Below are 224145 nucleotides of genomic sequence, written 5' to 3'. Positions count from 1 at the left end.
CTGGCCGACCCGGACCGCGCGGTCATCACCGCCGCGCGGGGCGGGCGAATCGTCGGCTACGCCATGCTCATCCGTGACGGCTCCGACACCGCCGAGCTGTCGAAGATCTACGTGCTGCCCGACCACCACGGCGACGGGGTGTCGGCGGCGCTGATGGACCTGGCGCTGGCCACGGCCGAACGGTGGGGCGCGCGCAGCGTGTGGCTGGGCGTCAACCAGGCCAACCAACGCGCGCAACGCTTTTACGCCAAGAGCGGCTTTACGATCAACGGCACCAGGACGTTTCAAGTGGGCGGCCGCACCGAGAACGACTACCTCATGCTTCGCCGGCTCGGGTCAGCGCCACCAGCCGCGACGTCGCCCGCAGATACTTCTTGCGATAACCGCCCGCCAGCATCTCCTCGCTGAAGATGCTGTCCAGCTTCTCCCCCGATGCCACCACCGGGATCCCCGCGTCGTAGAGCCGGTCGGTCAGCGACACCAACCGCAGCGCGACGTTCTGGTCGTCGATGGCGTGCACGCCGGTGATGAACACCGCCGTCACGCCCTCGATCAGCGTCAGATACCGCGACGGGTGCATGGTGGCCAGGTGCGCGCACAGCGCGTCGAAGTCGTCCAGCGTCGCCCCCTCGACCCGTTCGGCGCGGGCGACCACCTCCTCGTCGGACAGCGGCTGCGGCGCCGGCGGCAGGCCGCGGTGCCGGTAGTCGGGGCCCTCGATCCGCACGGTGGTGAAAATGCTTGCCAGCGTGTTGATTTCGCGCAGGAAATCCTGGGCGGCGAAGCGGCCCTCGCCGAGCTGCTCGGGCAGGGTGTTGGAGGTCGCGGCCACCGACACTCCCCGCGCGACCAACGACGACAGCAGCCGCGAGACCAGCGTGGTGTTGCCGGGGTCGTCGAGCTCGAACTCGTCGATGCACACCGCGGTGTAACCGGCCAGCATCTCGATGCACTCGACGAACCCGAACACCCCGGCGAGCTGGGTCAGCTCGCCAAAGGTGGCGAACGCCTTGGGGGTTGGCGGTTCCGGTCCCGCGCCCGGCAACTGGTAGTAAGCCGAGGCGAGCAGGTGGGTCTTGCCCACGCCGAAGCCGCCGTCGAGGTAGAGCCCGACGCCGGGCAGTACGGCCCGCTTGCCGAACAGTTTTCGGCGGCCGGCCCGGCGCTCGACGGCCTGCCGGCAGAAGTCCTGACAGGCCTCGACGGCGGCCGCCTGGGTCGGTTCCGCCGGATCCGGGCGATACGTCGCGAAGCTCACGTCGGCGAACGTTGGCGGCGGCCGCAATTGGGCGATGAGTCGCTCCGGCGACACGGTCGGATGCCGATCCACCAACCCGGGCATGCCCCGAACTGTAGCGGCGTGCTGCAATCAAGCCATGCTGACGCTGCTCGGGTCCGCCCGCGAACTCGACGACGGCGAACTTGCCGGGCTCTACGGCTACCCGGACCGCGACGGCACCTGGCTGCGGGCGAATTTCATCACCAGCCTCGACGGCGGCGCCACGGCCGACGGCAGCAGCGGCGCGATGGGCGGGCCCGGCGACCGGCACATCTTCAACCTGCTGCGCGAACTGGCCGACGTGATCGTGGTCGGCGCCGGCACGGTGCGCATCGAGGGGTATTCCGGCGCGCACGTGGCCGTCGCGCAGCGCCAGGAGCGGCAGGCCCGCGGGCAAAGCGAGGTCCCGCAGCTGGCGGTCGTCACCCAGTCGGGGCACCTCGAGCCGGACCTGGCGGTGTTCACCCGGACCGAGGTGCCGCCCCTGGTGCTCACCTGCGCGGCGGCGGCCGACAAGACCCGCAGCCTGATCGGCGACCTGTGCGAGGTGGTGGACTGCTCCGGCGACGATCCCGGCAAGGTCGACGAGGCCACGCTGCTGGGCGCCCTCGCGGCGCGCGGAATGCGCCACATCCTCACCGAGGGCGGGCCGACGCTGCTCGGGACGTTCATCGACCGCGACCTGCTCGACGAGCTGTGCCTGACGGTCGCGCCGTACCTCGTCGGCGGCCTGGCGCGGCGCATCGCGGCGGGCCCGGGCCAGGCGCTGACCCGGATGCGCCGCGCCCACCTGCTCACCGACGAGGCCGGCTACCTTTACGGCCGCTACGTCAAGGCCTAGCTACTGTGGTCGGCATGAGTCGGCAGATCGCATCGGCCACGGTGCTGCTCGCGGTGACCGCGGTGGTGGCCGGCTGCGTTCCCGGCCTGGGCGCCGATCCGCGCTTCGCGACCAACTCCGGCGCCCACCCGCAGGGCGTGGCCCCGAGCAAGCCGCCGCCCAGCGGTCCGCCGCCGATCGCGGCGCCCAAGAACGACCTGGCCTGGCACGACTGCACATCGAAGGTCTTTTCCGACGCGGCCGTCCCCGCGGCGCCGGGTGTGCAGCTGGACTGCGCGACCTACGACAGCGACCTCGACCCGGTCAACGGCCAGGGCGGGAACCTGACCATCGGCGTGGTGCGCGCCCGCTCGAACCAGACGCCGCGCGACGCGGGACCGCTCGTCCTCACCACCGGATCGGACCTGCCGTCGTCCACGCAGCTGCCCGTGTGGCTCGCCCGCTCCGGCGCCGACGTGCTACAAACCCATCCCGTCGTGGCCGTGGACCGGCGCGGCATGGGCATGTCGAGCCCGATCGACTGCCGCGACCAGCTCGACCGGCAGTCGATGCGCGACCAGGCGCAGTTCCAGGCCGGCGACGACCCGGTGGCCAACCTGTCCGACATCTCCAACACCGCCACCACGAACTGCACCGACGCCATCGCGCCGGGCGCGTCCTCCTACGACAATTCGCACGCCGCCTCGGACATCGAGCGGCTGCGCACGCTGTGGGACGTGCCGGCGGTCGCGCTGATCGGGATCGGCAACGGCGCCCAGGTCGCGCTGGCCTACGCCGCGTCGCGGCCCGACCGAGTCGCGCGGCTGATCCTCGACTCCCCGATTGCGTTGGGCGTCAACGCCGAAGCGGCCGCCGAGCAACAGGTCAAGGGGCAACAGGCCGCGCTCGACGCGTTCGCCGCCCAGTGCGTCGCCGTCAACTGCGCGCTGGGCCCCGACCCGAAGGCCGCCGTCAGCGCGATGCTCACCGACGCGCGCGGCGGCAAGGGGCCCGGCGGCGCGGCGGTGGCCGGCGTCGCCAACGCCATCACCGTCGCGTTGGGTTTCCCGTCGGGCGGACGCGTCGGCGCCACCACGAGCCTGGCCAACGCGCTGGCCGCCGCCCGCTCCGGCGACGCCAACCAGCTGAACAACCTGATCAACCACGCGTACGCCGTCACCGACTCCGACGGCCAGTTCGTCAGCTCCTGCAGCGACGCCATCAACCGCCCCACCCCCGACCGGGTCCGCGAGCTCGTCGTGGCGTGGGCCAAGCTCTATCCCCAGTTCGGCACCGTCGCCGCCCTCAACTTGGTCAAATGCGTGCACTGGCCCACGATTCCGCCGCCGGCCCCGCCGAAGAACCTCAAGGTCGACATCCTGTTGGCGGGCGTGCAGAACGACCCGATCGTCGGCACCGAGGGGGTGGCTCAGACGGCGGCCACCATCATCAACGCCAACGCGGCCAGCAAGCGGGTGATGTGGCAGGGCATCGGTCACGGCGCCAGCATCTATTCGCCCTGCGCGGTCCCGCCGCTGATCGGCTACCTCAACAGCGGCAAGCTGCCCGGAACCGACACCTACTGCCCCGCCTGATACTTTGCGCTTCGTGACCGCAGCTGACTCGACCCGAACCGGCCTGCGTGACGGGATATTGGCCGCCTTTCGTCCCCGCACCGGCGCCCCGAGCGCCGCGACGATACTGCGATCGGTGCTGTGGCCGGTGGCCATCATGTCGGTGCTGCACCGCAGCATCATCCTCAGCATCAACGGCAACATCACCGACGACTTCAAGCCGGTGTACCGCGCGGTGCTGAACTTCCGGCACGGCTGGGACATCTACAACGAGCACTTCGACTACGTCGACCCGCACTACCTCTACCCGCCCGGCGGCACGCTGCTGATGGCCCCGTTCGGCTATCTGCCCTTCACGCCGTCGCGCTATCTGTTCATCCTGATCAATACCGTGGCCATCCTGATCGCCTGGTACCTGTTGCTGCGGCTGTTCAAATTCACGCTGTCCTCGGTGGCCGCTCCCGCGCTCCTGCTGGCCATGTTCTGCACGGAAAGCGTGACCAGCACGCTGGTGTTCACCAACATCAACGGCTGCGTGCTGCTCGCGGAGGTGCTGTTCCTGCGCTGGCTGCTGGACGGCCAAGTCGGGCACCAGTGGTGGGCCGGCCTCGTCATCGGGCTCACGTTGACGCTCAAACCGCTGCTCGGCCCGCTGCTGCTGCTGCCGCTGCTGAACCGGCAGTGGCGGACCTTGGTGCCCGCGTTCATCGTGCCGGTCGTCATCAACCTGGCCGCGTGGCCGTTGGTCAGCGACCCGATGGACTTCGTCACCCGCACGATGCCCTACATCGGCGGCGTCCGCGACTACTTCAACAGCTCGATCGAGGGCAACGGCGTGTACTTCGGGCTGCCCACCTGGCTGATCGTGTTCCTGCGGATCCTGTTCACCGTGCTCGCGATCGCCGCGCTGTGGCTGCTGTACCGCTACTACCGCACCCGCGACCCGCTGTTCTGGTACACCAGCTCGTCGGGCGTGCTGCTGCTGTGCTCCTGGCTGGTGCTGCCGCTGGCCCAGGGCTACTACTCGATGATGCTGTTCCCGTTCCTGATGACGGTCGTGCTGCCCAATTCGCTGATCCGCAATTGGCCGGCGTGGCTGGGGATCTACGGCTTCATGGCGCTGGACGACTGGCTGATCTACCGGTACATGAGGTACGGCCGCGCGCTGCACTACCTGAAGATCACCTACGGCTGGTCGCTGCTGCTGATCGTCGCGTTCACCGTGCTCTACTTCCGCTATCTGGACGCCAAGGCCGAGGGCCGGCTGGACGAGGGCATCGATCCGGCGTGGGTCCCGGACGAATGTCAGCGCGACGCGCTGATCGCAAGCGCGGCGGAGCCGGGCGCAGCGGGTCAGCGCCATCCGAGCTAGCGTGGACGCATGACGAGCCCCAAGGTGCAACTGTCCGACGACGAGTGGCGCCAAAAGCTGAACCCGCAGGAGTTCGAGGTGCTGCGCCGCGCCGGCACCGAACGGCCGTTCACCGGCGAGTACACCGACACCAAGACCGAGGGCGTGTACCAATGCCGGGCGTGCGGCGCCGAATTGTTCCGCAGCACAGAGAAATTCGAGTCGCACTGCGGCTGGCCGTCGTTCTTCGACCCGGCCAGCTCCGACGCGGTGATCCTGCGTCCCGACCACTCGATGGGGACGACGCGCACCGAGGTGCTGTGCGCGAACTGCCACAGCCACCTGGGCCACGTGTTCGCCGGCGAGGGCTACCCCACCCCGACCGACCAGCGCTACTGCATCAACTCGATCTCGTTGCGGCTGGTGCCGACGGGCGCCTAGCCCGGCACCCGCCGAACCGATTCCCACGCGTCACAAGAAGCGAGGCATGTGCCTTGGTGCCCGCCTCATAGCGACAATCGCGCGCACCGCGCCGCGGGGACAGTTGTCGCTGTGAGGCGGGCAAAGAGTCACCCCCAACTTTCGGGTGACTGATGTGACGGGTGGGGCTAGTCCACCCGCGTGGCGTGGCATTCCCAGAACGGGGCGTGCACCCGGCCGCCCTCCAGCCACGGCTCCATCGCCCGGAACCGGTCCAGCAGCGCCTGCACCTGGTCGGCCATGTCCGGGTTGCGCGCGGCCATCAGCTCGATCGTCTGGGTGCTCATGTTGACCAGATAGGTCGTCGGGCCGAGGTAGGTGATCTCCCACCCGCCGGCCGGCAGCACCTCACGAAAGTCGTCCTCGGACAACGACCGCATCATCTTGAAGCCGTTGACGTCGTGCTCGCCGAACTCGAACATGTACAGCCGCGCCCCGGGCTTGGTCGCCCGGCGCAACGCCTGCACGTACGCGTGCTGCATGTCCTGGTCGGTGCTGAAGGTGTGGTAGAAGGCGCAGTCGACGACGGTGTCGAACCGGTTGTCGAATCCCTCCAGCTTGGTGGCGTCAGCCAGCTCGAAATTCACTGACACGCCGGCCTTTTGGGCGTTCTGGCGGGCCCGCTCGATCGCTCCGGCCGACCCGTCGATGCCGGTCGCCGAGTAGCCCTTCGAGGCGTAGTAGATCGCGTGGTGACCGGGGCCGGTGCCCGGGTCGAGCACCTCACCCTTGATCGCGCCCAGCGCGACCAGCCGCTGAACCACCGGCTGCGGACCGCCGATGTCCCACGGCGTCGCCGCGGGCAGTCCGTGCGACGTCCGGTCGTCGCGGTACATCTCCTCGAAGCGGGCGGGATCGGTCGGGTCGAACGGCGCGGTCGTCACGGCAGCGCCGCCACCAACTGCTCGACCGGCACCCGCGGCCCGGTGAAGAACGGCGTCTCGGCGCGGGTGTGGCGGCGCGCGTCGGTGGCGCGCAGCTCGCGCATGAGGTCGACGATGCGGTCCAGCTCGGGCGCCTCGAAGGCCAGGATCCATTCGTAGTCGCCCAGCGCGAACGCCGGCACGGTGTTGGCGCGGACGTCCTTGTATTCGCGCGCGGCCATGCCGTGCTCGGCGAGCATGCGGCGGCGTTCCTCGTCGGGCAGCAGGTACCACTCGTAAGACCGCACAAAGGGATACACGCAGACGTAGTTGCCGGGCTCCTCGCCGGCCAGAAACGCCGGGATGTGGCTCTTGTTGAACTCGGCGGGCCGATGCAGCGCCACGCTGCTCCACACCGGCGCGCTGGCCCGGCCCAGGGTGGTGGTGCGCCGGAAGTCGGCGTAGGTCGCCTGCAGCGCCTCGATGCGTTCGGCGTGGGTCCAGATCATGAAATCGGCGTCGGCGCGCAGGCCCGCCACGTCGTAGAGGCCGCGCACCACCACGCCGCGCGCCTCCTGCTCCTTGAAAAACCTGGCGGCGTCGTCGATCACGGCGGCGCGCTCGTCACCGAGCTCGCCCGGCCGCACGGCGAACACCGAGAACATCAGGTAGCGAAGCTGCGAATTCAGCGCCTCGTAATCGAGTTTGGCCATGGCATCTATCGTGCCACTTCCGCCTGCAGCGCCTCGGCCGCCCGGGCGGCCGCCCCGACGCAGGCCGGCACACCGATCCCGTCCAGGTAGCTGCCGGCGACCGCGAGACCGGGCGGCAGCCCGGCGCGCACCTCGGCGACCACGTCGGCGTGGCCGGGACCGTACTGCGGCATCGCGTCCATCCAGCGCTGCACCCGGGCGTCGACCGGGTCGACGCTCAGCCCGAACACGTCGACCAGGTCGCTCAGCGCCCAGCCCAGCAGTTCGTCGTCGGGCGTGCCGGCCGCTGAATTTTCCGGGTCGTCGCCGAACCGCCCGAACGACAGCCGCAGCAGCTGGGTGTCCCCCCGCGCGCCCCATTTGCGCGACGACAGCGTGATCGCCTTGGCCCGCAGGCGTTCCCCGGTCGCGGCCAGGACGCCGGAGCACTGCGGGAACGCGGTGTCGGCGGGGACCGCGAGCGCCACCACCACCGACGACGCGCTCTCGATCCGGCGGGCGGCGGCGCTGGTGCGCGGCGCCACCTCGGCGACCAGCGTCGCCAGCCGCGGGGCCGGAATGGCCAGGATCACCGCGTCGGCGCGCCAGCGGGTGCCGGCGTCGTCGAGCAGCGACCAGCCGGCCCCGTCGGGTTCGAGCCGTTGCACCGCGGCGCGCACCCAGTTCGCGCGGCCGCGCCCGACGAGCTGGTCGACCAGCACCCGGTACCCGCCGTCGATCGCCCCGAACACCGGCGCGCCGGTGTTCGGGGGCAGCCCCTCGGTGACGGCCTCGGTCAGGCTGGTGGCGCCGCGGTCGAGGGCCGCCGCGACGCTGGGGGCCGCCGCGCGCAGACCGATGGTCGCCGCGGAGCCCGCGTACACCCCGCTGAGCAGGGGATCCACCGACCGGGCCACGACCTGCGCGCCGAACCGGTCGCCGACCAGGTCGGCGACGGCGGGGTCGCTGCCGGGTTGCCACGCCAGCGGGCGGCCGGGTTCGGCGTCGATGCGCGCGAGGGTCGCGTCGTCCACCAGCCCGGCCACCGAGGCGGACGACGACGGGATCCCGACGACGGTCCCGGTGGGCAGCGGGTGCAACCGCCGCTGGCTGTAGATCAGCGGCCTGGCCCCGGTGGTGGCCCGCTGGAGATCCGACAGGCCCAGCTCGGCCAGCAGCGCCGGCATCTCGGGCCGGCGCAACACGAACGCCTCCGCGCCCACGTCCATCGCCTGCCCGCCGACCCGCTCGGTGCGCAACACCCCGCCGAGCCGGTCGGCGGGCTCGAACAGTGTGATCGTCGCGTCGTCACCGGCGGCCGCGCGCAGCCGGTACGCCGCCGTAAGCCCCGAAATGCCGCCGCCCACAACGCAATACGAGCGGGCGGTCATAGCGAGTGGACCAGCGCGACCAGGTCGGTCAGGATGCCGGGATCGGTCTCGGGCAGCACCCCGTGACCGAGGTTGAACACGTGGCCGGTCGCGCCGGCGTCGATCGCGCGGCGCCCGTCGTCGATGACGGCCCGCGCGGCGCGTTCCACCACCGGCCAACCCGCCTGCAGCACCACCGGATCGAGGTTGCCCTGCAGCGCGGTGCCGGGCTCGACCCGGGCGGCGGCGTCGACCAGCGCGGTGCGCCAGTCCACCCCGACGGCGGTGGCCTGCCGCGGCTTCATCCCGCACTTCAGCGCCGAGGACATCGCGCCCAGCAACTCGGCCGTGCCGACCCCGAAGTGCGTCATCGGCACGCCGTATTCCGACAGCGTGGCGAACACCCGCGAGCTGTGCGGCAGCACGTAATGGCGGTAGTCGGCCAGCGACAGCGTCCCCGCCCACGAGTCGAACACCTGGATCGCGTCCACCCCGGCCTCGATCTGCCCCCGCAGGAACGCGACGGTGAGGTCGGTCAGCTTCTCCATCAGCGCGTGCCAGCTGTGCGGCTCGGCCAGCATCATCGCCTTGGTGCGGGCGTGGTTGCGGCTGGGGCCGCCTTCGACGAGGTAGGACGCCAGTGTGAACGGCGCGCCGGCGAAGCCGATCAGCGGGACGTCGCCCAGCGCGCCGACGAGCAGCGAGACCGCCTCTCCTATCGGCGCAATCGCCTGCGGCTCAAGGGGTTTCATCGCATCGATGTCGGCGTCGGTGCGCACCGGGTGCGCGATCACCGGCCCCACGTCGGCGACGATGTCCAGTTCGACGCCCGCGGCGCGCAGCGGCACCACGATGTCGGAGAACAGGATCGCCGCGTCGACGCCGTGTCGGCGCACCGGCTGCAGCGTGATCTCGCAGGCCACCTCCGGCTCGAAGCAGGCCGCGAGCATGCTGTGCCGTTCCCGCAACGCCCGGTATTCGGGCAGCGAGCGCCCGGCCTGGCGCATGAACCACACCGGCACGCGGCCGGGCTTGCCCCCGCTGACGGCGGCCAGATACGGCGACTCGGGCAGGTCACGGCGGGCACGCACGGGGGTGTTCATCAGCCTCAATGCTGCCACGAGTGCCGATCGGCGCATGCGTAACATCGACCCCGTGCCGATCAGCTACGACGAGTTTCCCAGCCTGCGCTTCGAACCCGCCGACAAACCTGGTTCCGAAGGCGTGCTGACGCTGGTGCTCGACTCCCCCGGCCTCAACTCCGTCGGGCCGCAGATGCACCGCGACCTGGCCGACGTCTGGCCGGTGCTCGATCGCGACCCGGCCGTGCGCGTCGTCCTGGTCCGCGGCGAGGGCAAGGCCTTCTCCTCCGGCGGCAGCTTCGACCTGATCGACGAGACGATCGGCGACTTCGAGGGCCGGATCCGCATCATGCGGGAGGCCCGCGACCTGGTGCTCAACATGGTCAACTTCGACAAGCCCGTCGTCTCGGCGATCCGGGGCCCCGCCGTCGGCGCCGGCCTGGTGGTGGCGCTGCTCGCCGACATCTCGGTCGCGGGCCGCACCGCGCGGTTCATCGACGGGCACACCAAGCTCGGGGTGGCCGCCGGCGACCACGCCGCGATCTGCTGGCCGCTGCTGGTCGGCATGGCCAAGGCCAAGTACTACCTGCTCACCTGCGAAACCCTGCTGGGCGAGGAGGCGGAACGCATCGGACTGGTCTCCACCTGCGTCGACGACGACGAGGTGCTGGCGACCGCCACCCGCATCGCCGAGAACCTGGCCCAGGGCGCGCAGAACGCCATCCGCTGGACCAAGCACAGCCTGAACTACTGGTACCGCATGTTCGGCCCCACCTTCGAAACGTCGCTCGGCCTGGAATTCCTCAGCTTCGGCGGCCCCGACGTCCGCGAAGGCCTGGCCGCGCACCGGGAGAAGCGCCCGGCCCGGTTCGACGGGGAAAAGCGCCCTGAGCAGCCAAGACGTTCTGCAGCGGGCACCGATAGGCGCTGGTAACGGCTTGGTCGCGACGGGCGCGGAATTCGGCGCGCCTGTTTCGGCGTGTCGGGTGATGGGTCTAGCGTCGAACGCTGTGACGTCAGCTGAACCGGCCCCATTCCGCGAGGCGGTAGTGGCGATGAACGCCGTCACCGTGCGGCCGGAGATCGAGCTGGGCCCGATCCGTCCGCCGCAGCGCCTGGCGCCCTACAGCTACGCGCTGGGCGCCGAGGTCAAGCACCCCGACCTCGAGATCGTCCCGGAGCGGTCCGAGGGCGACGCGTTCGGCCGGCTGATCCTGCTCTACGACCCCGACGGCGCCGACGCCTGGGACGGGACCATCCGCCTGGTCGCCTACATCCAGGCCGACCTCGACCCGACCGAGGCCGTCGACCCGCTGCTGCCGGAGGTGGCGTGGAGCTGGCTGGTCGACGCGCTGGAATCGCGCCTCGAGCACACCACCGCCCTGGGCGGCACCGTCACCGCGACCACGTCGGTGCGCTACGGCGACATCTCCGGGCCGCCCCGCGCCCACCAGCTGGAGCTGCGGGCGTCCTGGACGGCGACCAGCCCCGACGTCGGCGCGCACGTCGAGGCGTTCTGCGAGGTGCTCGAGCACGCCGCGGGCCTGCCGCCGACCGGGGTCACCGACCTGAGCTCCCGGTCACGCGCCTGACATGAGCGAAGCTGGGGCCGTCGGGCCCGACAGCGCCGTGCCCGAAGCGTGCCCGCTGCTGCACCCGGCCGACGGCGTCCCCGACCTCGCGGTGAGCGTGCGGGAGATCGAGGCGGCCGCGCGGCTGTTGGACCGCGGGCGCGGACCTTTCGCGGTGGACGCCGAGCGGGCGTCGGGATTCCGCTACTCCAACCGGGCCTACCTGATCCAGATCCGGCGGGCGGGCGCCGGCACGGTGCTCATCGACCCGGTCAGCCACGGCGCCGACCCGCTGACGGCGCTGCGGCCGGTCGCCGAGGTGCTCGGCTCCGACGAGTGGATCCTGCACTCCGCCGACCAGGACCTGCCGTGCCTGGCCGAGGTCGGCATGCGGCCCCCCGCCCTGTACGACACCGAGCTGGCCGGTCGGCTCGCCGGGTTCGACCGGGTGAACCTGGCCACCATGGTCGAGCGGCTGCTCGGATACGGCTTGGCCAAGGGCCACGGCGCGGCCGACTGGTCCAAGCGCCCGCTGCCCGCCGAGTGGCTCAACTACGCCGCCCTGGACGTGGAACTGCTGATCGAGCTGCGCGCCGCGATCTCCGACGTGCTGGCCGAGCAGGGCAAAACCGGTTGGGCCGCAGAGGAATTCGACTACCTGCGCGACGCGGGCTCCAAGGAGCTGCCGCCGGCCGCGCGGCGCGACCGCTGGCGCCGCACGTCGGGGATCCATCGGGTGCGCGACCGCCGGGGCCTGGCCGCGGTACGCGAGCTGTGGACCGCGCGCGACCGGATCGCGCAGCGCCGCGACATCGCGCCCCGCCGCGTCCTGCCGGATTCAGCCATCATCGACGCCGCCCTGGCCGACCCGAAGACCGTCGAGGAACTCGTCAAGCTGCCCGTGTTCGGCGGGCGCAACCAGCGCCGCAGCGCCGCGGTGTGGCTGGGGGCGCTGGAAGCGGCCCGGCGGAGCCAGGACCCGCCGGAGGACGCCGAGCCGCCCAACGGCCCGCCACCGCCGGCGCGGTGGAGCAGGCGCAAACCGGAGGCCGCGGCGCGGCTCGAGGCGGCCCGCGCGGCGCTGGGCGAAGTGTCGGAGCGGGTGGGGGTCCCGACGGAAAACCTGGTCTCGCCCGACCTGGTGCGACGGCTGTGCTGGGACTGGGCGGGCGCGCCCGACCCCGACGAGGCCGTCGACGAATTCCTGCGCGCCGGACAGGCGCGGGCGTGGCAGCGTCAGCTCGTGGACCCGGCGCTGGCCCGGGCGTTGCAGCCGCCGGAGGCCGGCGACTAGTCCAGGTGCTCCGGGATCTCGGCCTCGGACACCAACGACCCCAGCGCCGCCACCCAACCGGTGACGCGACGGGCCACGTCCTGGTCGGTCAGACCCAGATCGGCGAGCACCTCACCCCGCGACGCGTGCTCGTAGAACCGCTGTGGCAGCCCGACGTCGCGGCACGGCGTGTCGATCTCCGCGCGCCGCAGCGCCGCCGACACCGCCGAGCCCACGCCGCCGTTGACGCCGTTGTCCTCGCACGTGACGACAAGCTTGTGCTGCGCCGCCATGTCGAGCACGCCGTCGGCCACGGGCAACACCCAGCGCGGGTCGATCACCGTCACCCCGATGCCCTGGTTGTGCAGCCGCTTGGCCACCGCCAGCGCCATCGGCGCGAACGCGCCGACCCCGACCAGCAGCACGTCGTGGTTGAGCCCGTCGGCCGGGACCGCCAGCACGTCGACCCCCCCGCGCCGTTCGAGGGCCGGAATGTCCTCTCCCACATCGCCTTTGGGGAACCGTATCGCCGTCGGGCCGTCGTCGATGTCGAGCGCCTCGCCGAGCTCCTCGCGCAGCCGGGCGGCGTCGCGGGGCGCGGCCACCCGGATGCCGGGCACGATGTTCAGCATCGACAGGTCCCACATCCCGTTGTGGCTGGCGCCGTCGGAACCGGTGACCCCGGCCCGGTCCAGCACCATGGTGACCGGCAGCTTGTGCAGCGCCACGTCCATCATGATCTGGTCGAAGGCCCGGTTGAGGAACGTCGAATAGATCGCCACCACCGGGTGCATGCCGCCCATCGCGAGCCCGGCGGCCGACGTCATCGCGTGTTGCTCGGCGATGCCGACGTCGAACAGGCGGTCCGGGAACTGCTGCCCGAACGGGGTCAGCCCGGTGGGTCCGGGCATCGCGGCGGTGATGGCCACGATGTCGCGGCGTTTGCGCGCGTAGGCGATGAGCGCGTCGGAGAAGGTCGCCGTCCAGCCCGGCCCGGGGATCTTGGTGGCCAGGCCGGTGGCCGGGTCGATGACCCCGCAGGAATGCATCTGCTCGGCCTCGTCGTCCTCGGCCGGCGCGTAGCCCATGCCCTTGCGGGTGACGACGTGCACGATCACCGGTCGGCCGAAGCCGCGGGCGTGGCGCAGCGCGGCCTCCACCGCGCGCTCGTCGTGGCCGTCGACCGGGCCGACGTACTTCAGGCCGAGGTCGGTGAACAGCAGCTGCGGCGAGAGGGAGTCCTTGATGCCGGCCTTGACGCTGTGCATGAAGCGGTAGGCGATCTGGCCGACGAGGGGCAGCGAGCGCACCGCGTCGCGACCCCGTTCCAGCATGTGCTCGTAGGCCGGCTGCAGCCGCAGCGTGGCCAGGTGGTCGGCGACCCCGCCGATGGTGGGCGCGTAGCTGCGGCCGTTGTCGTTGACGACGATGATCACCGGCCGGCGCGAGGCGGCGATGTTGTTCAGCGCCTCCCAGCACATGCCGCCGGTGAGCGCGCCGTCGCCGACGACGGCGACCACGTGCCGGTTGCGGTGCCCGCTCAGCTCGAACGCCTTGGCCAGCCCGTCGGCGTAGGACAGCGCCGCGCTGGCGTGACTGGACTCCACCCAGTCGTGCTCGCTCTCCGCGCGCGACGGATACCCCGACAGGCCCCCCTTTTTGCGCAGGCTCTCGAAGTCGTGGGAGCGGCCCGTCAGCATCTTGTGGACGTAGGCCTGGTGGCCGGTGTCGAAGACGATCGGGTCGTGCGGCGAGTCGAACACGCGGTGCAGCGCGAGCGTCAGCTCGACGACGCCCAGGTTGGGCCCCAGATGCCCTCCGGTGGCCGCCACCTTGTGGATCAGGAACTCGCGAATCTCGGTCGCCAGATCACGCAGCTGCGGTTGGGAGAGGTACTGCAGATCAGCGGGCCCGCGGATCTGTTCCAGCATCCCGTTAGTCTACGCAGCGGCCGCGGCCACACCAGGGAAGCCGCTGGCGGGGGCCTACGGCCGGCCGAAGAGTTCGCGCAGGGTGGAGTGAAGTTCGGGATCTGCCAGGACGACGACCTCGTCGCCGGCCCGAAGTTCCGTCTCGCCCCGCACGGGCACCAGGCCGGTGGTCCGGACCACGATGCTCACCCAGATGTCACCGACACGGTCGCTGAGCCCCTCGACGGTGCACCCCTCGGCGGCGGAGCCGGGCGCAACACTGAACCGATGGACACCCTCCGGTTCGTCCGCGAGCCGGACACCGATCTGCCACGGCCGGGTCTCCACGGTGCGCATGGGCAGCTTCAGCAGCCGGGCGACGCCGGGGACCGAGCTGCCCTGCACCAGCACCGAGAAGATGACGACGACGACCACGATGCCGTACAGCCGCTCGGCGTCGGCGACGTGGGCGGCGCGGAGGAATTCGCCCAGGAGGATCGGCACCGCGCCCTTGAGCCCGGCGAAGAGAATGAAGACACGTTCGTTCCGCTGCAGTCGAACCGGAACCAGGCACGAGCCCACCGCCAACGGGCGAATCACCAGCGTCAGGGCGACACCGAGGGCGACCCCGGGAATCCACACATCGGGATGGGTCAGCACGTCGAGGTCGACGGTCAGGCCGAGAACGGCGAACGCAACGATCTCCGCGAGACCGGCCAGGGCGGCGTGGAATCGCTTGATCTCCGGCTTGTACGGCGCGCGGGCGTCGCCGATCACGATGCCCGCGACGAACACCGCGAGAAACCCCGAGCCGTGCGCGAGCGTGGCTATGCCGTACAACATCAGACAGGACGCCAGCGTTCGCAGCGGATAGAGGCCCTCGCTGGGTAATGCCACGCGGCGCATGAAGACGAGCAGGGCGCGGCCGCCGATCACCCCGACGGCCAGGCCGATCGCCATCTGCAGGACGAATTGGGTTCCCACGCCGGCGAATCCGGCCGCGCTGAGACCACCGGCCGCGACCAGGCTCGACATCAAGGAGATGCCGACCGGGTCATTGGCGCCGGACTCGCCCTCCAGGATGGTGCTGCTGCGGCCCCTGATCTCGCGTTTGCCCAGGACGGAGAAAACGACCGCCGGATCGGTGGGGGCCACGGCGGTGGCAACGAGGACCGCGGGAAACCAGCCGATTCCGCAGACGTAGTGCACCATCAGTGCCGCCCCGGCAGCGGTGAGGGCGGTTCCCACGACGCCCACCGACAGGATCGGGGCGGCCGCGGCGCGGAAGCGCGCCGGACCGATGTGCATGCCGCCGTCGAACAACACGAGCACCAGCGCGATGGTGATCACCCGTTCGACGGTGCGCTCGGAGGGTGGCTGCACCACCGGGACCGCGCGCACCGCCACGGCGGCTCCGATCAGCACCAGCAGCGGCACCGGCACCTTGACCCGCTCGGTGAGGCGGTTCGCGAGCACGGCCATCAGACCGAGTGCGCTCGTGAACGAGACGATCAGTGCGTAACCGAGGCTTTCGTTCATGATCGCCGGGACCGCACCCGAGCCTTTCGGTTGGTCGACAAGGACATCGCCGACCAGACTTCCCGGCACACCGCGACGGAGTCTAGCCGCTGCCGGGAGAATCGACCTAACGGGTCAGCAGCGCAACGGATTCGGTGTGATGGGTCAGCGGGAACGCGTCGAACACCTTGATCTTCTCGACAGCGTAGCCGCGCGCGCGGTACAGGCCGATGTCGCGCGCGAAAGACGCTGCCTCGCAACCGATGTGGACCACGCGCGGCACCTCGGCGGCGGCCAGTAGGTCGATGATCTCGCGCCCGGCGCCGGCGCGCGGCGGGTCCAGCACCGCCACATCCGCCCTTGGGGCCCCGGGCCCTTGCGCGGTCAGCGCCCGCCGGACGGAGTCGGTGACGATGTCCACCTGGGGCAGGTCGGCCAGCGCGTCGCGCGCGGCCCGCGTCGCCGAGCGCGAGGTGTCGACGGTCAGCACCCGCCCCGAGGGACCCACCGCGTCGCCGAGCGCGGCGGCGAAAACGCCCGCGCCGCCGTAGAGATCCCACACCGTCATGCCCGCACTCGGCTGCGCCCAGTCGACCACCAGGCCGCTGTAGACGCGCGCCGCGTCGCGATGCGCCTGCCAGAACGCCGTGACCGGTACCCGCCAGTTGCGCGCGCCCACCCGCTGCACCGCCTCGTAGCCGCCCTCGACCACCGTGGTCTGGGTCCGCCGGCCGTGCCGCACGGCGCACACGACGTGGCGCTCGCCGTCGTCGTCGACGGCGACGTGAAGCTGCGCGTGCGGGGGCCAGTCGGCCTCCGAAAGCCCGTCGAGCATGCCGGGCGGCAGCTGCGCGCACCGCAGGTCGGTGACCAGCTCGTCGCTGTGGTAGCGGTGGAAGCCGGGCCGGCGGTCCTCGCCCACCTCCAGCCGGACGCGGGTGCGCCACCCGGCGGGCCCGGCATCGGAGAGCGGCACCGCCTCGCCAGCCCAGTCGTGCCCGCCCAGCCGGGACAGCTGGTTGGCGACGACCTGCGCCTTGAGCCCCCGGGCCGCCTCGGGGGTGGCGAACGCCAAATCGCAACAGCCCGCGCCGTCGGCCCCGGCGATCGGGCACAGCGACGCGACGCGGTCGTCCGACGGCTCGATCACCTCGACAACCTGGGCGTGCCAATAGGAATCGCGCTCGGAGGTCACCCGCACCCGCACCCGCTCGCCGGGCAGCGCGTAGCGGACGAACACGACCCGGCCCTCGTGGTGCGCCACGCAGCTCCCCCCGTTGGCCGGGGGGCCGGTGACCAGCGTCAGTTCGGTGCTCAATCGAAGATGCCGCGACGGGCGTCGCCGGGCGCCGCGTGCGGGTGGAAGGCCTTGAGTCGTTCCGACGAATTCAATTGCCAGGGAACCGAAGTCACCATCACATTGGGCATGAACAGCAGCCTGCCCTTGAGCCGCAGCGCGCTCTGGTTGTGCAGCACCTGCTCCCACCAGTGGCCCACCACATATTCGGGGATGAACACCGTCACCACGGTGCGCGGCGACTCCTTGCTGACCCGCTTGACGTAATCGAGGATGGGGCGGGTGATCTCGCGGTACGGCGACGCAATGACCTTGAGCGGCACACTGATATCGCTTTCCTCCCACTTGTGCACCAGGTCGCGGGTTTCGGCGTCGTCGACGCTGACCGTGAGGGCCTCGAGCACGTCGGGACGGGTGGCGCGCGCGTAGGCCAGCGCGCGCAGCGTCGGCAGGTGCAGCTTCGACACCAGCACCAGGGCGTGGTTGCGGCTGGGCAACACCACGTCGTGCTCGGCCGCCTCCTGCTCCTCCAGCTCCCGGCTCACGGTGTGGTAGTGCCGGTGGATCATCTTCATGATGATGAACAGCAAGCTCATCGCGAACAGGGCGATCCACGCTCCCGCGGCGAACTTGGTGACCAGGACGACCAACAGCACCGCGCCGGTGGACAGCAAGCCGACGGTGTTGACCACCCGCGAGCGCATCATCTTGCGCCGCACCCGCGGATCGGTCTCGGTGCGCAGCAGCCGGGTCCAGTGCCGCACCATGCCGATCTGGCTCAGCGTGAACGAGATGAACACGCCGACGATGTACAGCTGGATCAGCGCGGTGACCTCGCCGCGGAACGCGATGATCGCCAGCAGGGCCGCCCCGGACAGGAACAGGATCCCGTTGGAGAACGCCAATCTGTCGCCGCGGGTGTGCAATTGGCGCGGCAGGTAGCTGTGCTGCGCCAGGATCGAGCCGAGCACGGGAAACCCGTTGAAGGCGGTGTTTGCCGCCAGCACCAGGATCAGCGCGGTGACCGTGGCGATCAACAGGAACCCGATGTGAAAGCTGCCGAACACCGTCTCGGCCAGCTGCGTGACCAACGTCTTCTGGTAGTAGTTCGGCGGGGCGCCGGTCAGCTGCCGCGCGGGATCCTCGACGAGCTTGACCCCGATCTTCTCGGCCAGCACGATGATGCCCATCAGCAGGGTCACCGCGATGCCGCCCAGCATCAGCAGGGTCGTGGCCGCGTTGCGCGACTTGGGTTTCTGAAACGCCGGCACGCCGTTGCTGATCGCCTCGACACCGGTCAGCGCCGCGCAGCCCGAGGAGAACGACCGCGCCACCAGAAAAGCCAGAGCGAAGCCGACGATCTGGCCGTGCTCGGCGTGCATCTCGAAACCGGCCGACTCCGCGCGCAGTGGGTTGCCCAGCACGAAGATCCGGAACAGGCCCCAGCCGATCATGACCAACACGCCGATGATGAAGGCGTAGGTCGGAATGGCGAACGCCAGCCCGGACTCGCGGACCCCGCGCAGGTTCAGGGCCATCACCAACAGGATCGCGGCCACGCAGAACCACACCTTGTTCTGCGCGACGATCGGGATCGCCGAGCCGATGTTCGACATCGCCGACGCCGTCGAAACGGCAACGGTGAGAACGTAATCCACCATCAGTGCGCTGGCCACGACCAGGCCCGCGGTGTCGCCGAGGTTGGTGGTGACCACTTCGTAGTCGCCGCCGCCCGACGGGTAGGCGTGCACGTTCTGCCGGTAGCTGGCGACCACGACCAACATGACCGCGGCCACGGCCAGACCGATCCACGGTGTCAGCGCGTACGCGCTCACCCCGGCCACCGAGAGCATCAGGAAGACTTCCTCGGGCGCGTAGGCCACCGAGGACAGCGCATCGGAGGCGAACACCGGCAAGGCGATCCGTTTGGGCAGCAGGGTGTGACTCAGCCGGTCGCTGCGAAACGGCCGGCCGATCAGCAGCCGGCGCGCAGCGGTCGAAAGTTTGGACACGAGAGCCAAGAGTAAGCCCACCCGGGCTTGGTAGCGTTTCGTAGGCAACAATGTTGCGGACGGACCGAATCGGCTGGCCAGCCCGGGTTGCCGATTGGACAGCGCAGGACCCGGCCGAGAGGACCCCAAGTGCGCGTGGTTGTGATGGGTTGCGGCCGGGTGGGCTCCTCGCTCGCCGACGCGCTCTCCCGCATCGGCCACGACGTGGCCGTCATCGACCGCGACAGCACCGCGTTCAACCGGCTCAGTCCGGAGTTCTCCGGCGAGCGGGTGCTGGGCCAGGGATTCGACCGGGACGTGCTGCTCAGCGCGGGCATCGAGGAGGCCGACGCGTTCGCCGCGGTGTCGTCGGGGGACAACTCGAACATCATCTCGGCGCGGCTGGCGCGGGAGACCTTCGGCGTGCAGCGCGTCGTCGCGCGGATCTACGACGCCAAGCGCGCCGAGGTCTACGAGCGCCTCGGCATCCCGACGATCGCGACGGTCCCCTGGACCACCGACCGCCTGCTCAACACGCTCACCCGGGAGAGCGAGACCGCCAAGTGGCGCGACCCCACCGGCACCGTCGCGGTGGCCGAGGTCGATCTGCACGAGGACTGGGTGGGGCACCGGGCCACCGACCTGGAGCAGGCCACCGGCGCGCGGGTGGCGTTTTTGATCCGGTTCGGCACCGGGGTGTTGCCCGAACCGAAGACCGTGATCCAGGCCGGCGATAAGGTCTACATCGCGGCAATATCCGGCCGCGCCGCCGAGGCGGTCGCCATCGCGGCGCTGCCGCCGGCAGAGGACCTCGAGTCGGGACCGCGCAAATGAAAGTAGCTGTCGCCGGGGCCGGCGCCGTCGGCCGATCGGTCACCCGCGAACTCGTCGGCAACGGCCACGACGTGACCCTGATCGAGCGCAACCCCGAGCACGTCGACGTCGACGCCATCCCGGCCGCGCACTGGCGCCTCGGCGACGCCTGCGAACTGAGCCTGCTGCAGTCGGTGCACCTGGAGGGCTTCGACGTGGTGGTCGCCGCGACCGGCGACGACAAGGCCAACGTGGTGCTCAGCCTGCTGGCCAAGACCGAGTTCGCGGTGCCGCGGGTGGTGGCCCGGGTCAACGATCCCCGCAACGAATGGCTGTTCACCGATGCGTGGGGGGTGGATGTGGCGGTGTCCACGCCGCGCATGCTGGCCTCGCTCATCGAGGAGGCGGTCGCCGTCGGTGATCTGGTGCGGCTCATGGAATTCCGCCGCGGTCAGGCCAACCTGGTCGAGATCACCCTGCCCGACGACACGCCGTGGGGCGGCAAGCCGGTGCGCCGGTTGCAGCTGCCGCGGGACGCGGCCCTGGTGACCATCCTGCGCGGGCCGCGCGTCATCGTGCCGGAGGCCGACGAGCCGCTCGAAGGCGGCGACGAACTCCTCTTCGTCGCGGTCGCCGAGGCGGAAGAGGAGCTACAGAAGCTGCTGCTGCCGGACGCCGAGCCCGGCGACTAGTCGGTCACCCGTTCGGCGCCGGCGTTCTCCTCGGCGGGCATCGCGCGCTGCGCGGCCTTGATCGCCGCAAACGTCGCCAGCGCGGCCAGCACCGTCAGCGGCCAGCCCATCGAGATGCGGGCCACGCCCAGCCAACCGGTCTGGTCGGCGTCGTACAGGATGTGCTGGACCACGAACCGGGCGCCGAACACCAGCACCCAGCACAGCGAGGCGATGTCGAACGCGTAGACGGCCCGCGGAACCTCGCGCCAGGCGCGGTCGCGCCCGGTGGCCCAGCTCCACGCGTAGCCGACGAGGGGCCGACGGATCAGCACCGACGCCGCGAACAGCACCGCCCACAGCAGCGACATCCAGATGCCCAGCAGGAAGTAGCCCTTGGACTGCCCCACCGCGTAGGCGATCAGCGCGCAGACGGCGACGCCGATGAACCCGGAGAACGCCGGCTGGGTGGATTCCCGGCGGATCAGGCGCCACAGCAGGACCAGCGCGGCCACGCCGAGCGCGGCGCCGATGGCGGGCAGCAGACCGGACAGGCCGGAAACCACCACGAAGACCACCACGGGCAGCGACGAGTAGATGATCCCGCTGAATCCGCCCACCTGTTCCAGCAGGCGCTCGCTGGGAGCGGTCACCGTTGAATTTCGTAGTGCGGGTTGTAGATCGCCTTGCTGCCGTTGTCCAGCTTGCCCATCCGGCCCCGGACCCGCAGCGTGCGCCCCGAGTCGATGCCGGGGATGCGGCGTTGGCCCAACCACACCAGCGTGACGGTGTCGGTGCCGTCGAACAGTTCGGCGCGGACCCCGCCGGAACAACCCTTGCCGTTCGTTTCCACGCTGCGCAGCGTGCCGACCATGGTGACCTCCTGGCCACGTTCGCAGTCGATCGCACGTTGCGCGCCGGTACTCGCGACTTCGTCGGACAATTCTTCGGAGTCGAGCTGCTCCGGGTCCTCCGTCAACCGACGGGTGAGCCGGCGCAAATATCCTTGGGCCCCCATGGCCACTCCTGACAGTGCTCTAAAAGCCTCGGTGCTTCCTCCATGCCAACGGACACCGTAGACCTGTTGGTTCCCCGGCGCCAACCCAACGAAACGTGATGTTGGACGGCTCGCGACGGCCGGGCAATATCGAGGGGTGGCTGTCGATCTGCGGGGCGTCGCGACCGTGTTGCTGCCGGGCACCGGCTCCGACGACGACTACGTCTACCGGGCGTTTTCCGGTCCGCTGCGCGCGGTCGGCGCCACGCTGGTGGCCCCGCCGCCCCGGCCGGACCGGTTGATCGACGGGTATCTGTCCGCGTTGGACGACGCGGCCCGCGACGGCCCGATCGGCGTGGGCGGCGTGTCGATCGGCGCCGCCGTGGCGGCCGCGTGGGCGCTAGCCCACCCCGACCGCGCCGTCGCCGTCCTGGCCGCGCTGCCCGCCTGGGCCGGCGCGCCCGGAACCGCGCCCGCCGCGCTGGCGGCGCGGTACTCGGCGTCCCAGCTGCGCGCCGACGGCCTGGCGGCGACGACGACGCAGATGCGGGCCTCCAGCCCGCCGTGGCTGGCCGACGAGCTGACCCGGTCGTGGCGCGCCCAGTGGCCGCAGCTGCCGGACGCCATGGAGGAGGCGGCGGAATACGTCGCGCCCAGTTGCGCGGACCTGACCGGGCTGGGCACGCCGCTGGCGGTGGCCGCCGCGGTCGACGATCCGATCCACCCGTTGCAGGTGGCGGTCGACTGGGTCACCGCCGCGCCGCGGGCGGCGCTGCGGACGGTGACGCTGGACCAGCTCGGCGCGGACCCCGCCGCACTGGGCGCGGCCTGCCTGGCCGCCCTCGAAGAGCTGTAGTAAAACTAACCGCCGGTGGTGGTGCGCAGCTGCTGCATGGCCGACCCCTCGGCGCTGCGGCGCGCGGCCGGCTCGGGCGGCTGCTCACCCGGGGGCTGCTCCCCCTGCGCCTGGGCCTGCTGCGCGGCCGCGGCCGCCCGCAACTGTTCGGCCATCGGCTCGGGCAGCTGCACCGGCAGCGGCGTCCGCACCGGCAGCGGTGTGTCGCCGCGGCGAACCACGGTGTCCGCCAACGCCGCACGCGCCTCCTGCTCCAACGCTTCCATCGTTTCGTGCGCGCCGTTGATGACGCAGCGGATCATCCAGCGGTAGCCGTCGACCCCGATGAACCGCACCACCCCGGTGGCGGTGCCGACCACCTCGCGGCCCCAGGGCCCGTCCTTGATGCTGACCTTGGCCGAGTCTTTGCGCAGCGACTCGGCGAGCTCGGCGGCCACCTCGCGCCACAGACCCCCGGTCTTGGGCGCGGCGTAGGCGGCGATCGTGAAGCGGCCGTTGGGCGTGACCACCCACACCGCGCTGGGGACGCCGGTCTCGGTCAGCTCGACCTGCAGTTGGCCGGCCTCCGGCATGGGGATCAGGACCGAGCCCAGGTCGAGCCGCGCCAGCTCGGCCACCGCGGGGTCGTCGAAGTCGTCGATGTCGAACGGGCCCTCGAGTTCGTCGGACTCCTCGGGGGAAACCTGGGCCTCGACGTCGTCCGTGGGGTCGCCGTCGCCTTTGTCTGAGCGCTTACCGAATGCCGCCATCACAAACTCGCATGTCCTCCGGAGGAACCGTGACCACCGTCGCCACGGGATGTTTCGGCCAGCCCGGCCTCGTCGAACGACGACACCTCGACCAGCTCCACCAACTCGACCCGCTGCACCAGCAATTGGGCGATCCGGTCGCCGCGGTGCACCACGATCGGCTCGTCCGGGTCGAGATTGATCAGCGCGACCTTGATCTCGCCGCGGTACCCGGCGTCGATTGTGCCCGGGCTGTTGACGATCGAAAGGCCAACGCGCGCAGCCAATCCCGAGCGCGGGTGCACCAAACCCACCATCCCGTACGGGATGGCCACCGCGACGCCCGTTCGCACCAGGGCGCGACGCCCCGGGTCCAGCTTGACGTCTTCGGCGCTGAAAAGGTCGACCCCGGCGTCGCCGTCGTGGGCGCGGCTGGGCAGCGGGAGTTCGGGATCGAGGCGGACGATGGCCAGACTGGTGGACACGGGGCCACAGACTACCCTTGACCGCGTGTCTGGAACGCGCGTCGCGCCGCACGGCGTGCGATATCGCGAACGGCTGTGGGTGCCATGGTGGTGGTGGCCACTGGCTTTCGGCCTGGCGGCGCTGATCGCCTTCGAAGTCAACCTCGGTGTTCGCTCGCTGCCCGATTGGCTGCCGTACGCAACGCTGTTCGTGGTGGCCACCGGCGCGCTGCTGTGGCTGGGCCGGGTCGAGATCCGCGTCACCGCCGACCCGTCCGCCCCGGGCGGGGTGGAGCTGTGGGCCGGCGAGGCGCACCTACCGGTCAACGTGATCGCCCGCTCGGCCGAGGTTGCGCCGTCGGCGAAGTCGGCAGCCCTGGGCCGCCAGCTCGACCCGGCCGCCTACGTGCTGCACCGGGCATGGGTCGGGCCCATGGTGCTGGTGGTCCTCGATGACCCAGACGACCCGACGCCGTACTGGCTGGTGAGCTGCCGTCACCCCGAGCGGGTGCTGTCGGCATTACGCAGCTGACCGATCAGGCTGCGCAGTCGGTACAGATCATCACGCCGTTCTTCTCGCTGGCGAGACGGCTGCGGTGTTGCACCAGAAAGCAGCTCGAGCAGGTGAACTCGTCGGCCTGTTTCGGGATGACGCGTACGGACAGCTCTTCTCCGGAAAGATCGGCGCCGGGCAGTTCGAAATTCTCAGCTGATTCAGACTCGTCGACGTCGACGACGGCCGAGGCCGCCTCGTTGCGTCGTGCTTTGAGCTCCTCGAGCGAGTCTTCCGAGACGTCGTCGGTCTCGGTACGCCGCGGAGCGTCGTAATCGGTAGGCATATCTCTCCCCTGCCCTATCCCCTCTAACAGGCCTCGTTTATCCCAAGCAACGCTTTGTACCAGCGTCGAACGCATCCACCAAACGATTCGTGCCCGGATCGCGCGCCATTAGTGTGTGATTTGCATCACACCCCGGGATTGACCCTTGCCTCGAGTCTTAAACAGTGCCTTTAGAGTGCACATGTGGTCGCACAGATTACCGAAGGTACGGCTTTTGACAAGCACGGGAGGCCCTTCAGGCGGCGCAATCCCCGGCCCGCGATCGTGGTGCTGGTCCTCCTGGTGGTGGCCACCGGCGTGGTGTGGACGGTGGCGCTGACGCGACCGGCGAAGGTGCACGAGGCCGTGGTGTGCAACCCGCCGCCGCAGCCGCCCGGGTCGACGGCCCCCCAACTCGGTGAGCAGGTGTCGCGCAGCGCCATGGCCGACGTCACCCCCGCCAAGCTCGCCGACACCAAGGTCCGGGTGCTCAACGCCAGCGGTCGCGGCGGCCAGGCCGGCGATGTCGCGGGCGCCATGAAGGACCTGGGCTTCGCGCAGCCCACCGCCGCCAACGACCCCGTCTACGCCGGCACCCGGCTGAACTGCCAGGGGCAGATCCGCTTCGGCACGGCCGGGCAGGCCACCGCCGCCGCGGTGTGGCTGGTGGCGCCGTGCACGGAATTGTTCAACGACAACCGCGCCGACGATTCCGTCGACCTGGCCATCGGCACCGAGTTCACCTCGCTGGCCCACAACGACGACGTCGATGCGGTGCTCGCCAGCCTGAAGCCGGGCGCCACCGAGCCGTCGGATCCCGCACTGCTGCAAAAGATTCACTCCAGCAGCTGCTGATCCTCGCTCACTCCGGCAGCGGCTGCAGGCCGTCGAACCGCTCCAGGGCCGCCAACAGCTCGTCGGCGATGCCCGGGGCGGCGGCCACCACCAAACCCGCGCTGCCCGACGGGCCGTCCGGCTCGGTGACCAACACGCGGGCCCCCGCCTCGGCCGCGATCAGCGCGCCGGCCGCGCGGTCCCACACCTGCAGCCCGTGCTCGTAGAAGGCGTCCAGCCGGCCCGCCGCGACCATGCAGAGATCCAGCGCCGCGGACCCGATGCGACGGACGTCGCGCACCACCGGGAGCAGCTGCGCCACCAAGGCCGCCTGGCTCACGCGGCGCCGCCGCGAGTAGCCAAAACCGGTGCCCAGCAACGCCATCGACAACTCGTCGACCGCGGCGCACCGCAAGGCTTCGGTGCCCCGCTCGTCGCTGACGTGCGCGCCCAGGCCGGTCGCGGCCGAGTACACCCGGCCGCCGACGACGTCGGCCACCGCGCCCGCCACCGACACGCCGTCGATCTGGGCGCCCACCGACACCGCGTAGGCCGGGATGCCGTAGACGAAATTCACTGTGCCGTCGATGGGATCGAGCACCCACGTGACCGCGCCGGCGGGGGCGGTCCCGTCGCCGGCCGGCCCGCCGCCCTCCTCGCCGAGAATCGGGTCGCCGGGCCGCAATTGGGCCAACCGATCCCGCAGTAGCCGCTCGGTCTCGGTGTCGACCACCGTCACCGGGTCCGTCGGGGTGGTCTTCGAGCGCACCGCGCCGCTGCCCGCCGCGGAAAGGCTCGCGGCCCGGCCGCCGAACACCTCGGCGCGGCGGCGCCGCACGAACTCGGCGGCCTCGGCGGCCAGCTTTTCGGCCACGGAACGCAGCTGCGCGGGGTCGTTATCGGGTGGCGTCACCGGTCCATCGCATCACAGACGCCACGGCGCCGCAGATAGCCGCAACCGGCGTCGCCACCGGGCTAAGGTGGGCGGACAGGCCAACTCTCGCCGAGGAGTCTCGATGACCAGCACCGACTCGACCACGGGCACGCCCCTGCAAGCGGTCTCCGGCAAGCCGCAGCGTCGCGGGTTCGGCATCGACGTCGGGGGCAGCGGCATCAAGGGCGGCATCGTCGACATGGACACCGGGCTGCTGATCGGCGAACGGATCAAGCTGTTGACCCCGCAGCCGGCCACCCCGTCGGCCGTCGCCAAGACCATCGCCGAGGTCGTCCGCGGCTTCGACTGGACCGGTCCCCTGGGGGTGACCTACCCCGGCGTCGTCACCCACGGGGTCGTGCAGACGGCCGCCAACGTCGACAAGGCCTGGATCGGGTGCAACGCGCGCGACGTGATCAGCGCCGAACTGGACGGCCAGGAGGTGGTGATCCTCAACGACGCCGACGCCGCCGGGCTCGCCGAGGAGCACTACGGCGCCGGCAGGAACCAGTCCGGTCTGGTGGTGCTGCTGACCTTCGGCACCGGCATCGGCTCCGCGGTCATCCACAACGGGACGCTGATACCCAACACCGAGTTCGGGCACCTCGAAGTGGGTGGCAAGGAGGCCGAACAGCGGGCGGCGTCGTCGGTCAAGGAGCGCAACGGCTGGAGCTACGAAAAGTGGACCAAGCAGGTCACACGGGTGCTGGTGGCCATCGAGAACGCGATCTGGCCGGACCTGTTCATCGCTGGCGGCGGGATCAGCCGCAAGGCCGACAAGTGGCTCCCGCTGCTGGAAAACCGGACCCCGGTGGTGGCCGCGGCGTTGCAGAACACCGCCGGCATCGTGGGCGCGGCGATGGCGGCCACTTCGGATGTGACCCACTGAATTTTGGCCGGTAGCCGGGTACGGGCGGCCGCTGTCGTTACAATGGTCCTCGGCGACCGCCCGACTGAAAGCGTGCAAACACACACACGCCGATATCAACGCCGACATTCGACATAGCAGACACTTTCGGTTTCCCATGCCCATACCCACCGAAAGTGCGTCCAAACGAAGGGGTGTAAGTGGCACCGAGCAAGGCAAGTGCGGCAACCGACCAGCCGGTGAAGCGCACCGCCACGAAGTCTCCGTCGTCCCCCGCTAAGCGCCCGGCCGCGAAGGCCGCCAACGGCGCCGCCCCCGCGAAGCGGGCCGCCAAGACGGCCCCGCGGGCCACCAAGGCGCACGAGGCCCCCGCCGCGGCCGAGACCGCGAAGAAGACCCGCACCCCGGCGAAGGCCGGCGCCAAGGCGCCGTCCGCGCGCGGAACCAAGGCGGCCAAGGGTGCCCCCGACGACGCCGACGTCGAGGCCCTCGACACCGACGGCGCGGTCGAGGATCTCGACGCCGAACCCGACCTCGAGGGTGAGCCGGGCGAAGACCTCGACATCGACGCCGACGACCTCAACCTCGACGACCTCGAAGAGGACGTGGCCGCCGACGGCGAGGACGCCGAGCTCGAGGCGGGCGACGCCGAGGAAGGCGAGGAGGAGGCGGCGGAGAAGCCCGCCGCCAAGGCCGCGACGGCGGCCGAAGAGGACGAGGACATCGCCGAGCCGTCCGAAAAGGACAAGGCCTCCGGTGATTTCGTGTGGGACGAGGACGAATCCGAGGCGCTGCGCCAGGCCCGCAAGGACGCCGAGCTCACCGCGTCCGCGGACTCCGTTCGCGCCTACCTGAAGCAGATCGGCAAGGTGGCGCTGCTCAACGCGGAGGAAGAGGTCGAACTCGCGAAGCGGATCGAGGCCGGCCTGTACGCCACGCAGCTGATGAGCGAGCACGCCGAGCGCGGCGACAAGCTGCCCGCCGCCCAGCGCCGCGACATGATGTGGATCTGCCGCGACGGCGATCGCGCGAAGAACCATCTGCTGGAAGCCAACCTGCGGCTGGTGGTTTCGCTGGCCAAGCGCTACACGGGCCGCGGCATGGCCTTCCTCGACCTCATCCAGGAAGGCAACCTGGGCCTGATCCGCGCGGTCGAAAAGTTCGACTACACAAAGGGTTACAAGTTCTCCACCTACGCCACGTGGTGGATCCGCCAGGCCATCACCCGGGCCATGGCCGACCAGGCGCGCACCATCCGCATCCCGGTCCACATGGTCGAGGTGATCAACAAGCTGGGCCGCATCCAGCGCGAGCTGCTTCAGGATCTGGGCCGCGAGCCCACGCCGGAGGAGCTGGCCAAGGAGATGGACATCACGCCCGAGAAGGTCCTGGAGATCCAGCAATACGCGCGCGAGCCGATCTCGCTGGACCAGACCATCGGCGACGAGGGCGACAGCCAGCTCGGCGACTTCATCGAAGACAGCGAAGCGGTGGTGGCCGTCGACGCGGTGTCGTTCACCCTGCTGCAGGATCAGCTGCAGTCGGTGCTGGAGACGCTGTCGGAGCGCGAAGCCGGCGTAGTACGGCTGCGCTTCGGGCTCACCGACGGCCAGCCCCGCACCCTCGACGAGATCGGGCAGGTGTACGGCGTGACCCGCGAGCGCATCCGCCAGATCGAGTCCAAGACGATGTCGAAGCTGCGCCACCCCAGCCGTTCCCAGGTGTTGCGCGACTACCTCGACTGAGGACCCGCCCAAAAACATACGTTGACCACGGTGTTCGGCTTAAAGCCGGATTGGCATCAAGGGCTCAGTTAAGGTATCGGTCATGCGATTTCGACATCGCCACGTTCACCTCGGAAGTGAACAAGCCGATCGGATGGCTAGCACCCGGCCGCCTGAAGTTGATTGAGTACCTGCTCGACAGCATCCACAGCACTATCCACCACGAAGAGCAATGGGCGCGTGTCACCAACGTCAGGTAGTTCGATCTTCTCGATGTAGCCGTTTTGAACCTGGAAGTTCACAGGCCGCAAGCCGGGATTGTTGGTGCCGTCTAATCGGACGGGTGTCGGCGGTGGTAACTCAAGGGTCACCGTCGCTACCACGGCTCCGTCGAGCATCTCGACGGGTTGGGCATCAACCGACGCAACAGGCAATTCGCTGTCGACGATGTCGAAGTCTTCGTTCACATACGACACGGTTCGTACTGCACGGTGCTTGTCCTGATTCACCAGGCTGTTCAGTACAGCGAGCGGGTGCCAGTCTGGCCCGCCCTGCTGCTGTGTGAAATGAAAAGGCTGGCTCTGATCGATCACCGCTAGGACCGCCGAGTCAACAAGAGGGCTTAGGTTGGCTTGTGTCGCTTGCCATTTCTGCGGATCCGTAAGGATAGGGAAGTACAGCGACCGTTCTTGCTGCGGCGTCAGCGTGCTTCGCGCTTCCGCGTGGCCGAAGACTGAATGGTCAAGGGCTGCACGCAGGTTCGTGAGGACGTCTCCAACGGTCAAGCCCCAGTGGTCGGGCTTCTCTTCGTTCACTTTCACGACAACCCGAAAGGTAAGACGGTCGTTCGGGTCGCGGTAGCTCGTCTGTTGAAGCACCCAGTCGTGCGGCTCCCGTGCACGAAATGCCTCGACATCCGCCTTCAGAGCATCGCGATGCATCTTGGCGCGGGCTAGCTTCGCGAAAGCGCTCTGCATTGTTTCCCTCCCCGTCTTGGGACACCGACTCAGCCCGGAGCGCACCCTAGCACTTAGGGTGGTGCGCGCGGTGTCGTCGCGCGCCGCGATTGTCGCGCTATCGTCGGCGTTATGGCGAACGGCGACGAACCGCCGGTGCAGCAAGGTTACGAGTGGCTGGAAAACCGTGTTTCTGCAGCGTTGGAGACTGTGCTCGGGTTAGAGGTTGCGGCCACGTCCGAGATCGCAGAGGACGACGCCTACTTGCACCCGATCTATCGCACCTTCCATCAAGACGTTGTCCAGTGCTTGCTCAGCGCGCTCGACCATCTCCGGTTCTTAAGTTGGTCGCTGCGTAACCGCAACGAGCCGTTCCCCTACGCACAGTTCACGCTGATTCGGACAGCGATCACCGGCGGTTCGACGGCGTTATGGATGTTGAGCGGAAGCACGCGCGATGAGCGACGAATCCGCGCGCTCGAATTCAGCTTCAAGGACATCAGGTCCGAAGTGGCATGGGTCGATACGGTCAGGGCGTTCCCTCAGAACCAGGACCTCAACGGCGAGGACCACCAGGAGTGGGCTGACGAAATGGGGAGGCGACAGGACTGGATCGTCGAGCAGGCCAATTCGCTGCTCAACCCGACAACGCCGCTCACGCGCCGGAGCTTTGCCAAGCAGTGCACCACAGATACCGAAATAGTGACGCTCGCTGGCAGAGCCCTGCCTGCAGGCGCTACGGGCAGCTATGACCCGGCGATCACGCTCCTCAACACCTGGCAGACGATGAGCGGCTTCGCGCATGCGCGCCCCTGGGCCGCCCTACCCGGCAGGGAGATAACGGGCACCGACCCCGTTACGGGCTGGTGGAAGGTCACCCAGAAGGGCGATCCCAACCGGCTGCTGGATGCTGCGTTTCGTGGGCTGCCAGCGGTCGAAGAGGCGGTGCGCAGGCTGGTCGCATTGTCACGGCCATGACCGCCTTCGTCGCGGGAAGTAATTGCGGCGGCGCATGTACCGTGACCAGTTATGCCTAAGCGGACCAACGAGTTCCAGGAACTGGTAACGGCCCTCACTCAGATTCTGGGCCGGGACGTGGCGACGCCGAGCGCCATGCTGCCTGACAGCGCGGTCCCGGGCGAACGCCGCGAGGTCGATATCTGCGCCGAAGGCCAGGTGTCCGGTCACAAGGTGGTCTTGGGTATCGAATGCCGGGCCTGGAAGCGGCCGCAGACGGTCGAGTGGGTAGAAGCGATGTACGGCAAGCATTCCCACTTGCCTACTGACAAGCTCGTCTTGGTCTCGGCCAGTGGGTTCACCCCCGCCGCTCTCAAGCTGGCCGAGTTCCTCAGGATCAAGGCGATCACGCCCGATGACGTGACACCCGGCTTTGTCGGGGAGGTTGTCAACAACCTGGATAGCGTCTGGGTGAAGCGATTGGACTTCACCCCCGACACGATGACCGCCGTGATCGACCCACCCATCACCTACCCCGACGGACAGGTAGCCGACCGCGTCGACCTCTTCCCGATCCTCGGTACCTACCTACATCGAGCCGACTCGGCGGTTGTGTGCTCAGCCGGCGACGTGCTCCAGCAGACGATGCGGAACCTCGACATGAATCAACCGGCCGTGCGCGACGCCACCGGCGACGAAACCGCGTTCACAATCGGATCGGACGACGACCCGCTCGTAAACGGCGAGGCGGTGTACTTGATGGGGGGCGACGACCCTGACCCACCGCGTACTCTCCGCCGCATCACCAAGGTGCTGATCACAGGGAAGTTGAAGGCGCACGTGGTTGAGGTACCGCTCAAGCATGGCCAGTATGAGGGCACGCCGTTCTCCACCGGAACCTCGAAAACCGGCGACGAAACCTTTCACTGGGTTATCACGGAGGGCGACGAGGGTCCGCGTATGGGTGTTCGGGTCCTCAACGCTGGCCGCCCGACCGATGGGGAGTTCGTCCAGGGCAAGATGGGCGACTGGGCGGCGCGGCGAGCGGCCGCTGCCCCGTCGCCGCTCGGCGACGTCCCGCCATCGACCGACGATGAAAGCTGACGCGCACACGATGAAGACCGCGACCCTCGTCCCCTACGCGCTCGCCTTCGTGCTTCAGATGGCCGGAGCGGCGGGCGTGGTCCAGGACGTCCGCATCAGCATTCGCAATATGCGCCAGTTCAAAGACGACCTGACGGAAGCCAAGGCCGCCGCGGACGAGCACAGTCGGCAGATCGCGACCATCCGCGACAGGCCTGGAGCGCGGGGGCTGCAGAGGGTAACGGCGCAGATAGCCGCAGCGACTGGCGAAAGGTGGGTCGATCAAACGGGTCCGGGAGCGGCGGCCCAGCGCAGGGCAGTGGTGAAGTACGTGACCGCTCAGAACGACATCAGCGACCGACGCCGCTGGTTCGCTGTCGGCCTGCTGCTTCTCGGCTTGGTCGTCGGCTTCATCGGCAACGTGCTGTCTCTCCTCCCCCTATGACGGGGATTCCTTGGGACCGAACCGGATTGGCCGACTGCGGGCCGCCTGACGCGCAGTCCGACCCGTGCGCGTCCAGTCAGTCACTGATATTGGACGCATCTAGGCAGTTCGGGACCAGCGTTTATGCAGGTCGAGCACCCGATGAGACCACGTACAGTGCGCGACTACCTCGACTGACGCGACGAGTCGGTGCGCTGACAGCGTCGGCGACGCCGCGTGGGGACTGCTCGTGGCCTAGGCGTCATGCGCTTGGCGGAGGGTCCCCCAGTCCGAGATGCTGACGCACGGTGTTGGTCTGAAGCGCATGTTGTCCCAGCCGAGTCAATCCGACAGCGACGCGGTCTCCCCCGGCCGAATCCATAAGCAGGCCCGCGTGTTCGAGAACCTGTATCGCCTCAGCGACGGCACGAGAATCGGGGTTGCCGAACTTTCGTAATTCGTCGCCGCTCGTATAGCCACCCGCGGGTTGGTGATACTGGCCCGTCCTACACCACCCGACGATCGCTTCGATCATTGTGAACTCGTACACGTACGGGGCAGACGAGAACAGCGGCAGGATAGCCCCCGCCACTTCGGCTGGCGGCCACGTGAGCCACCACGGCTGAGGGTTGTTCATCCGCGCATTGAACCATGGCGATCGGCGCGCTCGCGCCCAACGAATCGTGTTCGAGACCTCCGGAAACCCCTCTTCGCTCAATCGGGTCCCGGACGCTCCAGGGTTCCGTTCGGGTCGTAGTACACCTCCTGGCGCGCGATGCGCCCGTCGCGGTAGCGGTAGATCACCACGTACGTCGAGCGCAGGCGGTGCCCACCCCGGGTCCAGTCGAACCGCACGCGCACGAACGACGCGTCGCCGGCGGGGGTGATGGCGAGGTCGGTCGCCTCGTAGTCGATGTCGTCGCAGCCGCGGATGGTGAGCGCGATGAACTCGAGCGTGCGCTCGATGCCGTCGATCCGGGCGGGCCAATCGAACAGGCGCACCGTCGGGCTCACGTACACCACGTCGGGCGCATACAGGTCGCGGGCGAGCGTCACGTCGCCGGCGGCGAACGCCCGCGCGAACCGCTCCTCCTGCGCGCGCAGCGCGTCCTCGGAGATGCCGGACCTGGTCATCGACAGCATGCTAACCGAACGCGTTGGTGCCCAAGCCAAGTCGGAAAAATCGGGTGCGCCCTCCCGCGCCGCCGTCGTACTGTGACCGCATGCCAGCCAACCGCACAGTGGTCTCGTCCGGGTCCGACTTCGAGTCGGTCGTCGGTTATTCGCGCGCGGTGCGGGTCGGCCCGCACGTGGCGGTGGCCGGAACGACCGGCGCGGGAGCCGCCGGTGACATCGCCGCGCAGGCGCGAGATGCCTTGCGCCGCATCGAGATCGCGCTGCAGCAGGCGGGCGCCGCGCTCTCCGACGTGGTGCGCACCCGGATCTACGTCACCGACATCGCCCGCTGGCGGGAGGTGGCGGCGGTGCACGCGGCAGCCTTTGGGGAGATACGTCCGGCGGCGACCATGGTCGAGGTTTCCGCGCTGATCGCGCCCGAGCTGATGGTGGAGATCGAGGCCGACGCCTACGTGGCGGCCCCGGACACCGGGCCGAAGGTGCCGTCGGGCCCGGGCGAATAGGCGATGACGCCGACCACAGCGCTCACCGGCAGCCGGCCGTACAGATGCGGGAACAACATCGCGTCGGGATCCGTTGCCACCCCCGGTTCCCAACGCACGGGCGAGTCCAACAGGGCCGGATCGATGTGCAGGAGAACCAGGTCGTCGCGGCCGCGGAAGAGCCGGTTGGCCGGCAGGTGAACCTGTTCGGGCGTCGACAGATGGATGAATTCCGAGCCGGGCGGCCCGGGGTCGATTCCGCCGAGATCGCGCGCCCGGGACCACTCCTCGCGCCCGCATAGGTGCACCAAAACGCCGGGAACGGTGGCCACAGTCGGCCACCCTAGCCGGGCCCGCCGGTTAAACCACAGCGACTCGTGAGAAACGACACACCCGATAACGATCGGGGAACAAGGCGAAAACCCCATACGTCTGAGAGAGTGAATGTACGAGAACGGAGAAGCCATGAATGCAACTCTGACCAGTCCCGAGCTGACACGAGCGGACCGCTGCGATCGCTGCGGTGCCGCGGCTCGAGTCCGCGCCAAGCTGCCTTCAGGGCTTGAGCTTCTCTTCTGCCAGCACCACGCGAACCAGCATGAGGCGAAACTGACCGAGCAGGACGCGGTGCTGGAGGCCAGCGCCAGCTAGTTTCACCGAACTCACCCGTCGGCAATGTGGGCGGTGCGGGCAGTCATCGGTAATGCTGGACGGGTATGAGCGATCAGGTCGCAAAGCCGTCCCGCCACCACATCTGGCGAATCAGCCTCAGGACTCTGGGCAAGAGCTGGGACGACTCGATTTTCTCAGAGTCGGCGCAGGCCGGCTTCTGGTCGGCGCTGTCCCTGCCGCCGCTGCTGCTGGGGCTGCTGGGCACCCTGGCCTACGTGGCGCCGCTGTTCGGGCCGGACATGTTGCCCAGCATCGAACACCAGGTGATTTCGACGGCCCACAGCGTGTTCTCGCCCAGCGTCGTCAACGAGATCATCGAGCCGACCATCCGGGACATCGCCAATCACGCCCGCGGCGAGGTGGTTTCGCTGGGTTTTCTGATCTCGCTGTGGGCGGGGTCGTCGGCGATCTCGGCGTTCGTCGATTCCGTGGTGGAGGCGCACGATCAGACGCCGTTGCGTCATCCCGTGCGGCAGCGGCTCTTCGCGCTGTTCCTGTACGTGGTGGGGCTGGTCGTCGTGGTGGTGACGGCGCCGCTGGTGGTGGTGGGCCCGCGCAAGATCTCCGAGCACATCCCCGTCGGCCTGGCCAACGTGCTGCGCTACGGCTACTACCCCGCGCTGCTCCTGGGCCTGATGCTGGGCGTGATGATCCTCTACCGGGTGTCGCTGCCCGTGCCGCTGCCGTCGCATCGCCTGATCTTCGGCGCCGTCCTGGCCACCGCGGTCTTCGTGATCGCCACGCTGGGCCTGCGGTTCTACCTGAGATGGATCACCAGCACCGGCTACACCTACGGCGCGCTGTCCACGCCGATCGCGTTCCTGCTGTTCGCGTTCTTCGGCGGCTTCGCGATCATGATCGGCGCCGAACTCAACGCGGCCATCCAGGAGGAGTTCCCCGCCCCGAAGACGCATGCCCACCGGCTGCGCAACTGGGTGCTGGCGCGCGCGCGTGGCCACAAGTCCGCGGTGGACACACCGCCCAACCCCGCACCACCCGCCGTCGCGACGGCGGAGCCGCCGGCCTGATCAGTCCTTTTTCAGGTGCTCGTAGATCCGCTTGCACTCCGGGCAGACGGGCGAGCCCGGCTTGGCCGCCCGAGTGACGGGAAACACCTCGCCGCACAACGCCACCACATGGCTGCCCATCACCGCGCTCTCGGCGATCCTGTCCTTCTTGACGTAGTGGAAGTACTTCGGGGTATCACTACCGGTCCCGTCGTCGACGCGTTCGTCGGTCTCGGTGCGTTCGATCGTCTGGGTGCGCATGCCTCACATTGTGCCTCCTGACTCGCCGTTACCGGAATCGATCAGGTGTGGGACAGTGGAGGTATGAAGCGCGGCGAACAGCTGGGTTTCGACGACGCGGGCCGCCCGGTCCTGATCACCTCCGCCGCCCCCTCGTACGAGGAGGAGCACCGCGCGCGGGTGCGTAAGTACCTGACCCTGATGGCGTTTCGGATTCCGGCGCTGATCCTGGCCGCCGTAGCGTACGGCGCCTGGCACAACGGTCTGATCTCCCTGGCGATCGTGGCGGCCTCGGTGCCGCTGCCCTGGATGGCGGTCCTGATCGCCAACGACCGGCCGCCGCGCCGCTCCGACGAACCGCGGCGCTTCGACGACGCCCGCCGGCGGACGCCCCTGTTCCCACGGGCCGAGCAGCGAGCGCTCGAACCGCGCCGCGCCCCCGAGCCGGGGACGCACGCGCCGACCTGGGACCACCACGACCACGGTTCCCGATAAGCGGCCGCTAGCCGCACTTCTCAGGACATTCTCAGGTCAGCGGCACATCTCTGCACGTCAAGGCGTGTGAGATCGCGATGGGGTGGGAACTCCCAGGCTGGGTCTGTCGTTGAACGACATGACAGTACAAAGCCGAACGGGAGGTCGCTATGGCGAATGCCGGCACAAGCAGGATCGACGGCGATCTGGATGCTCAAAGCCCCGCTGCGGACCTGGTGCGCGTATACCTCAATGGCATTGGTAAGACGGCGCTACTGAACGCGGCGGGCGAAGTCGAACTGGCCAAGCGCATCGAAGCCGGTCTGTATGCCGAGCACCTGCTCGAGACTCGTAAGCGCCTCGGGGAGAACCGCAAACGCGATCTCGAAGCCGTCGTACGCGACGGCCAGGCCGCGCGCCGCCACTTGCTGGAAGCGAACCTGCGGCTGGTGGTTTCGCTGGCCAAGCGCTACACGGGCCGCGGCATGCCCCTGCTGGACCTCATCCAGGAGGGCAACCTGGGCCTGATCCGCGCGATGGAGAAGTTCGACTACACAAAGGGTTTCAAGTTCTCCACCTACGCGACGTGGTGGATCCGCCAGGCGATCACCCGAGGGATGGCCGACCAGAGCCGCACCATTCGCTTGCCCGTCCACCTGGTCGAGCAGGTCAACAAGCTGGCGCGGATCAAGCGGGAGATGCACCAGAACCTGGGGCGTGAGGCCACCGACGAGGAGCTGGCCGCGGAGTCCGGCATCCCGATCGAGAAGATCAACGACCTGTTGGAGCACAGCCGCGACCCGGTGAGCCTCGACATGCCCGTCGGCTCCGAGGAAGAGGCCCCGCTGGGCGACTTCATCGAGGACGCCGAGGCGATGTCCGCGGAGAACGCGGTGATCGCCGAGCTGCTGCACACCGACATCCGCAGCGTCCTGGCCACTCTCGACGAGCGCGAGCATCAGGTGATCCGGCTGCGCTTCGGCCTGGACGACGGCCAGCCGCGCACGCTGGACCAGATCGGCAAGCTGTTCGGGCTGTCCCGTGAGCGGGTCCGCCAGATCGAGCGCGACGTGATGTCCAAGCTGCGCAACGGCGAGCGCGCCGACCGGCTGCGGTCGTACGCGAGCTGAGACCAACCGGATAGATCGCGGCGACCCGCGGCGCCCGGCTAACGCCGCGCTTGCGATCGCCGCCAGATAGATCGCGGCGACCCGCGGCGCCCGGCTAACGCCGCGCTTGCGATCGCCGCCAGAGCCAAGTAACAAGACGGTATGCCCGCCGCGTCACGCGGCGGGCATACTGCTTGCCGGGGACGCGTTACACCCATTCGCGCAGCTTGCCAAGTAGACTCGGCGTCAATGGAGGGTGCTGGATGAACGAGCTGGTTGATACCACCGAGATGTACCTGCGAACCATCTACGACCTCGAGGAAGAGGGCGTGACGCCGCTGCGCGCCCGGATCGCCGAACGTCTCGAGCAGAGCGGTCCGACCGTCAGCCAGACCGTGTCCCGCATGGAGCGGGACGGGCTCCTCCACGTCGCCGGGGACCGTCACCTGGAGCTCACCGACAAGGGCCGGGCGCTGGCCATCGCCGTGATGCGCAAGCACCGGCTGGCCGAACGATTGCTCGTCGACGTCATCGGGGTGCCGTGGGAGGAAGTGCACGCCGAGGCCTGCCGGTGGGAGCACGTGATGAGCGAGGAAGTCGAACGCCGGCTCGTCAAGGTGCTGAACAACCCGACCACGTCGCCGTTCGGCAACCCGATTCCGGGTCTGTTGGACCTCGGCGTCGGCCCGGATTCCGGCTCGGATGAGGCCAACCTGGTCCGGCTGACCGAGCTGCCCGCCGGGTCGCCGGTCGCGGTGGTCGTCCGCCAGCTGACCGAGCACGTCCAGGGCGACATCGACCTGATCACCAGGCTCAAGGACGCCGGCGTGGTGCCCAATGCCCGGGTGACCGTCGAGAACACCCCGGGCGGGGGTGGGGTCACCATCCTCATCCCGGGCCACGAGAACGTCACCCTGCCGCACGAGATGGCCCACGCCGTCAAGGTCGAGAAGGTCTGACCGCGCCCTGACTACCCCGCCCGGCGCCCGAACGCCCGGCGCGGCGGCAGCCGCACCCCCAGCCGCTTGGCCAGCCGGTAGCCGGTGACCGCCAGTTCCCGGATGGTCTCGGGCCGCATGCCGGATTGCAGCGCCTGGTCCAGCATCCCCGCCATCCGATGTTCGGGGTCGCAGCGCAGCGCGGCGTCCAGCGACACGCCCGCGAGCGGGCCGTCGCCGCGGACGTACGCACTGAACGCGAGCAACACCAGCGCCTCCACCCGCCACGGCTCGGGCAGCGAGCGCGCCAGCAGCGCCCACAGCGACTCGGCCTCGCCGGCGCGCTCGCCGACCGCGAGCGCGTACAACGTGTCGCGCACCTGCACATCGCGCAGCGCGCAGCCCAACGCGGCAAGCTGGGTGGCGGACGGCGTTTCGCCGCTGGCGACGCGCTTCGCGACGGTCAGTGCGCGCCGCACGTCGCGGCGGGCGCAACCCAACGGATCGTCGCGCAGCGCCGCCTCCCGCTTCGCCGCCTGCCGCAGCACCGCGCCGGCCAGCCCCGCGCTGCGCGCCGCGTCGACCGCGATCACGGCCTGCAGGTCGGCCCGGCGGGCGTAGAGCCGCCGGCCGTCGAGCACCGCCGCGGCGGCCAGCGGCGACGCCGAAGGATCGTCGATGATGCCGCCGGCTCCGCAGCGGTCCACGCAATGCCAGCGGCCGCCGCGCGCCACCCGGTCCACCACGTGCGCGGCCCACAGCTGAATCCCGCGCTGCGCCAACGCGTCTGCGAGCGCCGCGCACAGCAGCCGGTGCTCCTCGTTGCACCCCGGGCAGTGCGCGCCTTCGGCGTCGACGACCACCGCGATGGCGGCCTCGGGCTCGGCTGCGGCGGCGATCTCGGCCAGGTGCCCCACCCGGTCGGTCACCTCCTCGGACAGATCGACCCGCAGCACCGACCCCAATTCGCCGCCGTCCAGCGACACCAGGATCAATGAATTCTCCGGAACGAAGCCGAGAACGGCCGGTAGCGCCGCGATCAGCGCTCCGGGGCGGTTGAGTGAGAAATCAGCTCGATGCGTCGTCATGGGCACCAACGCTGACGGCCGGCACCGTCAGGCCGTGCTCCCGCAACGAAATCCGGCCGCTCGTCTGTGGAGAAAGTCTGGACTGTGGGCCTTATCGTCTATCCATGGGTTCGATGCAGGAGTACGACATCGTCGTCATCGGTTCGGGACCGGGCGGCCAGAAGGCCGCCATCGCCTCGGCCAAGCTGGGCAAATCGGTCGCCATCATTGAACGCGGCCGGATGCTGGGCGGCGTGTGCGTCAACACGGGCACCATCCCGTCAAAGACGTTGCGCGAGGCGGTCCTCTACCTCACCGGGATGAACCAGCGCGAGCTGTACGGGGCCAGCTACCGCGTCAAGGACCGGATCACGCCGGCCGACCTGCTGGCGCGGACCCAGCACGTGATCGGCAAGGAGGTCGACGTGGTGCGCAATCAGTTGATGCGCAACCGAATCGACCTGCTGGTCGGCCACGGCCGCTTCATCGACCCGCACACCGTCGTCGTGGAGGACCCGGGCCGCCGGGAGATGACGACCGTCAGCGGCGAATACATCGTCATCGCCACCGGCACGCGACCCGCGCGGCCGTCCGGGGTCGAGTTCGACGAGGAACGGGTGCTCGACTCCGACGGGATCCTCGACCTCAAGTCACTGCCGGCCTCGATGGTCGTCGTCGGCGCCGGCGTCATCGGCATCGAGTACGCCTCGATGTTCGCCGCGCTGGGCACCAAGGTGACGGTGGTGGAAAAGCGGGACGACATGCTGGACTTCTGCGACCCCGAGGTGGTGGAGGCGCTGAAGTTCCACCTGCGCGACCTGGCGGTGACGTTCCGGTTCGGCGAGGAGGTGACGGCGGTCGACGTCGGCTCCGCGGGCACCGTCACCACCCTGGCCAGCGGCAAGCAGATCCCGGCCGAGACGGTCATGTACTCCGCGGGGCGCCAGGGGCAGACCGACCACCTCGACCTGCACAACGCCGGCCTCGAGGTCGAGGGCCGCGGGCGGATCTGGGTGGACGACAAGTTCCAGACCAAGGTCGAGCACATCTACGCCGTCGGCGACGTGATCGGGTTCCCGGCGCTGGCCGCGACCTCGATGGAACAGGGCCGGCTGGCCGCCTACCACGCGTTCGGGGAAGCCTGCGAGGGCATCACCGACCTGCAGCCGATCGGCATCTACTCGATCCCCGAGATCTCCTACGTCGGGGCCACCGAGGTGGAGCTGACCAAGAACTCCATCCCGTACGAGGTGGGCGTGGCGCGGTACAAGGAGCTGGCCCGCGGCCAGATCGCCGGAGACTCCTACGGGATGCTCAAGCTGCTGGTGTCCACCGAGGACCGCAAGCTGCTCGGCGTGCACATCTTCGGCACCAGCGCCACCGAGATGGTGCACATCGGGCAGGCCGTGATGGGCTGCGGCGGCACCGTCGACTACCTGGTCGACGCGGTGTTCAACTACCCGACCTTCTCGGAGGCCTACAAGGTCGCCGCGCTGGACGTGACCAACAAGATGCGGGCGCTGTCCCAGTTCCGCCGCTGACTCAGCAGCTGTCGTCGAGGTCGTTGGGCACCGGGTCGCCGGGACCGCCGGCCTCGGCGCGGGCCAGCAATTGCGCGGTCTGGGCGTCGAACGGCGCCGAGTACGACACGTTGGCGGCGCACCCGCCGCGCTCGAAGCCGCCGATCACCCCAGTGAGCGTGGTGCCGCTGACCCACGGCGCGCCGCTGGTGCCGTCGACCAGCCCCTCGCAGGTCAGCGACGGAAACCCGTTGTCGTTGACCGAGGTGGTCGCCTGGCAGCCGATGGGTGAGCCGCCCACCCCGGCCGCGTACCCCAGCACCGTGACGTGGCTGCCCGGCGGCGGCGCGATGCCCAGCGTCAGGGCCAGCCCGACGTGTGACTCGACCGAGCCACCGGCGTCGTTGCTGACCCGCGCGATCGCATAATCCGCGTGCGGGTCCTTGCCGGCCGTCCAGCGCGGATCGAGATAGACCGCATCGGCCTTCCAGACGTCCGCGGGCGGCGGCGTGGCGTCACCGGCGAACCCGGGGACGAAATTGATCTTGGCGGCTCCCGCCAGGCAGTGCGCCGCCGTCATCACCAGGTTGCCGGCCGCCGAATGCACCACCGCGCCCGTGCAGACGTGCAGCGGGCCGTCGTTGATGAAGATCGCGCCGACGCGCCGGTCCGGGTCGACGGGGCGCGCGACGGCCTTCTGTTGAGGCTGGCTGAGCCGCTGCACCGGCGCGGTGGCCACGTCGGCGGAGACGATCGGGCGCGCGGCGGGATCGGCGGGCCTGGTGCACGACGTCAGCAACGTCGCCAGGCCAACCCCCGAGCACAGCAACACCCTCGATACCCGCATTTGGTGTCCATCATGCCTGACCATGGGGCGGCGGGCAGGGTTGAACCCGCCGGGACGGTCTGCGCCCGGTTCGGTGTTTCCGTTAGGGGTGCCCGTTGATTCGGGGGAGACTTGTTAGGGCACCCTGGAGAGATTCCCGAGAGGAGGGAGCCCGATGGCGCGCCATCACAGTCCGGACGACGACGACTACCAGCCAGGGCAGCCCGGCATGTACGAGCTGGAGTTCCCGGCGCCCCAGCTGTCGACGGCCGACGGCCTCGGCCCCGTGATGGTGCACGCGCTGGAGGGCTTCTCCGACGCGGGTCACGCGATCCGGCTGGCCTCCACCCACCTGAAGGCGGCGCTGGACGCCGAGCTGGTGGCGTCGTTCGCGATCGACGAGCTGCTGGATTACCGCTCGCGGCGGCCGCTGATGACGTTCAAGACCGACCACTTCACCCACTACGACGACCCGGAGCTGAGCCTGTACGCGCTGCGCGACAGCGTCGGCACCCCGTTCCTGCTGCTGGCCGGCCTGGAGCCCGACCTGAAGTGGGAGCGTTTCATCACCGCGGTGCGCCTGCTGGCCGAACGGCTGGGGGTGCGGCGCACCATCGGCCTGGGCACCGTCCCGATGGCCGTTCCGCACACGCGCCCGATCACGCTGACGGCGCATTCCAACAACAAGGAGCTCATCTCCGACTTCCAGCCCTGGATCTCGGAGATCCAGGTTCCCGGCAGCGCGTCCAACCTGCTGGAATACCGGATGGCCCAGCACGGTCACGACGTCGTCGGCTTCACCGTGCACGTCCCGCACTACCTGACCCAGACCGACTACCCGGCCGCCGCGCAGGCGCTGCTCGAGCAGGTCGCCAAGAGCGGATCGCTCGAGCTGCCGCTGTCGGCGCTGACCGAGGCCGCCGACGAGATCCGGGCCAAAATCGATGAACAGGTCCAGGCGAGCGCGGAAGTCGCTCAAGTGGTGGCCGCGCTCGAGCGCCAGTACGATGCCTTCATCGACGCTCAGGAGAACAGGTCTTTACTAACTCGCGACGAGGACCTGCCTAGCGGCGACGAGCTTGGCGCCGAGTTCGAGAGATTCCTTGCCCAGCAGGCAGAGAAGAAAAAGAACGACGACGACCAATCTTGAGACTCTTTAAAACGCCCATAGCCCGGGCCGACACCAAGGTTGGCGAGATGACCGAGCGCAAGCGCAAGAGCAACCTTCGCCCGGTGCGTGAAGTGACCACGCCGACGCTCGAGTTCCGCACCATTCACGGGTATCGGCGGGCCTACCGGATCGCGGGTTCCGGCCCGGCGATCCTGCTGCTGCACGGCATCGGTGACAACTCCACCACCTGGAATGCCGTGCAGGCCAAGCTCGCCCAGCGGTTCACCGTGATCGCCCCCGACCTGCTCGGCCACGGGAAATCCGACAAGCCGCGCGCCGACTACTCGGCGGCCGCCTACGCCAACGGGATGCGTGACCTGCTGTCCGTGCTCGACATCGAGCGGGTGACGATCATCGGCCACTCGCTGGGCGGCGGGGTGGCCATGCAATTCGCCTACCAGTTCCCGCATCTGGTCGACCGGCTGATCCTGGTCGCGGCGGGCGGGGTCACCAAGGACGTCAACGTCGTCTTCCGGCTGGCCTCCTTGCCGATGGGCAGCGAGGCGCTGGCGCTGCTGCGGCTGCCGCTGGTGCTGCCGGCGGTTCAGCTCGCGGGCAAGCTGGCCGGGCTGGCGATCGGGTCGACCGCGCTGGGCCACGACCTGCCCAACGTGCTGCGCATCCTCGACGACCTGCCGGAGCCGACCGCCTCGGCGGCCTTCAGCCGGACCCTGCGGGCGGTGGTGGACTGGCGCGGGCAGATCGTGACGATGCTGGACCGATGTTATTTGACCGAGGCCATCCCGGTTCAGATCGTCTGGGGCACCAAGGATGTCGTGGTCCCCGTCCGGCACGCCTGGATGGCGCACGCCGCGATGCCCGGCTCGCGCCTCGAGATCTTCGAAGGCTCGGGCCACTTCCCCTTCCACGACGACCCGGCCCGCTTCATCGACGTCGTGCAGCGCTTCATCGACAGCACCCAACCCGCCGAATACGACCAGGCCGCCCTTCGCGAGCTGCTGCGCACCGGGGGCGGCGAGAAGACCGTCACCGGCCCGGCCGACACCCGCGTCGCCGTGCTGAACGCCATGGGCTCCGACGAGCGCAGCGCCACCTGATAATTGCGTTGACCCGGCCCGTACAGTCGGGTCATGGGGCTCGACGTGACCGTGGTCCGCGTGTTCACCGACGCGGACGGCAACTTCGGTAATCCGCTCGGCGTCGTCGACGCCGCCCTGGTGGCACCCGGGGACCGGCAACGGCTCGCGACCCAATTGGGTTACAGCGAAACGGTATTCATCGACCTGCCGGCCGCCGGCGCGAGCACCGCGCACGCGAAGATCTACACCCCGCGCACCGAGCTTCCGTTCGCCGGGCACCCGACCGTCGGTGCGGCGTGGTGGCTGCGCGACAACGGCCGGCCGATCAAGACGCTGCAGGTGCCGGCCGGGCTGGTGCAGGTGAGCTATCCGGGCGAGCTGACCCGGATCAGCGCCCGCTCCGAGTGGGCGCCGGAGTTGGCGATCCACGAATTCGATTCCGCCGACGATGTTTTGGGCGCCGACCCGGCGGACTTCCCCGTCGACGTCGGGCACTACGTGTGGGCCTGGGTGGATCGGCCGGCCGGGACGCTGCGCGCGCGGGGGTTTTTCGCGAACCTCGGCGTGCCGGAGGACGAGGCCACCGGGTCCGCGGCGATGCGGCTCACCGACTACCTCAGCCGCGACCTGCACATCACGCAGGGCAATGGGTCGGTCATCGAAACCACGTGGAACGCCGAGGGCTGGGTCGCGGTGGCGGGGCGCGTCGTGGGCGACGGCGTGAGGCAGGTCGACTGACCCGCGGCTCAGCGCTGGCGGCGCAGGACCGCGTCGAGGTGATCCTGCAGGTGCTGGCCCACGGCGCCCATCCGCACGGAGTAGGACAGCTCGTCGCCGGCGATGCGGAACGAACGGCCAAGGGCGGTCACCTCTTTGGCGGTCGGGGTCAGCCCGATCACCCCGCCGGGGCTCGTCGACATCTCGACTTCGATGACGTCGCCGTCCACCGAGTAGGTGCCCACTTCGATTTCGGTGATGCCGCTGGGATGGGCCAGAACCAGCTCGATTTCGCCCATCCGCGGCGCCCGCAGAAACCCCGTCTCGGCGTGCAACGGTTTACCGTCGGCGACCGCCTTGGTCTTTTGCGCGTAGGCCAAAAACGGCTTACCCACATGGGAAAACACGACTTCCTCGAAGTAGTCGAAGGGCTGGATCGTGGGATATTTGCCCGAACCGCGACCGGCCCAGGTCCCCAGCAACGGCGCCAGCGCCTCCAGATCGGGATGCAGATCGGGCGGCATGACGACAGCCTAGCGAGTGACCGGTTCCGGATCGGTGGACACGTTGCGGTGCGCGCGCAGCGCCTCGATCTCGCGCTCGAAGTCCTCCGCGGAGGAAAACGACCGGTACACCGAGGCGAACCGCAGGTAGGCCACCTCGTCGAGGTCGCGCAGGGGCCCGAGGATGGCCAGGCCGACCTCGTGGCTGGGCACCTCGGGCGACCCGGCGGCGCGCACAGTGTCTTCCACTTGCTGGGCAAGCAGATTCAGCGCGTCGTCGTCGACCTGGCGGCCCTGGCAGGCCCGCCGGACCCCGCTGATGACCTTTTCCCGACTGAACGGCTCGGTGACGCCGCTGCGTTTGACGACGGCCAGCACCGCCGTTTCGACGGTGGTGAAGCGCCGCCCACACTCGGGGCAGGATCGGCGGCGCCTGATGGCCTGGCCTTCATCGGTTTCCCGCGAGTCGATCACCCGGGAATCGGGATGGCGGCAGAACGGACAGTGCATGACCGCTCCTTCGCCGTGCTCACATCCGGGGTCGCAGAACACCCCGAGCGTACCCGTGCGCTCCCCCGCTTGGCATCGTCACCTTGTCGCGCTTCGCGCGTCAGCCGACCGGCGCGATCAGCGTCTGACCCGCGGCGACGGACGGCGAGTTCAGGTCGTTGAGTTCGCGAATCCGCTGGGCCACCTGGCGGGCCGGCGCGTCCGGCGCCACGCGGTGGGCGACATCCTGCAGGGACTCGCCGGGTTCGACCCGCACGACGGCGAGCCGATCGGGCACCGCGGCGGCCGATCCCGGCGAATCGCCGTTGACCGCCTGGCCGATGTTGGCGACCAGCCCCAGCCACAGCGTGATGATTCCGGCCACCAGCGCCAGCCCCACCGTCGTCGCCAGCGTGACCGGACGACGAGCGCGGTGCGGCGCGACGGACATGGCGACGCCGGTGCCGTGGTAGCGCGGCGGCGCGACCGCCGGCCTGGACGGACCCGGCCGGCGGGAACGGGCCAGCCCGTCCCGGCCGTGGCGGAGCACCGGCACCGGCCCGTTGACCGGGCGCCGAACGCCGCTGGTACGCGGCGCGACTGTGTGGATGATGGTCATCTGCGTTCCTCCGGTCAACTCATTCTCGCTCGTGTGTTCGAAACTATATCGCTCGTGTGTTCGATACCCGAACATTTGAGCGAAGCGTGTCGGACGAGCAAAACGCTAGAGCACCCCACCGACAACTTTGGGGGCGCGACCGCTGACATGGCGTTGAGATACCCGATCAATCGAAGAGTTACACCTTTGTTATTCGGCTGCCAATCGCCTGTTTCGGGACCTCCCCGCCGCCGCGACACGCCAGTCGAACACATGTTTGATTCTTTGGCGCGCTGCCGCTACATTCGGTGCATGAGCGACAGCAACGACACCCCATCAAGCAGCTCGCACCCCGTGGACTCGTCGCTGACCGAACGGCAGCGCACCATTCTGAACGTCATCCGCGCCTCGGTCACCAGCCGCGGCTACCCGCCGAGCATCCGGGAGATCGGCGACGCCGTCGGCCTGACCTCCACGTCGTCGGTGGCTCACCAGCTGCGCACGCTGGAACGCAAGGGATACCTGCGCCGGGACCCGAACCGCCCGCGGGCCGTGGACGTCCGCGGCGCCGAGGACACCGGCGACGCGGCGGCGGTCACCGAGGTCGCCGGGTCGGACGCGCTGCCCGAGCCCAGTTACGTCCCGGTGCTGGGGCGCATCGCCGCCGGTGGGCCGATCCTCGCCGAAGAGGCGGTCGAGGACGTCTTCCCGCTGCCCCGCGAGCTGGTCGGCGAGGGCACGCTGTTTTTGCTCAAGGTGGTGGGCGATTCGATGGTCGAGGCCGCGATCTGCGACGGCGACTGGGTGGTGGTGCGGCAGCAGCACGTCGCCGACAACGGGGACATCGTCGCGGCCATGATCGACGGCGAGGCGACCGTCAAGACGTTCAAGCGCGCGGGCGGTCAGGTGTGGCTGATGCCGCACAACCCGGCGTTCGACCCGATCCCGGGCAACGACGCGACCGTGCTCGGCAAAGTCGTCACGGTGATCCGCAAGGTCTAGCGCCGCTCAGTCGGCCTTGACGAAGCCGTTGGCCTGCGCGACTTCCTCGCTGGACAGCCATAATTCGGCCAGGGTGTCGTGATAGAGCGGGCTCTCGGGCGTGTAGTACAGGCCGAAGCTCGCGCTGGCCTTGATCGGGTAGCCGTCGGGCACCTGGTAGGGGTCGTCCAGCGGCAGGCGGATCGTCGGGCGACCAGCGGCGACGGGCGCCGCGTCGACCGCTTCCGGGCCCGGTGTTTCCTCGTCGTCCGCGGCCGCATGGTGCCGGCCGATGCGCGATTCGGCGCCGGCCGCCAAGGCCTCCGCCGCCTCGGGGCCGCCGGCCTCGGGTAGCTCGGCGTCTTCCGCGGCGGCATCCGGCTGGCCGGCCTGCTCGTAGCCGGGCTCCTCGTAGCCGGGCTCTTCATAGCCGGGCTCCTCGTAGCTGGCCTGCTCGTAGCCGGTGTCCTCATAGCCCACGTCGTCGTAGGCGGCGTTCTCGTAGGAGCCCTCGCCGGCGACTTCGGGATAGCCGCCCTCCGCCAGGGCGGCCCCGGAGACGATCGGAATGGAATCCGTGTCCACCGCATCGGGATCTTGCTCCTCGGCATCGAGCGCCTCGGCGCCCCGGCTCCAACTGACCCGCCCCGCGGACTCGGCGTCGGCCGCCGGCTGCTCCTCGGCCGGATGCAGGTCCCCGGCCGCGAAGTGGTCGGTCGCGAGCTCGCCGTCGTCCTGGCCCCAGCGCGCGTCGGCCGGTTCCTCGTAGCCGGTGTGCGCGTCGCGCTCGGGCTCGTAGGCGGGGGCGGCGGCGATGTCGCCGGCGCCGCGGCGCGCGCGCCGCCGGCGCAACCCGAACGTCAGCAACGCCGACAGCAGGATCAGCACCAGCACCGCGATGGCGGCCGGCAGCCACCACCGGTGCCAGTCGAACTTCTTGCCGTGGGAGGGCATCGCCGCGGTGCTCGGCTGGTTCTGTCCCGACACCTGCAGGCCGGACAGCAGCGGCGCCAGATTCGACGGCTCGGTGGCGAACGAGTTCTTCGCGCGGTTCCACGAGATCTTGCCGCCGGTGAACTGTTGCGAGACGACGTCGCCGTCCACGGACTGATCGCCGACGGGGGCGCCGAGCTTGCCGTTGGGGCCGCGCAGCTTGTCCCACGCGGCCTTCATCGCGCCGCGTATCACGAACGCACCGTGGTCGGAGGTCCAGAAGATCACCGGCTTGTCGACCGCCGCGAAGGTCGCGATCCGGCTGGACGGGCCGATGCCCCCGTCGGACTCGTTGGCGGTGGGGAACCCGAGGTCGCTGCCCGCCGGCCCGCCCAGCGACTCGTACTTGGCCAGGACGTCGCTCTCGAGGGCGTTCGCGCCGGTGGCCGGGTTGAAGAAGACCTTGCCGCCGGCGAAGTTCTGGGCGATCCCGTCGCCGCCGATCGGATAGGTTCCGCCCTGCTTGGCGCCCAGCGGGCCGGTGGCCCCGCCGGCGGCCCGCCACGCCATGTTGATGGCGGCGGCCGGATCGATCGCCACCTGCAGGCCCTTCAGCTGGTCGGCCAGCGGCGCCGGGTTGGTGGTGAACTCCTTGGTCTTGCGGTTCCAGGAGATCTCGCCGCCGCTGAACTTCTGGGAGGTGACCTCGCCGTTGTAGGTTTCGTCGCCGGCCGGCGCCCCCAGCACGCCGCCCGAGCTGCCCAGCTTGTCCCAGGCGGCGTTCATCGCGCCGCGCACCACGAAGGCGCCGTGGTCGGGCGTCCAGAAGATCACCGGCTTGTCGCTGGCCGAGAAGGTGGCCACCCGGCTGTCCGGTCCGGCCAGGCCGGGAACTTCGTTGATCGTCGGGAAGCCCAGATCGCTGGTGACGGGACCGCCCAGCGCCTCGTATTTGTCCAGGATGGGGCCGTAGACGAACTTGGCGCCCGTCTCGGTGGTGTAGAACATCTTGCCGCCGTCGAAGTCCAGCGCGAACCCGTCGCCGGCCGGGTAGACGTCACCCTTGCGGGCGCCCAGCGGCGAGGTGTCGCCGCCGGCCTTCTCCCACGCGGCCATCATGGCGGCCTCGGCGTCGCCGATCGGCGACGCGGACACGGACGGCGCCAGCAATGCGGCCGCCAGCACCGCGGCCGCCATGCCAACCAGCGCGCGTCCGACCAGCTTGCGCATTCGACCTCTCTGCCCGCTCACCAAGCCTCCGATGGATAGGCACCTATCCCCGGCCATGACCGCACCTAAACCCGTGCCGAACCGCATTATCGCCGGACTCGCACAACTTTGCCCCGGCCGACATGCAATGCGAAGTCAAATTGGAAATAGTACGGAAACGGATACCGCGCCGATGTCGAAATGATGCCGGAGCGCGCCCGGACCGCAATCGACCCCGCTCACCAGCGCCGCGATCGCCGATGTGGCGATGTGTGACTACGCAGTCGATATACGAGAAACACATGCGCCGACGGTACGCGAGGCCGTTAGCTAGTCAGCGAACTACCCGCCGGAATGGCCGATTAGGCCATTCATTATTTGCCGGGCTAGCTAGCCGACGGGGCGCGCGGTGCGGCGTGCTGTGCGCGCCGAAAGCCGCGATTGCGTTGCGCCGCAACATGATTGCTAGACGCCGAGGCTGCGACCGACGATCTCCTTCATGATCTCGGTGGTGCCGCCGTAGATCGTCTGCACCCGAGCGTCGAGATAGGCTCGGGCAACCGGGTATTCGCGCATATAGCCGTAGCCGCCGTGCAGTTGCAGGCACCGGTCGATCAGGTGCACCTGCTTTTCGGTGGAGTACCACTTGGCCATGGCGGCCTGTTCCGCGGTCAGCTTGTGGTCGAGGTGCAGGCGGACGAACTCGTCGACCATCATCCGCACCACGGTCGCCTCGGTGGCCAGCTCGGCGAGGACGAAGCGGCTGTTCTGGAAGCTGCCGATCGGCTTGCCGAAGGCCTTGCGCTCCTTCACATATTGCAGCGTCTGGTCCAGCACGCCTTCCATCGCGGCGGCGGCCATGATGGCGATCCCGATCCGTTCCTGCGGCAGGTTCTGCATGAGGTAGATGAACCCCATCCCCTCCTCGCCGAGCAGGTTCTCGACCGGCACATGCACGTCGGTGAACGACAGCTCGGCGGTGTCCTGCGCGTCGAGGCCGATCTTGTCGAGGTGCCGGCCGCGTTCGAATCCCTCCATGCCGCGCTCGACCACCAGCAGCGAGAAGCCCTGCGCGCCTTTGTCCGGATCGGTCTGGGCGACCACGATCACCAGGTCGGAGTTGATCCCGTTGGTGATGAACGTCTTTGCGCCGTTGAGCACGTAGTGGTCGCCCTGCTTGACCGCGCGGGTCTTGATGCCCTGCAGGTCGCTGCCGGTGCCCGGCTCGGTCATGGCGATCGCGGTGATGATCTCGCCGGTGCAGAACTTCGGCAGCCAGCGCTGCTTCTGCTCGTCGTTCGCCAGCGACAGCAGGTACGGCGCCACGATGTCGTTGTGCAGGCCGAAGCCGACTCCGCTGTACCGGCCGAGCGTGGTCTCCTCGGTGATGATCGTGTTGTACCGGAAGTCGGGGTTGCCGCCGCCGCCGTACTCCTCGGGCACCGCCATGCCCAGGAAGCCCTGCTTCCCGGCCTCCAGCCACACGCCGCGGTCGACGATCTTGGCCTTCTCCCATTCGTCGTGGTACGGGGCCACGTGGCGATCGAGGAAGCCGCGGTAGGACTCGCGGAACAGTTCGTGCTCGGGCTCGAAAAGAGTGCGCTCGTACTTGATGGCACTGCTCATGGACAACCTCCGCTGACCCTCGGCGAATGGGACTCTGCCGCCCAAGATATACCAACCACCCGGTTGGTCGGCAGTGGGCCGGGCCGGGCTGGCTAGCGGGCGGCGAACTCGCGCAGGCTTGCCGCCAGCGCCACCGGGACGCGCGCCCTGATCCGGGTGCCGTCGGCGTTGTGTTCCTCGTGCTGGACGCGCCCACCGGCGTGCAGCCGGGCGACCAGGTCGCCGCGGTCGTATGGAATGACCACGTCGACGGCGGTGTCGGTGGGCGCCGCGAGCTCGGTCATCCGCCGCCGCAGGTCGTCGATGCCCTCGCCGGTGCGCGCGGAGACGAACACCGCGCCGGGCAGGCCGTGGCGAAGCTTGGCCAGCGTCAGGTCGCTGGCGGAGTCGACCTTGTTCACCACCAGCAGCTCGGGCGGCGGGCCGCCGTCATGGGAGGCAATCTCCGAAAAGATCTCAGTGACCACCTGGCGGACCGCGTTGATCTGGGCCATCGGGTTGGCGTCCGAGCCGTCGACCACATGCACCAGCAGGTCGGCGTCGACGACCTCCTCCAGCGTGGAGCGGAACGCCTCGACCAGCTGGGTCGGCAGGTGCCGGACGAAGCCGACCGTGTCGGTGAGGACGGCCGGACGGCCGTCGGTGAGTTCGGCGCGCCGGGTGGTGGGCTCCAAGGTGGCGAACAGCGCGTCCTGCACCAGCACCCCGGCCCCGGTCAGCGCGTTGAGCAGGCTGGATTTGCCCGCGTTGGTGTAACCGACGATGGCGATCGACGGGACGTCGCTGTGCAGCCGGCGGCTGCGCTGGGTGTCGCGGGCCTGCTTCATGTCCTTGATCTCGCGGCGCAGCTTGGACATCCGTTCCCGGATGCGGCGCCGGTCGGTCTCGATCTTGGTCTCACCGGGACCGCGCAGCCCCACGCCGCCGCCGCTGCCGCCGGCGCGGCCGCCCGCCTGCCTCGACATCGACTCACCCCAGCCGCGCAGCCGGGGCAGCATGTACTCCATCTGGGCCAGCGACACCTGCGCCTTGCCCTCCCGGCTGGTGGCGTGCTGGGCGAAGATGTCCAGGATCAGCGCGGTGCGGTCGATGACCTTGACCTTGACGGCCTTTTCCAGCGCGGTCAGCTGGGCCGGCGACAGCTCGCCGTCGCAGATGACGGTGTCGGCGCCGGTGGCCAGGACCACCTCGCGCAGTTCGGCGGCCTTGCCGGAGCCGATGTAGGTGGACGGGTCGGGCCGGTCGCGGCGCTGGATCAGGCCTTCGAGCACCTGCGAGCCGGCGGTCTCGGCGAGGGCCGCGAGCTCGGCCATGCTGGCCTGATTGTCGGCGGCGCTGCCCTCGGTCCACACGCCCACCAGCACCACGCGCTCCAGGCGCAGCTGGCGGTACTCGACCTCGGAGACGTCGGCGAGTTCGGTGGACAGCCCGGCGACCCGGCGCAGCGCCGACCGGTCTTCGAGGGCGAGTTCGCCCGCACTGGGCTCGAGATCCGGCTGATCGTAAAAGGGAGATTCGGGATGTGTCATAGGCAATTAGCAATAGTGCACGCTAAATCGGTGCAGCGCACCTGATTTAACGCTCCTGGGCGTGCCACCATTCCTCGCTGATCTCGCCGCGGGCCACCAGCACCGACGGTCCGCGCAAGTAGCTCGTGGCGTCGGTGACGGTCACCACGACGTCGCCGCCGGGCACCCGCACGGTGAGGGTCCCGGTATCGGCCCCGGCGTCGGCCAGCGCGGCGACGGCGGCCGCGACCGTTCCGGTGCCGCACGAGCGGGTCTCACCGACGCCGCGTTCGTGGACCCGCATCCGGACCAGTCCCCCCGCCGGCGCGGTGAGCACCTCGACGTTGACGCCGTCCGGGAACTGGCCGCGGTCGAACGCCACGGGCGCGCCGACGTCCAGCGCCGCCAGCCCCTCGGCGTCCAGTTGCGGGTCGACGCAGGCCAGGTGCGGGTTGCCGACGTCGACCGCCAGGCCGGTGAACCGCCTGCCGCCGACCGTGGCCTCCCCCGTGCCGACCCGGTTGGCCTTGCCCATGTCGACGGTGACGTCGGCGTTGGTCGCGCCGGCGTGGTGCAGGGTGACCGGCCGCGGGCCGGCCAGCGACCCGACGACGAACTCGTCGCGCGATTCCAGGCCGGCGGCCCGCAGGTAGTGCGCGAAGACCCGCACGCCGTTGCCGCACATCTGCGCGATGGACCCGTCGGCGTTGCGGTAGTCCATGTACCAGTCGCCCGCGCCGACGCCGTCGGGCAGGCGCTCGAGCACGCCCGCCCGCACCGCGGCGCCGGCGGTGGTGATCCGCAGCACTCCGTCGGCGCCCAGGCCCCGGCGCCGGTCGCACAGCGCGGCCACCCGGGCGGCGGTCAGCGCCAGCCCGGCGTCGAGGTCGGGCAGCAGCACGAAGTCGTTCTGCGTGCCGTGGCCCTTGGCGAAGATCATGTGCGCCACTCTCCCCCGCAAGCGGGCGGTACCCCCACCGATCCACGGGCATCATCGTCGTCGGCGCGGATCACCAGTTCAGGGTACTTGCCACGCTCGCAAAGCGTCCTCGACGAGCGTGGGGCCATCGGCGGCGTCGAGCCAGGTCACCCGGTGGTCGCGCCGGAACCACGACCGCTGCCGCCGCACGTAGCGCCGGGTGCCCACGTAGGTCTGCTCCCGCGCGTCGCGCAGCTGATCCGCGCTAGGGCCGGTTTCACCGCCCGCGTCGAGCGCGGCCAGCACCTGCGCGTAGCCCAGGGCGCGCGAGGCGGTGACCCCGTCGCGCAGACCGTCGGCCAGCAGCCCGCGCACCTCCTCGACCAGGCCCTCATCGAACATCGCGTCGGTGCGCCGGGCCAATCGCTCGTCGAGAACGGTTGTGTCGCAGTCCAATCCGATGATGACGGTGTCCCAGCGCGGGGCGCCGATGCGCGGCGCGGAGGCGGCGAACGGCTGCCCGGTGAGCTCGACGACCTCCAGGGCGCGCACGGTGCGCCTGCCGTCGGTCGGCAGGATCGAAGCGGCCGCCGCCGGGTCGCGGCGGGCCAGCTCCGCGTGCAGCCGGCCGACCCCGACCTCGGCGAGCCGCCGCTCCCAGCGCGCCCGCACGGCGGGGTCGGTCGCGGGGAACGACCAATCGTCGAGCAGGGACTGGATGTAGAGCATCGAGCCGCCCACGATCATCGGGACCGCGCCGCGGGCCGCGATCGCCTCGACGTCCGCCGCGGCGGCCTGCTGATAGCGGGCGACGGTGGCCGTCTCGGTGACGTCGAGGACGTCGAGCTGGTGATGGGGGATGCCGCGGCGCGCCTCGACCGGCAGCTTGGCGGTGCCGATGTCCATGCCGCGATACAGCTGCATGGCGTCGGCGTTCACGATCTCCCCGCCGATCCGTTCGGCGACGTCGAGCGCCAGCTGTGACTTGCCGGTGCCGGTGGGCCCGATGATCGCGATCGGTCTCATGGTTGCCAGGCGCCGGCGAAGTAGCCCACGCCGAAGGGCGCTCCCCGGTAAAGCTCCTTGGCCGACCGCGGCCCCGGCCCGGCCAGGCCGGCGAGCACCTGGAACGCGACCCGGCCCAGGATCTGCCGCGGCAGCCCGGCCAGGGCGGCGACGTCGCCGTTGGCCAGCGCGTCGTCCAAGGTCGCTTGCGCGTCGGCGTCGCCCGGATGGTGACCGCCGGGCGCCGACGGCGTCAGGGTGTTCGCGCCGTCGGCCACGACGAGCACCCCGATCGGGTCCGGGACGCGGTCCAGCTCGGCGCGCAAGCGCCTGCCGTGGGCCAGCGCGGTTTCGGTGTCTTGGTCGCCGCGGTAGACGCGGACCTGCACGGCCGCGTCGGAGCGGGCCTGCCCCCGCACCCACCCGGCGAGCAGCGCGCACACGGGAAGGTCGCCGGGGGCGCCGGACCGCGGGGACAGCCCGACGCGAACGTCCACCCCGAAGCCGGCGAAGGTGCCGCCGGCCTCCGGCTCGAGTACGTCGTCGGCAGGGCCCGTTCCGACGGCGACCCAGCGCGACGGCAGCAGGGCCGCCGCCGACAGCACCGCCGAGGTGAGGTCGGCAACCTCGGCGGCGGCCGCCCCGGCGAGCTCGGGAACGAGCACCGGCGCGGAGGGAACGATGGCGATGGCGCCCAGCACGCCACAAAACTAACGGGACGCGGACCGGACTAGGTAATCGTCTTGGTTGCGTCCGGGGCCGCCTGGGAAACCGGGATGGATTCCTGCGGCGGCGGGTCGCCGGGCAGCGGTTCGTTTCTCAGGTCCCGCCCGGTCCCGGCCGCCATCGAGGCGGCCTCGCCCCGGGCCAGCGCAACCGTCGCGATGATGACCAAGGCCACCGACGACACCAGCGCAAGCGCGGCGGGTCCGGTGGCCCGCAGCGTCTCGCTGAGGACGGTGACGCCGAGAACGCCCGCCACCACGGGCTTGGCCACGGTCATGGTGGGCAGCGACGCGGTGAGCGCGCCGGCGCGGAAGGCGGACTGCTGGAAAACCATGCCGCACAGCGCCACCAGCAGCCAGGGAACGAATTCCGGCATGCGCAGCACCGCACCGGCGCCGCTTTCGGCCACCTCGACGACGCCCTTGGTCAGCACCGCGAACAGCGCCAGCGAGGAACCCGCCACCACCGCCAACAGGATCGCCGCGACGGGACGGCCCTTCCAGATCCGGGCTCCCACCACACACAGCACCAGCGTGGGGCCCATCACCGCGGCCACGATCAGCCACGTCGACAGCGGGGCCCGCTCGTGACCGGAGCGCGGGTCGCCGACGATGATCACCACCGCCAGCGCCGCGGCCAGCACCAGCGCCCACACCCACTCCCAGCGGGTCACCCGGTAGTTGGTCAGCCGCGCGTAGATCGGCAGCGCGAACAGCAGCGCGGTCACCTGCAGCGCCGTCACCAACACCACCGAGCCCCAGGCCAGGGCGGCGGCCTGCAAGCTGTAGTTGACGATCGCCGCGAGCCCGCCCAGCCACCACCGCTTGTCGCGCAACGACATCCGGAACAGCTCCAGGTGCCCGACCTCCTTGTCGGTGATCTCCTGGGCCGAGCGCTGCCGGATCACGTCGCCGACCGCGGAAGCCAGCGCCGCACACAACGCAATCAGCGCTGCGACATCCACTTTCGTCATGCGAGCCCCCTCTCCGGCGTTTCCGAGCAGCATTCCCTTCGACGCTGCGTGTACACGCGCTGTTCGATCAGAATTCAGCGACCACTGTAGTGCCGTACGGGCGCGAGCGCCGGGACCGGATACGCAGCATCCATCGCGCCTCGCTCATCCCACCTCAAACACCACTCGACTTCCGCAACGGTACCGGGCGGCGCCGCGGCGCCCTATGGCCGAAGCGACGACGGAATAGAACTGTTATCCGCCCCGGCGACGCCGGGCGCGGCCAACGGGTAGGGGCGCGACGCCCGCCAACCTGCTTGAATACTGTGGGAACCAGTCGAAGTGCGAACGGGAGCCGCCACGCGCGGCAGGTGCGCGGGACATCACCGCGCGAGAGGTTTGGAAGGTGGTGACGAGAGGATGACGGCCGACGAGCCAGGCAGCACCGCTTCTCCGAAGCCGGTGCCGCGACCGGGGCCGCGTCCCGGCCCCCGCCCGGCGAGCCCGGGCCCACGACCCACCCCCTACCCGTTGGCCACGCACCCGACCAGCGACCCGCACCGGTTCGGACGCGTCGACGACGACGGCACGGTCTGGCTGATCAGCTCGGCCGGCGAGCGCATCGTCGGCTCCTGGCAAGCCGGCGATCGCGAGGCCGCCTTCGCCCACTTCGGCCGCCGATTCGACGATCTGAGCACCGAGGTCACCCTCATGGAGGAACGGCTGGCCTCCGGCACCGGGGACGCGCGCAAGATCCGCGCCAATGCATCCGCGCTGGCCGAAACGTTGCCGACCGCGACCGTGCTGGGCGACGTCGACGCGCTGTCGGCCCGGTTGACCAGCCTCCTGGAACGCGCCGAGGCGGCCATCGCCGAGGGTCGCTCGAAACGCGAGGAGCACCGGGCCGCCCAGACCGCCCGCAAGGAGGCGCTGGCCGCCGAGGCCGAGGACCTGGGCGCCAACTCCACCCAGTGGAAGGCCGCCGGTGACCGGCTGCGGGCGATCCTCGACGAGTGGAAGACGATCAGCGGCCTGGACCGCAAAGTCGACGACGCGTTGTGGAAGCGCTATTCGGCCGCCCGGGACGCCTTCAACCGGCGGCGCGGATCCCATTTCGCCGACCTGGACCGCGAGCGCTCGGGGGTCAAGCAGTCGAAGGAGCGGCTCTGCGAGCGCGCCGAGGAATTGTCCGACTCGACGGACTGGACGGCCACCAGCGCCGAGTTCCGCAAGCTGCTCACGGAGTGGAAGGCGGCCGGACGGGCGACCCGCGAGATCGACGACGCGCTGTGGCGCCGGTTCAAGGCGGCCCAGGACTGTTTCTTCACCGCCCGCAACGCCGCCGCGGCGGAGAAGGACGCCGAGTTCGCTGCCAACGCCACCGCCAAGGAGGCGCTGCTGGCCGAGGCGGAGAAGATCGACACCGGCAACCTCGACGCGGCTCGGGCGGCGCTGCGCTCGATCGCCGACAAGTGGGACGCGATCGGAAAGGTGCCGCGGGAACGGTCCGCCGAGCTCGAGCGGCGGCTGCGCGCGGTCGAGAAGCGGGTGCGCGACGCCGGCGAAGCGGACTGGTCGGACCCGCAGGCGCAGGCCCGGGCCGAGCAGTTCCGGACCCGCGCCGAGCAGTACGAGCAGCAGGCGCAGAAGGCGGCCGCCGCCGGGCGTACCAAGGAGGCCGACGAGGCCAGGGCCAACGCCGAGCAGTGGCGGCAGTGGGCCGAAGCGGCCGCCGAGGCGCTGACCCGCCGGTCCTAGTGGCGATCGCGAGGGCGGCGTAGCCGGGCGTGGGGGTACCCCCGCGGAGCTGGGGGACGGGTCGCCACCAACGGCCTATGGCGATCGCGAGGGCGGCGTAGCCGGGCATGGGGGTACCCCCGCGGAGCTGGGGGACGGGTCGCCCCCGACGGCCTAGGCTTCGGGCTTCGGCGCCGACGGGTCCTCCGGCTCCCCCAGGCTGTCCAGCAGCGTCATCGACTGCTGCTGCGCGGCGATGCGGCGCCGCTGCTCCTCGGCCGCCAGGTGTACGGCGGTGCGGGCCCACACCACGCGGGCCCAGTGAAACGTCAACACCATCACGGTGATCCACGCGACGATCAGCCCCACGCCGGGCCCGGGGTGCCCGGCGGCCACGGTCTGGCGCGACCACACCGCCAGCAGCCCGGCGCCGGAGGCGATCGCCGAACCGGCCAGCGCGACCCAGGCCAGCGCCCAGCGCCGCGTCATCAGCGCCAGCATCGAGCAGCCCACGCCGAACACCAGCGCCAGCCACGCGAACGCCTGCGACGGCAGGGCCACCGCGGCGGCGCCGGCGCCGTGGCTGGAAAACAGCACGTCCCATCCCCGCACGCCGCCGGTGTGCGGCAGGGCGAACGAGCCCAGCAGCACGAAGACCAGGATCGCGACCACCAAAGCCCGTGGGCCGGGGTCTATTTCGCGTGCCACGCGACGCTCGGCGGCCTCGATCTCGGTTCGTAAAGCGTCGATGTCGACGTGTTCTTTCTTCATCGGGGACACCCCAGCGGTTCTAGCGGTTGTAGCGGTTCGGTGGACGGCCCGACGGCGGGCATGCCGAGGCCGATGGTGCGGGGGCGCCGGCCGGCGGCGTGCGCGTCACCCGCCCGGGTGCGGCGGTGGGTGCGGATTCCGGCGTCGGCGATGAGGTGGTGCGGGGCGGCGTCGGTGACGACCGTGGTGACGATGTCGCCCGGGCGCACCGCCTCGTTCGAGGCGAAGTGGACCAGCCGGCCGTCGCGGGCCCGGCCGGTCATGCGCGCTGTGCGGGCGTCCTTGCGGCCTTCACCGGTGGCGACCAGCAATTCGACGGGCCGCCCGATCAGCGCGCGATTGCCCTCCAGCGAGATCTGCTCCTGCACCTCGACCAGCCGCTCGTAGCGTTCCTGCACAACGGCTTTCGGCAGCTGCCCGTCGAATTCGGCGGCGGGGGTGCCGGGCCGCTTGGAGTACTGGAAGGTGAACGCCGCCGCGAACCGGGCCTGCCGCACGACGTCGAGCGTGGCGGCGAAGTCTTCTTCGGTTTCGCCGGGGAATCCGACGATCAGGTCCGTGGTGATCGCCGCGTGCGGCATGGCCGCCCGGACCCGCTCGATGATCCCCAGATACCGCTCGGCGCGGTACGACCGCCGCATCGCGCGCAGCACCCGGTCGGATCCGGACTGCAGCGGCATGTGCAGGGCCGGGCAGACGTTCGGCGTCTGCGCCATCGCCTCGATGACGTCGTCGGTGAACTCGGCCGGGTGCGGCGAGGTGAAGCGCACGCGTTCCAGCCCGTCGATGTGCCCGCAGGCCCGCAGCAGCTCGGCGAAGGCGCCGCGATCGCGCGGCTGCGCCGGGTCGGCGAAGGACACCCCGTAGGCGTTGACGTTCTGGCCCAGCAGGGTGACCTCGAGCACGCCGTCGTCCACCAGCGACCGCACCTCGGCCAGGATGTCGGCCGGGCGGCGGTCGACCTCCTTGCCGCGCAGCGACGGGACGATGCAGAACGTGCAGGTGTTGTTGCAGCCCACGGAGATGGAAACCCAGGCGGCGTAGGCGGATTCGCGGGCGCTGGGCAGCGACGACGGGAACTGCTGCAGCGTCTCGGCGATCTCCACCTGCGCCGCGTTGTTGTGCCGGGCCCGGTCGAGCAGCGCCGGCAGCGAGCCGATGTTGTGCGTGCCGAAGACGACGTCGACCCACGGCGCCTTGCGCAGCAGCGCGTCCCGGTCCTTCTGGGCCAGGCAGCCGCCGACGGCGATCTGCATGTCGGGGTTGCCGCGCTTGCGCGGTGCCAGGTGGCTGAGGTTGCCGTACAGCTTGTTGTCGGCGTTCTCCCGGACGGCGCAGGTGTTGAAGACGACGACGTCGGCGTCGGCGCCGTCGGCGGCCCGGCGGTAACCGGCCGCCTCCAGCAGTCCCGCCAACCGCTCGGAGTCGTGGACGTTCATCTGGCAGCCGTAGGTGCGCACCTGGTAGGTACGCGCCCCCGAAACATCCCGGGCCGCCATCGAAGTCACGGGGCCATGGTACGGCGAGCATCCTGCGGGCGAGAAACCGCACGTCACAGGGCTAGACGCAGCGGCGCTCCCGCTCGGCGGCCAGCTCGCTGAGGACGACCTCGCACGCCAGGTTCTGGCTGTAGCCGCGCCGGGCCAGCATCGCCACCAGCCGGCGGCTCACTTTGGCTTCGTCGCTCAGCGTCTCGCGACGCAGCTTGGCCCGCACCAGTTCCTCGGCCCGGTCCCGCTCGGCGGCGGCGTCGATCCCGCCCAGCACCGCGGTGATCACGTCCTTGTCGACGCCCTTGGTGTGCAGCTCGGCGGCCAGGGCGCGGCGGCTCTTGCCCGCCTTCGCCCGGCGGGAGGCCACCCACTGCTCGGCGAACTCGACGTCATCCACCAGACCGACGGCGGCCAGCCGGTCGAGCACCCGGCCGCTGACGTCGTCGGGGTAGCCGCGTTTGGCCAGCTGGCCGAGCAGCTCGGCCCGGGTGCGCGACCTCGCGGTGAGCAGGCGCAGGCACAACGCCCGCGCCTGCTCCTCGCGGGAGGGCTCAGAAATCGACGGGGGCTGGCAAGACGTCGTCATCAGCAGTCACCACCGCGCCAATGCCGAGCTTTTCCTTGATCTTCTTCTCGATCTCGTTGGCGATGTCGGCGTTTTCCATCAGGAAGGTGCGGACGTTCTCCTTGCCCTGGCCGAGTTGCTCACCCTCGTAGGTGAACCACGACCCGGACTTGCGGATGAAGCCCTGATCCACACCCATGTCGATCAGCGAGCCCTCGCGGCTGATGCCGCGGCCGTAGAGGATGTCGAACTCGGCCTGCTTGAACGGCGGCGACACCTTGTTCTTGACGACCTTGACCCGGGTGCGGTTGCCGACCGCGTTGGTGCCGTCCTTGAGCGTCTCGATCCGGCGCACGTCCATGCGCACCGACGCGTAGAACTTCAGCGCCTTTCCACCCGTGGTGGTTTCGGGGCTGCCGAACATCACGCCGATCTTCTCGCGGAGCTGGTTGATGAAGATCGCCGTGGTTCCCGAGTTGTTGAGCGCGCCGGTCATTTTCCGCAGCGCCTGGCTCATCAGCCGGGCCTGCAGGCCGACGTGGCTGTCCCCCATCTCGCCTTCGAGCTCGGCGCGCGGCACCAGGGCCGCCACCGAGTCGATGACCAGGATGTCCAGCGCGCCGGAGCGGATCAGCATGTCGGCGATCTCGAGGGCCTGCTCACCGGTGTCGGGCTGGCTGACCAGCAGCGAATCCGTGTCGACGCCAAGCTTCTTGGCGTAGTCCGGGTCCAGGGCGTGCTCGGCGTCGATGAACGCCGCGACGCCGCCGGCGGCCTGGGCGTTGGCCACCGCGTGCAGCGCGACGGTGGTCTTACCCGAGGACTCCGGGCCGTAGATCTCCACGACCCGCCCGCGGGGCAGGCCGCCGATGCCCAGGGCCACGTCCAGTGCGATGGATCCGGTCGGGATGACCGAGATCGGCTGACGCATCTCGTCGCCGAGACGCATCACCGAGCCTTTGCCGTAACTCTTTTCGATCTGGGCCATCGCCAGTTCGAGAGCCTTTTCGCGGTCGGGGGCTTGCGACATGGTTGCCTCTTCCTATCGTCGGTGTGTTCTTCTGACCGGTATCGGTCGGTTGGCCGTGACACTAGAGAAGGCCACCGACAAGTCGGCGTCTCGAACGTTCACCACAGTAGCCGAACACCTGTTCGATTCAAGCTTGACACGCCGTGCGCGCGGCGTGTGGCAATATTTGCTACCGAAAGGCGCTGACGGGCCACACCCCCTGAGGAAACCGGTGCGAATCCGGTGCGGTCCCGCCACTGTGACCGGGACGGGCATGCCCCGACCCGAGAGCCAGATACTCACCGTCAGCGCTTCCTCACGAGAACTGGGGCGGATTTCCCCAGAGAGGGTTGGTTGCGCATGGACATTTCCGCCGAGCTGGCCGAAATATCTTCGTACAAAGGCTTTTTCGCGCTCACGGTGGGCGGTGAACCGGCGGGGTGGCATCCGGTGAAACGGTCCTACACCGACGGCTTCACCGATCTGATCGACACCACCGCCCGGCGGTATCACACGTCGGACCTGCGGATCGGCGCGTCGCTGGTGCATCTCGGCCACGCCACCCGGCTGTGGTCGCCGGTGCTGGCCTGCGCGCTGGCCCACGGCGTCGTTCCGGACCTCAAAGACCTGCAGCGCGCCGACGACGGGGCGCAGCTGCGGATCCCCGAACCCGTCGGGCGACCGGTCGACCCGCCGTCGGCGAAGTCGCTGTACCGCGTCGTGGTCAAACAGCACATGAACCCGTTCGCCGCGGGCCTGCGGGTCAAGCTGGCACCCGCCCTGCTGGCCGGCAACATCGCGTCCGCGCTCGTCGGCGCCGCCCGGGCATTGCTCGTCGCGCGCCCCGACCTGCGGCCCGCGATCGTCGCGATGACGGAGTCACTGCTGGACAGCGGCATGCTGGCCGGCTCCGGCGTCCTCAGCGGCCCGCACCTCGCGTTCCGCCGCCACAGCTGCTGCCTGTTCTACCGCGTGCCGGGGCGGTCCGTGTGTGGCGATTGCGTGTTTCGGCGGGACCGGCGGTCCCACCGGCGTTGAGTGTGCGTCCACGGTTTCCGGTGTGCGTCGAGGGCGGGAAAAACGCCCGAATCGCGCCACCAGTGCACACCCGACGCCGCAGGCGCACACCCGAGGGGCCGAAGGCTCACCACTGGTCGCGCGGCACGTCGAAGTCGGCGCACAGCGCGCGCCAGACGTCGCGGGGCTCGACGCCGTCGTCGATCGCCTGGGCGGCGGTGCGCCCGTCGAAGCTGGTCAGCACGTGATCCACCAGCACCGACGGGCCGTATGTAGCGCCAAAGCGCAACACAACCCGTTCGTTGAACTCCGTCAGCCGCACGTCAGCCAACATACCCAGCCGGCTCAGCCGGCAAGCGCCAGCGCTTGGTGGCACACCCGCACCGGGTCGGCGACGTCGGCGATCCCGGCGGCCGCTCGCTGCGCGGCCTGCCGGTAGCCCGGCGACGACAGCACCTCGCCCACCGCGTCCACCAGCGCGTCGGCGCTGAGCGGCCGGATCAGCCGCCCGCTGCCCTGGCGCACCACCCGATTGGCCATCTCCCATTGGTCCCCGCCGCCGGGAACGACCACCAGCGGCACCCCGGACAGCAGCGTCTTGGCCACCATGCCGTGGCCGCCGCCGCAGATCACCACGTCGGCGTGCGTCAGCAGCTCCGCCTGGCGTCCCAGCCCGACCACCGCCCAGGGCGGCACCGTCAGGTCCGCGCCGCCCAGCCGCGACACGACCAGCCGGGAGCCGGCCGGCAGCGTGTCCCCGGGCCGCAGGCAGTCCAGGGCGACCTCGGCCAGCCCGGCGGTCCCGGTCAGCGCGGTCGACGGCGCGACCACCACCACCGTCCCGGAGCCCGGCGGGATGTCCAGCACCCGGTCGGTCGGCTCGAAGTGCAAGGGCCCTACGACGACGGCCTCGTCCGGCCAGTCCGGGCGCGGCACCTCGAGGGCCGGCAGCGTGGCGATCAGGCGACGCAGCGGGCCGGGATCGACGGCGGGCAGCCCGATCTCGAGCCGGGCGGCCGCGCGCTGCTTGATGCCGGCGCGCCAGGACCGCGCCGTCAGCGCCCGCATCGTGACGTCCCGCAGCCGGCCGCGGAAGCCGGTGCCGGGCGCCAGCCCGCTGCCGATCGGCGGCAGCCCCTTCGACGGCAGGTACAGCGGGTGGGGGTTGAGCTCGATCCACGGGATGCCCAACAGCTCGGCGGCCATTCCGCCGCCCGCGGTGATGACGTCCGATACCACCAGGTCGGGAGCCAACTCGCGCAGAGCCGGGACGTTGAGCACCGCCATCCGCGCCGCCCGCCGGTGGATCCGGGCGCCGGCGTCGACGTCCTCGTCGGTGGCGGTGAGCCCGTCCAGCTCGACGGCGTCGATGTCGGCGGCGCGGGCGGCGCCGAGCCACTCCGGGCCGGTGAACAGGATGGGCTCGTCGCCCGCCTCGCCGAACCGCTGGCACAGCGCGATCGCGGGGAACGAATGCCCGGGATCCGGCCCGGCAACCACGGCGACGCGCATCGGCCCTACCCTGCCACACGGCCGAGCCGCCGCACTCGCCTACGCTGGCACCATGACCGAGCTCACTGGCACTGACGTTGCGAACACCCGCACGGTCGAGGGTTTCCTGAACGCGCTTCAAGATTCGGACCTGGACGCCGCCGGGGCGGCGCTCGACGAGAACCTGGTTTACCAGAACGTGGGGCTGCCGACGATCCACGGCCGCGCCCGCGCGATCAAGCTGTTCCGCATGATGGAGGGCCGCGGGGCCTTCGAGGTGAAGATCCACCGCATCGCCGCCGACGGCGCCGCGGTGCTCACCGAACGCACCGACGCGCTGATCGTCGGCCCGCTGCGGCTGCAGTTCTGGGTGTGCGGCGTGTTCGAGGTGCACGACGGGCGAATCACGCTGTGGCGGGACTACTTTGACTTCTTCGACATGCTCAAGGCGACCGTGCGCGGCGTGGCGGGCCTGATCGTGCCGTCGCTGCGGGCGTCCTTCTAGCGCCGCTCTAGCGCCGGGGCAACCCGCCCAGCTCGTCGAACGCCTGCGCCCACCCGAGCAGGCGATCGGTGGCCCCGACCAACTCGGCGCGGTAGCGCTCCTGGGTTCCGGCCAACCCGGCACCGGAGTTCCCGTTCGCCGAGGACACCAATTGCGCTGCGGCCGTGACCATTTCGTTGTACTGACGCACGCCGGCGCTCAGCTGGGCGGTGAACGCGTTGATGGTCGGCACCAGATGCGCTCGCGACGACTCGGCGTACTGCGCCGCGCGCTCCATCGACACCACCTCGGCGGCGGTGGCCGCCATCGCCGCCGACGACTTGCCGGCGGCTGCGCCCAGGTCACGGATTTCGTCCGCCGGCAGCATGGCGCCGCGTTCGATCACCCCCAGCAGCGAGAAGAATCCGCGTTCGGAGGCGCCGAGTGCGTACATGGCGGGCCGGGCGGCCGAACCGGGCGGCGGCAGCCGGCGGGTGCTCGTGGTCCGCTGCGCCGGCAGCGGCTCCGAGCGCAGCCAGCGATAGCGCAGCAGCAACAGCGTCGCCGGGACCGCCAGCACGACCGCGACCGCGCCGGTGACCTGCAACAGCAACGTGAACCAGCCCCACGCCGCGAGCAGGCCGGTCACCGCGATCCAAAACACGCAACCGGCCGCGCAGATCAGGCCCCACCGCAGCGCGCGGCGCTGGCGGCGCAGCAGCCGTGCCCGCGGGTCCGCGGCGGCGCTGATCTTGCGGGCCACCAGGTCGGAAACGTCGGCGGCGGTGGCCAATCCGCGCTGCACCAGGGCGCGCCACGGCCGGTGGTGGATCGCTTTCACCGCCATCGCGGGCCCCCGCCGGCGTTACTGGCCAACGGGCTTCTCGGCGACCTGGCCACCGGTGGTCTCGGCGGGCGCGGGGGTCGCCGGGGCGCCGCCCGGAGTGGCGGCCGTTCCGCCCGCGGGCAGCGCCTCGCCGCGCATCGACGCCCGGATCTGCTCCAGGCGGGAGTGGCCGGCCATCTGGATGCCGGCCTGCTCGACCTCGAGCATGCGGCCCTGCACCGACCCCTGCGCGAGCTCGGCCGACCCGATCGCGTTGGCGTAGCGGCGTTCGATCTTGTCCCGCACCTCGTCCAGGCTCGGCGTGTTGCCGGGGGCGGCGATCTCGCTCATCGACCGCAGCGACGCGCTGACCTGTTCCTGCATCTTCGCCTGCTCGAGCTGGCTGAGCAGCTTGGTGCGCTCGGAAATCTTCTGCTGCAGCACCATCGAGTTCTGTTCGACGGCCTTCTTGGCCTGCTGCGCGGCGGACAGCGCCTGGTCGTGCAGGGTCTTGAGGTCCTCGACGCTCTGCTCGGCGGTCACCAGCTGGGCCGCGAACGCCTCGGCGGCGTTGTTGTACTCCGCGGCCTTGGCGGCGTCCCCGGCTCCGGTGGCCTGGTCGGCCAGCGTCAGCGCCTGACGGACGTTGACCTGCAGCTTCTCGATGTCGGCGAGCTGGCGGTTGAGCCGCATCTCCAGTTGGCGCTGGTTGCCGATCACCTGGGCGGCCTGCTGGGTCAGCGCCTGGTGCTGGCGCTGCGCTTCCTCGATGGCCTGCTGGATCTGCACCTTCGGGTCGGCGTGCTCGTCAATCTTGGCGTTGAACAGCGCCATCAGGTATTTCCACGCTTTGACGAACGGATTGGCCATCAGTCGGGTCCACCTTCGTTTCTCATATGTCGGACAAGCGCCCTGCCGCTCAATTTATCGGGTCGGGGCCGATCGCCCCACCCCTGACGCTGGATCCGCCCGGGTGGCCTTCAGGCCACGGCCAGCGACGCCACCGGCGGGATGACGACCTTGGTGCTGGCGTCGATGGTGGGCCCGCCCGACCCGGCGGCCGGCGCGCTGTACGCGGCGCTTTCCTCGCTCGCCATCCGCTCCCCGGCGCCGGTCAGCACCGCCGACAGCGGCACCTCCAGCGCGTCGCAGATCGCGTTGAGCAGCTCGCTGGAGGGCTCCTTGCGGCCGCGCTCCACCTCCGAGAGGTACCCGAGGCTCACCCGCGCCGAATCCGAGACCTCGCGCAGCGTGCGGCCCTGTGACGTCCGGGCCCGGCGCAACACATCGCCGATGACCTCGCGCATCAATGGCGCCATCCTGCTCTCCTTCGTCCAGTCAGCCCTGCTCAGCACGTCAACAACCCCAAATTCAGCAGGCACTCATTACGGCCAACGCCGGCGGCCGTGCGTTGGTTCCCGTTCAGGCGGTCGACTGACGGACCGCCCTGACGGTGGACACCACGTAGTCCACCCCGGTCACCACCGTCAGCACGATCGCGATGCCCATGACGGCGGCCGCCACCACCCGCAACGGCCCCGACAGCGGCAGCACGAACAAGCCGATGGCCAGCGCCTGGACGACGGTCTTGAGCTTGCCGCCCCAACTCGCCGGGATCACGCCGCGGCGGATCACCGCCAGCCGCAGCAGCGTGACGGCCACCTCGCGGGTCATGATCACCGCCGTCACCCACCACGGCACGTCCCCCAGCATCGACAGCCCGATCAGCGCCGACCCGATCAGGGCCTTGTCCGCGATCGGATCGACGAACGCGCCGAATTCGGTCGCCATCCCGTAGTTGCGGGCCAGCAGGCCGTCGAACCGGTCGGTGATGCAGGCGACGGCGAAGATCACGAAAGCGACTATGCGGCCGGCGATTTGGTGCCCGTCGGCGGTGAACAGCGCGACCAGGAAAATGGGGACCAGCACCAGCCGCAGCAGGGTCAGGACGTTGGCGAGATTGGCGATGCGGGCGCGGCCTGCCATCGGCGGTGTTTGCGGCTGCCCCGACACGGCATAAGAATAGCTGTTGACCAGCGCCCCTCTGCGCGTTGCCGATACTGTTACCCGTGACCCAAAGCTCACCGGCCCCCCGGCCGACCGTCCGGCGCGCGCGAACATCCGACGTTCCCGCGATCAAACAACTCGTCGACACCTACTCCGGACGCATCCTGCTGGAGAAGAACCTCGTCACGCTCTACGAGGCCGTCCAGGAGTTCTGGGTGGCCGAGCACCCGGATTTCCCGGGCAGGGTGGTCGGCTGCGGCGCGCTGCACGTGTTGTGGTCGGACCTCGGCGAGATCCGCACCGTCGCGGTCGACCCGGCGATGACCGGCCACGGCATCGGCCACGCGATCGTCGACCGGTTGCTCGAGGTCGCCCGCGAGCTGCAGCTGGAGCGGCTGTTCGTGCTGACCTTCGAGACCGAGTTCTTCGGCAAGCACGGGTTCACCGAGATCGAGGGCACGCCCGTGACCGCGGAGGTGTACGAGGAGATGTGCCGCTCCTACGACATCGGTGTGGCCGAGTTCCTGGACCTGAGCTACGTCAAGCCCAACATCCTGGGCAACTCCCGGATGCTGCTGGTGCTGTAGCCGCCGAGCGTGAAGCTGCTGCGAAAATCCGGGCGAAAACTCGCAACAGTTTCACGTTCGGCGCTACTACTCGGGGTCGCCGCCGTCGGCGTCGCTGCCGCCGCGGATCAATGCCAACGTTCCGGCCAGCTCGTCGGGCTTGACCAGAACGTCGCGCGCCTTGGACCCCTCGGACGGCCCGACGATGCCGCGGGTCTCCATCAGATCCATCAGCCGGCCGGCCTTGGCGAAGCCGACGCGCAGCTTGCGCTGCAGCATCGAGGTGGAGCCGAACTGGCTGGACACCACCAGCTCGACGGCCTGCAGGAACACGTCCATGTCGTCGCCGATGTCCGGGTCGACGTCGGTGCGCTCGCCGGTCGGCTTGGCGGTGGTGACGCCCTCGGTGTACTCGGGTTCGGCCTGCTCTTTGCACGCAGCCACAACCGCCTGGATCTCCTCGTCGGAGACGTAGGCGCCCTGCAGCCGGACGGTCTTGCTCGCCCCCATGGGCAGGAACAGCGCGTCGCCCATCCCGATCAGCTTCTCCGCGCCGGCCTGGTCCAGGATGACCCGGCTGTCGGTGAGCGACGAGGTGGCGAAGGCCAGCCGCGACGGCACGTTGGTCTTGATCAGGCCGGTGACCACGTCCACCGACGGACGCTGGGTGGCCAGCACCAGGTGGATGCCCGCGGCGCGGGCCTTCTGCGTGATCCGCACGATCGCGTCCTCGACGTCGCGCGGCGCGGTCATCATCAGGTCGGCCAGCTCGTCGACGATCGCCACCACATACGGGTAGGGCCGGTACTCGCGCTGGCTGCCCAGCGGCGCCGTGATGGCGCCGGATCGCACCTTCTCGTTGAAGTCGTCGATGTGGCGCACACGGGAGGCCTGCATGTCCTGGTAGCGCTGTTCCATCTCCTCGACCAGCCACGCCAGCGCGGCGGCCGCCTTCTTCGGCTGGGTGATGATCGGGGTGATCAGGTGCGGAATGCCTTCGTACGGCGTCAGTTCCACCATCTTCGGGTCGATCAGGATCATCCTGACCTCCTCCGGGGTGGCGCGCGCCAGCAGCGAGACCAGCATGGAGTTGACGAAGCTCGACTTCCCCGATCCGGTGGAGCCGGCGACCAGCAGGTGCGGCATCTTGGCCAGGTTGGCCGAGATGAAGTCCCCCTCGATGTCCTTGCCCAGGCCGATCACCAGCGGGTGGTGGTCGCGGCGGGTCGAGGGCGCGGTGAGCACGTCGGCCAGGCGCACCATTTCCCGGTCGGTGTTGGGCACCTCGATGCCCACGGCGGACTTGCCGGGGATGGGGGCCAGCATGCGGACGCTCTCGGTGGCCACGGCGTAGGCGATGTTCTTCTGCAGGGCGGTGATCTTCTCGACCTTGACGCCGGGACCCAGCTCGACCTCGTAGCGGGTCACGGTGGGCCCGCGGGTGCAGCCGGTGACGGCGGCGTCGACCTTGAACTGGTTGAGCACCTCGGTGATGGCGTCGGCCATGACGTTGTTGGCAGCGCTGCGCTTTTTCGGCGGGTCGCCCGCCACCAGCAGGCCCAGCGATGGCAGCGTGTAGGGGCCCTCGACGACGCGGTCCACGATCCGGGTTTCCGGCTTCTTGGCGCGACGGCGGCTTCGGCCGGGCTCCGGGATGGTGGGGGTGTCGTCCGCGATCGGTTCGGCGGGGCCCGCCTGGGCAGCGGCCGCCGACGGCCACGCCTGCGGCTCGGGTTCACCGGACTCGTCGTAGTAGCCGTCGGAGAAGTCCTCGCGCGGCTGGTCCTCGTCGTCGAACTCGTCGGCGTAGTCGTAGGCGATGTCGTCGTCGCCGGCCAGCCGGCTGCCGAACAGGCCGCGGACGACGTCGGGCACCTCGCGGATCGTGGTCCCGGTCAGCAACAGCAGGCCGAACATGAAGCCGATGAACAACAGCGGCGCGGCGATCCACGGCGTCAGCCCGTCCGACAGCGGCCCGCCGATGGCGAAGCCGATGAATCCCGCTGCGCGACGGCGCAATTCGGGGTCCCCCGGCGATCCCGACCACAGATGTCGCAGGCCCAGCGCCGACAGCGCGATCAGTGTGCCGCCCAGGATCAGCCGCGGCCGCGCGTCGGGGTTGGGCTCGGTCCGCATCAGCGTGATCGCCACCGCGGCGGCGACGACGGGCAGGGCCAGGACGCCCGAGCCGATGAAGGTGCGCAGCAGCGCGTCCACCCAGGCGCCGATCGGCCGGGCGGCGTGGAACCACGAGCTCGCGGCGACCACGACGGACACTCCGAGCAGCACCAGCGCGATGCCGTCGCGGCGGTGCCCGGGGTCGATGTCGTGGGCCCGCCCGATGGACCGGGCCGCGCCCCCGACGCCCCGCGCCGCCACCAGCCAGGTGGCCCGCACGGCCCGGCCGCAGGTCAGCCCGGTGGCGACCAGCAGCGACTGGTTGCGGCGCTTGGCGGGCCTGCTGGGCTTCCTGCGGGGTGCGGGGCGCGGCTTTCGGGCCCCGCCAGCCCGGGATGGGGCCTTTGACCTGCTCGTTCGGGCGCCGGAGCGGGCGGCGGTCTTACTGGGCATGAGGGCAAGGGTAGTCGCAAATACCTCATCTACACCACCCGCCACACGGGTAACGGCGGCCCGGGGCGGGATGTCCGTTTCCGGGCCTGAGTAGGGTGACGAATGGTGATCGCAGTCACGCCGTCACCCACCCCTCACACGCCCAGGAGGCACCAGCATGCCCGTCGTCGTCGTCGCCACCATGACCGTCAAACCCGAATCGGTGGACACCGTCCGCGACATCCTGACCAACGCGGTGAGCGAAGTGCACGAGGAGCCGGGGTGCCAGCTGTATTCACTGCACCAAAGCGGCGAGACGTTCGTGTTCGTCGAGCAGTGGGCCGACGAGGAGGCGCTCAAGGTGCACAGCACCGCGCCGGCGATCGGCAAGTTGTTCGCCGCGGCGGGCGAGCACCTGGACGGGGCGCCGGACATCAAGATGCTGCAGCCCATCCCGGCCGGGGACGCCGACAAGGGGCAGCTGCGTCCCTGATGGCCCGCTCACTCGAAGGCAAGGTCGCTTTCATTACCGGGGCCGCGCGCGGCCAGGGACGCGCGCACGCGGTGCGGCTGGCCAGCGACGGGGCGGACATCATCGCCGTTGACCTGTGCGGGCAGATCGCCAGCGTCCCCTACCCGCTGGCCACCGCGGACGACCTCGCGGCCACGGTCAAGCTGGTCGAGGACACCGGTGCCCGCATTGTGGCCAGGCAGGGCGACGTGCGCGACCGGGGTTCGTTGTCCGCCGCGCTGCAGGCGGGCCTCGACGAGTTCGGCCGGCTCGACATCGTCGTGGCCAACGCCGGCATCGCCCCGATGCAGTCCGGCGACGACGGCTGGCGCGACGTCATCGACGTCAACCTCACCGGCGTCTACAACACCATCAAGGCCGCCATCCCGACGATGGTCAAGCAGGGCACCGGCGGATCGATCGTGCTGATCAGTTCGTCGGCCGGGCTCGCGGGCGTCGGCAGCCCGGACGCCGGTTCGGTCGGCTACGCCGCCGCCAAGCACGGGGTCGTCGGATTGATGCGGGTATACGCGAATCTGCTTGCCACACAAATGATTCGGGTGAACTCGATTCACCCGTCCGGTGTCGAGACCCCGATGATCAACAACGAGTTCACCCGCGAGTGGCTGGCCAAGATGGCGGCCGCCACCGACACGCCGGGGGCCATGGGCAATGCCATGCCGGTGGAGGTGCTCGACGCCGAAGACGTCGCCAACGCGGTGGCGTGGCTGGTGTCCGACCAGGCCCGCTACATCACCGGCGTCACGCTGCCGGTCGACGCGGGCTTCCTGAACAAGTAGCCATGGCACGAAATCCCGCTGCACAGACCGCCTTCGGCCCGATGGTGCTGGCCGCGGTGGAGCGGAACGAGCCGCCGGGGCGCCGGCTGGTGGACGACGACCTCGCGGAACTGTTCCTGCCGCGCCCGCTGCGCTGGCTGGTCGCCGCGACGCGCTGGGCGCCGGCGCGCCGCCTGATGGTCCGCGGCTCGGAGTACACCGGGCCGGGGCTGTGGGCCAATCTCGCCTGCCGCAAGCGGTTCATCGCCGACAAGCTCGAGGAGGCGCTGCCCGGCATCGAGGCGGTCGTCATCCTGGGCGCCGGATTCGACACCCGCCCCTACCTGTTGACGCGGCGCGTCCGCCTGCCGGTCTTCGAGGTGGACCTGCCGGTCAACATCGCCCGCAAGGCGCGGACGGTCCGCCGGGTGCTGGGCGGATTGCCGATGTCGGTTCGGTTGGTGCCGTTGGACTTCGAGCGCGACGACCTGCTCACCTCGCTCGCCGAGCACGGCTACCGCACCGATTTCCGGGCCTTTTTCATCTGCGAAGGCGTGACCCAGTACCTCACCGAAGACGGCGTCCGCCGCACGCTGGAGGGGCTGCGCGCCGCGGCCCCGGGCAGCCGGCTGGTGTTCACCTATGTCCGCCGCGACTTCATCGAGGGGACGAATCTGTACGGCACCCGCACGCTGTACCGCAATGTCCGCCGGCGCCACCAACTCTGGCATTTCGGCCTGCAACCCGACGAGGTCGCGGAGTTCATCGCCGAGTACGGCTGGCGCCTGGTGGAGCAGGCCGGCCCCGACGAACTCGTCCAGCGCTACGTGGCGCCCACCGGCCGCAAACTCGCGGCGTCCCAGCTGGAATGGTCGGCCTACGCCGAGAAGATTTAGCTGGTTTGCTAGACCTCGATGACCGTCGGCACGATCATCGGCTGCCGGCGGTAGGTCTCGCCGACCCACTTGCCGACGGTGCGGCGCACCGCCTGCGCGATCCGCACGGGATCGGTCACGTCGTCGGCGACCAGCGCCTCGAGCTCCGCCTCGACCTTGCGCACCGCGGGCTCGAGCGCCTTGGGGTCCTCGGAGAAGCCGCGCGAAAACAGTTGCGGCGCAGCGGCGGGACGGCCGGTGCCGCGCTTCACCACCACGGTCACCGCGACGAAACCCGACGACAGGATGAGCCGCTCACCCAGGGTGATGTCGCCGACGTCGCCGGTGATCAGACCGTCGACGAACATCTTGCCGACCGGCACCGCCCCCGCGATGGAGGCGTGGCCCGCGACGAGGTCGACGCTGACGCCGTTCTCGGCCAACAGGATTGATTCCTCGGGGACCCCGGCGCGCGCCGCCAGCTTGGCGTTGGCGCGCAGCATGCGCCAGGTGCCGTGCACCGGCATCACGTTGCGCGGGCGCACGCCGTTGTAGAGGAACAACAGCTCGCCGGCGTAGGCGTGACCCGAAACGTGCACGCGCACTTGCTGGTTGGTGACGACGCGGGCCCCGATCTTGGCCAGCGAGTCGATGACCCCGTACACCGCCTCCTCGTTGCCGGGGATCAGCGACGACGACAGGATCACCAGGTCTTCGCTGGTGAGCGTGATGCTGCGGTGCTCGCCGCGCGACATCCGCGACAGCGCCGACATCGGCTCGCCCTGGGTGCCGGTGGTGATCAGCACCACCCGCTCGGGCGCCATCATCTCGGCCGCGGAGATGTCGATGAGGTCGGAATCGTCCACCCGCAGGAAGCCCAGTTCCCGCGCGATGCCCATGTTGCGCACCATGGATCGCCCGACGAACGACACCCGCCGGCCCAAAGCCACTGCCGCGTCGATGATCTGCTGCACCCGGTCCACGTTGGAGGCGAAACACGCCACGATGACGCGGCCATCGGCGCCCCGGATCAGCCGGTGCAGCGTCGGGCCGACCTCGCTTTCCGACGGCCCGACCCCGGGGATCTCGGAATTGGTCGAGTCGCACAGGAACAGGTCGACGCCCGCGTCGCCCAGCCGCGACATGCCGGGCAGGTCGGTGGGCCGCCCGTCCAGCGGCAGCTGGTCGAGCTTGATGTCGCCGGTGTGCAGCACGGTTCCGGCGCCCGTGTGGACCGCGATGGCCAGCGCGTCGGGGATGGAATGGTTGACGGCGAAGTACTGGCACTCGAACACGCCGTGCGTGCTGCGCTGCCCCTCGGCGACCTGCACGAAGACCGGCTTGATGCGGTGCTCGCGGCATTTGGCGGCGACCAGCGCCAGGGTGAACTTGGAGCCGACGACCGGGATGTCGGGGCGCAGCCGCAGCAAAAACGGGATCGCGCCGATGTGGTCCTCGTGCGCGTGCGTGAGCACCAGCGCCTCGATGTCCTCGAGCCGGTCCTCGATGTGGCGCAGGTCCGGCAGGATCAGGTCGACGCCGGGCTCGTCGTGGGTGGGGAACATCACCCCGCAGTCGATGATCAGCAGGCGGCCCAGGTGCTCGAAAACCGTCATGTTGCGGCCGATTTCGTTGATGCCGCCCAGCGCGGTGACACGCAACCCGCCCGGGGTCAGAGGACCCGGCGGGGTGAGGTCTACATCCACTTCCCGGCCGCCCTTTGGCTCACCGAAGGACCGAGGCCGCGCGCATGTCGGCGGCCAGCGCGTCGCTCTGCTGCGGCGTGGCCGGCATTTGCGGCAGCCGGGGGTCGCCCACGTCGAAGCCCTGCAGGCGCAGACCCGCCTTCGACATCGTCACCCCGCCCAGGCGGCCCATCGCGTTGCACAGCGGGGCGAGGGAGACGTTGATCTTGCGGGCGGTGGCGATGTCCCCGGAGTTGAAGGCGGACAACAGCTCCCGCAGCTGCCCCGCCGCCACATGGGCGATCACGCTGATGAAGCCGGTGGCACCCATCGCCAGCCACGGCAGGTTCAGCGCGTCGTCGCCGGAGTAGTAGGCCAGGCCGGTCTCGGCCATGATCTGGCCGCCGCTGTGCAGATCGGCCTTGGCGTCCTTGATGCCGACGATGTTCGGGTGGCCGGCAAGCGCGTGGATGGTCTCGGTCTCGATCGGTATCACCGAGCGCGGCGGGATGTCGTAGAGCAGCACCGGCAGCTCGGTCGCGTCGGCGACCGCGGTGAAGTGCGCGACGAGCCCGGCCTGCGGCGGCTTGGAGTAGTACGGCGTGACGACCAGCAGGCCGTGGGCGCCCTCGGCCGCGCAGGCCTTGGCCAGCCGCACGCTGTGGGCGGTGTCATACGTGCCGGCACCGGCGATGACGCGGGCGCGATCGCCCACCGCCTCCAGCACCACATGCAGCAGCTCGAGCTTCTCGTCGTCGGTGGTGGTCGGCGACTCGCCGGTGGTCCCGGAGACCACCAGGCCGTCGCACCCCCCGTCCACCAGGTGGTTTGCCAGCCGCGCCGCCGCGGCGGTGTCCAGGGACCCGTCGGCGGCGAAGGGCGTCACCATCGCGGTCAGCAGGGTTCCCAGCCTCGCGGGGGCGTCGAATCCGACGGTGCTCACGGTCTTCAGGTTACCTGGCGGCGGCAAGGTGTTTTGCACCCGCGGCGGGCGTGCCGTCGTCTCAGCCGCCCCAGGAGTCACGGCAGGTCGAGGCATGTCCGATGTGCCCGCCTCATAGCGACAACGCGGCGGTCGTTGTCGCTGCGCTGATGGGATTAGGCGGCTACGCCTCGGTCGCCAACGGGCTGGTGGCGACCTCGGTGCCGTCGGCCAGCGTGGAGACCTCGAAGTCGGCGAACACGGCGGGCGCCACGTCGACGAGCTGGCGCAGGCACTCGATGGCCAGGCGACGGATTTCCACGTCGGCGTGCTCGCTGGCGCGCATCGCGATGAAGTGCCGCCACGCCCGGTAGTTGCCGGTCACCACGATCCGGGTCTCGGTGGCGTTCGGCAGCACCGCCCGCGCGGCCTGGCGCGCCTGCTTGCGCCGCAACACCCCCAATTTTTCGCCCGGCTCGCCCGTTGCGAACTTGGCCTCCAGCTTGGCCAGCAGCTCGGCGTACGTGGCCCGGCCGGCGTCGGCGGCCTCGGTGAGGATCCGCAGCAGCTCGGGGTCGTCGTCCATCCCGGGCGGGACGACGACCCGCGAGTCGCCCTCGGGCACATAGCGTTGCGACAGCTGCGAGTAGGAGAAATGCCGGTGCCGGATCAGCTCGTGGGTGCACGACCGCGAGATGCCGGTGATGTAGAACGACACGCTCGCGTGCTCGAGCACCGAGAAGTGCCCGACGTCGATGATGTGCCCGATGTAGCCGGCGTTGGTCGCCGTCTTCGGGTTGGGCTTCGACCAGCTCTGGTAGCAGGCCCGGCCGGCGAACTCGACCAGCGCCGGCCCGCCGTCGGCGTCGGTGGTCCAGGGCACGTCCGGCGGCGCCAGGAACTCCGTCTTGGCGATCAGCTGCACGCGCAGCGGCGCGGTCTCGGCCACGGCGCTCACCTTAACGCGACGGCCGCACCGCGAGTTCACCCGATATCAGCGGCGGCAGCGCCGCGTCGCGGAAGGCCGACAACCGCACGCATTCGGCGCGGCGGGCGTGGCACAGCGCGCCCAGGCCGGTGATCGTCCGCGACGCGGCGGGCGCCAGTCGCCGGACGTCGCGGACGCGGACCTCGAGCAGGTCGCGCGGTTGGATCCGCTGATGGCTGCCCGAGGTTCCGCCGACCTCGAGGCGCAGGGTCTCGGTGACTTCGGGTTGCCGCAGGGCCGACCACAGTGCCGACGTATCAACCCCGACCGGGCGCAGCACCACGAATTCGGTGCTGGCCAAGGCCATTTGCGCCGGCAACACCGGCACGTTCCAGATGCGCGGGATCCTCGGGTTGAGCTTCGCCACCAGCACGCACGGCCGCGACAGCAGGAACTTGCCGCTTTTCACCGACCCGCCGGCGACCAACGCGGGCGTGGCGCCGTCGTCGAACGCCGGGAGGCTGAAGTGGGCGACGACGTCGTCGAACCTCGCCGGCCCGAGCGGTGCCGTCGACCGCTCGGCCAGGCGAGACAACGGCACCCGCTCGGGCACCGCCTCCGCGATGGCCACCATCAATTGTTCGGCGGCGGCGATCACGCGTTCGTTGGCGGCGATCTTGTCGTCGACGGCGCCGAGCACCTCGGCGATCCGGCGCCGTTGCGGCGCCGCGACGGTCGACACCGAGACGTCGCGCAGGATCCGCTGGTTCAGCAGGGGTTGGCCGGATCCGGCGCGGTGATCGCCCAGCCCGCAGGTGTGCAGCGCGTAGTACCAGTACCTGGTGTCCCGCGGATCCTTGGCCCGGCATACCAGCGCGTTGTCGGTGACCCAGACCTCGGCATCGCAATACCGCAGGCTGCCGCAATAGGTGCCGACCCGGCCCAGGACGATGAGGGGGCCGGCCGCATTGTGTTGTGCCGCATAGCCGATCGCCCCATTGGAGCCGTAGACGCGAAAGCACCCGTCCGGCACCCGGCGCGGCGGGCTGGTTCCGTTGCTGAATTCGAGATGGTCGCCCAGCCTGGCCCTCACCGCAGGCGCCCCACCTGCTCGCGCACCAGCGCGTCCAGGCGCGCCGATTCGTCCAGCGCCGCCAGCAGGTCGCCGGTCAGCCGGGCGATCTTCTCGTCGACGGGCTCCCCGTCGTCGGCGGCGGCGGGCGGCCCGACATACCGCCCGGGGGTCAGGGCATAGCCGGCGGCCCTGATGTCGTCCAGCGACGCCGATCGGCAGAAGCCCGGAACGTCTTGGTACGTCAGGCCTTTGGCGGCGGACGACGGGGATCCGCGCCACGCGTGGTAGGTGTCGCCGATGCGCACCACCTCGTCGTCGGACAGGACGCGCTCCGCCCGATCCGCCAGGTAGCCCAGGCCGCGGGCGTCGATGAACAGCACCTGGCCGGCCCGCGCGGCCTTGTCCCGGGCGAAAAACCACACGCACACCGGGATGCCGGTGCTGCGGAACAACTGCCCGGGCAGCGCGACCATGCACGACACCAGGTCGGCCTCGACGATCCCGGCCCGAATGTCGCCCTCCCCCAGCGTGTTCGACGACATCGAGCCGTTGGCCATCACCACCCCGCCCGAGCCGCCCGGCGCCAGCTTGGACAGGATGTGTTGGATCCAGGCGTAGTTGGCGTTGGTGGCGGGCGGAACGCCGAAGCGCCAGCGCGGGTCCGCTTCGTCGCGGGCCCAATCCTTGATGTTGAAGGGCGGATTGGCCAGCACGTAGTCCATCTGCACGCCGGCGTGCAGGTCGTCGACGAACGTGTCGGCCCAGCGCGCGCCGAGCCCGGCGTCGTCGATGCCGTGGACGGCGAGGTTCATCTTCGCCATCCGCCAGGTCTGCTCGACGCTTTCCTGCCCGTAGATCGTGACGTTCGCGCGATCGCCGTCGCGCGCGGCGATGAACTTCTCGGTCTGCACGAACATGCCGCCCGACCCGCAACACGGGTCGTACACCCGCCCGCTCGACGGTTCGAGGACCTCGACGAGCACCCGCACCACGCTGGGCGGTGTGAAGAACTCGCCGCCGCGCCGGCCCTCGGCCCGGGCGAAGTTGCCCAAGAAGTACTCGTACACCTCGCCCATCAGGTCCCGCGGGCGGCGGCCGCCGGCCCGGCCGAACTGCGCGCCGTCGAGCAGGCGCACCAGCTCGCCGAGGCGGCGCGGGTCGAGGTTCTCGTACAGCCGCGGCAGCGTGGCGGCCTCCATCGCGTCGTCGACCAGCCGGCCGATGTCGGGCGATTCGGCGTTGTGCGCCAAGGACTTCCAGCGCGAATCGCTGGCGTGCTTGAGGAACACCAGCCCGAGGATGACGTCCTTGTACTGGCCCGCCGACAACGAGCCGCGCAGCTTGTTGGCGGCCTTCCAGAGCGTGTCCTTGAGCTCTTTGTCCGTCGCCCGCATCAGCTGGCCGCCCGCAGCTCGGCGGCCAGGTCGCCCCGGGTGGAGACGCTGAACCCGCCCAGGTCCAGCCACGACGCCATGGACCGCAGTTCGCCGGCGAGCGCGTCGACCACCCGCGGCCGCGTGATCCCCGGCTCGCCGAACGCCCCCAGCACGCGCAGCGCGTCGCCGGCCCGGTCGGCCTTGAGGTCGACGCGCGCCACCAGCCGCCCGTCCATCAGCAGCGGCCAGACGTAGTAGCCGTACTGCCGTTTGGCGGCCGGCGTGTAGATCTCGATGCGGTAGTGGAAGCCGAACAGCCGCTCGACCCGGGGCCGGAAGAAGATCAACGGGTCGAACGGGCACAACAGCGCGGTGCCCCGATCGACGCGCGGCACCGTCCGGCCCGCCCGCAGGTACGCCGGCGCGGACCAGCCGTCGACGTCGACCCGCTCGATCGCACCGGCGGACAGCAACTCGGCGATCGCCGGCTTGACCTGCTGGGCCGACAGCCGGAAGTAGTCGCGGATGTCGGCCTCGGTGCCCACGCCCAGCGCGGTCGCGGCGCGCAGGGTGAGCTCGCGGACCGCCTCGTCGTCGTCGACCTCGCGGGCCAGCACGCTCGCCGGCAGCACCCGCTCCACCAGGTCGTAGTGGCGCGCGAAGCCCACCCGGGTGGCGGTGGTGAGCACGCCGGACGCGAACAGCGCCTCGGCGACCCACTTGGTGTCGCTGCGCGTCCACCAGGTGCCCTTCTTGCGCCGGGGCTCGGCGGCCAGGTGCTCCTCGATCTGCCCGGCCGTGCTGGGCCCGAGCTCCGCGACGGCGGCGACGATGCGCTCGGCGAGGCGGGGATTGGCCTTCACGATGTGGGTGCCCCAGCGGCCGTGCCGATACTGCCGCATCCGCCAGCGCAGCAGCGGCCAGTCGTCGACCGACATCAGCGCGGCCTCGTGGGCCCAGTATTCGGCCAGCAGCCGCGCCGAGCGCGGCCCCCAGGCTGCGCGGTCCAGCACGTCGCGGTCGTAGGGGCCGAGCCGGCTGAACACCGGCGCGTAGTGGGCGCGCACCGCCACCGAAACCGAATCCAGCTGCAGCACTTGGATTCTCGATATGAGCCGCTTCAGATGCGCGCGGGTGATCGGGCCCGCGGGGCGGGGCTCGCTAAACCCTTGGGCCGCAACGGCAATGCGGCGGGCCTGCGCGGCGGTCAGCCTGGAGCTGCGGGGCGACACGCGCCGAGAATACCGGCTTTTCGCGGGTCGTCGGCGGCGGCGCGACCGGGCTCAGCCCGCCCGGGCTTTCCCGTCCACCGATACCAGGGCGCCCAGCTCCGGCGGATTCTTTCGTTCTTCGTATGCCGACTCGAGGGCGGCGGGGACCGGCTCCAGGTCGCGGTACACGGCCATCAATTCCTCGAGGATCTTGATCCGTTGCCGGCTCGCCTCGTCCACCGCGCGCAGGGCCTGGTCGCGATAGTGGTCGGCCTCCTGCTTCGCGTCGCCGAGGAGCTGCTCGCGCGCCTTGTGGGCGTCGGCGCGCATGCCGGCCAGTTCGTCCTCGAGCTGCTTTTTGGTCTCGGCGTACTCGGCTTCCATGGCCTTTTGCTGCTCGGCCATGTCGGCCAGCACCTCGTCGCGCCGTCGCTGGGCGGCCTCCGCCTCGGCCTCGGCCGCCGCGATCAGCGCTTCGGCCTCGGCCCGCGCCTCGGCCTGCATCTCGGCGGCCTCGTCGACCGCACGGCGCAGCATCTTCGCCATCCGCTGCTGCACCGCGTGCGGCGAGGTCGAGGTCTCGGTGAGGACGGCGATCTCCTTGCGCAGGGCGGCCGCCTCCTCGCCGGATTCCCGCAGCCGCGCTCGCAGGCTCTCGACGTCGTCGCGCAGCAACTGCTGCTTGGTGGCCAGCATCTCGATGTGCGCGTCCACGGCGCCGGGATCGTAGCCCCGGAACATGCGCGTGAACGTCTTCGCGGGTTCGGTTATCACTGCCACAATTCCCCCTCCTGGCAACGTCTGGTGAAAAACCCCGGCGATACCGACCCCGCGTCCGAGTATGTCACGGCCGCGCCGGGCAACTCACGCCCGACGGTAGCTGTGAAACCGGTAGCGCAGCCCGGTGCGGCTGACCTGCCACTCCCCCGTCGCGCCCAGCCACGACTCGTCGAGCGCCGGCGCCATCGCGTCCTCGTCGTCGCGCACCAGGTCGATCTCGACCTCGGTGACCTCGCACCGGGAGGCCAGCGGCAGCCCGAGCACGTAGATCTCCGCGCCGCCGATCACCCACGTCTCGGCCTCCGACGCGGAAATTGTCGAAGCGGCCTCGAGCGAACCGACCACCTCCGCCCCGTCGGCGCGGTAGTCGGCCTGCCGCGACAGCACGACGTTTCGCCGGCCCGGCAGCGGCCGGACCCGGGCCGGCAGCGACTCCCAGGTCCGCCGGCCCATCACCACCGTGTGCCCCATGGTCACCTGCTTGAAACGGGCCAGGTCTTCGGGCACCCGCCACGGGATGTCGCCGCCGCGCCCGATGACGCCGGACGTCGACTGAGCCCACACCAGACCCAGCGACGTCATATGCGGCTCATACCGCGACGGGTGCTTTGATCGCCGGGTGCGGGTCGTAGTTCTTCACGACGACATCCTCGTAGGTGTAGTCGAAGATCGAATCCCGGTGCGCCAGAACCAGTTCCGGATAGGGCCGCGGTTCGCGGCCGAGCTGGGTGCGCACCTGCTCGACGTGGTTGTCATAGATGTGGCAGTCGCCGCCCGTCCAGACGAATTCGCCGACCGACAGGCCGGCCTGGGCGGCCATCATGTGGGTGAGCAGCGCGTAGCTGGCGATGTTGAACGGTACGCCGAGGAACAGGTCCGCGCTGCGCTGGTAGAGCTGGCAGCTCAGCCTGCCGTCGGCCACGTAGAACTGGAAGAACGCGTGGCACGGCGGCAGCGCCATCTGCGGGATCTCGCCGACGTTCCACGCCGACACGATGATGCGCCGCGAGTCCGGGTCGGTGCGCAGCAGCTCCAGCGCGGCGCTGATCTGGTCGACGTGTTCGCCGGACGGGGTCGGCCAGGACCGCCACTGCACGCCGTAGATCGGCCCGAGATCGCCTGTCTCGCTTGCCCATTCGTCCCAGATGGTGACGCCGTGCTCGTGCAGCCACGCGACGTTGGAGTCGCCGCGCAGGAACCAGAGCAGCTCGTAGACCACCGACTTCAGATGCACCTTCTTGGTGGTCAGCAACGGGAATCCGGCCGCAAGGTCGTAGCGCAACTGCTGGCCGAACAGGCTGCGGGTCCCGGTGCCGGTGCGGTCGGATTTCGTCGCGCCCCGCTCGAGCACCAGGCGCAGCAGGTCCTCGTAGGGGGTCGGGATCGGCACGCGGTCAGCTTAGCGGCGATCGCAAGCGCGGCGAAGCCGGGCGCGGGGGTCGACGCCGACAAATTGGGCTCGACGGACCAGGAGTAGAACGAATGCCATGCCGAAGATCACCGACACTGTCACCACCCCCGACGGCTCGTGCCCCGTCGGGCTGTTCACCCCCGAAGGGTCCGATGGCCAGGGCCCCGGCCCCTGGCCAGGAGTAGTGATGTATTGCGATGCCGGCGGGGTGCGCGACACCTTCGACCAGATGGCGGCCAAGCTGGCCGGATTCGGTTATGCGGTGCTGCTTCCCGACGTGTACTACCGCAGCGGCGACTGGGCCCCGTTCGACATGGCCACCGTGTTCAGCGACCCCAAGGAACGCGGGCGCCTGTTCGGCATGATCGGCGGCATCACCCCGGACAAGATGGCCGGCGACGCCGGCGCCTTCTTCGACTACCTCGCCGCGCGACCCGAGGTGTCCGGCCAGCGGTTCGGCGTGTGCGGCTACTGCATGGGCGGCCGGACCTCGGTGGTGGTGGCCGGGCGCCTCGGCGACCGCGTCGCCGCCGCCGCGTCGTTCCACGGCGGCGGGCTGGTGACCGACGGGGCGGACAGCCCGCACCTGCTGGCCGACCGGATGACCGCGACGGTGTACGTCGGTGGCGCCGAAAACGACGCGTCCTTCACCGCCGATCACGCCGAACAGCTCGACAAAGGCGCTGACGGCGGCCGGCGTCCCGCACACCATCGAGTGGTATTCGGCCGGTCACGGGTTCGCCGTCCCGGACAATCCGCCCTACGACCCGGCCGCCGACGAACGCCACTGGGCGGCGATGACGGAGGTGTTCGGTTCGGCGCTATAGCGCCGGGCCGGCGGCGCTGTGAGCGCCGACCTCCTCGAGCAGCCGCGTCGCGGCCACGGCCGCACCGTCGGTGCGGATCTCGCCGGCGACGGCCTGTGCCCGCTCGCGGGTCTCGGGCGCCAGGGCGGACGCCAGCATCGCCGACAGCGCGCCCGCCGTCGGCGGCGCCACCAGCGCGGTGCCGATGCCCAGCTCGGCGACCCGGCGCGCCCAGTACAGCTGGTCGGCCCCCTGCGGCACCACCACCTGGGGCGATCCCGCCAGCGCGGCGGTCGTCGTGGTGCCCGCGCCGCCGTGATGCACGACCGCGGCAACACGGGGGAACAGCGCCTGCTGGTTGACCTCGCCCACGGCAAAGCAGTCGTCCCCGTCGTCGATCGGGGCCAGGCCGGCCCAGCCGCGGGCGAGCAGCGCGCGGCGGCCGTGCGCCCGGATCGCCTCGATGGCCGCCCGGGCGATGCTCTCCAGCGCCGGCACGGGCATGCTGCCGAAGCCGAGGTAGACCGGAGGTGCGCCGGCGTCCAGGAACTCCCTCAGCTCGGCCGGGAGCGGGCGGGTGTCGCGCAGCAGCCACGCGCCGGTCCGGACCACGTCGAGGTCGGCCGGCTCCGGCCATGGGCCCAGCGTGGGGTCCGCCGCGAGCCAGGGGCGGCCGGTGAAGGCGTGGTCGCGGACGTTGTCGACCGGTGACAGGCCGATCGCGGCCCGGTGCCGGTTCAGCGTCGCGCCGAAGTGCGCGTTCGCGTTCCGGGCGTCCAGGTCCCACAGCACCCGGTTGTCGACCATGCCCGGCGCCAGCGGCGCGCGCCAGAACGACGGCGGCGGGTGGTGCGGCGAGGGCAGGTCCGCCGGGTGATAGCTCGCGTACACGTAGTGGACGCCCAGCTTCTCGGCCACCGACCGCGCGCCGGCCGCGGCCGGCAGCAGGCCCGCCGCCACCAGCGCGTCACACCCCTGCGCCGCCGCGGCGACCGTGTCGAACTGCGCGGCGATCAGCTCGTCGATGTGGCGGCGCAGATCGGCCTCCGTCGGCGGCGTCGCGCCGGTCACCATCGCGCGCACCGACTCGCCGAACGGCACCAGCGGCACGCCGAGACCGGCGACCCGCTCGGCGAACTCCTCGTCCGGCGGCGCGCAGATGCGCACCTCCGCGCCGAGCGCCTGCAACTGCACGGCCAGCCCGACCAGCGGCTCGACGCCGCCGCGCGAATCGTAGGTCGAGAGCAACACGCGCATTTCGCTAGTGTGCAGCAGCGAAGCGCGCCGCATGCCCGACCTCGTTGCCCGGAGCCCTTTGCCGGACGAAATGGTTTTCATCCGTTTGAGGGAAACCTGGCGATCACCGCCAGCCGAATGCGACGTGCACGAAAGGGCAAGCAGCTTGCCCGTCGGCCGCCGCGCCCGCGAGCTGAAATTAGCGATTTCCGGCCAAAACCCTTGCTGTCACCGGCTATCGTCGGCCACTGGCACTTTCGCACAGTTGGCCGACGGCCTGCAAAAGAGTTTGCTGACAGGAGGCAGGCACGCCGCTTCAACGGCGTCGGAGCCTAGCGTGCAGCTAATAAACGGGACTAGGAAAAACGCGTCGATCCGATGGCCTGGCCCCCAAATAAAATTTAACATGTGACAAATAGCTAACGCGGGCACGGCGAACTATAGACTTATTAGTGCCCGTACCTTAACATTTGCTGGAATCGTGTTTAGCAATGAGCACGACTACCCGCTTCGGGGCGTAATGCCACGGCAACGACGGGGGTATCGTGACCGGGAACATTCCCACAGCTGTCAACGGTCGACGAATTGAGCGTCGAAGCCCGCGGCCGCCCAACCAGCGTCCGATCGACGAACTCCAGCGGATGCCGGCCTTGGTCGTGTTGGACCGGCTGCCCTCGCCGGCCCTGGCGGTCGACCGCCTGGGCGCCATCTTGTTCGCCAACGGATCGTTCTGCGACATGCTGGGCCGTTCCTGTGACGAGCTGCTCGAGATGGAGTTCGACCACCTCTTTTACCGCCTGCCGGCTGACGACGGCTGGGTCGCGCTGGTCGGCACGGGCGCGAAACGCCTCGTGGAGCTGCGACACAAATCCGGCCACTCGGTGTGGGCCAGCATGAGCAAGTCGGCGATGCGGCGCCGCGATGACACGATCGCGCTGGTCACCTTCCACGACCGCACCGACGAGCTGTGGCACAGCACCGACGGCCCGCGTTACGAGGCCGGCAGGTTCACCAGGCCCGACAACAGCGCGCGGTGGCGATAGGCGGTGCCGAGCGCCAACTGGTCGCTCTTGGCCCGCTTCAGGTAGAGGTGCGCCGGATACTCCCAGGTCATGCCGATGCCGCCGTGCAGTTGCACGCACTCCTCGGCGGCGTGGACGGCGATGCCGCTGCAGTAGGCCTGCGCGATGGCCGCAGCCGCCGCCGCGTCGTCGTCGCCCCGAGCGCACGTGTCGGCGGCGTAGCGCGCGGCCGCCGTCGCCGCTCCGACCTCGAACCACAGGTCCGCCAGTCGGTGCTTGATCGCCTGGTAGGAGCCGATCGCCCGCCCGAACTGCTTGCGCTGCTTGACGTAGGCCAGCGTGGTGTCGAGACACCACTGGGCCACCCCGAGCTGCTCGGACGCGAGCAGGGCCGCGGCGGTGCGCAGCGCCTCGGTGACGGCGGGGCCCGCCGGCCCCACCGGTGACGACGCCGCGCCCGAAAAGCTCACGCGCGCAAGCGGTCTCGTCATGTCCAGCGCCAGCACCGGCGTCACCTGCACGCCCGCCGCGGCGCGGGCAACGGTGTGCAACTCCAGCCCGTCCGGGCCCGCCACCGGCACCACCAGCACGTCGGCCTCCGCGGCGCCCGCGACGCTGCCGACCGATCCGCTCAGGCCCGCGGCGCCGCCGGTGACGCCCGCGACCGCATCGCCCGGCGCGGTGGACAAGGGCACCACCAGCGCCGCGGTGACCTCGCCGCGTGCCAGCGCGGACACCGTTTCCGTGTCGCCGGCGCCCAGCAGCGCGACCGTGGCCAGCACCGCGCTGGACAAAAACGGCACCGGCGCGACGGCCCGGCCGATCTCCTCCATGACGACCGCGGCCTCGCGCGCGGACGCGCCGGCACCGCCGAGCGCTTCGGGCACCAGCAGCCCGGCCACCCCGAGCTCCGCGGCCAGCGTCCGCCACAGCGCCGAAAAGTCCTGCGGCTCAGGGTCGTAGGCGCGGGCCACCGATTCGGGAGGGCAGCGCTCGGCGAACAGGTCGCGGACGCTGTCCCGCAACGCCTCCTCGGTGTCGGAGTACAGCAGGTCGCTCACCGGTCCAGGTCCTTCCATGGTCGGTCCTTGTCGACGCGGTGTTCGCCCGGCAGGCCGAGGATCCGCTCGGAGATGGTGTTGCGCAACACCTCCGACGTGCCGCCCTCGATGGAGTTGCCGCGGGCCCGCAAGTAGCGGTAACCGGGCTCGCGGCCGACCAGGTCGACCGTTTCCGGCCGGCGCATGGTCCAGTCGTCGTAGCGCAGCCCGCCCTCGCCGTGCAGCTCGATCTCGAACCCCGAAATCGCCTGGGCCAGGCGGGCGAACGCCACCTTCATGCCCGCACCCTCCGGGCCCGGCTGGCCCGCGGTGGCCTGCTGACGCAGCCGCTCACCGGCCAGCCGCAGCACCTCCGCCTCCACCCACAGCCGCATCAGCTCGTCGTGCATCGCGGGGTCGCGCAGCCCCGGCTCGGTTCGCCAGGCCTTGGTGACCTTGCCGATGTGGCCGCCCTCCCGTGGCGTTCCGGCACGGGTGCCGATGGCGACGCGCTCGTTGTTGAGGGTGGTGGTCGCGACGCGCCAGCCGCCGCCCTCCGGGCCGAGCCGATTGGCGTCGGGCACCCGGACGTCGGTGAGGAACACCTCGTTGAACTCCGCCTCGCCGGTGATCTGGCGGAGCGGACGGACCTCCACGCCGGGCTGGGTCATGTCGCACAGGAAGTACGTCAGGCCCGCGTGCTTGGGCACCGTCGGGTCGGTCCGCGCGACCAGGATGGCCATGCTCGCGTGCTGAGCCTGCGACGTCCACACCTTCTGCCCGTTGACAATCCAGTCGTCCCCGTCGCGGACCGCCCGGGTGGAGACGCCGGCCAGGTCCGAGCCGGCGCCGGGCTCGCTGAACAGCTGGCAGTAGATCTGCTCGCCGGTGAACAACGGGCGCAGGAACTTTCGCTTCTGCTCGTCGGTCCCGAACGCCGCGATCGTCGGCGCCGCCATGCCCATGCCGATGTAGTTCTTGACGGTGCCGCCCACCGGCGCGCCGGCCGCGGCCAGCTCGGCGTCGACGAGTTCCTGGGCTGTGCGCGGCAGGCCCAGCCCGCCGAACCCCTCCGGCAGGTGCACCCAGGCCAGCCCCGCATCGTATTGCGCCCCAAGGAATTCGCGCGCGTCGGTGGTGGCCGGGTCGTGCTCGTCCAGCAGCTTATGGACCCGCGCCTCGAGGTCCGCCTCCGGGCTCATTGGGCCTGGAACCCCTGCGCGGGGCCGAGCAGCAGGCCGCCGTCGATCACCATCGTCTCGCCGGTGATCCAGCTCGCCGCGTCCGAGACCAGGAAGGCGACGGCGCCGGCCACGTCGGCCGGCTCGCCGATGCGCCCGAGCGCGATCGTCGCCGCCAGCGGATCCTCGTGGTCCTTCCACAGCGCCTCGGCCAGCCGGGTGCGCACCACGCCCGGCGCAATCGCGTTGACGCGTACGCGCGGCGAAAGTTCGAGCGCCAGTTGCTTGGTGACGTGGATCAGCGCGGCCTTGGTGGCGTTGTACATCCCCATCGCCGGCGACTGGTGCATTCCGCCGATGGACGCGGTGTTGACGATCGCCCCGCCGTGCTCGCCCATCCAGGACTTGACGACGAGCGAGGTCCACAGCAGCGGGGCCCACAGGTTGACGTCGAAGATCTTGGTGAACCGCGCGTGGTCCTGGTCGATCAGCGGGCCGTACGCGGGATTCGTGCCGGCGTTGTTGACCAGGATGTCGACGCGGCCGAAGCGCTCCAGCGTCAGATCGACGCAGCGCCGCGCCGCCTCTTCGTCGACGGCGTGCGCGCCGACGCCGACGGCCTTCTCGCCGACCTGCGCCGCGGCCGCATCGGCCGCCTCCTGCTTGCGCGCGGTCAGCACCACGTCGGCGCCGGCCGCGGCCAGTTGCTGGGCGATCGCCAGCCCGATCCCGCGCGACGCCCCGGTGATGATTGCGGTACGGCCGGTCAAATCCAGTGACGTCATCGCGGTGTGCCTTCCCGTTCACTGCCTCGTTCGCTACAAGGATGTTTTACACATGTGAGTCCGTGGTATGCGACCGGCATGTTCACGAAATTAACCCTCACGAAAAGACTGGTAGTGGGCGGGGCTGCCGCCGCGGCGATCGCGGTCGCGCCGATCGCCATGACGGACCCGGCTGCTTCCGCCGCGACGCCTACCGGTCCCGCGCCCACGCACGTCATCTTCAAGGACGACCCGGGCGGCGGCGGCTGCGACGCCAACGGCAACTGCGGTTCCGGCGGCCAGAACCAAGGGCCCAACGGGGGTCCGGGTGGCCAGGGCTGCGTCCCCGGCGTCGGCTGCGGCTCCGGCGGCCAGTTCGCCGGTCCCGGCGGCGTGCCGGGCGGCACCGGCTGCCTGCCGGGCGTCGGCTGCGGTTCCGGACACGGATAGCATCTCGCCCCTCAGCCTCCCGGGAGCCTGGTGATCCAGGCCCGGGAGGCTGCCGGGTCGATCACGTCGTCGAGTTCGAACGTGGTGGCCGAGCGCAGCGCCTTGCCGTGTTGGTAGGCCGCCGCCACGAGCTTGTCGAACAGCTGCTGGCGCTGCGCGGGATCGGCCTCGGCCGCCAGCTCCTTGCTGAAGCCGAGGCGCACGGCGCCCTCCAGACCCATGCCGCCGATCTCGCCGGTCGGCCAGGCCACCGTGAACCGGGGCGCGCGAAAAGACCCGCCGGCCATCGCCATCGCGCCCAGCCCGTAACCCTTGCGCAGGATGATCATTCCCAGCGGCACGGTCAGCCGCGCGCCCAGCACGAACATCCGGCCGAAGCGGCGGACGGCGGCCTCCTTTTCCGCGTCGGGCCCGACCATGAATCCCGGGGTGTCGCACAGCGAGATCACCGGCAACCGGAACGATTCGCACAGGGCGAGAAAGTCGCCGGCCTTGTCGGCCGCCTCGGCGTCGATGGCGCCGCCGAGGTGGTGGGTGCTGTTGGCGATCAACCCGTATGCCACCCCCTCGACGCGCACCAGCGCGGTGACGATCCCGACGCCGTAGTCGGGCCGCAGCTCGCACACGGAACCGACGTCGACGATCGACGCGATCGCGCGGTGCACGTCGTACGCCCGTAACCGGTTCTCCGGCACCACATGCCGGGCCAGCCGCGGGTCGGGCGCCTCCCACTCTGCGAGCGCGCCCTGGAAATACGAGAGGTATTGCTTGGCGAGCGCGACGGCGTGCGCCTCGTCGCGGGCGACCATGCCGACGACGCCGTTATGCCGCTGCACGTCGATCGGCCCGATCGCCTCCGGCGGGTACACCCCCAGCCCGCCGCCCTCGATCATGGCCGGCCCGCCCATGCCGATGTTGGCGTCGGGGGTCGCGATGATCACGTCACATACCCCGGCGAGCGCGGCGTTGCCGGCGAAGCAGCGGCCGGAGACGATCGACACCAGCGGCACCCGCCCGCTCAGCGCGGCCAGCATCCGAAACGTCGGCACATCCAGTCCCGCGTGCCCGCCGACGTCGGTGTCGCCGGGCCGGCCGCCGCCGCCCTCCGCAAACAGCACCACCGGCAGTCCTTTTCGGGTGGCCAGCTCGAAGACGCGGTCGGTCTTGGCGTGGTTGCGCATGCCCTGCGTTCCGGCCAGCACCGTGTAGTCGTAGGACACGACGACGGCCTCGGCACCCCCGATGGTGGCGAGGCCGGCGACCAGGCCGTCGGCCGGGGTGTTGGCGATCAGGTCCTCTTCGGTGCGCCTGCTGCGCTGGGCGGCGATCGCCAACGCGCCGTACTCGACGAAGCTGCCCGGGTCCACCAGGTCGGCGATGTTCTCCCGGGCGGTGCGGCGGCCTCGCGCGTGCCGCTTGGCCACGGCCGCCGGCCGGCCCTCGTCACGGGTGAGCAGATGCCGGTGAGCGACCTCGTCGAGGTCGGCGCGCGGGCGATCGAGATCTACTGCGGCCGAGTATAATTCGCCGTCGACCCCCGCGCCCGTGCGGGTGAACACGACCAGGGGATCGCCGGTCCCGACGACCTGGCCGGGCGTCACCAGGCTTCGCACCGTCCGCAGCGTGTCCGGCGCGGCGAGCACATGTTGCATCTTCATCGCCTCGAGGACGACGACCTGCCCGCCGGCGGCGATCTCCTCGCCTTCGGCCGCCACCTCGATCACGGTGCCGGCCAGTTGCGCGCGCAGCGCCTCCTCGCCGGGATAGAGCTCGACCGGCGCCGCCCGGACGTCGTGCTGGTGCGACAGCGCGGCGGCGGCCAGCGCGGGCAGCTTCTCGTCGAGGAAATCCGTCGTCACCGAACCGGATTGAACCTGGCTGTCGCACAGCAGCTCGCGCAGCACGTCGATGTTCGTGCGGACGCCCTCGATGCCGAATTCGCCCAGGGCGGTGCGGGCCTTGCGCGCCGCGGCCTGCACCGATGATCCATGCACGTGGACGATGACCTTGGCCAGCAGCGAGTCGTATCGCGGGCTGATGACCAGCCCCGGCCGGCCGTAGGTGTCGACGCGCACGCCGGGGCCGCTCGGCGGCGAGAACGCGGTCAGCGTGCCCGCCGCGGGCACCACCGCCCCGTCGGCGGCGAAGGTCTCCGTGTTGACCCGGGCCTGAATCGCGATGCCGCGCCGCGCGGCCGGCTCGCCGATGACTTCGGTTCCGTCCGAAGCGATTCCGGCCGGAAGCCCCAACTGGTAGTACGACGCACCGCCGGCGATGGCCAGTTGGGCGGCCACCAGGTCCACGCCGGTCGTTTCCTCGGTGACCGTGTGCTCCACCTGGATGCGGGGGTTGACCTCGAGGAACACGAATCTGTCTCCGGCCACCAGGAATTCGACAGTGGCCACGCCGCGCAGTCCGACCCGGGCGCACAGCCGCGCCGCCGCCTGATGCAATGCGCGGCGCAGGCCGTCGGAAAGCCCTTGGGCGGGCGCGATTTCGACCAGCTTCTGGTAGCGGCGCTGGATGCTGCAGTCCCTGTCACCGAGCGCCAGCGCGTGCGTCTGGTGCCCGGCCACCGCGCCCACGACCTGGACCTCGATGTGCCGCGCGTCGGACAGCACCGCCTCGGCGAACACGGCGGGCTCACCGAAGCCGAGCCGCGCCTCCGCGGCGCACTGTTGGTAGGCGTGCTCGATCTGATCGGCGGCGCTCACCTTCCGCATTCCCCGGCCACCCCCGCCGGCGACGGCCTTGATCATGATGGCGCCGCCGTGGGCGGCGAAAAACGCCTGAATGTCCCCGACGCTGCTGGGCCCGTCGGTCGCCGGCAGCACGGGGACGCCGGCCGCCACTGCCGCGGCCCGGGCCGACGGCTTGTCGCCCACCAACTCGAGCACGTCGGCGGCGGGTCCGACGAACGTGTAGCCGGCGGAGGCGCAGGCGGCGGCGAATTCGGCGTTCTCGCTGAGGAACCCGTAACCGGGGTGAATGAGCTCGGCGCCGGAATTCTTGGCCGCCGCCAGCAGCTCGGCGTGATTCAGGTAGGCCGCCGGGCCCGCGCCCGGCAGGCCGATCGCCTCGTCGGCGGCGTGCACGTGGGGGCTGTCGGCGTCGTCTTCGGCGTACACCGCGACCGTCCGGATCCCCAGTTCCGTTGCGGTGCGGATGATCCGAAGGGCGATCTCGCCGCGGTTGGCGATCAGCAGGGCGCTCATCGGAGCGGGTCGCCCCAGCGCACCTCGCCGCGCAGCCTGCCCTTGAGCAGCTTGCCGCCGGCGTTGCGCGGCAGCGCCTCGTCCACCACCGTGACGTACTGGGGGACCTTGTAGTCGGCCAGCCGCTCGCGGCAGTGGTCGAGGACGGCCCGCACGTCGATCTCCGCGTCGCCGGGGAACAGCACGGCGCCGACCTTCTCGCCCATCACGTCGTCGGGCACCGCCAGCACGCAGGCGTCGGCGACGTTGGGCGCCGCCAGCAGCACCGCCTCGACCTCGACGCTGGAGACGTTCTCGCCGCCGCGGTTGATGATGTCCTTGAGCCGGTCGACGATGTGCACCCGCCCCGCGTCGTCGACCCGGACCACGTCGCCGGTGTGCAGCCAGCCGCCGGCGAAGGTGTCCCGGGTGGCGTCCGGCCGGTTCCAGTAGCCCGCGGTGACATTGGCGCCGCGCGCGACCAACTCGCCCACGCCCGGCTCGTCACCGCCGAATGGGATCAGGCCCAGGTCCACCGAGGGGACGGCGTAGCCGACGGAGTCGGCGTGCTCGACGGCGTCGCGGTCGGGCAGGACGGTCATCAGCGAGGCGGTCTCGGTCATGCCGTACCCGTTGAACACCGTGGCCTGGCCGAACGCCTGCTTCACCGCCGTGACCAACGACGGCGCGATGGGCGCGCCCCCGTAGCCCACCCAGCGGACGCCGGACACGTCGGCTTGCGCAAACCCCTTGTGCCGCAACATCAGCGCGTAGATGGCCGGAACGGTCACCATGACCGAGATGCGCTCGGCGCTCAGCGTCGCGATCAACTCGTCGAGGTTGAGCGCGGGCATGATCACCGACGCTCCCCCGAGGCGCATGGCCGCCAAAAGCTGTGAGTTGCAGCCGGTCACGTGGAACAGCGGCACCGAGATGAGCGTCCGCATCCCCTCGCCGAGGTCCCTGGGCTGGTCGAGGCAGCGGATACCGTTCTCGGTGTTGGTCACGAAGGCCTCGTGCGTGGTGGGCACGCCCTTGGGGTGGCCGGTGGTGCCCGAGGTGTAGAACAGGGCGGCCGTGTCCGTGGGGCCGAGCCCGTGGGTCACGTACGGCTGGCCGTCGGGCAGCGGCGCCTCCGGGGACAGGTCCACCCGCGCGCCCGAGTCGGACAGGACGAACTCGACCTCGGGGCGCGCCGAACGCGTATTGACCGCCACCGCAACGCCGCCGGCCATCACCGTGCCCCAGAACGCCAGCACCCAATCGATGCCCGCCGGATGGCGCACGGCCACGCGATCGCCCGGGCTCAGCCCGTCCGCGCGCAGCCCGCCGGCCACTCGCGCCGCGCGCTCCCACAGCTGCCGGTAGGTCAGTCGGCCGGCGCCCAGTTCGACCACGGCCTCACTGTTCGGGCGGTTGTCGACCTGCTCGGCGAGCATGTCCAGCAGGGTCGCGGGCAAGCGGTCGTAGCGCGGGACGCCGGCGGCGTCTCGGGACACACCCGTCGTCGGGAATGGGTTGTGGCCGCGCGGAATTTCGATCACTGGAGGCATGCCCTGTCCCTGTATCCTCCTGCCCTATCGTGATAGCGGTGACGATCGAGGATTCCGCCATCATGCCCGAGGCGTTCTTCACTGTCGACGGCGACTCCTTCCTGCCGGGCCCGATGACGCGCGGACCGTGGGGCACGGCGCTGGGCGGCCAGAACGTCGGCGGGCTGCTGGCGTGGGGAATAGAGCGATCCGGCCTCGATCCCGAGCTGCAGCCCGCCCGCCTGACCGTCGATCTGCTGCGCCCCGTCCTGCCGGAGCCGGTGCGGATCGAGACCTCGGTGCAGCGCGAGGGCAGGCGCATCAAGCTGGTCGACGGCGCCCTGGTGCAGAACGGTCAGACCGTCGCGCGGGCCAGCGCCCTGTTCCTGCGACGGGGCGAACATCCCGAGGGCGAGGTGTGGTCCGGCCCGGTCGAGATGCCGCCGCTCCCGGCCGGCTCCGACGGCTTCCCGACCGACATGCCGTTCCTGATCTGGGGCTACGGGGCCACAACCGACGGCAGCCCGGGCATCGCGGCGGGCGAGTGGGAACAGGCGCATTCCCAGAAGTTCGCGTGGACGCGGCTGTTCCGCCCGATGGTGCAGGGCTACCCGCTCACGCCGTTCACCCGCTTGGGGTTCGTCGGCGACATCACTAGCTCGCTCACCCATTGGGGCACTGGCGGTTTGCGGTACATCAACGCCGACTACACCGTCACCGCGAGCCGCCTGCCCGACGGCGAATTCCTCGGGCTGGCGGCCCAAAGCCATTACGGCACTGCGGGTGTGGCCACCGGCAGCGCGATCCTGTTCGACCGGCACGGTCCGCTCGGCTCCAGCACGGCGCTGGCCATCGCCCAGCCCGCCGATGCTTTCCAGCCGAGTTATCAGTAGCTCAGCCCATCAGCTGGGCGGCCACCGTCGCGCCCAGTTCCCAGCACGATTCCAGGTCGGCCTTGCTGGGCTTGCCCGAAACCACCACGGTCGGTGCGGCTTTCGTCCAACCCAGGCCGGTCGTGATGGCCTCGATGCCCCGCTCGGCGCCCTCGGTGCCCTCGTTGCCGTGCAGGTACACCCCGAACGGCCGACCGCGCGTCGCGTCGAGGCACGGGTAGTAGCAGACGTCGAACGCGTGCTTGAGGGCGCCGCTCATGTACCCCAGGTTGGCCGGCGTCCCGAGCACGTAGCCGTCGGCGTCGAGCATGTCGGCCGGCGACAGGGTGAGCGCGGGCCGGCGCACGACGTCCACGCCTTCGATCTCGGGGTCGGTGGCCCCGGACACGACCGCCTCGAACATCTCCTGCGTGTGCGGGGACGGCGTGTGGTGCACGATCAGCAGCGTCTTGCTCATCGGTCTGCCTGCATGGTGACCGCGGTCTTCATGGCCTCGCGCGCCCGTCGGCGATCGCCCGCGTAGTCGTAGGCGCGGGCCAGCCGGTACCAGCGCCGCCAGTCGTCCGGGTCGGCCTCCACCTCCGTGCGCACCGTGGCGAACAGCGCGTCGGCCGCGTCCCGCTCGATGCGGCCGGAGGCCCGCCGCGGCAGCGCGCTGATGTCGAGTTCCATTCCGTCCGCGGCGATCAGGCGGGCCAGCCGCTGGTGGGCGAAGCCGGCCCGCAGGGTGGCGACCATCGCCCACAGCCCGATGACCGGCATGACGAGCAACGCCGCGCCCAGGCCCACGGCGGCGGCGCGGCCCGACCCGATCATCGCGAGGGCCAGGCGGCCCAGCAGCACGAAGTACGCCAGCATCGCCACGCACAGGAACGCGATCAGCAGCTGGATGCGCAGCGTCTTGGTCATTGCAGGTTGAGCAAGGGCTCGAGGCCGACCGTGAGGCCGGGCCGTTCCCTGACGCGCCGCACGGCCAGCAGCACCCCCGGCACGAACGACGTGCGGTCCAGGCTGTCGTGGCGGATGGTCAGCGTCTCCCCCTCGGTCCCGAACAGGATCTCCTGGTGGGCGACCAGCCCGGCCAGCCGCACCGAGTGCACCGGTATGCCCTCGACGTCGGCGCCGCGGGCGCCGGGCAGGCTGCTGCTGGTGGCGTCGGGGTTGGGCGGCAAGCCTTTTCGGGCCTCGGCGATCAGCTTCGCGGTGCGGGCCGCGGTGCCCGACGGGGCGTCGGCCTTGTGTGGGTGGTGCAGCTCGATGACCTCGGCCGAGTCGAAGAACGGCGCGGCCTGCTTGGCGAAATGCATCGACAGCACCGCGCCGATCGCGAAGTTGGGCGCGATCAGGACGGAGGTTTTTGTGCCGGCGAGCCACGCCTGAACCTGGTCGAGGCGCTCCTGGGTGAAGCCCGTCGTGCCCACCACGGCGTGAATTCCGTTGCGGATGAGGAACTCCAGGTTTCCCATCACCACGTCGGGGTGGGTGAAGTCGATGACGACCTCGGTGTGGCCGTCGGTGAGCAGGCTCAGCGCGTCACCCTGGTCCACCTCCGCCGACAACGTCAGATCGTCGGCGGCTTGGACGGCCGAGACCATCGTCGACCCGACCTTGCCCTTGGCTCCCAGCACGCCTACCCGCATGGGTTTCACCCTAGACCGCGGGGTCGCGGGCGCTCGGTGTCCCCGCACGTGCCAGTCCGCTTTGACGAGTTTGGAAGCTGTTTCACAGCTGGAAACGTTAATGTCAAGTCATTAGCGGCGCCGATCTTTGATCGCAGCAGCCCTATTCAATAGCGCGCTTCTTTCAATCCGTCGTTTTGGCAGAGGAGATGAAGCTATGACGGCATACACGCGCAACGGCCGGTTTATCCGCCTGGCGGCGGTGGGAGGCTCGCTTCTGGTCGCCGGAGTCGCCTGGGCCGGCCCGGCCGGGGCCGACGCCTCCTCCTACCTCAGGGACCTGCACAACGCCGGCATCCGCGACGTCGACGGGGGCGACGCCGCGCTGTTGCAGGTGGGCACGAAACTGTGCACGCAGGTGTCCTACGGTGTTTCGCCCGCGACGCTGAAGACCATGGCGTTGCAACGCTCGGATGCCACACTCGGCGCGGGTGGGCTGACTCCCGCTCAGGCGAACGAACTCGTGAATTACGCGGTGGCCGATCTCTGCCCGAACTATTGATCGGGGGCCGGCCGAATTTCGCTTTATCCACAGTTCGGCTTTCATCCACAGCGGCCGCGTAAATCGTTATTGATGTCGGCTCCGCCCGGTATTGTTTCGAACATGAGTTCGATCGACATGCCGGCAGAGGTGTCTGCCGAATTGGACGCGCTCGACGCGGCCGTGGCGGTGATCGACCAACGCAATTTCGACGCCCTGCCCCCCGCGGTCCGGCTGCGCGCGCTGGAACGCATGGAAACGGCGGTGCGACGGCAGGTCGCGTCGAGTCACGACGTCATCGCCGGCCTGGCCAAGGAGGACCCCGCACACGTCGGCGGGCCGGTCCACAAGGTGGTTGCCGACTGGCTGCGGGTCAGCTGCGCCGAGGCCGCCCGCCGGCTCCGCGATGCCGGGCAGCTTTCCCCGCGCCTGACGCTCACCGGCCAGGAATTACCACCCGAGTTGCCCGCCACCGCCGTGGCGTGGCGCGACGGCCTGCTCGACGGGCAGCACCTGCGGGTGATCCAGACGTTCTTTCGCGGCCTGCCCCAGGAGACGCCGGTCGCCGCCGTGGAGAAGGCGGAGCGCTTTCTGGCGCGGCAGGCGACCAAGCTGCGTCCCGACCAGCTGGAGAAAGCCGCGCACCGGTGCGCGCTGCTGCTCAACCCCGACGGGAAGTACTCCGACGCCGACCGTGCCCGGCGGCGCGGGTTCACCTGGTGCGGCCAGCGTGCCGACGGAATGAGCGTCGGAAAGCTGGTTGCGTCCCCGGAGCTGCGCGCCAACATCGACGCATGGCTGGCGCGTTTCGCGGCGCCCGGAATGTGCAACCCCGATGACGAAACGGCCTGCGTCACAGCAGAACCCGGCGAGGACCGCGCGCGTCGGGACACCCGCAGCCACGCCCAGCGCCAGCACGACGCGCTCAATGCCCTTGTCCGCGGGCAGCTGGGCGATCCAAAGCTCGGCCAACACAACGGCTTACCGGTCACCGTCATCGTGTCGACCACGCTGCAGGAGCTGACCTCGGCGACGGGTCGGGCGGTGACCGGCGGCGGGACCGTGCTGCCCATGCGCGACCTGATCCGGATGGCCAGCCACGCCTACCACTACCTCGCCGTGTTCGACGAGCACTCGAACCGCCCGCTGTACCTCGGCCGGACACGCCGCATCGCATCACCCGACCAGCGCATCGTCCTCTACTCGAAGGAACGCGGCTGTACGCATCCCGGCTGCGACGTCCCGGGCTACTGGTCGGAGGTCCACCATGTCACCGAGTGGGCGGCCGGCGGATCGACCGACGCCGACAACCTCACGTTCGCCTGCCCGCCATATCACAAGCTGATCGAAGACGGTTGGACGACAAGGAAACTGCCCAACGGCCGCACCGAGTGGATCCCGCCGCCGGACTTGGACCGCGGCGCGCGCACCAACGACTATCACCACCCGGAGCGCCTCTTCGATGACGACGAGGACGACGATGACGACGGGGCCCCTTGAGGCGCTTGACCGCGCGCCTACCTCTTGAACCGCCCCGCGAAGCCGCGCAGCGGCAGGTCGGCGCTAGTGATCAGCCCCGGCGCCGCCGCCACCACCGACTTGATGGCGGCGAGGGCGGGCATGCCGGTCACGGTCATGCCGATGGAGGCGAAGTTGTCCGGGTTCGACAGGTCGACGCCGGGCTTGGGGAAGATCATGTGCTTGTTGTAGATGCACGGGTCGCCCTTGACCTGGGTGATGTAGCAGCCCTTGATGTTCCAGCTCGGATCGGTGTGCGGGGTCATCTGCCACTCCAGGTGCGTCTCGACGCGGGGCACCCCGTCCACCATGCCCTGGTACTTGATGTAGTTGCCGCCCAGCGAGCCCTTGGGCAGCGTGTACCAGCCCAGGTCGACGTCCTTGGTGCAGGCGCCCAACTCGTAGCTGAACTTCACCTCGTCCAGCGGCAGGTCGAAGCAGTCGGCCATCATCAGCACGCTGTCGGCGAAGACGCGGGTGTACTTCTCCAGCTTCCCGGGGATCTCCGGGTCGTCGACCGGCTGGCCGTAGCCCACCTCGATCCAGGTGTCCTTGGAGTGGTGGCAGGAGACGTCGACGGACTCGATGGTGGTGACGTTCTCGATGTCGGCGACGTCGGCCGAACACACCACGCCGAGGATCTGGTTCAGGCCCGGGTTCATGCCGGTGCCGTAGAACGTCGCGCGCCCCTTTTCGCAGGCTGCGGCCAGCAGCTGGGTCACCGGCTTGCCCGACGGGTGCGGATGGTTCTTGTCGCGGTGCCAGCCGGTGATCCAGTCGGCGGTGGTGACGATGTTGATGCCCGCCTCGAGCACTTTGACGTAGAGGTCCTCGTCGGGAAACACGCCGTGAAAGGTCAGCACGTCCGGCTTGGCGGCGATGATCTCCTCGATCGTGCCGGTGGCCGTCACGCCGTTGGGCCCGATGCCCGCGAGCTCGCCGGCGTCGCGCCCGATCTTGTCGGGCGAATAGCAATGCACGCCAACGAGTTCCAGGTCGGGCTGCGTGGCGATCCGCTTGATCATCTCCGAACCGACGTTTCCGGTGGCCACCTGGAAGACGCGGATCGGTCGAGCGGGTGCGGTCATTTCGTGGTCAGCCTTTCTGAGATGCGTAGACGTCGGGGTAGAACTGCTTGGCCCACTTGCGGATCGCGGTGAAGCCTTCGTACTCGTCGGGGGCCAGCGCGGGCGGGTCGGAGTAGCGCTGGTGCCGCCAGATCTCGATGTCCTGCTCGAACTGCCGGATCACTTCCCGCCCGAATTCGGCCGCCTTGCGCTCGGCGCGCGCGGGGTCCTTGGCGGCGCCGGCCTCGGGGCGGCCGATGTAGACCATGAACCGGACGTCGGAGGTGAATTCGTCGACCGGGGTGACCGCGGAGATGGTGCGGTTGTCGACCATCCCCCAACTCTTGGTGACGGCGAGGCCCAGCCCGCCGTTGATGGCCTCCACGCCGCTGTTGACGTCCTCGATCTTCTGGCCGTCGTCGCCCTCGAAGGTGATGGTGAAGTCCACGAAGGACACCGGCTCGGCGAAGTCGTGGCGGGTGAACACCGGCACGATCGGGGTGTTGTGCACGAACTTGAAATGCGCGAAGTCCACGCCGTTTTCGAGCACGTACTGCGGGTGCAGTTCCAGGCCCTGGCGGAACAGCCGCTGTTGCGGGTAGTAGTCGCCCGCGCCGCGGCCGTCCTCGAACGAGGCGAACACGTCGGGCGCGTCGAAATACGGCTCGCGGCGGTCGACGTCGTGCCAGATGTAGACCGACTCGTTGCGCTCTACGACGGGGTACGTGCGCATCCGCCTGCCGCGGTTCGGCCGATCCTGGTACGGGATGCAGACGTTGCGGCCCTCGGAGTTCCACTGCCACCCGTGGAACGGGCACTGCAGCGCCTCGCCGACGACCTTGCCGCCGTAGCCGAGGTGCGCGCCCAGGTGCTCGCAGTAGGCGTTCATCGCCGTGAGCTCGCCCGACTCGGCGCGCCAGGCGACCATCTCCTCGCCGAAGTACTTCATCCGGTGCACGTCGCCCACGCCGATCTCGTCGGACCAGGCGACCTGGAACCATCCGGTCGGCTTCATCGACAACGGCGGCTTAGCCATGGAATCACAGTACCCTCTATGAAAATGTTAGGCTAGGCTGCATGGCCGATCCGAAGGTCGTCGAAAGGCGCCCCAACCGGCGCGGCAACGCGACCCGCGAGAGCATGCTCGAGGCGGCGCTGAAGTCGCTGGCCTCGGGGGATCCGGGCTCGGTGTCGGCCAACCGCATCGCCAAGGACATCGGCGCCACCTGGGGCGCGGTGCAATACCAGTTCGGCGACGCCGACGGATTCTGGGCGGCCGTGCTGCACCGCACCGCGGAGCGGCGCGCGGCCACGTTCTCTGTGCTGTCGGGGCCGGCACAACCCGACGCGCCCCTGCGCGAGCGCGTCGGCGCCATCATCGACACCCTGTACCGCGGCCTGGCCTCGGCGGATTCGCGCGCGATCGAAAACCTGCGCGCCGCGCTCCCCCGCGACCCCCGCGAGCTGGAGCGCCTCTACCCGCGCACCGCCGCCGAGCTGTTCTCCTGGGGCAAGAGCTGGCTGGAGACCTGCCAGCACGCATTCGCCGGCCTGGACGTCGACCCCGACCGGTTGCGCGAGGTGGCCGCCCTCATCCCGGGCGCGATGCGTGGCCTGGTTTCCGAGCGCCAGCTGGGCTCCTACGCCGACCTCGACATGGCGCGGCGGGGCCTGACCAACGCGCTGGCGGCCTATCTGGAAGAGCGGCCGGCAAAAGTTCTCTAGCCTTAGCGTGTGCAGGCCAGCGACATCGCGATCCGGGAAGCCACCCCGGACGATTTCCCCGACGTCGCGGCGATGCATTACCCGGTGTGGCGGCAGTCGTGGGCCGGGATACTGCTGCCCCAGGTGCTCGACCTGCTCGGGCCGCCCAAACGCTGGGTGGCCGAGATCTACCCGCAGAGCCTGAGCCGCGAGGGTTGGCGCATGTGGGTCGCCGAGGCCGACGGCCGCACGCTCGGCGTGGCCATCTTCGGGCCCGACTCCGACCAGCCCGCTGACCTGATGGTCGACGCGCTCTACGTCGCCGAGGAGAACCAGCGGCACGGAATCGGGCGCCGCATGCTCGACGAGGTCCTCGGCTCACACCCGTCCGGTGACGTGATCCTGTGGTGCGCGGAGCACAACGCCAAGGCACGACGCTTCTACGAGAAGAACAACTTTCGCGTCGACGGCCGCACCCTCGACTGGGAACCGCTGCCCGGCATCAAGGTGGCCCACGTCGGATACCGGCTCAAGCGTTGACGTGCCGGTCGACCCAGTCGGCGGTCAGCTCGGCGATGACCTCCGGGCGCGCCGTGACCACCCAGTGCCCGCCCTCGATGGGAATCACTCTGCCGCCGGCCGGAATTGCGCCGGTGAACCGCTGCAGCGCGGGCGTGACGAAGATGTCGCGGCGCGGCACCAGGGTTTGAACGGCGACGCTGGTCTGCGGCAGCCGCGGGCCGGGCGACAGCATCGGCCCGGGCATGTTCGCGCGGTACAGCTTGAGCCCGGTGACGTAGTCGGTGATGGATCGCGGCGTCGGATCGCGTCGGCCACGCGGCCGGCCGATGCGCTCGAGGGCCCGATGGACCAGCACGCCGACCCGGGATAGGAACGCGAGCTCCGGCAGACCGGGGCACAAGAAGAACGCGATGTACAGCGACCCCAGCAGCTGCAGCGCGACCTGGCCCACGGCGCGTGGCGTGCGCGCCGAGTGCAGGAAGCGGCCCGCGTAGCGCAGGTGCGGCCCCGAAATCGACGTGAACGACGCGACTTTGGCCATCACCGCATCGTCGGTGACGGCCGCCCAGGCCGCGATCGAACCCCAGTCGTGGGCCAGCAGGTGGACCGGCCCGACGCCGAGGCTGTCGATGACCGCGCCGATGTCGGACACCAGTTGCGCGAAGGCGTAGTCGGATCGCCTTGCGGGGCGCGATGATTCGCCGGCACCGCGCACGTCGTACGCCACGACGTTGTAGCGTCCGGCGTAATTCTCCTCGAGCTCGGAAGCCACCCCGTCCCAGAGGTGGTGGTTGTCGGGCCAGCCGTGGATCGCGAGGATGGTCGGGCGCGCCGCGTCGATCTCGGTGTAGCGGTGCACCGCCAGGGTGGCGCCATCGGAGGCGGTGACGCTGGAAGTCGTTGCGGCCATGCGTCAGCGCGACGCGCGCGCGGCGGGCGAGACCGCCAGGTAGTCGACCGCCGCCCCGAGACCGCCCAATTGGGAGGGGTGGAAACCCGGCCGGTAGTAGTTGCCGACCACCCGCACGAACCGCAGCGGCCCGGGCACCAAACCGCGCCGCGCCGCGCGAAAGTAGTCCCGCCAGCGCGCCTTCGTGCCCGGCGGCAGGTACGGGTCCACCGAGTACAAAAACCGGACGCCGCGAATCCACAGCAGCAGGATGCCCGGCGTCACCACCAGTTGGGCGCGCACCCGTCGCAGGTAGCCGGCCCGCAGATGCTTCATGGTGTCGAAGGCGACGGCCTTGTGCTCGACCTCTTCCGCGCCGTGCCAGCGCAGCATGTCCAGCATCACGGGGTCGGTGCCGATGGCGTCGTGGGCGGGCGAGTCGAGCACCCACTCGCCCAGGATGGCGGTGTAGTGCTCGATCGCCGAGACGAACGAAACCTGTTCCAGCAGCCAGTTGTGCTGCCGTCGCCGGCTCCAGCCCGGCCTGGGCCCCAGCAGCTTCTCGAACAGCCACCTGATCTGGTCGGTGTACGGGGTCAGGTCGACCCCGGCGGCGGCGAAGTGGGCGAGCACCTGGGCGTGCGCCTGGGAATGCACGGCCTCCTGGCCGATGAATCCCTGGACGTCCAGGCGCAGCTGGTCGTCCTTGATCAACGGCAGCGCCCGCTTGAACGCGTCGACGAAGAACTCCTCGCCCGCGGGCAGCAGCAGGTGCAAGACGTTGAGGACGTGGGTGGTGAACGGCTCGCCCGGCACGTAGTGGAACGGCAGCTTCGCCCAATCGAACTCGACGTCACGCGCCTCGAGGACCAGCCGCTCGTGGTCCAGCGACGCGTCGTGCGGACCCGCCGCGTGGTCGTCGACGGTGAACATCGTGGGCCCTCCCCTCAGCGCGCGGCCACGCGCCTGCGCAAGTCGTACTCTCGCAGATCCGTTGCGGCCAGCATCGCCCGGTGTTCGGCCGGGGTGAAGGGCCACACCTCGGGCACCCCGTCCTTGTTCAGGTACCAGCTGTCGCAGCCGGTGGTCCACACGGTGTCCGGCATCGCCGCGCGCAGCCTCTCGTTGTAACGCTCGGTCGCCGATTGCGTCGGCTCGACGGTGTCGAATTCGCCGCGGCGCCAACGCTGGATCCAGCCCAGGATGTGCTCGGCCTGGTGCTCCGCCACCGCGGTGAGCGAGTGGTTGCCCACCGGGCTGTGCGGGCCCAGCATCATGAAGAAGTTCGGGAAACCCGGCATCGCCACGGTCCGGTACGCGCGCGGCCCCTCGCGCCACACCTCGTCGGCGGCGATGCCGTCGCGCCCGGTCACCCGCATCGGCCGGAAGAACGCGTGCGTGTCGAACCCGGTGCAGGCCACGATGACGTCGGCCTCGTGCAGTTCGCCGTCGTCGGTCACGATGCCCCGCGATTCCACGTGGTCGATGCCGGCGGTCACCAGCTCGACGTCGTCGCGCTGGATCGCGCGGTAAAACCCGCCCGACACCACCAACCGCTTGCACATCGGCTCATACGTGGGCGTCAGCGCCGCCCGCAGCTCGGGGTCGCGCACCCGGCGCAGGCTGGCCCGGCACAGCGCGCCCATCGCCGCCCGCCGCAGCCCCGGCTTGGTCAGCGCGACGGCGAAGGTGTCGAAGATGAGGCTGTACGCCCGGTAGGCCAGCCGATCGAGCCACGGAACGGCCCGGTGGCTGCGACTGGCGAACTTCGAATACGGCGGGTTGGGCATCGGGACGACCCACTGCGCGGTGCGCTGGAACAGCAAGACCCTGCCCGCCACGCCGGCCAGGCCGCAGACGAGCTGGATCCCGGTCGATCCGTTGCCGATCACCGCGATTCGGCGCCCGGCCAGCTCGACGGAATGATCCCAGCGCGCCGAGTGGAAGACCGGGCCGGCGAAGTCGTCCAGGCCGGCGATCGACGGCATCCGGGGATGGTGCAGCACGCCGGTCGCCGAGATCAGGAAGTCGACCCTCGATTCGTCGCCGGCGTCCGTGCGCAATACCCAGCGGTCGTCGTCGAACCGGGCGCTGACGACCTCGGTGCCGAACCGGATCCGGTCCCGCAGCCCGAATTGGTCGGCGACGCCGCGAAAGTAGGCCTGGATCTCGCCGCCCGGCGAGAACATGTGCGACCAGTTCGGCTTGGTGGCGAACGTGTACTGGTAGACGCGCGACGGCACGTCACAGGTCAGGCCCGGGTAGGTGTTTTCCCGCCAGGTCCCGCCGACCTCGTCGGCCTTCTCATAGATCGTGACGTCGTCGATGCCGTTGCGCAGCAAGGCGATTGCCATACACAGCCCCGACATGCCGGCTCCGACGACGGCTACCGAGGGATCGCGTGTCGCCATCGCCGGCTGCCCTGTTGGTCATCCATCCGCCGATCATAAGCACGTTCGGTCTCGGGAGAGCCCGGATAGCACCACCGAATAGCCGGGGATGACGAGCGCCGTCGCCGTCATCCCCCTGGCGGTCAGGTAGGCGAGGCTGGACGAGTGCGGCCGCGGGCGAGCGCCAGCCACGAAATGTCCTGCCCCCCAATGTCTTTCCCCCGACGTGATCGCCTACCCCGTCGCGCGCGGCCGCTGCAGCTGGCTGAATTGGGGAACGGCGGCCAGGGTGGCAATCACATCGAAGAGCGCCTGTCTCATCTCCGGCGCCGGCGGCCCGGACAGCACCGGTCCGAAGAAGGCCTTGCCGTCGATCTGCAGGATCGGGCTGCCCGCGATCTCGCCGAGCGCGTTTTGTCCGGCTTGATGGCTGACCTGCACCAGGTCGTCCTGCGCGGTATCCGACATGACCCCGGGGTCGACGTCGTGGCAGCCCACCGCGTCCAACACCTCCGCGACCAGGCGGTCGTCGAGCGCCTCGGAGCGTTCGAGGTAGCGCTCGCCGAAGGCGAAATACGCTGTGGCCATGGCCTCGGCGCCGTGTTTTTCGCGGATTGCGGCCATCAGCCGGCCGATCCGCCGGGAGTCGTCCATGCGCGCCTGCTGCGGTGGCGGCAGCTCGCGGCCCTCGTTGAGCACCGCCAGGCTCATCAGTCGCCAATCGATCGCCAATTCGTGCTCCCAGGCCAGTTCGTTCAGCCACCGGGCGGTGTGCCAGGAAAACGGGCACACCGGGTCGAACCAGATCGTCACCGCGGGCCCCTGCTTATGCGCTTGACTCATCAGCTCCGCTCCTCTCCTGTCAGTCGCATTGCGTTCTCCCGAGAATACCCCCTGGGGTATAAACGGGACACATCCGGCGGGTGTTTGCGGCGGTCGCGAACTTTCTCCACACTTGAGCCATGCGAGTCGGCGTCCCGACCGAGACCAAGACCAACGAGTTCAGGGTGGCCATCACCCCTGCCGGCGTCGCGGAGCTGACCCGCCACGGCCACGAGGTGCTCGTCCAGGCCGGCGCGGGAGAAGGCTCGGCCATCCCCGATGCGGAATTCAAGGCGGCGGGCGCCCAACTCGCCGACACCGCCGAGCGGGTGTGGGCCGACGCGGACCTGCTGCTCAAGGTCAAGGAACCGATCCAGCGCGAGTACGGCCTGCTGCGCGACGGGCAGGTTCTGTTCACGTACCTGCATTTGGCCGCTTCCCGCGCCTGCACCGACGCGCTGTTGGCCTCCGGCACCACGTCGATCGCCTACGAGACCGTCCAGACCGACGACGGCGCGCTGCCCTTGCTCGCCCCGATGAGCGAGGTGGCCGGTCGGCTCGCCGCCCAGGTGGGGGGCTATCACCTGATGCGCACCCAGGGGGGCCGCGGCGTGCTGATGGGCGGGGTGCCCGGCGTCAAGGGCGCCGACGTGGTGGTGATCGGGGCCGGCACGGCCGGGTACAACGCCGCCCGGGTCGCCGGCGGCATGGGCGCCAGCGTCATGGTGTTCGACGTCAACATCGGCAAACTTCGGCTGCTCGACGCCGAGTTCGGTGGCCACGTCGGCACCCGCTATTCCTCGGCGTACGAGCTGGAGGGCGCCGTCAAACGCGCCGACCTGGTGATCGGGGCCGTGCTGGTGCCCGGCCACAAGGCGCCCAGGCTGATCTCGAATTCCCTTGTCGCGCAGATGAAACCGGGCGCGGTGCTGGTCGACATCTCCATCGACCAGGGCGGCTGCTTCGAGGATTCCCGGCCCACCACCCACGACGACCCGACCTTCGCGGTGCACGACACGCTGTTCTACTGCGTGGCCAACATGCCCAGCGCGGTGCCGAAGACGTCGACCGTCGCGCTGACCAATGCCACCATGCCGTACGTGCTCAAGCTCGCCGACCGGGGCTGGCGGGCGGCGTGCCGGTCGGATCCCGCTCTGGCCAAAGGGCTTTCGACGCACGCCGGGATGCTGCTGTCCGAACAGGTGGCCGGCGACCTCGGCCTGCCGTGCACGGACCCCGCGTCGGTCCTGGCCTGAAACCTAGTCGCTGAGGCCGGCGACGATGTCGGCCACCGAGCCCGTGCGGGCCTGCCGGAACGACGTGCCCGCCCACAGGGCCATCCCGTTCGGGTCTTCCCGTTCGGTCGCGGCCTCCCGGATCGGCAGCGTCATCTGGTTGACCTCGGGGTAGCCCAGCGGGGCCACGTTGTCGAGCAGGCGGATGAATTCGTTCTCCAGGCCGCGCCCGTACCGGCCGGAGAACGCGCGCGTGACGATGGTCTTGGCGAACAGCTGATTCTTCATGGCGGTGCGATGCGCCTGGCTGGTGCCCGCCTCGTTGCTCAGCAGCAGCGCGGTGCCGACCTGCGCGGCCACGGCACCGCGGCGCAGCACGCCCGCGACGTCCTCCGCGGTGCCCAGGCCGCCCGCCGCGATGATCGGGACGTCGCGGTGCGCCCGGTGGATCCGGTCGATGAGGTCGTGCAGCGAGTCGGTGGCGGGCTCCATGTCCGGCGCGAAGGTGCCGCGATGCCCGCCGGCGTCGGGGCCCTGGACCACCAGGCTGTCGGCGCCGGCGGCGACGGCCACCCCGGCCTCGTAGGCCGACGTCACCGTGACCATCACCAGCAGCCCCTGCGCGCTCAGCCGCCGGATCACGTCCGGGGGCGGGACGCCGAACGTGAACGACACCAGCTCCGGGTGCACGTCGAGGACGACCTCGAGCTTGCGCTCCCAGTCGTCGTCGTCACCGAACTCGGGCCGGCCCACCTCGCACTGATAGTGCTCGGCGATGCCTTCGAGCTCGTCGGCGTAGTAGTCCAGCGCCACCCAGTCGGCGACGGAGGGCTGGGGCACGAACAGGTTGACGCCCAGCGGGCCGGTGGTCATGGCGCGGGCCGCCGCGATGTCTTCGGCGAAGCGTTCGGCGCTCACGTACCCGCCCGGGATGAAACCGAGCCCGCCCGCGTTGGACACCGCCGCGGCCAACGCCGGGGTGCCGGGTCCGCCGGCCATGGGGGCACCCACGATGGGCACCGCGATATCCCAAAAGCCCAGAACCACGGCGCTAGTCCGCCGACGGCGAGCGCCGGCACGGCGCGAGTGAGGAGGCGGACATTTGAGCTAATGTACCATCGCCCGAAGTTGTTGGGGCAGCGATCGTTTCGACGCATACGGGCCCAGAACGGCCGCCCCGTAGCGCCTGCCCAGCAGGCGGCGGGCCACCGCGTTGACCTCGTCGACGGTCACCTCGTCGATTTTTTGCAGGCTGTGCTCGATGCTGCGGTGCCGGCCGTAGTTCAGTTCGCTGCGGCCGATGCGGCTCATCCGGGAGCTGGAGTCCTCCAGCCCGAGGACGAGCCCGCCGCGCAGCGAGCCCTTGGCGATGCGGCATTCCGCCTCGGTGATGCCGTCGCGGGCCACCGCGTCGAGCACCTCGCTGGTCACCCGCATCACCTCGGGGAAGCGCTCGGGCAGGCAGGCGGCGTACACCGACAGCGCGCCGCTGTCGGCGAAGATATCGACCGCCGAGTACACCGAGTAGGCCAGGCCGCGCAGCTCCCGAACCTCGTGGAACAGCCGGGAACTCAGGCCGCCGCCCAGCGCGGTGTTCAGCACCGACAGCGCCCAGCGATGCTCCCAGCTGCGCCCCGGCGTGCGGACGCCCAGCGACAGGTGGGTCTGCTCGGCGTCCCGGTTGATCAGCGTGAGCCCGGGGTTGCCGGTGACCCGCCCGGCGCCCTTGCGGGGGGCGATGGGCTGCCGGCCCCGGACCAGATGCTTCCCGAAGTGCTCGCGCACCAACGCGACCACCTCGTCGTGATCGACGTTGCCGGCCACAGCGACGACCATCCGCTCCGGGGTGTACCGCCGCACATGAAACGAGTGCAGCTGCGAGCGCGTCATCGACGACACCGACCGGGCGGTGCCGATCACGGGGCGGCCCACCGGGTGATCGCCGAACAGCGCCGACAGGAAGACGTCGCCCAGCGCGTCCTCGGGGTCGTCGTCGCGCATGGCGATCTCCTCGAGGACGACGTCGCGTTCCAGCTCGACGTCCTCGGCGGCGCACCGGCCGTTCAGCACCACGTCGGCGACCAGGTCGACGGCCAGCTCCAGGTCGCTGTCCAGCACGTGGGCGTAGTAGCAGGTGTGCTCGCGGGCGGTGAACGCGTTCAGTTCCCCGCCGACCGCGTCCATCGCCTGGGCGATGTCCACGGCCGTGCGGGTCGGGGTGGACTTGAACAGCAGGTGCTCGAGGAAGTGCGCCGCGCCGGCCACCGTGGCGCCCTCGTCGCGGGATCCGACGCCGACCCAGACCCCGACCGAGGCGGATCGCACGGCCGGCAGGTGCTCGGTGACCACCCGCAGGCCGCCCGGGAGTGTGGTGCGGCGGACGGTTGCCGCCTCTTGGGCCGCGGCGCTGTGGTTTCCCCGGCGCAGCGCCGCGGCGGGATCAGCTGCTCGCGGTCGCGGCATCGACCGGTGTGTCCGCCGGGGCGTCGGCCGGGGCTGAGTCCTCTTCGTCGACCAGGACCAGCGAGATCTTGCCCCGCTTGTCGATGTCGGCGATCTCCACCCGCAGCTTGTCGCCGACGTTCACCACGTCCTCGACCTTCGCGATGCGCTTGCCCCTGCCCAGCTTGGAGATGTGCACCAGGCCGTCGCGACCGGGCAGCAGCGACACGAACGCGCCGAAATCCGTTGTCTTGACCACGGTTCCGAGGAAACGCTCGCCCACGGTGGGCAGCTGCGGGTTGGCGATGGCGTTGATCCGGTCGATCGCGGCCTGCGCCGAGGGCCCGTCGGTGGCGCCGACGAACACGGTGCCGTCGTCCTCGATGGAGATCTGGGCACCGGTCTCCTCGGTGATGGCGTTGATCACCTTGCCCTTCGGGCCGATGACCTCACCGATCTTGTCCACCGGGACCTTGATCGTGGTCACCCGCGGCGCGTACGGGCTCATCTCGTCGGGCGCGTCGATGGCCTCGGCCATGACCTCGAGGATGGTCAGCCGGGCGTCCTTGGCCTGCGCCAGCGCACCCGCGAGCACCTGGGAGGGAATCCCGTCCAGCTTGGTGTCCAGCTGCAGCGCGGTGACGTAGTCCTTGGTGCCGGCGCACTTGAAGTCCATGTCGCCGAACGCGTCCTCGGCGCCGAGGATGTCGGTCAGCGTGACGAAGCGGCGCTCGGTCTTGCCGTCCACCTCGACGTCGTCGGAGACCAGGCCCATGGCGATGCCGGCGACCGGCGCCTTGAGCGGCACGCCGGCGTTCAGCAGCGCGAGTGTGGACGCGCAGACCGAGCCCATCGACGTCGAACCGTTGGAGCCCAGGGCCTCCGACACCTGCCGGATCGCGTAGGGGAACTCCTCGACGCTGGGCAGGACCGGGATCAGGGCCCGCTCGGCCAGCGCGCCGTGCCCGATCTCGCGCCGCTTCGGCGAACCGACGCGGCCGGTCTCGCCGGTGGAGAACGGCGGGAAGTTGTAGTGGTGCATGTAGCGCTTGGAGGTTTCCGGCCCCAGCGAGTCGATCTGCTGGGCCATCTTGACCATGTCGAGGGTGGTCACGCCCAGGATCTGGGTCTCGCCGCGCTCGAACAGCGCGCTGCCGTGCGCCCGCGGGACGACGGCGACCTCGGCGCTCAGGGCGCGGATGTCGGTGACGCCCCGGCCGTCGATGCGGAAGTGGTCGGTCAGGATGCGCTGGCGGACCAGCTTCTTGGTCAGCGACCGGAACGCGGCGCTGACCTCCTTTTCCCGGCCCTCGTAGGTCTCGGCGAGCCGCGCCAGCACCTCGGCCTTCAGCTCGTCGGTGCGCGCGTCGCGCTCGGCCTTGCCGCCGATGGTCAGCGCCTTGGCCAGCTCGTCGGTGGCCACCGAGGCCACCGAGTAGTAGACGTCGTCGCCGTAGTCCGGGAACGTCGGGAAATCAGCCGCGGGCTTGCCTGATTTTCCAGTCGCGTCGGCCAGCTCCTGCTGCGCGGCGCACAGCACGGCGATGAACGGCTTGGCGGCCTCCAGGCCTTCGGCCACAACGGTTTCCGTCGGCGCCTGGGCCCCGCCCTCGACGAGCTCGATGACCTTCTCGGTGGCCTCGGCCTCGACCATCATGATCGCCACGTCTTTTTCGGCGGCACCGCCGCCGACTGTGCGGCCGGCCACCACCATGTCGAACACGGCCCGCTCGAGCTGCTCGACGGTGGGAAAGGCGACCCAGGTGCCGTCGATCAGCGCCACCCGCACACCCCCGATGGGGCCGGAGAACGGCAGGCCGGCCAGCTGGGTGGAGGCCGACGCGGCGTTGATCGCCAGCACGTCGTACAGGTCGTTGGGGTCCAGGCTCAGGATTGTGACCACGACCTGGATCTCGTTGCGCAGGCCGGAGACGAACGACGGCCGCAGCGGGCGGTCGATGAGCCGGCAGGTCAGGATCGCGTCGGTGGAGGGACGGCCCTCGCGGCGGAAGAACGAACCGGGGATGCGCCCGGCGGCGTACATCCGCTCCTCGACGTCGACCGTCAGCGGGAAGAAGTCGAAGTGCTCCTTGGGGCTCTTGCTGGCGGTGGTCGCCGAGAGCAGCATGTTTTCGTCGTCCAGGTACGCGACGACGGCACCGGCGGCCTGCTGGGCCAGCCTGCCGGTCTCGAAACGGATGGTGCGGGTGCCGAAGCTCCCGTTGTCGATGGTGGCGGTCGACTCGAAGACGCCTTCGTCAATTTCAGCTACAGACATGGGTGTCCGTATGACCTCTCTGGGTATTCAGCTTTTTCGCGCGCCCTGACGCCACCCGGAGAACAAGAGTCTGAATGCGGCTACGGCCATCGATCGAAGCGGCCGACCTGCCCCAGATCCGGAGAGCCCGGCAGCCACTACCGAAGACCGCCCGATGCAGACTGTGCTGCTCCCTCGGACACACGCAGTGACGTGCTGGAACGGCTCACGCGGATCTGCGCAAACCGCACCGTTTGCTCGGGCCGAACCGGCCCAGAACGCTCCCACTCTACACGGGCGAACTTAGCCGGGAAGTGGGCGTCGGGATTTGCCGGCGTCAGCGACGCAGGCCCAGCCGCTCGACGAGCGAGCGGTAGCGCTCCACGTCGATCTGCGACACGTATTTGAGCAGCCGGCGCCGGCGGCCCACCAGCAGCAGCAGTCCGCGCCGCGAGTGGTGGTCGTGCTTGTGCACCTTGAGGTGTTCGGTCAGGTCGGCGATGCGCCGGGTCAGCAGGGCGACCTGCGCCTCCGGGGAGCCGGTGTCGGTGTCGTGCAGGCCGTAGGAGCCCAGGATCTCTTTTTTCTGCTCGGCAGTAAGCGCCACGAAACTATCTCCATCAATCGGTCCGCGAAGTGGATTCTTCAGAGCGCGGCCACCGCGAACCGCAGCACGCGCCGATGTCGTCCGGCAGTTTAGCAGCGGTTTAGCGCCGGCTCCGAATCGTCAGGCGGCCCTACTCAACGGACAGCAGGGCGCGGGCCCGGTCGGTGTCGTCGGCCATCGCGGCGACGAGGCCTTTGATGGTGTCGAACTTGCGCTGCCCGCGGATGCGCGCGACGAAGTCCAGCGCCACGTGCTGCCCGTACAGGTCGGCGCTGGTGTCCAGGACGAAGGCCTCGACGGTGCGGGTGCGCCCGGAGAAGGTCGGGTTGGTGCCGACGGACACCGCGGCCTGGTAGCGCTCCCCCGGCACGACGGTGCCGGCCACCGGCCCGTGCCCGAGCACGGTGAACCACGCCGCGTACACGCCGTCGGCCGGGATGGCCGAATACATCGGCGGCGCCACGTTGGCGGTGGGAAAGCCCAGCTCCATGCCCCGCCCCTCACCCCGGACGACGACGCCCTCGACGCGGTGCGGGCGGCCCAGCGCCTCGGTGGCCGCCACCATGTCGCCCGCGTCCACGCAGGAGCGGATGTAGGTGGACGAGAAGGTGACGGTCTCGTTGCTGTGGTGCTCGGACAGCAGCGACATCGACTCCACCGCGAATCCGAACCGCTCGCCGGCGCGGCGCAACGTCTCGACGTTGCCGGCCGCCTTCTTGCCGAACGTGAAGTTCTCCCCCACCACGACCTCCACCACGTGCAGGTTCTCCACCAGCAGCTCGTGGATGTAGCGCTCGGGCGTGAGCTTCATGAAGTCGCTGGTGAACGGCATCACCAGGAAGACGTCGATGCCCAGCTCCTCGACGAGCTCGGCGCGGCGGGTCAGGGTCGTGAGCTGCGCGGGGTGGCTGCCGGGATAGACGACTTCCATCGGGTGCGGGTCGAACGTCATCAGCACCGTAGGCACGTTGCGGGCGCGGGCGGCCTTCACCGCGTGCGCGATCAGCTCGGCGTGGCCGCGATGGACACCATCGAACACCCCGATGGTGACCACGCATCTGCCCCAGTCCGTGGGAATCTCGTCTTGGCCGCGCCACCGCTGCACGACCGCAAGCCTACGGCGCCGCACCGGGGCTTGGCGCGCCAGATCGGAGCGCGGCACGCCGAATCAGGTGTGGGTTGCCTAAACTTTCTGCTTGTGAGGGCTGACGACGAGCCTGGCGGTATCACCGCGGTCGGCCAGGACTACCTGAAGGTCATTTGGAATGCCCAGGAATGGTCCACCGACGGGTCCGCGCAGAAGGTCAGCACCAAGATGCTGGCCGACCGGATCGGGGTGTCGGCCAGCACCGCCTCGGAGTCGATCCGCAAGCTCGCCGAGCAGGGGCTGGTCGACCACGAGAAATACGGCGCGGTGACGCTGACCGAGGCCGGGCGGCGGGCGGCCCTCGAGGTGGTGCGCCGCCACCGGCTACTGGAGACCTTCCTGGTCAACGAGCTCGGCTACGGCTGGGACGAGGTGCACGACGAGGCCGAGGTGCTGGAGCACGCGGTGTCGGATCGCCTGGTCGCCCGCATCGACGCCAAGCTGGGGTATCCGCAGCGCGACCCGCACGGCGATCCCATCCCCGCCTCCGACGGGCAGGTGCCCACGCCGCCGGCGCGCCAGCTGTGGGCATGCGGCGACGGGGACACCGGGACGGTCGCCCGCATCTCCGATTCGGATCCGGAGATGCTGCGCTACTTCACCGACGTCGGCATCCACCTGGACTCGCGGCTGCGCGTGCTGACCCGCCGGGAATTCGCGGGCATGATCTCCGTCGCGATCGAAGCCGCCGACGGCGCCGAGTGCACCGTCGATCTGGGCAGCCCCGCCGCGCGCGCGATCTGGGTGGTCGCCTAGCCCTTCGCCGAACGTGCCGTCAGGGCGAGATTTTGGCCGATTTTTCGCCCTCAGGGCACGTTCGGCGCGCGCTCAGCCGCTCAGCAGACCCTTGGCGATGTGGGTGACCTGGACCTCGTTGCTGCCGGCGTAGATCATCAGCGACTTCGCGTCGCGGGCCAGCTGCTCGACGCGGTACTCGGCCATGTAGCCGTTGCCGCCGAACAGCTGCACGGCGTCCATCGCGACGTCGGTGGCCGCCTCCGAGGAGTACAGCTTGATCGCCGAGGCCTCGGCCAGCGTCAGCGGTTTGCCCGCCTGCTGCCGCTCGATCGTCTGGAACACCATGTTCTGCACGTTCATTCGCGCGATTTCCATCTTCGCCAGCTTGAGCTGGATCAGCTGGAACTGCCCGATGTTCTTGCCCCACAGGGTGCGGGTCTTGGCGTAATCCACGCACAGCCGGTGGCATTCGTCGATGATGCCGAGCGCCATCATCGCGATCCCGATCCGCTCGGCGGCGAAATTGTCGCGGGCGCTGTCGCGGCCGTCGCCGCCGGCCCGCTGGTTCTCGCCGAGCAGCCGGTCGGGGGTCAGCCGCACGTTGTCGAAGAACAACTCGCCCGTCGGCGAGGACATCATGCCCATCTTCTTGAACGGCTTGCCCTGCGTGAGGCCCGGCATGCCGGCGTCCAGCACGAAGATCAGCACCGGCCGGTTGCGCTTGTCCGCCGCCGAGCCACCAGAAACAGGCGAGTCCAGCTTGGCGTACACCACCAGGACGTCGGCGTAGGGCCCGTTGGTGATGAACGTCTTCTGCCCGTTGAGGATGTAGGCCCCGTCTCCGTCGCCGGAGCGCCGGACTGAGGTCTTCATGCCGCCGAACGCGTCCGAGCCGGAGTCGGGCTCGGTGATCGCCCACGCCGCGATCTTCTTCAGCGTCATCAGGTCCGGCAGCCAGCGTTCCTTCTGGGCCAGCGTGCCGCGGCTCATGATGGTCGCCGCGCCCAGGCCGATGCTGACCGACGCGGTGCTGAGCAACCCGATGCTCACGCGGGAGAGCTCGGACACCAGCACCGCCATCATCGACGCCTGGGCGCCGAAACCGCTTGCGCCGTCGCCCTTTTCGTCGGGCGCCTCACCGGCTAGCTTGGCGCGCTCGCGTTCCAGCATCGACTTGACCGACTCGGCGGCCATCGCGTCGAGGCCGAACTGGCTGAACAGCTTGCGCGCGATCGGATAGGGCGACAGCGCGCCCGTCTCCAGCTCATCGAGGTGCGGGCGGATCTCCTTGTCGACGAACTGGCGGACGGCGTCCCGGACCATCAGGTCCGTCTCGGACCATTCGTACATCGCGCCCTTAGCGTTCGGCGCGCTGATACGCGGTGACGACGGCGGCGCCGCCCAGCCCGATGTTGTGCTGCAGCGCGGCGGTCACGTTGTCGACCTGCCGCTTGTCGGCGGTGCCGCGCAGCTGCCAGGTCAGCTCTGCGCACTGCGCCAGCCCCGTCGCGCCCAGCGGGTGCCCCTTGGAGATCAGCCCGCCGGACGGGTTGACCACCCAGCGGCCACCGTAGGTGGTGTCGCCGTTGTCGACCAGCTTCGGCGCCTCACCCGGGCCGCACAGGCCGAGGGCCTCGTAGAGCAGCAGCTCGTTGGCCGAGAAGCAGTCGTGCAGCTCGATCACCTGGAAGTCCTCGGGGCCCAGCCCGGACTGGTCGTAAACCTGCTGGGCGGCTTGGACATTCATGTCGTAGCCGATGAGGTTCTTGGCGCTGCCGTCGAACGTCGAGGCGAAGTCGGTGGTCATCGCCTGACCGACGATCTCCACCGCCTGACCGGCCAGGCCGTGGCTGTCGACGAAGCTCTCCGAGGCCACGATCGCGGCGCCCGACCCGTCCGACGTCGGCGAGCACTGCAGCTTGGTCAGCGGGTCGGAGATCATCCGCGACGCGAGGATGTCGTCGAGCGTGTAGGACTCCTGGAACTGCGCGAACGGGTTGTTGGTGGAGTGCTTGTGGTTCTTGTAGCCGATCTTGGCGAAATGCTCTGCGGTGGTGCCGTATTGGCGCATGTGCTCGCGGCCGGCCGCGCCGAACATCCACGGCGCGACGGGCATCGCGAACTCGTCGATCTCGGCCATCGCCTTGACGTGCTTGCCCATCGGCGACTCGCGGTCCTGGGCGCCGCCGGACAGCGCGCCCGGTTGCATCTTCTCGAAACCGAGCGCGATGGCGCAGTCGGCGAGCCCGCCGCGAACGGCCTGCGCGGCCAGGAACAGCGCCGTCGAGCCGGTCGAGCAGTTGTTGTTGACGTTGACGATCGGAATGCCGGTCATGCCCAGCTCGTAGAGGGCCCGCTGCCCGGACGTCGAGTCGCCGGCGACGTAGCCGACGTAGCCCTGCTGCACCTCGCGGTAGTCGATGCCGGCGTCGGTCAGCGCGTTGGTGCCCGACTCCCGCGCCATGTCCGGGTAGTCCCAGCCCTCGCGGCGGCCCGGCTTCTCGAATTTCGTCATGCCGACGCCGACGACGTAAACCTTGTTGGACATAGCGCGCCTTCCGCAGATGTGGGGCGAGTTGACACCCGTCTGGTCGGGAGCTTAGCCGGGCGAACGTGGTCGCTGGAACCCCCGTCGCCGCCGGGGCGCCCGACGTCACGCGGGGTCGACGAAGACCGGGTCCTCCCCCGACATTCCGGCGACCACGGCGGCAAGCTGATTGGGCTTGCCGATCAGCCCGACTTGCAGCTCGGATTCGCGTTTGAGGGCGGCCGCGGCGTCGTTGCTGAGCCACGTCTCGTCGTAGAGGCGCTTGGCCGCGCGAACGGCATCGGGAGATTTCCGCGCGATCTCGTCCGCGAGTTCCTTCGCGGAGGCCAGCGGATCGTCGCAGGTTCGCGTGACCAGTCCGAGCGCCAAGGCCTCGCTGCCTGCCACGATGCGGCCGGTGAAGGTCAGCTCCTTGGCAACGTCGATGGGGACGAGTCGCGGCAGTGTCTGCGTGATGCCCATGTCGGGAACCAGCCCCCACTTGACTTCCATGATGGACAGCTTCGCGTCCGGTGCGGCGATCCGGATGTCGGCGCCCAGCGCGATCTGCAGGCCGCCGCCGAAGCAGTTGCCGTGGATCGCCGCGATGACCGGCGCCGGCACCAGAGACCAGTCGTAGGCCACCCGTTGCGCAAAGTTGGCCACCCGGTCGCCGTCGCGTTCCAGCAGAACCCCGGTGCCGCCCTGCCCGGACATGAAGCTGGCGACGTCCAGGCCCGAGCAGAAGCTCTTCCCCTCGCCGTGCAGCACGACCGCGCGAACCGAGTTGTCTTCTGCCAGTTGGCCTGCCGCATTCATCAAGCCCTCGAACATGGCTTGGTCAAGCGCATTGTGCTTGTCGGTGCGCACCATCGTCACCGTGGCGACGCCACCGTCCCCGACGCGCACCCGAACCCTGTCTTCGCTCACTCGTACGAACCTACCGCGACAGCGTCGAGGGACTGGGCCGGATTGCCCGACTCCTCCTCAGTCCGTCCCGGACTGCATCGTCGCCGGACGAATCACCACGACCGACTTGGTCCGCGCACCCTCGTCGCGCAGCAGCGCGATCACCCGGCCGTCGGCGCCGGCGGCGGCGTAAATTCCGTCGATCCCGGCCGCCGGCAGCGCCCGGCCGTTGCTCGCCGCCTCGGCCTGTTCGGCGGACAGGTCGCGGCGCGCGAACAGCAGCAGGCACGCCTCGTCCAGCGACCAGGTCAGCGCCGGCCGTTCGGCCAGCTCCTCCAGCGGGCGCGCTTGATCCAGCCCGAAGCGCCCGACGCGGGTGCGCCGCAACGCGGTCAGGTGCCCCCCGACGCCCAGCGCGGCGCCGAGATCGCGGGCCAGCGCGCGGATGTAGGTCCCCGACGAGCAGTCGACCTCGACGTCGAGATCGACGACCTCGCCCTCGCGGCGCGCGGCCAGCACCTCGAACCGGTCGATGCGCACCGGCCGGGCCGCCAGCTCGACGGCCTGACCCTCGCGGGCCAGCCGGTAGGCGCGCCGGCCGTCCACCTTGATCGCGCTGACCGCCGACGGCACCTGTTCGATGTCGCCGCGCAGCCCGCCGACGGCGGCGGCGATCGCCTCTCCCGTCAGGTGTCCGGCCGGAACCGATTGCAGCACTTCGCCTTCGGCGTCCTCGGTGGACGTGGTCTGACCCAGGCGGATGGTGGCGGCATACGACTTCGACGCCGCGGTCAGCAGGCCGAGGATCTTGGTGGCCCGGTCGACGCCGATCACCAGCACGCCGGTGGCCATCGGGTCCAGCGTCCCGGCGTGCCCCACGCGGCGGGTGGCGAAGATGCGGCGGCACCGCCCCACCACGTCGTGGCTGGTCATTCCGGCCGGCTTGTCGACGATGACTAGCCCAGGGACGTTGCCCGGCCGGGTCATAGGACGATGGCGGTCAGCACCAGCCCGCGCTCGACCGACCAACGGCCCCGCAGCGACGTCAGCGGCGGACCCGACAGCGCCTCCCCGTCGATCAAGATCTTGGAGACGAACACCCCGGAGGTGCGCCCGCCGGGCGGGTCGAGGTCGAACACGATGTGGGCGTCCTCGAAACCCAGCCAGCGCTTGGTCAGCGGGAACCAGGCCTTGTAGGTCGCCTCCTTGGCGCAGAACAGGATCCGGTCCCAGTGCAGGCCCTCGGGCAGCGCGCCGATCTCGTGGCGCTCCTCCTCCAGCGCGATGGCGCCCAGCACGCCGTCGGGCAGCACGTCGTGCGGTTCGGCGTCGATGCCCACCGACCGCACCGCGCCGGCGCGGCCCACCACCGCGCCGCGATAGCCGGTGCAGTGGGTCAGGCTGCCGACCACGCCGTCGGGCCAGCAGGGTTCGCCCTTGTCGCCCTTGAGGATCGGCACCGCCGGCAGGCCGAGCTCGCCCATCGCGATGCGGGCGCAGTGCCGCACGGTGATGAACTCGTTGCGCCGCTTGGCGACCGACTTGGCGATCAGCGGCTCCTCTTCGGGCAGCGGCGTCAGGCCCGGCGGGTCGGAATACACCTCCGCATACGCGAGGTCGTCGGACCCCGAAGAGAGCAGGGCGTCGGGCAGCACCGACGACACGAGCATGCGGCCCGTCATCGGGATTGCCGCTGGCGCACTCGTTCCCGGAACTGCACGGCCTGCTTGCGCATCTCGGGGGTGATCACGAAGTGGCCGCCGAAGTCGTTGAGATAGCCGGGCGCGTACTGGGGATCCGGCAGCACCTGGCGCAACCAGCTGTACGGCTTTCGGCGCCGCCACTCCCGCGGGTAGCCGACCGACACCTCCTCGAAGCGCACGTCGTCGTACCAGGTGGTGCGCGGGATGTGCAGGTGCCCGTACACCGAGCAGATGGCGTTGTACCGGGTGTGCCAGTCGGCGGTCTTGGTGGTTCCGCACCACAGGGAGAATTCCGGGTAGAACAGCGCGTCGCAGGGGTCGCGCACCAGCGGGAAGTGGTTCACCAGGACCGTCGGCGTCATCCAGTCGAGTTCCTCGAGGCGCGCGCGGGTGCTGGCGAGCCGTTCCCGGCACCAGGCCTCACGGGTGGCGTAGGGCTCGGAGGAGAGCAGGAACTCGTCGGTGGCCACCACGTTGCGCTCCCGCGCGATGGCCAGGCCCTCCGCTTTGCTCGTCGCGCCCTCCGGCAAGAAGGTGTAGTCGTACAGCAGGAACATCGGCACGATCGTGGCCGGGCCGCCGCGTTCGGTCCACACCGGGAACGGGTGCTCCGGGGTGATGACGCCCAGCTCGTCGCACATGTTGACCAGGTAGTCGTAGCGGGCCTTGCCGAAGATCTGCATGGGGTCGCGGTTGGTGGTCCACAGCTCGTGGTTGCCGGGCACCCAGATGACCTTGGCGAAGCGCCGCCGCAGCAGGTCAAGCGCCCAGCGGATCTCGTCGGTGCGTTCGGCGACGTCGCCGGCGACGATCAGCCAGTCCTCCGGCGAGGACGGATGCAGCGACTCGGTGACCGGCTTGTTGCCGAGGTGGCCGGTGTGCAGGTCGGAGACCGCCCACAGCGTCGGCTGCGCCCCGTTCGTCGATTCCGATGTCACCACGACTAACCAGCCTAACGACCCGCTCCGCCGGGCCGGTTTTACGCCGGGGCCTTGCTTGCCGGATTAGAACGTGTTCTCTTTTCACTGTGACGCCGCGAACCCGACTTGTACACTCCCGGCAAGGACGGCCGAGGCCTGACCGGGGCGGGGGGAGGAGATATCAGTGTTCGCCAATCTGCGTCTGATCTCCGCGCTGGGCGCGCTGGCCACGGCGGTGGCCGTGGGCTGGCAGTGCGCGCCGCCCGGGCCGAGCGGCGGTGGGCCCGTCGAGCTGCGGTCGACCGCCCAGCCGATGGAGACCACCATGAAGAGCCCCATCGTGGCCACCACCGACCCGCGTCCGTTCGACGCGTGCGAGGACATTCCGCTCGACGTCCTGCAGCGGCTCGGGCTGGCGTTCACGCCGCCCGAACACGAGGACGGGCTGCGCTGCCACTTCGACGCGGGCAACTATCAGTTGGCGGTCGAGCCCATCATCTGGCGGACCTACGAGCAGTCGCTGCCGCCCGACGCCGTCGAAACGACGATCGCCGGCCACCGGGCCGCCCAGTACTGGGTGATGAAGCCGACCTACCACAACAGCTTCTGGTTCTTCTCCTGCATGGTGGCCTTCAAGACCAGCTACGGCGTCCTGCAGCAGGCGCTGTACTTCTCGGCGGTCTACTCCAACCCCGAGGTGGAATGCATGTCCACCAATGTGCAGCGCGCCAACGACCTCGCGCCGTATTACAAGTTTTAACGCGGCGAAGACCCTAGCCTGGGGGTCGTGGCTACCACCTCCACCCGTCCCGCGCAACGCGCGCCGAGCCCGCTGAGCCGCGTCGGAGACGCCGCCCTGGGCCGCGTGCTGGGCCTGCCCCGGGCGACCACCGATTACACCGTGCACCGCGTCGACGTGCCGATGCGCGACGGCGTGCGCCTGGCCGCCGACCACTACGCGCCCACCACGCCGAGCCCCGTCGGGACCTTGCTGGTCCGGGCGCCGTACGGCCGGGCCTTCCCGTTCTCGCTGGCCTACGCCCGGCTGTACGCCGCGCGCGGCTACCACGTGGTGCTGCAGAGCGTGCGCGGCACGTTCGGCTCGGGCGGGGACTTCGAGCCGATGGTCAACGAGGCCGCCGACGGCGCCGACACGGCCGCGTGGCTGCGCGAGCAGCCGTGGTTCACCGGCCGCTTCGCCACCGTCGGGGTGTCGTACCTGGGCTTCACGCAGTGGGCGCTGCTGCAGGATCCCCCGCCGGAGCTGGCCGCGGCCGTCATCACCGCGGGCCCGCACGACTTCAACGCCTCGGTGTGGGGGACGGGTTCGTTCGCCATCAACGACTTCCTGGGGTGGAGCGACCTGGTGTCCCACCAGGAGGACCCGGAGCGCCTCCGGTCGGCGCTGCGCCAGCTGCAGGCCCGGCGCAAGGTGGCGGAGGCCGCCGGCGCACTGCCGCTGGGCGCCGCGGCCCGAGCGCTGCTCGGCGCCGGCGCGCCGTGGTTCGAATCGTGGGTCGAACACCGCGACGCCGACGACGCGTTCTGGGACTCGCTGCGGTGCCGCGAGGCGCTGGACCGGACCCGGGTGCCGGTGCTGCTCATCGGCGGCTGGCAGGACATCTTCGTGCGGCAGACGCTGCAGCAGTACGCGCACCTGCGCGGCCGGGGCGTCGACGTCGCGCTGACGATGGGCCCCTGGACGCACACCCAGCTGCTCGGCAAGGCGCTGCCCCTCAGCGCGCGGGAAACGCTGGACTGGCTGAACGCCCACCTGGGCGGCGAGCCCCTGCGCCGGCCCAGCAGGGTGCACGCGTACGTCACCGGCGCGGACGGGGGCCAAGCCTGGCGCCACCTGCCCGACTGGCCGCCGGCCACCACCGAACGGGCGCTGTACCTGCGGCCCGGCGGCCACCTGGGCGAGACCGCACCCACGGGCCTGAAGAGACCGGCGCCGGCGACATTTCGCTACGACCCCACCGACCCGACGCCCACCACCGGCGGACCGCTGCTGTCCACGAACGGGGGCTACCGCGACGACAGCAGCCTCGCCCAGCGCGACGACGTGCTCGCCTTCACCAGCCTCACCCTCACCCAGGACCTGTACGCGTACGGGAACCCGGTGATCGAGCTGGCGCACAGCTCCGACAATCCCCACGTCGACCTGTTCGTCCGGGTGAGCGAGGTCGACACCAAGGGCCGGTCCCGCAACGTGAGCGACGGCTACCGGCGGCTCAGCGGCAAGACGAAGACCGTCCGGATCGAACTGGACGGGATCGCCCACCGGTTCCGCGCGGGGTCACGCATCCGGGTCCTCATCGCGGGCAGCTGGTTCCCCCGCTACGCGCGCAACCTCGGCACCGACGAACCGGTGCTGACCGGCCGGCAGTCCACGCCGGCCACCCACGCCGTGCACTACGGCCGTTCCCGGCTGCTGCTTCCCGTCGGGCCCGGCGACCCGTCAGCCGACCGCGTCGCGGACCCGGCGGGCCACCCGGTCTAGCGCGGCCTCGTCGCAGACCGGCGCGGCCGGCCGCGCGTCGGCCGGCGCCAGCGGGAGCCGCACCCAGCTGGTGCAGCCGGCGTACTCCGGGCTCCGCGGGATCCGCACCGGCTCGGCCAGCGGAATCACCGACACCACCAGCACGGCCAGCTTGTGCTTGGGCCGGAAGTCGAGCCGGTCCTCGCGCACCGACGCGGCGGTCCAGATGTGCAGGTCCTCGAGCGCCGGGAGGCCATCCGGCCGGTTGACCTCCTGCGCCGCAACGACTTTCGCGGCGGCCCGGACCACCAGCCACTCGTCGGTGCTGTCGGCGGCCCCGGCGGCCAGCAGGTCGCGATGCTCGGGCCGGACCCGCTCGGCGTGGCTGTGGGCGACCGTCGGGAACAGCAGGAACTCCCGCGCCGCCAGCTCGAAGCGCTTCTCCCCGATGCCGCCCTTGCGCAGCAGCACGCGCTGCCGGCCGTCGAGCAGCGCGTGCACCACCGCGCCCCACTCCTTGAGCGCGGGCATGGTCGCGGTGAGCGTCATGTGGCGCCCGCCAGGCGGGCCACCACCTCGGGCCGGCGCAGCGGCGGGACGGTCTTGGGCGGCTGGCGCCGCGGCGGCAGGGCGGCCAGCAAGCGCGTCGTCGTCTCGGTGACCTCGGCGATCGCGGCCTCGAACGCCTCGACGTTCGCCGCCGACGGATGGGTGATGCCGCTGACCTTGCGCACATACTGGCGCGCGGCCGCCGCGATCTCCTCCGGCGTGGCCGCCGGCTGCAGTCCGCGCAGTTCGGTGATGTTCCGGCACATGGGATCCACGATAAGCGTGGCGGCCGCTCGTCACACCCGCCACAGGCGTCTCCGCCGGAAGCGATCGTGCTCGTGCCCACCTCACAGCGACAAAAGCCGCCGACGGCCCGGGTTGTCGCTCTGAGGCGGGCACGTCGGGTGCCACCCGGCGGACGGCACCCTGTGGCCGGTGTGGCGACAACCGGCCACCCTCTACGGTGAACACATGACCGACGACATCCTGCTGATCGACACCGACGAGCGGGTGCGCACCCTGACCCTGAACCGGCCCCAGGCGCGCAACGCGCTGTCGTCGGCGCTGCGGGACCGGTTCTTCGGCGCGCTGACGGAGGCGGAGACCGACGACGGCGTCGACGTCGTCATCGTCACCGGCGCCGACCCGGTGTTCTGCGCGGGGCTGGACCTCAAGGAGCTGGGCGGCGAGTCGGCGCTCCCGGACATCTCGCCGCGCTGGCCACCGCTGACCAAGCCGGTGATCGGCGCGATCAACGGCGCCGCGGTCACCGGCGGGCTGGAGCTGGCCCTGTACTGCGACGTCCTGATCGCCTCCGAGCAGGCCCGCTTCGCCGACACGCACGCCCGGGTGGGGCTGCTGCCCACCTGGGGGCTGAGCGTGCGGTTGCCGCAGAAGGTGGGCATCGGCCTGGCCCGGCGGATGAGCCTCACCGGCGACTACCTGTCCGCCGCCGACGCCCTGCGCGCCGGGCTGGTGACCGAGGTGGTGCCGCACGACCGGCTGATGGCCACGGCCCGCGAGGTCGCGGCCTCCATCGTCGGCAACAACCAGAACGCGGTGCGGGCGTTGCTGGCGTCCTATCACCGCATCGACGACTCGCAGACCAGCGCGGGGCTGTGGATGGAGGCGATGGCGGCCAGGCAGTTCCGGACCAGCGGCGACGACATCGCCGCCAACCGCGACGCCGTCCTGCAACGCGGCCGGGCCCAGGTGCGTTAGGAGGCGGCGATGCGCGGCAACACCCTGCGGGCCCTCGGGGGCCTGACCCTGGCGGCATCCGCGTTGGCCTCGGCGCCGGTGGCCGCGGCGGCGCCCCCGCCGGGATTCCCCGACCTGAACAGGTTCATCGCCGTCCCCGCGGACGGCTATGCCACGCCGCCCCGCCCGGGCGGTGCCCCACGGATCAGTTTCTCGGTCACGCCGACCCTGGTGTGCGACTTCTACGGCGGCCCGGCGCCCGTGCCGCAACCGTCACAGGACATCAAGTGCAACGGCGACATGCCCGGAATGGACGACGTGCCGTTCCCCGGCGGGGGCCACCCGAAGCCCGGCGACTGCGTCGTGGGCTCCGCGAGCTTCAAGGGGCCCGGCTACGAGCTGACCCGCATGACCTACGGCGGGTGCGACGGCAACCCGCCGGCGCTGCCGTCCGGCGCCAAGCCCCTGGCCCCGGGCGCGAAGTTGTCGTACCTCAACGTGACCTGCGCGGTGGACGCCGACAACCTCGTCGCCTGCCTGGACACCACCAGCGGGGACCACGGCTTCGTGCTGCAACGGTCGGGAAGCTGGGCGTTCTAGCCCGCTCGGATCAGCCGAGCGCCGCCCGCAGCGACGCCACCGCGTCGTCGATCGAGCCGTCGGTCGAGTAGCCGGCGGCCAGCCGGTGACCCCCACCGCCGAACTGCGACGCGACCGCCGCCAGATCCACGTCGGCCTTGGCCCGCATCGACACCGACCACCGCTGCGGGTCGACCTCCTTGAAGACGGCCGCCACCTCCGCCTGCTGCGTGGTCCGCACGATGTCGACGATGCTTTCGACTTCCTCCGGGCGCGACTCGACCCAGTCCCGGTGCCCGACGACGGCGTAGACCAGCCCGCGACCGCCGACCGCGTCGGGCAGCAGCTGCGCCGACGCCAGCACCCGCGACAGCAGCGGCAGCCACCCGAACGGGTGCGTGTCCATCAGCGTCCGGCTGATGGCGGCGTTGTCGACACCGACCTCGACCAACCGGGCCGCCAGCCGCAACGCGCGGGCGCTGGCCCAGCGGAACGATCCGGTGTCGGTCGTCAGCCCGGCGTAAATGCAGTGCGCCACATCCACATCGATCGGCTTGCCCCAGGCGTCGAGGATGTCGGCGATCATCATCGTGGTCGAGTCCGCCGCCACGTCGATGAAGTTGGCGCTGCCGAACATCTCGTTGGAGGCGTGGTGGTCGATGACCAGGACCCGCCGGCCGGGACCGGCCAGGTCGCTCAGCTCCCCCAGCCGCTTGACGCTCGGAACGTCAACGGTCACAACCAAATCCACGTCGCGGCTCATGCCTGCGGAGCTGACCAGCAGGTGGCAGCCCGGCAGCGACGCCAGCGATTCCGGCAGCGTCGCCGGCGCGGCGAAGCCGACCTCGACGCGCTTGCCGCACTTGTCCAGCACCAGGGCCAGCGCCAGCCCCGCGCCGATGGTGTCGGCGTCGGGGTGCACGTGGGCGACCACCGCGATCGTCGCGGCGCCCGACAGCAGCTCGACGGCGCCGCGGGCGTCGACGCGCGCGTCGGAGCCCGCCAAGTCAGTCTTCGGGTCGATCGCCGTCACCGGTGTCCCTCACACGATATGGATCGGCTTCACCGGCCGGCTTGGCGCCGGAACGGACGCGCTCCAGGTCGGCGTCCGCGGCGCGGGCGCGCTCCAGCAACTCGTCCATTCGCTGCACACTGTCGGCGGTGGTGTCCCGGCTGAACGTCAGCGTCGGCGTGAAGCGCACCCCGGTGCCGGCCCCGACCATGGTGCGCAGCGCGCCCTTGGCCCGCTCCAGCGCGGCCGCGGCGGCGGCGTAGTCGGGCTCGTCGTCGAGCGTGCGACCCATCACCGTGTAGAACACGGTCGCGTCGTGCAGGTCGGCGGTCACCTTCGCGTCGACGATGGTGACCCCGTCCAGCCCCGGATCCTTGATCTCGAACTCGATCGCCGAGGCGACGATCGTGAAGATCCGCTTGGCCAACCGTCGCGCGCGGGCGGGGTCGGCCATTAGGCGCGCTCCTTCTGGACCAGCTCGTAGGACTCGATGATGTCGCCTTCCTTGATGTCGGAGTAGCCCAGCGTCATACCGCATTCGAAGCCCTCGCGGACCTCGGTGACATCGTCCTTCTCCCGCCGCAGCGACGTGATCGAGAGGTTGTCGGCCACCACGATGTTGTCCCGCAGCAGCCGGGCCTTCGCGTTGCGGCGCACCACGCCCGAGCTGATCATGCAGCCGGCGATGATGCCGACCTTCGAGGACCGGAAGATCGCCCGGATCTCGGCGCGACCCAGCTGGTTCTCCTCGTAGATCGGCTTGAGCATGCCGCGCAGGGCCTTCTCGATCTCGTCGATCGCCTGGTAGATCACCGAGTAGTAGCGGATCTCCACGCCCTCGCGGTTGGCCAGCTCGGTGGCCTTGCCCTCGGCCCGCACGTTGAAGCCGATGATGATCGCGTCCGAGGCCGACGCCAGGTTGACGTTGGTCTCGGTGATGCCACCGACGCCGCGGTCGATGACGCGCAGCGCGACCTCGTCGTCGACCTGGATGCCCATCAGGGCCTCCTCCAGCGCCTCGACCGTACCGGCGTTGTCGCCCTTGAGGATCAGGTTCAGCTGGCTGGTTTCCTTCAGCGCCGAGTCCAGGTCCTCCAGACTGATCCGCTTGCGGCTGCGCGCCGCCAGGGCGTTGCGCTTGCGGGCGCTGCGCCGGTCGGCGATCTGCCGCGCGATGCGGTCCTCGTCGACCACCAGGAAGTTGTCACCGGCGCCGGGCACCGACGTGAACCCGATGACCTGCACCGGCCGCGACGGCAGCGCCTCCTCGACGTCCTCGCCGTGCTCGTCGACCATGCGCCGGACGCGACCGTAGGCGTCGCCGGCGACCACCGAGTCGCCGACCCGCAGCGTGCCGCGCTGCACCAGCACGGTGGCCACCGGCCCGCGACCGCGGTCCAGGTGCGCCTCGATCGCCACACCCTGGGCCTCCATGTCCGGGTTGGCGCGCAGGTCCAGGGCGGCGTCGGCGGTCAGCAGCACCGCCTCCTCCAGCGCCTCGATGTTGGTGCCCACCTTCGCCGAGATGTCCACGAACATGGTGTCGCCACCGAATTCCTCTGGCACCAGACCGAATTCGGTGAGCTGGCCGCGGATCTTCTGCGGGTCGGCGCCCTCCTTGTCGATCTTGTTGACGGCCACCACGATCGGCACATCGGCCGCCTGCGCGTGGTTGATGGCCTCCACCGTCTGCGGCATCACGCCGTCGTCGGCGGCGACCACCAGGATCGCGATGTCGGTGGCCTTGGCGCCGCGGGCACGCATGGCGGTGAACGCCTCGTGACCCGGGGTGTCGATGAAGGTGATCAGCCGCTCGGTGCCGTCCAGGTCGACGGCGACCTGGTAGGCGCCGATGTGCTGGGTGATGCCGCCGGCCTCGGCCTCGCGCACGCTGGCGTTCCGGATGGTGTCCAGCAGTCGCGTCTTACCGTGGTCGACGTGACCCATGACGGTCACCACCGGCGGGCGGGTCTGCAGGTCCTCCTCGCCGCCCTCGTCCTCGCCGTAGGTCAGGTCGAAGGATTCGAGCAGCTCGCGGTCCTCGTCCTCCGGGCTGACGACCTGCACGACGTAGTTCATCTCGCTGCCCAGCAGCTCGAGCGTCTCGTCGCCGACCGACTGCGTGGCCGTCACCATCTCGCCGAGGTTGAACAGCGCCTGCACCAGCGAGGCCGGGTTGGCGTCGATCTTCTCGGCGAAGTCGGACAGCGACGCGCCGCGGGCCAGCCGGATCGTCTCGCCGTTGCCGTGCGGCAACCGCACGCCACCGACGACCGGGGCCTGCATGTTCTCGTATTCGGCGCGCTTCGCCCGCTTGGACTTGCGGCCGCGCCGCGGCGCACCGCCGGGACGGCCGAACGCGCCGGCGGCACCGCCGCGCTGGCCGGGACGGCCGCCACCGCCGCCGCCACCGCCGGGACGGCCGCGGAAACCGCCGCCACCGCCGGGGGGTGCGCCGACTCCGCCGCCACCGCCGCGGTAATTGCCGCCGCCGCCGTCGGAGCGGCCGCCGGGACCGCCCGGCCGGGCACCGCCGGGCCGGGGGGCGCCGGGCCGCGGCGGGCGGCCCTGGCCGGCGGCGCCACCGGGTCGGGGCGGCATGCTGCCGGGCGAGGCGCCCGGGCGCGGTCCACCCGGCCGGGGCGCCCCGGGGCGGGGCGCCGGCGGACGGGGAATGGGACGGTCGACCGGTTGGGCCGACGAGAAGGGGTTGTTGCCGACGCGCGGGGTGCGGACCCCCGGCTTCGGCATCGGGCCGGGACGCGGGCCCGGCATGCCCGGCTGCGGCGCCGGCTGGCCGCCCGGTTGCCCGGGGGCCGGCGCCGCGGGCTGGCCGGGCTGCGGGCGCGCGGGTGCCGGTGGCGCGGCGGACGCGGCCGGCGCGTCGGCGGTTGCGGCCGGGGCGCCCTGCGCGGCGGCCGCCACCCCGCCGGCGGCGGGCTTGGCGGGCGCGGCGGTCGCTTCGCCGTTCCCGGCGGGCTTGCTGATCGCCTTGTCGAGCGCCTTGTCGAGCGACTTGTCCGGGCCCTTGGCGGGCGCCTTCGCGGCGGGCTTGCCGCCCCCGAAGGACTCGCGCAGCCGGCGAGCGACCGGCGCCTCTACCGTCGACGATGCGGATTTGACGAATTCGCCCTGTTCATTCAGCCGGGCGAGGACTTCCTTGCTGGTAACACCGAGTTCCTTAGCCAACTCGTGTACGCGGGCCTTACCTGCCACTACATCTCCTGTCTATGAGGCGACAGCAGTGGGCCGCGCCTCGGGTTTAGCTATGAAGCATTGTCATCGGGACTTCACGGTGTGCTCATGTTCTTTGCTGCCTCTTCTGTTGCCGGGCGAGTCGTGCGCTCCAAGTGCTCGACCACCGCGGAGGTGTCCAATGGACCGGTGATGCGCAACGCTTTGGTGAAAGCCCGCCGCCGAATCGCCTGTTGCACGCACTGTGGCACGGGATGCAGCCATGCACCCCGCCCCGGCAGGCTACTCCTGTCGTCAACGATCGCGGCATACTCGCCGTTCCCCGTCGACACAGCCACCACTCGAAGCAGTTCGGCGGCCAGCTCTCGCTTTCGGCACCCCACACACGTCCGCACCGGACCATCAGTGCTTCTGTGCGCCAAGACCGAAGGCTCGCGCTGGATCACGGCTCAGTCTAGCGTCCCTTGACCGGAGGTCAGAACCGCCCGAAGCCGCGCCTAGCGGTCGTGCGCCACCGGGTGGCCGGCGCCGTGTTCGGGCTGGCTCTCGGCGTGGCCCGGGGAATCCCCGCGGATGTCGATGCGCCACCCGGTCAGCCGCGCCGCGAGCCGGGCGTTCTGGCCCTCCTTGCCGATGGCCAGCGACAACTGAAAGTCGGGCACCACCACGCGGGCGGCCCGCCCGGTCTGGTCGATGACCGACACGGACACCACCTTGGCCGGTGACAGCGCGTTGGCGACGAAGCGGGCCGGGTCCTCGTCGTAGTCGATGATGTCGATCTTCTCCCCGGACAGCTCGCTCATCACGTTGCGGACCCGCTGACCCATCGGGCCGATGCAGGCGCCCTTGGCGTTCAGGCCGGGAACGTTCGAGCGCACCGCGATCTTGGAGCGATGGCCGGCCTCGCGGGCCACCGCCACGATCTCCACCGATCCGTCGGCGATTTCGGGGACTTCCAGCGAGAACAGCTTGCGCACCAGGTTGGGGTGGGTGCGCGACAGCGTGATCAGCGGCTCGCGGGCCCCGCGCGTCACGCCGACGACGTAGCAGCGGATCCGGTTGCCGTGCTCGTAGCTTTCGCCGGGGACCTGCTCGGCGGCCGGGATGACGCCCTCGGACGCCTTCGTCTCGGTGCCCATCCGCACGACGACCAGCCCGCGCGCGTTGGCCCGGCTGTCGCGTTGGATGACGCCCGCGACGATCTCGCCCTCGCGGGTGGAGAACTCGCCGTAGGTCCGCTCGTTTTCGGCGTCCCGGAATCGCTGCAGCATGACCTGGCGCGCGGTCGTGGCGGCGATGCGGCCGAAACCCTCGGGGGTGTCGTCCCATTCGCTGATGACGTTGCCGTCCTCGTCGGTCTCGCACGCGATCACGCGCACGACGCCGGTCTTGCGGTCGATCTCGATGCGCGCGTCCATCTGGTGGCCCTGGGTGTGCCGGTAGGCGGTCAGCAGCGCGGATTTGATGGTCTCGACCAGCTCGTTGACCGAGATGCCCCGGTCCACCTCGATCGCGTGCAGCGCGGCCATGTCGATATTCATGCTCCGGCCTCCGTTCCATCGGGCCGACCCCTGACCACCCCCGCCAGCTCCAGCTCCGCGGGTGCCGGGGGCGAAAACTCAACTTGCACAACGGCTTTCACGATCTCGCCGAGCGGGATCTCGCGTACCGTCCAGTCCCTGCCCGCGCGGAGCACCACGGCGACGGTGTCGTCGCGGGTCTCGCCGACGCGGCCGGTCAGCTGCGATCCGTCCGCCAACGCGAGCTCGACCTTGCGGCCACGGGCGCGGCGGAAGTGCTTCGCGCTGGTCAGGGGGCGCTCCACACCGGGGGAACTCACCTCGAGCACGTAGCTGTCGGCCGCGTTGTCCAGGCCGTCCAGCAAAGCCGACGCCGACCGCGACAGGGTGGCCACCGTGTCGAGGTCCAAGGGGTCGTCGCCGTCGGCGATCACGGTGATCCGGGGCGGCCGCGCCCGGCCGTCGATGACCACGTCTTCGATTTCGTAACCGGCGCGCGCGAACTCACCGCCGAGTAGCTCGATCACCTGCGTCTGGGAAGGTAGCCCGGTGGTCACGGCGAGCTCCTCATCTTGAGTTGTCCGGTCATCGGTCGGAGGTCGCCACCCGGGTGGCTTCCGAGCGGCTTCCGCTCTGAGTCAGCTATCCACGATACGCCAGGAATCGCCGATGACGGCGTGATCGCCGCTCGGTCAAGATCCTCGGACCTGCCCTGCGGCGTGACCGGGCCCGCCGATGGCAGGATGTTGCTGTGCCTAGCGCAGTACCCGTCACCAACAGGCGGGGCGTGCTCGCCGGTGTCGCGGCCCTCGCTGCGTTCGGGGTGGTCGGATCCGCCTGCGGTGAGTCCCCGCCCAAGCCGCCCACCGTCGAGAACCTCCTGGGGCCGTTGGACCAGGCCCGCAAGGACAGCGCCCTCGCCGGGGCCGCCGCCGCGGCCGTCGGCGTCGCGCCGCAGATCGCGGCCGCGCTGACCGTGGTCGCCACCCAACGCGCCGCGCACGCCCGCGCGCTGTCCACCGAGATCGCGCGGGCCGCGGGCAAGCTCACGTCCTCGTCGAGCGAGACGACGCCGCCCAGCACCAGCCAGGCCGAGCCGGGCCCGCCACCGCCCCCGCCGCCGGTGTCCGACGTGATCAATTCGCTGCGCGCGTCGGCCGAGAGCGCCGGGCGCCTGGTGACGACCGAGTCGGGCTACCGGTCCGGCCTGCTGGCCTCGATCGCGGCGTCGTGCACGGCCTCCTACCAGGTGGCGCTGGTGCCCGGGGGGCCCTCGATATGACATCCGGCCCGATATGACGTCCGGAAAGGACGCCGACAACGCCGCGCTGTGCGACGCGCTGGCCGTCGAGCACTCGACGATCTACGGCTACGGCATCGTGTCCGCGCTGACGCCCCCAAGCGTCAACGGCATGGTGGTGGAGGCGCTGACCCAGCATCGGCAGCGCCGCGACGACACCATCGCCATGCTGGCCGCGCGCAAGGTCAACGCGCCGGTCGCGGCGCCCGGCTACCAGTTGCCGCTGATGGTGGGCAGCGCGGCGGACGCGGTGCGGCTGGCGGCGCGGATGGAGAACGACGGCGCGACGGCGTGGCGCGCGGTCATCGAGCACGCCGAGACGGCCGACGACCGGGCGTTCGCGTCGACGGCCCTGATCCAGAGCGCGGTGATGGCCGCCCGGTGGAACCGGGTGCTGGGCGCCTGGCCCATTACGACCGGATTCCCGGGCGGCAACGAGTAGGCCCGCTACCGGCCGCCGATCGCCGCGGCGATGTCGGTGGCCAGCGACTCACCCACCGTCAGCTCGCGGGTCTGCCCGTCGAACCGGTCGCGCAGTTCGACCACGCCGTCGGCCCAGCCGCGCCCCACGACGACGATCCACGGCACGCCCAGCAGCTCGGCGTCCTTGAACTTCACCCCGGGCGACGCCTGGCGGTCGTCGAGCAGCACCTCGACGCCCAGCCGGTCCAGGTCGGCGGCCAGCGCGGTCGCCCCGGTGCGGGCCTCGGCGTCCTTGTTGGCGATCACCAGGTGCACGTCGAACGGCGCGACGGCCGGGGGCCAGCGCAGGCCGAGCTCGTCGTGGTGCTGCTCGGCGATGACGGCCACCATCCGTGACACCCCGAGGCCGTAGGAGCCCATGGTCAGCCGCACCGGCTTGCCGTCCTCGCCGAGGACGTCGACGGTGAAGGCGTCCGTGTACTTGCGGCCGAGCTGGAAGATGTGGCCGATCTCGATGCCGCGGGCCGACACCAGCGGGCCGGCGCCGTCCGGGGAGGGGTCGCCGTCGCGCACCTCGGCGGCCTCGATGGTGCCGTCGGCGGTGAAATCCCGGCCGGCCACCAGCCCGACGACGTGCCGGCCGGGCTCGTCGGCCCCGGTGATCCAGCTGGTGCCGTCGACCACCCGCGGGTCGACGAGATAGCGAACACCGTTGTCGCGCAACGCTTTCGGGCCGATATAGCCCTTCACCAGGAACGGATGCCTGGCGAAGTCGGCGTCGTCGAGCAGCGCATATTCGGCCGGCTCCAGCGCCGCGCCCAGCCTCTTGTCGTCGACCTCGCGGTCGCCGGGCACCCCGATGGCCAACAGCTCCCACTCCCCGCCGGGCTGGCGCACCTTGAGCAGGACGTTCTTCAGTGTGTCGGCCGCGGTGACGGTGCGGCCCAGGCCGGCCGTGTTCGCCCAGTCCACCAGGGTCGCGATGGTGGGGGTGTCGCCGGTGTCGTGCACCACCGCCTCGGGCTGCCCGTCGATCGGGAGCGCCTCCGGGGGGGCGGTGACGACCGCCTCGACGTTGGCCGCGTACCCGGACTCCAGGCAGCGCACGAAGGTGTCCTCGCCCACCTCGCTTTCGGCCAGGAACTCCTCCGACGCGCTGCCGCCCATCGCGCCCGACACCGCGGACACGATGACGTAGCGCACCCGCAGCCGGTCGAAGATGCGCTGATAGGCCTCCCGGTGCGCGTGATAGGCGGCCTTGAGCCCGGCGTCGTCGATGTCGAACGAGTAGGAGTCCTTCATCAGGAACTCCCGCACGCGCAGGATGCCGGCCCGCGGCCGCGCCTCGTCGCGGTACTTGTTCTGGATCTGGAACAGCAGCAGCGGAAAGTCCTTGTAGGAGCTGTATTCGCCCTTCACGGTCAGCGCGAAGAGCTCCTCGTGGGTGGGGCCCAGCAGGTAGTCGTTGCCGCGGCGGTCCTGCAGCCGAAACACCCCGTCGCCGTACTCGGTCCACCGGTTGGTGGTTTCGTACGGGGCCCGCGGCAGCAGGGCCGGGAACAGGATCTCTTGCCCGCCAATCGCGTTCATCTCGTCGCGCACGATCCGCTCGATCTTGCGCAGCACCCGCAGGCCCAGGGGCAGCCAGCTGTACAGCCCGGGCGCGACCGGCCGGACGTACCCGGCCCGGATGAGGAGTTTGTGGCTGGGCACTTCGGCGTCGGCGGGGTCGTCGCGCAGGGTGCGCAGGAACAGCTCGGACATCCGGGTGATCACAGCGGGCAAGCCTAGCCTGACGACGATGCGGGCAAGTCAGCGCAACCGAAAGTGCAACTAGCGACACATTTCCCGAGTACGGGCGCCGGCAGTTGCACTCTCGCGACGAATGGCGGAGCTACAGCTCGCCGGCGTCGATCGCGTCCTTGACCTCTTGCGCGTGGGCGACCTGCTCCGGGGTGTAGCCGATCAGCAGCGCCGCGGCGCCGACGATGACGGCCACGCCGGCCACCCACAACAGGCCGTAAGTGTAGCCGTGGTCCAGCGCACCCAATTGGGCGTCGGTCATGAACTTGACCGGGCCGGTGGTGCCGCCCAGGTACAGCGTGCGGGAGGTGATCACGGCCTGGATGACGGCGAGCACCAGCGGCCCGCCCAGGCTCTGCAGCATCAGCGCGATGGCCGACACCGGGCCGATCTGGTCGAAACCGACGCCGGCGATCGCCGAGAGGGTCAGCGGGACCACGCAAATGCCGATCCCGATGCCGCCGACGATGACGGGCACCACCAGGTTCGGGAAGTAGGGCACGCCCCGGTGCATGAACGCCCAGCCGGAGATCATCGCCCAGAACAGCAGCAGTCCGCCGCCGATCGTCAGCACCCGCGGCGAGAACCGCGACACCAGCTGCGACGACACCCCGAGGCCGATCCCCATCGCGATGACGAACGGGATGAACCCGACGCCGGCGCGCAGCGCGCTGTAGCCGAGGATGTCCTGCACGTACAGGCCGATGCACACGGTCAGGCTGAACATGAGCCCGCCGGCCAAGAAGATCGCGGTGAACGTCACCAGCCGGTTGCGGTCGCGGAACAGGCCGAACGGGACGACCGGGTTCTCGGCGCTGCGCTCCACCACGACGAAGGCCAGGGCGGCCGCCAGAGCCACCGCGCCCGAGCCGATGGTGGTGATCGAGACCCAGCCCCTTTCCGGACCCATCGAAAAGGCGAACACCGCGGCAGTGCACGCCAGCGTGGCCAGCAGCGCGCCGGTGGCGTCGAGCTTCATCCGCTCCCGGTTGGTTTCCCGCAGGGCGGTGCGGGCCAGGTAGATCATCACCAGCCCGATCGGCACGTTGACCAAAAACGCCAGCCGCCAGGACACCTCGGTCAGCGCCCCGCCGACCACCAGGCCCATCACCGAGCCGACGGCGGTCATCGCGGCGAACACGGCCGTCGCGGCGTTGCGCGCGGGCCCCTTCGGGAAGGTGGTCGCCACCAGCGCCAGGCCGGTGGGCGACGCGATGGCCGACCCGATGCCCTGCAGCAGCCGGGCGATGACCATGGTCGCCTCGTCCCAGGCGACCGCGCACAACACGGAGGAGATGGTGAACAGCGCGACGCCGACGATGAAGGTGCGCTTGCGCCCGATGGTGTCGCCGAGGCGCCCGCCGAGCAGCATCAGCCCGCCGAAGGTCAGCACGTAGGCGGTGATGACCCAGCTCCGGCCGGCGTCGGACAGGCTCAGCTCGTTCTGGATCTTAGGAAGCGCGACGATCGCGACGGTGCTGTCCATGGTCGCCAGCAGCTGCATGCCGCCGATGGCGATCACGGCCGCGATGAAGCGCCAGGACGGCAGCCACGCGGGGTAATACCTGCTAATCCGTGAGGAGGCGGTCTCCGCCGGCGTCGTTGCGCGCGCCGGGGCCGGACGATCGGGGCGTACGGATGCCAAGTTGTGCACCGCGCGCTCTGAGTCGTTGAGAGCCGTCATAATGGGTTACCTTACAGTAATCTTAAGATCCTTTTAAATGCCGAACGCCACTCAGGCCGACTACGGCCCCGATCACGATGATTGCGGGAGGTCGGATCCCCTCCGCGCGGACCTTCTCCGGCGTGTCGGCGAGGGTGGCCCGCAACGTGTGCTGAGCTGCCGTTGTGCCGTGCTGGACCACCAGCACCGGCGTATCCGCAGGTCGGCCCCCCTTCAACAGGACGTCGACGAAAAGCTCGATGCGTTCGACCGCCATCAGCAAAACGATGGTCCCCCTCATCGCGGCCAGTGCATCCCAATTTACTAACGATTCGGGGTGGCCCGGCGCCACATGCCCGCTGACCACCACGAATTCGTGATTTATCGCCCGATGCGTGACCGGGACGCCCGCCAGAGCGGGCACCCCTATGGCACTTGTCACACCGGGCACCACAGTCACCGGGATGCCCGCATCGGCGCACGCCAACACCTCCTCATACCCGCGCGCGAAGACGAACGGGTCCCCGCCCTTGAGGCGCACGACGAAGCTGCCCGAGCGGGCCCGCTCGATCATGACGTCGTTGATCGCGTCCTGGGCCATCGCCCGCCCGTATGGAATCTTGGCCGCGTCGATGACCTCCACGTGCGGCGGCAGCTCGGCGAGCAGCTCGGGCGGCGCGAGCCGGTCGGCGACGACGACGTCCGCCTGGGCGAGCAGGCGGCGGCCGCGCACCGTGATGAGCTCCGGGTCGCCGGGGCCGCCGCCGACCAGCGCCACCCCGCCGCGCACCACGTCGGCGCTCTCGGCCGTGATGACGCCTTGCTGCAGCGCCTCGCGGATGGCCGAGCGGATCGCCGCGGACCGCCGGTGCTCGCCCCCGGCCAGCACCCCGACCGACAGGCCGGCATAGCTGAAGGTCGCCGGGGTCACCGCGGTGCCCTCGACGGCGATGTCGGCCCGCACGCAGAAGATGCGGCGGCGTTCGGCCTCGGCGACGACGGCGGCGTTCACGTGCGGGTCGTCGGTGGCCGCGATGGCATACCAGGCCCCGTCGAGGTCGCCGTCGCGGTATTCGCGCACCGACAAGACGATTCCCTCCATCGCCTCGACGGCCGGGGTGGCGGACCGGGAGATGACGTGCACGTCGGCGCCGCTGGCGATCAGCAGCGGCAATCGGCGCTGTGCGACGGTCCCGCCGCCGACCACCACGACCTTCTTGCCGGCCAGCCGCAGTCCGGCCAGGTAGGCGTTCTCGGTCACCGGGCAAGCCTAGTGGCGACCGCCAGCGCGGCGGAGCCGGGCGCAACGGGTCGACACCATCGTTCTAGTGGTTGGTCTTCGAGCGCCCGCGGGCCAGCGCGGCGTGGGCGACGAAGCGCGCCACCGCCCCCGGCGCCGCGGCCGGGTGGGTGTGCAGGTACGACGCGTGCACGCCGGCGTGCACGGCGCCGTCCCGGACCGGAGCCGCGTCGCCGCCCCGGTACACCCACGCCGGCTGGTAGCTCTCGGCGAAAGTGACTGCGGTGCGGTGGAATTCGTGCCCGACCACCCGCTGCCCGGTCGAATACAGCGGCGAATCGGCCACGGCGACGGCGTCGCGATAGGCCAGCGTGAGGTGCGGCGTGAATCGCGCCGATGCGGCCAGCACCCCGCACATCGGGTGGCCGTCGAGGTCGGACGCCAGGTAGATCAGCCCGGCGCATTCGGCGTGCACGGGCGCGCCGGCGGCGGCCAGCTCGCTGATCTGGCTCCGCACAACGCGATTGGCGGAAAGCTCCGCCGTGAACTGTTCGGGGAAGCCGCCGGGCAGCAGCACGGCGTCGGTGCCGTCGGGCAGCGCGTCGACGAGCGGGTCGAACTCGGCCACGTCGGCGCCGGCGGCCCGGAGCAGCTCGGCATGTTCGGCGTAGCCGAAGCTGAACGCCTTGCCGCTGGCCATGGCGACGGTGGCGCCCGCGCCCGACGCCTCGCCGACCGCCTCGCCTACCGCCGCGGCGGCGTCCCACGGCCGGTCGGCCGGCCCGCACCGGGCGATCGCCACCACGGCGGCCAGGTCGACGTGGCGCGCGACCAGGGCGGTCATCGCCTCGACCGCGTCCCGGGCGCGCCGCCCGTACTCCACGGCCGTGACGAGCCCCAGATACCTTGTCGGCAGCTCTAATTCGGCGGCGCGGGGAATGGCGCCCAGGACCGGGACCCCGGCCTGCTCGCAGGCCTGCCGCAGCACCCGCTCGTGCCGGGCCGACCCCACCCGGTTGAGGATCGCACCGCACACCCGGGTCGCGGCGTCGAAGGTCGAAAAGCCGTGCAGCAGTGCGGCGATGCTGTGGCTCTGGCCGCGCGCGTCGACCACCAGGAGCACCGGGGCACCCAGCAGGCCGGCGACGTGCGCGGTCGAGCCCGCCGCGGGGGCGGTCGCGCCGATCCGCCCGTCGAACAGCCCCATCACCCCCTCGACCACCGCGATGTCGGCGCCGGCGGCGCCGTGGGCGTACAGCGGGCCGATGAGCCCCTCCCCCACCAGCACCGGGTCGAGGTTGCGGCCGGGCCGCCCGGCGGCCAGGCCGTGGTAGCCGGGGTCGATGAAGTCGGGGCCGACCTTGAACGGCGCCACGGTGTGCCCCGCGCCGCGCAGCGCCCCGATCAAACCCGTTGCGACGGTGGTCTTTCCGCTGCCCGACGCGGGGGCGGCGATGACCACCGCGGGGACGCTCACCACTCGATGCCCTTCTGCCCCTTGCGCCCGGCGTCCATCGGGTGCTTGACCTTGGTCATCTCGGTGACCAGATCGGCGGCATCGACCAAGCGCGGCGGGGCGTCGCGACCGGTGATCACCACGTGCTGGTGGCCGGGCCGGGCCAGCAGGACGTCCACCACGTCGTCGACGTCGACCCAGCCCCACTTCATCGGGTAGGTGAATTCGTCGAGCACGTAGAAGTCGTGGCGCTGCGCGGCCAGCCGGCGCGCGATCTCGGACCAGCCGTCGGCCGCGGCCGCGGCGTGGTCGAGATCGCTGCCCTCCTTGCGGCTCCACGACCAGCCCGCGCCCATCTTGTGCCACTCGACTTCCCCGCCGACCCCGTCCCGGTCGTGCAGCTCGCCGAGCCGGGCGAAGGCCGCCTCCTCGCCCACCTTCCACTTCGCGCTCTTGACGAACTGAAACACGGCCACCCGCAGGCCGGCGTTCCACGCCCGCAACGCCATTCCGAACGCGGCCGTCGACTTGCCCTTGCCCGCCCCGGTGTGCACGGCCAGCACGGGGGTGTTGCGCCGCGCTCGGGTGGTCAGCCCGTCATCGGGCACTTCGAGCGGTTGTCCTTGTGGCACGGCTGCTTACCTCACGCGACGCTTCGGACGGCCTGCGTCAGGTGGTCGGCGCGCAACTGCTCCAGCCGCACCGCCGGCGCGCCGAGCTGGCCGGCGAGCCGGTGCGCCAACCCCAGCCGCACGTACGACGTCTCGCAGTCGACGACCACCGCGGCGGCCCCCTCGGCGAGCAGGCGCGCGGCAGCGATCCGGGTGCGCCCCAACGGGTCCGGTCCCGCGGTGGCCCGGCCGTCGGTGAGCACCACGACGAGGGGCCGCCGCGCGCGGTCGCGCGCCCGTTCCCGGACGATCAGCTCGCGCGCGGCCAGCAAGCCCTCGGCCAGCGGGGTCCTGCCGCCGGTGTCGAACCGGGCCAGCCGCCGCCCGGCGATGTGCGCCGACGACGTCGGCGGGAGCAGCAGCCGCGCGCCGTGGCCGCGGAAGGTGATGACCGCGACCTTGTCGCGGCGCTGATAGGCGTCGCGCAGCAGCGACAGGGTGGCGCCGTTCACCGCGGCCATGCGGTCCCGGGCCGCCATCGAACCCGACGCGTCGACGACGAAGATCACCAGATTGCCTTCGCGCCCTTCGCGGATGGCCCGGCGCACGTCCTCCGGCGTCGGCCGCAACGGCCCGGCGCCGGCGCGCTCGGCGGCCGACAGCAGGGTCGCGAACAGGTGCAGTCCGTGCGCGCCGACGCTGGTCTCACCCGCGTCGGCGGCCGCCACCACGCTGCCGGAGGCGTTGCGGGCCCGCGACCGCCGGCCCGGCGCGCCCTCGCCGACCCCGGGAACGGTCAGCGCCCGGGTGCGAAAGGTGGCCGACGGCGGCGCGCTGGGCTTCGTCGACGATCGCAAGCGCGGCGAAGCCGCGCGCAGCGGGTCGTCGCCATCCGGGTTCGTCGACGATCGCAGGCGCGGCGAAGCCGGGCGCAGCGGGTCGTCGCCATCCGAGTGCGTCGAGGGCGCCGCGGTCGGCTTCGAATTCGGTTGCGGCGCAGGCGCATCCGCGGACTGCCCGCCGCCCGGCGGGTCGGGCTCGGGGTCGGGGTCGTCGGCGCCGGCCCGCGCCAGGGCCTCGTCCAGCTGGTCGCGGTCGATGCCGGGGTCGTCGAACGGGTCGCGGCGGCGCCGGTGCGGCAGGGCCAGTTCGGCCGCGACCCGGATGTCGGCCTCCTCGACGGTGGTGGCGCCGCGCCACGCGGCGTGCGCGACGGCGGTGCGCGCCACCACCAGGTCGGCCCTCATGCCGTCCACGTCGAACGCCGCGCACAGCGCCGCGATGCGCCGCAATTCGTTGTCGGGCAACGACACGTCGTCGACCAGGGCGCGGGCGGCGCCGATCCGGCGGGCCAGTTCCGCGTCGGCGTCGGCGTAGCGCTCCGCGAACCCGTCGGGGTCGGCCTCGTAGGCCATGCGCTGCCGGACGACCTGCATTCGCACGTCGACGTCGCGCGACGCGTGCACGTCGACGGTCAGGCCGAACCGGTCGAGCAGTTGCGGACGCAGCTCGCCCTCTTCGGGATTCATCGTGCCGATCAGCACGAACCGCGACTCGTGCGAGTGCGAGATGCCGTCGCGCTCGATGTGGACGCGGCCCATCGCCGCCGCGTCGAGCAGCACGTCGACCAGGTGGTCGTGCAGCAGGTTGACCTCGTCGACGTAGAGGACCCCGCCGTGCGCGCGCGCCAACAGCCCGGGGGAAAACGCGTGCTCGCCGTCGCGCAGCACCCGCTGCAGGTCCAGCGAGCCGATCACCCGGTCTTCGGTTGCGCCCAAGGGCATTTCGACCAGCGCGCCCTCACCGGTCGCGGCGGACAGCAGCGCCGCGAGCCCGCGCACGGCCGTCGACTTGGCGGTGCCCTTCTCGCCGCGGATCAGCGCCCCGCCGATCTCGGGACGCACCGCGCACAGCAACAGGGCCAGCCGCAGCTGGTCGTGCCCGACGATCGCGCTGAACGGATACGGCTTCACGGCTGCTGCGCCAATCCCGAACCCGGCCGCAGCATCGGCACATGCGGCACACCGTCGTCGACGAAATCGTCGCCGTCGCGGACGAATCCGTGCTGGGCGTACATGTCGGCCAGATAGGTCTGCGCGTCGATGCGGCACGGGTAGTCCCCCACCTCGGCCAGCGCGGCGCGCAGCAGCCGGGTGGTGTGGCCCTGGCCGCGCGCGCTGCGCTTGGTGCACAGCCGGCCGATCCGGAAGGCCTTCTCGCCGCCGGCGTGCTCCTCCATCAACCGCAGCGTGCAGATCACCTCGCCGTCGGGCGTCTCGAGCCAGAAGTGCCGGGTTTCGGCGAGCAGGTCGCGGCCGTCCAGCTCCGGGTACGGGCAGGCCTGCTCGACGACGAACACCTCCACCCGCAGCTTGAGCAGCTCGTACAGGGTTGGCACGTCGAGGTCCTTGGACCAGGCCCGGCGCAGCGATTCGCTCATGACGCCTCCAGCTGCAGCGCCTTGGTGCCCCAGGACCACACCTCGTCGAACAGCGCGGGCTCGCGGGACAGCTCCACCCCCAGCGACGGCACCATCTCTTTGAGCGCGGGCAGCCACGAGTCGTAGCGGTCGGCGAAGCACCGCTGCAGCACGTCGAGCATGGCCGGCACGGCGGTCGATGCGCCCGGGGAGCCGCCCAGCAACCCGGCGATGCTGCCGTCGGCGGCGCTGAGCAGGGTGGTGTTGAAGTCGAGCGCCCCGCCTTTGCGCCTGTCGCGGCGGATCACCTGGACCCGTTGGCCGGCCACCGTCAGCTCCCAGTCGGAATCGCTTGCGCTGGGCACGAATTCGCGCAGGATCCGAACGCGGTCGGGTTCGGAGAGCCGCAGCTGGCCGATCAGGTAGTTGACCAGTGTCATCTGGGTGACCCCGACACCGAGCATCGACAGCAGGTTGTCCGGCTTGATCGAGCGGGGCAGGTCGGTGAAGTGGCCGTGTTTCAGGAACTTTGGCGACCAGCCGGCGTACGGCCCGAACACCAGCCAAGACTTGCCGTTGACGAACCGAAGGTCGAGGTGCAGCGCGCCGAGCGGCGGGGCCCCCGGCGCCGGCGCGCCGTACACCTTGGCGCGGTGCGCGGCGGTGAGCGCCGGGTTGCCGGCGCGCAGGAACCGGCCGCCGATCGGGAAGCCCGCGAAGCCCTTGACCTCGGCGATGCCCGACCGCTGCAGCAGCGGCAGCGAATCCCCGCCGGCGCCGACGAAGACGAATCTGGCGTTCAGGCGCCGCTTTTCGCGGGTGCGGCGGTTGCGGATGCTCACCGCCCAGCCACCGTCGGATTGGCGCGTCAGGTCGCGGACCTCGTGGCCGAACAGCGCGGTCGCGCCGCCCTGCACGCAAAAGGCGATGAGTTGGCGCGCCAGCGCACCGAAGTCGACGTCGGTGCCGTCGGCGGCCCAGTTGAGCGCGATCGGCTCGGAGAAGTCGCGCCTGGCGGCCATCAACGGCAGCCGGCGCGCGAACTCACCCGCGTCGTCGATCAGCTCGGTGCGCGCGAACAGCGGGTTGTCGGCCAGCGCGCGCCGGCGCCGCCGCAGGTAGTCGACACCCGGCGCGCCGCGCACGAAGCTGGCGTGCGGGATCGGGTTGACGAAGCCGCGATCGGTCAGGATGCCGTTCTCGACCGCGTACGCCCAGAATTGGCGGGTCACCTGGAACTGCTCGTTGATGCGGACCGCTTTGGTGATGTCGATGGAGCCGTCGGGGTTCTGGGGGGTGTAGTTCAGCTCGCACAGCGCGGAGTGCCCGGTGCCGGCGTTGTTCCACGGGCTGCTGCTTTCGGCGGCGACGGCGTCCAACCGCTCGACGAGGGTGATCGACCAGTCCGGCTCCAGCCGCCGCAGCAACGCCCCCAGCGTCGCGCTCATGATGCCGGCGCCCACCAGCACGACGTCGGTCCGCGCGGTTGTGGCCTGCCCTGACACCGTCCCAGGTTATCCCGACGGGTTCGACGCACTGACGACGTGCGGCCCACCCGCCGCCAGCAAAACCTTTAAGCTGGCCTCGTGACTGGCTGGGTGCCCGACGTGCTGCCCGGCTATTGGCAGCACACCATCCCGCTCGGCCCGGACCCCGCCGGCGAGGGCGACATCGTGGCAACGCTGATCCGGCGCGGCGAACCGACCGGGGCCGACCAGCACGCGGTGCTGGCGGTGCACGGCTACACCGACTACTTCTTCAACACCGCGCTGGCCGATCACTTCGCGGATCGCGGCTTCGCCTTCTATGCGCTGGACTTGCAAAAGTGCGGCAGGTCGCGGCGCGACGGCCAGACCCCGCACTTCATCACCGACCTCGCCCACTACGACGCCGAACTCGAATGCGCCCTGTCGGCCATCCGCGAGCAGGCCCCCGCCGGCCGGCCCGCCAAGATCCTGGTCTACGGCCACTCCTCCGGGGGGCTGATCGTGGCGCTGTGGCTGGACCGGCTGCGCCGTCGGGACCCGGCGGCGCACGCCGGCATCCGCGGCCTGGTGCTCAACAGCCCGTTTCTGGACCTGCACGGCCCGGCGCTGCTGCGCCTTTCGCTGACCTCGGCGCTGATCGCCGGCCTGTCGCGGGTGCGGTCCAAGGGGGTGGTCCGGACCCCCACCGAGGGCGGCTACGGCACCACGCTGCACCGCGACTACCGCGGGGAGTTCGACTACGACCTGCAGTGGAAGCCGGTCGGCGGGTTCCCCATCACGTTCGGGTGGCTGCACGCCATCCGCCGCGGCCACGCCCGGCTGCATCGCGGGCTCGACGTCGGCGTGCCGAACCTGATCCTGCGGTCCGACCACAGCGTGGCCGAATCCGACGATGCCGAGGCCATGCACCGCGGCGACGCGGTCCTCGACGTCGCCCAGATCGCCAGGTGGGCCGGCTGCATCGGGAACCGCAGCACCGTCGTCCCGGTGCCCGACGCCAAGCACGACGTGTTCTTGTCGTTGCCCGAGCCGCGCCGGCTGGCCTACCGGGAACTGGACGTGTGGCTGGACGACTACCTGGGCAGCGAAAACCGCCAAGCGCCGGCCTCCCCGGGGAAGGGGTGAGGCCCGAGCATGGAAACCTACGACCTCGCCATCATCGGAACCGGTTCGGGCAACACCATTCTCGACGATCGCTACGCGGGCAAACGCGTGGCCATCTGCGAGCACGGCACGTTCGGCGGCACCTGCCTCAACGTCGGCTGCATCCCGACGAAGATGTTCGTCTACGCCGCCGACGTCGCCGCGGGCGTCCGGGGGGCTGCCCGCTACGGCATCGACGCGCACATCGACGGGGTGCGCTGGGACGACATCGTCTCGCGTGTCTTCGGGCGCATCGACCCCATCTCGATGAGCGGCGAGGAGTACCGACGCTCGCTGCCCAATGTCGACCTGTACGAACGGCACACCCGGTTCAGGCCGGTTCAACCCGACGGCCGATACCTGTTGCGCACCGACGCGGGCGAAGAATTCACCGCCGATCAGGTGGTGATCGCGGCGGGCTCGCGCCCGGTGATCCCCTCGACCATCCTCGCCTCCGACGTGCATTACCACACCAGCGACACCATCATGCGCATCCCCGAGCTGCCCGAGCACCTGGTGATCATCGGAAGCGGCTTCGTGGCAACGGAATTCGCGCACGTCTTCTCCGCTCTCGGCGTGCGGGTCACGCTGGTCATCCGCGGCTCCACGCTGCTGCGGCACTTCGACGACACCATCTGCAAGCGGTTCACCCGCATCGCCTCGCGCAAATGGGAACTGCGCACCCACCGGATGGTCGCCCGCGCCGCCAACCGCGGCTCCGGCGTCGCCCTCGAGCTCGACGACGGCTCCACCCTGAACGCCGACCTGCTGCTGGTGGCGACCGGCCGGCTGCCCAACGGCGACCTGCTGGACGCCGATCAGGCCGGCATCGACGTCGAGAACGGCCAGGTGGTGGTCGACGAATACCAAAGGACCTCGGCGCGCGGCGTTTTCGCGCTCGGCGACGTCTCCTCGCCCTACCAGCTCAAGCACGTCGCCAACCACGAGGCCCGCGTCGTTCAGCACAACCTGCTGTGCGACTGGGACGACACCGAGTCGATGGCCAAGACCGACCACCGGTTCGTGCCGTCGGCGGTGTTCACCGACCCCCAGCTGGCGACCGTCGGCCTCACCGAAAACCAGGCCATCGCACGCGGATTCGACATCGCGGTCAAGGTCCAGGACTACGCCGACGTCGCCTACGGCTGGGCGATGGAGGACACCACCGGCATCGTCAAACTCATCGCCGAGCGCAACAGCGGGTGCCTCCTGGGCGCCCACATCATGGGCCACCAGGCGTCGTCGATCATCCAGCCGCTGATCCAGGCGATGAGCTTCGGGCTGACCGCCCAGGAGATGGCGCGCGGCCAGTACTGGATTCATCCGGCACTGCCCGAGGTGGTCGAGAACGCCCTGCTGGGCCTGCGCTAGGCCGCTGTCAGCCGCGCTGGCACTGGGGGCACAGGCCGCGCAGCGTCAGGCCGGCCGCCTCCGACAGCGCGAACGAACTGCCCGCCATCGCGTGCTCGAGCGCCGAGCTCAGCTGGCGCGCGGGCACCTCGATGATGGAGCCGCATCGGGTGCACACCGCGTGGTGGTGCGGCGCGGTGGCCAGCCCGTAGGTGGCGATGCCGCCGTCGAGGGTCAGCGCGTGCAGCACCCCCTGGTCGACCAGGGTGGTCACGGTGCGGTAGATGGTCGCGACGTCGGGCGGCTGGGCGCCCGGCGGCAGGCTGGCGCGCACCCGCTGGTGGATCTCCGCCACCGTCAGGTGCCCGTTGACCGGCTCGAGGACCGCCAGCACCTGGATCCGCGACGCCATCCGCCGCAGCCCGTGGGCCCGCAGCACGGCACCGATCCGTTCGGTGACGGCCGGGTCCAGCGCCGGGGCCTTGGGACTCACCCGTTCAGTGTCGCGCCCGACACCGGAGACCGCCAGTTTTCGGCCCACCCGGGCGCCCGGGCCGTTCCTGCAACCAACTTGCATTTGCCGCGCGGCGGCCCCTAATGTCGTGCCGGTGGCCAGTACTGAGTTGGACTGGCGGCCATCGCGACTGAACCGGCCCTCCAGGCTGCGGGGCGCGCTGGCGCCGGCGGAGTGGTGGCGGCTGGGATCGATGGTGGCGGTGATCGTCGCCCTGCACCTGGTCGGCTGGATCACCCTGGTGCTGATCGTGGATCCCGAGCGGTTCAGCCTCGGCGGCAAGGCGTTTGGCGTCGGCGTCGGGCTGACGGCCTACACCCTGGGCATGCGGCACGCCTTCGACGCCGACCACATCGCCGCCATCGACAACACCACCCGCAAGCTGATGAGCGACGGGCAGCGCCCGCTGGCCGTCGGGTTCTTCTTCTCGCTGGGCCACTCGACGGTCGTCTTCGCGCTGGCGCTGCTGCTGGCCACGGGGACGAGGGCCGTCATAAAGGCCACCGTAGGGCCGGTCGAGGACGACTCCTCGGCGCTGCACCACTACACCGGGCTCATCGGCACCAGCGTCTCCGGGGTGTTCCTGTACCTCATCGCCATCCTCAACGTCATCGTCCTGGTCGGCATCCTGCGGGTGTTCCTGCGGCTGCGCCGCGGCGAGTACGACGAGACCGAACTCGAACGGCACTTGCAGAACCGCGGGCTGATCAACCGATTCCTCGGCCGGTTCACCCGCTCGATCACCAAGTCGTGGCACCTGTATCCGGTCGGGCTGTTGTTCGGGCTGGGGTTCGACACCGCCACCGAGATCGCGCTGCTGGTGCTGGCGGGCACCAGCGCCGCGGCCGGTCTGCCGTGGTACGCCATCCTGTGCCTGCCGGTGCTCTTCACCGCCGGCATGTGCCTGCTGGACACCATCGACGGATCGTTCATGAACTTCGCCTACGGCTGGGCCTTCGCCAGCCCGGTGCGCAAGATCTACTACAACATCACCATCACGGGCCTGTCGGTGGCGGTCGCCCTGCTGATCGGGACCGTCGAACTCCTCGGCCTGTTCGCCGACCAACTGGGCTGGCGCGGCCCGTTCTGGCGCTGGCTGGGCGGCATCGACCTCAACACCGTCGGCTTCGTCGTCGTCGGCATCTTCGTCGCGACCTGGGCGGTCGCCCTGCTCGTCTGGCGCTACGGGCGCATCGAGGAAAAGTGGAGTTCGGCCCGGAGCTGACGGGAAAATCGGTGTAGACCCCGGCAAGGTGTAGAACAGTGCCATGCACGAGCTGTCGCTGTGCGAGGCCATCGCCGGCCTGGTCAAGACCCACGCCGACGGGCGGCACGTCGATGTCGTGCGGGTGCGGATCGGGGCCCTCCGCCAGGTGGTGCCCGAATCGCTGTCCTTCTGCTGGACGCTGGTCCGCGACTCCGAGGACATGCCGGACGCGGAGCTGGAGCTCGAGTGCGTCACCGCCGAGGTGCGCTGCCGTGCGTGCGGCCGCCAATCCGAGATCACGTCGACCTGGTCGATCTGGTGCCCGCGGTGCGACAGCCCCGACGTCGAGGTGCTGCGCGGCAACGAGTTCCTGGTGACGTCGTTGGACGTCTCGTAGCGCCCGCCCAAAGCGCCACGGGCGTATCGCCTTTACCGCTTTCGGCGAGCGTGCAAATTGCGATGCAACACGCCGAAATCGCGTCGCGCAATGCACGCTCGGCGGCCCGGGTTGTGCCGAGCACTAAGATTCGGGCCATAGCACGACACGAACGGATCCGGTCATGGGTAGATTTCATCGCCACGACGACGGCACGGTGCACACCCACGATCACGACCACCCCGACCACGATCACGGCGACCACAGCGCGTATCGGACGGGCAGACAGCGCATCGACGTGCTGGAGGCGATCTTCGCCGAAAACGATGTCCTCGCCGACGCCAACCGGGCGGCCTTCGAGAGCAACGGGATCCGCACGCTGAACCTGATGAGTTCACCGGGATCGGGCAAGACCACCATCGTGGCGGCGACGCTCGACGAGCTCGCGGGCGAAATGGCGATCGGCGTGATCGAGGGCGACATCGCCACGGACCTGGATGCGGCCAAGCTCAGCGGTCGCGGCGCCCAGGTGTCACTGCTCAACACCAGCAGCGGGTTTGGCGGCGAATGCCACCTCGACGCGCCGATGGTCAATCGCGCGCTGCCGGGCCTCGACCTGCCCGCCCTGGACCTGGTGATCATCGAAAACGTCGGCAACCTGGTCTGTCCGGCGGAATTCGACGTCGGTGAGCACGCCAAGGCCATGGTCTACTCGGTGACGGAGGGCGAGGACAAGCCGCTGAAGTACCCGGTGATGTTCCGCTCGGTGGATGTGGTGCTGCTCAATAAGATTGATTTGGTGCCCTACCTCGACGTCGACGTCGACTCGTACATCGCGCACGTGCGCGAGGTCAACGCCACCGCGGAGATCTTGCCGGTCAGCGCGCGCACCGGGGCCGGCATGGGCGCCTGGTTCGGCTGGCTGCGGCGATTCGCCGCCGACCCCGACGCGTGATCCTCTGATGCGATCGGTTCGCATGACGACGTCTTGCGAATGATTCGCACCACAACGGTTTTGCGCCGCCCTCGTTAGGCTGGCTCACGGGTTGGGCGACGGCTCGGCGGCGGTGCGTATTCCCTTGCGGGGCAAGGGGAATGACCGGGCCGTCCGGCTTATGGGACATATGTGCATTTGCCGGCAAACCGAGACCGTTGACAACGGTGGGCGGCGGGAGTAGACCCAAAATCAGCGTTGCGCAAGTGGGCCGATGGTCGACTCCGGCAGCGCAGGAGCATCCAGCCCGGCTCCGGAAAGCTGCGTCATGCCAACTGAAGCGGCAGTCAAAGCAGAAGAAACATTGATCCATGTTCTATGGATCAATGCGGGGCTAAGTTGCGACGGCGATTCGGTGGCGTTGACTGCCGCCACTCAGCCCAGCGTCGAGGAAATAGCACTCGGCGCGCTTCCGGGCTTGCCGAAGGTTGCCGTGCACTGGCCCCTGATCGATTTCGAATGTGGACCCAACGGGGGGGCGGACGACTTCCTCGAGTGGTTTTTCAGAGCCGATCGCGGCGAGCTCGAACCCTTTGTGCTCGTCGTCGAGGGATCCATCCCCAACGAGAAGATCAAGGACGAGGGCTACTGGTGCGGGTTCGGCAACGACCCGGCGACCGGCCAGCCCATGACCACCAGTGAGTGGCTCGACAGGCTGACGCCCAAGGCCACGGCCGTCGTCGCCGTCGGGACCTGCGCCACCTATGGCGGCATCCACGCGATGGCCGGCAATCCGACGGGGGCGATGGGCGTTCCCGACTACCTCGGCTGGGAGTGGAAGAGCAAGGCGGGCATCCCGATCGTCTGCGTGCCTGGCTGCCCGATCCAACCGGACAACCTCTCGGAGACGCTGACCTACCTGCTCTACATGGCGACCGGTCAAGCGCCGATGATCCCGCTCGACGACGCGCTGCGCCCCCAGTGGCTGTTCGGCAACACCGTGCACGAAGGGTGCGACCGCGCCGGCTACTACGAGCAGGGCGACTTCGCCACCGAGTACGGGTCGCCGAAATGCATTGTCAAGCTTGGTTGTTGGGGACCCGTGGTGAAATGCAACGTGCCCAAGCGCGGGTGGATCAACGGTGTCGGTGGCTGCCCGAACGTCGGCGGCATCTGCATCGGATGCACCATGCCGGGCTTCCCGGACAAGTTCATGCCGTTCATGGACGAGCCGCCGGGCGGCAAGGTGTCCACCACCGCCTCGGGCCTCTACGGGTCGGTGATCCGCAACCTGCGGGGCGTCACGGCGCGCACGGTGGACAAGGAGCCGCGCTGGCGCCACAACGGCGACAAACTCACTTCCGGAGCCCGCCGCACCTGGTAGTCCCCTACCAGGTCGGCGCGCTTGCATTCACTTCAGACGGAGACACTGCGATGACAACTATCGTCCCCGAGCCGACCACCGCGAAGCGCGAGCCCGGCCAGCTCGTCGACATGGCGTGGGACCCGATCACCAGGATCGTGGGCAGCCTCGGCATTTACACCAAGATCGACTTCGAGAACAAGGAGGTCGTCGAGTGCCACAGCACCTCGTCGATCTTCCGCGGCTACTCGATCTTCATGAAGGGCAAGGACCCTCGCGACGCCCACTTCATCACCAGCCGCATCTGCGGCATCTGCGGCGACAACCACGCCACCTGCTCGTGCTACGCGCAGAACATGGCGTACGGGGTCAAGCCGCCGCACCTCGGTGAGTGGATCGTCAACCTCGGCGAGGCCGCCGAATACATGTTCGACCACAACATCTTCCAGGAGAACCTGGTCGGCGTGGACTTCTGCGAAAAGATGGTCTCCGAGACCAACCCGAGCGTGCTCGCGCTGGCGGAGAAGACGCCGGCGCCGCAGGCGGGCGCGCACGGCTACCGGACGATCGCCGACATCATGCGCTCGCTCAACCCGTTCAGCGGCGAGTTCTACCGGGAGGCCCTGGCGGTCAGCCGCTGGACGCGAGAGATGTTCTGCCTCATGGAGGGCCGCCACGTGCACCCGTCCACGCTGTACCCCGGGGGCGTCGGGACCGTCGCCACCGTCCAGCTGATGACGGACTACATGACGCGGCTGATGCGCTACGTCGAGTTCATGAAGAAGGTCGTGCCCATGCACGACGACCTGTTCGACTTCTTCTATGAGGCGCTGCCCGGCTACGAGAAGGTCGGGCTGCGCCGGACCCTGCTCGGCTGCTGGGGCTCCTTCCAGGACCCCGAGGTGTGCAACTTCGCCTACAAGGACATGGAGCGCTGGGGTAACGCGATGTTCGTCACCCCGGGCGTGGTGGTCGACGGCAAGCTGGTCACCCATTCGCTGGTGGACATCAACCTCGGCATCCGAATCCTTTTGGGCAGTTCGTATTACGACGACTGGACCGATCAGGAGATGTTCGTCAAGACCGATCCGCTGGGCAACGCGGTGGACCGGCGGCACCCGTGGAACCAGCACACCAACCCGCACCCGCAGAAGCGGGACATGGACGGCGGCAAGTACAGCTGGGTGATGTCGCCGCGCTGGTTCGACGGCCAGGATCACCTGGCGCTAGACACCGGCGGCGGGCCGCTGGCGCGGCTGTGGGCCACGGCGCTGGCCGGGCTGGTCGACATCGGCTACGTCAAGGCGACCGGCAACAGCGTCAAGATCAACCTCCCCAAGACCGCGCTGAAGGGGCCGGTCGAACTCGAGTGGAAGGTGCCCAAGTACGGCAGCAACACGATCGAACGCGACCGTGCGCGCACCTACTTCCAGGCCTACGCGGCGGCGTGCGGGTTGCACTTCGCCGAGAAGGCGCTCGAGGAGATCCGCGCCGGGCGCACCAAGACGTGGGAGCGCTTCGAGGTGCCCGACGAGGCCATTGGTTGCGGCTTCACCGAGGCGGTGCGCGGCGTGCTCAGCCACCACCTGGTGATCCGGGACGGCAAGATCGCCAACTATCACCCGTACCCGCCGACGCCGTGGAACGCCAACCCGCGCGACAGCTACGGCACGCCGGGCCCCTACGAGGACGCGGTGCAGGGCCAGCCGATCTTCGAGGAGAACGGCCGGGACAACTTCAAGGGCATCGACGTGATGCGCACGGTCCGCAGCTTCGACCCGTGCCTGCCGTGCGGCGTGCACATGTACCTGGGTAAGGGCAAGACGCTGGAGAGACTGCACACGCCGACCCAATCGCCCGTCGGGGCGTGATCGACGGTGGATCGCCCGGAGGCCCTTGAGGAGAACGACGCGCAATGGCGCACGGCGGGCGATCGGATCCAGACGCTGCTGGATTCCTGCGCGTCCGGTGGCGCGGCGGCGTATGAGCGCGCGAGGGAGTTGGTCCGCGAGGTCGTCGCGCTCTATGGGGCCGGTCTGGAACGGATCGTGCGTGCCGGCGACCCCGGTCTGGCCGAGCGGCTGGCCGCCGACGACCTGGTGGCCAGCCTGCTCCTGGTGCACGGGCTGCACCCGCACGGCGTGCACCGGCGGGTGTCCGACGCGCTGGACCGGGTGCGGCCCTACCTGGGGTCGCACGGCGGCGACGTCGACCTGCTGGAGATCGTGCCCGGCGAAGGGCCGGGAGAGAGCACAGTGCGGCTGGCGTTCCGGGGAAGTTGCAAGAGCTGCCCGTCGTCGGCGGTGACGCTGGAGCTGGCCGTGCAGGACGCGGTCCGGGCGGCGGCGCCGGAGATCTCGTCGATCGAGGTGGTCACCGCCCCGGCCGACAAGGCCGCCGGCGTGATTCCCGCCGAATCGCTGATGGCACACGTGAAGTCGAACGGGCACGCGGCCGGCTGGCATCCGCTACCCGAGGTGGGCGACCTCGCCGCGGGCGAGGTGGCGGGGTTCCTGGTTTCGGGCACCCCGCTGCTGGTGTGCAGAGTCGGCGACCTGCCACTGGCCTACCGCGACCACTGCCCGGTGTGCGACGACACGTTGGCGGGTGCGCAACTGCGCGAGACGCTGCTGGGCTGCCCGCGCTGCGGCACGCAGTTCGATGTCGTGCACGCGGGGGCCGGCCCCGACGGCGCGCACCTCGAGCCGGTCCCCCTGCTGCTGCGCGACGCGGTGCCGTCGGTCGCGCTGGCCGAACCGATGGGGGCCCCGGCATGAGCAGCCCCTTCGACGTGCTCAACCGGATCCGGAGCAACCGGGCGGCCCCGCAGCCGGCGGGCGAACGATGCGAAATGTGCTCCGAGCTCATCGCCGACGAGCACCAGCACGTGGTGAATGTGGCGGCGCGCCAGTTGATGTGCGTCTGCCGGGCCTGCTATCTGCTGTTCACCGATTCGGCGGCCGAGCTGCGCTATCGCGCCGTGCCGGACCGGTATCTGGCGTTTCCGCGCTTCGCGCTGGACCGCCGCGCGTGGGAGGCGCTGCAGATCCCGGTCGGGGTCGCCTTCTTCTTCACCAACTCGGAGCTGGGTCGCACGGTCGCCTTTTACCCGGGCCCGGCGGGCGCGACCGAATCCGAGCTGGACCTGGACCTGTGGAACGCCGTCGGCGGGGCCGACCCCCGCGCGGGGCTGCCGGCCGACGACGTCGAGGCGCTGCTGGTGCGGGTGCCCGAGGGCGACGACGAGAATGCCGAGCCGGAAAGCTATCTCGTTCCGATCGACGCCTGTTACGAGTTCGTCGGGCGCCTACGCATGATGTGGCGGGGGTTCGACGGGGGCCAGGAGGCCCGGGCGTTCATCGACGGCTTCTTCGCCGACATCAGGGCCCGCGCGGTAGAGACGCCGCCATGACCACCGAGCACGTGGACGTGAACTTCGCGGTGCTCGATGTGGCGCCCGAGCCGTACTCGGTGAGCCCGGTGTTGACGGCGCGGGTCAGCGTCGCCGCCAGCGGCGACGATCCGGTGCACGCGATCGCCCTGCGCTGCCAGGTCCGGATCGAGCCGCTGCGCCGCTCCTACTCGGAGGCCGAGGCGGCCGGCCTGCTCGACCTGTTCGGGCCCCGCGAACGCTGGGCCGCCACCCAGCGCACCTTCCTCTGGCAGCACGCCACGGCGATGGTGCCGGGCTTCGCCGGCAACACCACGGTCGCGCTCCCGCTGGACTGCACCTACGACTTCGAGGTCGCCGCCGCCAAGTACCTGCACGCGCTGCGCGACGGCGCCCTGCCCCTCCAGTTCCTTTTCAGCGGAACGATTTTCGTCAAGTCCGAACGGGGATTCTCGGTCCAGCAGGTGCCGTGGGACTGCGAGTACCGCTACGACATGCCGGTCACCGTCTGGCGGGATCTGATCGCGCAGCACTATCCGAACACCGGCTGGGTGCGGCTGAGCCACGACACCATCGCGGCGCTGGCCGCGTTCAAGTCGGCGCGGGGCATGCTCGACCTCGACCACGCGGTCACCTCGCTGCTGGGCACCGACCGCGAGGAGGCCCGATGACCTCCCGCTGGGACCGGGCCCGCGCCGTCGCCGACGCGGTGCTGTACGAGGGCTATCTGCTCTACCCGTACCGCGGGACGTCGAGCAAGAACCAGTCGCGTTGGCAGTTCGGCGTTCTGGGACCACCCGGGGCCGCGGACGCGGGACTGGGCGAAGACGACAGCATGGCCGCGGACTTCCTGGTCGACGGCGCCCGGGCGCTGACGCTGGTGGTGCGGTTCCTGCAGTTGCAGCATCGCCGGGCGGAGCGCGAGTTCACCCACGGCGAGTTCGAGCCGGTCGACGAGCTGACCACCCCGGCCGGCTCCTGGCTGACCTGGGACGAGGCGGTCGAGTGCGAAGTGTCGTTCGGGCCGCTCGCCCTCGACGACGAGCCGTGCACGCTGCCGGTGACGGCCGCGGAGGGGACGGACATCGAGCTGCTGGCCGGCGGGCGCCTGGTGCGCCATCGGCGGGAGGTGCTCGGCGTGCTGACGGTGGCCAGCGAGCCGGACGGCGACCTGCGCCGGGTGTCGATCCGGGTCAGCAACGTCGGCGACGGGGCGCGCGACAAGAACGACGCGATCGCGCGGTCGATGATCGGCACGCACGTGATCGCGGAAGTCGTTGGCGGCGAGTTCGTCTCGCTGCTCGAGCCGCCGCCCGGCGCCGCCGCCGCGGTGTCGCGGTGCGGGCGACACCGGTGCTTCCCCGTGCTGGCCGGGCCGCCCGGCACCCGGGACATCCTGCTGATCTCGCCGATCATCCTCTACGACCACCCCGAGGTCGCCGAACAGAGCGACACCGCCCTGTACGACTGCACCGAGATCGACGAGATCCTCACGCTGCGCGTGATGACGATGACGGACGAGGAAAAGGCCCAGGCGCGGGCCACCGATCCGCGGGCGGCGCGGATCATCGACCAGTGCGATGCCATGTCGCCCGAGTCGATGGCGCGCCTGCACGGGGTGCTGCGCGATCCCCACGCGATCTCCGGCCTCGTCCCCGAGATCCCCGACGGCGTTGACTGGTGGGATCCGCTGGCGGACAACGCCGTTCGCCCCGAAGTCGACGCGGTCCTGGTGAACGGCATCCGGGTCGCTCGTGGCAGCCGGGTCCGGTTGCGCCCGCGGCGCAACGCCGACGCCCAGGACATCTTCGTGGCCGGCAAGACCGCCCGCGTCACGTCGGTGCATGAGGACGTCGAGGGCAACAAACACGTCGCGGTCGTCGTCGACGACGACCCCGCCGCCGAGCTGCACGACTGGTACGGACGCTATCTCTACTTCTCCCCCGACGAAGTGGAGCCACTCGAAACCTCGCAACCCGCGACGTGAAAGGAGTTCGAAATGGAAGTCTTGGGTTGGATATTCATCGCCCTCATCGCGCTGGTGGTCGCGATCGGGCTGGTGCTCGGGCTGGTGTCGATTCCCGATGCGCGCCGCTACCTGAAGTTGAGGCGGATGTAGCCGCCTGGACGAGGACATGACAGCACGCATCCTGGTGGCCGGGATCGGCAACATCTTCCTGGGGGACGACGGATTCGGTTCGGAAGTGGTCCGCAACGCCGAGATCCCGCAGGGCGATTCGAGCGGCAATTCCTGTGTCCGGGTCACCGACTACGGCATCCGGGGCATGCACCTGGCGTACGACCTGCTCGAGGACTGGGACAGCCTGGTCCTGGTCGACGCCGTGCCCAGCCGCGGCAACCCCGGCACGTTGCACGTCTTTCAGGCCGACCACGAATCCGATTGCGGCGCCGCGGGCCTCGACGGTCACAGCATGGATCCGGCCGCGGTGTTCGCCAGCCTGCGGGCGCTGGGCGGCAGTCCGCCCTACACGGTCGTGGTCGGGTGCGAGGCGGGCAGCGTCGAGGAGGGCATCGGCCTGACCGAGCCCGTGGCCCGGGCCGTCCCGCGGGCAGCGCGGGCCGTGGAGGAGATCGTCGCGGCGCTGCAAACGTCGACGCGGGGGGACCGCTGATGTGCCTGGGGATACCGGGTCAGGTGATCCGGATGCTGGACGGCTACGAGGGCCAGCTCGCGCTGGTCGATGTCGCCGGCGAGCAGCGCAGGGTCAACGTCGGCATGCTCCCGGAGGAGACGTTCGCGCCCGGCGACTGGATAATCATCCACATGGGCTTCGCCGTCGAGAAGACCGACCGGGCCGGCGCGGAGCAGGCCATGGCCGGCCTGGAGCTGATGGGCAGGGGCCGCACCGATCCGACGGCCGACCCGGAGGGCGGCTGAAATGACCCAGTCCCCCCTGCTGCTGCGGACCGGGCCGCCCGATACCCAAGTCCGGCGGCGCTTCACCGTGACCGGTGTCGTGCAGGGGGTTGGCTTCCGTCCCTTCGTCCACCGGATCGCCGGCGGGCTCGGCCTGGCCGGCCTCGTCGGCAACGATTCCGGCGCCGTCTTCATCGAAGTGCAGGGTGACCGTTCCCGCGTCGACGAATTCGCCCGCCGGTTGCGCGCCGAGGCGCCGCCACTGGCCCGCATCGGCGCCGTCACGGTCACCGACCTGCCCACCGACGCCGGCTGCGGGCGCGGGTTCCGGATCGTTGGCAGCCGGCCGATCGCCGGTGCGGCAACACCCATTCCACCCGACGTCGCGGTGTGCGACGACTGCGTGGGCGAGCTGTTCGACCCGCACGACCGCCGCTACCGGCACCCGTTCGTGACGTGCACCAACTGCGGGCCGCGGTTCACCATCATCCGCGAGTTGCCGTACGACCGCCCGGCCACCACCATGGCCGGCTTCGCCATGTGCGACCGGTGCGCCGCCGAATACCACGATCCGGGCGATCGCCGGTTCCACGCGCAGCCGATCGCCTGCCCGGATTGCGGCCCGTCGCTGTGGTTTTCGTCGGCCGGCGGGCGCTCGGCGGGACCGGATGCCGCGCTGGCGGCCACCCAGCGCGCGCTGGCGGCCGGCGCCGTCGTCGCCGTCAAGGGCATCGGCGGTTACCACCTCGCCTGCGCCGCCGCGGACGACGCGGCCGTCGCCGCGCTGCGGGCCCGAAAAGCGCGGGGCGCCAAGCCGTTCGCCATGCTGGTCCGCGACCTCGACGTCGCCCGCCGCTACGCGCACGTCGACGCCGACGAGGCCGCGGTGCTGTCCAGCCCCGCGCGGCCGATCGTGTTGCTGCGGCGCCGATCCGGCGCGCCGGTCGCCGACGCCGTGGCGCCCGGCAGCCCGCGGCTCGGGCTGATGCTGCCGTACTCCCCCGTCCACCACCTGCTGCTGGCGCCCGTGCCGGGCGCCGCCGCGCCGGTGCCCGACGCCCTGGTGTTCACCAGCGCGAACCGTTCCGACGAGCCGATCTGCTTCACCGATGACGATGCGGCCCAACGGCTTCCGGCGCTGTGCGACGCGGTCCTCGACCACGACCGGCCGATCCACGTGCCCTGCGACGACTCCGTCGTGCGGGTCGTGAAAGATACCGGGGTTGGCCGGGAGCTGCCGATCCGCCGATCCCGCGGCTTTGCGCCGCTGCCGGTGGACCTGGGGCGGGCGGGCCCGACCGTCCTCGCGGTGGGCGGGGAGCTGAAGAACACCTTCTGCCTCACCGACGGCTCGCGCGCCTACCTGTCCGGCCACATCGGCGACATGGCCACCTGGGAGACGCTGCGGGCGTTCGAGCGAGCGGTGAATCAGCTCACCGGAATGCGCGGCGCCCCGGCACGAATGGTCGCCGACCTGCACCCCGGCTACCACACCCGGGACTGGGCCGAGCGCCACGCCGGCGAGCGGCCGCTGGACCTCGCCCAGCACCACCACGCGCACGTCGTTTCGCTGCTGGCCGAGCACGGACGCCTGGGCGAGCCCGTCATCGGGGTCTCGTTCGACGGAACCGGCTACGGCTGCGACCAAACCATCTGGGGTGGCGAGATCCTGGCTCTGGGCACCGACAGCCACCGATTCGTGCGCGTCGGCCACCTGTTGCCGGTCCCGCTGCCCGGCGGCGACGCCGCCGTGCGCAACCCCTGGCGGATGGCGCTGTCGCAATTGTGGACCGCCGGCATCGCCTGGACCCCGGATCTGGCGCCGGTCGCCGCCGCCTCCCCGGACGAATTGCGCCTCACCCGTTCGCAATTGGAGAGCGGCGCCGGGTGTGTGCCGTGTTCCAGCATGGGCCGGCTGTTCGACGCCGTCGCCTCGCTGCTCGGGGTGCGGCACCGGATCGACTACGAGGGGCAGGCCGCCATCGAGCTGGAGGCGCTCGCGGAGTCGGCGCACGGCGATCCCGGCCCGTCGCTGCCGCTGCTGGTGCAGGCCGACGGGGTGATCGATCCCACCACGATGGTGCAGACGATGGTGGCCGCCCTGTACGCCGGCACCCGGCCGGCGCTGCTGGCCGCCGCGTTCCACGAGGCGGTCGCGGACGCCGTCGCCAAGGTGGTCGCCCAGGTGGCCGGCGAGGTCCGGCTGGTGGGCCTCACCGGCGGGGTCTTCCAAAACGTGCTGTTGCTGCGCGCATGCCGGACGCGGTTGGCGCGCAAGGGGTTCGAGGTGCTGACGCACCACATCGTCCCGCCCAACGACGGCGGGCTGGCGCTGGGTCAGGCCGCGATCTCCATGCTGAGGGGGATGGAGGAGACTGAATCATGACCATCACCGCCATCGACCGCGGGCTGGGCGCCGAATTGGCCGAGGACCTGGCCGCCACCGCGTTCACCCTGGCCAAGCGGTTCGCCGCGGGCGCGACCATGTGGTCCATCGCGCCGTCGTGGGAACCGCACGCGCTGCACATCGCCGTGGAATTCGTGCACCCGGTGATCATGGGCAAGCGCGCCCTGCCCGCGGTGGCGCTGACCGGACCCGACCTGGTGGATCTGGTGCGGGTGTCGGTGCGGCCCGGCGACATCGTGGTCGCGGTCGCCGGCGCCGACGACGCGCAGGTGCGTTCCGTGATGCGGCGCAGCCCGGCCTGGGGCGCCACCACGATCTGGATCGGCAGCGGCGAGCGGCCGGCGGCGGGGATGGCCGACCACGTGCTGTGGCTGGACGACCCCGACCCGCGGGTCCCCGCGACGGGCGGCTTCGTGCTGTTCTATCACCTGCTGTGGGAGCTGACCCACGTGTGCTTCGAACACTCGGGGCTGCTCAAAGACGAATGCCGGGAAGACGTTTGCGTCACGTGCAGCGACGAGGGCCGCCTGGGCGAGGTGGTCGGCGCGTCGGAGGGCGGCCAGGCGGCGGTGCGCACCGCGCGCGGCGTCGAGAACGTGGTCACCACGCTCGTCGACCCGGTCGCCGCCGGTGATTTGATCCTGGTGCACGCCGGCATGGCGATCAGCAGGGTGGAAGGCGAGGAGGGGCCATGAGCAGCCCGGACGAACCCACCAACTTCCTGTATCCGTTCATCGACGCGCAGGAGGACGACCCCAAGTCGCTGCTGGCCGACCTGGCCGCCTCGGCGCAGGCGAAGGCGGCCGAGAGCCTGGCGCTGCGCCGCTCCACCCTGGAGGCCAACACCGCGCTGCTGGAGGCGGCGGCAGCCGAGCTGGCGCGCCGCTTCGCGGCGGGCGGGCGGTTGTTCACCTTCGGAAACGGCGGCAGCTGCACCGATTCCACGACCCTGGCAAGGCTGTTCGCCCGGCCTCCGCTCGGCAGGCCGCTGCCCGCGTGGCCGTTGACGGCGGACCAGGCGGTGATGACGGCCCTGGGCAACGACGTCGGGTTCGAGCTGGTGTTCGCCCGCCAGCTCATCGCCCGGGCAACGGCCGGCGACATCGCGATCGCCATGTCGACCAGCGGGGGCTCGCCCAACCTGCTCGCGGCGCTCGCCGAGGCCCGCCGGCGCGGCCTGTACACCATCGGGTTCGCCGGCTACGACGGCGGCGCCTTCGCCGACAACCCCGACGTGGACGCCTGCTTCGTCGTGCGCTCGCAGAGCGTGCACCGCATCCAGGAATCGCAGGCGCTGCTGGGCTATCAGCTGTGGTTGAGCGTGCATCAGCAGCTCGGCGACCGGGGACTGGGGGCGGCATGAACAAGCCGACGGGCGAATACCTTTCGTCGGGGCCGCGGTTCGCCGAGGGCGAGGTGATCGAGCGGATCGAGTCGTTCCGCAGGCGCCGCCCCCGGTTGCTCGACGATCACGTGACCCTGGCGCACGGGGCCGGCGGCAAGGCCTCGGCCGCGCTGGTGGACGCGGTGTTCGTGGAGGCCTTCCGCAACCCGCTGTTGGAGTCGCTGGGCGACGGCGCGGTCCTCACGCTGCCCGGCGGCGACCGCCTGGCGATGTCCACGGACTCGTTTGTGGTGCAGCCCAGGCGTTTTCCCGGCGGCTCGGTCGGCGAGCTCGCCGTCCACGGCACCTGCAACGACCTCGCGATGGCCGGCGCCGTGCCGTCGTGGATCTCGGCGGCGTTCGTGATCGAGGAGGGCTTCGGAATCGCCGAGTTGAAGGAGATCGTCGCCGACATGGCGGCCGCGGCCGCGGCCGCGGGCGTCCAGATCGTCACCGGCGACACCAAGGTGGTGCCCAAGGGCGCGGCCGACGGGCTGTTCGTCACCACCACCGGGGCAGGCGTCATCCCGGCTGGGCGCACGCTGTCGGCGGGGTCGGTGCGCACCGGCGACAAGGTGCTGTTGTCCGGATCGATGGGCGATCACGGCATGGCCGTCATGCTCGCCCGCGGCGACCTGGCCATCGAGGCGGACATCGTTTCCGACACCGCGTCGGTCAGCCCGCTGGTGGAGTTGCTGATGGCGGCCGCCCCGTCGACCCGGTGGATGCGCGACGCGACCCGCGGCGGGGTCGGCACCGTCTGCAACGAACTCGCCCAGGCCTGCGGCCTCGGGGTGCTGCTGGAAGAGGAGCGACTGCCCGTGCGGCCCATGGTGAACGGCGCCTGCGAGTTGCTCGGCATCGATCCTTTGTACGTCGCCAACGAGGGCAAGTTCGTCGCCGTCGTCGCGCCCGGGGAGGCCGACGCCGCCCTGACCGCGCTGCGCGCGCACCCCCTGGGCGCCGAGGCCGCCGCGGTGGGGGAAATCGTTTCCGAACCGGCCGAAAGCGTGGTGCTGCGCACCGGTTTCGGCGGCACCCGGATCGTCGACATGCTCGTCGGGGACCCGCTGCCGAGGATCTGTTAGGAGGCTACGCGCATGTGTCTGGGGATTCCGGGCCGGATCGTCGAAATCACCGACCCCGCCAACTATCTGGCGAAGATCGACGTCAGCGGCGTCCAGCGCACGATCAGCGTGCGGCTGCTGGAGGACGGCATGCCCGAGCCCGACGACTGGGTCCTGGTGCACGTCGGGTTCGCCATGGCCAAGATCGACGAGACCGAGGCGTTGCTGACCCTGGCCGCCATCAAGAAACTCGGCGAGGCCTACGCCACCGAGATGGAAGCCTTCGACTCGTCGTCCATCGTGTAAGGAAGGCGCACAATGAAATTCGTTGACGAGTTCCGTGATCCGGCCGCGGCCCGCAAGCTGCTGGGCGCCATCGAGCACCTGGCCGGGACCACTGGGGACCAGTTCAAGTTCATGGAAGTGTGCGGCGGGCATACCCACACGATCTACCGGCACGGCATCGAACACCTGCTGCCCGACAACGTCGAGCTGGTGCACGGCCCGGGCTGCCCGGTCTGCGTGATCCCGATGGGCCGCATCGACGACGCGATGTGGCTGGCCGGCCAGCCGGACGTGATCTTCACCTGTTTCGGCGACATGATGCGGGTGCCCGGGTCGGCCGGCAGCCTGCTGGACGCCAAGGCGCGCGGCGCCGACGTGCGGTTCGTCTACTCCCCGCTGGACGCGCTGAAGATCGCCGTCGACAACCCCGACAAGCACGTGGTGTTCTTCGCCATCGGCTTCGAGACCACCGCGCCCTCGACGGCGGTGACGCTGGTGCGCGCCCGCGACCTGGGCCTGCCCAACTTCAGCGTCTTCTGCAACCACGTCACGATCGTGCCGCCGATCAAGGCCATCCTGGAGTCACCGGATTTGCGGCTGTCGGGCTTCATCGGCCCCGGCCACGTGTCGACGGTGGTGGGCAACCGCCCCTACCGTTTCGTGCCGGACGTGTACCGAAAGCCGTTGGTGGTGGCCGGTTTCGAGCCGCTGGACATCCTGGCCGCCGTGGCGATGCTGCTCACCCAGATCCGCGAGGGCCGCTGCGAGGTGGAGAACCAGTACAAGCGCGTGGTCCCCGAGCGCGGCAACCCCGCCGCGCTGGCCCTGATGGGCAAGGTGTTCGCGCTGCGCCCCCACTTCGAATGGCGCGGACTGGGGTTCATCTCGCAGAGCGCGCTGCGCCTGCACGACGATTTCGCGGAGTTCGACGCCGAGCTGCGCTTCGCGATGCCCGGCGTGCGGGTCGCCGACCCCAAGGCCTGCCAGTGCGGCGAGGTGCTCAAGGGCGTGCTCAAGCCCTGGGAATGCAAGGTTTTCGGCACCGCGTGCACACCCGAGACACCGATCGGCACGTGCATGGTCTCCCCCGAGGGGGCGTGCGCCGCCTACTACAACTTCGGCCGCATGCATCGCGACGCGGTCAAGCTGGTGGGCCGCACTTGACCGACATCCGGGGTGCCGAGATGTTCGCCCGGTACGCGTACGCCCCCAACGCCCTGGGCTACTGCGGGCCCCCGCTGGGGGCGACCCTGCGCGACGGTTCCGTCGAGGAGGTGCGGCGCGCGGCCACCGGGTTCTCCGGGGCCTGGCCGTACCTGCGGGTGCTCTCCGAGCTGACCGGCATCGCCGACCCGCTGGACTACCGGCTCGTCGAATCCTATTGGCTCGGCGGCGGCGTCGGCGCCGACCTCGACCCACACGACTTCATCGACGCGCTGCTGGCCATCATCGGCCCGCAGGCCGGCCGCTACTGGGCGCACCTGACGGGCGACCTGGCCGGCGAGGCCGCCGCCAACCATTGCTTCCACGTGTTCGGCGTCTACCCGTGGACCCGATTCCTCGGTCGCGGCATGGACGAACATCCGTTGAGCGTGCTGGACAATTGCCGAATCACCTGGGGCACAGTCGTTTCCCGCGCCGGCGACGACGTCGAGGTCATGTGCCGGCGCCTCGTCTGGGACGGTCGGGCGCTGACGCTGTCCGAGCCCTCGGTCCGCCCGCTCGACGTCCGGGCCGACGGCTACAGCGCCGTGCCCGACGTGGCCGTCGGCGACGAGGTCGCGGTGCACTGGGGCCGGCTGTGCGGCCGGCTGTCCGCCGAGCAGGTTCGCGCGCTGGACGACAGCACCGACCGCCAGCTGCGGGTGACCAGTCAACGGCTGGCGCCCGTGCCAGACTGACCCCGTGCCCGGTTCGATCTGCGACGTGCTGCCCGCCGCGGCGGCGCTGCTCGGGGCCCCCGGCGGGGTCGATCGTTTGGGCCTGATGGAGTCGATCGGTCCGAAGGATCGCGTGGCGGTCGTGCTCGTGGACGGGCTGGGCCGGCACCTGCTACCCGAGTTGGCGGGAGGCGCTCCCCTGCTCGCCTCGGTGCTCGGCGGCGGCACGGGACGGCTCACCGAACTCACCTGCACCTTCCCGTCGACCACCCCGAGCAGCCTGGTGTCGCTGGGGACCGGTGCGTGGCCCGGCCGGCACGGCATCCTGGGTTTCACGCTCAACGTGCCGGGCACCGACCGGGTGCTCACCCACATCGTGTGGCGCGACGACCCGCCGCACGACGAATGGCAGCCGCTGCCCACCTGGTTCGGGCGGCTGCGGCGGTCCGGCATCGGTGCGCGCGCCGTGCTGCCGGCGGCGTTCATGGGCAGCGGGCTGACGGATGCGGCTTACCGCGGCGCCCAGTTCCGCCCGGCGCAGCCGACGGACGACTACGCCGCGGAGCTGGTCGCCGAGCTGGCCGCGGCGCCCGGGCTGGTCTACGGCTACACCGCCGAGCTGGACACCGCCGCCCACCTGTTCGGCATCGGTTCCCCGCAGTGGCACGAGGCGGCCGCCCGCGTCGACGCCCTGCTCACCCGGCTGGTCGAGGCGCTGCCGCCCGGTTCGGCGCTGCTGGTGACCGCCGACCACGGCGGCCTGAACGTCCCGCCCGACGCCCGCGTCGACCTCGACACCGAGCCCGGGCTGGCCGAGGGGGTGCGGGTGGTCGCCGGCGAGGCGCGGGTGCGCTACCTGCACACCGAGCCGGGGGCCGCCGCGGACGTGCAGGCCGCCTGGACCGAGTCGCTGCACGGCCGGGCGCGGGTGTACAGCCGCGAGCAGGCGGTGGCCACCGGCATGTTCGGGCCGGTCGACCCGGCGCACCTGGCGCGGATCGGCGACGTCGTCGTCGTCTGCACCGGCGACACCGCCGTGCTGGCGACCGCCCACGAGCCCCCGGAAATGGCCCGCCTCATCGGATTTCACGGCGGCCCCACGCCCGCGGAGATGGCGATCCCGTTGATCGTTTTTGTCGGTGGCCGTTGGTAGACCTGGCGCTATGGACAGCAAGGAGCGAACGCGGCGGTGCGAAGAATTCCGGCGTCTGCATGCCCGCGATGAGATGCTTGTGCTCCCGAATCCCTGGGACGTCGGGACCGCCCGACTGTTCGCCAACATGGGATTCCGGGGTCTGGCGACGACGAGCGCCGGTCTGGCATTCTCCTTGGGCCGGCGTGACGGCGACGGCGCGGTCAGCAGGGACGAGACGCTGGCACACGTGCGCACGATCGTCGACGCGACACCGCTGCCGGTGACCGCGGACCTGGAGAACGGGTTCGGCGACACGCCCGAGGCGGTGGCGGAAACCGTGCGGCTCGCGGGTGAGGCCGGCCTGGCGGGAGCATCGATCGAAGACGCGACGTACCGGCCCGACCAGCCGGTCTATCCCGCCGGGCTGGCGGTCGAACGAGTCCAGGCCGCGGTCGAAGCCGCGCGAGCGCTCCCGTATCCCTTCACCCTGACCGCCCGCGCGGAGAACTTCATCCGCGGCCGCCCCGACCTCGACGACACGCTGTCGAGGCTGCTGGCATACGAAGCCGCGGGCGCCGACGTTCTGTACGCCCCGGGCTTGCCCGACGAGTCGGCGCTCCGCCTGGCTTGCCGCAGCCTCGCCAGACCGGTCAACTACGTGGCCGGCATTGGGCGGGCGCGCTTTACCGTCGCCGAGCTCAAGGAGTTCGGCGTGCGCAGGGTGACGATCGGCACCTCCTTTTGTCGCGCCGGACTGACCGCCGTGGTCCGCGCCGCCCGCGAAGTGCTCGACCAAGGCTCATTCGACTACACCGACACCATCTACACCGTGGCCGAGTGCAACGAACTCATCGATCCCCGCGGTGATTTCACGGCTGACCATCCTCCCGGTCCCGCCTTGTAGGTTCCGCCGCCCGTCGCCGCGCCGGCCGACCCGGCACGTCACCACCAGGCCACGCGAAACCGCGTCACATCCCTGAGCCGGACGACGGCACGCCGCACACACGCCCGGATGATTGCGGGGACAAGCGGTTTACGGAGCCCCCGCGGAGCGGAGTGGGCGTCCGCATCGGCAGCAACCTGGGAAGTCGCCGAGGACAGCCACCTGGGTGCGCCCGCCAAGTTGGAGGGCATGGGCTCGTGCAACATCCGGGGCCGGCGCCCGGTGCCCGCCTGGCGGCAATAGAGGCCGTGGCGATCGCTTTTCAGGGAGCCGTCCCGGGGGATCCACACCCCCGACGGGTGCTGGACAATTTGCCTGCCACAGTGGCGGCAGGTCGCCACGTACAACCTTCGCCCCCCTGATATTCGCTGGCAGGTCCGCGGCCCCCCGACTGCATCGCTGTTATGTCAACCTTACGTCGCGGACGCCACAAAGCGAAAGCATGCGTTTTCACCACCGTGACCGGGGTCGATCGCCGGGGCAACGGCCGGCACCTGGGCGCCGGAGCACTGCCCGACGACTGCGAGCGTTTTCACAGCTCCCTCCGACCGTCCGCCAGGCTTTGCCCTATAGATTCGGGCCACTGTGGGGTTGCAAAGCGGCGGTATGACTCGACGACGGCGGTCGGCCATCGCGATCGTCGCCGCGCTCGGCGCCTTCGTCGCACTCGTCGCGGGTTCGGCGCTGCGGCCCCAGTTCGCCGCGGCGGCGCTGCCCGAGCCGGCGGGCTGGTCTGATGGCGTGCCGGTCGCCGGCCCGCACGCCGCCCAGGGGGAACTGCGGGCATCCGCGCCCGCCGCGCCGACCGACAAGAAGCCGTTCCACACCACGTGGATGACCAAGGACCGCCCACCGACGCCCGGCCGCCTGTCACCGCCGTCCGTCGGATCGCCGCTACCGGTCTCGTTCATCGCGTTCGCATTTCGGCCCCGGGGCGCCCGGCCCCGCGCACCCGCGGCCCTGGAAGCCGAGCCGGACATCCTGACGCGGTTCTGCGTAGCCCGTCGCTGATCGGCCATCGAACCGGCCGTGTAACCCCTGCGTCTATCTCAGGGGAGAGTCCATGTCAAAGCAGAGGTTGTAATGGATTTCGCGACGCTAGCACCGGAAATCAACTCCGGGCTGATGTATTCCGGTCCCGGCGCGGGACCGATGATCCAGGCCGCCACGGCCTGGGACCGGCTGGCCGTGCGGCTGAGCACCGCGGCAGCCGACTACCGCTCCGTCACCGCAAAGCTGGCCGCGCGACGCGGCGTGGCGCCCTACGTGGACTGGCTCGACACCGTCGCCGGGCACGCTCACCAGGCGGCCGCCCAGCTCGCGGCGGCGGCCGACGCCCATCAGTCGGCGCGCGAGGCGATGGTCCCCCCGCCGGCGATCACCGAGAACCGCGCGCGGCGGCGGTCGCTGGTCATCCAGAACTGCCTCGGGCAGAGCGGCCCGGCCATCGCGGACGCCGACGCCGAGTACGAGCGGATGTGGGCCCGCGACGCGGACGCCATGTACGCCTACGCCCGCGCCTCGGCCAAGGCGGCCACGGTGACGCCGTTCGCTTCGCCGCCGGGCAGCCACGACGCGAACACCTGGGTCCTGGAGTCGGCGCCGGAGGTCGTCGCGTCCGGTGCACGGGTGATGGCCGCGATTCCCGAAGCGCTGCAGGCGCTTTCGGTGACCCCGCTGACATCGTTCGACGCGTCGCTGTCGTCGGCGACGCCGGCCCTGTCGCGACTGAGTTCGCTGTCGGCGCCGACGGACTCCGCGATCAGCCACCTGAACGCTCGCAACAAGCGCGCGGCGCTGGGCGCGCTGTTCGGCAAGCCGGCCCGCCGGGCGCCCGTCCCGGGTTTCGGCCGCGGCACGTCCATCGGGAAGCTGTCGGCGCCCCAGGCCTGGGCCACGGCGAGCGCGCCCGTCGCGCTCTGCCGCGGGACGGTCGCCTAGAGCGGGGTGACGTAGGCCGAGCTGATGCCGCCGTCGACCAGGAAGGTCGACGCGGTGATGAAGGAGGCGTCGTCGCTGGCCAAAAAGGCCACCGCGGCGGCGATCTCGTCGGGTTCGGCGAAGCGACCCAGCGGCACGTGCACCAGGCGGCGGGCGGCGCGCTCGGGGTCCTTGGCGAAAAGCTCCTGCAGCAGCGGGGTGTTGACCGGCCCCGGGCACAACGCGTTGACGCGGATGCCCTGCCGGGCGAACTGCACCCCCAGCTCCCGCGACATGGCCAGGACCCCGCCCTTGGATGCGGTGTAGGAGATCTGCGAGGTGGCCGACCCGAGCACCGCGACGAACGACGCCGTATTGATGATCGACCCCCTCTGCGCGGGCACCATGTGCCGCAGCGCCGCCCGGCAACACAGGTACACCGATGTGAGGTTCACGTCCTGGACGCGCTGCCACGCCGCAAGTTCGGTGTTCTCGATCAGGTCGTCCTCGGGCGGTGAGATGCCGGCGTTGTTGAACGCGATGTCGACCCGGCCGTAGGCCCCGGCCGCGGCGTCGAACAGCGCGTCGACCGCGTTCTCGTCCGACACATCGGTGGGCACGAACAACCCGGACAGCTCGTCGGCGACCGCCGCCCCGGCCTCGCGGTCGACGTCGCCGACGACGACGCTCGCGCCTTCCGCGCGCATCCGCCGAGCCGCGGCCAGCCCGATGCCCCCGGCTCCGCCGGTGATGACGGCCACCCGGCCGGCCAGCCGTTGCGTCAGGTCGATCACGAATCCTCCTTGACGGCGATGAACACGTTCTTCGTCTCGGTGAACTGCAGCGGCGCGTCGGGGCCGAGCTCGCGGCCCAGGCCGGACTGCTTGAAACCGCCGAAGGGCGTGTTGTAGCGCACCGACGAGTGTGAGTTCACCGACAGGTTGCCGGACTCGACCGCCCGCGACACCCGCAGCGCGCGGGACAGGTCGTCGGTCCAGATCGACCCCGACAGGCCGTAGGCGGTGTCGTTGGCCAGCGCGATGGCGTCCTGCTCGTCGTCGAACGGCAACACGGTGACGACCGGGCCGAAGATCTCCTCGGTGACGCTGCGGTCGGTGCGCCGGGGCGTGAGGACCGTTGGCGGGAACCAGAATCCGGGGCCCGACGGCGCGGTGCCGCGAAAGGCCACGGGCGCGTCGTCGGGGACGTAGGAGGCCACCCGGGCGCGGTGGTCCGCCGACGCCAAGGGGCCCATCTCGGTGTCCCGGGACGCCGGGTCCCCGACGGCGACGGCCCGCACCGCGGGCTCGAGCAGCTCCATGAACCGGTCATAGACGCTGCGCTGCACCAGGATCCGGCTGCGCGCGCAGCAGTCCTGGCCGGCGTTGTCGAACACCCCGGCGGGGGCGGTCGCCGCCGCGCGCTCCAGGTCGCAGTCGGCGAAGACGATGTTGGCGCTCTTGCCGCCCAGTTCCAGCGTCACCCGCTTGACGTGGGCCGCCGCGCCGGCCATCACCCGCTTGCCCACCTCGGTGGAGCCGGTGAAGACGACCTTGCGCACCCCCGGATGGGTGACGAACCGCTCCCCCACCACCGCGCCCCTGCCGGGCAGCACCTGCAACAGGTCCGGGTCGAGCCCGGCCCGCACCGCCAGCTCGCCGAGCCGGATCGTGGTCAGCGGCGTCAACTCGGCCGGTTTGACCAGGACCGCGTTGCCCGCCGCGAGGGCGGGGCCGATGCTCCAGGACGCGATCGGCATCGGAAAGTTCCACGGCGTGATCACGCCGACCACACCCAGCGGCTCGTTGAATGTGACGTCCAGGCCGCCGGCGACCGGAATCTGCCTGCCGGACAACCGTTCCGGGCTGCCGGCGTAGAACGTCAGCACGTCGCGGACGTGACCGGCCTCCCATTCCGCCGACGCGATCGGGTGCCCGGAGTTGGCCACCTCGAGCGCGGCCAGTTCGTCGGTGTGGGCGTCGACGGCGGCCGCGAAGGCGCGCAGGCCTTCCGCGCGTTCCGCCGGGGACAACCGGGCCCAGCGCCGCTGGGCCGCCGCGGCGCGCGCCACCGCGTCGTCGACCGCGGCGGCGTCGACGAGGTCGACCGAGGTCAACACCTCCTCGGTCGCGGGGTTGACCAGTTCCGTGGCGGTCATCGGCTTCGTGCGTACGATCGCGCGGCCTGCACCACCGCCTTGAACAGCCGCAGGTCGTCGAGCGACTTCTCCGGATGCCATTGCACCGCAAGGACAAACGACTCGCCGGGCAACTCGACGGCCTCGACGACGCCGTCGGCGTCCATGGCGCTGACCACGAGTCCGTCGCCGACCTTGTCGATGGCCTGGTGGTGGTAGCAGGGCGCGTCGGTGGATTCGCCGAGCAGCGCGGCGAGCCGGGTGCCCGCCACGGTGCGGACCGGCAAGCGGGTGAACACCCCGTTGCCCGCGCGATGGCCGTTGTGCCCCAGCACGTCTGGCAGGTGCTGGTGCAGCGTGCCGCCGAACGCGACGTTGAGGACCTGGGCGCCGCGGCAGATGCCCAGCACCGGAATCCCGCGGTCCAGCGCGCCGCGCAGCAGTGCCAGCTCGAGGTCGTCGCGGTCGGTGCGGGGCGCGTCGGTGGCCGGGTGCGGATCCTGGCCGTAATGGGCGGGGTCGACGTCATAGCCCCCGGTGATCACCAGCGCGTCCAGGCTGTCCAGCAGCGCACCGGCGGCCTCGGCGTCCATCGGCTGCGGCGGCAGCAGCGTCGCGATGCCGCCGGCCATGACGACGCCCTCGAAGTAATCGGCGGGCAGGTACCCCGCGGCGATGTCCCAGATCCCCGTTCGTATTTGCTCGAGATAACAGGTCAGGCCGATCACGGGTCTAGAGCCGTTCAAACCCACGCATCCTCTCCCAGTCGGTGACCGCCGCGTTGAATGCCGCCAACTCCACGCGGGCGTTGTTCAGGTAGTGCGCGACGACGTCGTCGCCGAACGCCTCCCGCGCCAGCGTCGACGCCCCGAACACCGCGGCCGCGTCGGCCAACGTGGCGGGCAGCCGCTCGAGATCGGTTGCGTGGTAGGCATTCCCCGCGTGGGGGGCCGGGGGTTCGAGGCCCCGCTCGATACCGTACAACCCCCCTGCGATCAGCGCCGCCACCGCCAGGTAGGGGTTGACGTCGCCGCCGGGGATCCGGCACTCGACGCGTTTGTTGCGGCCGTGCCCGACCACCCGCAGCGCGCAGGTGCGGTTGTCCAGGCCCCAGGCCACCGCCGTCGGGGCGAAACTGCCGTCGGCAAACCGCTTGTAGGAGTTGATGTTCGGCGCGTAGAACAGGGTCAGCTCGCGGACCGTCGCCAACAGGCCCGCGAGGAAACCGCCGAACGTCGCCGACATGCCGTGCGGGCGGGCGCCGTCGTCGAACACCGCGGCGCCGTCCTTGTCGCGCAGCGACAGATGGATGTGGCAGCTGTTGCCTTCGGCCGCATCGTATTTCGCCATGAACGTCAGGCTCTTGCCGTGCCGGTCGGCGATCTCCTTGGCGCCGTTCTTGTAGATGGCGTGGTTGTCGCAGGTGACCATCGCCTCGTCGTAGCGGAAGCCGATCTCCTGCTGGCCCCTGTTGCATTCGCCCTTGACGGCCTCGAACCGCAGGCCCGCGCCCTCCATGCCCAGCCGGATGTCGCGCAGCAGCGGCTCCATCCGCGCCGACGCCAGCATCGCGTAGTCGATGTTGTAGTCGCTGGCCGGCGTCAACCCGCGATAGCCGCCGGCCCAGGCCTGGCGGTACGACTCCTCGAACACGATGAACTCGAGCTCGGTGGCGACGTCGGCGATCAGCCCGCGCGCGCCCAGCCGCTCGAGCTGCCTGCGCAGGATCGCCCGGGGCGCCACGGTGACCTCGCCGCCGTCGGCCCAGCCGAGGTCCGCGATCACCAGCGCGGTGGCGTGCAGCCACGGAGTCAGCCGCAGCGTGGACAGGTCCGGGGTCATCACCATGTCGCCGTAACCGGTCTCCCAGCCCGACATCGCGTAACCGGACACGGTGTTCATCTCGACATCGACCGCGAGCAGGTAACTGCAGCACTCCGCGCCGTGCGCGGCCACTTCCTCGACGAACAGCCCGGCCGCCATGCGCTTGCCGACCAGCCGGCCCTGCATGTCGGCGAACGCCACGATGACGGTGTCCACCGCGCCGCGCTGCACCAGCTGTTCCAGCGCGGCCAGCGACAACATCGCGGAGGGCGCTACCACGTGCTGGTGCGCAGGACGATCTCGGCGGCCAACTGCGCCGTCGACTCCTGCGCGGTGCGCCGGCCCAGATCCACCACGCGGTACTCGGCGTAGACGTACCGCTGGCTGGCGGCGGCGGCCGCCTTGGCGGCCGGGGAGCTGACCAGCACCGTGGTGCCGATTTCCACTGGCGGGCAGTGCTCGTCGAGCACCACCCCCTTGGCGTCGGGCACCCGCGGATGCCCGCGGTCGATCACGATCAGGCCCACGAACCGCCCGAGCCGGGTCGCCGCCAGCTCCCAGGCCAGCTCGCCGCCGGCGCGGTCGCCGAAGACCACGGCCCAGCGAATCCCCAGCGCATCGAGGATGCCGACCACCGATTTGGCGGTCAGCCGCTGATCGAGGCCGATGACGACGGTCCGCAGCGAGGCGGTGTGCAGCCGCTCGCAGACCGCGTCGTAGGCGACGGGCGCGCGCTCCTGGTCGCCGAGGATGACGACGACGACGCCCTTTTCCGGACCTGCCACGGCCACCGGGACCGGAAATCCGTCGAGCGTGTTCATCATCGAGTGCACTCACGCAAACTACAGCCAACCGGCCAGCTCGCGCGAGGTTTCCTGTCCGTCACGGCCGCAGCCCGATCGCGACATGGGGCCGCGCGGGCGGCGGCCCGTCGAGCAGGTCCAGGACGGCGTCGACATCGAGATGGGCGGCGAGCAGGTCGGCGATCGCGTCCAGCTGGGCGTCGCGGCGCGCGGCGACATCAGTGTCGGCCAGGACGAACCCGCCCCGGCCGGCCGCGGCGGCGACCCCGGTCAGCCACGCCCGCCGGAACTCGTCGTTGTCGAGCAGGCCGTGCCAGTGGGTGCCGAAGACCGCGCCGCGCGCGATGCCCTGGGGTCGCGAGTCGACGCTGAACCAGGCGTCCTCGGCGCAGCGCGAGAGCCGCCCGTGATGGATCTCGTAGCCGCTCAACGGCTGCTGCCAGCGCCGCAACACCTTGGCCGGCGCGAAGGCGATGTCGGCGTCCAGCAGCCCCAGGCCGTCGACCTCCCCGGCACCGGATTCCACGGCGTCCTCGATGCGCCGGCACAGCATCTGGAACCCGCCGCAGATGCCCAGCACCGGCCTGCCGGCCCGGGCGTGGTCGACGATGGCGCCGGCCAGGCCGCGATCGCGCAGCCAGGACAGGTCCGCCACCGTGGCCTTGCTGCCGGGCAGCACGATCAGGTCCGTGTCGGCCAGGTCGGCGGGGTCGGTGACCCAGCGCACCAGCACCCCCGGCTCGCAGGCCAGCGCCTCGACGTCGGTGGAGTTGGAGATCCGGGGCAGCCGCACCGCGGCCACCCGCAGCCACTCGTCGCCGCGCGGCGGGCCCGGTGCGCCCACGACGCGGTGCGCGAGGGCCGACAGCGAGTCCTCGGCGTCCAGCCAGAGCTCCTCGGCGTAGGGCAGCACGCCGTACGTGGGGCGGCCGGTCAGGGCGCGCAACTGCCGCAGCCCGGGTTCGAGCAGCGCGGGGTCCCCGCGGAACTTGTTGACGACGAAGCCGGCGATCAGCGCCTGGTCGTCGGGCTCGAGCACCGCGAGGGTCCCGAACAGGTGGGCCAGCAGCCCGCCGCGGTCGATGTCGCCGACCACGATCACCGGCAGCTTCGCGGCCCGGGCCAGCCCCATGTTCGCCAAATCCGTGGCCCGCAAGTTGATCTCGGCGGGCGACCCGGCGCCCTCGCAGATGACCGCGTCGAATTCGTCGCGCAGGCAAGCCAATTCGTCGAAGACGATGCGGGCCAGCCGCTCGCGATGCCGCACGTAGTTGGTCGCGGACACCGACTCGGCGACCTGACCCCGGATCACCAGCTGCGACGTGCGGTCACTGCCCGGCTTGAGCAGGATCGGGTTGAATCGCACGCTGGGCTCCAGCCCCGCCGCCCGCGCCTGGATGGCCTGGGCGCGGCCGATCTCGCCGCCCTCGACGGTGACCACCGAGTTGTTGGACATGTTCTGCGCCTTGAACGGCGCCACCCGGATCCCCTTGCGCGCCAGCAGCCGGCACAGCCCCGCCACCACCACCGATTTCCCGGCATCGGAGCTGGTGCCGGCGACCAGCAGGGCCCCGCTCACGAAGTCACGGCTTGCTATACCGAAGTGAGGATTTCGGCGCCGGTGTCGGTGACCAGCAGGGTGTGTTCGAACTGGGCGGTCCACTTGCGGTCCCTGGTGACCACGGTCCAGCCGTCGTCCCAGATCTCGTAGTCCAGCGCGCCGAGGTTGATCATCGGTTCGATGGTGAACGTCATGCCCGGCTGGATGATCGTGGCCACGGAGGGCTGCTCGTAGTGCAGCACGACCAGCCCGTTGTGAAACGTGGTGCCGATGCCGTGGCCGGTGAAGTCGCGAACCACGTTGTACCCGAACCGATTTGCGTACGACTCGATGACCCGGCCGACGACCGAGAGCGCGCGGCCCGGCTTGACGGCGTTGATGGCGCGCATGGTGGCCTCACGCGTGCGCTCCACGAGCAGCCGGTGCTCCTCGGAGACGTCGCCGGCCAGAAAGGTCGCGTTGGTGTCGCCGTGTACCCCGTCGATGTAGGCGGTGACGTCGATGTTGACGATGTCGCCGTCCTCGATCACCGTCGAGTCGGGGATGCCGTGGCAGATCACCTCGTTGAGCGACGTGCAGCACGACTTCGGGAATCCCTTGTAGCCCAGCGTCGAGGGGTAGGCCCCGTTGTCGATCATGTACTCGTGGGCGATCCGGTCCAGTTCGTCCGTCGTCACGCCGGGCGCGACCGCCTTGCCCGCCTCGGCCAGCGCGCCGGCCGCGATCCGGCCGGCGACCCGCATCTTCTCGATGACCTCGGGCGTCTGCACCCACGGCTCGCTGCCCTCCTGCGCGGTCGGCTTGCCGACGTATTCCGGGCGCGGGATGCGGCCGGGCACCGGCAGAGTCGGCGAGATCACTCCGGGGGAAAGCGCGGTCCGAGCAGGCATGGGGCCAGCTTAGCGACGCTAAGTGCGAGGCGCCTTCAGCGAGACTCGCCGAGCCGGTAATTGTGCGGGCACCCACTCGCAGTTCCGCTGCAAATTTTCAGGCTCGGCGAATCAGACCTTGCCCCGGCGCAGGAACGAGCGGCGCGGCCCCCGCACGATCACCGAGCCGCACACCACCCGGCCCGTCAGCACGACGTGCGGCGTCCCCTCGCCACGGGCGTCCTTGCGGCGGTCGCTGGCGCTGCCCACATAGACCTCGACGTCGTCGATCGAGGCGCTGGCCCCCTCCGGCAGGCGGACCTCCACCGAGCCGAACCGCATGTCGAGCTCGATCACCACCACCGGCCCGGCGAATCGGGCCCTGGTCAGGTCGAGTTCGACCGAGCCCAGGCGGCGCACCAGCGCCAGCCGGGTGGGCACGGTCCATTCGCCGTGCCGCTTCAACGAGCCGGCCCAGCCGCGCAGTTCGACCCGGTCGGCCGCGGACGTGACGATCGCGCCCGGCCCGGGCAGGTCGCCGACCAGGCCGTCCAGCTCGCCGCGGGTGCGCGCGTACGACACCTGCGACGAGCGCTGCTCGAACTCCTCGATGTCGATCAGCCCGAGCGCGACGGCGTTGTGCAGCCGCCGCATCGTGCCGTTCCGGTCGGCGTCGGAGACCCGCAGCGCCACCATGTCCCCGCCGGATGTTTCGCCCACGCTTGCAATTTACCGCCGCGACGGGGTGGGGGCTCTAGGCCAAATAGTCCCGCGGCAGCGACTCGAACATCACCTTGGTCATCCGGACCGCGTATTCCGAGCTGCCTCCCCCGACGATCAGCGCGGCGAACGCCAGGTCGCCGCGGTACCCGGCAAACCACGAGTGCGATCCGCCGGGGAACTCGGCCTCACCGGTCTTGCCGTAGATCTCGCCGCAGCAGCCGGCGATCTCCTTCGCGGTCCCGTTGGTGACCACCAGCCGCATCATCGGGCGCAGCGCGTCGACCATCTTCGGGGAGATCGGCGTGTCGTCGCCCTCGACCGTCGTCGGCCGCCCGGCGATCAGCTGCGGCACCGGCGTCTTGCCGGCGTCGACGGTGGCGGCGACCAGGGCCATGCCGAAGGGGCTCGCGAGCACCTTGCCCTGGCCGAAGCCGTCCTCGGTGCGCTCGGCCAGGTCGACCGTCGGTGGCACCGACCCCGTGACGGTGGTGATGCCGTCGACCGTGTAGTCCAGCCCGATGCCGTAGCGGTTGGCCGCCTGGGTCAGGCCCCGCGGCGGCATCCTGCTGCTCAGCTCGGCGAACGTGGTGTTGCACGAACTGGCGAAGGCCCGCGACATCGGCACCACACCCAGGTCGAAGCCGCCGTAGTTGGGGATGGTGCGATGCCCGATGTCGATGTGGCCGGGGCAGCCCAGCATCGTGTTGGGCGTGGCCATGTCGCGGTCGACGGCGGCGCCGGCGGTGACCATCTTGAACGTCGACCCCGGCGGGAACAGGCCGTTGGTGGCCGGCAGGCCGTCGGCGTCGGCGCCCTTGTTCTGCGCGATCGCCAGGATCTCCCCGGTCGACGGCTTGATCACCACGATCATCGCCTTGCCGCCGCGGGTGTCCACCGCGTGCTGCGCGGCGTTCTGCACCGCGCGGTCCAGGGTGATCGACACCGACGGCGCCGGGGAGCCCTCGACCTCGTGCAGCACGGCCACGTCGACGCCGTTCTGGTTGACGCTGACCACCCGCCAGCCGGCCTGGCCGTCGAGCTGGTCCATCACGGCCTTCTTCACCTCGGCGATGACGGCCGGCGCGAAATGTGGGTCGGTCGGCAGCATCTCGGCCTGCGGCGTCACCACGACGCCGGGCAGCCTGCCGATCGCGGGGAAAACCTTGTCGTTGTCGTCGGGGTGCAGCGTGACCCCCAGGTCCAGCGGCTGCGTCGCCGAGGTCGCCTGCTCGGCCAGCAGCTGCGGGTCGGCGAGCGCGTTGTTGAACGGCCGCAGCACGTCGACCACCGCGTGCGTCGTCCCGATCAGGGCGGGCCCGGCCTGCGTGGCGTCCAGCGTGTAGTGGTACAGGTAGCCCGGCGCGAGCACATCGCTGCCGCCGAGCTCGTTCACCGAGGCCCGTCGCGGTTTGTCGGCGCGCAGCGCGAACGTCTGGTGCTCGCCCAGCTTCGGGTGCAGCCCGGTGGTGGCCCACCGGACCTCCCAGCGGCCCTCGTCGCGGGCCATCTGCAGCTGGCCGTCATAGCTCCAGGTCCGGTTCTTCGGCAGGTGCCAGGTGAAGCGGTAGTTGACCGTGCCGGTGTCCTCGGCGTACTTGGCGGACAGGACCTGCGCGTCCAGGTGGGTGGCCTGCAGCCCGGCCCAGGCGGCGTTCAGCGCTTCGCGGGCCTCGTTGGGGTTGTCGCTGAGCTGGGCGGCCGTCGCGGTATCCCCGACTCCCAGCGCGCGGAAGAACTTCTCGGCGGCCGGCCCGGGGCCGTCGGGCCTGGGGGTGCACCCGGACAGGGCGATCACCGCGACGAGCAGCATGCCGGCCGCCGCTGATACCAGTGGGGTTTTTGTGACCATCGGTACAGATGTTATGAATGCCGGGCCGCCGACAGGCGCCGACACACCGAGACCGAACCGTTATGCCGTCGGAGCGGCCCTCCGGCGCCGAGTGTGCGGCCAGCCGCACCGTCGGTGCCCGGTGTGCGGCCAGCCGCACACTCGCGGGCAGGAGCTAGTCGAGCAGGACCGTCGCGAAGGTGCCGACCTCGGCGAAGCCCACGCGGGCGTACGCGGCGCGGGCGACCGTGTTGAAGTTGTTCACGTACAGGCTCGCGATGCGGCCGCTGCCGACGATCACGGCGGCCACCGTCGCGGTGCCGCGGGTGCCGATGCCCAGGCCGCGCCACTCCGGGTGCACCCAGACCCCCTGGATCTGGCCCACGCCGGGCGACTGCGACCCCACCTCGGCCTTGAACACGACCTCACCGTGCTCGAAGCGCGCCCACGCCCGGCCCGCGGCGATCAGACTGGCCACCCGGCGGCGATAGCCGCGGCCGCCGTCGCCGAGCCGCGGGTCGACGCCGACCTCGCCGATGAACATGTCGACGGCGGCCACCAGGTAGGCGTCCAGCTCGTCGGGGCGGACCTGGCGCACGCCGACGTCGATCTCGCAGTCGGGGTGGCGGGTCAGCGCCATCAGCGGCTGGTCGTCGCGCACGTCGCGCGCCGGGCCCCAGGCCGACTCGAGGCGCGCCCACATCGGCATCACCAGGTGGGCCCTGCCGACCAGCGAGGAACAGCGCCGTGTCCCGCTCATCGCCTCGTCGGCGAAGGCGTTCAGGTCGGCCTGCGCGCCGCGCAGCGGGATGAGGTTGGCACCGGCGAAGCACAGCGACTCGTCCGGGCCGCGGCGGGTCCACAGCTCCCCGCCGATCGCGTTCGGGTCGATGCCGTGGTCGGCCACCCGGGCCGCGACCATGCACGAGCCGACCGGGTCGTCGTCGAGCACCCGCCAGACGGCGGCGGCGTCACGCACCACGGACACCCGTCGCTCGCCGACAAGGCGCATGATGGGCGGAGCCGACATCTACGGAACTCTCTGTGGTGCGTAAAGACGATCAGTGCTGGGGCGCAAGCCCCTATCAGCTTACGGTCACAATCGGCGAACCGCTCGCTTCTGTTTGAGGATCGTGACCGGTCCCCATCTCGGCCGCCAGCCGCATGGCCTCCTCGATGAGCGTCTCGACGATCTGCGCCTCGGGCACGGTCTTGATCACCTCGCCCCGAACGAAGATCTGCCCCTTGCCATTTCCGGACGCGACGCCCAGGTCGGCCTCGCGGGCCTCGCCCGGGCCGTTGACGACGCAGCCCATCACGGCCACCCGCAGCGGGACGTCGAGCCCGTCCAGCCCGGCGGTGACCTCGTTGGCCAGGGTGTAGACGTCGACCTGCGCGCGGCCGCACGACGGGCAGGACACGATCTCCAGCCCGCGCGGCCGCAGGTTGAGCGACTCGAGGATCTGGATGCCGACCTTGACTTCCTCGACGGGCGGGGCCGAGAGCGACACCCGGATGGTGTCGCCGATGCCGCGCGACAGCAGGGCGCCGAAGGCGACCGCGGACTTGATGGTGCCCTGGAACGCGGGACCGGCCTCGGTGACGCCCAGGTGCAGCGGGTAGTCGCACCGCGCGGCCAGCTGCTCGTAGGCGGCGACCATCACGACGGGATCGTTGTGCTTGACGCTGATCTTGATGTCGCCGAAGCCGTGCTCCTCGAACAGCGAGGCCTCCCACAGCGCCGACTCCACCAGCGCCTCGGGCGTGGCCTTGCCGTAGCGCTCCAGGAAGCGCTTGTCCAGCGAGCCGGCGTTGACGCCGATGCGGATCGGGATGCCGGCCGCCGCGGCGGCCTTGGCGACCTCGCCGACGCGGCCGTCGAATTCCTTGATATTGCCCGGATTCACCCGCACCGCGGCGCACCCGGCGTCGATCGCGGCGAAGATGTACTTGGGCTGAAAGTGGATGTCGGCGATCACCGGGATCTGGCTCTTCTTGGCGATCGCGGGCAGCGCGTCGGCGTCCTCCTGGCGCGGGCAGGCCACCCGGACGATGTCGCAGCCGGCGGCGGTCAGCTCGGCGATCTGTTGCAGCGTCGCGTTGATGTCGTGCGTCTTGGTGGTGCACATCGACTGCACCGATATCGGATGGTCGCTGCCGACCCCGACGTCGCGGACCATCAATTGCCGCGTGGTGCGCCGGGGGGCGAGCGTGGGCGCCGGGGCGTCCGGCATGCCCAGGCCAATGGTCACTTTCTGCCTTCTCTCACTTACTGGCTCTCAGTTACTGGAAGAGCCTGATCGGATTGACCAGATCGGCGGTCACGGTCAGCAGCATGTAGCCGACCACGAATACCAGCACCACGTAGGTGGCGGGCATCAGCTTGAGGTAGTTCACCGGCGCCGCCGCGACCATGCCGCGGGCCGACCGGATCAGGTTGCGCACCTTCTCGAACAGCGCGATGGCGATGTGGCCGCCGTCGAACGGCAGCAGCGGCACCAGGTTGATCGCGCCCAGGATGAGGTTCAGCTGGGCCAGGAAGAACCAGAACGCCACCCACAGCCCGTGGTCGACGGTGTCGCCGCCGATGATGCTGGCCCCGACCACGCTCATCGGCGTCTGCGGGTCGCGCTGCCCGCCGCCGATGGCGTGCACCAGCGCGCCGACCTTGGTCGGGATCGTCACCAGCGCCTTGCCCACCTCGACGGTCAGGTCCCCGGCGAAGGCGAAGGTGGCCGGTATCGCCGACAGGACGCCGTAGTGCGTCGGCGTCACCTTGACGGCGCCGACGCCGATGGCGCCGACGGTGGCCGCCTCGGGCTTGGCGTTCTGCGCCTTCGAGATGTAGCGCTGGGTGGGCGTCACGTCGACGTAGGTGGTGATGGTGGAGCCGTCGCGCTCGACGACGACGGGAACGGTGCCGTGCAGCTTGCGCACCGCCGCGGCCATGTCCTCGAAGGTGGACACCGGGGTGTCACCGACCTTGACGACGACGTCGCCGGGGCGGATCCCGGCCAGCGCGGCCGGGCCCGGCCCGGTGCAGTTGCCGACCTTGCCCGGGCTGACTTCCGGTGCGACACAAGCGGTTTCACCGACGATGGCCTTGGTGGGCGGGTGCAGGTTGGGCAGGCCCCAGACCAGCGCGATGCCGTAGATCAGCACCAGGCAGATGACGAAGTTCATCCCCGGGCCCGCGAACAGCGTCGCGACCCGCTTCCAGGTCGCCTGCTTGTACATCGCGCGGTCGGTCTCGTCGGGCTCCAGGTCCTCGACCGGCGTCATGCCGGCGATGTCGCAGAAGCCGCCCAGCGGAATGGCCTTGACGCCATATTCGATTTCACCCCGGCGCGTCGACCACAGCGTGGGCCCGAAGCCGACGAAGTAGCGCCGCACCTTCATGCCGGTGCCGCGGGCGACCCACATGTGGCCGCACTCGTGCAAAGCCACCGAGATCAGGATGGCGAGCGCGAACAGCACAATGCCGATAGCGAACATCATCAGGCTGCCAGGACCTTTCTCACACCATTCCGGAGATCTTGTGGGCACTCGCGCTTCCGAGCGCGCGCTGCGCCCGCTCCCTTGCCCAGCGCTGCGCGTCGAGTACCTCATCCACGTTAGCCGGTGAAACCGCCCATTGGTCGGCGGCGTGCAGCACGTCGGCGATGGTTTTCACGATGGCGGGGAACCTTATGCGGCCGGCCAGGAACGCCTCGGCGGCCTCTTCGTTGGCCGCGTTGTACACGGCCGTCATGCAGCCGCCGGTCATCCCGGCGTGGCGGGCCAGCTCGACCGCAGGAAAAACCTCGCTGTCCAGCGGCTCGAATTCCCAGCTAGAGGCGGTGGTGAAGTCGCAGGAGGCCGCCGCCCCGGGCACCCGGTGCGGCCAGCCCAGGGCCAAGGAGATGGGCAGCTTCATGTCCGGGGGGCTGGCCTGGGCGATGGTCGAGCCGTCGATGAAGGTGACCATCGAATGAACAATCGACTGGGGGTGCACGACGACCTCGATGCGGTCGTAGTCGATGCCGAACAACAGGTGCGTTTCGATGAGCTCGAGCCCCTTGTTGACCAGCGACGCCGAGTTGAGCGTGTTCATCGGGCCCATCGACCAGGTGGGGTGGGCGCCGGCCTGCTCGGGCGTGACGGCCTCGAGGTCCGCGGCGGCCCAGCCGCGGAACGGGCCGCCGGAGGCCGTCAGCACCAGCTTGGCGACCTCATTTTTTTCAGGGTCGGAGTTCCCACAGCGCAGGCACTGGGCCAGCGCGGAGTGTTCGGAGTCGACGGGCACGATCTGGCCCGGCCGCGCCGCCCGCAACACCAGCGGACCGCCGGCGATCAGCGATTCCTTGTTGGCCAGGGCCAGCCGAGCCCCGGAGTCCAGGGCGGCCAGGGTCGGGCGCAGGCCCAGGGCCCCGACCAGCGCGTTGAGGACGACGTCGGCGTCGGTCTCCTGGACCAGCCGGGTGACCGCTTCCGGGCCGCTGTAAGGGACGTCGCCGACCTGCTGCGCCGCCCGCTCGTCGGCGACGGCGATGTTGGTGACCCCGGTCTCGGCGCGCTGCCGCGCCACGGTCTCGGGGTTGGCGCCCCCGGCGGCCAGCCCGACCACCTCGAAGCGGTCCGGGTTGGCCGCGATGACCTCGAGGGCCTGGGTGCCTATCGATCCGGTGCTGCCCAGCACCAGCACGCGCAGGCGGCCCTCCGTAGTCGCGTCGGTCACTCACTCATTGTGCCCGCTCGGCCCCGCGAGGGATGTGCCAGAATCTGTCCTACCAGCCGATCACGAAAGGGATTCGCCGTGGCCAGTACCGAGGTGGAGCACTTCAACGGCGTCGACGTCGCCGAGGTGCCGTCGGCAGCGTGGGGGTGGAGCAGGATCAATCACCGCACCTGGCACGCCACCGGGCTGGTCATCGTGATCTTCCTGCTGGCCATGCTGCGCGGAAACCACGTCGGCCACATCGAGAACTGGTTTCTGATCGTCTTCGCCGCGCTCACCCTCGTCGTGCTGATCCGCGACCTGTGGGGCCGCCGCCGCGGCTGGCTCCGGTAGCCGCCGCACCCGGCGATACCAGGCGGCCGCGACCGCCCCGGTCACCAGCACGAACAGGGCCACCGCCCAGGGCACGACGCCGTGCTGGTGCACCCAGCCGGCCAGCGCGCCCTGCAGCCGGCCGGCCGCGGCGATCACCGCGTCCCGCGGATCCGCGTCGCCGTCGAACAGCCGCAACTCGTAGACGCCGTAGTAGCCGACGTAGAACCCGACCGCCACCAGCAGCCCGCCGCCGATCCGGTTGACGAACGGCAGGACGCGGCGCAGCCGGTCGGCCAGCGCCGAGCTCGCCGAGGCCGCGGCCAGCGCCAGGACCCCGACGACCAGGGTCAGGCCACCCACGTAGGCGACGTAGACGGCTACGCCGGTGACCGCCGACCCCTTGAAGCCGGCGGCGGTGACCGCCAGGAACGGCCCGATGGTGCACGACAGCGAGGCGATCGCGTAGCTGACGCCGTACGAATACATGGACCCCAGCCGCACCGTCGGGGCCCACCGCGGGCCGAGCGGGCGGGGGGTCAGTGCCGTCAGGTCGCGACCCGACAGCAGCCAAAACCCAAGCGCGACAAGCACAATGCCGATCACCACGGTTCCGTAGGGCAGGTAGCGCTGCACGGTGCTGGCCGCCGAAATCGTCAGCGCGCCGAACAACCCGAAGACCGTCAGGAAGCCCAGCGCCATCCCGAGGGTGGCCGCCAGCGCGCGGCCGAGCGGGACCAGGCCGCGGCGTTCGCCGGGCCGCGGCCCGCGCACCACCAGGAGCAGGTACGCGGGCAGCATGGCAAACCCGCAGGGATTCAGGGCGGCGACCAATCCGGCGGCGAACGCCAGGCCGACCAGACCTCGGTCCATCCGATCAGCGCAGCGCGGCCACCCGGCCGGCCAGCTCGCTTTGGGGCATGGCCGCGGTGGGGTTGTTGACGAACGTCGAGCTGCCGTCCGCGCGGTAGAACACGTAGGCAGGCTGCCACGGGACGTTGTAGCGGGCCCAGATCGAGCCGTCGGCGTCGTTGAGGTTGGTGAAGTTCAGGTTGTACTTGGAGACGAAGTTCTGCATTGCCCCGACGTCCGAGTGCGCCGCGACGCCGACGAAGGTGACGCCGGGATTGGCGGCCGCCACCTGGCTGACCCCCGGCGCCTCGGCGTTGCAGAACGGGCACCACGGCGTCCAGAACCACAGCACCGCGGGCTTGCCCTGTAGGGCGGCGCCGTTGAACGGCGCGCCGCTCAGCGTGGTCCCGGTGAATTGCAGCCGGTCGTCGGCCGCCGCCGAGCGCGGGGCCTCGGCCAGGCCGAAGATCAGGGCCGCGGCGAAAACGGCCGCGGCAAACAACTTGAGCGGAGAGAACAAGCGAACCATCACGGCACCCCCTGGTTTGCTGGGTTATGCCTTAAAGACGTATTCGGAGCCGCCGGGGTTCAGCCGCCGGCTCAGCCACCCGTCGCACGCCGAGCGTGAAACCAGCGCGACAATTCCGCGAAAAACTCGCAACAGCTTCACGTTCGGCGCGGCTACCCGCGCTCGGCGGCCAGCTGCCCGCAGGCGGCGCTGATCTCGCGGCCCCGCGTATCGCGCACCGTGCAGGAGACGCCTTGGGCGCGGACCCGCCGCACGAATTCCCGCTCCACCGCCTTGGGGCTGGCGTCCCAGTCGCTGCCGGGGGTCGGGTTCAGCGGTATCAGGTTCACGTGCACCAGCGGGCCGAGCGCGCCATGCAGTCGCTTTCCCAGCAGGTCGGCCCGCCACGGCTGGTCGTTGACGTCGCGGATCAGGGCGTACTCGACCGACACCCGCCGGCCGGTCACGTCGGCGTAGTACCGGGCCGCCTCGAGCGCCTCGGCGATCTTCCACCGGTTGTTGACGGGGACCAGCGTGTCGCGCAGCTCGTCGTCGGGCGCGTGCAGCGACAGCGCCAGCGTCACCGCCAGGCGCTCGTCGGCGAGCTTGCGGATCGCCGGGGCCAGGCCCACCGTGGACACCGTCACCGAGCGGGCCGAGATGCCGAAGCCGTCCGGCGGCGGCTCGGTGATGCGCCGCACCGCGGCCAGCACCCTGGCGTAGTTGGCCAGCGGCTCCCCCATGCCCATGAACACCACGTTGGACAGCCGTTGACCAGGCGGGTCGAAGTCGTCGCGCAGCGCCGCCGCGGCGGCCCGCACCTGTTCCAGGATTTCGGCCGTGGACAGGTTCCGGGTCAGCCCGCCCTGGCCGGTGGCGCAGAACGGGCAGGCCATGCCGCACCCGGCCTGCGACGAGATGCACACCGTGTTGCGGTCCGGGTAGCGCATCAGCACCGACTCGACCGTGGCCCCATCGATGGCCCGCCACAACGTCTTTCGCGTCTCCCCCGCATCGCAGGTGACCTCGGCCGCCGCGGTGAGCAGCGTCGGGAACAACGCCTCCGCGATCGCCTCACGCACCGCCGCCGGCAGGTCCGTCATCTTCCGCGGGTCGGCGATCAGCCGGCCGTAGTACTGCTGCGCGAGCTGCTTGGCCCGAAAGGCGGGCAGGCCGAGCTCGGCGACGGCCGACGCCCGGCCCGCCGCGTCGAGGTCGGCCAGGTGCCGCGGCGGCCGGCCCGGGCGCGATTCGGTGAAGACCAATTGTTGGACCATGACCCGTCCAGTATCGGCCACGCCTGGCCGATGGTGGCGACCCCCAGCGCCCGGCTACGCCGCCCTTGCGATCGCCACTAGCGCACGAGCGTCAGCACCGTCCACGCCGCGACCGCCGAGGGCAGCACACCGTCGAGCCGGTCCATCAGGCCGCCGTGGCCGGGCAGCAGCCGGCCCATGTCCTTGATGCCCAGGTCGCGCTTGATCTGCGACTCCACCAGGTCACCCAGCGTGCACGTCAACACCAGGACGACGCCCAGCAACGCGCCGACCCAGAGCGGTTTGTGGGCCAGCAGGGTCGCGGTCAGGATCGCGGCCGTGATCCCGAACACCAGCGAACCGGCGAACCCCTCCCACGACTTCTTCGGGCTGATCGCCGGGACCATCGGATGCTTGCCCACCAGCACGCCCACGGCGTAGCCACCCACGTCGGAGGCGACGACGGTGATCATCAGGCAAAACACCCGGCCGGCGCCATCGATGGGGTAGACCAGCATCGCGGCGAAGGAGGCGAACAGCGGGACCCAGGCGGCCAAAAAAACGGTGCCGGACGCGTCGCGCAGGTAGTTCGCCGAGGGCGAACCGGCGAACGGCTCCGGCCGCTTGCTGTTGTCCTGCTGGAACAGGCGCCACACCATGCACACCACGACCGTGGCCCCGAAGCCGGCCACCGCGCCGGCGGAGCGGTAGGGCCAGGTCAGCCAGACGGTGACCTGGCCGCCGATCAGCAGCGGGATGACCGGGATGACGTAGCCGGCCTCCCGCAGCCGGCGCACCACCTCGTGGGTGGCGACCAGGATGGCCCCCGAGCACAGCACCACCCAGAACCGCGGGGCGAACAGCAGCGTGGCGACGAGGACGGCGCCGATGCTGACGCCCACCGCGATCGCGGCCCGCAGGTCGCGCCCGGCGCGCGAGGTCTTCTTGGCCGGCTGCTGCGTCGCTTCGCGGGGCCCACGCCGCGGCTCGTCGGACGGGGCCCCTGCGCCGGTAGTCACCACGGATACGTTGCTGAGCGGCCGCTAGACCTCCAGCAGCTCGCCTTCTTTGTGCTTGACCAGCTCGTCGATCTGGGTGACGTACTGATGGGTGGTCTTGTCCAAATCCTTTTCCGCCCGGCCGACCTCGTCCTCGCCGGCTTCCCCGTCCTTGCGGATGCGGTGCAGCTCCTCCATGGCCTTGCGGCGGATGTTGCGCACCGACACCCGCGCCTCCTCGCCCTTGTGCTTCGCCTGCTTGACCAGCTCGCGGCGACGCTCCTCGGTCAACTGCGGCACCGCCACCCGGATCAGGGTGCCGTCGTTGGTGGGGTTGACGCCCAAATCGGAGTTGCGGATGGCCGTCTCGATCGCGTGCAGCTGGCTGGCCTCGTAGGGCTTGATGACGACGAGCCGCGCCTCGGGGACGTTGATGCTGGCCAGCTGCGTGATGGGCGTGTTGGTGCCGTAGTAGTCGATCACGATCCGGTTGAACATGCCCGGGTTGGCGCGCCCGGTGCGGATGGTGGACAGATCGTCGCGGGCCACGGATACGGCCTTCTCCATTTTCTCTTCCGCGTCGAAGAGAGCCTCGTCAATCATCGTCTTCCCCTCAGGTGGTGACCAGCGTCCCGATCTTCTCACCAGCGACCGCCCGAGCGATATTGCCGTTGGTCAGCAGGTTGAATACCAGGATCGGCATGCCATTGTCCATGCACAGGCTGAAGGCGGTGGCATCGGCCACGCGCAGCCCGCGGTCGATGACCTCCCGGTGGCTGATCGCGGTGATCAGCTCGGCCTCGGGGTTGAGCCGCGGGTCCGCGGAGAACACCCCGTCGACCGCCTTGGCCATCAGGACCACCTCGGCGCCGATCTCCAGCGCCCGCTGCGCGGCCGTGGTGTCCGTGGAGAAGTACGGCAGCCCCATGCCGGCCCCGAAGATCACCACCCGGCCCTTCTCCAGGTGGCGGACGGCCCGCAACGGCAGGTAGGGCTCGGCCACCTGGCCCATCGTGATCGCGGTCTGGACCCGCGTCACGATGCCCTCCTTTTCCAGGAAGTCCTGCAGGGCGAGGCTGTTCATGACGGTGCCGAGCATGCCCATGTAGTCCGAGCGCGTGCGCTCCATGCCGCGCTGCTGAAGCTGTGCGCCCCGGAAGAAGTTGCCGCCGCCGATCACCACCGCGACCTGGACACCGCCGCGGACCACCTCCGCGATCTGGCGGGCCACCTGGGCGACGACGTCGGGATCCAGCCCCACCTGGCCGCCGCCGAACATCTCGCCACCGAGCTTGAGCAAGACTCTCGAATACTGAGATCGCCTCTCCGGTACGCCGTTGGCGCTTCTCGTCGGCTCCGTCATCAGACTCCTCGCATGAGAGTGCCATCCCGGGCGAACTTCATCCGGAACGGCATTTCACATCCTGCCTCATCGCAACACAATGTGGCGCGGGCGGGGTGCATTATCTGCACAGTTGGCGATTCGCGTGGATTCCCGGGCGACGCTTGCCATCCGGCGCCGGATGTTTGAGCGGGTGGCGGCATGGGGAATAGAGACCATCGCGGGGGGCGAACCTACGGTCTTGAGAATAAGGACCACGCCTCGCCGTATGGAGGGCCGATCGCTGTGGCGATCGGCGCTGAGCAGTTGCTCAAGCACGTACGCCAATGAGGAGGAAAATCCATGGCGGACAACGAGAACAAGTCGGGACCTGCCGAGGCGGTCAAGGGCGTCGTCGAGGACGTCAAAGGCAAGGCCAAGGAGGCCGTCGGCGCGGTGACCGGGCGTGATGACCTCACGCGCGAGGGCCAGGCCCAGCAGGACAAGGCCGAGGCTCAGCGCGACGCGGCAAAGAAGGAAGCCCAGGCGGAGGCCGCGCGCGGCGGTGCCGAGGCGGCCGAGGAGCGCCAGAAGGCCAACCAGTAGCAGCTTGTCGCAAGGATGGGTCCGGTCCGTGTAAAACGGGCCGGACCCATCGGCATTCCCGGGAAAGAGCATTGACCCCGCGATCGCGGGCAATAAACTTTGCATAGTTTGGCTCTGAATCGGGTACTCAGCGCTGCGCTGGCAGACATCTCGCCGTGAGGTGCCTACGGGTGGGGGGCGATGACAAACTCACGAGTTTGGAGATGTCGTTGGACGTTTTACTACTTACGGAAGTAGACGACTTCGAAACCGTCCTGCCGACTCTGAAGTCCTTCGCTCACTCCGTGCGACGTGGTCCCCTCACCGGGGCCGTCGACGGGCATCGCGGTGACGCCGACGTCGCGATCATCGACGGGCGCGCCGACCTCGAGGCCGCGCGCAGCGCCTGCCGCCGGTTGGCTTCCGACGCCCCGTCCATCGCGGTGGTGGCCGTGGTGACGCCCGCCGACTTCGCGGCGGTGGACGTCGACTGGCACGTCGACGACGTGCTGCTGCCCGCCGCCGGGGCCGACGAGCTCCAGGCGCGGCTGCGGCTGGCGATCTCGCGCCGCCGCAGCGCCATGGACGGCACGCTGAAATTCGGCGACCTGCTGCTGCACCCGGCCAGCTTCACCGGGTCGCTGGGCGGTGTGGACCTGGGGCTGACGCTCACCGAGTTCAAGCTGCTGAATTTCCTTGTGCAGCATGCCGGCCGGGCCTTCACCCGCACCCGGCTGATGCACGAAGTGTGGGGCTACGACTGCAACGGCCGCGTCCGCACGGTCGACGTGCACGTGCGGCGGCTGCGCGCCAAGCTGGGACCCGAGCACGAATCCATGGTCGACACGGTGCGCGGCGTGGGCTACATGGCGGCCACGCCGCCGCACCCCGAATGGGTCCTCAGCGGCTCGACGCTGGCCCCGCTGTGGACGTCCACGACACGCCCCGCCACCGACCGCGTCGCGCACTAGTCGCGACGGAGCCTGTCTTGCAAGGCTTTTGACGCCTCACTCAGGCGAACAGCGGCAGCGCCCGCTTTCGGGCCAGCGCGTCCATGCCCTCCTGGATCGAGTCCTCGACCTCATGGTATTTGGAGTCGACGTACTCGTCGTCGTCGGCGCGTGCCGGGTCGCGGTCGAGCTCCACGGCGGGCATGAACCGGGTCCTGATCTTGGCCGGCAGCGGCAGCTGCGGCAGCGCCGCCGGGGCGATCCCCCAGGGCAGCGACACGGCCACCGGAAAGACCTTCAGCCGCAGCAACCGGTCGAGTTTGAGCGCCTTCGACAGCCGGTCGCCCCGGATCAGCACCGGCATCGCGTCCGCTCCCCCGACCGTCGCGATCGGCACGATCGGCACGCCGGCGCGAATCGCCATCTTCACGAAGCCGTTTCGCCCCGCGAGGTTGGCGCGATCACGCTCGGTCCACGGGCGCAGCGAGTCCACTTCCCCGCCGGGCCACAGCGCCACGTCGCGCCCCTCGGCCAACGCCGTCGCGATCGCGTCCGGGGCCGCCGGCAGCACGCCCATCGAGCGGAAGTACCGCCCGAAGACCGGGATCGCCATCAGCGCGTCGTGGGCCGTGCCGTGCAGCGGGCGGTCCTGGCCGAAGCGCCGCCACCACTGCAGGCCGACGGTCCAGGCGTCCCACACGAACGGGGCACCCGAGTGAATGCCCACCAGCAACGCCGGCGGCTGCGGCGGGATGTTCTCCCAGCCGTCGATCTCCATGCGGAACCAGTAGTCCACCAGCACATTCCAGAAAAACTTCTGGCGCTGCAGGGTGGCCTCGTCCTGGCCGCTGAGGTCCCACCTGCCGGCGCGCTCCGCGACCCAGCCGGCAATCCCGCCGTCGAGCTTGCTGCGGCGTTCGTCCATCGCCACGCGCGCGCGTCTGGCATTGAGCTTGGCTTGTGCCCGTACTTCTGCTGGTCTGTGATCGGGGTTACTCATGCGTGTCGGGTACCCGATTCGGTCGCGCGGGATTCCCGAAGACGCAAATCTCCCCGCGCCATTGGGCGGCGCGGGGAGATCCTTGCTAACCGATTACGCGTGAGGCGCCGGCGCGGGCGGCTGGCCCGGGGCCGGACTTGCGTTCGGCGGCGCGCCAGGCGTCGAGGCGCCCGGCACGTTCGACGTCCAGATCAGGATGTCCTGCAGTCCGTCGTTGTAGACGACGCCGTTCGGCGGCGCGCCGGTCACGTCGAAGTACAGCGTGCCCGTGGACTCTTGGCCCTGCGGGATCGGCGCCGGGTTAAGGCTGCCCGGGGCGCCGGGCTTGTCGATCAGCTTGTACGTCTGACCGTTCGGGCCGCGGGCGCTGAAGTCCTTGACCATCGGGGTGACGACGCCGGCGTCCGACCTGGCCGTGATGTCGGCCTGGTACAGCGTGCCCTTCGGTGTGTAGCCGGGGATGGACACGTTGCTCGGCTGCAGGTTGCTCACCGTGTAGTTGGTGATCATCGGCCCGTCGACGAGTTGCTCGCTGGTGCCGAAGCCCTGGATGTTGGGCGCGGCGGAAGCGGTTGCTGCTGCGAAAACGCCTGCAGCCGCTATAGCTCCGGCGGCAATAGCACTTTTAACAGCGGTTGTGGTGACCTTCATGGTATTCCTTTCGTGTCGAACAATCGCTCCCATACATAGGGCGATAACCGCACTTCGTGGGCATAACCCGTCGGTCGCGACACTAAACCCCGGCTAATGCCGGAATTTCGAATGCGTGCGCCCTTACCTGCATTAATGCGTCACTGCTAGTTTTGTGGCACACAGCTTTTCGCGTCACAGAATTAACATTGGCATCATTGCCACCACTGCCGGAAACGAGATTAGTTCCGTCCCCGCGGGGTAGCCGCATCAGGGAATCGCGTCGAAGGGAGTTATCGATGGAACGCGGCAGCGCCAAGCACAGCCCACGCGAAGACGAGGAATTGAAGCACGAATTGAGCGGAACGGTGCGCGGAAACAGGTCGAGTCGCGCCGAGGAATGGCGCGACCCGGAGCCGCCGGCCGACGACGACCCGGACGTTCCGACCGCCGGTCCGGCGAACCGCGAATCGTAGCCGGCGGGTAATGCACAAGGACGAAAGGACCTCTCACCCATGGGTTTTGCGGCGCAACAACAAGAAGTTCCGGGCGTGCAGTCGCACATGGACCCCGTCCCCGATTGCGGCGAAACCAGCTACACGGGCTCGGGAAAGCTCACCGGCAAAAAGGCGATCATCACCGGCGGCGACAGCGGCATAGGCCGCGCCGTCGCCATCGCCTTCGCGCGTGAGGGCGCCGACGTACTGGTCTCCTACCTCAACGAGGACGACGACGCGCGCGACGTCGCCCGCTATGTCGAGGACGCCGGCCGTAAGTGCGTGCTGGTGCGCGGCGACCTGTCCGACGCGGCCCACTGCCGCGCCGTGGTGCGGCGGGCGGTCGAGGAGTTCGGCGGCGTCGACATCCTGGTCAACAACGCGGCCTTCCAGATGATGCACAAGACCCTCGAGGAGATCAGTGACGAGGAGTGGGAGTACACCTTCCGGCTCAACGTCGGCGCCTACTTCCACCTCGCCAAAGCGGCCCTGCCGCACATGAAGCCGGGCTCGTCGATCATCGGCAGCTCGTCGGTGAACTCCGATACGCCCAACCCCACCCTGGCGCCCTACGCGGCGACCAAGGCGGCCATCGCCAACTTCTCGGCGAGCCTCGCCCAGCTGCTGGGCGACAAGGGAATCCGGGTCAACAGCGTGGCGCCGGGACCGATATGGACGCCGCTGATCCCGTCGACCATGCCGCCGGACAGCGTGGAATCGTTCGGGGACAACGTGCCGCTGGGCCGGGCGGGGCAGCCGGCCGAGCTGGCCCCCATCTACGTGCTGCTGGCCTCCGACGACGCGAGCTACATCTCGGGCGCGCGCGTCGCCGTGACGGGCGGGCGGCCAATCCTGTAGCGCGCGAACCGATCAGGAGCCGCGGTTCTCGCCCAGCTCCTCGACGATCGGGCTCCCGGGGGCCGACTTGCCGGCGTCGTCCTGGTCATCGGCGATCGTTACCGACGCGGCGACCTGACCGACGTTGGTGTAGGTCTCGGGTGGGATGCCGCGCAACGCGCGGACGGTCTGCTCGTCGCAGCCGTTGCGGTCGGCGGCATCCAGCAGGTCCTGCTTGTTCGCCGGAAAGTCCACGTCGTTGAGGCACTTTCGGAGTTCACTACGGGTAGTAGACGCGACCATGGCTGTCGGGGTGCCCAGCGCGTCGCGACCTAAACGCCGTCAGCGGCCGCGCACCCGCCGGTTCTGCTTCTTGATCGCGTCGACGAGCTCCGCCTTGTTCATCGTCGAGCGGCCGCGCACCTCGAGCCGGCGCGCCACGTCGAGCAGATGCTTCTTGCTGGCGTTGGCGTCGACGCCCTCGGCCGAACGACCGGTGTTGCGCGGGCCGCCGCCCTCGGCCAGCTCGTCCGACGGGCCCTTGCGTTCCTTGGGCTCCCAGTGGTCGCCGACCTTTTCGAAGCTGTGCTTGAGCGCCGAGTAGGCCACCCGGTGGGCGCGTTCCTCGCTGCCGTATTCCTCGGCGGCCGAGTCGTGGGTCTTGGCGAACGTGCGTTGCGCTTTGGCGTTGGAGCGCTGCAGGGTGCTCGGCAATTCGCTCTTCTTGGCCGCGCCGCCCTTCGTCGTCTTCGGCATGAATCCTCCTTGTGTGTCAGCCCTCGGCCAGCTGCTGGGCCCGCGCGTAGGCCAGCTGCAAGAAATCGGCGCCGGCCAGGGCGGTGAAGGTGCCCGCGATCAACCGCGTCGGTCTCGGCGCGAAGATCAACCCGATCACGAACGCGGTGGCCACCCACATGTCGAGGCAGAAGGGGCAGGTCAACAACTCACCCAGGCTGTGGCGCAGCGCGCTGCTGTGCCGCGTTTCCTCCATCACCTCGGCCGGGCCGCCGGAGCCCTTGTAGCGCGCGAACGGCGCCCGCAGCGGGCTGGTCACGGCGTCCTTGGAGACGGTGCGTGACAGCTTGTGGGTGCCGATGGTAACGGTCAGAAGGTCCTGGACACTCCAGCGTTCGGGCAACTTGCGCCCGGTGGCCGCGGCGATCACGGCGGTCAGGGTGACCAGGGCGCCGTAGATCGCGAGGACCACGGTGTAGCCCTCAAGCGGGCGGGGGTTGTCGCCGCGGTACGCGTCGGCTTCCTGCCGCGCGCGCTCGGCCACTCCCTGGGTCATTTCGGTTGCATCGCCCATCGGCGCTCCTTCACGTCTGGATCCCCTGTGGGTTACCCCGTTGGGCGCCCGGGAACCACACCGGCGAGGGTGCGCAGCCAGGCGCCCCCGATATGTCAGGATCGCTGACATGGGTCAGGCCGAAGACGCTCCGCTGGGTTACCTGTTGTACCGGGTGGGAGCCGTCCTGCGGCCGGAGGTTGCCACGGTGCTGGGTCCGCTCGGGCTGACGCTGCCCGAATTCGTCTGCCTGCGCATCCTTTCGATGCACCCGGGCATGTCGAGCGCCGAATTGTCCCGGCACACCAACGTCACACCGCAGGCGATGAACACCGTCCTGCGCGGGCTGGAAGACGTCGGGGCCGTGGAACGGCCCGCGTCGGTCTCGTCCGGCCGGGCGCTACCGGCGACGCTGACCGGTCAGGGCCGCGCGCTGCTGAAGCGCGCGGAGGCCGCGGTCCGGGTCGCCGATGCCCGGATCCTGGGCAAGCTGACCGACGCGCAACAGCGCGAGTTCAAACGCATGCTGGAGAAGCTCGGATCCGACGGCTGATCATCCTGCGTGGATGCGGGCCCAGGGCCGGGCCTCCTCGAGCTCGTAGGCGAGTTCCAGCAGCGTCGATTCCTGGCCCAGGTCGGCCGACAGCATCATGCCGACCGGCATGCCGTCGGCGGATTGCGCCAGCGGCAGCGAGATCGCGGGCTCGCCGGTGACGTTTTGCAGCGGGGTGAACGCCACCCAGTCGATGAGGCGGTCCATCACCTGCCGATAGTCGGCGGGGGCCAGGTGCCCGATCCGCGGCGTCTGGTCGGCGAGCGTCGGCGTGAGCACCGCGTCGTACGTGCGGAAGAATTCCGCGGTGCGCCGCCGCAGCCTGCGCAGGCGCACGATCGCCAGCGGCAGCCGGTGCAGGTTGCGCCCGCTGTGCCGCTCCAGGCCGAGCGTCAGGGCGTCCAGCCGGGTGCGGTCGAACGAGTCACCGAAGAGCCTGCGCCCCCCGCGGACCTGCGCGAAAGCCAAAAAGCCCCAGTACAGGACGAAATCGTCGACGAAGCTGGCCGGCACGGGGGGTTCGTCGAGGTGTTCGACGCGGTGACCGAGCTCCTCGAGCAGGGCCGCCGCCTTCAGCGTCAGCTCGCGCACCTCGGGGCTGGACTCGCGCTGGACCGACCGGGTAAGCACCGCGATCGTCAGCCTGCGCCTGCCCGGCCTCGTGACGTCCCCGACGGGCGCCAGTTTGGGGTTGCGCCAGCTCCGCTCGGCCTCGCGGTAGAAGGCGGCGGTGTCGCGCACGGACCGGGTCAGCACGCCGTTGGCGACGATGCCGACGGGCATGCGGCGGTGGGCCGGGTCCAGCGGCAACCGGCCGCGCGAGGGCTTGAGCCCGACCAGCCCGTTGCAGGCGGCGGGGATGCGGATCGACCCGCCGCCGTCGTTGGCGTGGGCGATCGGGACCACGCCGGCGGCGACGAAGGCGCCGGAGCCCGACGACGAGGCGCCCGCGGTGCGCTCGACGTCCCAGGGGTTACGCACCGGTCCCAGCCGCGGGTGTTCGGCCGACGCGCTGAAGCCGAACTCCGACAACTGCGTCTTGCCGAGCGAGGTCAGCCCGGTGCCGAGGAACACCTCGGTGACCACGCTGTTGGCCCGCGCCTCGAACGGCGTCCACGCGTCGGCGCCGTGCATGCTCGGCTGGCCGGCGACGTCGACGTTGTCCTTGACGAACGTCGGGACGCCGGCGAAGAAACCGCGTGCCGGTTCGGCCGCCCTCGCCTGCTCGAACCCGTTGTAGGCCAGGCCGTTGAGGGCAGGGTTGACGGCTTCGGTCCGGGCGATGGCGGCCTCGATGACCTCGGCTAGGCCGACCGTCCCCGCCCGGAGGGCGTCGGCCAGTCCGACCGCGTCGAGATCACCGAGGGCATCGTCGCCGAAAGCGTGCACGCGTCGCATGACACGACGCTAGCCGCTCGCGTCCGCCGGTTAAGCCTGGCCCACCTCAAAGCGAACAAACCGCGTCACCGTCACCCCGGCCTCGTCGAGCAGGGCCTTGACGGTCTTCTTGTTGTCGGACACCGCCGGCTGCTCGAGCAGCACCGCGTCCTTGAAGAAGCCGTTGAGGCGGCCCTCGACGATCTTGGGCAGCGCCTGCTCGGGCTTGCCCTCGGCCTTGGCGGTCTCCTCGGCGATGCGCCGCTCGCTGGCCACCACGTCCTCGGGGACGTCGTCGCGGGACAGGTAGCGGGCCTTCAGCGCCGCGATCTGCAGCGCGACGGCGTGCGCCGCGTCCTGGCCCTCGCCCTCGAACTCGACCAGCACGCCCACCGCGGGCGGCAGGTCGGCCGCCCGCTTGTGCAGGTAGGTCTCGACGTTGCCGTCGAAGTACTGCACGCGGCGCAGCTCGAGCTTCTCGCCGATCTTCGCCGAGAGGTCGGCGATGGCCTGCTCGACGGTTGTGTCGCCGATCTTGGCGCCCTTGAGGGCGTCGACGTCGGTGGCCTTGGCAGCCAACGCGGCCTCGACGACCTGGTCGGCGAGCTTCTGGAACTCCGCGTTCTTGGCGACGAAGTCGGTCTCCGAGTTGAGCTCGATGAGCGCGCCGCCCTTGGCCGCGACCAGACCCTCGGCCGTGGCCCGCTCGGCGCGCTTGCCGACGTCCTTGGCGCCCTTGATCCGTAGTGCCTCAACAGCTTTGTCGAAGTCGCCGTCGCTTTCCGCCAGCGCGTTCTTGCAGTCGAGCATGCCGGCGCCGGTGAGTTCCCGAAGCCGCTTGACGTCGGCAGCGGTGAAATTCGCCAATGCTCAGCCTTCCTATGAGGATTCAGTGGTTGATTCGGGTGCGCCCGCAGCGGCGTCGGTGGGGGCGACGGTTGCTGTTGCTGTCGCCGAGGCCAGCAGCTCCTGCTCCCACTCGGCGAGGGGCTCGGCGGACTCCGCCTCGGGCTTGCCGTCGCCGCGGCCCAGCCCGGCGCGGGCCTGCAGGCCCTCGGCGACCGCGGAGGCGATCACCTTGGTCAGCAGGGCGGCGGAGCGGATCGCGTCGTCGTTGCCCGGGATCGGGTAGTCGACCTCGTCGGGGTCGCAGTTGGTGTCCAGGATCGCGATGACCGGGATGCCCAGCTTGCGAGCCTCGCCGACGGCGATGTGCTCCTTGTTGGTGTCGACGACCCAGATCGCCGACGGCACCTTGTTCATGTCGCGGATACCGCCGAGGCTGCGCTCCAGCTTGTTCTTCTCGCGGGTCAGGCCCAGGATTTCCTTCTTGGTGCGACCCTCGAAGCCGCCGGTCTGCTCCATCGCCTCGAGCTCCTTGAGGCGCTGCAGCCGCTTGTGCACGGTGGAGAAGTTGGTGAGCATGCCGCCCAGCCAGCGCTGGTTGACGTACGGCATGCCGACGCGGGTCGCCTCGGCCGCCACAGACTCCTGCGCCTGCTTCTTGGTGCCGACGAACAGCACCGTGCCTCCGTGGGCGACGGTCTCCTTGACGAACTCGTACGCCTTGTCGATGAAGGTCAGGGTCTGCTGCAGGTCGATGATGTAGATGCCGTTGCGGTCGGTGAAGATGAACCGCTTCATCTTGGGGTTCCAGCGACGGGTCTGATGCCCGAAGTGGGTGCCGCTGTCGAGCAGCTGCTTCATGGTTACGACAGCCATTGCCGCCATTCCTTTGTTGTCGGTTGTCGCCCGGCATCGGGTGAGGCCGGGCCCTGGCGCCTGCGGAATGCCGCACCCGTCCTGGATGTCCCGGACGGGACCGCACGGCAATCTCTTGGTTGCAGGCGCGCGAAGTCAGCCCGCTAACGAGCTGCGACCAGGAGTTTACACCGTCTCAGCAGGTGCTTTTTCCACAGCGGTGACTGGCGAGGTCGCGCGGGTCCCGCTGTACTCGCCAGGTGCGGCGGGCGATGCTCCTGATCCTGGCACTGCTGTGGGCCGCGCCTGCGCGGGCCGACGACGTGCGGCTGGAGTGGCCGCTGCGGCCGCCGCCGGCCTTGGACGGGCAAGCCCGCGGATTCGACGCCCCCTCCCCCGACTGGCAGCCCGGGCACCGGGGCGTGGACCTGCCGGGCTCCCCAGGTCAGCCGGTGTATGCGGCCGGCGCCGCGACCGTGGTGTTCGCCGGGCTGCTGGCCGGGCGGCCCGTGGTCTCGCTGGCGCATCCCGGGGGCCTGCGCACCAGCTACGAGCCGGTTCGGGCGACCGTGCGGGCCGGCCAGGCGGTGACGACCGGGACGGTGATCGGTTCGTTGGAGGCCGGGCACGCCGGCTGCCGGGCCGCGGCCTGCCTGCACTGGGGGGCGATGTGGGGGCCGGCGTCGGGCGCCCACTACGTCGACCCGCTGGGACTGTTGAAGGCGACACCGATCCGGCTCAAGCCGCTGAACCGGTGACCGTCGCACCAGCGGTCACACCCGCCACAGGAGCCTCTATTGGAAGCGGCACCCTTTGTGCCCGCCTCATAGCGACAAAACCAGATGGGACCGTGGCAGGCGGGAGTTGTCGCTGTGAGGCGGGCACAACGGGTGCCGCCGCTTCCAGAGACTGTTGTGAATTAAGTGACCGATGTGACCAGCGTGGCCTCAGGCCCGCGGGTGGGCCTGGTCGTGCACGGCGCGCAGCCGGGAGACCGCGACGTGGGTGTACAGCTGGGTGGTCGCCAGGCTGGAGTGGCCGAGCAGCTCCTGGACCACCCGCAGGTCGGCGCCGCCTTCCAGCAGGTGCGTGGCCGCGCTGTGCCGCAACCCGTGCGGCCCCATGTCGGGTGCGTCGTCCACCGCGGCGACGGTCTGGTGCACGACGGTGCGGGCCTGGCGGACGTCGAGCCGCCGGCCGCGCGCGCCCAGCAGCAACGCCGGCCCGGAGGCCGCGGTCGCCAGGGCGGGGCGCCCGTCGGCCAGCCACGCCGTCAGCGCCTCGGCGGCCGGCATCCCGAACGGCACGGTGCGCTGCTTGTTGCCCTTGCCGAGCACCCGCAACAGCCGATGGTGGGCGTCCACGTCGTCGAGGTCCAGGCCGCACAGCTCGCTGACCCGGATTCCGGTGGCGTACAGCAGCTCGACGATCAGCCGGTCCCGCAACGCCAGCGGATCCCCTTGCTGCGCACCGGATTTGGCGGCGGCCATCGCGTCGAGCGCCTGATCTTGGCGCAGCACCGACGGCAGGGTGCGGTGCGCCTTGGGCACCTGCAGCCGCGCGCCCGGATCCGTCGCGAGCAGGCCGCGCCGCGCCGCCCACGCGGTGAACGCCTTGATCGCCGAGGTGCGACGGGCCAACGTGGTGCGGGCCGCCCCGGCACCGGCGGCCGCGGCCAGCCACGCCCGCAGCACCGGCACGCTCAGCGCGTCCAGGCCCTCCCCGTTTCGATGGCCGTCGAGGAACGCCAGCAGCGAGCGCACGTCGCCCAGGTATGCCCGGCGGGTGTGCGCCGAGCGGCCGCATTGCAGGTCCAGGTACTGGTCGAATTCGTCGAGGATCGCCTCCACGCCTTTACGTTCGCAGGCGCCGGGGCCGGGGCTCAGGTGACGCGCCGGAGCGTGTCCGGGGTGAGATCTTTGCGCGCGGGATACCCGTCGACGGCCATGATCAGGTCGGCTTCGGCGAGGATCGCCCGCAGCACGTGCACGATGCCGTCGATGCCGCCGAGGGCCAGGCCGTAGGCGTACGGGCGGCCGATCCCGACCGCCGTCGCGCCCAGCGCGAGCGCCTTGATGACGTCGGCGCCGCTGCGGATGCCCGAGTCGAAGAGCACCGGCAGCCCGTCGGCGGCCTCCACCACCCCGGGCAGGCAGTCGATCGCGGGCAGGCCGCCGTTGGCCTGCCGGCCGCCGTGGTTGGAGCAGTAGATGCCGTCGACGCCGCCGTCCCTCGCGCGCCGGGCATCGTCGGGGTGGCAGATCCCCTTCACCAGCAGCGGCAGGTCGGTCAGCGAGCGCAGCCAGGGCAGGTCGTCCCACGTCAGGGCGTTTCCGAAGACCTGTACCCAGCGCAGCGTGGCGCCCTGCGGGTCCTCCTCGGGCGGTCGTGCCAGGCCGGCGCGGAAGACCGGGTCGCTGGTGTAGTTGGCCAGGCAGTGCCCGCGCAGCTGGGGGAAGTTCGACGTGCCCAGGTCGCGGGGGCGCCAGCCGGTGACCCAGGTGTCGAGGGTGACGACGATGCCCTTGAAGCCGGCGGCCTCGGCGCGCTGGACCAGGCTGGCCGCCAGCTCGCGATCGTTCGGCGTGTACAGCTGAAAGAAGCCGGGCGTGTCGCCCAGGGCGGCGGCGACGTCCTCCATCGGGTCGACCGTCAGGGTGGACGCCACCATCGGGACTCCGGTGCGCGCGGCCGCGCGCGCGGTGGCCAGGTCGCCGTGGCCGTCCTGGGCGCACAGGCCGATGACCCCGATCGGCGCCATGAAGACCGGCGACGGCAGGGTCATGCCGAACAGCTCGACGGACAGGTCGCGTTGAGCCGCACCGACGAACATGCGCGGGATCAGACCCCAACCCTCGAACGCGGTGCAGTTGGCGCGCTGGGTGCGCTCGTCGCCGGCCCCGCCCGCGACGTAGGACCAGACCGAGGGCGGCAGCGCCGTGGCCGCCTTGGCCTCCAGTTCGGCGAAGGCCATCGGCAGCGGCGGCACCACGCCGGACAGGCCCTGCAGGTAGATCTCGTTCTGGTAGTCGCCGAAGTGCGCCATGGTCTAGGCGCCCGACTCCGCCTCGGCCAGTTCCCTCTTCCACTGCCGGAACGTTTCCTCGGTGCGGCCGCGCCGCCAGTAACCCGAAATCGACGAGGCCCATTTTGCGTCCACGCCACGCTCGTTGCGGATGTAGGGACGCAGGTTGTGCATGACGGTTTGCGCCTCGCCGTGGATGAACACGTGCACCTGCCCGGGCAGCCACGGCGCGGTGGTGACCGCCTCGATGAGCGGCGCGAAATCCCCGGCGCGGTCCTCGGGCACCAGGTCGGCGCGGCCCCCGCGGTAGACCCAGCTCACCTCGACGTTCTCCGGCGCGGTCAGCGGGATTTCGTCTTCGGGGCCGGCGACCTCGATGAAGGCCTTGCCGACGGCGTTGGGCGGCAACGCTTCCAGCGCCACGGCGATGGCCGGAAGCGCCGCCTCGTCGCCGGCCAGCAGGTGCCAGTCGGCGGCCGGGTCGGGGGTGTAGGCGCCGCCGGGACCCATCAGATAGATCGGCTGACCGGGTTGGGCCGACGCCGCCCACGCGCCCGCGATCCCGTGCTCGCCATGCACCACGATGTCCAAGGTCAGCTCGCGGGTCGCGACGTCGACGTCGCGGACGGTCATGGTCCGCACCGAGGGCCTCTTCTCCGGCGGCAGGTCGTTGAAGCTGTCCAGCGTCAACGGCTGCGGCAGCCCGGCCACGTCGACGTCGTCGGCCACGAATGCCAGCTTGACGTAGGAGTCGGTGAATTTGCTCGGCGTGAAGGTGTCGAAATGACTGCTGCCGAGCACCACCCGGACCATGTGCCGGGTGAGTTGCTCGGTGCGGACAACTTCGAAGCTTTGCAAAGGTCGACCCGCCACTTGTCCTCCTGTCCAGACCCGACCCCCGTCGACTATACGAGCCGCGGGGCTCCGGGCCTCGGCGTGGCGGCCGGCGGCCCGGACGATGCGCCACCGCCCGTCGTCGGGGCGCGCCAACCCGGCCATCTCGAGCATGGCCAGCGGCCCCAGCACCTGGTGCGGCGGCAGCGCCGACGCGACGGCGATCTCGTCGATCGTGGCGGCGCCGCGGCCGGGCAGTGCCTCGTACACCCGGCGCTCGGCCTCGCCCAGCCCGTCGAGCGCCGTGCCGGGGTGCGACTGTTCGGGTGCCAGCTCACCGATGCGGCCGACCAGCTCGACGACGTCATCCGCCCGGGTGACCAGGTGCGCGCCCTGGCGCAGCAGCGCGTGGCAGCCCGCCGACGCCGACGACGTGACGGGTCCGGGCACCGCGGCCACCACCCGGCCCAGCGCCCGCGCCCAGGCGGCGGTGTTCGCCGCGCCGCTGCGCAGGCCGGCTTCCACCACCACCGCCGCCCCCGCGACGGCGGCGACCAGGCGGTTGCGGGTGAGAAACCGGTGCCGGGCCGGGCGGATACCGGGGGGATATTCGGTGAAGACCAGCCCGTGCTGGCCGATCCGATGCAGCAGCCCGGAATGACCCGCTGGATAGGGGATGTCGATCCCGCCGGCCAGCGCCGCGACGGTGATCCCGTCGCAGCTCAACGCCGCGCGGTGGGCCGCGCCGTCGATGCCGTACGCGCCGCCGGAGACCACCGCGACGTCCCGTTCGACCAGCCCGGCGGCCAGGTCGGCGGCCACCTGCTCGCCGTAGACCGTCGACGCCCGCGTTCCGACCACGGCGGCCGCGCGCTGAGCCACCTCGTCGAGGCGCGCCGGGCCCGTCGCCCACAACACCATCGGCGCCCCGCCGCGCGCCCTGACCTCGGCGGTCGCGAAGGCGGCGAAGGCGAGCAGCGGCCACTCGTCGCAGCCGGGGGTGATCAATCGCCCGCCGCGGTCGTCGAGCAGCTCGAGATCGGCAGCGGCACGGTCTATTTCGCGCCTGGCCTCGGTGTGCCGCGCCAGGTCGGCGTCGACCGCGCCGCGCCGGACCCGGTCGGCGGCCTCCACCGGGCCGACGCGTCGCACCAGCGCGTCGAGCGGCGGGCAGGGCGGCTCGGCCACCCGGGACAGGTAGGCCCACGCCAGCGACGCCGGATCGTTCATCGCCGCGCCCCCGGCTGCCGGAAGCTGAGCGCGGTGGCGACCTCGTCGAGCCCGGGAGCCGCCCGGCCGGCCAGGTCGGCCAGGCTCCATGCGACCCGCAGCGTGCGGTCCAGGCCGCGGATGCTGAGCAGCCCGCCGTCCAGCGCCCTGCGCAAGGGTTCCATCGCGGCGTTGCCGGGGCGAAACTTGCGCCGGAGCAGGGTCCCGCTGACTTCGGCGTTGGTCCGAAAGCCGTGTGGTTTCCAGCGCTCGGCGGCCGCGTCGCGGGCCGCCGCCACCCGCCGGCGCACCTGCGCCGTCGACTCGCCGTCGGTGACCGAGATCGCCCCGGCGCGCACCGCGTGCATCTGCACCCGCAGGTCGACCCGGTCCATCAGCGGCCCGGACAGCTTGCCCAGGTAGCGGCGTTTGGCCGCGGCCGCGCAGATGCAGTCCTGCGGATCGGCCGGCGCGCACGGGCACGGGTTGGCGGCCAGCACCAGCTGGAAGCGGGCGGGATAACAGGCCACGCCGTCGCGGCGCGCGAGGCGAATCTCCCCGTCCTCCAATGGTGTTCGCAACGCTTCCAGCGCGCTGACGCTGATCTCGGCGCATTCGTCGAGGAACAACACCCCGCGATGCGCCCGGCTGACGGCGCCGGGGCGGGCCAGTCCCGATCCGCCGCCGACGAGCGCCGCGACGCTGGAGCTGTGGTGCGGCGCCACGAACGGCGCCCGGGTGATCAGCGGGGTATCCGCCGCCAGCATCCCGGCCACCGAGTGAATCGCGGTCACCTCGAGGGACTCGGTCTCCGACAGCGGCGGCAACAATCCCGGAAGCCGTTGCGCCAGCATCGTTTTGCCGACTCCCGGCGGCCCCGTCAGCATGAGGTGATGCGCCCCGGCGGCCGCGACCTCCACCGCGAACCGCGCCTGGGCCTGTCCGATCACGTCGGCCAGGTCCGCCGCCGGCTCGGGGTCGGTGGCCACCGCGCCGATCCGGGGCTCCAGGCCGCCGGAGCCGTCGAGCCAGCGCGTCAGTTGCCGCAGCGTGCGCGCGCCCCAGACGTCGATCCCGTCGATCAGGCTGGCCTCGGCCAGGTTGTCCACCGGGACGACGGCGGCCGGCCACCCGTCGCGTTTGGCGGCCAGCACGGCCGGCAGCACCCCGCGCACCGGGCGCACCCGGCCGTCCAGCGACAGCTCGCCCAGCAGCACCGTCTTCTCCAGCCGCTCCCACGCATCCTTGCGCTGCGCGGAGAGCACGGCGGCGGCCAACGCGACGTCGTAGACCGACCCCATCTTCGGCAGCGTCGCCGGCGACAGCGCGAGCGTGAGCCGGGCCTGGGGCCAGTCGTTGCCGCAGTTGGTGACCGCCGCCCGCACCCGGTCCCGCGACTCCTGCAGTGCGGCGTCGGGCAGCCCGACGAGGTGCACGCCGGGCAGCCCGGAGCTGATGTAGGCCTCGATTTCCACGATCGCGCCGTCCAGCCCGCGCACGCCGACCGAGAACGCCCGCCCCAGCGCCATCAGCCGATCCCCCGCAGGTGGCTGATCTGCGGGGACTTCGGACCGACCCGCACGCCGATCACGTCGATGCGCAGCGCCGCCCACCGCCGGTCCTGGGCGGCCAGCCACAGCCCGGCCAGCCGGCGCAACCGCCAGACTTTGCGCGGGGTCACCGCGTGCGCCAGCCCGCCATAGCCGTCGCCGGTGCGGGTCTTCACCTCGACGAAGACCACAGTGCGGGTGGCGTCGTCGGCGGCGATCACGTCCAGCTCGCCATAGCGGCAGCGCCAGTTGCGGCCCAGGATCCGCAACCCCATCCGGGTCAGGTGATCCACGGCGAGCGCCTCGCCCATCGCGCCCAGCTGGATCCGCGTCATCGTCTTGTGGGTCGTCATGGGGGCCACGGTGCCTATGGACGGCGACAGGCCGGACCGCCGGGGCCGCCCGCGGCCCGCGCACGGACCGGGTTATCCCCAGTCGCGCGCCCATCCACAGCGATTACGTGACGCGCTCGGCCCTGGTGTAGATGTTCATCGAGTCCTCCCGCAGGAAGGCCACCAGCGTCAGCCCGGCGTCCTCGGCCAGCGAGACGGCCAGCGACGACGGGGCCGACACCGCGGCCAGCACGGGAACCCCCGCCATCACGGCCTTTTGCGTCAGCTCGAACGACGCGCGCCCGCTGACCAGCAGCACCGCGCCGGACAGCGGTATGCGCCGCCGTTCCAGCGCCCAGCCGATCACCTTGTCGACCGCGTTGTGCCTGCCGATGTCCTCGCGCACCACCAGCGCGCTGCCGTCGACGCCGAACAGGGCCGCCGCGTGCAGCCCGCCGGTGCTGTCGAAAACCTTTTGCGCGGAGCGAAGTTGGCCGGGCATGGCCTTCAGGGTGGTGGCGGCGACGGTGGCCGGATCCGCGCCGGGCGAGAAGCGCCCCGTCAGCCGCACCGCCTCCAGCGACGCCTTGCCGCACACCCCGCACGACGAGGTGGTGTAGAAGTTGCGGGTGACGTCCAGCCCGGGCGGTTCCACGCCGGGGGCCAGGGTCACGTCGACGACATTGTAGGTGTTGGCCCCATCCTCGCCGCGGCCGCCGCAGTAGCGGATGGTCAGCACGTCGTCGCGGCCGCCGATGACTCCCTCGGTCAGCAGAAACCCTTGCGCCAGTTCGAAATCCGAGCCGGGAGTGCGCATGGTCACCGTGACAGGCGCGCCGTTGACGCGGATCTCCAGCGGCTCCTCGACGGCCAGGGTTTCCGGTCGGGTGACGGCCCGATCGGCGGTGAGATGATGCGCGCGCCGACGCGCCGTCACGTGGCTCACCGGCGCCGGAACCTCATGGGATCAAACTACATTGGCCAGCGCCGCCAGCGTCTCCTGCGCCGAGTGAACCGGCCGCCAGCCCAGCTCGGTCCTCGCCTTGGTGGTGTCCATCACCACCGAGGTCCGGGCGACGTGCAGCCACTCCAGCATGGACGGGACGAACGGCACCCGCGAGATCGCCGCCGACGCCGCCGAGGCGGCCACGGCGGGCACCCGCACCGGCCGGCCGCCCAGCGCCTTGGCCACCTCGGACACGGTGACCACGCCGTCGCCGGCGATGTTGTACGCCCCTGGCGGCGCCGGGGCCGTCGCCGCCAGCGCGATCGCTTCGGCGACGTCGTCGTGGTGGACCAACTGCAGCGGGATTCCCGGATCGGGCACCACCGGCTTGAGCATCGGGGCCACCTTGGAGATGGCGCGCAGCGGGCCGGGCAGCTGATTCCACGGCATCGCATCGGCCAGCGCGGTCGCCTTGGGCCCGGCGACGATGCAGGGCCGCAGGACGAACACCTCGAGCGACGAGTCCTTGGTGATGTCGGCCAGCAGCGCCTCGCACGCCGCCTTCTGCGCGGAGTAGTAGTGCTCGGCGGATCCCCGGGTGGGCACGTCCTCGGTGAGCGGAACCGGGTTGTCGGAGTGGTAGCCATAGGCCGCCACCGACGAGGTGTACACCAGGCGCCGCGGCCGCTCGGCCGCGACCGTCGCCTCGAACACGTTGCGGGTGCCCTGCAGGTTGATGCGCGAACTCTCCTCGCGGGAGCCCATGATGATGAACGCCAGGTGGACCACCACGTCGGCCTGCGCCACCAGCGCATCGACCGCATCCCGGTCGAGGATGTCGCCGCGCTGGTAGACGGTCTTCTGCCAGCCGCACGAGACCGGGTCGAACGGCCGTCGCGCCATTCCGATGATGGTGTCGACGGCGGGCTCGCGCTCGAGCGCAGTCACCGCCGAGATACCGATTTCTCCGGTCGGTCCGGTCACCGCCACGGTCAGCCCCATTCGAAGTGGCCTTCCCTGTCGCGGCGCGTCGAAACCGCGAGTGACCAAAGTCGCAAGTCGATATTCTCGACACGGAGCGTGAGCAGCCACGCCGCCTAATTGCCTGAGCAACGGGCCATACAGCGTGTGGGGCCCGTGTTGGCGACCGATACTCTACGGCGATTGCGAGTCAACCCGGCCCGCAGGAATGGGGACACCACGTGGCAGACGACGCGCATGCCGTCGCGGACGGTGCGAAACCGGGCGGGGAGAAGGCCGACCCGGCGACCGTCTTCGCCGCCCTCGCCGAGATCATCTACCAGGGCTCGGACGCCAAAGAGATGTACGCGGCCATCTGCATCGCCGCGACGCTGACCGTCCGCGGCTGCGACCACGCCAGCCTGATGCTGCGCGAGGGCGACCGCTACGTCACGGTCGGGGCGAGCGATCAGCTGGCACACCACATCGACGAGCTGGAGCGGCGCGCCGGGGACGGCCCCTGCATCGACGCCATCGAGGAAGAGACGCCGCAGATCGATACGGACCTGACGACGCCGTCGCTGTGGCCCAAGCTGGCCAAGGTCCTGGTCGAGGAAACCCCCGTGCGCGGGGCGATGGGCTTTCGGCTGCTGGTCGAGAAGCGCAAGGGGGCCGCCCTGAACCTGTTCAGCGACACGCCCAATCTGTTCGACGCCGAGTCCGCCGGCCGGGCGGCGGTGCTGGCGGCGTTCGCCAGCGTGGCCATCAACGCGGTCGCCAAGGGCGAAGACGCCTCGAGCCTGCGCCGCGGGCTGTTGAGCAACCGCGAGATCGGCAAGGCGGTCGGCATGTTGATGCTGCTGCACGACATGACCGAGGAGCAGGCGTTCGACCTGCTGCGGCGCCACTCGCAGGCGCTGAACATCAAGCTGGCCGACGTGGCGCGCGCCATCATCGACAATCGCGGCCAGCTGCCCTCCGACGCCGAAACGAAGCCCACGCCCAACACCTAGGCGCGCGCTACTCGGGCAGCCGCAGCTCGGGCTTTTCGACCTCTTCGATGTTGACGTCCTTGAAGGTGACCACCCGCACCTGCTTGACGAAGCGGGCCGGCCGGTACATGTCCCACACCCAGGCGTCGGACAGTCGCAGCTCGAAGTACACCTCGCCGTCGGCGTTACGCGGCACCATCTCCACGCTGTTCGCCAGGTAGAAGCGCCGCTCGGTTTCCACGACGTAGCTGAACTGGCCGACGATGTCCTTGTATTCGCGGTAGAGCGAGAGCTCCATCTCGGTTTCGTACTTTTCGAGATCTTCTGCGCTCATCTGCCACTCATCTGCTCAGACGCCTCCGTCGCCGGGAACCTGGTCCCATCTTTCCTCACCGATACCCGTCCCGGTCGGCGGGAGGGTCTGGTTTGCACTCGGCGACCACCCGGGCGCCGGATCCGGTTGCCACCCGCCGGACGTTGATGAACGAATAGCGGTGTTCGGCGCAGGGGCCCAGCCGGGTCAGCGCCGTCGAGTGCGCCGGGGTGCTGTAGCCCTTGTGGTCGGCGAAGCCGTAGCCCGGGTGCTCGGCGTCCATGGCGACCATCAACCGGTCGCGGCTGACCTTCGCCAGCACGCTGGCCGCGGCGATGCAGGCGGCCGCGGCGTCCCCGCCGATCACCGGCAGCGACGGCATCGGCAGCCCGGGCACCCGAAAGCCGTCGCTGAGCACATACCCCGGCCGGACGGCCAGGCCGGCCACCGCCCGGCGCATGCCCTCGATGTTGGCCACATGCACCCCGCGCCGGTCCACCTCGCTCGAAGGGATGAACACCACGTGGTAGGCCAACGCGTAGCGGCGGATCAGGGGGAACAGCTTCTCCCGCACCTTCTCGGTGAGCTTCTTCGAATCGTCCAGGGCGGCAAGGCTTTCCAGGCGTCCCGGCCCTAGCACGCAGGCCGCCACCACCAGCGGGCCCGCGCAGGCCCCGCGGCCCACCTCGTCCACCCCGGCGACCGGCCCCAGGCCGCTGCGATACAGCGCGGATTCCAGGGTGCGCATCCCGGACGACTTGCGGATCACCGTCCGCGGCGGCCACGTCGTGGCCACGGCTACTGACCCTGTTGGGGATTCACCGATCCGACCCCGCCCCAGCGCGACGGCGGCCACACGATGAATCTCGCCTTGCCGATGACGTTGGACACCGGCACCGTTCCCGAGTTCGGGTCGCCGGTGCACAGGATGCCCTTGAGGGCCTCGGCCGGGACGCTGGTGCAATGGGCCCGCGAGTCCGCCGAGTGCGTCCGGTTGTCGCCCATCACCCACAGCCGCCCCTGCGGCACGGCGACCGGCCCGAACTCGCTGCCCAGGCACGGGTACTTCGCCGGGTCGGCCATCAGGGTGTTCGGATCCAGGTACGGCTCCTTGAGCGGCTTCCCGTCGACCGTCAGCCCGGTGTCGGCCCGGCACTGCACGGTCTGTCCCCCGACCGCGATGACGCGTTTCACCAGGTCGTTTTCGTCGGGCGGCACGAAGCCGATGAAGGAGAGCCCGTCCTGCACCCAGCGCAGCGCGGTGTTGTTCGAGCGGATCGACTTGTATCCGGCGTTCCACGACGGCGGGCCCTTGAAGACGATCACGTCGCCGGGACGCGGTTGACCGAACCGGTAGGTCAGCTTGTCGACCATGATCCGGTCGCCGACGCACCCGGTGCAGCCGTGCAGCGTGGGCTCCATCGATTCGGACGGAATCAGGTACGGGCGGGCGATGAACGTCAGCATCACGTAATAGAGCACGATCGCGATCACCGCGAGGATCGCGAGTTCGCGCACCGTGGACTTTTTCTTGGGCTCCGGACCCGCGTCGGGCTGCGGCGACGCCTCGGACGCGTCGGGGTCGCGGGTGGAGACCTTCGGCTCCGGCTGGCCGGCGTCGGACTGGGGCTCAGATGGGTCCGGGTTGTCGGTCACGGGATCAGCGTAGCCAGGATGGTTCGTGGCCTGGTGAACCGCGTCCGGTCAGCGCTTTTCCTTGATCTTGGCCTTCTTGCCGCGAAGTTCACGCAGGTAGTACAGCTTCGCCCGGCGCACGTCGCCACGCGTCACCACCTCGATGTGATCGATGTTCGGCGAGTGCACCGGGAAGGTCCGCTCGACGCCGACGCCGTAGCTCTCCTTGCGCACGGTGAACGTCTCGCGGATGCCGCCGCCCTGGCGGCGGATCACCACGCCCTTGAACACCTGAATACGCTCCTTGGCGCCCTCGATGACCTTGACGTGCACGTTGATGGTGTCGCCCGGGCTGAAGGCCGGGATGTCGTCGCGCAGCGACGTCTGGTCGACGAAGTCCAGCCTGTTCATCGTACGAAGCACTTCCTTGCGGTCGCGGCTTGCGACGCCTGCCCACACGCCGGGCGTGGGGCGGTCACAAGCCGATGGATTTCGGGCTTTTGTGCCTATCTCGCAGCGGCCGGGAAGCGGCCCGGCCCGCTGACGGGTTCGAGACAACTGAGCAATTGTGCCAGATGGCCCGCTTGCATTGAAAATCACATGTAAACGTCGCGGTTCATACGCAGCCGAAGACCCTGGTGAGTGGTTACATATGACTCGGGTCAAAACGCGCCGATCGGCCCGTTTCGCCCCAGGCAACCGAGGAGATCCACCCATGCGCCCCCGCCCGCTCACCGTGCTCGCCGCCGTGGCGGCCGTGACGCTGGTGCTGGCCGGGTGCGACGAGGCGCTGGTGGAGCGCCAAAGCCAACCGAAGGTGTCGGGCAGCCCGGAAACCAGCGCGCCCGAGCGTCAGCCCCTCAAGCAGCCCGAGACGGTTCAGCTGCTGCTGGACGCGGTGCCGATGCACGGGCCGCCGCAGGCGCTGGCCGGGACGGTGTTCGGCGGCCTGCCGGCCCGGATTCAGCAGGCCATCGACGACGCCGCCGCCGTCGGGGCCACGCTGTCGGTGGCCGTGCTGGACCGCAAGACGCACGAGCTGGTCTCCAACGGCAACAGCCAGGTCATCGGCACCGCCTCGGTGGCCAAGCTGTTCATCGCCGACGACCTGCTGCTGGCCGAGTCCCAGGGCAGGACCACCCTGTCCCCGGAGGACCGCCAGGCCCTCGACGTCATGCTGCAGTCGTCCGACGACGGCGCGGCCGAGAAGTTCTGGGGCCAGGGCGGCGGCGACGCGATCATCAGCCAGGTCGCGACGCGCTACGGCCTGTCCTCCACCACCCCGCCCAGCGACGGGCGCTGGTGGAACACGATGAGCTCGCTGACCGACCTGGTCCGCTACTACGACATGCTGCTGGACGGGTCGGGCGGCCTGCCCGCCGAGCGCGGGATGATCATCGTCAACGACCTGGCCCAGTCCACGCCCACCGGGCTCGACGGCTACCCGCAGCGCTTCGGCATCCCGGAGGGCCTGTTCGCCGAGCAGGTCGCGGTCAAGCAGGGCTGGATGTGCTGCATCGGCAGCGACTGGGTGCACCTGTCGACCGGCGTGATCGGCGCGGACCACCGCTACGTCATGGTGGTCCAGTCGCTGCAGTCCTCCGACGACGCCACCGCGCGGCAGACCATCACCCAGGCCGTCAAGACGATCTTCCCCAGCGGGAAGATCCGGTAAATCGCGGCGTCAGCCCAACAGGTCCGGGCGGCGTTCGCGCGTGCGCTGCAGCGAAACCTCGCGGCGCCAGGCGGCGATGCGCGCGTGATCTCCGGACAGCAGCACCTCGGGGACGTCGAGGCCCCGCCAGCTCGGCGGCCGGGTGTAGCTCGGGCCCTCCAGCAGCCGGTCCAGCGCCGGCGAGTGCGAATCCTCGTGCAGCGACGCGGGATTGCCCAGCACGCCGCTCAGCAGCCGTAGCACGGCTTCGATCATCACCACCGCCGCGGACTCGCCGCCGGGCAGCACGTAGTCACCGATCGACACCTCCTCGACGCGCATCCGTCGGGCCGCGTCGTCGATGACCCGCTGGTCGATGCCCTCGTATCGCCCGCAGGCGAACACCAGGTGCCGCTCGGCGCTCCAGCGCTGCGCGGTCGCCTGGGTGAACAGCGCCCCGGCGGGGGTGGGAACCACCAGAAGCGTGTCGGCGGAACACGTTTCGTCCAGCGCCTCCCCCCACACCGGCGCCTTCATCACCATCCCGGGGCCGCCGCCGTAGGGCGCGTCGTCCACCGAGTGGTGGACGTCGTAGGTCCACCGCCGCAGGTCGTGCACGTGCAGATCCACCAGCCCGGACGCAATCGCCTTGCCGGGCAACGATTGTCGCAGCGGCTCGAGGTAGGCCGGGAAGATGGTGACGACGTCGATCCTCATGCCAGATCCAGCAGGCCATCGGGCGGGTCGATCTCGACGCTGCCGTCCTCCAGCGACACCGACGTGACGATCGCGCCGACGAACGGAACCAATACCTCCCCGCCGTCGCCGCGCCGCACCGCCAGCAGCTCACCGGCGGCGGTGTGCAGCACCTCGGCGACGACGCCGACGTCCCGCCCGGTCGTGGTCCGCACGATCAGGCCCTCGAGCTGGTGGTCGTAGTAGGTGTCGGGCTCGTCGATCGGCGGCAGCTCCGCGGAGTCCACCACGAACAAGTGGCCCCGTAGCGCGTCGGCGGCGTCGCGGTCGTCCACGCCGGTCAACCGCACCAGCAGCCGCGCGCCGTGCTCGCGCACGTGGCTAACGACGACGCTGCGTTCGTCACCCGTCCGAGAGTTCTTGGCACGCAACGTGTTACCGGGCGCGAAGCGGGCGGCGGGATCGTCGGTGCGGACCTCCACGACCAGCTCACCGCCGATGCCGTGCGCCTTGACGACGCGCCCGACCGTTAACTCCACGGGAGCTCCGCTACTGGTCGGTGTCCACCACGTCGACGCGGATACCGCGGCCACCGATGCCGGCGACCAGTGTGCGCAACGCGGTCGCGGTGCGTCCGCCGCGACCGATCACCTTGCCGAGGTCGTCGGGGTGGACGTGCACCTCGACGGTGCGCCCACGCCGACTGGTCACCATGTCCACCCGGACATCGTCGGGGTTGTCGACGATCCCGCGGACCAGGTGCTCGACTGCGTCAACGACGACCGTGCTCACCGCGGGTCAGCTTTCCGTGGCGGGTTCGGCGGCCTCGGCGGGCGCGTCGGCGGCCGGCTCGGCAGCGGCGTCGGCCGCGGGCTCCGCGGCGGCCTCGGGCGCAGGCTCGGCCGCGGCCTCGGGTGCCTCTTCGGCGGCCTTGGCGGCCTTCTTGGCCGGCGCCTTCTTCTTCGGCTTGGCGGCCTCGGTGGTGGGGGCGCCGTCGGCCTCGGCCAGCGCGGCGTTGAACAGCTCCAGCTTGGTGGGCTTGGCCGGCGGGGTCTTCAGGCTGCCCTCGGCGCCGGGCAGCCCCTTGAACTTCTGCCAGTCACCGGTGATCTTCAGCAGCTTGAGGACGGGCTCGGTCGGCTGGGCGCCCACCGAAAGCCAGTACTGGGCCCGCTCGGAGTCGATCTCGATGAGGCTCGGGTCTTCCTTCGGGTGATACCGGCCGATGACCTCGATCGAGCGGCCGTCGCGGCGGGTGCGCGCGTCGGCGACCGCGATGCGGTACTGGGGATTGCGGATTTTGCCAAGCCGGGTCAGCTTGATCTTCACAGCCATGGTTAAGCGACTTCTCCTGTGGTGTCACGCTGCAATTCAGCGACTCGGGCGGGATGCCCGGATCCGGTTTTGCCTCGCGTGTGTTGCCTCGCCGCGCGTGGCCTGAAAAGGCACGGTCGTGCGGCGGACAGCCGCCCATTGTGCCAGAACGGGGCGGTCAGGCGGAAATTCGCTTACATCACCTTCTGGAAGGTCTTCGTTTCCACCCGCCGGGTCATCCGCCAGCCGTCGGCGGTGCGGACGAACTCGTCGTCGTACCACAGCCCGCAGAACAGGATCTGGTCTTGTTTTGCTTGGGGGTCGCCGCCCAGCACCATCGGGTTGAAGCAGATCACCCGCGAGGCGGCCTTGTCCCCGTCGATGCGCACCGAGAAGTTGCCGAGCATGTGCGCGTAGACGGGGAAGTTCGGCAGCACCTCCGACAGCCATTTCTTGACCTCCGGATAGTGGCCCTCGATGCCCCCGAGCGCGGTGTAGTCGATGTACGCGTCTTCGGTGAAGACCTTGTCCAGGTCGTCGAAGCGGCGGTTGTCGATGGCGGTGGAGTAGTCCACCAGCAGCTGTTGGATTTCCAAACGATCCGAGATCTCTTCCAGGCTCAGCATGTCGTTGATTCAACACCGCCGCTCCTCGGAGGTTGGGATCGGTAGCCGTGCGGGCGGTGTGCACTTGCCGCAGGATCGCCAGCAACGAAGGAGCCCGACATGAACCCAGCGCGACAAGTTTCCCGTTTTGGCAGGACAGCAACCGCGAACGAGGAGAATAATCCCAGGTTTATGAAAGCGGCATTCGTGGGTTTAGCAACGACGCTGTTGATGTTCGGGGGTGCGGGGCTGGCCGCGCCGTCGGCCGAGGCCGCCCCCTGCCCGGCCGGGAAGTCCTGCCAGCACTGGTGCCCCGGCGACGTCCTTCCGGCGGGCCGGCCGGTCCCGTGGGACGGCAACGTCTGCCACGACTACTTCTGGGACTACTACGGCGTGCACGACATCGGCGACGGGAAGTTCTATTCCTGGCGCGACATGCCCTGGCACTGACACCGGCGGTGGCGACCCGCCGCGCCCGGCCCCCCCGGGCTTCGCGGGGCACCCCAACGCCGCGCTAGCGATCGCCACCAGCCCCCGGAAGTTAAACTGTGCGGCCATGCGGAAGCTCATGGCCGTCGCCGCCCTACTGGTGGCCATCGCTTGCGGTGCGACCGTCGGGACGACGCCCGCGTGGGCCGACCAGGCGCAGCCGATCGGCTCGGTGCCCATCCCCGAGGGCCCGGCCCAGACCTGGATCGTCGCCGACCTCGACAGCGGTCAGGTGCTGGCCGGCCGCGACCAGAACGTCCCGCACCCGCCCGCGAGCACCATCAAGGTGCTGCTGGCGCTGGTGGCGCTGGACCAGGTGAGCCTGGGCTCCACCGTCGTCGCCGACGTCGCCGACACCCAGGTCGAGTGCAACTGCGTCGGCATCAAGCCGGGCCGCACCTACACCGCGCGCCAATTGCTGGACGGGTTGCTCCTGGTCTCGGGCAACGACGCCGCCAACACGCTCGCGCACCTGCTGGGCGGGCAAGACGCGGCGGTCGCAAAGATGAACGCCAAGGCCGCGTCGCTGGGCGCGGCGAGCACGCACGCGGCGACCCCGTCGGGCCTGGACGGCCCGGGCGGCTCCGGGGCCTCGACGGCGCACGACCTGGCCGTCATCTTCCGGGCCGCCATGGCCAACCCGGTGTTCGCGCAGATCACCGCCGAGCCGTCGGCGATGTTCCCCGGCGATCACGGCGACGAGCCGATCACCAACCAGGACGAGCTGCTGGCGCGCTACCCCGGCGCCATCGGCGGCAAGACCGGCTTCACCGACGCGGCCCGCAAGACCTTCGTCGGCGCCGCGGCGCGCGGTGGCCGCCGGTTGGTGATCGCGATGATGTACGGGCTGGTGAAGGCCGGCGGTCCCACGTATTGGGATCAGGCCGGCAGCCTGTTCGACTGGGGCTTCGCGCTCAACCCCGAGACCGGCATCGGCTCGCTGTAATCGCCTGCTAGGGGCCGGCATTCGGCAGCGCGGCGGTCAGCAGCGCCGTGAGCACCCGAATGCGTTGCTCCGCGATGGCCGGCTGCGGCAGCACGCCCTCCACCACGGCGGCCCCGTCGAACACGTTGGTCATCAGCGCCACGACGACCGGGAACGTCTCCGCCGGGAAGCCCTCGGCACCGGGCAGGGCCCGGGCGGCCTCGACGATCTTGGCGGAGTACTGCCCCAGCTCGTGTTGCAAAGTCTCCCTGAGCTTTTCGTCGGTGCGCGCGGCGATCAACAGCTCGTAGACCACCGCGTTGGTCGGGCCGCTGGTGATGTCGCGCAGGATCGCCAGCGCGGCTTCCAGCGCCGGCTGGTCGGCGGGGATTTCGGCGACGCCCTTGGTGAAGGACTCCAGCTGGCGGCGCAACACCTCGGACGCGGTGGCCGCCATGAAGTCGCCCATGGTCTCGAAGTGGCGGAACAGGGCGCCGACGGACACCCCGGCGCGCTTGGTGATCACGGCGGCCGAGGCCCGGGCGTAGCCGACCTCGACGATGGTGTCGATGCAGGCGTCGATGAGCCGCCCGACGGTCTCCTCGCGGCGCTGCTGCTGGGTCCGGGCCATGTCAGGCGCTCACATTGACCGCGGCGCGCTGACCGGCCCGCAGGTAGCGACCGGACTTCACGGATTGGCCGTAGCCGTCGCGGAATTGGCCCTTCGCGTAGACGACGGCGCCGCCCACGCCGGTCGCGACGACGGCGTCGTCGTTGCGGTTGACCATGCGCCGCAGCCCGCCGTAGAACGGCACGGCTTCCTCGTGGTAGCCGTCCACGGCCTCGTTGAGCCCGGCCGGGTCGATCACGACGAAGTCGGCGCGGTCGCCCTCGCGCAGGGTGCCGGCGTCGATGCCGAACCACTCGGCCAGCTCGCCGGTCAGGCGATGCACCGCGCGCTCGGTCGACATGAACGGCGCGCCGGCCCGCTGGGCGTCGCGGGTGCGCTTGAGCATCTTCAGGCCGAAGTTGTAGAAGGCCATGTTGCGCAGGTGCGCGCCGGCGTCGGAGAAACCCATGTGGATGCTCGGCTCGTTGGCGAGCTTGTCCAGTTGCTTGGGCCGGTGGTTGGCGACGACGGTCGTCCACCGGACGTTGCGTTCGCCGTTTTCGACGAGCACGTCGAGGAACGCGTCCAGCGGGTGCAGCCCGCGCTCGTCGGCGATCGCGCCGAAGCTCTTGCCGATCAACGAGGCGTCGGGGCATTCGACGATGACGGCGTCGTGAAAGTCGCGGTGCCACAACGACGGTCCGAGCTTGATGCGGTCGAACTCACGGCGGAACTTGCGGCGGTATTCCTTGTCGGCCAGCAGCTCGTTGCGCTGCAGCTGGTCGCGCAGGTGCAAGGCGGCCGTTCCGGCGCCGAATTCCTCGAAGACGGGCAGGTCGATGCCGTCGGAGTACAGCTCGAACGGAACGGGCAGGTGCTGGAACCGCACGGCCGAGCCCAGGAACTTGTTCAGCATGCGGGTGCCGAACCCGAAAGTGTGCACCGCCAGCGGCATCGACTTGGCGTCCGCGGACACCAGCATGCTCATGCGAACGCCCTTGCCGCGCCCGAAGATTCGGCTGCTGGTCAGGAAGAACATCAGCGCCGACGACGGGTTCTCGACGTCCGGGGCGCTCTGCAGCATCCGCCCGCGCCGGCGCAGCACCTTGATCAGCTTGCGCCGTTCCCGCCAGGTGGCGAACGTCGACGGCAGCGCCCGCGACCGGAAGCGGTCGCCGTCGAGCTTGTCGATGGCCGCGTCCATGCCGGACATGCCGAGCATCCCGGCGTCCAGCGCCTCCTCGAGCAGCGCCGCCATCCGGTCCATCTCGGCATCGGTGGGCCGCACGGTGGCGTCGGTGGCGCGGTCGAGCCCCAGCACCGCGGTCCGCAGGTCCGAATGACCAAGCAGGGAGCCCACATTCGGCCCCAGCGGCAGGGCGTCGATCGCCTTGACGTACTCGGCGGCCGTCGACCATGTCTTGTTGGCGTTCAGGGCGCCGTGCACGAATTCGCGGGGCACGGCCTCGACGCGGCTGAACAGGTCGGCCGCGTCCTCGGAATCGGCGAAGACCGTCGACAGCGAGCAGTTGCCCAGCAGCACGGTCGTCACGCCGTGGCGCACCGACTCCCGCAGCCCGGGGTCCAGCAGCACCTCGGCGTCGTAGTGGGTGTGCACGTCGATGAAGCCGGGCACGACCCACTTGCCGGCCGCGTCGATCACCTCGGGGCAACCGGTCTCGTCCAGCGGCGCGTCGGAAGGCCCGGCCACCGTGGCCACCACGCCGTCGCGGATCCCGAGCGTGCGGGTCTGCGGCGCGCTGCCCGTGCCGTCGAACCACAGCCCGTCGCGAATGATCACGTCGTAGGTCACGGTTTCCTCCATGGTCGTCGGGTGCAGGAACCGTAACATAGATAGCAAGTGCTCGCAATCTTTTCGAGAAAGCCGGCGTGTCCCAGCCAAAGTGCTGGTCAAGCGGTCTTCAGCGGGCGGGCGCGGGCGGCCCGGCGCTCGGCGATGCGGGATCGGCCGGGGCCGGGGCGGCCGGCGCGGTCGTGGTCGGCCGGCCGGCCGGGGCGACGGCCGGGTCGGTCTTGCGGCCGATCAGGAAGCCGACCGCGAGCACGGCCGCGACGAGCAGCACCGCCACCGCGCCCAGCGCGCGCCTGCGCGTCCAGCGCCTGCGGGGTGCGGGCTTCGCCGGCTCCGGCTCGCCCGCCGCGGGCAGCCCGGAAGCGCCTGCCGGGCTCTCGCGGCGAGGGGCCGGCGATGCGGCCGGCGGGCGCTCGCGCGCGGCCCGGCGCGCATAGGCCGGGAATTCGGCCACCAGGACGGCTCGGGGCTTGCGGGCGGCGCCGGGAAGGCCCGCCTGTTCGTCCGCCGCCGCGGCGAAGGCCCGGCAGCTGCCGAACCGCTCGTCGGCGCCGTTGGCGAGCGCCCGGGCGAACACGCCGTCGAGCCGCCGCAGTTCCGGCCGTTGGTCGCTGAGCCGGGGCGGTGCGCCGTCGGTCGGCGGCGGCGCGCCGGTCAGCAGGTGAAACGCGGTCGCGGCCAGCCCGTATTGGTCGGCGCGCGCGTCGACGCCGGCGCCCAGCAGCTGCTCGGGCGCGACGTAGCCGACCGTGCCGGGAGGGCGGACCACACCGAAGTCCGTCAGCAGCGTCCGTTGTTCGCCCTCGCCCCGCCCCGGCAGCAGGACGTTGGCGGGCTTGACGTCGCGATGCAGCAGCCCGCGCTCGTGCGCGTAGTCGAGGGCGCCGGCCAGCGCGGTCACGATGGTCAGCACCTCGCCCGCCGGCGCGACCGCCGGGAATCGCTCGGCGATCAGCCGCGCGGCGGTGATCCCCTCGACGTACTCCATCGCGACGTACAGCTGGCCGTCGAACTCGCCGCGGTCGCGCGCCTCGACGATGTTCGGGTGATGCAGGCGCGTCGCGACGGGGACCTCGTCCAAAAACCGCCGGCGGAATTCGGCGTCGTCCGATAGCGCCGGCGCCAGGACCTTCAGCGCCCGCCAGCGCGACGCCCGCGGATCCTGGGCAAGGTACACCGTGCCAGTCGGTCCAGAACCCAGCCTCCGCGCGACCAGGTAACCGGCGAAGGTCGCGCCGCTGGCCAACGCCATTCGAGGGATCCTATCCGCGATCGCGACGCCTCGCGCGTCTAGCCGTGGGGCCGAAAGGCCTTGCCCCGCAATATCACCAGGTCGGGCCGGTTCAGCACACCCGGACCCTGTCGGGGGTCCTCGGCGTAACACAACAGGTCGGCCGACGCCCCGTATTCCAGGCCGGGCCGGCCCAGCCAGCGGCGGGCGTCCCAGCACGCCGCGCCCAACGCCTCGGTCGGGCTCATCCCGATGCCCTTGAGGGCCTCGACCTCGACGGCGATGCGCCCGTGCGCGATCATGCTGCCCGCGTCGCTGCCCGCGTACACCGGCACGCCCGCCTCGCGCGCCGCGGCCGTCCGCTCGAGGCAACGGGCGTGCAGGTCGCGCATGTGGGCGGCGTAGGCGGGGTAGCGCCCCGCGGACTCCGCGATGCCCGGGAAGTTCTCCAGGGTGTTGATCAGCGTGGGAACCAGCGCGGTCCCCCGCTCGACCATCAAGGCGATGGTGTCGTCGGTGAGCCCGGTGCCGTGCTCGATGCAGTCGATGCCGGCGTTGATCAGGCCGGGCAGGGCGTCCTCGCTGAAGACGTGCGCGGTGACGCGCGCGCCGTGCTCGTGTGCGGTCGCGATCGCGGCCTCGAGTACGTCGTCGGACCACAGCGGGGCCAGGTCGCCGACGCCGCGGTCGATCCAGTCGCCGACCAGCTTGACCCAGCCGTCGCCGCGCTTGGCCTCCCGGGCCACCGCCTCCGGCAGCTGGGATTCGTCTTCGAGCTCGACGGCGAAGCCCCGCGAGTAGCGCTTGGGCCTGGCCAGGTGCTTGCCCGCGCGGATGATGCGGGGCAGGTCGTCGCGCTCGTCGAGGCTGCGGGTGTCGGTCGGGGCGCCGCAGTCGCGCAGCAGCAGCGCGCCGGCGGCGCGTTCGGCCTCGGCTTGGCCGATCGCCTCCTCGAGCGGGATCTCGCCGTCGTCGCCGAGCCCGACGTGGCAATGGGCGTCGACCAGCCCGGGCAGAATCCAGCCGCCGTCGAAGACGGTGTCGGCGCCGGCGACCGGTTCGGTGCTGATGCGGCCGTCGACGATCCACAGCTGCAGCTCGGCCTCGTCGGGCAGCCCCCGACCCCGCACGTGCATCCGCACGGCGCGGCTACGTCCGATGGCGACGACCCGCTTCGCCCGGCTCCGCCGCGCTCGCGATCGTCACGAGTTCTTGCCCGGGTTGCCGGGGAACTTCAGCTTGGACAGGTCGAAGTCGGCCAGCCCCGGCGGCAGCTCGTTGAGGCCTTCGGGCATCTGCGACAGATCGGGGAAGCCGGCCGGCATGCCGGGCATGCCCCCCATGAGCGGGTTCCTGACCTTCGGCGGCGTCGGGCCGCGGCCGCCCTTCTTGCCTTTCTTGCCCTTTGCGCCCTTGCCCTTTCGGGTCGCCGACTTGCGGCCCAGGCCGGGGATGCCCATGCCGCCGAGCATCGACGACATCATCTTGCGGGCCTCGAAGAAGCGGTCGACCAGCTGGTTGACCTCCGACACGGTCACGCCCGAGCCGTTGGCGATGCGGAGCCGGCGCGACGCGTTGATGATCTTCGGGTCGGCGCGCTCCTGGGGCGTCATCCCGCGGATGATGGCCTGCAGCCGGTCGAGCTGGCGGTCGTCGACCTCGGCCAGGGCGTCCTTCATCTGGCCGGCCCCGGGCAGCATGCCCAGCAGGTTGCCGATCGGGCCCATCTTGCGGATGGCGAGCATCTGCTCGAGGAAGTCCTCCAGCGTCAGCTCGCCGCTGCCGATCTTGGCGGCGGCCTCCTCGGCGCGCTGCGCGTCGAAGACCTGCTCGGCCTGCTCGATCAGGGTCAGCACGTCGCCCATGCCCAGGATGCGGCTGGCCATCCGGTCGGGGTGGAAGACGTCGAAGTCCTCCAGCTTCTCGCCGCTGGACGCGAAAAGGATTGGCACGCCGGTCACCTCGCGGACCGACAGCGCCGCGCCGCCGCGGGCGTCCCCGTCGAGCTTGGTCAGCACCACGCCGGTGAACCCGACGCCCTCGCGGAACGCCTCGGCGGTGGTGACGGCGTCCTGGCCGATCATCGCGTCGAGGACGAACAGCACCTCGTCGGGGTCGACGGCGTCGCGGATGGCCGCGGCCTGGGCCATCAGCTCGTCGTCGATGCCCAGCCGCCCGGCCGTGTCGACGATGACGACGTCGAAGTGCTTGGCCCGCGCTTCCGCCAGCCCGGCCGCGGCGACGGCGACGGGATCGCCCGGACCGGACTCGGGCGAGGCGCCGGGATGCGGCGCGAACACCGGCACACCGGCCCGCTCGCCGACGACCTGCAGCTGGTTGACCGCGGCGGGCCGCTGCAGGTCGCAGGCCACCAGCAGCGGCGTGTGCCCCTGGCCGCGCAGCCACGCGGCCAACTTGCCGGCCAGCGACGTCTTACCGGAACCCTGCAGGCCGGCGAGCATCACGACCGTCGGCGGCGCCTTCGCGAACGCCAGCTGGCGGGTCTCGCCGCCCAGGATGCCGATGAGTTCCTCGTTGACGATCTTGACGACCTGCTGCGCCGGGTTGAGGGCACCCGAGACCTCCGCACCCCTGGCGCGTTCCTTGATCCGGCCGACGAACGCCCGCACCACGGGCAGGGATACGTCGGCTTCCAGCAGGGCCAGCCGGATCTCGCGGGTGGTCGCCTCGATGTCGGCGTCGGTCAGTCGACCCTTGCCGCGCAGCCCCGCAAGGGCACCGGTCAATCGGTCGGACAGGGATTCAAACACCCCGCCAGCCTAGTGGTTGCGGAGTGAATGCCGAGCGTGCGGCTGGACGCACATTGGGCGCCGAGCGTGCGGCTGGCCGCACACTCGCCGCATCGAGGGGATTGACGGGGCGACGGGAGCAAACAAAAGTCGGCTCATGCTCGAGGTGATCGACAAGGGGTCCTGCACCGACGCGCACCCGGTGCCGCTGCTGTTCGTGCACGGCGGCTGGCACGGCGCGTGGTGCTGGGACGAGCACTTCCTGGACTTCTTCGCCGGCGCGGGCTATCGCGCCGTCGCGATGAGCCTGCGCGGGCATGGCGCCAGCCCCACCGACAAGCCGCTGCAGCGGGTTTCCATCGCCGACTACCTCGACGACGTCCGGTCGGTGGCCGACGACCTCGGCGGCTCGCCGGTCCTCATCGGGCACTCCCTGGGCGGCTACACGATCCAGCGCTACCTCGAGGACCGGTCCGCCCCGGCCGCCGTGCTGGTCGGCTCGCTGCCGCCGTCGGGCGTGCTCGGGGCGGCGCTGCGGGTGTGGCGGCGCCGGCCGTGGATGACGGTGCACTCGTTCAACGACCCCACTCTGGTCAAGTTCCTCCGGACGTCGGCGCTTGCCCGCGAATACCTCTTCTGCGCCGACACGCCCGAGGACGTCGTCCAATCCTGCTGGCACCGCGCCGGACCCGAGAGCATCCGCGCGGCGATGACCGAGCCGATGTCCCGCCGGGTCAGAACCGAGCGCGTGACGACCCCGATGCTGGTCCTCGGCGCCCTGCACGACGGCTTCGTCAGCGTCCGCTCGGTGCGCGCCACGGCGCGCGCCTACCGGACCGAGCCGGAGTTCTTCGACATGGGCCACAACATGATGCTCGAACCGGGTTGGGCCGACGTCGCCGCACGAATCGACACCTGGCTTCAATCCCGCGACCTGGCGCGCCACGCCGTGTAACTCTCGCGTCGCTGCTGCGCCGAAAAGCGTTGGCATGCTACATTTCACACCCGCCGCCGATCCGGGCCGGCCGCGTCGAGCATGCAACTTGAGGGGGAGCCGTTTCGATGCAGTCGGACGGCGACACCGGCTTGGCGTTGCGGGGCTGGCAGCGCCGGGCGCTGGTGCGCTACCTCACCGCCCAGCCGCGCGACTTCCTGGCCGTCGCCACCCCCGGCTCCGGGAAGACGACGTTCGCGCTGCGGGTCGCCGCCGAACTGCTGCACCAGCGCGCCGTCGAGCAGCTCACCGTCGTCGTGCCCACCGAGCACCTGAAGGTCCAGTGGGCGCTGGCCGCCGGGCGGCACGGCCTGGCCCTGGACCCGAAGTTCTCCAACACGAACCCCCAGACCTCGCCGGAGTTTCACGGCGTGATGGTGACCTACGCACAGGTCGCCGCGCACCCGACGCTGCACCGGGTGCGCACCGAGCAGCGCAAGACGCTGGTCATCTTCGACGAGATCCATCACGGCGGCGACGCGAAGACCTGGGGCGAGGCCATCCGCGAGGCGTTCGGCGACGCCACCCGCCGGCTCGCGTTGACGGGCACGCCGTTTCGCAGCGACGACAGCCCCATCCCGTTCGTCGAGTACACGTCGGGCAGCGACGGGGTACTGCGATCGCGGGCCGACCACACCTACGGCTACGCCGAGGCGCTGGCCGACGGTGTGGTCCGGCCCGTGGTGTTCCTTGCCTACTCGGGCGAGGCGCGCTGGCGGGACAGCGCCGGCGAGGAGCACGCCGCGCGGCTGGGCGAGCCGCTGACCGCCGAGCACACCGCGCGGGCGTGGCGCACCGCGCTCGACCCCGCCGGCGAATGGATGCCCGCGGTGATCGCGGCCGCCGACGAGCGGCTGCGCCAGAAGCGCGCCCACGTGCCCGACGCCGGCGGCATGATCATCGCCTCCGACCGCACCGCGGCGCGCGCGTACGCCGCGCTGCTGACGAGGCTGACCGGGGAGAAGCCCACGGTCGTGCTGTCCGACGATCCCGGATCGTCGGCGCGGATCAGCGAATTCGCCGAGAGCACCAGCCGGTGGCTGGTCGCGGTGCGCATGGTCTCCGAGGGCGTCGACGTGCCGCGGTTGTCGGTCGGGATCTATGCCACCAGCGCCTCGACGCCGCTGTTCTTCGCCCAGGCCATCGGCCGGTTCGTGCGTTCCCGCCGGGCGGGCGAAACGGCAAGCATCTTCCTGCCGTCGGTGCCCAACCTGCTGCAGCTGGCCAGCGAGCTGGAGGCCCAGCGCAACCACGTGCTCGGCCAACCGCACCGCGACGCCGGCGACGACCCCCTCGACGGCGACCCCGCGACCAGGAGGCAGACCGAAAAGACCGAGACCGACAACGGTTTCACCTCGCTGGGCGCCGACGCCGAGCTGGACCAGGTCATCTTCGACGGATCCTCGTTCGGCACCGCCGCGCCGGCCGGCAGCGACGAGGAGGCCGACTACCTCGGCATCCCGGGGCTGCTCGACGCCGAACAGATGCGCGCGCTGCTGCACCAGCGCCAGGACGAGCAACTCAAAAGGCGGGCCGCCTCCGGCGACGAAGCCCCGGCGGCGCGGCCCTCCATGCACGGGCAGCTGCGCGACCTGCGCCGCGAGCTCAACACGCTCGTCTCGGCGACCCACCACCGCACCGGCAAGCCACACGGGTGGATTCACAACGAGCTTCGCCGCCGCTGCGGTGGGCCACCGATCGCCGCGGCGACCCGCGAGCAGATCCAGGCCCGCATCGAAGCCTTGCGGCAGCTGAATTCTGAGCACTCTTGAGTGATGTTGTGCGACAAGCACGTTGGCTAGACTGCCGCCATTCAGTGACGCGAGCAGTGGTGTTCCTCGCAGCGTCGTAGCTGTCGTGATAACGCAGCCACGCCATCGGGTAGGGCACCGCATCGTCGGCGCCCTCGCGCAGAAACACGCTCAGGCCGGGCAATTCGCCGCGTTCGATCCAGATGGCTCCCGCCGCCTTCTGTTCGGCGGTCGACCGGTAGTTGTAGGTGAGCTCCTTCTCCTGTTCGAGTAACTGGGTGCGCGCAACGAGCCACTCCGAGCGCGGCACGATCCTGGGAGTGTTCATGGTGTTCTCCTGATCGACTGCGTACCCGAGTCCTTTCCCGAGCATCGGTCTAATCGACGAAGAACAAGCGCCGGCCTCGATAGGTTGTGACGGTTGATTTCCTGGGCACAACGCGCCTGCAGGACACTAGCCGAAGGCCTCGTCGGGGCCGCCCACCGCGACCATCAGGTGCTTCTCCGCAGCAGCCTGCGCGTCTTGCGGCGCCTCCACACACGACACATCTGCCCCCGTCGACCCGAACGTGTGGACCTTCACCCACGCGATGTCCCGAGAATCAGGTAGTCGACTACTGGTGCTTCCCCCAGACCCCTTGCTTACGCTGCATCTACCTGACGGTGGAGGACTGCCGGGCTAGTGAAAACCAGGGGCTAGCCAGTAGGACGATCGACATGTCGTATGTAATCGCGGCGCCGGAGATAATGACCCCGGCGGCAACGGATCTGTCCAACATCGGCTCAGCGCTGAGCGCCGCGCAAGCGGCGGCGGCCGCCCCGACGACGGGGGTGCTGGCCGCGGCTGAGGATGAGGTGTCGGCGGCGATTGCGGCGGTGTTGTCCTCCCATGGCCAGCAGTTTCAGGCACTCGGTGCGCAGGCGGCGGCGTTTCATGACCAGTTTGTGCAGGCCTTGAACAGCGCGGCGGGCGCGTATGCGGCTGCCGAGGCGGCCAATGTCTCGCCGTTGCAGGCCCTGGAGCAGGACCTGCAGGCCTTCGCGATAGCCCCGGTGAAGTTTCTGACGGGGCGCCCGTTGTTTGGCGATGGCGCCAATGCGCCGGCGGGCAGTGGCCTGCCCGGCGGGGACGGCGGGTGGCTTTTCGGTAACGGCGGCAATGGTGGGTCGGGTGCTGCCGGGCAGGCCGGCGGGGCCGGCGGGGCCGGCGGCGCGGGCGGTGCTGGTGGGTGGCTGTTCGGTAACGGTGGCCTGGGTGGCGGCGGCGGGAACGGCGGGGCCAGTGGGACCTTTGGCGTGGCCGGCGGCAACGGCGGTGCCGGTGGCGTTGGTGGTCACGGCGGGCTCGGCGGCGGCGTCGGCGGGGCCGGCGGTCCCGGCGGTGCCGGCGGGGTCGGCGGCGCGGTCATCGCCGGCTTTGCCGCGCCCGGCGGTGCCGGCGGGGCAGGCGGCGCGGGCGTGGGCGGGGCCGGCGGTCCCGGCG

At 70.4% G+C, this 224145-nt stretch carries 227 protein-coding genes, 7 pseudogenes and 1 riboswitch (1 of these 235 only partly in view); of the genes and pseudogenes, 91 read left to right on the top strand and 143 right to left on the bottom strand.

The features are described 5' to 3' along the window. A pseudogene (locus AWB89_RS19705) lies at positions 1 to 333 on the top strand (GNAT family N-acetyltransferase) (its annotated part extends 159 nt beyond the left edge of the window); the annotation flags it as partial. Here AWB89_RS19705 and zapE read toward each other — a convergent pair. Next, positions 317 to 1373 (bottom strand): annotated as a pseudogene (gene zapE, locus AWB89_RS19700) (cell division protein ZapE). The pseudogenes AWB89_RS19705 and zapE overlap by 17 nt on opposite strands. Between zapE and AWB89_RS19695 the strand changes: the two are divergent. Genes AWB89_RS19695 through msrB form a run of 4 tightly spaced genes read left to right on the top strand, consistent with a single transcriptional unit; the run spans position 1341 to position 5465 of the window. Next, positions 1341 to 2120, top strand: a complete 780-nt coding sequence (locus tag AWB89_RS19695) for a pyrimidine reductase family protein (protein ID WP_085102932.1) — start codon at positions 1341 to 1343, stop codon at positions 2118 to 2120. The pseudogene zapE and the gene AWB89_RS19695 overlap by 33 nt on opposite strands. 14 nt (positions 2121 to 2134) lie before the next feature. Then, the gene (locus tag AWB89_RS19690) at positions 2135 to 3694 is read left to right on the top strand and encodes an alpha/beta fold hydrolase (RefSeq protein ID WP_085102930.1); all 1560 of its coding nucleotides are present in this window, start codon (positions 2135 to 2137) and stop codon (positions 3692 to 3694) included. 13 nt (positions 3695 to 3707) lie between these two features. Further along, entirely contained in the window at positions 3708 to 5045 is a 1338-nt protein-coding gene (gene aftC / locus AWB89_RS19685) for an arabinofuranan 3-O-arabinosyltransferase (RefSeq protein ID WP_241520537.1), read from the top strand. Between the two features lie 9 nt (positions 5046 to 5054). After that, positions 5055 to 5465: a peptide-methionine (R)-S-oxide reductase MsrB gene (gene msrB / locus AWB89_RS19680; RefSeq protein ID WP_085102925.1), complete on the top strand. Its 411-nt coding sequence runs from the start codon at positions 5055 to 5057 to the stop codon at positions 5463 to 5465. 167 nt (positions 5466 to 5632) lie between these two features. On the opposite strand, the gene AWB89_RS19675 is transcribed toward msrB, so the two are convergent. Genes AWB89_RS19675 through hemE form a run of 4 tightly spaced genes read right to left on the bottom strand, consistent with a single transcriptional unit; the run spans position 5633 to position 9520 of the window. After that, on the bottom strand, positions 5633 to 6340 hold the full coding sequence (locus tag AWB89_RS19675) for a class I SAM-dependent methyltransferase (RefSeq protein ID WP_085103146.1): 708 nt from the start codon (positions 6338 to 6340) through the stop codon (positions 5633 to 5635). Between the two features lie 44 nt (positions 6341 to 6384). Beyond that, positions 6385 to 7080, bottom strand: a complete 696-nt coding sequence (hemQ, locus tag AWB89_RS19670; RefSeq protein WP_085102923.1) for a hydrogen peroxide-dependent heme synthase — start codon at positions 7078 to 7080, stop codon at positions 6385 to 6387. A 5-nt stretch (positions 7081 to 7085) separates the two neighbouring features. Next, positions 7086 to 8450: a protoporphyrinogen oxidase gene (locus tag AWB89_RS19665; RefSeq protein WP_085175893.1), complete on the bottom strand. Its 1365-nt coding sequence runs from the start codon at positions 8448 to 8450 to the stop codon at positions 7086 to 7088. Beyond that, complete coding sequence (gene hemE, locus AWB89_RS19660; protein WP_139830848.1) at positions 8447 to 9520, bottom strand: uroporphyrinogen decarboxylase; 1074 nt, start codon at positions 9518 to 9520, stop codon at positions 8447 to 8449. Before hemE ends, AWB89_RS19665 begins: the two co-directional genes overlap by 4 nt. A 64-nt stretch (positions 9521 to 9584) precedes the next feature. Here hemE and AWB89_RS19655 point away from each other — a divergent pair, with 64 nt between their 5' ends. The 3 genes from AWB89_RS19655 to AWB89_RS19645 all read left to right on the top strand — a co-directional run bounded on the left by AWB89_RS19655 (position 9585) and on the right by AWB89_RS19645 (position 12376). Further along, positions 9585 to 10445: an enoyl-CoA hydratase/isomerase family protein gene (locus AWB89_RS19655; protein ID WP_193791369.1), complete on the top strand. Its 861-nt coding sequence runs from the start codon at positions 9585 to 9587 to the stop codon at positions 10443 to 10445. 121 nt (positions 10446 to 10566) lie between these two features. Then, the gene (locus tag AWB89_RS19650) at positions 10567 to 11103 is read left to right on the top strand and encodes a DUF3000 domain-containing protein (protein WP_241519469.1); all 537 of its coding nucleotides are present in this window, start codon (positions 10567 to 10569) and stop codon (positions 11101 to 11103) included. A 1-nt stretch (position 11104) separates the two neighbouring features. Further along, positions 11105 to 12376, top strand: coding sequence for an HRDC domain-containing protein (locus AWB89_RS19645; RefSeq protein WP_085102912.1), 1272 nt, complete (start codon positions 11105 to 11107; stop codon positions 12374 to 12376). Here AWB89_RS19645 and dxs read toward each other — a convergent pair. The 4 genes from dxs to AWB89_RS19625 are packed head-to-tail and all read right to left on the bottom strand — an operon-like array spanning position 12373 to position 19092. Continuing rightward, the gene (gene dxs, locus AWB89_RS19640) at positions 12373 to 14286 is read right to left on the bottom strand and encodes a 1-deoxy-D-xylulose-5-phosphate synthase (RefSeq protein ID WP_085102910.1); all 1914 of its coding nucleotides are present in this window, start codon (positions 14284 to 14286) and stop codon (positions 12373 to 12375) included. The two genes, AWB89_RS19645 and dxs, sit on opposite strands and share 4 nt — an antisense overlap. Before the next feature lie 54 nt (positions 14287 to 14340). Continuing rightward, positions 14341 to 15873 carry a cation:proton antiporter domain-containing protein gene (locus AWB89_RS19635; RefSeq protein ID WP_241519458.1) on the bottom strand — a complete coding sequence of 511 codons (1533 nt, stop codon included), beginning with the start codon at positions 15871 to 15873 and terminating at the stop codon, positions 14341 to 14343. Positions 15874 to 15910: 37 nt separating this feature from the next. Continuing rightward, complete coding sequence (locus AWB89_RS19630) at positions 15911 to 17101, bottom strand: class I SAM-dependent RNA methyltransferase (RefSeq protein ID WP_085175891.1); 1191 nt, start codon at positions 17099 to 17101, stop codon at positions 15911 to 15913. Beyond that, the gene (locus AWB89_RS19625) at positions 17098 to 19092 is read right to left on the bottom strand and encodes an APC family permease (RefSeq protein WP_085102906.1); all 1995 of its coding nucleotides are present in this window, start codon (positions 19090 to 19092) and stop codon (positions 17098 to 17100) included. Before AWB89_RS19625 ends, AWB89_RS19630 begins: the two co-directional genes overlap by 4 nt. Before the next feature lie 129 nt (positions 19093 to 19221). Here AWB89_RS19625 and AWB89_RS19620 point away from each other — a divergent pair, with 129 nt between their 5' ends. Continuing rightward, the gene (locus AWB89_RS19620) at positions 19222 to 19905 is read left to right on the top strand and encodes a potassium channel family protein (RefSeq protein ID WP_085102904.1); all 684 of its coding nucleotides are present in this window, start codon (positions 19222 to 19224) and stop codon (positions 19903 to 19905) included. Beyond that, entirely contained in the window at positions 19902 to 20576 is a 675-nt protein-coding gene (locus AWB89_RS19615; RefSeq protein WP_085102902.1) for a potassium channel family protein, read from the top strand. The genes AWB89_RS19620 and AWB89_RS19615 overlap by 4 nt, the downstream gene beginning before the upstream one ends. On the opposite strand, the gene AWB89_RS19610 is transcribed toward AWB89_RS19615, so the two are convergent. Beyond that, positions 20573 to 21208, bottom strand: a complete 636-nt coding sequence (locus tag AWB89_RS19610; RefSeq protein ID WP_085102900.1) for a DUF3159 domain-containing protein — start codon at positions 21206 to 21208, stop codon at positions 20573 to 20575. The genes AWB89_RS19615 and AWB89_RS19610 overlap by 4 nt on opposite strands. Beyond that, a complete protein-coding gene (locus AWB89_RS19605) occupies positions 21205 to 21573 on the bottom strand; it encodes an OB-fold nucleic acid binding domain-containing protein (RefSeq protein WP_085102899.1) in 369 nt (122 codons plus the stop codon). The genes AWB89_RS19610 and AWB89_RS19605 overlap by 4 nt, the downstream gene beginning before the upstream one ends. A 136-nt stretch (positions 21574 to 21709) precedes the next feature. Here AWB89_RS19605 and AWB89_RS19600 point away from each other — a divergent pair, with 136 nt between their 5' ends. Next, positions 21710 to 22408, top strand: a complete 699-nt coding sequence (locus AWB89_RS19600) for a hypothetical protein (RefSeq protein WP_085175890.1) — start codon at positions 21710 to 21712, stop codon at positions 22406 to 22408. Between the two features lie 5 nt (positions 22409 to 22413). On the opposite strand, the gene AWB89_RS19595 is transcribed toward AWB89_RS19600, so the two are convergent. Together AWB89_RS19595 and dut are read right to left on the bottom strand one after the other, a co-directional pair. Then, positions 22414 to 23157: a DUF3710 domain-containing protein gene (locus tag AWB89_RS19595; RefSeq protein ID WP_085102894.1), complete on the bottom strand. Its 744-nt coding sequence runs from the start codon at positions 23155 to 23157 to the stop codon at positions 22414 to 22416. Beyond that, a complete protein-coding gene (dut, locus tag AWB89_RS19590; protein ID WP_085102892.1) occupies positions 23157 to 23621 on the bottom strand; it encodes a dUTP diphosphatase in 465 nt (154 codons plus the stop codon). The genes AWB89_RS19595 and dut overlap by 1 nt, the downstream gene beginning before the upstream one ends. Before the next feature lie 25 nt (positions 23622 to 23646). Between dut and AWB89_RS19585 the strand changes: the two genes are divergently transcribed. After that, positions 23647 to 24132 carry a DUF3093 domain-containing protein gene (locus AWB89_RS19585; protein ID WP_085175889.1) on the top strand — a complete coding sequence of 162 codons (486 nt, stop codon included), beginning with the start codon at positions 23647 to 23649 and terminating at the stop codon, positions 24130 to 24132. Positions 24133 to 24136: 4 nt separating this feature from the next. Here the strand turns inward: AWB89_RS19585 and AWB89_RS19580 are convergent, their stop codons facing one another. Next, the gene (locus AWB89_RS19580; RefSeq protein WP_036468275.1) at positions 24137 to 24439 is read right to left on the bottom strand and encodes a DUF4193 domain-containing protein; all 303 of its coding nucleotides are present in this window, start codon (positions 24437 to 24439) and stop codon (positions 24137 to 24139) included. Positions 24440 to 24622: 183 nt separating this feature from the next. Here AWB89_RS19580 and cei point away from each other — a divergent pair, with 183 nt between their 5' ends. Beyond that, the gene (gene cei / locus AWB89_RS19575; protein WP_085102889.1) at positions 24623 to 25273 is read left to right on the top strand and encodes an envelope integrity protein Cei; all 651 of its coding nucleotides are present in this window, start codon (positions 24623 to 24625) and stop codon (positions 25271 to 25273) included. 7 nt (positions 25274 to 25280) lie between these two features. On the opposite strand, the gene AWB89_RS19570 is transcribed toward cei, so the two are convergent. Continuing rightward, entirely contained in the window at positions 25281 to 26165 is an 885-nt protein-coding gene (locus AWB89_RS19570) for an inositol monophosphatase family protein (RefSeq protein WP_085175888.1), read from the bottom strand. Between the two features lie 103 nt (positions 26166 to 26268). Between AWB89_RS19570 and ppgK the strand changes: the two genes are divergently transcribed. Together ppgK and AWB89_RS19560 are read left to right on the top strand one after the other, a co-directional pair. Beyond that, positions 26269 to 27075 carry a polyphosphate--glucose phosphotransferase gene (ppgK, locus tag AWB89_RS19565; protein WP_085175887.1) on the top strand — a complete coding sequence of 269 codons (807 nt, stop codon included), beginning with the start codon at positions 26269 to 26271 and terminating at the stop codon, positions 27073 to 27075. Positions 27076 to 27254: 179 nt separating this feature from the next. Further along, positions 27255 to 28799 (top strand): RNA polymerase sigma factor, encoded by a 1545-nt coding sequence (locus tag AWB89_RS19560; RefSeq protein WP_085175886.1) that lies wholly within the window; start codon positions 27255 to 27257, stop codon positions 28797 to 28799. 137 nt (positions 28800 to 28936) lie between these two features. Here AWB89_RS19560 and AWB89_RS19555 read toward each other — a convergent pair whose 3' ends face one another. Then, positions 28937 to 29755: a hypothetical protein gene (locus AWB89_RS19555; protein WP_085175885.1), complete on the bottom strand. Its 819-nt coding sequence runs from the start codon at positions 29753 to 29755 to the stop codon at positions 28937 to 28939. A gap of 111 nt (positions 29756 to 29866) precedes the next feature. Here AWB89_RS19555 and AWB89_RS19550 point away from each other — a divergent pair, with 111 nt between their 5' ends. From AWB89_RS19550 to AWB89_RS19540, 3 genes are read left to right on the top strand one after another with little or no spacing between them, the layout of a single operon-like run. Further along, positions 29867 to 30712 carry a hypothetical protein gene (locus AWB89_RS19550; RefSeq protein WP_085175884.1) on the top strand — a complete coding sequence of 282 codons (846 nt, stop codon included), beginning with the start codon at positions 29867 to 29869 and terminating at the stop codon, positions 30710 to 30712. Between the two features lie 51 nt (positions 30713 to 30763). Continuing rightward, positions 30764 to 31795 (top strand): restriction endonuclease, encoded by a 1032-nt coding sequence (locus tag AWB89_RS19545; protein ID WP_085175883.1) that lies wholly within the window; start codon positions 30764 to 30766, stop codon positions 31793 to 31795. Between the two features lie 10 nt (positions 31796 to 31805). After that, positions 31806 to 32219, top strand: coding sequence for a hypothetical protein (locus AWB89_RS19540; RefSeq protein WP_085175881.1), 414 nt, complete (start codon positions 31806 to 31808; stop codon positions 32217 to 32219). Positions 32220 to 32912: 693 nt separating this feature from the next. Here the strand turns inward: AWB89_RS19540 and AWB89_RS19535 are convergent. Next, the gene (locus AWB89_RS19535) at positions 32913 to 33332 is read right to left on the bottom strand and encodes a nuclear transport factor 2 family protein (RefSeq protein WP_158089835.1); all 420 of its coding nucleotides are present in this window, start codon (positions 33330 to 33332) and stop codon (positions 32913 to 32915) included. An 89-nt stretch (positions 33333 to 33421) separates the two neighbouring features. Here AWB89_RS19535 and AWB89_RS19530 point away from each other — a divergent pair, with 89 nt between their 5' ends. Next, positions 33422 to 33838, top strand: coding sequence for a Rid family hydrolase (locus tag AWB89_RS19530; protein ID WP_085175877.1), 417 nt, complete (start codon positions 33422 to 33424; stop codon positions 33836 to 33838). On the opposite strand, the gene AWB89_RS19525 is transcribed toward AWB89_RS19530, so the two are convergent. Next, entirely contained in the window at positions 33784 to 34149 is a 366-nt protein-coding gene (locus tag AWB89_RS19525) for a DUF952 domain-containing protein (RefSeq protein ID WP_142282580.1), read from the bottom strand. The two genes, AWB89_RS19530 and AWB89_RS19525, sit on opposite strands and share 55 nt — an antisense overlap. Before the next feature lie 133 nt (positions 34150 to 34282). On the opposite strand from AWB89_RS19525, the gene AWB89_RS19520 reads away from it, so the two are divergent. Both AWB89_RS19520 and AWB89_RS19515 read left to right on the top strand, forming a co-directional pair. Then, complete coding sequence (locus tag AWB89_RS19520; RefSeq protein WP_068235416.1) at positions 34283 to 34468, top strand: DUF7455 domain-containing protein; 186 nt, start codon at positions 34283 to 34285, stop codon at positions 34466 to 34468. A 65-nt stretch (positions 34469 to 34533) separates the two neighbouring features. Next, the gene (locus tag AWB89_RS19515) at positions 34534 to 35517 is read left to right on the top strand and encodes a YihY/virulence factor BrkB family protein (RefSeq protein ID WP_085102873.1); all 984 of its coding nucleotides are present in this window, start codon (positions 34534 to 34536) and stop codon (positions 35515 to 35517) included. Here the strand turns inward: AWB89_RS19515 and AWB89_RS19510 are convergent, their stop codons facing one another. Beyond that, entirely contained in the window at positions 35518 to 35757 is a 240-nt protein-coding gene (locus tag AWB89_RS19510; RefSeq protein ID WP_085175873.1) for a DUF3039 domain-containing protein, read from the bottom strand. It lies immediately after the preceding gene. 45 nt (positions 35758 to 35802) lie between these two features. Here AWB89_RS19510 and AWB89_RS19505 point away from each other — a divergent pair, with 45 nt between their 5' ends. From AWB89_RS19505 to AWB89_RS19495, 3 genes are all read left to right on the top strand, one after another. Then, positions 35803 to 36231, top strand: a complete 429-nt coding sequence (locus AWB89_RS19505) for a DUF3099 domain-containing protein (protein ID WP_139830835.1) — start codon at positions 35803 to 35805, stop codon at positions 36229 to 36231. A gap of 149 nt (positions 36232 to 36380) precedes the next feature. Then, positions 36381 to 37340: a sigma-70 family RNA polymerase sigma factor SigB gene (gene sigB, locus AWB89_RS19500; RefSeq protein ID WP_066909888.1), complete on the top strand. Its 960-nt coding sequence runs from the start codon at positions 36381 to 36383 to the stop codon at positions 37338 to 37340. A 242-nt stretch (positions 37341 to 37582) separates the two neighbouring features. Then, entirely contained in the window at positions 37583 to 38278 is a 696-nt protein-coding gene (locus tag AWB89_RS19495; RefSeq protein WP_085102867.1) for an iron-dependent transcriptional repressor DtxR, read from the top strand. 11 nt (positions 38279 to 38289) lie between these two features. Here AWB89_RS19495 and AWB89_RS19490 read toward each other — a convergent pair whose 3' ends face one another. After that, entirely contained in the window at positions 38290 to 39345 is a 1056-nt protein-coding gene (locus tag AWB89_RS19490) for a DUF4192 domain-containing protein (RefSeq protein ID WP_085175871.1), read from the bottom strand. Between the two features lie 113 nt (positions 39346 to 39458). On the opposite strand from AWB89_RS19490, the gene sthA reads away from it, so the two are divergent. Next, entirely contained in the window at positions 39459 to 40865 is a 1407-nt protein-coding gene (sthA, locus tag AWB89_RS19485; protein WP_139830847.1) for a Si-specific NAD(P)(+) transhydrogenase, read from the top strand. A 1-nt stretch (position 40866) separates the two neighbouring features. Here sthA and AWB89_RS19480 read toward each other — a convergent pair whose 3' ends face one another. Further along, complete coding sequence (locus AWB89_RS19480; RefSeq protein ID WP_372515197.1) at positions 40867 to 41691, bottom strand: trypsin-like serine peptidase; 825 nt, start codon at positions 41689 to 41691, stop codon at positions 40867 to 40869. 154 nt (positions 41692 to 41845) lie between these two features. Here AWB89_RS19480 and AWB89_RS19475 point away from each other — a divergent pair, with 154 nt between their 5' ends. The 3 genes from AWB89_RS19475 to AWB89_RS19465 are packed head-to-tail and all read left to right on the top strand — an operon-like array spanning position 41846 to position 44619. Next, entirely contained in the window at positions 41846 to 42820 is a 975-nt protein-coding gene (locus AWB89_RS19475; RefSeq protein ID WP_085102859.1) for a proteasome assembly chaperone family protein, read from the top strand. A 47-nt stretch (positions 42821 to 42867) separates the two neighbouring features. Continuing rightward, a complete protein-coding gene (locus AWB89_RS19470) occupies positions 42868 to 43899 on the top strand; it encodes an alpha/beta fold hydrolase (protein ID WP_085102857.1) in 1032 nt (343 codons plus the stop codon). A 33-nt stretch (positions 43900 to 43932) separates the two neighbouring features. Next, positions 43933 to 44619, top strand: a complete 687-nt coding sequence (locus tag AWB89_RS19465) for a PhzF family phenazine biosynthesis protein (protein WP_085175869.1) — start codon at positions 43933 to 43935, stop codon at positions 44617 to 44619. Between the two features lie 8 nt (positions 44620 to 44627). Here AWB89_RS19465 and AWB89_RS19460 read toward each other — a convergent pair whose 3' ends face one another. The 3 genes from AWB89_RS19460 to AWB89_RS19450 all read right to left on the bottom strand — a co-directional run bounded on the left by AWB89_RS19460 (position 44628) and on the right by AWB89_RS19450 (position 46209). Next, complete coding sequence (locus AWB89_RS19460) at positions 44628 to 45122, bottom strand: peroxynitrite isomerase (protein WP_085175867.1); 495 nt, start codon at positions 45120 to 45122, stop codon at positions 44628 to 44630. 9 nt (positions 45123 to 45131) lie between these two features. Next, complete coding sequence (gene nrdR, locus AWB89_RS19455) at positions 45132 to 45611, bottom strand: transcriptional regulator NrdR (RefSeq protein ID WP_085102851.1); 480 nt, start codon at positions 45609 to 45611, stop codon at positions 45132 to 45134. A 100-nt stretch (positions 45612 to 45711) separates the two neighbouring features. Next, a complete protein-coding gene (locus AWB89_RS19450; RefSeq protein WP_085175865.1) occupies positions 45712 to 46209 on the bottom strand; it encodes a LysM peptidoglycan-binding domain-containing protein in 498 nt (165 codons plus the stop codon). Positions 46210 to 46500: 291 nt separating this feature from the next. Here AWB89_RS19450 and lexA point away from each other — a divergent pair, with 291 nt between their 5' ends. Further along, positions 46501 to 47190 carry a transcriptional repressor LexA gene (gene lexA / locus AWB89_RS19445; protein ID WP_085102847.1) on the top strand — a complete coding sequence of 230 codons (690 nt, stop codon included), beginning with the start codon at positions 46501 to 46503 and terminating at the stop codon, positions 47188 to 47190. 6 nt (positions 47191 to 47196) lie between these two features. Here the strand turns inward: lexA and AWB89_RS19440 are convergent, their stop codons facing one another. The 7 genes from AWB89_RS19440 to AWB89_RS19410 all read right to left on the bottom strand — a co-directional run bounded on the left by AWB89_RS19440 (position 47197) and on the right by AWB89_RS19410 (position 56068). Continuing rightward, on the bottom strand, positions 47197 to 49332 hold the full coding sequence (locus AWB89_RS19440; protein ID WP_085175863.1) for an LGFP repeat-containing protein: 2136 nt from the start codon (positions 49330 to 49332) through the stop codon (positions 47197 to 47199). 444 nt (positions 49333 to 49776) lie between these two features. Beyond that, on the bottom strand, positions 49777 to 50937 hold the full coding sequence (locus tag AWB89_RS19435; RefSeq protein WP_085175861.1) for an acyl-CoA dehydrogenase family protein: 1161 nt from the start codon (positions 50935 to 50937) through the stop codon (positions 49777 to 49779). A gap of 92 nt (positions 50938 to 51029) precedes the next feature. Further along, entirely contained in the window at positions 51030 to 52466 is a 1437-nt protein-coding gene (gene hflX / locus AWB89_RS19430; RefSeq protein WP_085175859.1) for a GTPase HflX, read from the bottom strand. A gap of 46 nt (positions 52467 to 52512) precedes the next feature. After that, positions 52513 to 53385, bottom strand: coding sequence for a diaminopimelate epimerase (dapF, locus tag AWB89_RS19425; protein ID WP_085175990.1), 873 nt, complete (start codon positions 53383 to 53385; stop codon positions 52513 to 52515). 78 nt (positions 53386 to 53463) lie between these two features. Beyond that, positions 53464 to 54390 carry a tRNA (adenosine(37)-N6)-dimethylallyltransferase MiaA gene (miaA, locus tag AWB89_RS19420; protein ID WP_085175857.1) on the bottom strand — a complete coding sequence of 309 codons (927 nt, stop codon included), beginning with the start codon at positions 54388 to 54390 and terminating at the stop codon, positions 53464 to 53466. After that, complete coding sequence (locus AWB89_RS19415) at positions 54387 to 55070, bottom strand: class III extradiol ring-cleavage dioxygenase family protein (protein ID WP_085175855.1); 684 nt, start codon at positions 55068 to 55070, stop codon at positions 54387 to 54389. The genes miaA and AWB89_RS19415 overlap by 4 nt, the downstream gene beginning before the upstream one ends. Before the next feature lie 29 nt (positions 55071 to 55099). Continuing rightward, on the bottom strand, positions 55100 to 56068 hold the full coding sequence (locus AWB89_RS19410) for a DMT family transporter (protein WP_085103140.1): 969 nt from the start codon (positions 56066 to 56068) through the stop codon (positions 55100 to 55102). Between the two features lie 399 nt (positions 56069 to 56467). Here AWB89_RS19410 and AWB89_RS19405 point away from each other — a divergent pair, with 399 nt between their 5' ends. Next, complete coding sequence (locus tag AWB89_RS19405) at positions 56468 to 57805, top strand: DUF349 domain-containing protein (protein WP_085102835.1); 1338 nt, start codon at positions 56468 to 56470, stop codon at positions 57803 to 57805. A 153-nt stretch (positions 57806 to 57958) separates the two neighbouring features. On the opposite strand, the gene AWB89_RS19400 is transcribed toward AWB89_RS19405, so the two are convergent. The 4 genes from AWB89_RS19400 to recA all read right to left on the bottom strand — a co-directional run bounded on the left by AWB89_RS19400 (position 57959) and on the right by recA (position 61643). After that, positions 57959 to 58555 (bottom strand): Rv2732c family membrane protein, encoded by a 597-nt coding sequence (locus AWB89_RS19400; protein ID WP_085175853.1) that lies wholly within the window; start codon positions 58553 to 58555, stop codon positions 57959 to 57961. After that, positions 58552 to 60054 carry a tRNA (N6-isopentenyl adenosine(37)-C2)-methylthiotransferase MiaB gene (miaB, locus tag AWB89_RS19395; RefSeq protein ID WP_193791370.1) on the bottom strand — a complete coding sequence of 501 codons (1503 nt, stop codon included), beginning with the start codon at positions 60052 to 60054 and terminating at the stop codon, positions 58552 to 58554. Before miaB ends, AWB89_RS19400 begins: the two co-directional genes overlap by 4 nt. A gap of 61 nt (positions 60055 to 60115) precedes the next feature. Continuing rightward, positions 60116 to 60634 (bottom strand): recombination regulator RecX, encoded by a 519-nt coding sequence (gene recX, locus AWB89_RS19390; protein ID WP_085175849.1) that lies wholly within the window; start codon positions 60632 to 60634, stop codon positions 60116 to 60118. Continuing rightward, positions 60600 to 61643, bottom strand: a complete 1044-nt coding sequence (gene recA / locus AWB89_RS19385; protein ID WP_085102827.1) for a recombinase RecA — start codon at positions 61641 to 61643, stop codon at positions 60600 to 60602. Before recA ends, recX begins: the two co-directional genes overlap by 35 nt. 169 nt (positions 61644 to 61812) lie before the next feature. After that, positions 61813 to 61943, top strand: a riboswitch (cobalamin riboswitch). Positions 61944 to 61982: 39 nt separating this feature from the next. Here recA and AWB89_RS19380 point away from each other — a divergent pair. Then, positions 61983 to 62660, top strand: coding sequence for a (2Fe-2S)-binding protein (locus AWB89_RS19380; RefSeq protein ID WP_085175847.1), 678 nt, complete (start codon positions 61983 to 61985; stop codon positions 62658 to 62660). A 106-nt stretch (positions 62661 to 62766) separates the two neighbouring features. Here the strand turns inward: AWB89_RS19380 and AWB89_RS19375 are convergent, their stop codons facing one another. After that, positions 62767 to 62961, bottom strand: a complete 195-nt coding sequence (locus AWB89_RS19375; RefSeq protein WP_420914759.1) for a DUF3046 domain-containing protein — start codon at positions 62959 to 62961, stop codon at positions 62767 to 62769. A gap of 23 nt (positions 62962 to 62984) precedes the next feature. Next, the gene (locus tag AWB89_RS19370) at positions 62985 to 64151 is read right to left on the bottom strand and encodes a glycosyltransferase (RefSeq protein WP_085175845.1); all 1167 of its coding nucleotides are present in this window, start codon (positions 64149 to 64151) and stop codon (positions 62985 to 62987) included. A 52-nt stretch (positions 64152 to 64203) separates the two neighbouring features. On the opposite strand from AWB89_RS19370, the gene AWB89_RS19365 reads away from it, so the two are divergent. Beyond that, positions 64204 to 64635: a limonene-1,2-epoxide hydrolase gene (locus AWB89_RS19365; RefSeq protein ID WP_085102821.1), complete on the top strand. Its 432-nt coding sequence runs from the start codon at positions 64204 to 64206 to the stop codon at positions 64633 to 64635. A gap of 7 nt (positions 64636 to 64642) precedes the next feature. On the opposite strand, the gene pspM is transcribed toward AWB89_RS19365, so the two are convergent. The 4 genes from pspM to pgsA all read right to left on the bottom strand — a co-directional run bounded on the left by pspM (position 64643) and on the right by pgsA (position 67426). After that, a complete protein-coding gene (gene pspM / locus AWB89_RS19360) occupies positions 64643 to 65461 on the bottom strand; it encodes a phage shock envelope stress response protein PspM (protein WP_085102819.1) in 819 nt (272 codons plus the stop codon). Positions 65462 to 65479: 18 nt separating this feature from the next. After that, positions 65480 to 66310: a phage shock protein PspA gene (pspA, locus tag AWB89_RS19355; protein WP_085102817.1), complete on the bottom strand. Its 831-nt coding sequence runs from the start codon at positions 66308 to 66310 to the stop codon at positions 65480 to 65482. A 110-nt stretch (positions 66311 to 66420) separates the two neighbouring features. Continuing rightward, complete coding sequence (gene clgR, locus AWB89_RS19350) at positions 66421 to 66759, bottom strand: transcriptional regulator ClgR (RefSeq protein WP_085102815.1); 339 nt, start codon at positions 66757 to 66759, stop codon at positions 66421 to 66423. Between the two features lie 103 nt (positions 66760 to 66862). After that, positions 66863 to 67426 (bottom strand): CDP-diacylglycerol--glycerol-3-phosphate 3-phosphatidyltransferase, encoded by a 564-nt coding sequence (pgsA, locus tag AWB89_RS19345; RefSeq protein ID WP_174627853.1) that lies wholly within the window; start codon positions 67424 to 67426, stop codon positions 66863 to 66865. 83 nt (positions 67427 to 67509) lie between these two features. On the opposite strand from pgsA, the gene AWB89_RS19340 reads away from it, so the two are divergent. Beyond that, positions 67510 to 68034: an amino-acid N-acetyltransferase gene (locus AWB89_RS19340; protein ID WP_170929205.1), complete on the top strand. Its 525-nt coding sequence runs from the start codon at positions 67510 to 67512 to the stop codon at positions 68032 to 68034. A 66-nt stretch (positions 68035 to 68100) separates the two neighbouring features. Here AWB89_RS19340 and AWB89_RS19335 read toward each other — a convergent pair whose 3' ends face one another. Next, positions 68101 to 70584 (bottom strand): DNA translocase FtsK, encoded by a 2484-nt coding sequence (locus AWB89_RS19335; protein ID WP_142282579.1) that lies wholly within the window; start codon positions 70582 to 70584, stop codon positions 68101 to 68103. 157 nt (positions 70585 to 70741) lie between these two features. Here AWB89_RS19335 and AWB89_RS19330 point away from each other — a divergent pair, with 157 nt between their 5' ends. Genes AWB89_RS19330 through AWB89_RS19320 form a run of 3 tightly spaced genes read left to right on the top strand, consistent with a single transcriptional unit; the run spans position 70742 to position 72749 of the window. Beyond that, positions 70742 to 71056, top strand: coding sequence for a putative quinol monooxygenase (locus AWB89_RS19330; protein WP_085102807.1), 315 nt, complete (start codon positions 70742 to 70744; stop codon positions 71054 to 71056). Next, positions 71053 to 71874, top strand: a complete 822-nt coding sequence (locus tag AWB89_RS19325) for a mycofactocin-coupled SDR family oxidoreductase (protein WP_139830846.1) — start codon at positions 71053 to 71055, stop codon at positions 71872 to 71874. Before AWB89_RS19330 ends, AWB89_RS19325 begins: the two co-directional genes overlap by 4 nt. 2 nt (positions 71875 to 71876) lie before the next feature. Next, the gene (locus AWB89_RS19320; protein WP_085175843.1) at positions 71877 to 72749 is read left to right on the top strand and encodes an SAM-dependent methyltransferase; all 873 of its coding nucleotides are present in this window, start codon (positions 71877 to 71879) and stop codon (positions 72747 to 72749) included. Between the two features lie 8 nt (positions 72750 to 72757). Here the strand turns inward: AWB89_RS19320 and AWB89_RS19315 are convergent, their stop codons facing one another. The 9 genes from AWB89_RS19315 to AWB89_RS19275 form a co-directional block, all read right to left on the bottom strand. After that, on the bottom strand, positions 72758 to 74434 hold the full coding sequence (locus AWB89_RS19315; RefSeq protein ID WP_085175841.1) for a ribonuclease J: 1677 nt from the start codon (positions 74432 to 74434) through the stop codon (positions 72758 to 72760). 19 nt (positions 74435 to 74453) lie between these two features. Next, entirely contained in the window at positions 74454 to 75356 is a 903-nt protein-coding gene (gene dapA / locus AWB89_RS19310) for a 4-hydroxy-tetrahydrodipicolinate synthase (RefSeq protein ID WP_085175984.1), read from the bottom strand. Between the two features lie 163 nt (positions 75357 to 75519). Continuing rightward, positions 75520 to 76284, bottom strand: coding sequence for an FAD-dependent thymidylate synthase (thyX, locus tag AWB89_RS19305; protein ID WP_085175982.1), 765 nt, complete (start codon positions 76282 to 76284; stop codon positions 75520 to 75522). 10 nt (positions 76285 to 76294) lie between these two features. Continuing rightward, positions 76295 to 77356: a restriction endonuclease subunit S gene (locus AWB89_RS19300; protein WP_085175839.1), complete on the bottom strand. Its 1062-nt coding sequence runs from the start codon at positions 77354 to 77356 to the stop codon at positions 76295 to 76297. Then, complete coding sequence (locus AWB89_RS19295; protein WP_085175837.1) at positions 77353 to 78732, bottom strand: class I SAM-dependent DNA methyltransferase; 1380 nt, start codon at positions 78730 to 78732, stop codon at positions 77353 to 77355. Before AWB89_RS19295 ends, AWB89_RS19300 begins: the two co-directional genes overlap by 4 nt. Then, positions 78732 to 79946: a winged helix-turn-helix domain-containing protein gene (locus AWB89_RS19290; RefSeq protein WP_085175835.1), complete on the bottom strand. Its 1215-nt coding sequence runs from the start codon at positions 79944 to 79946 to the stop codon at positions 78732 to 78734. Before AWB89_RS19290 ends, AWB89_RS19295 begins: the two co-directional genes overlap by 1 nt. 51 nt (positions 79947 to 79997) lie before the next feature. Further along, positions 79998 to 80699 (bottom strand): DivIVA domain-containing protein, encoded by a 702-nt coding sequence (locus AWB89_RS19285; protein ID WP_085102793.1) that lies wholly within the window; start codon positions 80697 to 80699, stop codon positions 79998 to 80000. Positions 80700 to 80789: 90 nt separating this feature from the next. Further along, positions 80790 to 81287, bottom strand: coding sequence for a dihydrofolate reductase (locus AWB89_RS19280; RefSeq protein WP_085175833.1), 498 nt, complete (start codon positions 81285 to 81287; stop codon positions 80790 to 80792). 7 nt (positions 81288 to 81294) lie between these two features. After that, a complete protein-coding gene (locus tag AWB89_RS19275) occupies positions 81295 to 82095 on the bottom strand; it encodes a thymidylate synthase (RefSeq protein ID WP_085102789.1) in 801 nt (266 codons plus the stop codon). 97 nt (positions 82096 to 82192) lie between these two features. On the opposite strand from AWB89_RS19275, the pseudogene AWB89_RS19270 reads away from it, so the two are divergent. Further along, positions 82193 to 82943, top strand: a pseudogene (locus AWB89_RS19270) (dienelactone hydrolase family protein). Here the strand turns inward: AWB89_RS19270 and AWB89_RS19265 are convergent. After that, positions 82938 to 84179 carry a glycosyltransferase gene (locus AWB89_RS19265; RefSeq protein WP_085175980.1) on the bottom strand — a complete coding sequence of 414 codons (1242 nt, stop codon included), beginning with the start codon at positions 84177 to 84179 and terminating at the stop codon, positions 82938 to 82940. The pseudogene AWB89_RS19270 and the gene AWB89_RS19265 sit on opposite strands and share 6 nt — an antisense overlap. A 620-nt stretch (positions 84180 to 84799) precedes the next feature. On the opposite strand from AWB89_RS19265, the gene AWB89_RS19260 reads away from it, so the two are divergent. After that, positions 84800 to 85201: a PAS domain S-box protein gene (locus AWB89_RS19260; protein ID WP_241520536.1), complete on the top strand. Its 402-nt coding sequence runs from the start codon at positions 84800 to 84802 to the stop codon at positions 85199 to 85201. Here AWB89_RS19260 and AWB89_RS19255 read toward each other — a convergent pair. From AWB89_RS19255 to AWB89_RS19245, 3 genes are read right to left on the bottom strand one after another with little or no spacing between them, the layout of a single operon-like run. Beyond that, entirely contained in the window at positions 85150 to 86259 is a 1110-nt protein-coding gene (locus AWB89_RS19255; protein ID WP_085175831.1) for an acyl-CoA dehydrogenase family protein, read from the bottom strand. The two genes, AWB89_RS19260 and AWB89_RS19255, sit on opposite strands and share 52 nt — an antisense overlap. Beyond that, positions 86238 to 87422, bottom strand: a complete 1185-nt coding sequence (locus tag AWB89_RS19250) for an acyl-CoA dehydrogenase family protein (RefSeq protein WP_085175829.1) — start codon at positions 87420 to 87422, stop codon at positions 86238 to 86240. The genes AWB89_RS19255 and AWB89_RS19250 overlap by 22 nt, the downstream gene beginning before the upstream one ends. Then, positions 87419 to 88186 carry an SDR family oxidoreductase gene (locus AWB89_RS19245; protein WP_085102781.1) on the bottom strand — a complete coding sequence of 256 codons (768 nt, stop codon included), beginning with the start codon at positions 88184 to 88186 and terminating at the stop codon, positions 87419 to 87421. The genes AWB89_RS19250 and AWB89_RS19245 overlap by 4 nt, the downstream gene beginning before the upstream one ends. A gap of 78 nt (positions 88187 to 88264) precedes the next feature. Between AWB89_RS19245 and AWB89_RS19240 the strand changes: the two genes are divergently transcribed. Beyond that, positions 88265 to 88615, top strand: a complete 351-nt coding sequence (locus AWB89_RS19240) for a PE-PGRS family protein (protein WP_085103126.1) — start codon at positions 88265 to 88267, stop codon at positions 88613 to 88615. 11 nt (positions 88616 to 88626) lie between these two features. On the opposite strand, the gene AWB89_RS19235 is transcribed toward AWB89_RS19240, so the two are convergent. Further along, complete coding sequence (locus AWB89_RS19235; RefSeq protein WP_085175827.1) at positions 88627 to 91830, bottom strand: acetyl-CoA carboxylase family protein; 3204 nt, start codon at positions 91828 to 91830, stop codon at positions 88627 to 88629. Continuing rightward, complete coding sequence (locus tag AWB89_RS19230) at positions 91827 to 93362, bottom strand: class I adenylate-forming enzyme family protein (RefSeq protein WP_170929204.1); 1536 nt, start codon at positions 93360 to 93362, stop codon at positions 91827 to 91829. Before AWB89_RS19230 ends, AWB89_RS19235 begins: the two co-directional genes overlap by 4 nt. 38 nt (positions 93363 to 93400) lie before the next feature. On the opposite strand from AWB89_RS19230, the gene AWB89_RS19225 reads away from it, so the two are divergent. Next, positions 93401 to 94234 (top strand): thioesterase family protein, encoded by an 834-nt coding sequence (locus AWB89_RS19225; protein ID WP_174627852.1) that lies wholly within the window; start codon positions 93401 to 93403, stop codon positions 94232 to 94234. Position 94235: 1 nt separating this feature from the next. On the opposite strand, the gene AWB89_RS19220 is transcribed toward AWB89_RS19225, so the two are convergent. Genes AWB89_RS19220 through dapB form a run of 3 tightly spaced genes read right to left on the bottom strand, consistent with a single transcriptional unit; the run spans position 94236 to position 95874 of the window. Continuing rightward, entirely contained in the window at positions 94236 to 94691 is a 456-nt protein-coding gene (locus AWB89_RS19220) for a flavodoxin family protein (RefSeq protein WP_085102775.1), read from the bottom strand. Then, a complete protein-coding gene (locus tag AWB89_RS19215; RefSeq protein WP_085175825.1) occupies positions 94688 to 95143 on the bottom strand; it encodes a hypothetical protein in 456 nt (151 codons plus the stop codon). The genes AWB89_RS19220 and AWB89_RS19215 overlap by 4 nt, the downstream gene beginning before the upstream one ends. Beyond that, on the bottom strand, positions 95140 to 95874 hold the full coding sequence (gene dapB / locus AWB89_RS19210; protein WP_085102771.1) for a 4-hydroxy-tetrahydrodipicolinate reductase: 735 nt from the start codon (positions 95872 to 95874) through the stop codon (positions 95140 to 95142). The genes AWB89_RS19215 and dapB overlap by 4 nt, the downstream gene beginning before the upstream one ends. Before the next feature lie 196 nt (positions 95875 to 96070). Between dapB and AWB89_RS19205 the strand changes: the two genes are divergently transcribed. Both AWB89_RS19205 and AWB89_RS19200 read left to right on the top strand, forming a co-directional pair. Continuing rightward, complete coding sequence (locus AWB89_RS19205; protein WP_085102769.1) at positions 96071 to 96415, top strand: DUF732 domain-containing protein; 345 nt, start codon at positions 96071 to 96073, stop codon at positions 96413 to 96415. A 102-nt stretch (positions 96416 to 96517) separates the two neighbouring features. Beyond that, positions 96518 to 97894, top strand: coding sequence for an HNH endonuclease signature motif containing protein (locus AWB89_RS19200; protein WP_085175823.1), 1377 nt, complete (start codon positions 96518 to 96520; stop codon positions 97892 to 97894). Between the two features lie 17 nt (positions 97895 to 97911). On the opposite strand, the gene AWB89_RS19195 is transcribed toward AWB89_RS19200, so the two are convergent. Together AWB89_RS19195 and AWB89_RS19190 are read right to left on the bottom strand one after the other, a co-directional pair. Continuing rightward, positions 97912 to 99000 carry an NAD(P)H-dependent amine dehydrogenase family protein gene (locus tag AWB89_RS19195; RefSeq protein ID WP_085175821.1) on the bottom strand — a complete coding sequence of 363 codons (1089 nt, stop codon included), beginning with the start codon at positions 98998 to 99000 and terminating at the stop codon, positions 97912 to 97914. 7 nt (positions 99001 to 99007) lie between these two features. Next, positions 99008 to 100015 carry a Rieske 2Fe-2S domain-containing protein gene (locus tag AWB89_RS19190; RefSeq protein ID WP_085175819.1) on the bottom strand — a complete coding sequence of 336 codons (1008 nt, stop codon included), beginning with the start codon at positions 100013 to 100015 and terminating at the stop codon, positions 99008 to 99010. A gap of 104 nt (positions 100016 to 100119) precedes the next feature. Between AWB89_RS19190 and AWB89_RS19185 the strand changes: the two genes are divergently transcribed. Together AWB89_RS19185 and AWB89_RS19180 are read left to right on the top strand one after the other, a co-directional pair. Next, positions 100120 to 100704, top strand: coding sequence for a TetR/AcrR family transcriptional regulator (locus AWB89_RS19185; RefSeq protein ID WP_085103122.1), 585 nt, complete (start codon positions 100120 to 100122; stop codon positions 100702 to 100704). 9 nt (positions 100705 to 100713) lie between these two features. Next, positions 100714 to 101223, top strand: a complete 510-nt coding sequence (locus AWB89_RS19180) for a GNAT family N-acetyltransferase (protein WP_241519456.1) — start codon at positions 100714 to 100716, stop codon at positions 101221 to 101223. Here the strand turns inward: AWB89_RS19180 and AWB89_RS19175 are convergent. The 4 genes from AWB89_RS19175 to AWB89_RS19160 all read right to left on the bottom strand — a co-directional run bounded on the left by AWB89_RS19175 (position 101213) and on the right by AWB89_RS19160 (position 105327). After that, positions 101213 to 102115 carry an alpha/beta fold hydrolase gene (locus AWB89_RS19175; RefSeq protein ID WP_085175817.1) on the bottom strand — a complete coding sequence of 301 codons (903 nt, stop codon included), beginning with the start codon at positions 102113 to 102115 and terminating at the stop codon, positions 101213 to 101215. The genes AWB89_RS19180 and AWB89_RS19175 overlap by 11 nt on opposite strands. A gap of 3 nt (positions 102116 to 102118) precedes the next feature. Further along, entirely contained in the window at positions 102119 to 103027 is a 909-nt protein-coding gene (locus AWB89_RS19170) for a metal-dependent hydrolase (protein ID WP_085102759.1), read from the bottom strand. A gap of 14 nt (positions 103028 to 103041) precedes the next feature. Beyond that, a complete protein-coding gene (locus AWB89_RS19165; RefSeq protein WP_085175815.1) occupies positions 103042 to 104505 on the bottom strand; it encodes a flavin-containing monooxygenase in 1464 nt (487 codons plus the stop codon). Between the two features lie 213 nt (positions 104506 to 104718). After that, on the bottom strand, positions 104719 to 105327 hold the full coding sequence (locus tag AWB89_RS19160; RefSeq protein WP_085175813.1) for a mycothiol-dependent nitroreductase Rv2466c family protein: 609 nt from the start codon (positions 105325 to 105327) through the stop codon (positions 104719 to 104721). 119 nt (positions 105328 to 105446) lie between these two features. Between AWB89_RS19160 and ald the strand changes: the two genes are divergently transcribed. Beyond that, positions 105447 to 106562: an alanine dehydrogenase gene (ald, locus tag AWB89_RS19155; RefSeq protein WP_085175810.1), complete on the top strand. Its 1116-nt coding sequence runs from the start codon at positions 105447 to 105449 to the stop codon at positions 106560 to 106562. A gap of 3 nt (positions 106563 to 106565) precedes the next feature. Here the strand turns inward: ald and AWB89_RS19150 are convergent, their stop codons facing one another. The 5 genes from AWB89_RS19150 to AWB89_RS19130 all read right to left on the bottom strand — a co-directional run bounded on the left by AWB89_RS19150 (position 106566) and on the right by AWB89_RS19130 (position 112952). Continuing rightward, positions 106566 to 107588, bottom strand: a complete 1023-nt coding sequence (locus AWB89_RS19150; RefSeq protein WP_085102751.1) for a nitronate monooxygenase — start codon at positions 107586 to 107588, stop codon at positions 106566 to 106568. Positions 107589 to 107648: 60 nt separating this feature from the next. After that, a complete protein-coding gene (locus tag AWB89_RS19145; protein WP_085175808.1) occupies positions 107649 to 109004 on the bottom strand; it encodes a M16 family metallopeptidase in 1356 nt (451 codons plus the stop codon). After that, positions 108982 to 111261 carry a polyribonucleotide nucleotidyltransferase gene (locus AWB89_RS19140; RefSeq protein WP_085102747.1) on the bottom strand — a complete coding sequence of 760 codons (2280 nt, stop codon included), beginning with the start codon at positions 111259 to 111261 and terminating at the stop codon, positions 108982 to 108984. Before AWB89_RS19140 ends, AWB89_RS19145 begins: the two co-directional genes overlap by 23 nt. Before the next feature lie 316 nt (positions 111262 to 111577). Next, a complete protein-coding gene (gene rpsO, locus AWB89_RS19135; RefSeq protein ID WP_066909705.1) occupies positions 111578 to 111847 on the bottom strand; it encodes a 30S ribosomal protein S15 in 270 nt (89 codons plus the stop codon). Positions 111848 to 111977: 130 nt separating this feature from the next. Then, a complete protein-coding gene (locus AWB89_RS19130; RefSeq protein ID WP_085102745.1) occupies positions 111978 to 112952 on the bottom strand; it encodes a bifunctional riboflavin kinase/FAD synthetase in 975 nt (324 codons plus the stop codon). Positions 112953 to 113045: 93 nt separating this feature from the next. Here AWB89_RS19130 and mntR point away from each other — a divergent pair, with 93 nt between their 5' ends. After that, on the top strand, positions 113046 to 113750 hold the full coding sequence (gene mntR / locus AWB89_RS19125; protein WP_085102743.1) for a manganese-binding transcriptional regulator MntR: 705 nt from the start codon (positions 113046 to 113048) through the stop codon (positions 113748 to 113750). 72 nt (positions 113751 to 113822) lie between these two features. Here mntR and AWB89_RS19120 read toward each other — a convergent pair whose 3' ends face one another. From AWB89_RS19120 to AWB89_RS19095, 6 genes are all read right to left on the bottom strand, one after another. After that, positions 113823 to 115082 (bottom strand): acyl-CoA dehydrogenase family protein, encoded by a 1260-nt coding sequence (locus AWB89_RS19120; RefSeq protein ID WP_085175806.1) that lies wholly within the window; start codon positions 115080 to 115082, stop codon positions 113823 to 113825. A 7-nt stretch (positions 115083 to 115089) separates the two neighbouring features. Beyond that, positions 115090 to 116280, bottom strand: coding sequence for a lipid-transfer protein (locus AWB89_RS19115; RefSeq protein ID WP_085175804.1), 1191 nt, complete (start codon positions 116278 to 116280; stop codon positions 115090 to 115092). 105 nt (positions 116281 to 116385) lie between these two features. Continuing rightward, a complete protein-coding gene (locus AWB89_RS19110) occupies positions 116386 to 117189 on the bottom strand; it encodes a crotonase/enoyl-CoA hydratase family protein (RefSeq protein WP_085175802.1) in 804 nt (267 codons plus the stop codon). 57 nt (positions 117190 to 117246) lie between these two features. Further along, positions 117247 to 118155, bottom strand: coding sequence for a tRNA pseudouridine(55) synthase TruB (truB, locus tag AWB89_RS19105; protein WP_085175800.1), 909 nt, complete (start codon positions 118153 to 118155; stop codon positions 117247 to 117249). Further along, positions 118152 to 118850, bottom strand: a complete 699-nt coding sequence (pptT, locus tag AWB89_RS19100) for a 4'-phosphopantetheinyl transferase PptT (protein ID WP_085175798.1) — start codon at positions 118848 to 118850, stop codon at positions 118152 to 118154. The genes truB and pptT overlap by 4 nt, the downstream gene beginning before the upstream one ends. After that, positions 118847 to 119812 carry a metallophosphoesterase family protein gene (locus tag AWB89_RS19095; RefSeq protein ID WP_085102731.1) on the bottom strand — a complete coding sequence of 322 codons (966 nt, stop codon included), beginning with the start codon at positions 119810 to 119812 and terminating at the stop codon, positions 118847 to 118849. The genes pptT and AWB89_RS19095 overlap by 4 nt, the downstream gene beginning before the upstream one ends. A 163-nt stretch (positions 119813 to 119975) precedes the next feature. Here AWB89_RS19095 and AWB89_RS19090 point away from each other — a divergent pair, with 163 nt between their 5' ends. Further along, complete coding sequence (locus AWB89_RS19090) at positions 119976 to 120551, top strand: DUF3558 domain-containing protein (RefSeq protein ID WP_085175796.1); 576 nt, start codon at positions 119976 to 119978, stop codon at positions 120549 to 120551. Between the two features lie 27 nt (positions 120552 to 120578). Further along, complete coding sequence (locus tag AWB89_RS19085) at positions 120579 to 122294, top strand: CocE/NonD family hydrolase (RefSeq protein WP_085175794.1); 1716 nt, start codon at positions 120579 to 120581, stop codon at positions 122292 to 122294. On the opposite strand, the gene AWB89_RS19080 is transcribed toward AWB89_RS19085, so the two are convergent. Together AWB89_RS19080 and AWB89_RS19075 are read right to left on the bottom strand one after the other, a co-directional pair. Continuing rightward, complete coding sequence (locus AWB89_RS19080) at positions 122253 to 122822, bottom strand: DUF1802 family protein (protein ID WP_085175792.1); 570 nt, start codon at positions 122820 to 122822, stop codon at positions 122253 to 122255. The two genes, AWB89_RS19085 and AWB89_RS19080, sit on opposite strands and share 42 nt — an antisense overlap. Further along, positions 122819 to 123088, bottom strand: a complete 270-nt coding sequence (locus tag AWB89_RS19075) for a DUF2277 domain-containing protein (protein WP_085175790.1) — start codon at positions 123086 to 123088, stop codon at positions 122819 to 122821. Before AWB89_RS19075 ends, AWB89_RS19080 begins: the two co-directional genes overlap by 4 nt. A 205-nt stretch (positions 123089 to 123293) precedes the next feature. On the opposite strand from AWB89_RS19075, the gene AWB89_RS19070 reads away from it, so the two are divergent. Both AWB89_RS19070 and AWB89_RS19065 read left to right on the top strand, forming a co-directional pair. Continuing rightward, positions 123294 to 124043: an enoyl-CoA hydratase gene (locus tag AWB89_RS19070; protein ID WP_085102721.1), complete on the top strand. Its 750-nt coding sequence runs from the start codon at positions 123294 to 123296 to the stop codon at positions 124041 to 124043. Positions 124044 to 124052: 9 nt separating this feature from the next. Beyond that, a complete protein-coding gene (locus tag AWB89_RS19065; RefSeq protein WP_085175788.1) occupies positions 124053 to 124622 on the top strand; it encodes a hypothetical protein in 570 nt (189 codons plus the stop codon). Positions 124623 to 124632: 10 nt separating this feature from the next. Here the strand turns inward: AWB89_RS19065 and AWB89_RS19060 are convergent, their stop codons facing one another. The 6 genes from AWB89_RS19060 to rimP form a co-directional block, all read right to left on the bottom strand. Next, the gene (locus AWB89_RS19060) at positions 124633 to 125634 is read right to left on the bottom strand and encodes a DHH family phosphoesterase (RefSeq protein WP_085175786.1); all 1002 of its coding nucleotides are present in this window, start codon (positions 125632 to 125634) and stop codon (positions 124633 to 124635) included. Beyond that, positions 125609 to 126067: a 30S ribosome-binding factor RbfA gene (gene rbfA / locus AWB89_RS19055; protein ID WP_085102715.1), complete on the bottom strand. Its 459-nt coding sequence runs from the start codon at positions 126065 to 126067 to the stop codon at positions 125609 to 125611. The genes AWB89_RS19060 and rbfA overlap by 26 nt, the downstream gene beginning before the upstream one ends. Beyond that, on the bottom strand, positions 126067 to 128829 hold the full coding sequence (gene infB, locus AWB89_RS19050) for a translation initiation factor IF-2 (RefSeq protein ID WP_085175784.1): 2763 nt from the start codon (positions 128827 to 128829) through the stop codon (positions 126067 to 126069). Before infB ends, rbfA begins: the two co-directional genes overlap by 1 nt. Positions 128830 to 128903: 74 nt before the next feature. Next, positions 128904 to 129140, bottom strand: a complete 237-nt coding sequence (locus AWB89_RS19045) for a YlxR family protein (protein ID WP_308206631.1) — start codon at positions 129138 to 129140, stop codon at positions 128904 to 128906. Positions 129141 to 129305: 165 nt separating this feature from the next. Beyond that, positions 129306 to 130349 carry a transcription termination factor NusA gene (nusA, locus tag AWB89_RS19040; protein WP_085102709.1) on the bottom strand — a complete coding sequence of 348 codons (1044 nt, stop codon included), beginning with the start codon at positions 130347 to 130349 and terminating at the stop codon, positions 129306 to 129308. Beyond that, complete coding sequence (gene rimP, locus AWB89_RS19035) at positions 130346 to 130885, bottom strand: ribosome maturation factor RimP (protein ID WP_085175782.1); 540 nt, start codon at positions 130883 to 130885, stop codon at positions 130346 to 130348. The genes nusA and rimP overlap by 4 nt, the downstream gene beginning before the upstream one ends. A 194-nt stretch (positions 130886 to 131079) precedes the next feature. On the opposite strand from rimP, the gene AWB89_RS19030 reads away from it, so the two are divergent. Both AWB89_RS19030 and AWB89_RS19025 read left to right on the top strand, forming a co-directional pair. After that, positions 131080 to 131610 (top strand): hypothetical protein, encoded by a 531-nt coding sequence (locus AWB89_RS19030; protein ID WP_085102705.1) that lies wholly within the window; start codon positions 131080 to 131082, stop codon positions 131608 to 131610. Positions 131611 to 131623: 13 nt separating this feature from the next. Further along, entirely contained in the window at positions 131624 to 132070 is a 447-nt protein-coding gene (locus AWB89_RS19025) for a ferritin-like domain-containing protein (protein WP_085102703.1), read from the top strand. A 5-nt stretch (positions 132071 to 132075) separates the two neighbouring features. Here AWB89_RS19025 and AWB89_RS19020 read toward each other — a convergent pair whose 3' ends face one another. The 8 genes from AWB89_RS19020 to mqo all read right to left on the bottom strand — a co-directional run bounded on the left by AWB89_RS19020 (position 132076) and on the right by mqo (position 142748). After that, on the bottom strand, positions 132076 to 133827 hold the full coding sequence (locus tag AWB89_RS19020) for a proline--tRNA ligase (protein ID WP_085175780.1): 1752 nt from the start codon (positions 133825 to 133827) through the stop codon (positions 132076 to 132078). A gap of 118 nt (positions 133828 to 133945) precedes the next feature. After that, positions 133946 to 135538, bottom strand: coding sequence for an MFS transporter (locus AWB89_RS19015; RefSeq protein WP_085102699.1), 1593 nt, complete (start codon positions 135536 to 135538; stop codon positions 133946 to 133948). Positions 135539 to 135560: 22 nt separating this feature from the next. Further along, positions 135561 to 136778: a uroporphyrinogen-III C-methyltransferase gene (gene cobA, locus AWB89_RS19010; protein ID WP_085175778.1), complete on the bottom strand. Its 1218-nt coding sequence runs from the start codon at positions 136776 to 136778 to the stop codon at positions 135561 to 135563. A 64-nt stretch (positions 136779 to 136842) separates the two neighbouring features. Further along, positions 136843 to 138234, bottom strand: coding sequence for a cobyrinic acid a,c-diamide synthase CobB (locus AWB89_RS19005; protein ID WP_162293326.1), 1392 nt, complete (start codon positions 138232 to 138234; stop codon positions 136843 to 136845). Next, positions 138231 to 138845: a cob(I)yrinic acid a,c-diamide adenosyltransferase gene (gene cobO, locus AWB89_RS19000; RefSeq protein WP_085175775.1), complete on the bottom strand. Its 615-nt coding sequence runs from the start codon at positions 138843 to 138845 to the stop codon at positions 138231 to 138233. Before cobO ends, AWB89_RS19005 begins: the two co-directional genes overlap by 4 nt. 11 nt (positions 138846 to 138856) lie before the next feature. Next, complete coding sequence (locus AWB89_RS18995) at positions 138857 to 140797, bottom strand: magnesium chelatase subunit D family protein (protein ID WP_085175773.1); 1941 nt, start codon at positions 140795 to 140797, stop codon at positions 138857 to 138859. Continuing rightward, the gene (locus AWB89_RS18990) at positions 140794 to 141264 is read right to left on the bottom strand and encodes a GNAT family N-acetyltransferase (protein ID WP_068234867.1); all 471 of its coding nucleotides are present in this window, start codon (positions 141262 to 141264) and stop codon (positions 140794 to 140796) included. Before AWB89_RS18990 ends, AWB89_RS18995 begins: the two co-directional genes overlap by 4 nt. Continuing rightward, on the bottom strand, positions 141261 to 142748 hold the full coding sequence (mqo, locus tag AWB89_RS18985) for a malate dehydrogenase (quinone) (protein WP_085175771.1): 1488 nt from the start codon (positions 142746 to 142748) through the stop codon (positions 141261 to 141263). Before mqo ends, AWB89_RS18990 begins: the two co-directional genes overlap by 4 nt. A gap of 81 nt (positions 142749 to 142829) precedes the next feature. Here mqo and AWB89_RS18980 point away from each other — a divergent pair, with 81 nt between their 5' ends. Further along, positions 142830 to 143855 carry an alpha/beta hydrolase gene (locus AWB89_RS18980; protein WP_142282578.1) on the top strand — a complete coding sequence of 342 codons (1026 nt, stop codon included), beginning with the start codon at positions 142830 to 142832 and terminating at the stop codon, positions 143853 to 143855. Between the two features lie 9 nt (positions 143856 to 143864). Further along, on the top strand, positions 143865 to 145244 hold the full coding sequence (mtr, locus tag AWB89_RS18975) for a mycothione reductase (protein ID WP_085175767.1): 1380 nt from the start codon (positions 143865 to 143867) through the stop codon (positions 145242 to 145244). Between the two features lie 7 nt (positions 145245 to 145251). On the opposite strand, the gene AWB89_RS18970 is transcribed toward mtr, so the two are convergent. Continuing rightward, positions 145252 to 145716, bottom strand: coding sequence for a Fur family transcriptional regulator (locus tag AWB89_RS18970; RefSeq protein ID WP_085102680.1), 465 nt, complete (start codon positions 145714 to 145716; stop codon positions 145252 to 145254). Between the two features lie 115 nt (positions 145717 to 145831). Here AWB89_RS18970 and nicT point away from each other — a divergent pair, with 115 nt between their 5' ends. The 23 genes and pseudogenes from nicT (at position 145832) to AWB89_RS18855 (ending at position 166928) form a co-directional block, all read left to right on the top strand. Further along, complete coding sequence (gene nicT, locus AWB89_RS18965) at positions 145832 to 146962, top strand: Nickel transporter NicT (RefSeq protein WP_085175974.1); 1131 nt, start codon at positions 145832 to 145834, stop codon at positions 146960 to 146962. A 43-nt stretch (positions 146963 to 147005) separates the two neighbouring features. After that, complete coding sequence (locus tag AWB89_RS18960; protein ID WP_085175765.1) at positions 147006 to 147341, top strand: hydrogenase maturation nickel metallochaperone HypA; 336 nt, start codon at positions 147006 to 147008, stop codon at positions 147339 to 147341. Positions 147342 to 147504: 163 nt separating this feature from the next. After that, on the top strand, positions 147505 to 148275 hold the full coding sequence (gene hypB, locus AWB89_RS18955) for a hydrogenase nickel incorporation protein HypB (protein WP_085175763.1): 771 nt from the start codon (positions 147505 to 147507) through the stop codon (positions 148273 to 148275). Positions 148276 to 148582: 307 nt separating this feature from the next. After that, a complete protein-coding gene (locus AWB89_RS18950) occupies positions 148583 to 149638 on the top strand; it encodes an NADH-quinone oxidoreductase subunit B family protein (RefSeq protein WP_085102674.1) in 1056 nt (351 codons plus the stop codon). A 50-nt stretch (positions 149639 to 149688) separates the two neighbouring features. Continuing rightward, positions 149689 to 151488 (top strand): nickel-dependent hydrogenase large subunit, encoded by a 1800-nt coding sequence (locus tag AWB89_RS18945; protein WP_085102672.1) that lies wholly within the window; start codon positions 149689 to 149691, stop codon positions 151486 to 151488. Positions 151489 to 151494: 6 nt separating this feature from the next. Next, positions 151495 to 152394, top strand: coding sequence for a NifU family protein (locus AWB89_RS18940; protein ID WP_085175761.1), 900 nt, complete (start codon positions 151495 to 151497; stop codon positions 152392 to 152394). Continuing rightward, entirely contained in the window at positions 152391 to 153029 is a 639-nt protein-coding gene (locus AWB89_RS18935; protein WP_085175759.1) for a DUF5947 family protein, read from the top strand. The genes AWB89_RS18940 and AWB89_RS18935 overlap by 4 nt, the downstream gene beginning before the upstream one ends. Continuing rightward, a complete protein-coding gene (locus AWB89_RS18930) occupies positions 153026 to 153679 on the top strand; it encodes a DUF6084 family protein (RefSeq protein ID WP_085102666.1) in 654 nt (217 codons plus the stop codon). Before AWB89_RS18935 ends, AWB89_RS18930 begins: the two co-directional genes overlap by 4 nt. Beyond that, positions 153676 to 155017, top strand: a pseudogene (locus tag AWB89_RS18925) (hypothetical protein); the annotation flags it as partial. The gene AWB89_RS18930 and the pseudogene AWB89_RS18925, both read left to right, overlap by 4 nt. After that, the gene (locus AWB89_RS28500; protein WP_096866107.1) at positions 155008 to 155127 is read left to right on the top strand and encodes a DUF6893 family small protein; all 120 of its coding nucleotides are present in this window, start codon (positions 155008 to 155010) and stop codon (positions 155125 to 155127) included. The pseudogene AWB89_RS18925 and the gene AWB89_RS28500, both read left to right, overlap by 10 nt. Before the next feature lie 16 nt (positions 155128 to 155143). After that, positions 155144 to 155641: a hydrogenase maturation protease gene (locus AWB89_RS18920; RefSeq protein ID WP_085102662.1), complete on the top strand. Its 498-nt coding sequence runs from the start codon at positions 155144 to 155146 to the stop codon at positions 155639 to 155641. Next, complete coding sequence (locus AWB89_RS18915) at positions 155641 to 155907, top strand: HypC/HybG/HupF family hydrogenase formation chaperone (protein ID WP_085102660.1); 267 nt, start codon at positions 155641 to 155643, stop codon at positions 155905 to 155907. Before AWB89_RS18920 ends, AWB89_RS18915 begins: the two co-directional genes overlap by 1 nt. Before the next feature lies 1 nt (position 155908). Beyond that, positions 155909 to 158272: a carbamoyltransferase HypF gene (gene hypF, locus AWB89_RS18910; protein WP_085175755.1), complete on the top strand. Its 2364-nt coding sequence runs from the start codon at positions 155909 to 155911 to the stop codon at positions 158270 to 158272. Further along, positions 158269 to 158988, top strand: coding sequence for a HypC/HybG/HupF family hydrogenase formation chaperone (locus AWB89_RS18905; protein ID WP_085175753.1), 720 nt, complete (start codon positions 158269 to 158271; stop codon positions 158986 to 158988). Before hypF ends, AWB89_RS18905 begins: the two co-directional genes overlap by 4 nt. Then, complete coding sequence (locus AWB89_RS18900; protein WP_085175751.1) at positions 158985 to 159656, top strand: D-sedoheptulose-7-phosphate isomerase; 672 nt, start codon at positions 158985 to 158987, stop codon at positions 159654 to 159656. The genes AWB89_RS18905 and AWB89_RS18900 overlap by 4 nt, the downstream gene beginning before the upstream one ends. Beyond that, complete coding sequence (gene hypE / locus AWB89_RS18895; protein WP_085175749.1) at positions 159653 to 160765, top strand: hydrogenase expression/formation protein HypE; 1113 nt, start codon at positions 159653 to 159655, stop codon at positions 160763 to 160765. Before AWB89_RS18900 ends, hypE begins: the two co-directional genes overlap by 4 nt. A gap of 12 nt (positions 160766 to 160777) precedes the next feature. Then, positions 160778 to 161050: a HypC/HybG/HupF family hydrogenase formation chaperone gene (locus tag AWB89_RS18890; protein WP_085175747.1), complete on the top strand. Its 273-nt coding sequence runs from the start codon at positions 160778 to 160780 to the stop codon at positions 161048 to 161050. 12 nt (positions 161051 to 161062) lie between these two features. After that, positions 161063 to 162193 carry a hydrogenase formation protein HypD gene (gene hypD, locus AWB89_RS18885; protein ID WP_085175745.1) on the top strand — a complete coding sequence of 377 codons (1131 nt, stop codon included), beginning with the start codon at positions 161063 to 161065 and terminating at the stop codon, positions 162191 to 162193. After that, the gene (locus AWB89_RS18880) at positions 162190 to 162930 is read left to right on the top strand and encodes a DUF6390 family protein (RefSeq protein ID WP_263992794.1); all 741 of its coding nucleotides are present in this window, start codon (positions 162190 to 162192) and stop codon (positions 162928 to 162930) included. The genes hypD and AWB89_RS18880 overlap by 4 nt, the downstream gene beginning before the upstream one ends. A gap of 4 nt (positions 162931 to 162934) precedes the next feature. Beyond that, a complete protein-coding gene (locus AWB89_RS18875; RefSeq protein ID WP_085175743.1) occupies positions 162935 to 164062 on the top strand; it encodes an alkaline phosphatase family protein in 1128 nt (375 codons plus the stop codon). A 10-nt stretch (positions 164063 to 164072) separates the two neighbouring features. Continuing rightward, positions 164073 to 164948, top strand: a complete 876-nt coding sequence (locus AWB89_RS18870) for an isocitrate lyase/PEP mutase family protein (RefSeq protein ID WP_085175741.1) — start codon at positions 164073 to 164075, stop codon at positions 164946 to 164948. 645 nt (positions 164949 to 165593) lie between these two features. Continuing rightward, entirely contained in the window at positions 165594 to 165998 is a 405-nt protein-coding gene (locus AWB89_RS18860) for a hypothetical protein (protein WP_085175739.1), read from the top strand. A 72-nt stretch (positions 165999 to 166070) separates the two neighbouring features. Then, on the top strand, positions 166071 to 166928 hold the full coding sequence (locus AWB89_RS18855) for a PPE family protein (protein ID WP_085175737.1): 858 nt from the start codon (positions 166071 to 166073) through the stop codon (positions 166926 to 166928). On the opposite strand, the gene AWB89_RS18850 is transcribed toward AWB89_RS18855, so the two are convergent. From AWB89_RS18850 to dxr, 13 genes are all read right to left on the bottom strand, one after another. Beyond that, on the bottom strand, positions 166925 to 167701 hold the full coding sequence (locus AWB89_RS18850) for a 3-oxoacyl-ACP reductase (protein WP_142282575.1): 777 nt from the start codon (positions 167699 to 167701) through the stop codon (positions 166925 to 166927). The genes AWB89_RS18855 and AWB89_RS18850 overlap by 4 nt on opposite strands. Beyond that, entirely contained in the window at positions 167698 to 169065 is a 1368-nt protein-coding gene (locus AWB89_RS18845; RefSeq protein WP_085175736.1) for an aldehyde dehydrogenase family protein, read from the bottom strand. The genes AWB89_RS18850 and AWB89_RS18845 overlap by 4 nt, the downstream gene beginning before the upstream one ends. Further along, complete coding sequence (locus AWB89_RS18840; protein WP_085175967.1) at positions 169062 to 169796, bottom strand: gamma-glutamyl-gamma-aminobutyrate hydrolase family protein; 735 nt, start codon at positions 169794 to 169796, stop codon at positions 169062 to 169064. Before AWB89_RS18840 ends, AWB89_RS18845 begins: the two co-directional genes overlap by 4 nt. Next, positions 169777 to 171129 carry a glutamine synthetase family protein gene (locus tag AWB89_RS18835; RefSeq protein ID WP_085175734.1) on the bottom strand — a complete coding sequence of 451 codons (1353 nt, stop codon included), beginning with the start codon at positions 171127 to 171129 and terminating at the stop codon, positions 169777 to 169779. Before AWB89_RS18835 ends, AWB89_RS18840 begins: the two co-directional genes overlap by 20 nt. A gap of 11 nt (positions 171130 to 171140) precedes the next feature. After that, positions 171141 to 171692, bottom strand: a complete 552-nt coding sequence (locus AWB89_RS18830; RefSeq protein WP_085102635.1) for an alpha/beta hydrolase — start codon at positions 171690 to 171692, stop codon at positions 171141 to 171143. Positions 171693 to 171750: 58 nt separating this feature from the next. Beyond that, positions 171751 to 173250: a cobyric acid synthase gene (locus tag AWB89_RS18825; RefSeq protein ID WP_085175732.1), complete on the bottom strand. Its 1500-nt coding sequence runs from the start codon at positions 173248 to 173250 to the stop codon at positions 171751 to 171753. Positions 173251 to 173264: 14 nt separating this feature from the next. Then, positions 173265 to 174122, bottom strand: coding sequence for a type I methionyl aminopeptidase (map, locus tag AWB89_RS18820; RefSeq protein WP_085102630.1), 858 nt, complete (start codon positions 174120 to 174122; stop codon positions 173265 to 173267). Positions 174123 to 174233: 111 nt separating this feature from the next. Continuing rightward, positions 174234 to 174797, bottom strand: coding sequence for a DUF1707 SHOCT-like domain-containing protein (locus AWB89_RS18815; protein ID WP_085102628.1), 564 nt, complete (start codon positions 174795 to 174797; stop codon positions 174234 to 174236). Between the two features lie 58 nt (positions 174798 to 174855). After that, entirely contained in the window at positions 174856 to 176673 is a 1818-nt protein-coding gene (locus AWB89_RS18810; protein WP_085102626.1) for a penicillin-binding transpeptidase domain-containing protein, read from the bottom strand. A gap of 154 nt (positions 176674 to 176827) precedes the next feature. After that, positions 176828 to 177682 carry a GNAT family N-acetyltransferase gene (locus tag AWB89_RS18805; protein WP_085175730.1) on the bottom strand — a complete coding sequence of 285 codons (855 nt, stop codon included), beginning with the start codon at positions 177680 to 177682 and terminating at the stop codon, positions 176828 to 176830. 55 nt (positions 177683 to 177737) lie between these two features. Next, the gene (gene ispG / locus AWB89_RS18800) at positions 177738 to 178904 is read right to left on the bottom strand and encodes a flavodoxin-dependent (E)-4-hydroxy-3-methylbut-2-enyl-diphosphate synthase (protein ID WP_085102622.1); all 1167 of its coding nucleotides are present in this window, start codon (positions 178902 to 178904) and stop codon (positions 177738 to 177740) included. Between the two features lie 31 nt (positions 178905 to 178935). Next, on the bottom strand, positions 178936 to 180150 hold the full coding sequence (locus AWB89_RS18795) for a M50 family metallopeptidase (RefSeq protein WP_085102620.1): 1215 nt from the start codon (positions 180148 to 180150) through the stop codon (positions 178936 to 178938). 19 nt (positions 180151 to 180169) lie between these two features. Next, positions 180170 to 181369: a 1-deoxy-D-xylulose-5-phosphate reductoisomerase gene (gene dxr, locus AWB89_RS18790; RefSeq protein ID WP_085175728.1), complete on the bottom strand. Its 1200-nt coding sequence runs from the start codon at positions 181367 to 181369 to the stop codon at positions 180170 to 180172. A gap of 78 nt (positions 181370 to 181447) precedes the next feature. Here dxr and AWB89_RS28040 point away from each other — a divergent pair, with 78 nt between their 5' ends. Beyond that, positions 181448 to 181702 carry a DUF2631 domain-containing protein gene (locus AWB89_RS28040; RefSeq protein ID WP_085103110.1) on the top strand — a complete coding sequence of 85 codons (255 nt, stop codon included), beginning with the start codon at positions 181448 to 181450 and terminating at the stop codon, positions 181700 to 181702. On the opposite strand, the pseudogene AWB89_RS18780 reads toward AWB89_RS28040, so the two are convergent. The 6 genes and pseudogenes from AWB89_RS18780 to pyrH form a co-directional block, all read right to left on the bottom strand. Next, a pseudogene (locus AWB89_RS18780) lies at positions 181703 to 182554 on the bottom strand (cytochrome c biogenesis CcdA family protein); the annotation flags it as partial. A gap of 4 nt (positions 182555 to 182558) precedes the next feature. Next, positions 182559 to 183065 carry a disulfide bond-forming protein DsbE gene (dsbE, locus tag AWB89_RS18775; RefSeq protein ID WP_139830829.1) on the bottom strand — a complete coding sequence of 169 codons (507 nt, stop codon included), beginning with the start codon at positions 183063 to 183065 and terminating at the stop codon, positions 182559 to 182561. A gap of 149 nt (positions 183066 to 183214) precedes the next feature. Next, on the bottom strand, positions 183215 to 184318 hold the full coding sequence (gene rlmN / locus AWB89_RS18770; RefSeq protein WP_085175726.1) for a dual-specificity RNA methyltransferase RlmN: 1104 nt from the start codon (positions 184316 to 184318) through the stop codon (positions 183215 to 183217). Positions 184319 to 184395: 77 nt separating this feature from the next. After that, positions 184396 to 185319, bottom strand: coding sequence for a phosphatidate cytidylyltransferase (locus AWB89_RS18765; RefSeq protein WP_085102614.1), 924 nt, complete (start codon positions 185317 to 185319; stop codon positions 184396 to 184398). 21 nt (positions 185320 to 185340) lie between these two features. Further along, positions 185341 to 185898 (bottom strand): ribosome recycling factor, encoded by a 558-nt coding sequence (gene frr, locus AWB89_RS18760; RefSeq protein ID WP_068234960.1) that lies wholly within the window; start codon positions 185896 to 185898, stop codon positions 185341 to 185343. Between the two features lie 10 nt (positions 185899 to 185908). Then, the gene (gene pyrH / locus AWB89_RS18755) at positions 185909 to 186658 is read right to left on the bottom strand and encodes a UMP kinase (protein WP_085175724.1); all 750 of its coding nucleotides are present in this window, start codon (positions 186656 to 186658) and stop codon (positions 185909 to 185911) included. 321 nt (positions 186659 to 186979) lie between these two features. Here pyrH and mbp1 point away from each other — a divergent pair, with 321 nt between their 5' ends. Continuing rightward, positions 186980 to 187222: a microaggregate-binding protein 1 gene (gene mbp1 / locus AWB89_RS18750; RefSeq protein ID WP_068234965.1), complete on the top strand. Its 243-nt coding sequence runs from the start codon at positions 186980 to 186982 to the stop codon at positions 187220 to 187222. 203 nt (positions 187223 to 187425) lie between these two features. Beyond that, entirely contained in the window at positions 187426 to 188172 is a 747-nt protein-coding gene (locus AWB89_RS18745; protein WP_085175722.1) for a winged helix-turn-helix domain-containing protein, read from the top strand. Between the two features lie 40 nt (positions 188173 to 188212). Here the strand turns inward: AWB89_RS18745 and AWB89_RS18740 are convergent, their stop codons facing one another. Further along, complete coding sequence (locus AWB89_RS18740; protein WP_085175720.1) at positions 188213 to 189151, bottom strand: lysophospholipid acyltransferase family protein; 939 nt, start codon at positions 189149 to 189151, stop codon at positions 188213 to 188215. 93 nt (positions 189152 to 189244) lie between these two features. Further along, positions 189245 to 189802, bottom strand: a complete 558-nt coding sequence (locus AWB89_RS18735) for an MPT63 family protein (protein WP_085102603.1) — start codon at positions 189800 to 189802, stop codon at positions 189245 to 189247. A 278-nt stretch (positions 189803 to 190080) separates the two neighbouring features. Here AWB89_RS18735 and AWB89_RS27575 point away from each other — a divergent pair, with 278 nt between their 5' ends. After that, complete coding sequence (locus AWB89_RS27575; protein WP_169716608.1) at positions 190081 to 190257, top strand: hypothetical protein; 177 nt, start codon at positions 190081 to 190083, stop codon at positions 190255 to 190257. A gap of 39 nt (positions 190258 to 190296) precedes the next feature. Then, entirely contained in the window at positions 190297 to 191136 is an 840-nt protein-coding gene (locus tag AWB89_RS18730) for a glucose 1-dehydrogenase (RefSeq protein ID WP_085102601.1), read from the top strand. A 12-nt stretch (positions 191137 to 191148) separates the two neighbouring features. Here the strand turns inward: AWB89_RS18730 and AWB89_RS18725 are convergent, their stop codons facing one another. From AWB89_RS18725 to AWB89_RS18715, 3 genes are read right to left on the bottom strand one after another with little or no spacing between them, the layout of a single operon-like run. Further along, the gene (locus tag AWB89_RS18725; protein WP_085175718.1) at positions 191149 to 191418 is read right to left on the bottom strand and encodes a DUF2795 domain-containing protein; all 270 of its coding nucleotides are present in this window, start codon (positions 191416 to 191418) and stop codon (positions 191149 to 191151) included. A gap of 39 nt (positions 191419 to 191457) precedes the next feature. Then, entirely contained in the window at positions 191458 to 191871 is a 414-nt protein-coding gene (locus tag AWB89_RS18720; protein WP_085175716.1) for a ChaB family protein, read from the bottom strand. Positions 191872 to 191887: 16 nt separating this feature from the next. After that, positions 191888 to 192424, bottom strand: coding sequence for a DUF1360 domain-containing protein (locus AWB89_RS18715; protein ID WP_085175714.1), 537 nt, complete (start codon positions 192422 to 192424; stop codon positions 191888 to 191890). A 109-nt stretch (positions 192425 to 192533) separates the two neighbouring features. Between AWB89_RS18715 and AWB89_RS18710 the strand changes: the two genes are divergently transcribed. After that, the gene (locus AWB89_RS18710) at positions 192534 to 192956 is read left to right on the top strand and encodes a MarR family winged helix-turn-helix transcriptional regulator (protein ID WP_085102591.1); all 423 of its coding nucleotides are present in this window, start codon (positions 192534 to 192536) and stop codon (positions 192954 to 192956) included. Here AWB89_RS18710 and AWB89_RS18705 read toward each other — a convergent pair whose 3' ends face one another. The 3 genes from AWB89_RS18705 to rpsB are packed head-to-tail and all read right to left on the bottom strand — an operon-like array spanning position 192957 to position 196055. Continuing rightward, positions 192957 to 194354, bottom strand: coding sequence for an amidase (locus AWB89_RS18705; RefSeq protein ID WP_085175712.1), 1398 nt, complete (start codon positions 194352 to 194354; stop codon positions 192957 to 192959). A 30-nt stretch (positions 194355 to 194384) separates the two neighbouring features. Then, complete coding sequence (tsf, locus tag AWB89_RS18700; RefSeq protein ID WP_085102587.1) at positions 194385 to 195200, bottom strand: translation elongation factor Ts; 816 nt, start codon at positions 195198 to 195200, stop codon at positions 194385 to 194387. 12 nt (positions 195201 to 195212) lie between these two features. After that, on the bottom strand, positions 195213 to 196055 hold the full coding sequence (gene rpsB, locus AWB89_RS18695; protein ID WP_085175710.1) for a 30S ribosomal protein S2: 843 nt from the start codon (positions 196053 to 196055) through the stop codon (positions 195213 to 195215). Positions 196056 to 196306: 251 nt separating this feature from the next. Between rpsB and AWB89_RS18690 the strand changes: the two are divergent. Then, positions 196307 to 196786: pseudogene (locus AWB89_RS18690) on the top strand (M23 family metallopeptidase); the annotation flags it as partial. A gap of 195 nt (positions 196787 to 196981) precedes the next feature. Here AWB89_RS18690 and AWB89_RS18685 read toward each other — a convergent pair. The 8 genes and pseudogenes from AWB89_RS18685 to AWB89_RS18655 all read right to left on the bottom strand — a co-directional run bounded on the left by AWB89_RS18685 (position 196982) and on the right by AWB89_RS18655 (position 204932). Further along, positions 196982 to 197884 carry a tyrosine recombinase XerC gene (locus tag AWB89_RS18685; RefSeq protein WP_085175708.1) on the bottom strand — a complete coding sequence of 301 codons (903 nt, stop codon included), beginning with the start codon at positions 197882 to 197884 and terminating at the stop codon, positions 196982 to 196984. A 32-nt stretch (positions 197885 to 197916) separates the two neighbouring features. Continuing rightward, positions 197917 to 199080 (bottom strand): alpha-hydroxy-acid oxidizing protein, encoded by a 1164-nt coding sequence (locus AWB89_RS18680; protein ID WP_085175706.1) that lies wholly within the window; start codon positions 199078 to 199080, stop codon positions 197917 to 197919. A gap of 3 nt (positions 199081 to 199083) precedes the next feature. Then, entirely contained in the window at positions 199084 to 199932 is an 849-nt protein-coding gene (locus AWB89_RS27660) for a siderophore-interacting protein (RefSeq protein WP_174627854.1), read from the bottom strand. 30 nt (positions 199933 to 199962) lie between these two features. Continuing rightward, positions 199963 to 201123: pseudogene (gene dprA / locus AWB89_RS27655) on the bottom strand (DNA-processing protein DprA); the annotation flags it as partial. Beyond that, on the bottom strand, positions 201120 to 202631 hold the full coding sequence (locus AWB89_RS18670) for a YifB family Mg chelatase-like AAA ATPase (RefSeq protein WP_085175702.1): 1512 nt from the start codon (positions 202629 to 202631) through the stop codon (positions 201120 to 201122). The pseudogene dprA and the gene AWB89_RS18670, both read right to left, overlap by 4 nt. Beyond that, a complete protein-coding gene (locus AWB89_RS18665; protein ID WP_085175700.1) occupies positions 202631 to 203005 on the bottom strand; it encodes a YraN family protein in 375 nt (124 codons plus the stop codon). Before AWB89_RS18665 ends, AWB89_RS18670 begins: the two co-directional genes overlap by 1 nt. Positions 203006 to 203108: 103 nt before the next feature. Then, positions 203109 to 203930: a formate dehydrogenase accessory sulfurtransferase FdhD gene (gene fdhD, locus AWB89_RS18660; protein WP_085175698.1), complete on the bottom strand. Its 822-nt coding sequence runs from the start codon at positions 203928 to 203930 to the stop codon at positions 203109 to 203111. Positions 203931 to 203951: 21 nt separating this feature from the next. Next, the gene (locus AWB89_RS18655; protein ID WP_085175696.1) at positions 203952 to 204932 is read right to left on the bottom strand and encodes an NAD-dependent epimerase/dehydratase family protein; all 981 of its coding nucleotides are present in this window, start codon (positions 204930 to 204932) and stop codon (positions 203952 to 203954) included. Between the two features lie 200 nt (positions 204933 to 205132). Between AWB89_RS18655 and AWB89_RS18650 the strand changes: the two genes are divergently transcribed. Then, positions 205133 to 205903, top strand: a complete 771-nt coding sequence (locus tag AWB89_RS18650) for a GAF and ANTAR domain-containing protein (RefSeq protein WP_085102567.1) — start codon at positions 205133 to 205135, stop codon at positions 205901 to 205903. Between the two features lie 7 nt (positions 205904 to 205910). Here the strand turns inward: AWB89_RS18650 and AWB89_RS18645 are convergent, their stop codons facing one another. Genes AWB89_RS18645 through rplS form a run of 4 tightly spaced genes read right to left on the bottom strand, consistent with a single transcriptional unit; the run spans position 205911 to position 208241 of the window. After that, positions 205911 to 206216, bottom strand: a complete 306-nt coding sequence (locus AWB89_RS18645) for a DUF2469 domain-containing protein (protein WP_007171389.1) — start codon at positions 206214 to 206216, stop codon at positions 205911 to 205913. A 55-nt stretch (positions 206217 to 206271) separates the two neighbouring features. Beyond that, positions 206272 to 206991, bottom strand: a complete 720-nt coding sequence (locus AWB89_RS18640) for a ribonuclease HII (RefSeq protein ID WP_085102565.1) — start codon at positions 206989 to 206991, stop codon at positions 206272 to 206274. Positions 206992 to 206993: 2 nt separating this feature from the next. Beyond that, entirely contained in the window at positions 206994 to 207851 is an 858-nt protein-coding gene (lepB, locus tag AWB89_RS18635; RefSeq protein ID WP_085102563.1) for a signal peptidase I, read from the bottom strand. Between the two features lie 48 nt (positions 207852 to 207899). Continuing rightward, positions 207900 to 208241 (bottom strand): 50S ribosomal protein L19, encoded by a 342-nt coding sequence (gene rplS / locus AWB89_RS18630; RefSeq protein WP_066930268.1) that lies wholly within the window; start codon positions 208239 to 208241, stop codon positions 207900 to 207902. 304 nt (positions 208242 to 208545) lie between these two features. On the opposite strand from rplS, the gene AWB89_RS18625 reads away from it, so the two are divergent. After that, complete coding sequence (locus AWB89_RS18625) at positions 208546 to 209505, top strand: serine hydrolase (RefSeq protein ID WP_085102561.1); 960 nt, start codon at positions 208546 to 208548, stop codon at positions 209503 to 209505. A 9-nt stretch (positions 209506 to 209514) separates the two neighbouring features. On the opposite strand, the gene trmD is transcribed toward AWB89_RS18625, so the two are convergent. The 5 genes from trmD to AWB89_RS18600 form a co-directional block, all read right to left on the bottom strand. Further along, positions 209515 to 210201, bottom strand: a complete 687-nt coding sequence (gene trmD, locus AWB89_RS18620) for a tRNA (guanosine(37)-N1)-methyltransferase TrmD (RefSeq protein WP_085175694.1) — start codon at positions 210199 to 210201, stop codon at positions 209515 to 209517. Further along, positions 210198 to 210719 (bottom strand): ribosome maturation factor RimM, encoded by a 522-nt coding sequence (rimM, locus tag AWB89_RS18615; protein ID WP_085175692.1) that lies wholly within the window; start codon positions 210717 to 210719, stop codon positions 210198 to 210200. The genes trmD and rimM overlap by 4 nt, the downstream gene beginning before the upstream one ends. 10 nt (positions 210720 to 210729) lie before the next feature. Next, a complete protein-coding gene (locus AWB89_RS18610; RefSeq protein ID WP_003878715.1) occupies positions 210730 to 210972 on the bottom strand; it encodes an RNA-binding protein in 243 nt (80 codons plus the stop codon). A gap of 6 nt (positions 210973 to 210978) precedes the next feature. Then, on the bottom strand, positions 210979 to 211515 hold the full coding sequence (gene rpsP, locus AWB89_RS18605; RefSeq protein ID WP_085175690.1) for a 30S ribosomal protein S16: 537 nt from the start codon (positions 211513 to 211515) through the stop codon (positions 210979 to 210981). Between the two features lie 173 nt (positions 211516 to 211688). Next, a complete protein-coding gene (locus AWB89_RS18600; protein WP_085175688.1) occupies positions 211689 to 212120 on the bottom strand; it encodes a nuclear transport factor 2 family protein in 432 nt (143 codons plus the stop codon). 186 nt (positions 212121 to 212306) lie between these two features. Between AWB89_RS18600 and AWB89_RS18595 the strand changes: the two genes are divergently transcribed. Both AWB89_RS18595 and AWB89_RS18590 read left to right on the top strand, forming a co-directional pair. After that, complete coding sequence (locus AWB89_RS18595) at positions 212307 to 212549, top strand: hypothetical protein (RefSeq protein ID WP_139830827.1); 243 nt, start codon at positions 212307 to 212309, stop codon at positions 212547 to 212549. Positions 212550 to 212655: 106 nt separating this feature from the next. Further along, positions 212656 to 213534 (top strand): D-alanyl-D-alanine carboxypeptidase family protein, encoded by an 879-nt coding sequence (locus AWB89_RS18590; RefSeq protein ID WP_085175686.1) that lies wholly within the window; start codon positions 212656 to 212658, stop codon positions 213532 to 213534. Positions 213535 to 213541: 7 nt separating this feature from the next. Here AWB89_RS18590 and AWB89_RS18585 read toward each other — a convergent pair whose 3' ends face one another. The 5 genes from AWB89_RS18585 to ffh all read right to left on the bottom strand — a co-directional run bounded on the left by AWB89_RS18585 (position 213542) and on the right by ffh (position 219938). Continuing rightward, positions 213542 to 214144 carry a TetR/AcrR family transcriptional regulator gene (locus AWB89_RS18585; RefSeq protein ID WP_085102545.1) on the bottom strand — a complete coding sequence of 201 codons (603 nt, stop codon included), beginning with the start codon at positions 214142 to 214144 and terminating at the stop codon, positions 213542 to 213544. A 1-nt stretch (position 214145) separates the two neighbouring features. Continuing rightward, positions 214146 to 215975, bottom strand: coding sequence for an N-acyl-D-amino-acid deacylase family protein (locus AWB89_RS18580; RefSeq protein WP_085175684.1), 1830 nt, complete (start codon positions 215973 to 215975; stop codon positions 214146 to 214148). 70 nt (positions 215976 to 216045) lie between these two features. Continuing rightward, positions 216046 to 217188 (bottom strand): serine/threonine-protein kinase, encoded by a 1143-nt coding sequence (locus AWB89_RS18575; RefSeq protein ID WP_085175682.1) that lies wholly within the window; start codon positions 217186 to 217188, stop codon positions 216046 to 216048. 38 nt (positions 217189 to 217226) lie between these two features. Beyond that, positions 217227 to 218303: a metal-dependent hydrolase family protein gene (locus tag AWB89_RS18570; RefSeq protein WP_142282572.1), complete on the bottom strand. Its 1077-nt coding sequence runs from the start codon at positions 218301 to 218303 to the stop codon at positions 217227 to 217229. Between the two features lie 66 nt (positions 218304 to 218369). Then, positions 218370 to 219938: a signal recognition particle protein gene (gene ffh, locus AWB89_RS18565; protein ID WP_085102537.1), complete on the bottom strand. Its 1569-nt coding sequence runs from the start codon at positions 219936 to 219938 to the stop codon at positions 218370 to 218372. A gap of 136 nt (positions 219939 to 220074) precedes the next feature. On the opposite strand from ffh, the gene AWB89_RS18560 reads away from it, so the two are divergent. The 3 genes from AWB89_RS18560 to AWB89_RS18550 all read left to right on the top strand — a co-directional run. Beyond that, positions 220075 to 220872, top strand: a complete 798-nt coding sequence (locus AWB89_RS18560) for an alpha/beta hydrolase (RefSeq protein WP_085175678.1) — start codon at positions 220075 to 220077, stop codon at positions 220870 to 220872. A gap of 107 nt (positions 220873 to 220979) precedes the next feature. Continuing rightward, positions 220980 to 222683: a DEAD/DEAH box helicase gene (locus AWB89_RS18555; protein ID WP_085175676.1), complete on the top strand. Its 1704-nt coding sequence runs from the start codon at positions 220980 to 220982 to the stop codon at positions 222681 to 222683. A gap of 696 nt (positions 222684 to 223379) precedes the next feature. After that, the coding region (locus AWB89_RS18550; protein WP_142282571.1) for a PE family protein at positions 223380 to 224145 on the top strand (766 nt) is incomplete at its 3' end.

It is taken from the genome of Mycobacterium paraense (genome assembly GCF_002101815.1).
Lineage (GTDB): Bacteria > Actinomycetota > Actinomycetes > Mycobacteriales > Mycobacteriaceae > Mycobacterium > Mycobacterium paraense.
This window is presented reverse-complemented; position numbering and strand designations above follow the sequence as displayed.

Bases quoted from the DNA above. Each gene is read 5' to 3' on its own strand.
- AWB89_RS19470 (WP_085102857.1), top strand. From the start codon at position 42,868: ATGACCGAGCGCAAGCGCAAGAGCAACCTTCGCCCGGTGCGTGAAGTG.
- AWB89_RS19260 (WP_241520536.1), top strand. From the start codon at position 84,800: ATGCCGGCCTTGGTCGTGTTGGACCGGCTGCCCTCGCCGGCCCTGGCG.
- mbp1 (WP_068234965.1), top strand. From the start codon at position 186,980: ATGGCGGACAACGAGAACAAGTCGGGACCTGCCGAGGCGGTCAAGGGC.
- AWB89_RS19480 (WP_372515197.1), bottom strand. From the start codon at position 41,691: ATGCGGGTATCGAGGGTGTTGCTGTGCTCGGGGGTTGGCCTGGCGACG.
- AWB89_RS19450 (WP_085175865.1), bottom strand. From the start codon at position 46,209: ATGACCATCATCCACACAGTCGCGCCGCGTACCAGCGGCGTTCGGCGC.
- recA (WP_085102827.1), bottom strand. From the start codon at position 61,643: ATGTCGCAAGCCCCCGACCGCGAAAAGGCTCTCGAACTGGCGATGGCC.
- AWB89_RS18665 (WP_085175700.1), bottom strand. From the start codon at position 203,005: ATGACGACCCACAAGACGATGACGCGGATCCAGCTGGGCGCGATGGGC.
- rbfA (WP_085102715.1), bottom strand. From the start codon at position 126,067: ATGGCCGACCCCGCCCGCGCGCGACGGTTGGCCAAGCGGATCTTCACG.
- AWB89_RS18600 (WP_085175688.1), bottom strand. From the start codon at position 212,120: ATGCTGAGCCTGGAAGAGATCTCGGATCGTTTGGAAATCCAACAGCTG.
- AWB89_RS19495 (WP_085102867.1), top strand. From the start codon at position 37,583: ATGAACGAGCTGGTTGATACCACCGAGATGTACCTGCGAACCATCTAC.
- AWB89_RS18625 (WP_085102561.1), top strand. From the start codon at position 208,546: ATGCGCCCCCGCCCGCTCACCGTGCTCGCCGCCGTGGCGGCCGTGACG.
- AWB89_RS19545 (WP_085175883.1), top strand. From the start codon at position 30,764: ATGCCTAAGCGGACCAACGAGTTCCAGGAACTGGTAACGGCCCTCACT.
- AWB89_RS19690 (WP_085102930.1), top strand. From the start codon at position 2,135: ATGAGTCGGCAGATCGCATCGGCCACGGTGCTGCTCGCGGTGACCGCG.
- AWB89_RS19435 (WP_085175861.1), bottom strand. From the start codon at position 50,937: ATGAGCAGTGCCATCAAGTACGAGCGCACTCTTTTCGAGCCCGAGCAC.
- AWB89_RS18855 (WP_085175737.1), top strand. From the start codon at position 166,071: ATGGATTTCGCGACGCTAGCACCGGAAATCAACTCCGGGCTGATGTAT.
- AWB89_RS19400 (WP_085175853.1), bottom strand. From the start codon at position 58,555: ATGAAGAAAGAACACGTCGACATCGACGCTTTACGAACCGAGATCGAG.
- AWB89_RS18950 (WP_085102674.1), top strand. From the start codon at position 148,583: ATGCCAACTGAAGCGGCAGTCAAAGCAGAAGAAACATTGATCCATGTT.
- AWB89_RS18705 (WP_085175712.1), bottom strand. From the start codon at position 194,354: ATGCGACGCGTGCACGCTTTCGGCGACGATGCCCTCGGTGATCTCGAC.
- mtr (WP_085175767.1), top strand. From the start codon at position 143,865: ATGGAAACCTACGACCTCGCCATCATCGGAACCGGTTCGGGCAACACC.
- AWB89_RS18930 (WP_085102666.1), top strand. From the start codon at position 153,026: ATGACCACCGAGCACGTGGACGTGAACTTCGCGGTGCTCGATGTGGCG.
- hypE (WP_085175749.1), top strand. From the start codon at position 159,653: ATGAACAAGCCGACGGGCGAATACCTTTCGTCGGGGCCGCGGTTCGCC.
- AWB89_RS18805 (WP_085175730.1), bottom strand. From the start codon at position 177,682: ATGTCGGCTCCGCCCATCATGCGCCTTGTCGGCGAGCGACGGGTGTCC.
- AWB89_RS19230 (WP_170929204.1), bottom strand. From the start codon at position 93,362: ATGCCTCCAGTGATCGAAATTCCGCGCGGCCACAACCCATTCCCGACG.
- AWB89_RS19330 (WP_085102807.1), top strand. From the start codon at position 70,742: ATGCCCGTCGTCGTCGTCGCCACCATGACCGTCAAACCCGAATCGGTG.
- AWB89_RS18645 (WP_007171389.1), bottom strand. From the start codon at position 206,216: ATGAGCGCAGAAGATCTCGAAAAGTACGAAACCGAGATGGAGCTCTCG.
- AWB89_RS18555 (WP_085175676.1), top strand. From the start codon at position 220,980: ATGCAGTCGGACGGCGACACCGGCTTGGCGTTGCGGGGCTGGCAGCGC.
- AWB89_RS19075 (WP_085175790.1), bottom strand. From the start codon at position 123,088: ATGTGCCGGAACATCACCGAACTGCGCGGACTGCAGCCGGCGGCCACG.
- AWB89_RS19145 (WP_085175808.1), bottom strand. From the start codon at position 109,004: ATGCCGCGACCGCGAGCAGCTGATCCCGCCGCGGCGCTGCGCCGGGGA.
- AWB89_RS19615 (WP_085102902.1), top strand. From the start codon at position 19,902: ATGAAAGTAGCTGTCGCCGGGGCCGGCGCCGTCGGCCGATCGGTCACC.
- rpsB (WP_085175710.1), bottom strand. From the start codon at position 196,055: ATGGCTGTCGTAACCATGAAGCAGCTGCTCGACAGCGGCACCCACTTC.
- AWB89_RS18815 (WP_085102628.1), bottom strand. From the start codon at position 174,797: ATGGTGGCGCTGCGGGTCTCCGACGCCGACCGGAACGGCACGATGCGG.
- AWB89_RS18745 (WP_085175722.1), top strand. From the start codon at position 187,426: ATGTCGTTGGACGTTTTACTACTTACGGAAGTAGACGACTTCGAAACC.
- sigB (WP_066909888.1), top strand. From the start codon at position 36,381: ATGGCGAATGCCGGCACAAGCAGGATCGACGGCGATCTGGATGCTCAA.
- AWB89_RS18590 (WP_085175686.1), top strand. From the start codon at position 212,656: ATGCGGAAGCTCATGGCCGTCGCCGCCCTACTGGTGGCCATCGCTTGC.
- AWB89_RS18870 (WP_085175741.1), top strand. From the start codon at position 164,073: ATGGACAGCAAGGAGCGAACGCGGCGGTGCGAAGAATTCCGGCGTCTG.
- dapB (WP_085102771.1), bottom strand. From the start codon at position 95,874: ATGCGGGTAGGCGTGCTGGGAGCCAAGGGCAAGGTCGGGTCGACGATG.
- dapF (WP_085175990.1), bottom strand. From the start codon at position 53,385: ATGATCTTCGCCAAGGGCCACGGCACGCAGAACGACTTCGTGCTGCTG.
- rpsP (WP_085175690.1), bottom strand. From the start codon at position 211,515: ATGGCTGTGAAGATCAAGCTGACCCGGCTTGGCAAAATCCGCAATCCC.
- pgsA (WP_174627853.1), bottom strand. From the start codon at position 67,426: ATGGCAGGCCGCGCCCGCATCGCCAATCTCGCCAACGTCCTGACCCTG.
- AWB89_RS19280 (WP_085175833.1), bottom strand. From the start codon at position 81,287: ATGACGTCGCTGGGTCTGGTGTGGGCTCAGTCGACGTCCGGCGTCATC.
- pyrH (WP_085175724.1), bottom strand. From the start codon at position 186,658: ATGACGGAGCCGACGAGAAGCGCCAACGGCGTACCGGAGAGGCGATCT.
- AWB89_RS19595 (WP_085102894.1), bottom strand. From the start codon at position 23,157: ATGGCGGCATTCGGTAAGCGCTCAGACAAAGGCGACGGCGACCCCACG.
- map (WP_085102630.1), bottom strand. From the start codon at position 174,122: ATGCCTGCTCGGACCGCGCTTTCCCCCGGAGTGATCTCGCCGACTCTG.
- AWB89_RS18920 (WP_085102662.1), top strand. From the start codon at position 155,144: ATGACAGCACGCATCCTGGTGGCCGGGATCGGCAACATCTTCCTGGGG.
- AWB89_RS18900 (WP_085175751.1), top strand. From the start codon at position 158,985: ATGAGCAGCCCGGACGAACCCACCAACTTCCTGTATCCGTTCATCGAC.
- AWB89_RS19530 (WP_085175877.1), top strand. From the start codon at position 33,422: ATGCCAGCCAACCGCACAGTGGTCTCGTCCGGGTCCGACTTCGAGTCG.
- AWB89_RS19675 (WP_085103146.1), bottom strand. From the start codon at position 6,340: ATGTACCGCGACGACCGGACGTCGCACGGACTGCCCGCGGCGACGCCG.
- AWB89_RS19265 (WP_085175980.1), bottom strand. From the start codon at position 84,179: ATGCGCGTGTTGCTCTCGACCTACGATTCGCGCGGCGGCGTCGAGCCG.
- rlmN (WP_085175726.1), bottom strand. From the start codon at position 184,318: ATGGTCCAACAATTGGTCTTCACCGAATCGCGCCCGGGCCGGCCGCCG.
- hflX (WP_085175859.1), bottom strand. From the start codon at position 52,466: ATGACACATCCCGAATCTCCCTTTTACGATCAGCCGGATCTCGAGCCC.
- AWB89_RS18990 (WP_068234867.1), bottom strand. From the start codon at position 141,264: ATGAGCGAATCGCTGCGCCGGGCCTGGTCCAAGGACCTCGACGTGCCA.
- AWB89_RS18570 (WP_142282572.1), bottom strand. From the start codon at position 218,303: ATGCACGTGCGGGGTCGGGGGCTGCCCGACGAGGCCGAGCTGCAGCTG.
- AWB89_RS18830 (WP_085102635.1), bottom strand. From the start codon at position 171,692: ATGATGAACACGCTCGACGGATTTCCGGTCCCGGTGGCCGTGGCAGGT.
- AWB89_RS19365 (WP_085102821.1), top strand. From the start codon at position 64,204: ATGACCGAGCTCACTGGCACTGACGTTGCGAACACCCGCACGGTCGAG.
- AWB89_RS18845 (WP_085175736.1), bottom strand. From the start codon at position 169,065: ATGACCGCCACGGAACTGGTCAACCCCGCGACCGAGGAGGTGTTGACC.
- AWB89_RS19665 (WP_085175893.1), bottom strand. From the start codon at position 8,450: ATGACCGCCCGCTCGTATTGCGTTGTGGGCGGCGGCATTTCGGGGCTT.
- AWB89_RS19190 (WP_085175819.1), bottom strand. From the start codon at position 100,015: ATGGCTAAGCCGCCGTTGTCGATGAAGCCGACCGGATGGTTCCAGGTC.
- AWB89_RS19170 (WP_085102759.1), bottom strand. From the start codon at position 103,027: ATGTTCACCGTCGACGACCACGCGGCGGGTCCGCACGACGCGTCGCTG.
- AWB89_RS19370 (WP_085175845.1), bottom strand. From the start codon at position 64,151: ATGCGCGTCGCCGTGGTTGCCGGGCCGGATCCCGGGCATTCGTTCCCC.
- frr (WP_068234960.1), bottom strand. From the start codon at position 185,898: ATGATTGACGAGGCTCTCTTCGACGCGGAAGAGAAAATGGAGAAGGCC.
- sthA (WP_139830847.1), top strand. From the start codon at position 39,459: ATGCAGGAGTACGACATCGTCGTCATCGGTTCGGGACCGGGCGGCCAG.
- AWB89_RS18795 (WP_085102620.1), bottom strand. From the start codon at position 180,150: ATGATGTTCGCTATCGGCATTGTGCTGTTCGCGCTCGCCATCCTGATC.
- AWB89_RS19335 (WP_142282579.1), bottom strand. From the start codon at position 70,584: ATGCCCAGTAAGACCGCCGCCCGCTCCGGCGCCCGAACGAGCAGGTCA.
- AWB89_RS18680 (WP_085175706.1), bottom strand. From the start codon at position 199,080: ATGGCGCACTTCGGCGACTACCAGAACGAGATCTACCTGCAGGGCCTG.
- AWB89_RS19645 (WP_085102912.1), top strand. From the start codon at position 11,105: ATGAGCGAAGCTGGGGCCGTCGGGCCCGACAGCGCCGTGCCCGAAGCG.
- AWB89_RS18945 (WP_085102672.1), top strand. From the start codon at position 149,689: ATGACAACTATCGTCCCCGAGCCGACCACCGCGAAGCGCGAGCCCGGC.
- clgR (WP_085102815.1), bottom strand. From the start codon at position 66,759: ATGGCGCCATTGATGCGCGAGGTCATCGGCGATGTGTTGCGCCGGGCC.
- AWB89_RS19015 (WP_085102699.1), bottom strand. From the start codon at position 135,538: ATGACGGCTCTCAACGACTCAGAGCGCGCGGTGCACAACTTGGCATCC.
- AWB89_RS19200 (WP_085175823.1), top strand. From the start codon at position 96,518: ATGAGTTCGATCGACATGCCGGCAGAGGTGTCTGCCGAATTGGACGCG.
- AWB89_RS18720 (WP_085175716.1), bottom strand. From the start codon at position 191,871: ATGCCGAAGACGACGAAGGGCGGCGCGGCCAAGAAGAGCGAATTGCCG.
- AWB89_RS19605 (WP_085102899.1), bottom strand. From the start codon at position 21,573: ATGGGGGCCCAAGGATATTTGCGCCGGCTCACCCGTCGGTTGACGGAG.
- ald (WP_085175810.1), top strand. From the start codon at position 105,447: ATGCGAGTCGGCGTCCCGACCGAGACCAAGACCAACGAGTTCAGGGTG.
- AWB89_RS19490 (WP_085175871.1), bottom strand. From the start codon at position 39,345: ATGACGACGCATCGAGCTGATTTCTCACTCAACCGCCCCGGAGCGCTG.
- AWB89_RS18740 (WP_085175720.1), bottom strand. From the start codon at position 189,151: ATGAGTAACCCCGATCACAGACCAGCAGAAGTACGGGCACAAGCCAAG.
- AWB89_RS19515 (WP_085102873.1), top strand. From the start codon at position 34,534: ATGAGCGATCAGGTCGCAAAGCCGTCCCGCCACCACATCTGGCGAATC.
- AWB89_RS18960 (WP_085175765.1), top strand. From the start codon at position 147,006: ATGCACGAGCTGTCGCTGTGCGAGGCCATCGCCGGCCTGGTCAAGACC.
- AWB89_RS19465 (WP_085175869.1), top strand. From the start codon at position 43,933: ATGGGGCTCGACGTGACCGTGGTCCGCGTGTTCACCGACGCGGACGGC.
- AWB89_RS19535 (WP_158089835.1), bottom strand. From the start codon at position 33,332: ATGACCAGGTCCGGCATCTCCGAGGACGCGCTGCGCGCGCAGGAGGAG.
- AWB89_RS19460 (WP_085175867.1), bottom strand. From the start codon at position 45,122: ATGCCGCCCGATCTGCATCCCGATCTGGAGGCGCTGGCGCCGTTGCTG.
- hypD (WP_085175745.1), top strand. From the start codon at position 161,063: ATGAAATTCGTTGACGAGTTCCGTGATCCGGCCGCGGCCCGCAAGCTG.
- AWB89_RS18730 (WP_085102601.1), top strand. From the start codon at position 190,297: ATGGGTTTTGCGGCGCAACAACAAGAAGTTCCGGGCGTGCAGTCGCAC.
- AWB89_RS18585 (WP_085102545.1), bottom strand. From the start codon at position 214,144: ATGGCCCGGACCCAGCAGCAGCGCCGCGAGGAGACCGTCGGGCGGCTC.
- trmD (WP_085175694.1), bottom strand. From the start codon at position 210,201: ATGAGGATCGACGTCGTCACCATCTTCCCGGCCTACCTCGAGCCGCTG.
- msrB (WP_085102925.1), top strand. From the start codon at position 5,055: ATGACGAGCCCCAAGGTGCAACTGTCCGACGACGAGTGGCGCCAAAAG.
- AWB89_RS19115 (WP_085175804.1), bottom strand. From the start codon at position 116,280: ATGTCCAACAAGGTTTACGTCGTCGGCGTCGGCATGACGAAATTCGAG.
- AWB89_RS19240 (WP_085103126.1), top strand. From the start codon at position 88,265: ATGTTCACGAAATTAACCCTCACGAAAAGACTGGTAGTGGGCGGGGCT.
- ppgK (WP_085175887.1), top strand. From the start codon at position 26,269: ATGACCAGCACCGACTCGACCACGGGCACGCCCCTGCAAGCGGTCTCC.
- AWB89_RS19250 (WP_085175829.1), bottom strand. From the start codon at position 87,422: ATGAGCCCGGAGGCGGACCTCGAGGCGCGGGTCCATAAGCTGCTGGAC.
- hypB (WP_085175763.1), top strand. From the start codon at position 147,505: ATGGGTAGATTTCATCGCCACGACGACGGCACGGTGCACACCCACGAT.
- AWB89_RS19650 (WP_241519469.1), top strand. From the start codon at position 10,567: ATGAACGCCGTCACCGTGCGGCCGGAGATCGAGCTGGGCCCGATCCGT.
- hemQ (WP_085102923.1), bottom strand. From the start codon at position 7,080: ATGGCCAAACTCGATTACGAGGCGCTGAATTCGCAGCTTCGCTACCTG.
- AWB89_RS19140 (WP_085102747.1), bottom strand. From the start codon at position 111,261: ATGTCTGTAGCTGAAATTGACGAAGGCGTCTTCGAGTCGACCGCCACC.
- AWB89_RS19175 (WP_085175817.1), bottom strand. From the start codon at position 102,115: ATGGCCGCAACGACTTCCAGCGTCACCGCCTCCGATGGCGCCACCCTG.
- AWB89_RS19320 (WP_085175843.1), top strand. From the start codon at position 71,877: ATGGCACGAAATCCCGCTGCACAGACCGCCTTCGGCCCGATGGTGCTG.
- AWB89_RS19070 (WP_085102721.1), top strand. From the start codon at position 123,294: ATGACCGACGACATCCTGCTGATCGACACCGACGAGCGGGTGCGCACC.
- hypF (WP_085175755.1), top strand. From the start codon at position 155,909: ATGACCCAGTCCCCCCTGCTGCTGCGGACCGGGCCGCCCGATACCCAA.
- AWB89_RS19555 (WP_085175885.1), bottom strand. From the start codon at position 29,755: ATGCAGAGCGCTTTCGCGAAGCTAGCCCGCGCCAAGATGCATCGCGAT.
- AWB89_RS18580 (WP_085175684.1), bottom strand. From the start codon at position 215,975: ATGTTACGGTTCCTGCACCCGACGACCATGGAGGAAACCGTGACCTAC.
- AWB89_RS18905 (WP_085175753.1), top strand. From the start codon at position 158,269: ATGACCATCACCGCCATCGACCGCGGGCTGGGCGCCGAATTGGCCGAG.
- miaB (WP_193791370.1), bottom strand. From the start codon at position 60,054: ATGGCGGCCCGGGATGTTTCGGGGGCGCGTACCTACCAGGTGCGCACC.
- lexA (WP_085102847.1), top strand. From the start codon at position 46,501: ATGAGCGACAGCAACGACACCCCATCAAGCAGCTCGCACCCCGTGGAC.
- AWB89_RS18575 (WP_085175682.1), bottom strand. From the start codon at position 217,188: ATGGCGTTGGCCAGCGGCGCGACCTTCGCCGGTTACCTGGTCGCGCGG.
- AWB89_RS19520 (WP_068235416.1), top strand. From the start codon at position 34,283: ATGAATGCAACTCTGACCAGTCCCGAGCTGACACGAGCGGACCGCTGC.
- AWB89_RS18655 (WP_085175696.1), bottom strand. From the start codon at position 204,932: ATGGGGCTGACCGTGGCGGTGACCGGACCGACCGGAGAAATCGGTATC.
- AWB89_RS19120 (WP_085175806.1), bottom strand. From the start codon at position 115,082: ATGTACGAATGGTCCGAGACGGACCTGATGGTCCGGGACGCCGTCCGC.
- AWB89_RS18710 (WP_085102591.1), top strand. From the start codon at position 192,534: ATGGGTCAGGCCGAAGACGCTCCGCTGGGTTACCTGTTGTACCGGGTG.
- pspM (WP_085102819.1), bottom strand. From the start codon at position 65,461: ATGGCGGTGAAAGCGATCCACCACCGGCCGTGGCGCGCCCTGGTGCAG.
- AWB89_RS19160 (WP_085175813.1), bottom strand. From the start codon at position 105,327: ATGAGTCAAGCGCATAAGCAGGGGCCCGCGGTGACGATCTGGTTCGAC.
- AWB89_RS18860 (WP_085175739.1), top strand. From the start codon at position 165,594: ATGACTCGACGACGGCGGTCGGCCATCGCGATCGTCGCCGCGCTCGGC.
- AWB89_RS18915 (WP_085102660.1), top strand. From the start codon at position 155,641: ATGTGCCTGGGGATACCGGGTCAGGTGATCCGGATGCTGGACGGCTAC.
- AWB89_RS19295 (WP_085175837.1), bottom strand. From the start codon at position 78,732: ATGCGGGCGACGGACAAAGAGCTCAAGGACACGCTCTGGAAGGCCGCC.
- AWB89_RS18810 (WP_085102626.1), bottom strand. From the start codon at position 176,673: ATGGTCACAAAAACCCCACTGGTATCAGCGGCGGCCGGCATGCTGCTC.
- AWB89_RS19405 (WP_085102835.1), top strand. From the start codon at position 56,468: ATGACGGCCGACGAGCCAGGCAGCACCGCTTCTCCGAAGCCGGTGCCG.
- AWB89_RS19215 (WP_085175825.1), bottom strand. From the start codon at position 95,143: ATGACCAAGACGCTGCGCATCCAGCTGCTGATCGCGTTCCTGTGCGTG.
- AWB89_RS19550 (WP_085175884.1), top strand. From the start codon at position 29,867: ATGGCGAACGGCGACGAACCGCCGGTGCAGCAAGGTTACGAGTGGCTG.
- AWB89_RS19475 (WP_085102859.1), top strand. From the start codon at position 41,846: ATGGCGCGCCATCACAGTCCGGACGACGACGACTACCAGCCAGGGCAG.
- AWB89_RS19380 (WP_085175847.1), top strand. From the start codon at position 61,983: ATGGACATTTCCGCCGAGCTGGCCGAAATATCTTCGTACAAAGGCTTT.
- AWB89_RS18935 (WP_085175759.1), top strand. From the start codon at position 152,391: ATGAGCAGCCCCTTCGACGTGCTCAACCGGATCCGGAGCAACCGGGCG.
- AWB89_RS19195 (WP_085175821.1), bottom strand. From the start codon at position 99,000: ATGACCGCACCCGCTCGACCGATCCGCGTCTTCCAGGTGGCCACCGGA.
- nusA (WP_085102709.1), bottom strand. From the start codon at position 130,349: ATGAATATCGACATGGCCGCGCTGCACGCGATCGAGGTGGACCGGGGC.
- AWB89_RS19165 (WP_085175815.1), bottom strand. From the start codon at position 104,505: ATGGCGACACGCGATCCCTCGGTAGCCGTCGTCGGAGCCGGCATGTCG.
- dxs (WP_085102910.1), bottom strand. From the start codon at position 14,286: ATGCTGGAACAGATCCGCGGGCCCGCTGATCTGCAGTACCTCTCCCAA.
- miaA (WP_085175857.1), bottom strand. From the start codon at position 54,390: ATGAGACCGATCGCGATCATCGGGCCCACCGGCACCGGCAAGTCACAG.
- AWB89_RS18560 (WP_085175678.1), top strand. From the start codon at position 220,075: ATGCTCGAGGTGATCGACAAGGGGTCCTGCACCGACGCGCACCCGGTG.
- AWB89_RS19255 (WP_085175831.1), bottom strand. From the start codon at position 86,259: ATGGAAGGACCTGGACCGGTGAGCGACCTGCTGTACTCCGACACCGAG.
- AWB89_RS19245 (WP_085102781.1), bottom strand. From the start codon at position 88,186: ATGACGTCACTGGATTTGACCGGCCGTACCGCAATCATCACCGGGGCG.
- AWB89_RS19410 (WP_085103140.1), bottom strand. From the start codon at position 56,068: ATGACGAAAGTGGATGTCGCAGCGCTGATTGCGTTGTGTGCGGCGCTG.
- pspA (WP_085102817.1), bottom strand. From the start codon at position 66,310: ATGGCCAATCCGTTCGTCAAAGCGTGGAAATACCTGATGGCGCTGTTC.
- AWB89_RS19540 (WP_085175881.1), top strand. From the start codon at position 31,806: ATGAAGACCGCGACCCTCGTCCCCTACGCGCTCGCCTTCGTGCTTCAG.
- AWB89_RS27575 (WP_169716608.1), top strand. From the start codon at position 190,081: ATGGAACGCGGCAGCGCCAAGCACAGCCCACGCGAAGACGAGGAATTG.
- AWB89_RS19025 (WP_085102703.1), top strand. From the start codon at position 131,624: ATGACGTCCGGAAAGGACGCCGACAACGCCGCGCTGTGCGACGCGCTG.
- AWB89_RS19440 (WP_085175863.1), bottom strand. From the start codon at position 49,332: ATGCGCAAGCTGGTCGGACGCGCGCTGGTTGGCATGGCGGCCGCGGTG.
- AWB89_RS18835 (WP_085175734.1), bottom strand. From the start codon at position 171,129: ATGTTGTCGCTGGCCGCGCTGGAACAGCTGGTGCAGCGCGGCGCGGTG.
- AWB89_RS19205 (WP_085102769.1), top strand. From the start codon at position 96,071: ATGACGGCATACACGCGCAACGGCCGGTTTATCCGCCTGGCGGCGGTG.
- nrdR (WP_085102851.1), bottom strand. From the start codon at position 45,611: ATGCACTGTCCGTTCTGCCGCCATCCCGATTCCCGGGTGATCGACTCG.
- recX (WP_085175849.1), bottom strand. From the start codon at position 60,634: ATGACGACGTCTTGCCAGCCCCCGTCGATTTCTGAGCCCTCCCGCGAG.
- AWB89_RS19235 (WP_085175827.1), bottom strand. From the start codon at position 91,830: ATGAGCGCCCTGCTGATCGCCAACCGCGGCGAGATCGCCCTTCGGATC.
- AWB89_RS18715 (WP_085175714.1), bottom strand. From the start codon at position 192,424: ATGGGCGATGCAACCGAAATGACCCAGGGAGTGGCCGAGCGCGCGCGG.
- AWB89_RS18735 (WP_085102603.1), bottom strand. From the start codon at position 189,802: ATGAAGGTCACCACAACCGCTGTTAAAAGTGCTATTGCCGCCGGAGCT.
- AWB89_RS19080 (WP_085175792.1), bottom strand. From the start codon at position 122,822: ATGACGCTCACCGCGACCATGCCCGCGCTCAAGGAGTGGGGCGCGGTG.
- pptT (WP_085175798.1), bottom strand. From the start codon at position 118,850: ATGACGGGCCGCATGCTCGTGTCGTCGGTGCTGCCCGACGCCCTGCTC.
- AWB89_RS18725 (WP_085175718.1), bottom strand. From the start codon at position 191,418: ATGGTCGCGTCTACTACCCGTAGTGAACTCCGAAAGTGCCTCAACGAC.
- AWB89_RS19065 (WP_085175788.1), top strand. From the start codon at position 124,053: ATGCGCGGCAACACCCTGCGGGCCCTCGGGGGCCTGACCCTGGCGGCA.
- AWB89_RS19510 (WP_085175873.1), bottom strand. From the start codon at position 35,757: ATGCGCACCCAGACGATCGAACGCACCGAGACCGACGAACGCGTCGAC.
- AWB89_RS19220 (WP_085102775.1), bottom strand. From the start codon at position 94,691: ATGAGCAAGACGCTGCTGATCGTGCACCACACGCCGTCCCCGCACACG.
- AWB89_RS18890 (WP_085175747.1), top strand. From the start codon at position 160,778: ATGTGTCTGGGGATTCCGGGCCGGATCGTCGAAATCACCGACCCCGCC.
- truB (WP_085175800.1), bottom strand. From the start codon at position 118,155: ATGACCCGGCCGGGCAACGTCCCTGGGCTAGTCATCGTCGACAAGCCG.
- AWB89_RS19185 (WP_085103122.1), top strand. From the start codon at position 100,120: ATGCTCGAGGCGGCGCTGAAGTCGCTGGCCTCGGGGGATCCGGGCTCG.
- AWB89_RS19580 (WP_036468275.1), bottom strand. From the start codon at position 24,439: ATGCCTACCGATTACGACGCTCCGCGGCGTACCGAGACCGACGACGTC.
- AWB89_RS28500 (WP_096866107.1), top strand. From the start codon at position 155,008: ATGGAAGTCTTGGGTTGGATATTCATCGCCCTCATCGCGCTGGTGGTC.
- AWB89_RS19695 (WP_085102932.1), top strand. From the start codon at position 1,341: ATGCCCCGAACTGTAGCGGCGTGCTGCAATCAAGCCATGCTGACGCTG.
- AWB89_RS18670 (WP_085175702.1), bottom strand. From the start codon at position 202,631: ATGGCGCTGGGGCGGGCGTTCTCGGTCGGCGTGCGCGGGCTGGACGGC.
- rplS (WP_066930268.1), bottom strand. From the start codon at position 208,241: ATGAACAGGCTGGACTTCGTCGACCAGACGTCGCTGCGCGACGACATC.